Annotated in this window: 159 protein-coding genes, 7 tRNA genes and 1 riboswitch (1 of these 167 only partly in view); of the genes, 81 read left to right on the forward strand and 85 right to left on the reverse strand. The window is 54.0% G+C overall.

Features of this window, described 5'->3' with window-relative positions; all coding sequences use genetic code 11:
• Together J5069_RS16760 and J5069_RS16765 are read right to left on the reverse strand one after the other, a co-directional pair.
• Positions 1-1773 carry the 5' portion of an efflux RND transporter permease subunit gene (locus J5069_RS16760; protein ID WP_264644948.1) on the reverse strand. 1374 nt of this gene lie to the left of the window's left edge, so 1773 of the gene's 3147 nt are visible here — the first part of the coding sequence; the start codon lies at positions 1771-1773; the stop codon falls past the left edge of the window.
• 16 nt (positions 1774-1789) lie between these two features.
• Positions 1790-2986, reverse strand: coding sequence for an efflux RND transporter periplasmic adaptor subunit (locus J5069_RS16765; protein WP_264644949.1), 1197 nt, complete (start codon positions 2984-2986; stop codon positions 1790-1792).
• A 142-nt stretch (positions 2987-3128) separates the two neighbouring features.
• On the opposite strand from J5069_RS16765, the gene acrR reads away from it, so the two are divergent.
• Both acrR and mscK read left to right on the forward strand, forming a co-directional pair.
• Positions 3129-3794, forward strand: coding sequence for a multidrug efflux transporter transcriptional repressor AcrR (gene acrR / locus J5069_RS16770; RefSeq protein ID WP_264644950.1), 666 nt, complete (start codon positions 3129-3131; stop codon positions 3792-3794).
• A 126-nt stretch (positions 3795-3920) separates the two neighbouring features.
• Entirely contained in the window at positions 3921-7286 is a 3366-nt protein-coding gene (mscK, locus tag J5069_RS16775) for a mechanosensitive channel MscK (RefSeq protein ID WP_264644951.1), read from the forward strand.
• Between the two features lie 6 nt (positions 7287-7292).
• Here mscK and rsmS read toward each other — a convergent pair whose 3' ends face one another.
• Both rsmS and priC read right to left on the reverse strand, forming a co-directional pair.
• Positions 7293-7463 (reverse strand): pleiotropic regulatory protein RsmS, encoded by a 171-nt coding sequence (gene rsmS, locus J5069_RS16780; RefSeq protein ID WP_264644952.1) that lies wholly within the window; start codon positions 7461-7463, stop codon positions 7293-7295.
• A 22-nt stretch (positions 7464-7485) separates the two neighbouring features.
• Complete coding sequence (gene priC / locus J5069_RS16785; protein ID WP_264644953.1) at positions 7486-8022, reverse strand: primosomal replication protein; 537 nt, start codon at positions 8020-8022, stop codon at positions 7486-7488.
• 163 nt (positions 8023-8185) lie between these two features.
• On the opposite strand from priC, the gene J5069_RS16790 reads away from it, so the two are divergent.
• The 8 genes from J5069_RS16790 to hemH all read left to right on the forward strand — a co-directional run bounded on the left by J5069_RS16790 (position 8186) and on the right by hemH (position 16428).
• Positions 8186-8554 (forward strand): DUF454 family protein, encoded by a 369-nt coding sequence (locus J5069_RS16790; protein ID WP_264645083.1) that lies wholly within the window; start codon positions 8186-8188, stop codon positions 8552-8554.
• A gap of 157 nt (positions 8555-8711) precedes the next feature.
• Complete coding sequence (gene apt / locus J5069_RS16795) at positions 8712-9263, forward strand: adenine phosphoribosyltransferase (protein WP_264645084.1); 552 nt, start codon at positions 8712-8714, stop codon at positions 9261-9263.
• A gap of 112 nt (positions 9264-9375) precedes the next feature.
• Positions 9376-11361 carry a DNA polymerase III subunit gamma/tau gene (dnaX, locus tag J5069_RS16800; RefSeq protein ID WP_264644954.1) on the forward strand — a complete coding sequence of 662 codons (1986 nt, stop codon included), beginning with the start codon at positions 9376-9378 and terminating at the stop codon, positions 11359-11361.
• Between the two features lie 39 nt (positions 11362-11400).
• Complete coding sequence (locus J5069_RS16805; RefSeq protein ID WP_195315212.1) at positions 11401-11730, forward strand: YbaB/EbfC family nucleoid-associated protein; 330 nt, start codon at positions 11401-11403, stop codon at positions 11728-11730.
• The gene (gene recR, locus J5069_RS16810) at positions 11730-12335 is read left to right on the forward strand and encodes a recombination mediator RecR (RefSeq protein WP_264644955.1); all 606 of its coding nucleotides are present in this window, start codon (positions 11730-11732) and stop codon (positions 12333-12335) included. Before J5069_RS16805 ends, recR begins: the two co-directional genes overlap by 1 nt.
• A gap of 207 nt (positions 12336-12542) precedes the next feature.
• Positions 12543-14432, forward strand: a complete 1890-nt coding sequence (gene htpG, locus J5069_RS16815) for a molecular chaperone HtpG (protein WP_264645085.1) — start codon at positions 12543-12545, stop codon at positions 14430-14432.
• A 160-nt stretch (positions 14433-14592) separates the two neighbouring features.
• Positions 14593-15237: an adenylate kinase gene (gene adk / locus J5069_RS16820; RefSeq protein WP_264644956.1), complete on the forward strand. Its 645-nt coding sequence runs from the start codon at positions 14593-14595 to the stop codon at positions 15235-15237.
• 228 nt (positions 15238-15465) lie between these two features.
• Positions 15466-16428, forward strand: a complete 963-nt coding sequence (hemH, locus tag J5069_RS16825) for a ferrochelatase (protein ID WP_264644957.1) — start codon at positions 15466-15468, stop codon at positions 16426-16428.
• Between the two features lie 52 nt (positions 16429-16480).
• Here hemH and ybaL read toward each other — a convergent pair whose 3' ends face one another.
• The gene (gene ybaL / locus J5069_RS16830) at positions 16481-18169 is read right to left on the reverse strand and encodes a YbaL family putative K(+) efflux transporter (RefSeq protein ID WP_264644958.1); all 1689 of its coding nucleotides are present in this window, start codon (positions 18167-18169) and stop codon (positions 16481-16483) included.
• A 544-nt stretch (positions 18170-18713) separates the two neighbouring features.
• On the opposite strand from ybaL, the gene ushA reads away from it, so the two are divergent.
• Both ushA and J5069_RS16840 read left to right on the forward strand, forming a co-directional pair.
• Positions 18714-20366 (forward strand): bifunctional UDP-sugar hydrolase/5'-nucleotidase UshA, encoded by a 1653-nt coding sequence (gene ushA, locus J5069_RS16835; RefSeq protein ID WP_264644959.1) that lies wholly within the window; start codon positions 18714-18716, stop codon positions 20364-20366.
• Between the two features lie 227 nt (positions 20367-20593).
• Entirely contained in the window at positions 20594-21979 is a 1386-nt protein-coding gene (locus J5069_RS16840) for a glycoside hydrolase family 28 protein (RefSeq protein WP_264644960.1), read from the forward strand.
• Between the two features lie 275 nt (positions 21980-22254).
• Here the strand turns inward: J5069_RS16840 and ybaK are convergent, their stop codons facing one another.
• The 8 genes from ybaK to J5069_RS16880 form a co-directional block, all read right to left on the reverse strand.
• The gene (ybaK, locus tag J5069_RS16845; RefSeq protein ID WP_264644961.1) at positions 22255-22734 is read right to left on the reverse strand and encodes a Cys-tRNA(Pro)/Cys-tRNA(Cys) deacylase YbaK; all 480 of its coding nucleotides are present in this window, start codon (positions 22732-22734) and stop codon (positions 22255-22257) included.
• Positions 22735-22762: 28 nt separating this feature from the next.
• The gene (locus tag J5069_RS16850; protein ID WP_264645086.1) at positions 22763-23578 is read right to left on the reverse strand and encodes a TraB/GumN family protein; all 816 of its coding nucleotides are present in this window, start codon (positions 23576-23578) and stop codon (positions 22763-22765) included.
• A 115-nt stretch (positions 23579-23693) separates the two neighbouring features.
• Positions 23694-24152, reverse strand: coding sequence for an NfeD family protein (locus J5069_RS16855; RefSeq protein WP_264628135.1), 459 nt, complete (start codon positions 24150-24152; stop codon positions 23694-23696).
• Entirely contained in the window at positions 24142-25065 is a 924-nt protein-coding gene (locus J5069_RS16860; protein WP_264628136.1) for an SPFH domain-containing protein, read from the reverse strand. Before J5069_RS16860 ends, J5069_RS16855 begins: the two co-directional genes overlap by 11 nt.
• A gap of 213 nt (positions 25066-25278) precedes the next feature.
• Positions 25279-26943 (reverse strand): methyl-accepting chemotaxis protein, encoded by a 1665-nt coding sequence (locus J5069_RS16865; protein ID WP_264644962.1) that lies wholly within the window; start codon positions 26941-26943, stop codon positions 25279-25281.
• A gap of 560 nt (positions 26944-27503) precedes the next feature.
• Positions 27504-27851, reverse strand: a complete 348-nt coding sequence (locus J5069_RS16870) for a hypothetical protein (RefSeq protein WP_264644963.1) — start codon at positions 27849-27851, stop codon at positions 27504-27506.
• A gap of 13 nt (positions 27852-27864) precedes the next feature.
• On the reverse strand, positions 27865-28059 hold the full coding sequence (locus J5069_RS16875; RefSeq protein WP_264645095.1) for a hypothetical protein: 195 nt from the start codon (positions 28057-28059) through the stop codon (positions 27865-27867).
• A gap of 53 nt (positions 28060-28112) precedes the next feature.
• Positions 28113-29363, reverse strand: a complete 1251-nt coding sequence (locus J5069_RS16880) for a YadA C-terminal domain-containing protein (RefSeq protein ID WP_264644964.1) — start codon at positions 29361-29363, stop codon at positions 28113-28115.
• A gap of 379 nt (positions 29364-29742) precedes the next feature.
• Here J5069_RS16880 and J5069_RS16885 point away from each other — a divergent pair, with 379 nt between their 5' ends.
• Positions 29743-30072, forward strand: coding sequence for a hypothetical protein (locus J5069_RS16885; protein WP_264644965.1), 330 nt, complete (start codon positions 29743-29745; stop codon positions 30070-30072).
• A gap of 169 nt (positions 30073-30241) precedes the next feature.
• Here J5069_RS16885 and yfaE read toward each other — a convergent pair whose 3' ends face one another.
• The 4 genes from yfaE to ubiG form a co-directional block, all read right to left on the reverse strand.
• Entirely contained in the window at positions 30242-30502 is a 261-nt protein-coding gene (yfaE, locus tag J5069_RS16890; protein ID WP_264628085.1) for a class I ribonucleotide reductase maintenance protein YfaE, read from the reverse strand.
• A 4-nt stretch (positions 30503-30506) separates the two neighbouring features.
• A complete protein-coding gene (nrdB, locus tag J5069_RS16895) occupies positions 30507-31637 on the reverse strand; it encodes a class Ia ribonucleoside-diphosphate reductase subunit beta (protein WP_264644966.1) in 1131 nt (376 codons plus the stop codon).
• Positions 31638-31724: 87 nt separating this feature from the next.
• Positions 31725-34010 carry a class 1a ribonucleoside-diphosphate reductase subunit alpha gene (nrdA, locus tag J5069_RS16900; protein ID WP_264644967.1) on the reverse strand — a complete coding sequence of 762 codons (2286 nt, stop codon included), beginning with the start codon at positions 34008-34010 and terminating at the stop codon, positions 31725-31727.
• Positions 34011-34411: 401 nt separating this feature from the next.
• Positions 34412-35134: a bifunctional 2-polyprenyl-6-hydroxyphenol methylase/3-demethylubiquinol 3-O-methyltransferase UbiG gene (gene ubiG, locus J5069_RS16905; protein ID WP_264644968.1), complete on the reverse strand. Its 723-nt coding sequence runs from the start codon at positions 35132-35134 to the stop codon at positions 34412-34414.
• Between the two features lie 221 nt (positions 35135-35355).
• On the opposite strand from ubiG, the gene gyrA reads away from it, so the two are divergent.
• Together gyrA and rcsC are read left to right on the forward strand one after the other, a co-directional pair.
• Positions 35356-37992 carry a DNA topoisomerase (ATP-hydrolyzing) subunit A gene (gene gyrA, locus J5069_RS16910; RefSeq protein WP_264644969.1) on the forward strand — a complete coding sequence of 879 codons (2637 nt, stop codon included), beginning with the start codon at positions 35356-35358 and terminating at the stop codon, positions 37990-37992.
• A 121-nt stretch (positions 37993-38113) separates the two neighbouring features.
• Positions 38114-40993: a two-component system sensor histidine kinase RcsC gene (gene rcsC / locus J5069_RS16915; protein ID WP_264644970.1), complete on the forward strand. Its 2880-nt coding sequence runs from the start codon at positions 38114-38116 to the stop codon at positions 40991-40993.
• A 133-nt stretch (positions 40994-41126) separates the two neighbouring features.
• Here the strand turns inward: rcsC and rcsB are convergent, their stop codons facing one another.
• Positions 41127-41780 carry a response regulator transcription factor RcsB gene (gene rcsB / locus J5069_RS16920; RefSeq protein ID WP_264644971.1) on the reverse strand — a complete coding sequence of 218 codons (654 nt, stop codon included), beginning with the start codon at positions 41778-41780 and terminating at the stop codon, positions 41127-41129.
• Between the two features lie 8 nt (positions 41781-41788).
• Positions 41789-44443, reverse strand: coding sequence for a phosphotransferase RcsD (gene rcsD, locus J5069_RS16925; protein ID WP_264644972.1), 2655 nt, complete (start codon positions 44441-44443; stop codon positions 41789-41791).
• A 324-nt stretch (positions 44444-44767) separates the two neighbouring features.
• Between rcsD and J5069_RS16930 the strand changes: the two genes are divergently transcribed.
• From J5069_RS16930 to J5069_RS16970, 9 genes are all read left to right on the forward strand, one after another.
• A complete protein-coding gene (locus J5069_RS16930; RefSeq protein ID WP_264628196.1) occupies positions 44768-45100 on the forward strand; it encodes a type II toxin-antitoxin system RelE/ParE family toxin in 333 nt (110 codons plus the stop codon).
• Between the two features lies 1 nt (position 45101).
• Complete coding sequence (nadS, locus tag J5069_RS16935; protein ID WP_264628197.1) at positions 45102-45386, forward strand: NadS family protein; 285 nt, start codon at positions 45102-45104, stop codon at positions 45384-45386.
• 360 nt (positions 45387-45746) lie between these two features.
• Positions 45747-47090, forward strand: coding sequence for an isochorismate synthase MenF (gene menF, locus J5069_RS16940; protein ID WP_264644973.1), 1344 nt, complete (start codon positions 45747-45749; stop codon positions 47088-47090).
• A gap of 107 nt (positions 47091-47197) precedes the next feature.
• Positions 47198-48928 carry a 2-succinyl-5-enolpyruvyl-6-hydroxy-3-cyclohexene-1-carboxylic-acid synthase gene (gene menD / locus J5069_RS16945; protein WP_264644974.1) on the forward strand — a complete coding sequence of 577 codons (1731 nt, stop codon included), beginning with the start codon at positions 47198-47200 and terminating at the stop codon, positions 48926-48928.
• Between the two features lie 14 nt (positions 48929-48942).
• Positions 48943-49746, forward strand: a complete 804-nt coding sequence (gene menH / locus J5069_RS16950; protein WP_264644975.1) for a 2-succinyl-6-hydroxy-2,4-cyclohexadiene-1-carboxylate synthase — start codon at positions 48943-48945, stop codon at positions 49744-49746.
• Positions 49747-49797: 51 nt separating this feature from the next.
• A complete protein-coding gene (menB, locus tag J5069_RS16955; RefSeq protein WP_264644976.1) occupies positions 49798-50655 on the forward strand; it encodes a 1,4-dihydroxy-2-naphthoyl-CoA synthase in 858 nt (285 codons plus the stop codon).
• Entirely contained in the window at positions 50655-51629 is a 975-nt protein-coding gene (gene menC / locus J5069_RS16960) for an o-succinylbenzoate synthase (RefSeq protein ID WP_264644977.1), read from the forward strand. The genes menB and menC overlap by 1 nt, the downstream gene beginning before the upstream one ends.
• Positions 51617-53023 carry an o-succinylbenzoate--CoA ligase gene (menE, locus tag J5069_RS16965; RefSeq protein ID WP_264644978.1) on the forward strand — a complete coding sequence of 469 codons (1407 nt, stop codon included), beginning with the start codon at positions 51617-51619 and terminating at the stop codon, positions 53021-53023. Before menC ends, menE begins: the two co-directional genes overlap by 13 nt.
• A 128-nt stretch (positions 53024-53151) precedes the next feature.
• Positions 53152-53694, forward strand: a complete 543-nt coding sequence (locus J5069_RS16970; RefSeq protein ID WP_264644979.1) for a YfaZ family protein — start codon at positions 53152-53154, stop codon at positions 53692-53694.
• 87 nt (positions 53695-53781) lie between these two features.
• On the opposite strand, the gene tyrP is transcribed toward J5069_RS16970, so the two are convergent.
• Positions 53782-54990 (reverse strand): tyrosine transporter TyrP, encoded by a 1209-nt coding sequence (gene tyrP / locus J5069_RS16975; RefSeq protein ID WP_264644980.1) that lies wholly within the window; start codon positions 54988-54990, stop codon positions 53782-53784.
• A gap of 206 nt (positions 54991-55196) precedes the next feature.
• Between tyrP and J5069_RS16980 the strand changes: the two genes are divergently transcribed.
• Entirely contained in the window at positions 55197-56393 is a 1197-nt protein-coding gene (locus J5069_RS16980; protein WP_264644981.1) for a nicotinamide mononucleotide deamidase-related protein YfaY, read from the forward strand.
• 324 nt (positions 56394-56717) lie between these two features.
• Here J5069_RS16980 and J5069_RS16985 read toward each other — a convergent pair whose 3' ends face one another.
• The 3 genes from J5069_RS16985 to tesA all read right to left on the reverse strand — a co-directional run bounded on the left by J5069_RS16985 (position 56718) and on the right by tesA (position 59367).
• A complete protein-coding gene (locus J5069_RS16985) occupies positions 56718-57596 on the reverse strand; it encodes a co-chaperone YbbN (RefSeq protein ID WP_264644982.1) in 879 nt (292 codons plus the stop codon).
• Positions 57597-57853: 257 nt separating this feature from the next.
• The gene (locus J5069_RS16990; RefSeq protein WP_264644983.1) at positions 57854-58630 is read right to left on the reverse strand and encodes an SDR family oxidoreductase; all 777 of its coding nucleotides are present in this window, start codon (positions 58628-58630) and stop codon (positions 57854-57856) included.
• A gap of 71 nt (positions 58631-58701) precedes the next feature.
• Positions 58702-59367, reverse strand: a complete 666-nt coding sequence (gene tesA / locus J5069_RS16995; protein ID WP_413542253.1) for a multifunctional acyl-CoA thioesterase I/protease I/lysophospholipase L1 — start codon at positions 59365-59367, stop codon at positions 58702-58704.
• Here tesA and ybbA point away from each other — a divergent pair.
• Together ybbA and ybbP are read left to right on the forward strand one after the other, a co-directional pair.
• A complete protein-coding gene (gene ybbA / locus J5069_RS17000) occupies positions 59305-60024 on the forward strand; it encodes a putative ABC transporter ATP-binding protein YbbA (protein ID WP_264644985.1) in 720 nt (239 codons plus the stop codon). The two genes, tesA and ybbA, sit on opposite strands and share 63 nt — an antisense overlap.
• Complete coding sequence (gene ybbP / locus J5069_RS17005) at positions 60021-62450, forward strand: putative ABC transporter permease subunit YbbP (RefSeq protein WP_264644986.1); 2430 nt, start codon at positions 60021-60023, stop codon at positions 62448-62450. The genes ybbA and ybbP overlap by 4 nt, the downstream gene beginning before the upstream one ends.
• A 129-nt stretch (positions 62451-62579) precedes the next feature.
• Here ybbP and J5069_RS17010 read toward each other — a convergent pair whose 3' ends face one another.
• From J5069_RS17010 to purM, 6 genes are all read right to left on the reverse strand, one after another.
• Positions 62580-62930 carry a hypothetical protein gene (locus J5069_RS17010; protein ID WP_264628857.1) on the reverse strand — a complete coding sequence of 117 codons (351 nt, stop codon included), beginning with the start codon at positions 62928-62930 and terminating at the stop codon, positions 62580-62582.
• Between the two features lie 259 nt (positions 62931-63189).
• Entirely contained in the window at positions 63190-63765 is a 576-nt protein-coding gene (gene speG / locus J5069_RS17015; protein ID WP_264644987.1) for a spermidine N1-acetyltransferase, read from the reverse strand.
• Between the two features lie 135 nt (positions 63766-63900).
• Positions 63901-66021: a TonB-dependent siderophore receptor gene (locus J5069_RS17020; protein WP_264644988.1), complete on the reverse strand. Its 2121-nt coding sequence runs from the start codon at positions 66019-66021 to the stop codon at positions 63901-63903.
• Complete coding sequence (locus J5069_RS17025) at positions 66011-67135, reverse strand: ABC transporter substrate-binding protein (protein ID WP_264644989.1); 1125 nt, start codon at positions 67133-67135, stop codon at positions 66011-66013. Before J5069_RS17025 ends, J5069_RS17020 begins: the two co-directional genes overlap by 11 nt.
• 208 nt (positions 67136-67343) lie before the next feature.
• Positions 67344-67982, reverse strand: a complete 639-nt coding sequence (purN, locus tag J5069_RS17030; RefSeq protein ID WP_264644990.1) for a phosphoribosylglycinamide formyltransferase — start codon at positions 67980-67982, stop codon at positions 67344-67346.
• Positions 67982-69019 carry a phosphoribosylformylglycinamidine cyclo-ligase gene (purM, locus tag J5069_RS17035; protein WP_264624191.1) on the reverse strand — a complete coding sequence of 346 codons (1038 nt, stop codon included), beginning with the start codon at positions 69017-69019 and terminating at the stop codon, positions 67982-67984. Before purM ends, purN begins: the two co-directional genes overlap by 1 nt.
• A gap of 318 nt (positions 69020-69337) precedes the next feature.
• Here purM and upp point away from each other — a divergent pair, with 318 nt between their 5' ends.
• The 4 genes from upp (at position 69338) to hda (ending at position 73857) form a co-directional block, all read left to right on the forward strand.
• Positions 69338-69964, forward strand: coding sequence for a uracil phosphoribosyltransferase (gene upp, locus J5069_RS17040; RefSeq protein ID WP_195314718.1), 627 nt, complete (start codon positions 69338-69340; stop codon positions 69962-69964).
• A 211-nt stretch (positions 69965-70175) separates the two neighbouring features.
• A complete protein-coding gene (gene uraA, locus J5069_RS17045; protein WP_264644991.1) occupies positions 70176-71474 on the forward strand; it encodes a uracil permease in 1299 nt (432 codons plus the stop codon).
• A gap of 74 nt (positions 71475-71548) precedes the next feature.
• Positions 71549-73018 carry a tetratricopeptide repeat protein gene (locus J5069_RS17050; protein ID WP_264644992.1) on the forward strand — a complete coding sequence of 490 codons (1470 nt, stop codon included), beginning with the start codon at positions 71549-71551 and terminating at the stop codon, positions 73016-73018.
• 131 nt (positions 73019-73149) lie between these two features.
• A complete protein-coding gene (hda, locus tag J5069_RS17055) occupies positions 73150-73857 on the forward strand; it encodes a DnaA inactivator Hda (RefSeq protein ID WP_264644993.1) in 708 nt (235 codons plus the stop codon).
• Here hda and arsC read toward each other — a convergent pair.
• From arsC to J5069_RS17075, 4 genes are all read right to left on the reverse strand, one after another.
• Entirely contained in the window at positions 73852-74208 is a 357-nt protein-coding gene (gene arsC / locus J5069_RS17060) for an arsenate reductase (glutaredoxin) (RefSeq protein ID WP_264644994.1), read from the reverse strand. The genes hda and arsC overlap by 6 nt on opposite strands.
• A gap of 145 nt (positions 74209-74353) precedes the next feature.
• Positions 74354-75769, reverse strand: coding sequence for a tetratricopeptide repeat protein (locus tag J5069_RS17065; RefSeq protein ID WP_264645087.1), 1416 nt, complete (start codon positions 75767-75769; stop codon positions 74354-74356).
• A gap of 321 nt (positions 75770-76090) precedes the next feature.
• A complete protein-coding gene (bcp, locus tag J5069_RS17070; RefSeq protein ID WP_264644995.1) occupies positions 76091-76558 on the reverse strand; it encodes a thioredoxin-dependent thiol peroxidase in 468 nt (155 codons plus the stop codon).
• A 2-nt stretch (positions 76559-76560) separates the two neighbouring features.
• A complete protein-coding gene (locus tag J5069_RS17075; RefSeq protein ID WP_222159958.1) occupies positions 76561-77166 on the reverse strand; it encodes a glycine cleavage system transcriptional repressor in 606 nt (201 codons plus the stop codon).
• Positions 77167-77353: 187 nt separating this feature from the next.
• On the opposite strand from J5069_RS17075, the gene dapA reads away from it, so the two are divergent.
• The 9 genes from dapA to J5069_RS17120 all read left to right on the forward strand — a co-directional run bounded on the left by dapA (position 77354) and on the right by J5069_RS17120 (position 86952).
• Positions 77354-78232: a 4-hydroxy-tetrahydrodipicolinate synthase gene (gene dapA, locus J5069_RS17080; RefSeq protein ID WP_264644996.1), complete on the forward strand. Its 879-nt coding sequence runs from the start codon at positions 77354-77356 to the stop codon at positions 78230-78232.
• A 16-nt stretch (positions 78233-78248) separates the two neighbouring features.
• Positions 78249-79286, forward strand: coding sequence for an outer membrane protein assembly factor BamC (gene bamC / locus J5069_RS17085; protein ID WP_264644997.1), 1038 nt, complete (start codon positions 78249-78251; stop codon positions 79284-79286).
• A 327-nt stretch (positions 79287-79613) separates the two neighbouring features.
• Positions 79614-80327 (forward strand): phosphoribosylaminoimidazolesuccinocarboxamide synthase, encoded by a 714-nt coding sequence (gene purC / locus J5069_RS17090; protein WP_264624180.1) that lies wholly within the window; start codon positions 79614-79616, stop codon positions 80325-80327.
• A gap of 192 nt (positions 80328-80519) precedes the next feature.
• Positions 80520-80972: a DUF441 domain-containing protein gene (locus J5069_RS17095; protein ID WP_222159962.1), complete on the forward strand. Its 453-nt coding sequence runs from the start codon at positions 80520-80522 to the stop codon at positions 80970-80972.
• A gap of 13 nt (positions 80973-80985) precedes the next feature.
• The gene (locus J5069_RS17100; protein WP_264644998.1) at positions 80986-83067 is read left to right on the forward strand and encodes a tRNA(Met) cytidine acetyltransferase TmcA; all 2082 of its coding nucleotides are present in this window, start codon (positions 80986-80988) and stop codon (positions 83065-83067) included.
• Positions 83068-83131: 64 nt separating this feature from the next.
• Positions 83132-83716, forward strand: a complete 585-nt coding sequence (locus J5069_RS17105) for a TIGR00730 family Rossman fold protein (RefSeq protein WP_264645088.1) — start codon at positions 83132-83134, stop codon at positions 83714-83716.
• A gap of 3 nt (positions 83717-83719) precedes the next feature.
• A complete protein-coding gene (locus J5069_RS17110; protein WP_264644999.1) occupies positions 83720-84124 on the forward strand; it encodes an NUDIX hydrolase in 405 nt (134 codons plus the stop codon).
• 181 nt (positions 84125-84305) lie between these two features.
• A complete protein-coding gene (gene ypfH / locus J5069_RS17115; protein WP_264645089.1) occupies positions 84306-84923 on the forward strand; it encodes an esterase in 618 nt (205 codons plus the stop codon).
• Between the two features lie 358 nt (positions 84924-85281).
• Complete coding sequence (locus J5069_RS17120) at positions 85282-86952, forward strand: methyl-accepting chemotaxis protein (protein WP_264645000.1); 1671 nt, start codon at positions 85282-85284, stop codon at positions 86950-86952.
• A gap of 42 nt (positions 86953-86994) precedes the next feature.
• Here J5069_RS17120 and J5069_RS17125 read toward each other — a convergent pair whose 3' ends face one another.
• From J5069_RS17125 to J5069_RS17150, 6 genes are all read right to left on the reverse strand, one after another.
• Positions 86995-88179 (reverse strand): acetyl-CoA C-acetyltransferase, encoded by a 1185-nt coding sequence (locus tag J5069_RS17125; RefSeq protein ID WP_264645001.1) that lies wholly within the window; start codon positions 88177-88179, stop codon positions 86995-86997.
• Positions 88180-88189: 10 nt separating this feature from the next.
• Positions 88190-88837, reverse strand: a complete 648-nt coding sequence (locus tag J5069_RS17130; protein ID WP_264645002.1) for a 3-oxoacid CoA-transferase subunit B — start codon at positions 88835-88837, stop codon at positions 88190-88192.
• Positions 88837-89493 carry an acetate CoA-transferase subunit alpha gene (atoD, locus tag J5069_RS17135; RefSeq protein ID WP_264645003.1) on the reverse strand — a complete coding sequence of 219 codons (657 nt, stop codon included), beginning with the start codon at positions 89491-89493 and terminating at the stop codon, positions 88837-88839. Before atoD ends, J5069_RS17130 begins: the two co-directional genes overlap by 1 nt.
• 183 nt (positions 89494-89676) lie before the next feature.
• Complete coding sequence (locus J5069_RS17140) at positions 89677-89976, reverse strand: hypothetical protein (RefSeq protein ID WP_222159969.1); 300 nt, start codon at positions 89974-89976, stop codon at positions 89677-89679.
• Positions 89976-91316: an acyclic terpene utilization AtuA family protein gene (locus J5069_RS17145; protein WP_264645004.1), complete on the reverse strand. Its 1341-nt coding sequence runs from the start codon at positions 91314-91316 to the stop codon at positions 89976-89978. The genes J5069_RS17140 and J5069_RS17145 overlap by 1 nt, the downstream gene beginning before the upstream one ends.
• A gap of 49 nt (positions 91317-91365) precedes the next feature.
• The gene (locus tag J5069_RS17150) at positions 91366-92688 is read right to left on the reverse strand and encodes a CitMHS family transporter (protein WP_264645005.1); all 1323 of its coding nucleotides are present in this window, start codon (positions 92686-92688) and stop codon (positions 91366-91368) included.
• A gap of 476 nt (positions 92689-93164) precedes the next feature.
• Between J5069_RS17150 and J5069_RS17155 the strand changes: the two genes are divergently transcribed.
• Entirely contained in the window at positions 93165-94070 is a 906-nt protein-coding gene (locus J5069_RS17155; RefSeq protein ID WP_264645006.1) for a LysR family transcriptional regulator, read from the forward strand.
• Between the two features lie 48 nt (positions 94071-94118).
• On the opposite strand, the gene J5069_RS17160 is transcribed toward J5069_RS17155, so the two are convergent.
• The 5 genes from J5069_RS17160 to J5069_RS17180 all read right to left on the reverse strand — a co-directional run bounded on the left by J5069_RS17160 (position 94119) and on the right by J5069_RS17180 (position 97621).
• Positions 94119-94307: a YpfN family protein gene (locus J5069_RS17160; protein WP_195314740.1), complete on the reverse strand. Its 189-nt coding sequence runs from the start codon at positions 94305-94307 to the stop codon at positions 94119-94121.
• A 2-nt stretch (positions 94308-94309) separates the two neighbouring features.
• Positions 94310-94984 carry a M15 family metallopeptidase gene (locus tag J5069_RS17165; protein ID WP_264645007.1) on the reverse strand — a complete coding sequence of 225 codons (675 nt, stop codon included), beginning with the start codon at positions 94982-94984 and terminating at the stop codon, positions 94310-94312.
• Entirely contained in the window at positions 94981-96108 is a 1128-nt protein-coding gene (dapE, locus tag J5069_RS17170; RefSeq protein WP_264645008.1) for a succinyl-diaminopimelate desuccinylase, read from the reverse strand. The genes J5069_RS17165 and dapE overlap by 4 nt, the downstream gene beginning before the upstream one ends.
• 1 nt (position 96109) lies before the next feature.
• Positions 96110-96472: an ArsC family reductase gene (locus tag J5069_RS17175; protein WP_264645009.1), complete on the reverse strand. Its 363-nt coding sequence runs from the start codon at positions 96470-96472 to the stop codon at positions 96110-96112.
• Between the two features lie 450 nt (positions 96473-96922).
• Positions 96923-97621 (reverse strand): aspartate/glutamate racemase family protein, encoded by a 699-nt coding sequence (locus tag J5069_RS17180; protein WP_264645010.1) that lies wholly within the window; start codon positions 97619-97621, stop codon positions 96923-96925.
• 220 nt (positions 97622-97841) lie between these two features.
• Here J5069_RS17180 and cspE point away from each other — a divergent pair, with 220 nt between their 5' ends.
• The gene (gene cspE / locus J5069_RS17185) at positions 97842-98051 is read left to right on the forward strand and encodes a transcription antiterminator/RNA stability regulator CspE (RefSeq protein ID WP_222159976.1); all 210 of its coding nucleotides are present in this window, start codon (positions 97842-97844) and stop codon (positions 98049-98051) included.
• 53 nt (positions 98052-98104) lie between these two features.
• Here cspE and crcB read toward each other — a convergent pair whose 3' ends face one another.
• Positions 98105-98488: a fluoride efflux transporter CrcB gene (gene crcB / locus J5069_RS17190; RefSeq protein ID WP_264645011.1), complete on the reverse strand. Its 384-nt coding sequence runs from the start codon at positions 98486-98488 to the stop codon at positions 98105-98107.
• A gap of 75 nt (positions 98489-98563) precedes the next feature.
• Positions 98564-98625: riboswitch (Fluoride riboswitch) on the reverse strand.
• A gap of 173 nt (positions 98626-98798) precedes the next feature.
• On the opposite strand from crcB, the gene tatE reads away from it, so the two are divergent.
• Positions 98799-99008, forward strand: a complete 210-nt coding sequence (gene tatE / locus J5069_RS17195; RefSeq protein ID WP_264645090.1) for a twin-arginine translocase subunit TatE — start codon at positions 98799-98801, stop codon at positions 99006-99008.
• A 100-nt stretch (positions 99009-99108) separates the two neighbouring features.
• On the opposite strand, the gene lipA is transcribed toward tatE, so the two are convergent.
• The 13 genes from lipA to leuS form a co-directional block, all read right to left on the reverse strand.
• Positions 99109-100074: a lipoyl synthase gene (lipA, locus tag J5069_RS17200; protein ID WP_264645091.1), complete on the reverse strand. Its 966-nt coding sequence runs from the start codon at positions 100072-100074 to the stop codon at positions 99109-99111.
• A gap of 213 nt (positions 100075-100287) precedes the next feature.
• The gene (lipB, locus tag J5069_RS17205) at positions 100288-101034 is read right to left on the reverse strand and encodes a lipoyl(octanoyl) transferase LipB (RefSeq protein WP_413542251.1); all 747 of its coding nucleotides are present in this window, start codon (positions 101032-101034) and stop codon (positions 100288-100290) included.
• Between the two features lie 57 nt (positions 101035-101091).
• Positions 101092-101355 (reverse strand): DUF493 family protein YbeD, encoded by a 264-nt coding sequence (gene ybeD / locus J5069_RS17210; protein WP_252319101.1) that lies wholly within the window; start codon positions 101353-101355, stop codon positions 101092-101094.
• Positions 101356-101615: 260 nt separating this feature from the next.
• Complete coding sequence (gene dacA, locus J5069_RS17215) at positions 101616-102827, reverse strand: D-alanyl-D-alanine carboxypeptidase DacA (RefSeq protein ID WP_264645012.1); 1212 nt, start codon at positions 102825-102827, stop codon at positions 101616-101618.
• 164 nt (positions 102828-102991) lie between these two features.
• A complete protein-coding gene (gene rlpA / locus J5069_RS17220) occupies positions 102992-104104 on the reverse strand; it encodes an endolytic peptidoglycan transglycosylase RlpA (protein WP_264645013.1) in 1113 nt (370 codons plus the stop codon).
• Positions 104105-104118: 14 nt separating this feature from the next.
• Positions 104119-105231, reverse strand: coding sequence for a peptidoglycan glycosyltransferase MrdB (mrdB, locus tag J5069_RS17225; protein WP_264645014.1), 1113 nt, complete (start codon positions 105229-105231; stop codon positions 104119-104121).
• Between the two features lie 8 nt (positions 105232-105239).
• Positions 105240-107144: a peptidoglycan DD-transpeptidase MrdA gene (gene mrdA, locus J5069_RS17230; RefSeq protein ID WP_264645016.1), complete on the reverse strand. Its 1905-nt coding sequence runs from the start codon at positions 107142-107144 to the stop codon at positions 105240-105242.
• A 34-nt stretch (positions 107145-107178) separates the two neighbouring features.
• Complete coding sequence (gene rlmH, locus J5069_RS17235; RefSeq protein ID WP_264645017.1) at positions 107179-107649, reverse strand: 23S rRNA (pseudouridine(1915)-N(3))-methyltransferase RlmH; 471 nt, start codon at positions 107647-107649, stop codon at positions 107179-107181.
• Position 107650: 1 nt separating this feature from the next.
• Positions 107651-107968, reverse strand: a complete 318-nt coding sequence (rsfS, locus tag J5069_RS17240; RefSeq protein ID WP_264645018.1) for a ribosome silencing factor — start codon at positions 107966-107968, stop codon at positions 107651-107653.
• Between the two features lie 222 nt (positions 107969-108190).
• On the reverse strand, positions 108191-108847 hold the full coding sequence (gene nadD / locus J5069_RS17245) for a nicotinate-nucleotide adenylyltransferase (RefSeq protein ID WP_264645019.1): 657 nt from the start codon (positions 108845-108847) through the stop codon (positions 108191-108193).
• Positions 108840-109877, reverse strand: coding sequence for a DNA polymerase III subunit delta (gene holA, locus J5069_RS17250; RefSeq protein ID WP_264645020.1), 1038 nt, complete (start codon positions 109875-109877; stop codon positions 108840-108842). The genes nadD and holA overlap by 8 nt, the downstream gene beginning before the upstream one ends.
• Entirely contained in the window at positions 109874-110431 is a 558-nt protein-coding gene (gene lptE / locus J5069_RS17255) for an LPS assembly lipoprotein LptE (RefSeq protein WP_264645021.1), read from the reverse strand. The genes holA and lptE overlap by 4 nt, the downstream gene beginning before the upstream one ends.
• 14 nt (positions 110432-110445) lie before the next feature.
• Positions 110446-113028 carry a leucine--tRNA ligase gene (leuS, locus tag J5069_RS17260; RefSeq protein WP_264645022.1) on the reverse strand — a complete coding sequence of 861 codons (2583 nt, stop codon included), beginning with the start codon at positions 113026-113028 and terminating at the stop codon, positions 110446-110448.
• A gap of 284 nt (positions 113029-113312) precedes the next feature.
• Between leuS and J5069_RS17265 the strand changes: the two genes are divergently transcribed.
• A complete protein-coding gene (locus tag J5069_RS17265) occupies positions 113313-113798 on the forward strand; it encodes a zinc ribbon-containing protein (RefSeq protein WP_264645023.1) in 486 nt (161 codons plus the stop codon).
• Positions 113799-113880: 82 nt separating this feature from the next.
• Here the strand turns inward: J5069_RS17265 and J5069_RS17270 are convergent, their stop codons facing one another.
• From J5069_RS17270 to miaB, 9 genes are all read right to left on the reverse strand, one after another.
• Positions 113881-114606, reverse strand: a complete 726-nt coding sequence (locus tag J5069_RS17270) for an amino acid ABC transporter ATP-binding protein (protein WP_264645024.1) — start codon at positions 114604-114606, stop codon at positions 113881-113883.
• On the reverse strand, positions 114603-115280 hold the full coding sequence (gltK, locus tag J5069_RS17275; protein ID WP_264645025.1) for a glutamate/aspartate ABC transporter permease GltK: 678 nt from the start codon (positions 115278-115280) through the stop codon (positions 114603-114605). Before gltK ends, J5069_RS17270 begins: the two co-directional genes overlap by 4 nt.
• The gene (locus tag J5069_RS17280; protein ID WP_264645026.1) at positions 115280-116020 is read right to left on the reverse strand and encodes an amino acid ABC transporter permease; all 741 of its coding nucleotides are present in this window, start codon (positions 116018-116020) and stop codon (positions 115280-115282) included. Before J5069_RS17280 ends, gltK begins: the two co-directional genes overlap by 1 nt.
• A gap of 215 nt (positions 116021-116235) precedes the next feature.
• Complete coding sequence (locus J5069_RS17285; protein ID WP_264645027.1) at positions 116236-117135, reverse strand: amino acid ABC transporter substrate-binding protein; 900 nt, start codon at positions 117133-117135, stop codon at positions 116236-116238.
• Positions 117136-117573: 438 nt separating this feature from the next.
• Positions 117574-119103, reverse strand: a complete 1530-nt coding sequence (gene lnt, locus J5069_RS17290) for an apolipoprotein N-acyltransferase (protein WP_264645028.1) — start codon at positions 119101-119103, stop codon at positions 117574-117576.
• Between the two features lie 7 nt (positions 119104-119110).
• Entirely contained in the window at positions 119111-119989 is an 879-nt protein-coding gene (gene corC / locus J5069_RS17295; RefSeq protein ID WP_264645029.1) for a CNNM family magnesium/cobalt transport protein CorC, read from the reverse strand.
• A gap of 290 nt (positions 119990-120279) precedes the next feature.
• Complete coding sequence (gene ybeY, locus J5069_RS17300) at positions 120280-120747, reverse strand: rRNA maturation RNase YbeY (RefSeq protein WP_264645030.1); 468 nt, start codon at positions 120745-120747, stop codon at positions 120280-120282.
• Entirely contained in the window at positions 120744-121826 is a 1083-nt protein-coding gene (locus J5069_RS17305) for a PhoH family protein (RefSeq protein WP_264645031.1), read from the reverse strand. Before J5069_RS17305 ends, ybeY begins: the two co-directional genes overlap by 4 nt.
• A gap of 174 nt (positions 121827-122000) precedes the next feature.
• Entirely contained in the window at positions 122001-123425 is a 1425-nt protein-coding gene (gene miaB, locus J5069_RS17310) for a tRNA (N6-isopentenyl adenosine(37)-C2)-methylthiotransferase MiaB (protein WP_264645032.1), read from the reverse strand.
• Positions 123426-123634: 209 nt separating this feature from the next.
• On the opposite strand from miaB, the gene ubiF reads away from it, so the two are divergent.
• From ubiF to dinQ, 3 genes are all read left to right on the forward strand, one after another.
• Complete coding sequence (gene ubiF / locus J5069_RS17315; RefSeq protein ID WP_264645033.1) at positions 123635-124816, forward strand: 3-demethoxyubiquinol 3-hydroxylase; 1182 nt, start codon at positions 123635-123637, stop codon at positions 124814-124816.
• 76 nt (positions 124817-124892) lie between these two features.
• Positions 124893-125222: an SMR family transporter gene (locus J5069_RS17320; RefSeq protein WP_264645034.1), complete on the forward strand. Its 330-nt coding sequence runs from the start codon at positions 124893-124895 to the stop codon at positions 125220-125222.
• Between the two features lie 306 nt (positions 125223-125528).
• A complete protein-coding gene (gene dinQ / locus J5069_RS17325) occupies positions 125529-125768 on the forward strand; it encodes a damage-inducible type I toxin DinQ (RefSeq protein ID WP_264645035.1) in 240 nt (79 codons plus the stop codon).
• Positions 125769-125902: 134 nt separating this feature from the next.
• On the opposite strand, the gene J5069_RS17330 is transcribed toward dinQ, so the two are convergent.
• The 10 genes from J5069_RS17330 to nagB all read right to left on the reverse strand — a co-directional run bounded on the left by J5069_RS17330 (position 125903) and on the right by nagB (position 131978).
• Positions 125903-125977: transfer RNA gene (locus J5069_RS17330), tRNA-Gln, on the reverse strand.
• 6 nt (positions 125978-125983) lie between these two features.
• Positions 125984-126060, reverse strand: a tRNA-Met gene (locus tag J5069_RS17335).
• Between the two features lie 69 nt (positions 126061-126129).
• Positions 126130-126204, reverse strand: a tRNA-Gln gene (locus tag J5069_RS17340).
• Positions 126205-126233: 29 nt separating this feature from the next.
• Positions 126234-126308: transfer RNA gene (locus J5069_RS17345), tRNA-Gln, on the reverse strand.
• A gap of 40 nt (positions 126309-126348) precedes the next feature.
• Positions 126349-126433 (reverse strand) — tRNA-Leu (locus J5069_RS17350).
• Between the two features lie 9 nt (positions 126434-126442).
• Positions 126443-126519 (reverse strand) — tRNA-Met (locus J5069_RS17355).
• 244 nt (positions 126520-126763) lie between these two features.
• The gene (asnB, locus tag J5069_RS17360; protein WP_264645036.1) at positions 126764-128425 is read right to left on the reverse strand and encodes an asparagine synthase B; all 1662 of its coding nucleotides are present in this window, start codon (positions 128423-128425) and stop codon (positions 126764-126766) included.
• 280 nt (positions 128426-128705) lie between these two features.
• Positions 128706-129929, reverse strand: coding sequence for a DNA-binding transcriptional regulator NagC (nagC, locus tag J5069_RS17365; protein ID WP_264645037.1), 1224 nt, complete (start codon positions 129927-129929; stop codon positions 128706-128708).
• A 78-nt stretch (positions 129930-130007) separates the two neighbouring features.
• The gene (gene nagA / locus J5069_RS17370) at positions 130008-131156 is read right to left on the reverse strand and encodes an N-acetylglucosamine-6-phosphate deacetylase (protein ID WP_264645038.1); all 1149 of its coding nucleotides are present in this window, start codon (positions 131154-131156) and stop codon (positions 130008-130010) included.
• 21 nt (positions 131157-131177) lie between these two features.
• Positions 131178-131978 (reverse strand): glucosamine-6-phosphate deaminase, encoded by an 801-nt coding sequence (gene nagB / locus J5069_RS17375; protein ID WP_264645039.1) that lies wholly within the window; start codon positions 131976-131978, stop codon positions 131178-131180.
• A 304-nt stretch (positions 131979-132282) separates the two neighbouring features.
• On the opposite strand from nagB, the gene nagE reads away from it, so the two are divergent.
• Together nagE and glnS are read left to right on the forward strand one after the other, a co-directional pair.
• The gene (nagE, locus tag J5069_RS17380) at positions 132283-133779 is read left to right on the forward strand and encodes an N-acetylglucosamine-specific PTS transporter subunit IIBC (protein WP_264645093.1); all 1497 of its coding nucleotides are present in this window, start codon (positions 132283-132285) and stop codon (positions 133777-133779) included.
• 227 nt (positions 133780-134006) lie between these two features.
• Positions 134007-135665, forward strand: a complete 1659-nt coding sequence (gene glnS, locus J5069_RS17385; protein ID WP_264645040.1) for a glutamine--tRNA ligase — start codon at positions 134007-134009, stop codon at positions 135663-135665.
• A 76-nt stretch (positions 135666-135741) separates the two neighbouring features.
• Here glnS and fur read toward each other — a convergent pair whose 3' ends face one another.
• Both fur and fldA read right to left on the reverse strand, forming a co-directional pair.
• Complete coding sequence (gene fur / locus J5069_RS17390) at positions 135742-136188, reverse strand: ferric iron uptake transcriptional regulator (protein WP_264645041.1); 447 nt, start codon at positions 136186-136188, stop codon at positions 135742-135744.
• Positions 136189-136523: 335 nt separating this feature from the next.
• Complete coding sequence (fldA, locus tag J5069_RS17395; protein WP_264645042.1) at positions 136524-137051, reverse strand: flavodoxin FldA; 528 nt, start codon at positions 137049-137051, stop codon at positions 136524-136526.
• A gap of 454 nt (positions 137052-137505) precedes the next feature.
• On the opposite strand from fldA, the gene J5069_RS17400 reads away from it, so the two are divergent.
• Complete coding sequence (locus J5069_RS17400) at positions 137506-139182, forward strand: methyl-accepting chemotaxis protein (protein WP_264645043.1); 1677 nt, start codon at positions 137506-137508, stop codon at positions 139180-139182.
• Positions 139183-139257: 75 nt separating this feature from the next.
• On the opposite strand, the gene ybfE is transcribed toward J5069_RS17400, so the two are convergent.
• Both ybfE and ybfF read right to left on the reverse strand, forming a co-directional pair.
• Entirely contained in the window at positions 139258-139545 is a 288-nt protein-coding gene (gene ybfE / locus J5069_RS17405; RefSeq protein ID WP_222160012.1) for a LexA regulated protein, read from the reverse strand.
• Between the two features lie 174 nt (positions 139546-139719).
• Positions 139720-140505, reverse strand: coding sequence for an esterase (ybfF, locus tag J5069_RS17410; RefSeq protein ID WP_264645044.1), 786 nt, complete (start codon positions 140503-140505; stop codon positions 139720-139722).
• Between the two features lie 221 nt (positions 140506-140726).
• Here ybfF and seqA point away from each other — a divergent pair, with 221 nt between their 5' ends.
• Both seqA and pgm read left to right on the forward strand, forming a co-directional pair.
• Positions 140727-141260 (forward strand): replication initiation negative regulator SeqA, encoded by a 534-nt coding sequence (gene seqA, locus J5069_RS17415; RefSeq protein ID WP_264645045.1) that lies wholly within the window; start codon positions 140727-140729, stop codon positions 141258-141260.
• Positions 141261-141299: 39 nt separating this feature from the next.
• Complete coding sequence (gene pgm / locus J5069_RS17420) at positions 141300-142943, forward strand: phosphoglucomutase (alpha-D-glucose-1,6-bisphosphate-dependent) (protein ID WP_264645046.1); 1644 nt, start codon at positions 141300-141302, stop codon at positions 142941-142943.
• Between the two features lie 161 nt (positions 142944-143104).
• Here pgm and J5069_RS17425 read toward each other — a convergent pair whose 3' ends face one another.
• The 3 genes from J5069_RS17425 to kdpE all read right to left on the reverse strand — a co-directional run bounded on the left by J5069_RS17425 (position 143105) and on the right by kdpE (position 146085).
• On the reverse strand, positions 143105-143731 hold the full coding sequence (locus J5069_RS17425; protein WP_264645047.1) for a response regulator transcription factor: 627 nt from the start codon (positions 143729-143731) through the stop codon (positions 143105-143107).
• A gap of 1129 nt (positions 143732-144860) precedes the next feature.
• Positions 144861-145289 (reverse strand): EamA family transporter, encoded by a 429-nt coding sequence (locus tag J5069_RS17430; RefSeq protein WP_264628601.1) that lies wholly within the window; start codon positions 145287-145289, stop codon positions 144861-144863.
• A gap of 112 nt (positions 145290-145401) precedes the next feature.
• The gene (kdpE, locus tag J5069_RS17435) at positions 145402-146085 is read right to left on the reverse strand and encodes a two-component system response regulator KdpE (protein ID WP_264645094.1); all 684 of its coding nucleotides are present in this window, start codon (positions 146083-146085) and stop codon (positions 145402-145404) included.
• Positions 146086-146465: 380 nt separating this feature from the next.
• Here kdpE and J5069_RS17440 point away from each other — a divergent pair, with 380 nt between their 5' ends.
• From J5069_RS17440 to nei, 9 genes are all read left to right on the forward strand, one after another.
• Complete coding sequence (locus tag J5069_RS17440) at positions 146466-146672, forward strand: YbfA family protein (RefSeq protein ID WP_264645048.1); 207 nt, start codon at positions 146466-146468, stop codon at positions 146670-146672.
• A gap of 195 nt (positions 146673-146867) precedes the next feature.
• Positions 146868-147824, forward strand: a complete 957-nt coding sequence (locus J5069_RS17445) for a DUF523 and DUF1722 domain-containing protein (protein ID WP_319801685.1) — start codon at positions 146868-146870, stop codon at positions 147822-147824.
• Between the two features lie 22 nt (positions 147825-147846).
• On the forward strand, positions 147847-149301 hold the full coding sequence (gene phrB, locus J5069_RS17450; RefSeq protein WP_264645050.1) for a deoxyribodipyrimidine photo-lyase: 1455 nt from the start codon (positions 147847-147849) through the stop codon (positions 149299-149301).
• Between the two features lie 8 nt (positions 149302-149309).
• A complete protein-coding gene (locus tag J5069_RS17455; protein WP_264645051.1) occupies positions 149310-150053 on the forward strand; it encodes a type 2 GTP cyclohydrolase I in 744 nt (247 codons plus the stop codon).
• Positions 150054-150224: 171 nt separating this feature from the next.
• Positions 150225-150881, forward strand: coding sequence for a 5-oxoprolinase subunit PxpB (gene pxpB, locus J5069_RS17460; RefSeq protein ID WP_264645052.1), 657 nt, complete (start codon positions 150225-150227; stop codon positions 150879-150881).
• Entirely contained in the window at positions 150875-151807 is a 933-nt protein-coding gene (gene pxpC, locus J5069_RS17465) for a 5-oxoprolinase subunit PxpC (RefSeq protein ID WP_264645053.1), read from the forward strand. The genes pxpB and pxpC overlap by 7 nt, the downstream gene beginning before the upstream one ends.
• A complete protein-coding gene (gene pxpA / locus J5069_RS17470) occupies positions 151797-152534 on the forward strand; it encodes a 5-oxoprolinase subunit PxpA (protein WP_264645054.1) in 738 nt (245 codons plus the stop codon). Before pxpC ends, pxpA begins: the two co-directional genes overlap by 11 nt.
• 36 nt (positions 152535-152570) lie before the next feature.
• Positions 152571-153218 carry a pyroglutamyl-peptidase I gene (gene pcp / locus J5069_RS17475; RefSeq protein WP_264645055.1) on the forward strand — a complete coding sequence of 216 codons (648 nt, stop codon included), beginning with the start codon at positions 152571-152573 and terminating at the stop codon, positions 153216-153218.
• 38 nt (positions 153219-153256) lie between these two features.
• The gene (nei, locus tag J5069_RS17480; RefSeq protein ID WP_264645056.1) at positions 153257-154048 is read left to right on the forward strand and encodes an endonuclease VIII; all 792 of its coding nucleotides are present in this window, start codon (positions 153257-153259) and stop codon (positions 154046-154048) included.
• Between the two features lie 58 nt (positions 154049-154106).
• Here nei and J5069_RS17485 read toward each other — a convergent pair whose 3' ends face one another.
• Positions 154107-155393, reverse strand: coding sequence for a citrate synthase (locus J5069_RS17485; protein ID WP_264645057.1), 1287 nt, complete (start codon positions 155391-155393; stop codon positions 154107-154109).
• A 652-nt stretch (positions 155394-156045) separates the two neighbouring features.
• Between J5069_RS17485 and sdhC the strand changes: the two genes are divergently transcribed.
• The 20 genes from sdhC to J5069_RS17585 all read left to right on the forward strand — a co-directional run bounded on the left by sdhC (position 156046) and on the right by J5069_RS17585 (position 175722).
• A complete protein-coding gene (sdhC, locus tag J5069_RS17490) occupies positions 156046-156435 on the forward strand; it encodes a succinate dehydrogenase cytochrome b556 subunit (RefSeq protein WP_264645058.1) in 390 nt (129 codons plus the stop codon).
• Entirely contained in the window at positions 156429-156776 is a 348-nt protein-coding gene (sdhD, locus tag J5069_RS17495) for a succinate dehydrogenase membrane anchor subunit (protein ID WP_264645059.1), read from the forward strand. Before sdhC ends, sdhD begins: the two co-directional genes overlap by 7 nt.
• A complete protein-coding gene (sdhA, locus tag J5069_RS17500) occupies positions 156776-158542 on the forward strand; it encodes a succinate dehydrogenase flavoprotein subunit (RefSeq protein ID WP_264645060.1) in 1767 nt (588 codons plus the stop codon). The genes sdhD and sdhA overlap by 1 nt, the downstream gene beginning before the upstream one ends.
• Positions 158543-158560: 18 nt before the next feature.
• The gene (locus tag J5069_RS17505; RefSeq protein WP_264645061.1) at positions 158561-159277 is read left to right on the forward strand and encodes a succinate dehydrogenase iron-sulfur subunit; all 717 of its coding nucleotides are present in this window, start codon (positions 158561-158563) and stop codon (positions 159275-159277) included.
• 313 nt (positions 159278-159590) lie between these two features.
• Positions 159591-162398, forward strand: a complete 2808-nt coding sequence (gene sucA / locus J5069_RS17510; protein ID WP_264645062.1) for a 2-oxoglutarate dehydrogenase E1 component — start codon at positions 159591-159593, stop codon at positions 162396-162398.
• A gap of 15 nt (positions 162399-162413) precedes the next feature.
• Entirely contained in the window at positions 162414-163637 is a 1224-nt protein-coding gene (odhB, locus tag J5069_RS17515; RefSeq protein WP_264645063.1) for a 2-oxoglutarate dehydrogenase complex dihydrolipoyllysine-residue succinyltransferase, read from the forward strand.
• 152 nt (positions 163638-163789) lie between these two features.
• Positions 163790-164956 carry an ADP-forming succinate--CoA ligase subunit beta gene (gene sucC / locus J5069_RS17520; protein ID WP_264645064.1) on the forward strand — a complete coding sequence of 389 codons (1167 nt, stop codon included), beginning with the start codon at positions 163790-163792 and terminating at the stop codon, positions 164954-164956.
• Positions 164956-165828: a succinate--CoA ligase subunit alpha gene (gene sucD / locus J5069_RS17525; protein WP_264645065.1), complete on the forward strand. Its 873-nt coding sequence runs from the start codon at positions 164956-164958 to the stop codon at positions 165826-165828. The genes sucC and sucD overlap by 1 nt, the downstream gene beginning before the upstream one ends.
• A gap of 791 nt (positions 165829-166619) precedes the next feature.
• Positions 166620-168188, forward strand: coding sequence for a cytochrome ubiquinol oxidase subunit I (gene cydA, locus J5069_RS17530; protein WP_264645066.1), 1569 nt, complete (start codon positions 166620-166622; stop codon positions 168186-168188).
• 13 nt (positions 168189-168201) lie between these two features.
• The gene (cydB, locus tag J5069_RS17535; protein ID WP_264645067.1) at positions 168202-169341 is read left to right on the forward strand and encodes a cytochrome d ubiquinol oxidase subunit II; all 1140 of its coding nucleotides are present in this window, start codon (positions 168202-168204) and stop codon (positions 169339-169341) included.
• A 15-nt stretch (positions 169342-169356) separates the two neighbouring features.
• Entirely contained in the window at positions 169357-169479 is a 123-nt protein-coding gene (cydX, locus tag J5069_RS17540) for a cytochrome bd-I oxidase subunit CydX (protein WP_195314819.1), read from the forward strand.
• Positions 169476-169769 (forward strand): cyd operon protein YbgE, encoded by a 294-nt coding sequence (ybgE, locus tag J5069_RS17545; RefSeq protein WP_195314803.1) that lies wholly within the window; start codon positions 169476-169478, stop codon positions 169767-169769. Before cydX ends, ybgE begins: the two co-directional genes overlap by 4 nt.
• 134 nt (positions 169770-169903) lie before the next feature.
• Positions 169904-170308 carry a tol-pal system-associated acyl-CoA thioesterase gene (ybgC, locus tag J5069_RS17550; protein ID WP_264624109.1) on the forward strand — a complete coding sequence of 135 codons (405 nt, stop codon included), beginning with the start codon at positions 169904-169906 and terminating at the stop codon, positions 170306-170308.
• On the forward strand, positions 170305-170988 hold the full coding sequence (gene tolQ / locus J5069_RS17555; RefSeq protein WP_264645068.1) for a Tol-Pal system protein TolQ: 684 nt from the start codon (positions 170305-170307) through the stop codon (positions 170986-170988). The genes ybgC and tolQ overlap by 4 nt, the downstream gene beginning before the upstream one ends.
• Before the next feature lie 12 nt (positions 170989-171000).
• Positions 171001-171423, forward strand: coding sequence for a colicin uptake protein TolR (tolR, locus tag J5069_RS17560; protein ID WP_264645069.1), 423 nt, complete (start codon positions 171001-171003; stop codon positions 171421-171423).
• 77 nt (positions 171424-171500) lie between these two features.
• Positions 171501-172691 carry a cell envelope integrity protein TolA gene (tolA, locus tag J5069_RS17565; protein WP_264645070.1) on the forward strand — a complete coding sequence of 397 codons (1191 nt, stop codon included), beginning with the start codon at positions 171501-171503 and terminating at the stop codon, positions 172689-172691.
• Between the two features lie 152 nt (positions 172692-172843).
• Positions 172844-174136, forward strand: coding sequence for a Tol-Pal system beta propeller repeat protein TolB (tolB, locus tag J5069_RS17570; protein WP_264645071.1), 1293 nt, complete (start codon positions 172844-172846; stop codon positions 174134-174136).
• Between the two features lie 31 nt (positions 174137-174167).
• Positions 174168-174674 (forward strand): peptidoglycan-associated lipoprotein Pal, encoded by a 507-nt coding sequence (pal, locus tag J5069_RS17575; protein WP_264624106.1) that lies wholly within the window; start codon positions 174168-174170, stop codon positions 174672-174674.
• A gap of 9 nt (positions 174675-174683) precedes the next feature.
• Positions 174684-175475, forward strand: coding sequence for a cell division protein CpoB (gene cpoB / locus J5069_RS17580; RefSeq protein ID WP_264645072.1), 792 nt, complete (start codon positions 174684-174686; stop codon positions 175473-175475).
• Between the two features lie 171 nt (positions 175476-175646).
• A tRNA-Lys gene (locus J5069_RS17585) sits at positions 175647-175722 on the forward strand.
• Position 175723: the final 1 nt, after the last annotated feature.

The raw sequence follows: 175723 nt of genomic DNA on the forward strand, positions 1-175723 counted from the left end.
TTCCAGCACGCGCTCGGTGCTCTCTTGGGTTGCACCTGCGGGCAGTTGCACCATGGTCAAGAGCACGCCCTGATCTTCTTCCGGCAGGAAGGAGCTTGGCAGGCGCATGAAAAGCACCGCGAGACCCACCACGATCAGCAGGTAGACCACCAGATAACGACCGGTACTGCGCAAAATGTTGGCAACGCTATCGGTGTAGTGGCTGGTGCTCTTTTCAAACAGCTTGTTGAACCAGCCGAAGAAGCCGGTCTTCTCGTGATGGTCGCCCTTGGCGATCGGTTTGAGCAGCGTGGCACACAGCGCCGGCGTTAGAATCAACGCCACCAGTACCGACAGCACCATCGCGGACACAATGGTGATGGAGAACTGGCGGTAAATGGCACCGGTAGAACCGCCCGTGAACGCCATCGGAATAAATACCGCAGACAGCACCAGCGCAATACCGACCAGCGCGCCCTGAATCTGCGTCATCGATTTCTTGGTGGCTTCCTTGGGCGGTAGCCCTTCTTCCATCATGACACGCTCGACGTTCTCCACCACCACGATGGCGTCATCCACCAACAGGCCGATGGCTAGCACCATGGCGAACATGGTCAAGGTGTTAATCGAGTAACCGAAGGCAGAAAGGATCGCGAAGGTGCCTAACAGCACTACCGGCACCGCGATCGTCGGGATCAGCGTGGCGCGGAAGTTTTGCAGGAACAGGTACATCACCAGGAACACCAGCACGATGGCTTCCGCCAGCGTTTTTACCACTTCGTTAATCGAGATTTTAACGAACGGCGTGGTGTCGTAGGGATAAACCACTTTCAACCCAGCCGGGAAGAACTGCTGCAACTTACCCAATTCGGCTTTAACGGCGGATGCGGTATCCAGCGCGTTGGCGCCGGTTGCCAGTTTAATCCCCACACCGGCGGCTGCCTGGCCGTTGTAGCGAGCAATCACGCTGTAATCTTCACCACCCAACTCAACGCGGGCGACATCACGCAAGCGCACCTGCGAACCGTCGGCGTTGACGCGCAACAGAATGTTGGAGAACTCATCGGCGGATTTCAGTCGCGTCTGGGCAATGATGGAGGCGTTCAGCTTTTGCCCCGGCAACGGCGGGGTACCACCCAATTGACCGGAAGCAATCTGGTTGTTCTGCACTTTAATGGCAGCCACCACATCGCCGGTGGTCATCTGGAAGCTGTTGAGCTTATTCGGGTCCAGCCAGATGCGCATTGCGTATTGGGCACCAAACAACTGCACGTCACCGACACCGTTGGTACGGCTGAGCGGATCTTTGATATTGGCCGCCACATAGTCAGCGATATCCTGCTGCGTCAGTGAACCTTCTTCAGAAATAAAGCCTGCTACCATCAGGAAGCTGCTGCTCGATTTCTGAACGCTGACGCCCTGTTGCTGCACTTCTTGCGGCAACAGCGGCATCGCCAGTTGCAGTTTGTTCTGTACCTGAACCTGGGCAATGTCCGGATCCGCTTTCGAGTCAAACGTCAGCGTAATCTGAACTGTGCCCGATGAATCACTGCTGGATGCCATGTACAACAGGTTATCGATACCGTTCATGTTCTGTTCGATAACCTGCGTCACGGAGTCTTGCAGTGTAGAAGCATCCGCGCCCGGGTAGTTCGCCGTTATTTCGATGGCCGGTGGTGCAATGGTCGGATATTGGGCGATAGGCAACTTGATAATTGCCAACGCCCCCGCCAGCATCACCATAATGGCGAGCACCCATGCAAAGATGGGACGATCAATAAAAAACTTAGCCATGAATTACAGGCTCCTGTTAAGACTTCGCGGGTTCAGACTGCGCAGGTTTTTCTTCACCATTCCCAGGTGCCGTCTCTTTTGCTTTGACGGGCGCGCCGGGTCTGATTTTCTGCAACCCAGTCACGATAAGACGATCGCCTGCTTTAAGGCCGGAGGTCACCAGCCAGTTGCTACCGATAGCCTGGGCTGTCGTGAGCGTACGTGCTTCAACCTTGTCGCCTTCGCCAACCACCATGGCGGTGGCTTCACCACGCGGGTTGCGCGTTACGCCTTGTTGCGGCACCAGCAGCGCGTCAGTGTTCACACCTGAATCGAGGCGTGCGCGCACAAACATGCCCGGCAGCAAATCGTGTTGCGGGTTCGGGAAGATGGCGCGCAGGGTGATAGAGCCCGTGGTTTCATCTACCGTGACATCGGAAAACTCCAGCGTGCCGTTTTGGGCATACTCAGTGCCGTTATCCAGCAGCAAACGCACAGTGGCTTTACCACCGGCTTGCTTCAGCGTGCCTTGTTCCAGCTCGCGCTTGAGTCGCAGATAGTCATTGCTGGATTGCGTCACATCCACATAGATCGGATCGAGTTGCTGCACGCTGGTCAACGCTGTCGCCTGACCGGAAGCCACCAACGCCCCTTCGGTTACCGTCGATTTACCGACGCGGCCTGAAATCGGGGAAAGCACCTTGGTGTAGTTCAGGTTGATCAGGGCTGAATCCACAGAGGCTTGCGCCGCTTGTACGCTGGCTTCAGCCTGACGCTGTGTGGCCAATGCCTGATCGTAATCCTGCTTGCTGACATAATTGGTGCCAACCAGCGGTTTGTAACGGTTTACGGTCAAACGGGCGATTTCTGCCTGAGCCTGTGCTTGCGCCAGCGAGCCTTTCGCGCTGTTTAAAGCCGCCTGATAGGTTGCCGGATCAATCTGGTACAGCGAAGTGCCCGCTTTCACGTCGCTCCCTTCGACGAAGTGACGTTTCTGAATAATACCGCTCACCTGAGGCCGAACCTCGGCAATGCGGAATGCGTTAGTGCGCCCTGGAAGTTCGGTAATCACGTTCAGCGGTTGCGTTTTGAGGGTCACAATGCCAACTTCAGGTGCTTGCTGCCCGCCACCTTGATGCTGACCTTCATTTTTATTATCACACCCGGTGAGCGCTAAGCCGCCAGAAAGCATCAGGACTGCCGCCAGAGGCATAAGCCTTCTGTTTTTGTTCATAAATAAACCTCAAGTGTCCGATTTGAATTTGACCAATGGATCACAAGCCCTAAAACCCATTGCTGCGATAATCCTGCAAGCGTGTTATGTTACATACATTCGCGAATGTATGTAAATCACGCTTCCTTTAAAAAACAGCGCCATGGCACGAAAAACCAAACAGCAGGCCCAGGAAACACGAAAACACATTATTGATACGGCCTTACGCCTCTTCTCCGAGTTCGGCGTCTCCGCCACGTCGCTGGCGGGTATCGCAACCGCCGCAGGCGTCACGCGCGGCGCGATTTATTGGCACTTCAAAAACAAGGCTGAGTTGTTTGACGAAATATGGACGCTTTCAGATGCAAAAATCTGCGATTTCGAATCTGAGTATCAGGCAAAATTCCCCGATAATCCACTGCATGTGATGCGTGAGTTACTGATCTATATGCTGCGTTTGACGACGACCGACACCCAGTGGCGCTCGATAATGGAGATCATCTTCCATAAGTGTGAGTTTGTCGGTGAAATGTTACCGTCGTATAACGCCCGCAAGGCGCTCTATTTCTCCTGCTATGAACAAATTGAGGCCAGCCTCAATCACAGTGTTCAACTGGGTTTCCTGCCGTCCGATCTGCATTTGCGTCGTGCCGCCGTGACCTTGCGCGCCTATTTCTCCGGTATCCTGGAGAACTGGCTGTTTCTGCCTGAAAGCTTTGATATCCATCAGGAGGCGCCAACCCTGGTAGACAGCTTTATTGATATGCTGCGTTTCAGCCCAGCGCTCAGGCTGCCGCTTGCCACGACGGTACAAGAAAACGCCGACTAAAATTCAATCCGTTATAACACACTGTCCGTTATAATGAATCGTTACTTTTTCGTCGGGTTTGCTCCGTGCGTTTGCGTGCAGAACCGTGATATTCTTCGCCATTCTTTTTATGCCTGACGACGTATCATGTACTGCAAGTCCCTTTCTCGCGGCCTTGATTTCCCGCGTATTCTATCGATTGTTTCCCGCTGCGTTGCCCTTTTAGTGCTATTTTCCATTGGATTTTCCACTGTTGCACAAGCTGCGACCAGCAATGACATTCCCACGCGCAGTGAGATTCAAGGGCGACTGGACGCCATCGGCAAACAGAAAAACCTGACGGAAGCCGATAAGCTGACGCAGCAGGATCTCACGCACACGCTTGAGTATCTGGATACCATTGACCGGGTACGTCAGGAGACCGCGCAGCTAAAGCAGCAGGCGACGCAAGCGCCCGCTAAACTGCGTCAGGCGGCAGACGACCTGGCGGCGTTAAGCAATAACGATGTTGCCACGGCGTCGCTCGAGGCGCTCTCGCTGCGCCAATTGGAAACCCGTCTCAATGAGTCGCTGGATAACTTACAGTCGGCGCAGGAAAACCTCTCCACCTACAACAGCCAGTTGATCTCCCTGCAAACCCAGCCGGAACGCGTTCAAAGCGCATTAACCGCGCTGTCGCAGCGCAGCCAGAAGATTCGCAACCAGCTTAACGGCGTGGAGGCCAGCCAGAATGCGCTGCGCTCCAGCCAGCAAGCGCTGCTGCAAACCGAGCAGGCCTTGGTGGGTTTGCAAATGGAGCAACAGCGTAAAAGTCTGGAAGTGAACACCACGCTGCAAGATTTGCTACAGAAGCAGCGCGACTATGCCTCTGCCCAGATCAACCAGTTGGAGAAAATGGTGCAGGCGTTGCAAAGCGTGCTCAACGGCAAGCGACTCACGCTGTCGGAGAAAACCGCCAAAGAGGCGCAAACCTCGGAAGACGCGCAGCGCATCCAGGACAACCCGCTGGTGAAGGGGGAACTGGAAACCAACCACCAACTCAGCCAGCGCCTGGTGGCGGCAACGCAGTCGAGCAATACGCTGGTGCAGGAAAGCATTCAGGTGAAGAACTGGCTCGATCGCACCCTGCAATCCGAACGTAACCTCAAAGAGCAGGTTACCGTGCTCAAGGGCAGTCTGTTGCTGTCGCGCATCCTGTATCAGCAGCAGCTCAGCCTGCCTTCTGCTTCTTCCATGAACGACATGAGCACGCAAATTGCCGATCTGCGTCTTGAGCAGTTTGAGATCAATCAGCAGCGCGATGTGCTGTTTCGTGGCGACGAATACATCAGCAAACTGATGGCGGCCAACAAGGGCGTTGCGCTGGATGACGAAGTGCACGATGCGCTGGGCCAGATCCTTGATACGCGACGTGAGCTGCTCGACCAGCTTAATAAGCAACTGGGCAACCAACTGATGCTGGCCATCAATCTGCAAATCAACCGCCAGCAGTTGGTCAGCGTCACGGCGTCATTGCAGCATACGCTGACGCAGCAGATTTTCTGGGTCAGCAGTAATAAACCGATGGACTGGACCTGGCTGAAAGAGCTGCCTGGCGGATTGAAACAGCAAGTGCGCCACTCCAGTCTGGCTTTCCAGTGGGACGACTGGCGTCAGGGGGCGTTACGGACGCTACTCTTTATTGTACCGATGCTGCTGGTGAGCGGACTTATCTATTGGCGGCGGCGTCTTATTGCCGGGTATATCGAGCGCCTGTCGAATGATGTCGGGCAACTAAAACGGGATTCGCAGCGCCATACGCCACAGGCATTGCTATTGGAAACCGTGATGGTGCTGCCGGGGATTATGCTGATCCTCGCGTTCGGTCTGTGCTTTCACTATGCCGAAAATGCCGTTGGCGATGCGGTGTGGGGCATGAGTCAGCAGTTTGCGTTGCTGTGGTTGGTGTTCGGTGTGCTCTATCGGGCGATGAAACCGGGTGGTATCGGTGAGCGGCACTTCAATTTTAGCGTTTCACTGGCGGCCCACTACCGTCGTCAGGCGCTGCGACTGGGCGGTGCGCTGCTGCCGCTGATCTTCTGGTCGGTTATCGGTGAGAAAGCGCCACTCTATCTGGTGGATGACGTGATCGGGCAGATTGTGATTTTCTGCAACCTGATCCTGCTGGGCATTCTGGTGTTTCCGCTTTGTCGTGACAGTTGGCGGGAAAAAGAGACGCACACTATCCGGCTGATTGTGATTACCGTGATGGCGATCCTGCCGTTGGTACTGCTGGGGTTGATGGTGTGTGGTTACTTCTACACCACGCTGCGACTGCTGGGGCGCTGGGTGGAAAGCCTGTATTTGTTACTGGTGTGGAACCTGGTCTACCTCACCACCATTCGCGGTTTGAGCGTTGCGGCGCGCCGATTGGCCTACCGGCGTGCGGTTGCGCGGCGTCAGAGCCTGAATAAAGAAGGGGCGGAGGGCAGCGAACCGGCACCGGAGCCGCCGTTGGCGCTGGACCAGATTGGTCAGCAATCGTTGCGTTTGACCACCATGGTGCTGTTGCTGATCTTCTCCGGCGTGCTCTATTGGATTTGGTCCGATTTGGTGACGGTGATGTCCTATCTGGACAGCATTACGCTGTGGCATTACAACGCGACCGTGGCGGGCAATGCCGTGTTGCAGGCGGTGACGCTGGGTAATCTGATGCTGTCGGTGGTGGTCGCGGTGGTGGCCTATGTGTTAATGCGCAACTTGCCGGGCTTGCTGGAAGTGCTGGTGTTGTCGCGTTTGCAATTGCGTCAAGGCACCTCGTACGCCATCACCACCATGTTGAGCTACCTGATCATGGCGGTGGGCACCACCACCTCGCTCAGTTCTATCGGGGTGTCATGGGACAAGTTACAGTGGCTGGTCACCGCGTTGTTGGTGGGGTTAGGGTTCGGCTTGCAGGAGATTTTCGCCAACTTTATTTCCGGCCTGATCATCCTGTTCGAACGACCGGTGCGCATTGGTGATACCATTACTATTGGCACCTATTCCGGCTCGGTCAGCAAGATTCGTATTCGCGCCACCACCATTACGGATTTCGATCGTAAAGAGGTGATTATCCCTAACAAGGCCTTTGTGACCGAGCGGCTGATCAACTGGTCGCTGTCGGACACCATCACGCGCGTGCTGATTAAGATTGGCGTGGCCTACGGCTCCGATCTGGACAAGGTGAAGGCGGTGTTATTGCAGGCGGCGCATGAGAACAGCCGCGTGATGATCGATCCTGAGCCGCAGGTGTTTTTCCTGGCGTTTGGTGCCAGCTCGCTGGATCACGAACTGCGGCTTTACGTGCGGGAACTGCGCGATCGCAGCTATACGGTGGATGAGTTAAACCGCAGTATCGATAGGCTGTGTCGGGAAAATAATATCGATATCGCGTTTAACCAGCTCGAAGTCTACCTGCATAACAAACAGGGCAGTGAAGTGCAGGAGATAAACCGCGCGTTGGGCGGTAACGCGGCCGGTGAACCCGCCTAAGCGGGTTCATTGGTTGTCAGGCACAGGCCCTGTTACCGCATGCGCCTTGGATTGATAGTCGCGTTGCACAATCTCTAACGCCGCCAGCACCACATCGGGCGCGATATCGCTCTCTTCCAGCAGCATAATCAGGTCTACCGCCAGTTTGACCTCTGGCGGGGCATTTTCCAGCGACATGCGTTAGTTCCTTTGGTTGCGGTTACAGCCCTTGTTCACGCCTTTCCACCTGACGCTCCAAACGCGCCAGCGCCTGACGACAGCGCGCCAGTCGGCCCTCGAGCGCGGCTACCTCTCGTTGCAACTGTTGCTGTGCGCTCAGCGTTGTCGCTCTGTCGAGTTGGCTTTCCCGGTCCTGAATCATCAGATTCAGGCGTCGTTCATAGTCCTGATGCTCTGCCAGCTTTTGGTACAAATCGCTGGCGATGGCGACTGGCGTCTTTTCCTGACGGCGTAACGCCTGTGTGGAGAGTTCCCGCTGTAAAGCACCGATCTGCGCGACCAATTTTTCCGTCATGAACGCGACGCGTTCGGTACGGTTTTCGGTTACCAGATGGCGCAAGGACTGAAAATTTTGCTCAACCTCACTCAGATAATCACGCAAACGCGTGCCATGCGATTGAAACAGCTGCCTGTCAAAACGGGAATAGGCCAACGGCCTGTCTGCCAGCGGAGCGACCGCCTGAGCCAACAGGACAAGTTGATGTTCCAACGCCTGAAGAAAGTGGTGGCGGTTCACGGGTTGACCCACATAATGAAATGATAAAGCCAAGCTTGCACGGGATTGTTAGCAGGTACAAGCCTTTTGCGCGTGCGGGAGAAAGATGAGCGCATCTTAACTAACGTCAGGAAAGGGCGGGATGCTAGAGTACCAGGGCGTAACGTGAAGAGGATGAGCAGTGATGTATCGTATCGGGTTGCTGGTGTTGGGATGGCTGGCCGTTGTGCTGGCGACGTTAGGCGTCGTGTTGCCGCTGTTGCCGACCACTCCTTTCCTGCTGCTGGCTGCATGGTGCTTTGCCCGTTCCTCCCCGCGCTTTCATGCCTGGTTGCTCTACCGTTCCTGGTTCGGTCCCTATTTGCGTCACTGGCAGGATCACCGGGCGTTGCCGCCGGGGGCGAAAGGCAAAGCGGTGGTGATGATCGTGCTGACCTTTGCTATTTCGCTGTGGCTGGTGGATATGATGTGGGTCCGCGTGCTGCTGCTCACCATCATGACGGTGTTGCTAACCTTTATGCTGCGCCTGCCGGTTGTTGATCCGCGACAATAAAACCCACCGCAGGCTGTTGCATTTGATCGTCAGTTTGACTAGATTTGAGCGTTTTCGTGTGCCGTTTGCCTCCGGTTATCTCTCAGTATCGATGAGAGGAAAGGAGCCACAGCGGTCATGGGTAAGATTTTTAAAGCGTACTATCAGGCAAAAGATGATGAGCGTAACCGCACAGCAGTCAGAATTAATTAAAAACAGCATTAAAAGCATTCCCGATTATCCCAAACCGGGGATCTTGTTCCGTGATGTCACGAGTCTGCTGGAAGCGCCCGTTGCGTATGCGACCAGTATCGAGATGCTGGTAAACCGTTTTCGTGACACCGGCGTAACGAAAGTGGTGGGCACGGAAGCGCGCGGTTTCCTGTTCGGTGCGCCAGTTGCACTGGCGTTGGGTGTGGGTTTTGTGCCGGTGCGTAAACCGGGCAAATTGCCGCGCCCGACGATTTCAGAAAGCTATGAGTTGGAGTACGGCACTGACAGCCTGGAAATTCACACTGACGCCATCAACGCAGGTGATAAAGTGCTGGTGATTGACGATCTGTTGGCAACCGGTGGCACCATTGAAGCCACGGTTAAGCTGATTCGCCGTTTGGGTGGAGACGTCACCGATGCGGCATTTATCATTAATCTGTTCGATCTGGGCGGCGAGCAGCGTTTGAATAACCTCGGTATCAACTGCTACAGTCTGGTAAATTTTCCAGGCCATTGATCCTGCCTTTTTTCCGCCGTAAATCTGTTGGCTATCCTGATAAACAGTCTCGCCGTGTCCGGCGAGGCTGTGTTAGCATGGCCTCCTCAATCACACAACCGTTGCGGTATTGATGAGCTATCAGGTACTGGCCCGTAAGTGGCGTCCTCAATCTTTCGCTGATGTTGTCGGTCAAGAACATGTGCTGACCGCATTGGCCAATGGTCTCTCTATGGGGCGGGTTCACCACGCCTATCTGTTTTCCGGCACGCGTGGCGTGGGGAAAACCAGTATCGCCCGCCTGTTGGCGAAAGGGCTGAACTGCGAGAGCGGCATTACCGCCACGCCCTGTGGGCAGTGTGCAAATTGCCGGGAAATTGAGCAAGGGCGTTTTGTTGACCTGATCGAGATTGATGCGGCCTCGCGCACCAAGGTAGAAGATACCCGCGAACTGCTGGATAACGTGCAATATGCCCCTGCGCGCGGTCGGTTCAAAGTCTACCTGATCGATGAAGTGCACATGCTCTCCCGCCACAGCTTCAATGCGCTGTTGAAAACGCTGGAAGAGCCTCCCGAGCACGTTAAATTCCTGCTGGCAACCACCGATCCACAGAAGTTGCCGGTCACCATTCTTTCTCGCTGCCTGCAATTTCATCTCAAAGCGCTGGACGTGGAGCAAATCCGCGGCCACCTTGAGCAGGTGCTGCAAGCCGAGGCGATTGCGACAGAACCGCGCGCCCTGCAACTGCTGGCGCGTGCCGCCGATGGCAGCCTGCGTGATGCGCTGAGCCTGACCGATCAGGCGATTGCCATGGGGCAAGGCGCGGTGTTGACCGACGCCGTTGCGCGCATGCTGGGCACGTTGGATGATGAACAGCCGCTGGCGCTGATTGAAGCTATCGTCAATGCCAACGGCGAGCAGACCATGGCGTTGCTCCAGCAGGCGGCCTCGCGTGGCGTTGAGTGGGAAGCGCTGTTGGTAGAGATGCTTACGCTGTTGCACCGTATCGCGATGGTACAGTTGCTGCCCACGGCGCTCGGGCCGGAAGACTCCCCCATTGCGTCGCGCTTGCGCGATTTGGCGCGTACCGTACCGCCCGCCGACGTGCAGCTCTACTATCAGACGTTGCTGGTGGGACGAAAAGAATTATCCTATGCGCCAGACCGGCGTATGGGCGTTGAAATGACGCTGCTCAGAGCCTTGGCATTTCATCCGCAGGCGGTGATTGCACCGGTGGCAACTGCGCCAGTGGCGGCGAGTGCACCTGCCGCACCGCAGGCGCACATTCCGCCTGCGCGTCAGGCGTCTGCGCCCAGTGCGCCGTCATCCCCTGCGGCTGCTCCGTCATCGCCTGTCGCTGCGCCTGAGGAACCTGTTGCACCTGCCGCGCCGTTGCCGGACGCCACCTCGCAATTGCTACAGGCGCGCAGCCAGTTATTGCAGCGACAGGGTACGCCGCCGCCAAAAAAGTCTGATCCGGCGGCGCAGGAACGCGCTCGGCCGGGCACGGCGGCATCGGCGCTGGAACGCCTGGCCTCGGTGACGGAACGCAGTCAGCAGCGTCAGGCGGCTGACAGCAACAGCGAGGCGCAGAAAAAGCCTGAAGCGTACCGCTGGCGCGCGCAGCAACAGAAGGCTGTCGTGACCGAAACCATCGCCACGCCGAAAGCGTTGCGCACGGTGCTGGAATACGAGAAAACGCCGGAATTAGCGGCTAAATTGACGGAAGAAGCGCAAGCGCGCGATGCCTGGGCAGCAGAGGTACAGCGGTTACCGCTACCGAAACTGGTTCAGCAGTTGGCGCTTAACGCGTTCAAAGTCGATTCAGATGACGATACCGTGACGCTGCATTTACGCTCATCGCAGCGTCACCTGAATTCACCGTCGGCACAAAAAACGCTGATGGATGCATTGGCAGCGCATTATGAAAAGCCTATCACCCTTGTGGTGGTAGAGGATGACGACCCCAGCACGTTAACCCCGCTGGAGTGGCGTCAGACGATTTATGAAGAGAAACTGGCGCAGGCGCGCGAGTCTCTGACGACCGACAAAACGATTCAAACGCTGCGGCGTTTCTTTGATGCGGAACTGGACGAAGAGAGTATCCGCCCCGTTTAACCGCTGCAATTCTTGCAGCCATGCAATAGAGAGAAGCATATGTTTGGTAAAGGTGGTTTGGGCAATCTGATGAAGCAGGCCCAGCAGATGCAAGACAAAATGCAGAAAATGCAGGAAGAGATTGCCAACCTGGAAGTGACCGGTGAATCAGGCGCGGGCCTGGTCAAAGTGACCATCAACGGTGCGCACAATTGCCGTCGTGTCGAAATCGATCCCAGCCTGCTGGAAGATGATAAAGATATGCTGGAAGACCTGATTGCCGCCGCGTTCAACGATGCCGCGCGCCGTATTGACGAAACCCAGAAAGAGAAAATGGCGTCAGTTTCCAGCGGTATGCAGTTGCCGCCGGGCTTCAAGATGCCGTTCTGATGCAAACCAGTCCGCTCCTTGAGTCATTGATGGAGGCGTTGCGCTGCTTGCCGGGCGTAGGGCCGAAATCCGCGCAGCGCATGGCGTTTCAACTGCTGCAACGCGATCGCAGCGGCGGAATGCGTTTGGCGCAGGCGCTGACGCGCGCCATGTCTGAAATCGGCCACTGTGCGGATTGTCGCACCTTTACCGAGCAGGAACGCTGCGCGATCTGCACCAACCCGCGCCGTCAGCAAACGGGCCAAATCTGCGTGGTGGAAAGCCCGGCAGATATCCACGCCATTGAGCAGACCGGACAGTTTGCCGGGCGTTACTTTGTGCTGATGGGGCACCTGTCGCCGTTGGACGGCATCGGGCCGGATGATATCGGGCTCGATCTGCTGGAACAGCGCTTAGAGCAGGAAACCCTGACGGAAGTGATTCTTGCCACCAATCCCACGGTGGAAGGGGATGCGACGGCCAACTACATTGCTGAGCTGTGTGCCCAGCACGGCGTGGTGGCGAGCCGTATTGCACACGGCGTGCCGGTTGGTGGTGAACTGGAAATGGTGGATGGCACCACGCTTTCCCATTCGCTGGCGGGGCGTCATCCCATCCGCTTGTAGCGGTTGTGCTGCATTTACCTCGGTGCGGTTTCGTTATCAGAAGGCGCCGCGCTGGGGATAAATTGTTTTTTGCTCTTGAAAATCCTTCGCCTTATCCCCACTTCTTGCCTACTGGCCGGAAATACCGGCACCATTCCCACACCCTCTACAGGGATTGAACATCATCAGCCTGACTAACTATTAGGATTGAGGTAAGTGACAATGAGCATGAAGGGCCAAGAAACGCGCGGTTTTCAATCTGAAGTGAAGCAATTGCTGCACTTGATGATCCATTCACTTTATTCCAATAAAGAAATTTTCCTGCGTGAATTGATCTCCAACGCCTCCGATGCGGCAGACAAGTTACGTTTTCGCGCCTTATCTTCGCCAGCGCTCTATGAAGGGGATGGGGAACTGCGCGTGCGCGTTTCCACCAATAAAGAGCAACGTACCCTGACCATCGCGGACAACGGCATCGGGATGGGCCGCGATGACGTTATCGATAATCTGGGCACCATTGCCAAATCGGGCACCAAAGCGTTTTTGGAATCTATCGGTTCCGATCAGGCCAAAGACAGCCAGCTCATCGGTCAATTCGGTGTAGGCTTCTACTCGGCGTTTATCGTTGCGGATAAAGTGACGGTACGTACCCGTGCGGCGGGCGCAGCGGCAGAAGAGGGCGTGTTCTGGGAATCGGCGGGTGAAGGTGAGTACACCGTGGCGGATGTGGTCAAGGCCGATCGCGGCACCGAGATCACCCTGCACCTGCGCGAAGGGGAAGACGAATTCCTCGATGAGTGGCGCGTGCGTTCCATTATCGGCAAATATTCCGATCACATCGCACTGCCGGTAGAAATTGAAACCGAGACGCCGAGCGAAGAAGAGGGCGGCGAGCCGACGGTTACCTGGGAGAAGGTCAACAAGGCGCAGGCGCTGTGGACGCGTAATAAAGCCGATGTGACCGAAGACGAATACAAAGAATTCTACAAACACATTGCCCACGACTTCAGCGATCCGCTGAGCTGGAGCCATAACCGTGTGGAAGGGAAACAGGAATACACCAGCCTGCTCTACATCCCTTCCCAGGCACCGTGGGACATGTGGAACCGCGATCATAAACATGGGCTGAAACTCTATGTTCAGCGCGTGTTTATCATGGATGACGCCGAGCAGTTCATGCCGAACTACCTGCGCTTTGTGCGTGGCTTGATCGACTCCAACGATCTGCCGCTCAACGTCTCGCGTGAAATCCTGCAAGACAGCCGTGTTACCCAGAATCTGCGCAATGCGCTGACCAAACGCGTGTTGCAGATGCTGGAAAAACTGGCAAAAGACGACGCCGAAAAATACCAAACCTTCTGGCTACAGTTTGGCCTGGTGCTGAAAGAAGGGCCTGCGGAAGATGGCGGCAATCGTGAAGCCATTGCCAAACTGCTGCGCTTTGCTTCCACCCACAGCGACAGCGCCGCCCCGACGGTATCGCTGGAAGAGTATGTCAGCCGTATGGTTGAAGGCCAGGAGAAGATCTACTACATCACTGCCGACAGCTATGCCGCGGCGAAGAGCAGCCCGCATCTGGAGCTGTTTCGCAAGAAAGGCATCGAAGTGCTTCTGCTTTCTGACCGCGTCGATGAGTGGATGATGAGCTACCTGACCGAGTTTGACGGCAAGTCCTTCCAGTCCGTCAGCAAAGCGGATGACGCGCTGGATAAGCTGGCGGATGATGCCAGTGATGACGAAGCGCGCAAAGAAGCGGAAAAATCCCTGGAGCCGTTTGTTGAGCGTGTGAAGACGCTGCTGGGTGAACGTGTCAAAGAGGTGCGTCTGACGCATCGCCTGACCGATACCCCGGCTATCGTCACCACCGACGCCAATGACATGAGCACGCAGATGGCGAAGCTGTTTGCCGCAGCCGGACAGAATGCGCCGGAAGTGAAATATATCTTCGAGCTCAACCCGGAACATGCGTTGGTGAAACGTGCCGCAGACACCGGCGATGATGCACAGTTTGGCGAGTGGGTTGAACTGCTGTTGGAGCAGGCGCTGCTGGCTGAACGTGGCACGCTGGAAGATCCTAATCAGTTTATCCGTCGTATGAACCAACTGCTGAGTGCATAACCGCTCACACTTTCCCGAAAACCCGGTTTTTAACCGGGTTTTTTTTCGCTTTGCGACACGCTGAAGCGAGCCCGTTCCTTGAGGATAAGCCTGTGGAATGGTATGGTTGAGCGTTTTCAAATTTATTTTAAAAAATCTACATAGCAAGGGGATTTACGCAATGCGTATTATTCTGCTGGGCGCTCCGGGCGCAGGCAAAGGCACTCAAGCACAATTCATTATGGAAAAGTATGGCATTCCGCAAATTTCCACCGGTGATATGTTGCGTGCGGCGGTGAAAGCCGGGACCGAACTGGGCAAACAGGCCAAAGAAATCATGGACGCAGGTAAACTGGTCACGGATGAATTGGTTATTGCCCTGGTGAAAGAGCGTATCGCCCAGGATGATTGCCGTAACGGTTTCCTGCTGGATGGTTTTCCTCGCACCATTCCGCAGGCGGATGCCATGAAAGACGCTGGCATTCAGGTTGATAACGTTATTGAGTTCGCCGTGCCTGACGAGCTGATTGTCGATCGCATTATTGGCCGTCGCGTGCATGCAGCATCAGGCCGTGTTTACCACGTGAAGTACAACCCGCCAAAGGTTGAAGGTAAAGACGATGCCACGGGTGAAGAATTGACCATCCGTAAAGACGATCATGAAGATACCGTGCGTAAACGTCTGGTGGAATACCATCAGCAAACCGCGCCGCTGGTGGACTACTACCAGAAAGAAGCCAAGGCTGGCAATACCCGTTACCATAAAGTAGACGGCACCCGCCAGGTAGCACAAGTGCGCGCTGAGCTGGAATCCATTCTGGGTTAATCTAGCGCCGCGTTGCCTGAAAATGCCGGTACCCTGTGTGCCGGTTTTTTTTCGCCTGCATCCAGCGTTATGGTCTGCCATTCGCGACTTCGATGGCAAGTATCGGTAATAACATCGCTTTTCCTATCCCGCCCAGGCAACATTTTCGCTACACTCAGCGCTGGTAACGACAACTGCTGCCCGGTGTCGAAATGTGTACCGTGGGCAGCCTTTTAGTGAGGGCAGACGATGAGTCAACAAAAACTGGGCGTACTGATGGTGAATCTGGGGACGCCCGAAGCCCCGACGCCGCAGGCGGTGAAACGCTATCTGGCACAGTTTCTCAGTGATAAACGCGTGGTAGATACGCCGCGCTGGCTCTGGTGGCCGCTGTTGAATGGCGTGATCCTGCCTTTTCGTTCTCCCCGTGTCGCCAAACTGTATCAGTCCATCTGGACGGTTGACGGTTCCCCACTGTTGGCCTTCAGCCGACGTCAAGAGTGCGCGCTCTCTGCCCGTTTAGGCGACGATATCCCTGTGGCGCTGGGCATGAGCTATGGCTCGCCGAGCTTGCCGTCGGCGTTGGATAGCCTGCTGTCCCAAGGTGTCACCCAACTGGTGGTGTTGCCGCTCTATCCGCAATATTCCTGCTCCACCACCGGTGCGGTGTGGGATGGACTGGCCGATGCGCTGCGCTCGCGCCGCCAGGTGCCCGGTATTCGTTTTATCCGCGACTATGCAACACACCCGGTCTATATCGATGCGCTAAAGCAGCGTGTGGAAGCATCATTCGCGCTGCACGGCGTGCCAGACCGCTTAGTGATATCGTTCCATGGCATTCCGGTGCGTTATGCGACGGAGGGAGATGACTATCCGCTGCGCTGTCAGGCGACGGCACAGGCACTGATCGCTGCGTTGGGATTGGCACCGGAACAGGTGCAAATGACCTTTCAATCGCGTTTTGGTCGTGAACCCTGGCTGACACCCTACACGGATGAAACACTGAAAGGATTGCCCGCGCAGGGAATCAAACACATTCAGGTTATTTGCCCGGGGTTTGCGGCGGATTGTCTGGAAACCTTGGAAGAGATTCAGGAACAGAACCGGGAGATTTTCCTGCATGCTGGCGGTGAACGGTTTGCTTATATTCCGGCGTTAAATGACGATGCCAGACATATCGATGTGTTCGAAACGTTGGTGCGTGATGAATAGCCAAACTCATTACAACTAAAATGGCGCAGCGGGGTTACCGCTGCGCACTGCGTCAAATCGGGCACTCTTTTAATTCTTCAGCCTTTACCTGCTCAAGTTGTAGCAGGGTAATCATGCTGTTAGCGATTTCGCGTTCACCCATTACTACCTGATTGGCACCGTGTTCAGTGATATAGCTGACTTCATCGTCATAATGTGCGCGGGCAATGATCTCCAGGTCCGGGCGTTTTTCTCGCGCCGCCGCAACGATTTCTCCAGCCTCATAGCCGTTAGGAATGGTTAACAGCAGCCAGCGGGCGCAATCCAACCGGGCCAGCTCCATGATTTCCACTTTAGTGGCATTTCCCAGCACGGCCTTGATGCCTTGCTCGCGTAGCGCATCCACCCTTGCACGCGAATTCTCGATAACCACAACGGGAATGCCTTCCTGATGCAGTTTGGCACCGATCAGGCTGCCGACGCGGCCATAACCGACCAATAGCGCGTGATTACACATATCAACCGGGATCTGCTTCTCTTCTTCGATGGCCTCTTCCACAATCTGATCATCAATGGTCTCTGTTTTCTCCAGATAGCGTTCCAGCAGCGTGAAGAGCAGCGGGTTAATCATGATAGACAGAATCGCCCCTGCCAGCACCAGATTGCGCCCCTGTTCAGACAAGAGACCAAGCACAACGCCCAGGCCTGCCAAAATAAAGGCGAATTCCCCAATTTGCGCCAGGCTGGTCGAAATGGTCAGCGCGGTACGCTTGGAGTGGCCGAACAGGCGTACCAGCATAAACGCGGCAGCCGATTTACCGAACACGATAATGGCTAGCGTAATAATGACGGCTACCGGCTCATTCACCAGAATCATCGGATCGAACAGCATGCCCACCGAAACAAAAAACAGTACGGCGAAAGCGTCACGCAGCGGCAGCGTATCGTGGGCGGCGCGTTGACTGAGTTCTGATTCGTTTAGCACCACGCCGGCAAAGAAGGCACCCAGCGCGAATGAGACATCAAACAGCTTCACAGCACCGAAAGCGATACCGAGTGCCATCGCCAACACGGCGAGGGTGAACAGTTCCCGTGAGCCGGTGGCGGCGCTTTTTGCCAGCACCCAGGGCACCAGACGACGGCCCACCACAATCATCAGCGTGATAAAGGCGACCACCTTGCCTATGGTCCAGGCCAGGTCACGAATCAGCTTGCCGGTATCGGCATGCTCTGCGCCAATCATGTCACGGAATGCGGGCAACAGGACCAGCGTTAACACCATCGCCAAATCTTCCACGATCAGCCAGCCAATGGCGATTTGTCCGCGCTGGCTGTCAATCAGTTGCCGTTCTTCCAATGCACGCAGCAGCACCACGGTGCTGGCGGTGGACAAGCAAAGCCCAAACACCAGCCCGCTTGCCAGGCTCCAGCCGAGCAGGGAGGAAAGGCCCATGCCCAGCAGCGTGGCAACGGCGATTTGCGCAATGGCACCGGGAATGGCGATGGATTTCACCGCCATCAGGTCTTTAAGCGAAAAATGCAGGCCGACACCAAACATCAGCAGAATAACCCCAAGTTCAGCCAATTCAGGCGCTAACGCGGTATCCGCGACAAAACCTGGGGTAAACGGCCCCACCAGAACCCCAGCGACCAGATAGCCGACTAAAGGGGAAATGCGTAGTCGATTGGCCAGAATCCCCAGCAGAAACGCGAGGACCAGCCCTACGGCAATGGTGGATATTAGTGGTGTGGTTGCATGCATCCCGACTCCTTTTGCCATTGTTGAAAAACGTTCATGAGCAGACTTCTTGAACAAATTCTATTTCATTTAAAGAAATCCTGCTTGGAAAAATGAGGGTATTCTAGTAAAAATCTTCGTTTACTCATCGAATCTAAGTCTAACATAGATTTCATGATGCTTTCGTAAGATAAGCATTGATAAACCAACGTTATTGCACGCATGAAGATACTTTCTCATGTCTGTTGTGCTGCATTTTCATCCTGTTGGATGAGAGGAACCGGTTTCTCTGCGTTAAAAACCCCAGAATAGCGGGGGTAAATGACATAAATACAACAGAATCAAATGAACTGACCATTTTCATCAGCTTTCTCTTGTGATTCATGCGCGTAACGCCGGTTTTTCTTGTGATATAAGTCACAGGCCGCAAATGAAATCGAGCGTTGAGTAAAAGTGCGCTATTCTGGAGGGAGATCTCAACCTGCGCGTACCTGACTAAGACCAGGACGTGCAGAGGGCTGCTATCGCATTCTTTTAACAGGGGTTGTTTACTAAACGGAGAGTTTCCATGCGTTTTGCAACGAAAGCGTTAGGACGTGCTATTGCGATGTCGCTGATCTTTACCTCGGCAGGGGCGCTGGCGTGGGAAAAAGATAAAACCTATGACATCACCATCCTCCATACCAACGATCACCACGGCCATTTCTGGCACAACGAATACGGTGAATATGGGTTGGCTGCGCAGAAAACGCTGGTGGATCAGATTCGCCAGGAGGTGGCTGCTAAAGGCGGCAGCGTGCTGCTGCTGTCCGGCGGGGATATCAACACCGGGGTGCCGGAATCTGATTTGCAGGATGCAGAGCCCGATTTTCGCGGCATGAATATGGTGGGCTATGATGCCATGGCGCTCGGCAACCATGAGTTTGATAATCCGCTCTCGGTACTGCGTCAGCAGGAGAAGTGGGCAACTTTCCCGCTGCTGTCTGCCAATATCTATCAAAAGAGCACGCAACAGCGTCTGTTCAAACCCTATGCCCTGTTTGATAAGCAAGGCATCAAGATTGCGGTTATCGGCCTGACCACCGATGACACGGCAAAGTTGGGCAACCCGGAGTTTTTCACCGATATCGAGTTTCGCAAGCCGTCGACGGAAGTAAAATCGGTGGTCGATCAACTGCGTAGTAGCGAAAAACCCGATGTGATTATCGCGGCGACCCATATGGGGCACTACGACGATGGGCAGCACGGATCCAATGCGCCGGGGGATGTTGAAATGGCGCGCAGCCTGCCGGCGGGCTATCTGGACATGATTGTGGGTGGTCACTCACAGGACCCGGTCTGTATGGCGAGCGAAAACAAGAAACAGGTGGATTATGTGCCGGGCACGCCTTGCGCGCCGGATCGGCAAAATGGCACCTGGATCGTGCAGGCTCACGAATGGGGTAAATATGTTGGGCGCGCTGATTTCACGTTTAAAAATGGCACGTTAACGCTGGCGCATTACCAACTTATTCCGGTCAACCTGAAGAAAAAGGTGGAGAAGACCGGTGGCGGCACCGAGCGCGTCTATTATACCCAGGAAATCAAACAGGATGATGGCGTAGTGAAAATGCTGACGCCGTTCCAGGAGAAGGGGCAGGCGCAACTAGACGTGAAGGTGGGGAGCGTTAATGGCACGCTGGATGGCGATCGCAAACAGGTGCGCTTCTACCAAACCAACCTCGGGCATCTGCTGTTATCGGCGCAGCGTGAACGCGCCAATGCGGATTTTGCCGTGATGAGCGGCGGTGGCATACGTGACTCCATTCAGCCCGGTGATATCACCTATAAAACGGTGCTGAAAGTGCAGCCGTTTGCCAATACCTTGGTCTATGTCGATATGAAAGGCAGCGAGGTTGAGAAATACCTGGCTGCGGTGGCAAACAAGAAAGTGGATTCCGGTGCTTATGCCCAATTCCTGAACGTCAGCCTGGTGGCCGATGGACAAGGTGTTCAGGATGTGAAAATCAAGGGTGAACCGTTGCAGGCGGATAAAACCTACCGTATGGCTACGCTGAACTTCAATGCGATGGGCGGTGATGGTTATCCGCGCCTGGATGAATTACCGACCTACGTCAACACCGGTTTTGTCGATGCCGAGGTGTTGAAACAGTATATTGAGCAGCATTCACCGCTTGATGCAGCGGCCTACGCGCCTAAAGGCGAAATTCAATACCGCTGATAAAATGGTCGCGCTAACATTTAAGAGGGCTTGCAGAGAAGCAAACCCTCTTTTTTTATGCACCTCGCTCATCAATTGCTCAGTGTGCTTTTGTGATGGACATAACAGTTAAATGTTAGCGATAACATTTTTAGCGCGCTCAGGATCACAAACGTGATCTGTCGTTGTTTTTTATTGAAAAGCCTTTGATATTTTATTAAAACGTCTTTTCAATAGAGGGTGTTGGAATGAAGAAGGGGTTTGTTTTGTCATTGCTTGGCGCATGTATTGCGGTCAGTTCTCAGGCGGGTGCCGCAGCCTTACCTGCCGTTGTCACTTTTACCGATAATGGCAAAGTGTGCGATGTCACGCAATATGGCGCGGAAGGCCATCGCCTGCAAATTGCACTGAATACGGATTCATTCCAACGCGCTATCGATGATTGTGCGGCCGCAGGCGGCGGTACGGTGTTGGTGCCGGAAGGTAACTATCTGGTCAACCCGCTGTTCCTGAAAAGCAATGTGCGATTAAATCTGGCGAAGAACGCCACCATTGTGGCTTCTACCGAAGAAGCGGCCTACCGTGCCACGGAGCAGACCAAATACGCCGAGGCGGAAAATGGCTGGTTGCCGTTTATCAGCGTTGCTGATGCCAAGAACGTCGCCATCACCGGTGAAGGTACCATTGATGGTCAAGGCGCTGTGTGGTGGGAACGCTGGCGTGCCAACATTCGTGCTACGGGTAAGAAAGGTGGTACCGATCGTCCGCGTTTGATCTACATCACCCGTTCCAGCAACGTGCTGGTGGATGGCGTTACCCTGACGCATTCGCCGAGTTTCCACGTGGTGATGCGTTACGCCCATGAAGTCAACGTCAACAACACCAAGATCCTGTCGCCCTGGCATGCACCGAACACCGATGCCATCGATCCTATCGACAGCCAGAACATTCGTATCACCAATAACTTTATTGATTGTAACGACGACCACATTGCCATCAAAGCCGAGAAGCCAGATGAGCGTTTCCCTGACGGCGTCGTCGACAATATCTATATTGCGAACAACGTGTTGCATCAAGGGCGCGGTATTTCTATCGGCAGCGAAACCTCCGGTGGCGTGAATAACGTGCTGGTGGAAAATAACCAGTTCGAAGGTTCGATGTACGGTATTCGTATCAAGACGCTGCGCGGTAAAGGTGGTGAAGTGAAAAATATCACTTACCGCAACACCAAAATGGTCGATGTTGATATTCCGCTGGTGTTTGCAGGCTACTACAAGGCGGCACCCATTGTGCAGGCCGAAGTGGACAAGCTGCTGGCAGAAGGCGGTTTCACCATGGGTGAACAAATTTACCCACCCGATACCGATGCCAAACAGCCGTTTGATAAATACAAGACACCGCATTTTAGCAATGTGACGATCGAGAACCTGGAATCAACCGGCAAAAGTAAAGCCGCTGCGTACATCATTGGCGTGCCCGAAGCACCCTTAAGCGGTTTCCATTTTGACAACGTGCGTATCGATGCCGATCAGGGGATCCGCGTGCGTAACGCTGAAGTGCAAACCAAAGGCTTAACCCTCAACGTGAAGCAAGGGCCGACGCTGTTGGTCGAAAAAGGGGCCAAGGTCGATTAATTACCCGTTCTGAAGCGGTGGCAGGGGACACACTGGCCGTGGAGTCCTCTGCCATCAGCTTCTTTTACGCTTCATACTTCACGCCGTGGCGGCGTTGGCCGCGCTCAGTCACCCGAATCACTTACTTGAGTAAGCTCATCGGGATTCCTTCGCTTGCCGCCTTGCCACAACGCGAATTATTTCGCGTAAAACGGGGGGGCCTCACGCCGTGGCGGCGTTGGCCGCGATCAGTCACCCGAATCGCTTACTTGAGTAAGCTCATCGGGGTTCTCTCACTAATCCCGCTTGGCAATATCACTAAATGACGCTTTCAGCAGGTGCGCCAAATCGGCGGGTGCGAGCCCGATATCCAATCCGCGTTTGCCGCCGGAAACGTAGATCACCGGGAAGTGCTGCGCCGGTTCATCAATGGCCGTCGGCAGCAGTTTTTTCTGCCCTAAAGGGCTGATACCACCCACCAGATAGCCTGTAACCCGCTGAGCAAGTACAGGATCGGCCATATCCGCTTTTTTGGCACCAAAGGCACGTGCCACTTTCTTTAAATCCAACTGCCCAGAGACCGGGGTGATGGCAACGGCCAAATGCTTGGCATCGCCGTTCAGCGATACCAGCAGGGTTTTATACACCTGCTCTTTATTCAACCCCAGCTTACGCGCGGCTTCTTCGCCAAAATTGGTTTCGTTTGGGTCATGGTCATAGCTGTGAAGCTGGAAAGCGACCTTATTTTTTTCCAGAAGTTTTACTGCGGGTGTCATGGTGCTCGTTCCTTAGTCAATCCCGTCGTTATCGCGCTGCACTGTCAGGTTGTAGCAGGGAAGGCAGGCTATTATCGCCATACAGATGCAACGCACCGACAGCCACCACATAATCTCCGGTCGGCAGTGCCTGCAACTGATCGCGCCAGCGGGTATTGCGCTGACGCATCAATACCTCGGACAAGGCGTGGCTGAACGTCGCCGGAATAGCGGCAGCGGATTTTGCTGGCGGTCCTTCCAGCCACCAGCCAGTCATCACCTGAAGCAGGCGTGCATTAACGTGCCAGTGATCCAGCGTATCTTCCAGCAATACTACGCCCCCCTGCGGCAATTGTCGCAGCATGGCGAGCTGTTCCTGCTGGCCCTCAAGCTCAATCACTGGGATGTTTTCCGCTTTGGCGGCCTGAATCAATTGATAGTCGATGCCATATTGAGGCCGCAAGCCGAGCGATTGCGCCTGCATCGCCTGGAGCGTCAGCGCGGCGTGCCAGGCGGGAAGATGCTCGAAGCGGGCCACGCTAAGCGCCAGCGCTTCACAGTGCTGCTGGAACCGCTGATAGCGTTCTGAGTCCAGACGCTCTGCCAGCGGACGCGGCTCGTACTCTTCCTGCAACGGTGACCCCATATCGGAAATATCGGCTTCAACCACCAGTGCAGTTGATTGCCTCAATTGTTGCAGCAACACCTCCGGCAACGGAGACATGGCTTCGCTACCCATATGAATACTGCCCACCAAATGCAGGCGTCCGCCCTGTGGCAGAGAAACATCCAGGGCGGGGTAGGCATAGGCGACCGGGGAAATTAATCCTAACCAGGTGGCCAGTTGGCGCAGTAACGGCATGATTTATCTCCATCAACCACAAACGCCCATGCTAACCGCTTGCGCTGCGCGAGGATACTGCCATAAGGATGAAAAATCCCCAGCCCCTGTTGTGGGGTGGGGATAATGGGGAAGGGCGTTAAACCTTGAGGGCGCGAACGTGTAACGTGATGCCTTCGATGGCAATCACCTCAACCGCCGTTCCAGCGGGTAAGGCATCATCGGCTTTTACTCGCCAGGTGCTGTCACCGATTCTGGCACGGCCTATGCCATCGACTACGGCTTCCGTGAGTGTGGTGCGTACCCCGATCAATTGTTGACTGCGCTGGTTGAGCACAGTGGTCTCAATCGTGCGACGCGCACAGTTGCGTAACCAGTACCACCACAATATGGCTATAGAGATGGTCAATAGGGCAAACAGCGTGCCTTGCCACGCCCAAGGTAAAGGCAGGCCCCAGGTCAGCAGACCGATGATAACCGCGGAAACACCGCTCCACAGCAGATAGCCGCTGGCACCCAACATCTCAGCCGCCAACAGCAAGCCGCCAAGGGAGAGCCATAGCCAATGCGCATTCTCCGCGAGTAACTCAACGTCCATCTTTACTCCGCGTATTGCCGCTTTCTTTGATCAGTTCTGCAATTCCGCCAATGGCACCCATCAGGTTACTGGCTTCCAATGGCATCATAATCACCTTGCTATTGTTGGCTGAACCAATCTGTTGTAGCGCATCGGTGTATTTCTGCGCCACGAAATAGTTGATCGCCTGGATATTGCCGGAAGCGATAGCATCGGACACCATTTGTGTGGCGCGGGCTTCTGCTTCTGCTGCACGTTCTCTGGCCTCGGCCTCAAGAAAAGCAGATTGCCGTAATCCTTCTGCTTTGAGAATTTGTGATTGTTTTTCCCCTTCGGCTTTGAGAATAGCGGCCTGCCGTACCCCCTCCGCTTCGAGAATGTCAGCACGTTTGGTTCGTTCCGCTTTCATCTGGGCATTCATTGACGCGACCAGTTCGGCAGGGGGGCGCACATCGCGGATCTCGATACGTGTAATCTTCACGCCCCACGGGCCGGTGGCTTCGTCTACGATATGCAGCAGCCGGGTATTGATGCTGTCTCGTTGAGACAACATTTCATCCAGCTCCATCGAACCGAGTACGGTACGAAAGTTGGTCATGGTAAGGTTTTTGATTGCCAGTTCCAGATTACTCACTTCATAGGCGGCGCGTGGCGCATCCACAACCTGAATAAAGCAGACGGCATCGATCGTAACGTTGGCATTGTCCTTGGAGATAATTTCTTGTGATGGAATCTCAAGCACTTGTTCCATTACATTGATTTTACGTCCTATTCTGTCCATGAATGGAATGAGGATATTTAAACCCGGCATCAATGTTTTGGTGTAACGGCCAAAGCGCTCCACCGTCCACTGGTAACCTTGCGGTACTATCTTGATCCCGGACCATACAATAACCAGCGCGACAAATATCAATACGGGAATCACACTTAGCATGGTTTTCACCTCCAAAGGTTGTTTTAAAAATAATGCACTGAAATAAAAGTGTATTTTTCTTCATCCTGAAAAAGTCATTCTAGCGCCGTCGGGGTGTAAAACCTATCTTTTCGCAGGCGTAATCGCGCGTTGTTATTGACGCATTATCTGAAAATAGCAAAAACGAGAGGTGAGGCAAGAAGGGGCGTCAATACGCCCCGGTAAGCGGCAGGATTAAAAGGTTGTCCAGTTATCGTTTGAGGATGACGTGCTGGGACTCGTGCCCGCAGCGGCCAGCAGCGGTGTTTTTGTCGCTGCTGTCGGGGCCGTTACGGTCGTTGAGCCGGTAGGCGTAATGACAAACACCGCCACGGCATCCGTCAGACGCTGCGCTTGATGTTGCAACGACTGTGCGGCCGCAGAGACTTCCTCGACCAGCGAAGCGTTTTGCTGTGTTGACGCATCAAGCTGTCCGACGCCAATGTTGACCTGATCGATCCCGACGCTCTGTTCCCGGCTGGAGTGCGCAATTTCCGACATAATGCTGCCCATGTGAGAGGCGTTGGCACTCAGGTTCTTCATGGATGTTTCCGCACCTTCCACCAGCTCCATCCCTTGTTGTGTCGTGTGCACGGCATCGTCGATCAACACTTTGATCTCTTTTGCCGCGGCGGCGCTACGCTGCGCGAGATTACGTACTTCGCTGGCAACCACGGCAAAGCCGCGACCTTGTTCCCCTGCACGAGCCGCTTCAACCGCAGCATTAAGAGCCAATATATTGGTTTGGAAAGCAATGCCGTCGATCAGGGCGATGATTTCCACCATGTGATTGGCAGAATCACGGATTTCATGCATTTTGCTGGCGGCATCGGACATTTTGCTGCCGCTGTTTTTCATCTCTACGGCGGCATCGTTCACCAGCGTATTGGCCTGTTGGGTGCTTTCTGCGGTGTTTTTGACGGTAGCCGCCAACTGGTTCATTGATGCTGCCGTCTCTTCCAGAGAGCTGGCCTGTTCTTCGGTGCGGCCAGACAGATCCAAGTTACCCGCCGCAATCTGTGCGGTAGCGGAGGCAATGCTGTGTGCACCATCGCGCAGTTGCCCGACAAGCTGCTGAAGATTGGTGGTCATCTTGTTCAGCGCATTCAATAAGATACCGGTCTCATCTTTACGCTGATGGGCGATCGATCGCGTCAGATTGCCCTGCGCAACGGACTCCGCCAGTGACACCGCTTGCTGTAAGGGCAGCACCACGCTGCGTGCTGTCACGAATGACAGCGTCAGGCTGATAACGGCGCCTGCGAGAATAATGCACAGCAATATAATGCGAATGCTGCTGTAACTTTGATTAACCGTTTGATCCGCCTGCCACATCCGGTATTCGGCTTTGCTGATGAACTGTGAAATATCTTTTTTGAGCGCAGTACCTAGCGGCCAGGTCACCTCAAGCGCCTGATGGCGTAGGTCCTGACGGTTTTTCGCCAGATTCAGCAGTGCGTCGCTGGCTTCGGCAAACTTACTGTAATCCTGCTTGATGGTATTTAATGCCGCAGTGAGTTCAGCATCGCCCTGTACAGAGTTGCTGAGCGTCGTAATATGTTTAACGATAACGCTGCGATCTTTTTTGATTTGTTCAACCGTAGTGTTGATGTTATTTTCATCATTTTCTGCGGTCAGGGCAAAGAAAGCGGATTGGCTAATAAAGACGTTATTTAAACTGCTCATGACATTGTTGGAGAGCATCACGGTAGGATAATTTTTCTTTACTACGGCGTCGATGTGTTCGTGAAAACTTTTAAGCCCGCCAAAGGCCAATGCACCAAAAATAAGTAGAATAATCAAGCTGGATATAGAGCCGATGGTTAGCCGTGTAGCGATTTTCAAATCCGAGAATTTCATGCGCTTCCCTATTATAAGTATTTGGAAATTTATATTCAGGTGAATGTAATGCAGGTCAGACTAGCCTATGGTGTGATAAATAACCGAGGAGTATATAAGCAATTTTTTGATTTTTTTATATCGATTTCATCCTAAAAATTCTACAACGGTATGAATTACGATAAAAAATCTTGCGTTAATAATATTTCCGAAGCGATAAATTTATCGGGTGAATAATGCCGTGTGGGAAATGTGTAGCGTGGTTGAATAGTTGCTTTTTTGAATAGTTACAGTTGTGAGCTAATTTAAAAAAAGGCCCTTTATACGGGATAAAGGGCAAACAACACCAGGGAAAGAAAATGATAAAATAAACGCTGTCATCGGGATGTCAGAGGTGACTGAGTGATAACCTCTGAATGGAATAACCCGTGAATAAAGAATCACTATACCCGTCATACTTCAAGCTGCAGGTGCGTTGGCTGCACTCATTCACCCGAATCACTTACCTGAGTAAGCTCATCGGGATTCACTCCCTTGCCGCCTTCCTGCAACTCGAATTATTTAGGGTATACCTACAATACTTATTTCAGATCGCCCACAAATTGACCATCTCGCATTAACACTACTCTTCCTGTTTTATAGAAAATCACGGTGTTAAGCCCTTGAGAGTAAACTTGCGCATTTTCATTGTGCTCATCCAGCGCTGCTGGCTTGCCATCGACGGTGATGATGCCATCTTTCGCACGGTTCACCGTAATGCCAAACCCTTTCCACGAGGATTTTAGCGTTTGCTTTTGTGCCACCAGAACGCTGTGCTGTGAGTTATCCGCTGCGTGCGTCTCACTGTTTACCGGAAAGCCGTAGCTGGTAGCGGTAACCAGTGAGCTTGTTAATGCCAGTGCGGAAATCACTAACTGATTGGTTTTCATTCTTTTTTACTCCTTAACGCACGGCGTGTGCGGCATTTTCCAGCGCCTGTTTTTCTGCGCTGGCCGCCATGGTTGACTGGCGATTCTTCTCCGCGATGTAACAGGCATCGCGGCTGACGCCCTGGGCTTGACACTCTGCCATGCGTGATGCCTGTGAGGAACAACCGGCCAGCATAACGACAGCGATCAGTGAAATCTTGTTAATCATAGAAATAACCTGTTGTGCATTTCATGTGTCATCAATTGAACATTACCCATGGATTACCAACCCACAGAGAGGCCAGCGCCATAACCCAGGTTTTCCTGAGTGTCATCACTCACCGTTGCTTTAACCGTTACGTTCTGAGTTGCGCGGAAAGACACGCCAACAGCGACGGCTGATTCTCCGTCGTAGCCACCAATACCTGCGCCAATAGCAACGGTCTGTCCGTTAAGCACTTGCGGAATGTTGGCCTGAGCCATTGCAGCAGAGGAACCCGCAGCGGCTTCTTTCTTGTTTTCCTCAACCAAATTTCTCAGGTGACTAACGTTACCGTTGAGATCGTCAATCTGTTGGCTATTGTCAACGGCACGAGCGTGCGTGGCTTTGATTGCTGAATGCTCTTCTGTCAGCGATTGGGTCGTGTTATCCGCCAGTGTTTGAATCTGCTCACTGTAATAAATGCTTTCTATCTGCTGCTGTTTCGCCAATTTTCTCACGCTGTTGTTTGTGGCCTTGATAGCACTGCGGTTAGCTGTGATGGCTTTGCTGTGGTCATCAGCAGGTTCAGCGTGAGGGATTGCGTCAACCGCCGCTTTTACCGTGGCTTGTGTTTCGGCTTGTTGACGTGCGTGAAGCATATTTTGCACGCGCTCGCTGTTTTGAACATGAACCTGTGCGATGGCTTCGCTGTTGGCCGTAATCAGATGTTGCTGTTGTTCATTGACGTTGGTGTTTGCTGCGACATCATCTTTGACCGTCGCTACATCAGTTTCGAGGGATGCAACGTGTGAAGAAAGGTTAACGGTATTTTTCAGTGCAATGTTCGCGTTGTTGTTGGCGTGTATGGCGCTGGATTTTGCTTGATCCGCCGTAGTCTGTGCGCGATCGGCGGTGGTTTGCACCTTGTCAATGTTGGTCGCGTTGGTGTTAATCGCCACATCAAGACGATCAATGCGGCCGGTGTTTACACCCGCTTGCGACAAGGCCTGATCTGCACGGTTTTGTGCGGCGGCAATCTTGCCTTCAACCGGGACCAGCGCTCCGGAAACATACTTTTTCACACCACCTTCTGTTGCCAGTCGAGCGTCAATTTGTGCTTGCAGGCGTTCAACGTTGGTTTGAGTCTGCGTCGCAGGCGTGGCCGCTGACAGGGTTGCGTTCTCAGGATGGTTTTCTGAAAGCTGATGGTTTGCAGTGGCAAAATAAGCATCAGCGGCCTGTTTGTCAGCACCAGACAAGCCAGCAAAAGCAGGCACACAAACCGCGCTGATGATAACTGCCAGAATAGAGCGAGAACATGTTTGTTTCATTTGTTAATTTCTCATTAAAATTAACGCGCGAGTATGTTTCTCTCGTGGCGTAATTGTCGTTTATATTAGAAAGGATTTTGGTTTACGTTGTGCGGAATTTACGCCGCATGTTTTGTGATGTAAAGCACGTTTGATTGCGGATTGTTGTTCTTTATCACTCATTTGTTTCCAATAAAAACCAATTTAGTTTCTTAATGATGCGATAATTGTTCTCATTTGGCACTGCGGCGGAATGGATCGCAGATAACGAGTTGTTTTTGCTTGTGAAATAATTCTGGTTTCTGATGGGTGAATGAATTTGATGCTGAAATATGCTATCATCGGTTTCTTTGAGAAATATCAATTTTTGCCGGGATTAGAAACAGACAGGTGAAAGTAAATGAATGATTTTGAAAAGATTTTTAATGAGATGGGAATTGATAGGGCGCTGTTACCTATCCTTTTTCGCTCGAATCGGTCAACGGTTCACAAATATTTAAGCGGCGAGAGTCTCGCGCCAGCATCAGCCATGTCACTGATTCTCTTGCTGCAACTACTTCAGAAGCGCAGCCCTGAGCTGTTTGCAGAATGGCTTACGCTGAGTGACTTCACCATTCCGCCTGAAATTTATTTAAACCAACCTGATTACTGGAAGGGTTGGAAGTTCACAGAGCATAAAGTGAATAAAGCGGTGTTGCAGTACCTGAAAGACAATGTTGAAAAAAAATAACACCGCGCTAAACGCGAGCTTAAAGCGGTGGCAATGCATCCGCTAAATAATCCTGACAGGGAAAGCGAAAGGGCGTTCATCGTTGAAAGAGGGTGAGCGCCTTTTTCTTACCGGATAAATCTGTTTTCGCGCTGATTCATCCGCCTTTACCGCATCGGTCATTGATTGTTCACAACTCCAACTCAATATCATTCACCGGCATGCAGCAGCACGGCAAAATTTCATCTTGCTGTACACAGGCAAGCGGCGTTTGGCGATAGGCGACGCGACCTTTCACCAGCCGTAAGCGGCAGGCACCGCAATAGCCCGAGCGGCACTGATACTCCACCGGCACGCGATGTTGTTCCAGCACATCCAGTAATGAGGCGGCGCTGTCGTTGCTGGCAAGCTGCGCGCCTGAGACGCGCAGTGTTATGGTTGAGGTGCTCATCGGCTTAGAGCTGGAAGTCACTCAGGTCGTCGGCGTTGATTTCAGAATCAATTTGGCCGACCAGATAAGAACTCACTTCCACTTCTTGCGGGGCAACCTGCACGTTGTCAGAGACCAGCCAGGCGTTAATCCACGGAATTGGGTTAGTGCGCGTTTGGAACGGCAATGGCAATCCCACCGCCTGCATGCGGATATTGGTGATGTATTCAACGTACTGGCAGAGAATGTCTTTGTTCAGGCCAATCATCGAGCCGTCGCGGAACAGGTATTCCGCCCACTCTTTTTCCTGCTGCGCCGCCAGCACAAACAGGTCGTAGCATTCCTGTTGGCACTCTTCGGCGATTTGCGCCATTTCAGGATCGTCCTGGCCGGAACGCATCAGATTCAGCATATGTTGGGTGCCGGTCAGGTGCAGCGCTTCATCGCGGGCGATCAGTTTGATGATTTTGGCGTTGCCTTCCATCAGTTCGCGTTCAGCAAAGGCGAACGAGCAGGCGAAACTGACATAAAAACGAATGGCTTCCAGCGCATTGACGCTCATCAGGCACAGATAAAGCTGTTTCTTCAAGGCATGCAGATTGACGGTGACGGTTTTACCGTTCACCTGATGCGTGCCTTCGCCCAGCAGATGGTAATAGCTGGTCAGTTCGATCAGATCGTCATAGAAAGCAGAGATGTCTTTTGCGCGTTTCAGAATCTCTTCATTGGTGACGATATCATCGAACACCAGCGCCGGATCGTTGACGATATTGCGGATGATATGGGTATAGGAACGGGAGTGAATGGTTTCTGAAAACGCCCAGGTTTCTATCCAGGTTTCCAATTCAGGGATGGAGATCAGCGGTAACAGTGCGACGTTCGGGCTGCGTCCTTGAATGGAGTCCAGCAGCGTTTGGTATTTCAGGTTGCTGATGAAAATGTGCTTTTCATGTTCCGGTAGCGCCTGATAATCGATGCGATCGCGAGATACATCGACCTCTTCCGGACGCCAGAAAAAGGAAAGCTGTTTCTCGATCAGTTTCTCGAATATTTCATATTTTTGCTGATCGTAACGCGCGACGTTAACGGACTGACCAAAGAACATTGGTTCCAGAAGCTGATCGTTTTTATTCTGTGAGAAGGTGGTATAAGCCATAGGGCTGTATCTCCAAAAAGGGACAGGAGGCGTTTCACCGCCTCCTGAAAAAGACTTACGTAAACAATACCCTACGCGGGAAGCGGTTTAAATCTTGCAGGCACCGCCTTCGCAACCGTCATCCTGTGCGTCGGTTAGGATATCTTCCTGAATGTCTTCCGCGCCGTCACGGGTGTTTTGATAATACAGCGTTTTCAACCCGAATTTATAGGCGGTGAGCAAGTCAGTCAGCAACTGTTTCATCGGCACTTTTCCTGACGGGAAGCGTGCCGGATCGTAGTTAGTGTTGGCAGAAATAGCCTGATCGACAAACTTTTGCATCAGTCCAACCAGTTGCAGGTAGCCATCATTGTTCGGCATTTCCCACAGTAACTCGTAGGCATCCTTCAGGGTTTCATAATCCGGCACCACCTGGCGCAGAATACCGTCTTTTGACGCCTTGATGCTGATGTGTCCGCGCGGCGGTTCAATCCCGTTGGTGGCGTTGGATATTTGTGACGAGGTTTCCGACGGCATCAACGCAGAGAGCGTGGAGTTACGCAGACCGTGTGTTTTGATACTGTCGCGCAGCGCTTCCCAATCGTAATGCAACGGTTCGCTGCAAATGCCATCCAGATCGCGCTTGTAGGTGTCAATAGGCAGCACGCCGCGCGCATAGGTGGTTTGGTCAAACCACGGGCAGGCACCCTGTTCGCGCGCCAGCTCGTTTGACGCTTGCAGCAGGTAGTACTGAATGGCTTCAAAAGTCTGGTGCGTCAGGTTGTTGGCGCTGCCGTCGGAGTAGCGCACACCGTTTTTCGCCAGATAGTAGGCGAAGTTGATGACGCCGATGCCGAGCGTGCGGCGGCCCATGGCACCGCGTTTAGCGGCCAGAATCGGATAGTCCTGATAGTCCAGCAGGGCGTCTAGTGCACGTACTGCCAGGCGCGCCAAATCTTCCAAATCATCCAGGCTATTCAATGCGCCAAGGTTGAACGCAGAGAGGGTGCAGAGCGCGATCTCGCCTTTTTCGTCGTTGACGTCTTCCAGAGGATGGGTCGGCAGTGCAATTTCCAGACACAGGTTGGACTGACGCACCGGTGCGATGGTCGGCTCGAACGGGCTGTGGGTGTTGCAGTGATCGACGTGTTGAATGTAGATACGGCCGGTGGAGGCGCGCTCTTGCATCATCAGCGAGAACAGATCGACCGCTTTCATGGATTTCTTGCGGATGCTGTCATCTTTTTCATACTGCTGATACAAGCGCTCGAACTCGTCCTGATCGGCAAAAAACGCGTCATACAGGCCGGGCACGTCAGAGGGGCTGAACAGGGTGATTTCTTGCCCTTTGACCAGACGCTGATACATCAGCTTGTTCAACTGTACGCCGTAATCGAGATGACGCACGCGGTTGCCTTCCACGCCACGGTTGTTCTTCAGCACCAGCAGGCTTTCGACTTCCAGATGCCACAGCGGATAAAACAGCGTCGCTGCACCGCCGCGCACGCCGCCCTGTGAACAGGATTTCACTGCGGTCTGGAAATGTTTATAGAACGGAATACAGCCGGTATGGAACGCTTCACCGCCGCGAATCGGGCTACCCAGCGCGCGGAGACGACCCGCGTTGATGCCGATACCGGCACGCTGCGAAACGTATTTCACGATAGCGCTGGAGGTGGCGTTGATGGAATCCAGGCTGTCGCCGCACTCGATCAACACGCAGGAGCTGAACTGACGGGTCGGGGTACGCACGCCGGACATGATCGGCGTTGGCAGCGAAATCTTGAAGGTAGAAATCGCGTCATAGAAGCGTTTGACGTAATCCAGACGCGTTTCGCGCGGGTAACCGGAGAACAGGCAGGCGGCTACCAGTACATACAGGAACTGGGCGCTTTCGTAGATGTCACCGGTGACGCGGTTTTGCACCAGATATTTCCCTTCCAACTGCTTAACCGCAGCGTAAGAGAAGGTCATGTCGCGCCAGTGATCGATGAAAGCGTCCATCTGAGCGAACTCTTCTGGCGTGTAGTCCTGCAATAAGTGGGTGTCGTATTTGCCCAGTTCCACCATGTTGGTGACGTGATCGAACAACGCCGGCGGTTCAAACTGGCCGTACGCTTTCTTACGCAAGTGGAAAATGGCCAAACGCGCGGCCAGATATTGGTAGTCCGGGCTGTCGCGCGAAATCAGATCGGCGGCGGCTTTGATAATGGTTTCATGGATATCGGCAGTCTTGATGCCATCATAAAACTGAATGTGGGAGCGCAGCTCTACTTGAGACACTGACACATTGTGCAGGCCTTCTGCTGCCCAGGTAATCACCCGGTGAATCTTGTCCAGATTGATGCGTTCTTTGCTGCCATCGCGTTTGGTTACTAGCAGGCTCTGGTTCATGTGGTGTAGTACCTATCCGTTTTTCCTATTGCAATAGTGTTTTCCCCGATCGAAAACGCACACGACAGTCTAGTGCTGCGGTGTGTGGAGGAAACACTACATATAGGGGGTTTGGTTTAGAATGATAACAAGATAGTGAGAATTTTCGGCTATTGCAAGTGAACAAAACACACTGAAATTGTGGATAACATGGGGAGGAATTGTTACACAGTGGCTAAACGCCTGTAGCGTTGCGGCCTTAACTTTTGTCAATGGATGGGGATAAAAAAATAAAAAATTGATCGGTTGCCGCTTTTTTCCGCGCACAGAAAATTCTTAATTTGATCAGCGTCTAAGGTTATGACTGAAGAGGGAATGGCAGATTGGCGACGATATCACCAATCTGCGTTCCAAACGCTGAGTTATTCCGCCTCGCGCTGCGTATGCAGCATATAGTTCACATCCACGTTAGGACCGAGCGTAAAACGATCGCGCAGCGGGTTATAATGCAGACCGGTGATGTGCTGGTCGGCCAGCGAGGTGCCGTCCACCCAGTCCAGCAGTTCTGCCGGGCGAATAAATTTCTTCGCGTCATGGGTGCCTTTGGGCACCATTTTCAGCACGTATTCGGCACCGAAAATCATCAACAGCCAGGCTTTGGCATTACGGTTGATGGTCGAGAAAAACACATGTCCGCCGGGTTTGACCTGGGCGGCACAGGCGCGCACCACCGATTGCGGGTCTGGCACATGTTCCAGCATCTCCATACAGGTCACAACGTCATAGCGCCCGGCGTGCACCGCTGCGTGAGACTCCACGGTTTCCTGCACATAGTGCACGCTAACGCCGCTCTCCAGCGCGTGCAACCGGGCTACCTGCAACGGTTCGGCCCCCATATCTAATCCGGTAACCTCTGCCCCTTCGCGCGCCATGCTCTCCGCCAGAATGCCGCCACCGCAGCCGACATCCAGCACCTGCTTGCCAAACAGCCCATCGGCGCGGCGCGCGATATAATCAAGTCGCAGCGGGTTGATGCGGTGCAGCGGTTTGAACTCGCCTTCCAAATCCCACCAGCGTGAGGCGACGGCTTCAAACTTGGCGATTTCATCATGATCGACATTGTGCGTCGGTGTTTCTGCGTTCATGCGGTATACCACCTTTTGTTATTCTCATCTGCGGTGAGTATATCGGGTGTACGCAGGATGTAGTAGCGATTCTCCCTTTCGCCTCAGCGATGGAAAAGGCGGTGAATGAAAGAAAAGCGTCATTACTCGTGCGCGTATTTTCCCTGTGAGGTGGGTTTTGTGCTATCATTTTCCACCTTTTGAACTCGGGTTGATGCATTAAATAGAGGGATAGCGGCTCCATGAGCGACCTTGCCAGAGAAATAACACCGGTCAATATCGAAGATGAGTTGAAAAACTCATATTTGGACTATGCCATGTCCGTTATTGTCGGGCGTGCCTTGCCTGATGTTCGTGACGGCCTGAAACCCGTGCACCGGCGCGTGCTCTTCGCGATGAGCGTGCTGGGAAATGACTGGAACAAACCCTATAAAAAATCGGCCCGTGTGGTCGGCGACGTAATCGGTAAATACCACCCGCACGGTGATTCCGCCGTATATGAAACCATCGTGCGTATGGCGCAACCTTTCTCCTTGCGCTATATGCTGGTGGATGGTCAGGGCAACTTCGGGTCAATAGACGGCGACTCCGCGGCGGCCATGCGTTATACCGAAATTCGCATGTCGAAAATCGCCCACGAGCTGCTGTCGGATCTGGAAAAAGAGACGGTAGATTTTGTGCCCAACTACGATGGCACAGAACAGATCCCCGATGTAATGCCGACGCGTATCCCTAACCTGCTGGTGAACGGTTCTTCCGGTATCGCCGTGGGGATGGCAACCAACATCCCGCCACATAATCTGACGGAAGTGATCAACGGCTGCCTGGCGTACATTGAAGATGAAAACATCAGCCTGGAAGGGTTGATGGCGCACATCAAAGGGCCGGATTTCCCGACCGCCGCAATCATCAACGGCAGACGTGGCATTGAAGAAGCGTACCGCACCGGGCGTGGCAAAATTTACATCCGCGCACGCGCCGAAGTGGAAGTGGACGAGAAAAATGGTCGTGAGACCATTATCGTGCACGAAATTCCCTATCAGGTGAACAAGGCGCGTCTGATTGAGAAAATCGCCGAGCTGGTAAAAGAGAAACGCGTCGAAGGCATCAGCGCATTACGCGATGAGTCTGATAAAGACGGCATGCGCATCGTGATTGAGATCAAACGTGATGCCGTGGGCGAAGTGGTACTGAATAACCTCTATTCTCTGACTCAGCTTCAGGTCTCGTTCGGCATCAACATGGTGGCACTGCATCAGGGCCAGCCGAAGATTATGCCGCTCAAGGATATTCTGGTTGCCTTTGTTCGTCACCGTCGTGAAGTAGTGACGCGCAGAACCATTTTTGAACTGCGCAAAGCGCGCGAGCGTGCCCATATTTTGGAAGGGCTGGCGGTTGCGCTGGCAAATATCGATCCGATCATTGAAGCGATTCGCAATGCGCCAAACCCGGCGGAAGCCAAGGCAGCATTGATTGCTCGTGCGTGGGATCTGGGCAACGTCGCGGCGATGCTGGAACGCGCCGGTAATGATGCTGCGCGTCCTGACTGGCTGGAGCCGGAATTCGGTATTCGCGACGGTAAATACTACCTGACCGAGCAGCAGGCACAGGCGATTCTGGATCTGCGGTTGCAAAAGCTGACCGGTCTGGAACACGAAAAACTGCTGGATGAGTATAAAGAGCTGTTGGTACAAATTGCCGAGCTGCTGCATATTCTGACCAGCCCTGAGCGCCTGATGGAAGTCATTCGCGAAGAGCTGGAAGCCATCAAGGCCCAGTACAGTGACGAACGCCGTACCGAAATCACTGCCAACAGCGCTGACATCAATATCGAAGACCTGATCAATCAGGAAGATGTGGTGGTTACGCTCTCGCATCAGGGCTATGTCAAATACCAACCGCTGAGCGACTATGAAGCGCAGCGTCGTGGGGGCAAAGGCAAGTCAGCGGCACGTATCAAGGAAGAAGATTTTATCGACCGTCTGCTGGTGGCCAACACCCATGACACGATCCTCTGCTTCTCCAGCCGTGGCCGCCTCTATTGGTTGAAAGTGTATCAACTGCCGGAAGCGAGCCGCGGTGCGCGTGGGCGTCCTATCGTCAACCTGTTGCCGTTGGAGCCGGAAGAGCGTATCACTGCCATTCTGCCAGTGCGTGAATACGAAGCAGGCCAAAACGTGTTTATGGCGACCGCCAGCGGCACCGTGAAGAAAACCGCGCTGACCGAGTTTAGCAATCCACGTTCGAAAGGGATTATTGCCGTTAACCTCAATGACGGCGACGAACTGATCGGCGTTGATTTGACGGACGGTGAGAACGAAGTAATGCTGTTCTCTGCCGAAGGCAAGGTGGTGCGTTTCTCCGAAGCGGCAGTGCGCGCTATGGGACGTACCGCTACCGGTGTGCGCGGTATCAACCTTCAGGGTGACGATCGCGTGGTGTCTCTGATCGTGCCGCGCGGCGAGGGGGATATCCTCACTGTGACGCAAAACGGCTTCGGTAAGCGTACTGCGGTAAGTGAATACCCGACCAAATCTCGTGCGACCAAAGGCGTTATCTCTATCAAAGTGAGCGAGCGTAACGGTAAGGTTGTCGGTGCGGTGCAGGTCGATGAACTGGATCAGATCATGATGATCACCGATGCCGGTACGCTGGTGCGCACCCGTGTTTCTGAGGTCAGCATCGTAGGCCGTAACACCCAGGGCGTGACGCTTATCCGCACCGCGGAAGACGAAAACGTGGTAGGGCTGCAACGTGTTGCTGAGCCGGTCGAAGATGAAGAGCTCGACAGCGTGGCAACTGCGCCGGGTGAAGTCGCCGAAGAAGAAGACGGCATTGATGATGCCGAAACTGACGACGATGTGGCTGACGACGAATAATCGTTCGTTACACCGGTGAAACCAAAGCCAGTATCTCAGATGCTGGCTTTTTTTATGCGCTCTCGGTACTGTATCGGCAAGCCTTTGCCTTGCAACCGTTTACCAACCCGATGGAATAAATTTGAAATACCTCGCTTCATTTCACACGACGCTGAAAATTTCCCGCTACCTGTTCAGGGTGCTGGCGATGATGTTATGGATGCTGGGAGCGCTGATTTCCATCTTCTATTTCAGCAAGGTTCTTAACGATAAAGAAGCCGAGTTACGCCTGGAATATAACCAGAGCTACGATCAGTCGCAGGAGTATATTCGTCGCACCACGGACATCGTGCGGGAATTACGTTATGTGGCCGTCAGTCATGTCAACATGGCGCCCGCACACGCCATACCGCCTGCCGCCAACACCCTGCGTACGCCGCTGCTTTCACTTTATCCCTTAACCGCAGGTGCAGACTGTCAGGCGATCTACCAGACCCAAAAAGGGCAGTTGGATGCCGTCAGCGCATTTTTTACCGATTGGCAGGATAACTTCTCTACCGTATACGATCTGAACCGGGTGTTTTTTGTCGATGGCGCCTGGCAGTGCATGATGGATTTTGGCATCCGTAATCAGGCGCTGGATCGCGATAATTTGTTGCAGAACCTGCAAGAGCGTTTTGCCGATAAAAAGCATGCCACCCAGGGCGAATGGCGCGATGAAACGGTGTATTGGATAACCCCGGCCTCCGATCCTGACATCGGCTATCTGTATGCCATTACGCCGATTTATAAAGGGGATCGTCTGGAAACCCTTATGGGCATTGAGCAAACCATCCGTCTGGATGATTTTGTTGCCGCAGGTAAATTTACGGTCGGTGCCAAACTGCTCGATCAGTTCAACCAACCGTTGCTGCAATTTACCGATAAAGAGCGCAACGGATCGATGACCTCCAGCTACCCGAACGATCGCACCTATTTTGGTTATGTGGACGGTTACGACGAAATTATCCTGAAGAAAGCCTTACCGCCAACCACCTTTAATATTGTCTATTTCATGCCGTTCAGCGTGCTGTTGTCGCAGTTGAACTCGCTGATTATCAACATGGTGCTGTTAAATCTGCTTTCTGCGCTGGTGCTGTTTATTCTCGCCTGGACGTTTGAACGCAAGATGTTTCTGCCCGCGCAAATTAATGCGTTTCAACTGGAAGAGAACGAGCAGTTTAACCGTAAAATTGTCGCCTCTGCGCCAGTGGGCATTTGTATTCTGCGCATCAGTGACGGCACCAATCTGCTCAGCAACGAACTGGCGCACAATTACCTGAATTTGTTAACCCATGAAGACCGGCTCAAGATCACACGCATTATCTGTGAACAGCAATCAAAATACGTCGATGTGGTCACCAGCCGGAACCATCACCTGCAAATCAGTTTCGTTCATTCGCGTTATCGCAATGAAAATGTGGCAATTTGCGTGCTCTCCGATGTGAGCGCACGGGTGAAGATGGAAGAGTCTCTGCAAGAAATGGCGAATGCCGCTGAACAGGCGAGCCAGTCGAAATCGATGTTTTTGGCTACGGTCAGCCACGAACTGCGCACGCCGCTGTACGGGATCATTGGTAATCTGGATTTGCTCCGCACCAAAAGTCTGTCGAAAGATGCTAATCGATTGGCGGCGGCGATGCAGAACTCCTCGGCGCTGCTGCTAAAAATCATCAGCGATATTCTCGACTTTTCCAAGATAGAGTCGGAACAGCTTAAAATTGAACCCGCTATTTTCACCCCACAGGAAGTGGTCAGCCACATTACCAGCAACTATCTGCCGCTGGTGGTGCGAAAAAATCTGACGCTCTACTGCTTTATCGATCCGTCGGTGCCCGCGACGTTGTCCGGAGATCCGGTGCGTTTGCAGCAGGTACTCTCCAATCTGGTGAGCAATGCGATTAAATTTACCGATACCGGCTGCATTATCTTTCAGGTGTGTTGCACCGACGGCTATCTCGAATTTTGGGTACGTGACACCGGCGTGGGCATCAATCCCCGCGAAGCGCTCAAGCTGTTCGATCCCTTTTTCCAGGCGGGCAGCGGCGTTCAGCGCCATTTTCAGGGAACCGGACTGGGGTTGGCTATCTGTGAAAAGCTGGTGAACCTGATGGATGGCGACATGTCGCTGATATCGGAGCCGGGGCTGGGCAGCCAGTTTGGCATTCGCATTCCGCTTTATCAGGCACATTACCAGGCACGAACGGTCAGTGATGCACTCAGGCAGAAAACCTGCTGGCTGCGGATGCGTAATGCCAGTCTTGAGCACAACGCGCTGAGTTTGCTGCATCAATATGGTCTCTCTGCTGCACGGTATTCTGATCAGGCGGTGCAGGAGGACGACATCGTCATCAGCGATTATCCACAGGCTACGCCGCCGCTCTCGCGCTGGAGCGTGTTGTTTAGTCACGTGCACATCGGCAGCGCACAGGAGAGGGAGGCAGGGCGCTGGGTCATGAGCACCGCTGGATTGCCGGATTTGCCGACGCTGCTGGAACGCCTGTGCCGCCACAAAGACGGAGAAGAAGATACCGTGGCCGTGCCGGGGACGCGCGTCCAAGCGCACTATAACCTGGTGGAAAATAGCGACATATTGATTATGGTGGTGGACGATCATCCAATAAACCGTCGCTTGCTGGCCGATCAGCTTGGATCGCTGGGGTATCAGGTCATTACCGCTAACGATGGCGTGGATGCGTTAAGCACGCTGGCAAAGAAAACGGCAGATATCGTGCTGACCGATGTCAACATGCCGAATATGGATGGTTATACGCTGACGCGCACCCTGCGTGCACAGCGCTGGGAAGCGCCGGTGATTGGCGTCACCGCCAACGCGCTCGCGGAAGAACGACAACGTTGTTTGGCGGCGGGGATGGACAACTGTTTATCGAAACCGGTTACGCTGGATGTGCTGCAACAGTGTTTGTCGCAGTATAGCCAGCAAGTGCGTGAACAGCGTACTCATTCAACAGGAAAGGGTTAACACCCGTCGTCGTTCCTGCGAATAACCATCACGTCATCCTCGGCGAAAGCCGGGGATCTCTTGCAGAATACATGCGTTCATTCTGCAAGAGATTCCCGCTTTCGCGGGAATGACAGAGGGAGTGGGGGAATGTTTAGGCGCCCTCGTTTGGCTCGGCACCGTTGATAGAGGACAGGTATTTCAGCAGGGCAATATCGTTGTCGACGCCCAGCTTGGTCATGGCAGATTTTTTCTGGCTGCTGATAGTTTTGATGCTGCGGTTAAGCTTTTTGGCAATTTCTGTCACCAGAAAGCCTTCTGCAAACAGGCGCAGCACTTCGCTCTCTTTCGGTGACAGGCGTTTGTCGCCGTAACCGCTGGCGCTGATCTTTTCCAGCACCTTGGCAACGCTATCCGGGGTGAATTTCTTGCCCTTTTGCAAGGCAGCCAGCGCTTTGGGCAAATCGGTCGGTGCCCCTTGCTTCAACACAATGCCTTCAATATCAAGATCTAACACCGCGCTCAAAATGGCGGGGTTGTTGTTCATTGTCAGCACAATGATCGCCAGATGGGGAAAATGGCGTTTGATGTATTTGATCAGTGTGATGCCATCACCGTATTTATCGCCAGGCATGGATAAATCGGTAATTAACACGTTGGCATCAAGTTTCGGCAGATGGTTGATCAGTGCTGTCGAGTCTTCAAACTCGCCCACCACGTTAACCCACTCAATTTGTTCAAGCGATTTTTTAATGCCAAAAAGGACAATCGGATGGTCGTCAGCGATAATTACGTTTAAATTACTCATCGTTTTATTTACTCGTCTTGTTGGCCATTAGGCTGCAATAATACACGGACAAGTTCGTCGATCTCATCAAGGTCGTTTTTGATTTCTTCACTCGCCTGTTCGGTAATATGCCGCTCAAGTTGTTCACACAATTGTTTGCCAGGGTGCAGATTTAGCATGGCAAACACACCCTTAAGTCGATGCGCCGTTTGTGCCAGCGTTGAAAAGTCGCCTGCTTCTGCATCAGTATACAGTTTGGCAATGTCGTCGGGTACCGTTTCAACGAACAGCGAAAAATAGTCGCTGGCTTTCAGTTGCCGGGCATATTCTTGAATATCCGTCGGTGCAGCGTCGAGCGTCGTGGACTCAAACTGTTGCTCAATCAAGGTCAATAATGCGTCTTGCAGTAACTGACTGATATTAAAATTGGTGCGTAAACGCCTCGGTGCCAGTATGGTCACCTGGGTATCCTCACCGTTCACCAGCAGCGTGTTATCCGCCATTTTTGCTTCATCATCGACAATGCGCAGGTCGAACTCCTGAGGCATCTGTCGCTCATCAGCGTTGATACATTCTGCCCCCCAACTGGCGAGCAGGTGCTGCACGATCTGCCGTACCTCATTGGCGGTGATGTCTAACAGCACCGTCATGTCTTCCAGCAGTTTTTCGTCTTCATCCCGGCTGCTGGCGCTGGCGGGCAGCGTGAACGTCAACTGGTAGTGCGTGCCGAGATCTTGCTTGCTGGCGATACTTAGCTCTCCGCCAAGCTTGCGTGCCAGTTGATGGCAGAGGAACAGCGCAAACCCTGAGTTTTGCCGGGAACGATCCGCAGACGGCACCGTTAGCCAAGGGTGGCGCAGATTATCCAGTTCTGCCGCTGACATGCGGGTGCCGGTATCACTGAGCCGGATAGTGAGTTTGTCCGCCTGCTGGGCATCCGCTTCCAGTGTGAGCGTAATCTTGCCGTAATCCGTATTGGTGATGGCGTAATCGAGCAACAGCTGCAGCGATTTTTGCAGCATGTCCATGTCGCCCATATACAAACGTTGCGGCTCCAGACGGTAGTGATGAAACAGGTGCAGCCCTTTCTGGGAAAGGCGCGGCAGGCTGGCAAGCAGCAAGCTATCCATCATGGCTAAGGGAGAAAATGGCACCACTTCCGGCTGCCACGCGTCGCTGTCGAGCTGGTCATGGAGCGCAATATTATCCAGCAGTGCGATCGTTTGCGCCGTTTCATCCGAGGCTTTACCTAACAGTCCCGCGCGAACGTCGTCATCCGTGGTTTGCGCCAGGGACAGCAAGTGTTGCTGCAAGGCCTGCATTGGCGTATGCAGCTCCTGACGCAGGTTGGTTAACAGCCGTTGACGCGCCAGCACGTTTTTATCATATTCCCGCTGCGCCAATTGCATCTTTTTATGCACCAGGATTTCTTTATCCTGCTCGCGAATCAGAAACAGATTGTGCTCTGGCATCTGCGGCTGGCTGAACTGCAAAATCTCATACATCTCGTTGTTGATGGTTGCCTGCACTACGCCCTGATGCTCGCGCGCCATCGCGGCGATTTTCTCCAAACTCAGGTGAGGCAACAGATGTTCGGCAATGGCGTTTTGTACCACCACGCGGTTGGCAGCAAAATCATAAACCAGAATGCCAACGGGGATGCGTTTCACGATCTCCTGATAGAGCGCCTGCTGTTTACGCAAGCGCGGTGACGGATCGTCGCGCGCATCGCGGTTGGGCTGACGCCACAGGTAGAACCCCGTGAGGGTCAGCGCCAGCAGCGCCAGATTCAGCAGCAGCAACCAGATATTATTACGCGCCATATCGGCAGCGAATTGCCGCAGAGGTAACTGATAAACGATGTTTACCGGCGCGTTAACCAGCGGTGCCGCCACCTCTAACAGCGAACCGTTTAACTGGACGCGGGTGGTATCGTCGTTGTTGGTGAACGCTTCACTGCTGGCACCCACGGTGTCCGCGCGCAGAATGAAATTGTCGCGCGACAGCGTATGCGGGATCAGATCGTTGATGGGCAAATCAAAGGCGATAATGGTCGCCAGATGGCCCGGCTGGTTGAAGGTGGTGCGCAGCGTAAAATAGTAGTCATTATAAAAGCGCAGCTTACGGATCGGGGAGAAGCTCTCGCGTTCATCGAGCGCGTTCGACTGTTGCAGCATCTCCGTGCGCCGGGCTTCGGCAATGGCGGTGATATAGCTGCCGCGAAACTGTGCGGAAATATCCTTCAATATCTGCGTGGAAATCATGCTCAGGCTGTTATCTACGCCGTTGAGGTAGTACATGGAGTAGATATCGCTCTCTGCGCCCCACAGGATATCGAGATAACGTGAAATCTTGCGTACCGCGCTCAGCGTTGATTTATCGTGCTGACCAAAAATCAGCGCATCGGTTTTCTGGCCGTTTTTCTCCACATAGAACACCTCTGGCAGCAGACTGATGGCACTGACGTTATCTTCACCACCCGCGTCGTTGTTCAGATTGCTATAAATTTGGTAGGTGAAAAAGCGGTAGGTGTCGATGCGCTTTTGCATCCCCAGGGCGAGGGTGTTGAGCGTAGACTTCTTCTCTGCCAACCAGCTGTTCACGATATTGTAGCTCAGCGTGCCGGTCGTCAGCAGTAGCAGCAGGGTGAACAGGGTAAGGTAGCGAAGCAGACTCGCAGGCATGATGACAGTTCCTACTTGGCAGTGCGTAAAGATGAGAGAATGAAATCTTTGTCCGGCTCCCTTTTTATCATAACTTCCCCACTGAATCGAAACTTCCTTAATGCCGTTGGCTAACTTCCGAGATTAATCGGAACAGTTAACCCTTTTTGCTGTGATATTCACCAGTGTTTAGGGATAACGCTCCCAATCTGGGAACGTTATCCCTGCATCTTGTGTGCTGTTCAGCTCGGGTTTTAGATCGCTTTGCGCATAATTGCGCACCATTTCATGGTGTACATAGTACTCAGTTGGTGTACTATGTACCCTTGCGGGGAGAGCATTTCAGTGAGCTATGGGATAGCGTTTATCGAAACTCCGATCTTTACTCGTCAGATAAAGCAGATTGCCACTGATGATGAGCTTAAAACACTACAGAGAACGCTTATCGAATCGCCAGAAAAAGGCGACCTGATACCGCAAACGGGTGGATTGCGAAAAATCAGAATGGCCGTGGGTGCTAAGGGAAAAAGTGGTGGTGTCAGAGTGATTTATTTTCTGGCAACGGTCGAGGTCATCTATCTTGTGTTGGCCTACTCGAAAAGCATGAAAGAAAGTCTGAGCGACGCAGAGAAAATTGAACTGAAAAAATTAACGGCATTATTGAAAGGTGAGGTGTGAAATGCGTTTATTTGACGAACTAAAAATGTCTTTGGAAGAGGCTGTCGATATCAAGCAGGGAGGTAAGTCTCCCGCGCGTGTTACCCACTACGATATTGCAGATGTTCGGGCGATAAGAGAACAGCTCAATATCTCTCAGGGTGAAATGGCAAAAGCACTTGGAACCAGCATTGATACCATTAAAAGCTGGGAAGCTAAACGACGTAACCCCACTGGGCTTGCGGCAAAAGTATTGGCGACCATTCAGGCTAATCCCGCTTTCTTTTATGAACTGGCTGCGCATTGATGAATTTTACCATCTCTGACCGCTAACCCTTATCGGGCCAATTTGTTTATTTTTGCTGTCGTGATAGCCCATATTTCTGTCTCTGATTAGCATGACGGCCAAAAAAAAGCCGGTAAAAACCGGCGAAAGGATCGGAAATTGGGAAATAAATGATGATAGCAACGTCATTTTACCGCGTTGCGTTCGCTGCTTTTGTCGATTAATGCGATTACTTATTGCGCGATCATCGCCATAATGCGCAGCCCCCGTTTGCTGTTGTGCTTGTTTACAATGATTTGACCGTGGATAGCACGCAAGCCTGTCTCACATCATCCGCTTTTTGCCGTATAATCTCGTGCTTTACGTTTGAGTTTTGGGGTAATGGTGAAACAACTTTCTCACTTGTTGCGTCGTATGCAGCAGGTATTGCGTGAACCACAGCCAGCAATGCCGGGAAGCCTACAGTTCGTCGTCTCTTTGACCGTGGATGTCGCGGCGGCAGAAGAGAGTGAGCCGTCATTGTTGCCCTGGTTGGCCACCCAGCCCGTCTATCCCCAGTTTTACTGGCAGCACCGGCAGGAGCCTGAAGAGGCTGCCGTGTGCGGTATCGTGCGCGGTTTTCGTCATATCAGTGATGCCGAAGGGTTTTTTCAGCGCTATCGCAGTGCGCCGGATGTGCGTGTCTGGGGCCTCAACGGCTTTGAGCACAGCGCCGTAGAAGGGGGAGATCCGGCCGACTATCTCTTTTTACCGCGCGTTGAAGTCATGCGGCAGGGCAATCAACTGAGCCTCAAGGTGAATCTCTTCAGTGAGACCTCGTTGCAGGAAGATACCGATGAAGCTGCTGCGTTTATCAAATTCCTGTTGCCCGCGCATCCCATTGCGCCGCTGACCAGTCGCATTGTGGCGCAACAGCACCGACCTTCGCGGGAAGGGTGGGTTAGCATGCTCGAACGGGCACTGGCGAGCATCGCTGCCGATGAGATGGAAAAAGTGGTATTGGCGCGCTGTACCACGTTGACGCTGTCGCAGCCGCTGCGCGCGGCCAGTATGATGGCCGCCAGCCGTGCCGCCAATCATCGCTGTTTCCACTTTATGCTGGCCCACAATGCAGAACAGGCCTTTATGGGCTCCAGCCCTGAACGCCTGTATTTTCGTCAGGGGACCATGCTGAACACGGAAGCACTGGCCGGAACGGTCGCCAGCGATGACAACGACCGCACCGCCGAGACGCTGGCGCAGTGGTTGATGAACGACAGAAAAAACCAGTGTGAAAACCAGTTTGTGGTGGAAGATATCAGCCAGCGTTTGCAGCAATCCGCCGCCACGTTGGATGTTATGCCCCCGGAAGTGATAAGGTTGCGTAAAGTGCAACATTTGCGTCGCGCGATCCGCGCCACGCTGCATCAGGCTTCTGATACCGCCTGCCTGAATGATTTGCAGCCGACAGCGGCGGTGGCTGGGTTGCCACGTCAGGCTGCGCGTGCGTTTATTCGTCAGGTCGAGCCTTTTACACGCGGCTGGTACGCGGGTTCTGCCGGTTATCTTTCACTGGCGCAGGCCGAGTTTTGCGTTGCCTTGCGTTCAGCAGAGATCAATGGCGATAAAATTAATCTTTACGCCGGTGCAGGCATTTTGCCGGGATCTGATCCAGAGCAAGAATGGGTCGAGCTGGATAACAAAGCAGCAGGGTTAAAGACACTATTCGACGGCGAAGTGTCATAGTTTTGTTTTATCTTTGTTGTGCAGAGTGCGGGTTTATATCAAAGTCAGCCTCATGAAAAAAAATATAATAAGCGGCATATCCTGAAATCAGAGCAGTCGAGTCCACCATGTCAACAAGTGTATTTAATCGTCGCTGGGCCACATTATTGCTTGAGGCGTTGACTCGTCATGGCGTTCGCCATATTTGCATCGCGCCGGGCTCGCGCTCAACACCGTTAACGCTGGCTGCGGCTGCGCATTCAGCGGTGATTTGTCACACCCATTTTGACGAGCGTGGGCTGGGCCATCTTGCGCTTGGCTTAGCCAAGGCATCGCGTGAACCGGTGGCGATCATTGTGACGTCTGGCACGGCAACTGCCAATCTTTATCCGGCAATCATTGAGGCTGGGTTGACCGGGGAGCGATTGGTGGTGTTGACTGCCGATCGCCCACCCGAATTGATTGACTGTGGCGCTAATCAAGCCATTCGCCAACAGGGCATGTATGCTTCTCACCCGACTCAGGTGCTCAATTTGCCGCGTCCAACGCCGGATTTGCCCGCGCGCTGGCTGGTGTCGGCGATCGATGGTGCGCTGGGGGAATTAACCCACGGCGCATTGCATATCAACTGCCCCTTTGCTGAACCCCTGTACGGCCCCGATGACGACGATTTGTACCAGGACTGGCTGGCCACGCTCGGCGGATGGTGGCAAACGCGCGCGCCCTGGCTGCGGGTGGCACATCCAACGGCGGTTGCGGTGGAGCCTGATTGGCCGCTGTGGCGCAAAAAACGCGGCGTGGTTCTGGTCGGCCGAGTGACCGCGCAAGAAGGGGCGCAGTTGACGGCCTGGGCCGAAACCTTGGGCTGGCCGTTGATTGGCGATGCGCTATCGCAAACCGGCCAACCGTTGCCTTACGCAGATTTGTGGCTGGCGCACCCGACCGCCGTGCAGCAATTGCAGGCGGCCGAAGTGGTATTGCAATTTGGCGGCAGCCTGACCGGAAAACGCGTGTTGCACTGGCAGGAGCACTGCTGTCCTCAGGAGTTTTGGCTGATCGATCCGATGCCGGGGCGACTCGATCCTGCCCATCATCGCGGGCGTCGTCTGGTAGCACCGGTCAGCGACTGGCTTAACGCCCATCCGGCGCACGCGCAGGCACCGTGGGCGCGCGGGTTGTCGGCATGCGTCGCGGCGGTGCGTGATTATGTGGCCGCGCGCTTGGCGGGACCCTTTGGTGAAGCGCCATTGGCACACCGTGTGGCAGCATTGCTGCCACCAAATGGCCAGCTGTTTGCCGGCAATAGTCTGGTGATTCGCCTGATCGATGCACTGGCGCAGTTGCCGGGTGCCTATAACGTGTATGGCAATCGCGGTGCCAGCGGCATTGATGGCCTGATCGCCACGATGGCGGGGGTCCAGCGGGCAAACGGGTTACCGACGCTGGGGATTGTCGGCGACCTCTCCGCGCTATACGACATGAACTCGCTGGCGTTGCTGCGTCACGCACCGGCTCCGCTGGTGCTGCTGGTGGTGAACAACAACGGCGGACAGATTTTCTCTTTGCTGCCGACGCCCGCTCGGGCGCGAGAAACCTTTTACTGTATGCCGCAAGACGTGGAATTCAGCCATGTTGCTGCCATGTTCGGGCTGAACTACGTGCGGGCGGAAAGCTGGCAACAGGTGAGCGAAGCCACGGCGGCTTGCTGGGCGCAGGGCGGCGTAACCTTGCTGGAAGCGGTTGTCGACGCCAAGGCGGGCGCTGACACGCTCAATCAACTCGCGACGCAGGTTGCCAGCGGTGAGATTGAGACACAGCTGGAAAGCGACATTGCCCGTTTAGAACCGCTCCCGCTATGATCGCTGGGCCCTCCATGAGCTTGCACTGCCTGCGTATTGCGCCTCCCGATGTTTCGCCCGAGACGCCCTGGCTGGTGCTGTTGCACGGGTTGCTGGGTCGCGGTGATGACTGGCAGGCGCTGTGCCCGTTGCTGCCAGAGTGGCCCATTCTGCAAGTGGATTTACCGGGGCATGGTGCTTCGACGTGCGTGCCTGTCCGTGATTTCAGCGAGATGCGCCAGCAGTTAGCGCTGACGCTGCGCGCGCAGGGTATCCATCATTACTGGCTGATTGGCTATTCGCTCGGCGGGCGTATCGCGATGGATTTCGCGGCCTCCGTCGCGGGGGACGCAGCGGCGGGATTGCGTGGCCTGTTGGTGGAAGGCGGCAACCCAGGGCTGATGGATGACACAGAACGTCAGGCACGCGTGGAGCACGATGCGCGCTGGGCGCAGCGTTTTCGCCGCGAACCCTTATCCGTGGTGCTTGCTGACTGGTATCGTCAGGGCGTATTTGCCGATTTGGATGATGAGTCGCGCCAGACGTTAGTGTCATTGCGCAGCAACAACGATGCCGTCGCCGTGGCTGATATGCTGGAAGCCACCTCGCTCGGCCGGCAACCGTGGTTATTGGATGCGGTGCGCCGCAGCGGTTTACCCTTTGGGTATCTGTGCGGCGCGCAGGATCAAAAATTTCAGGCTATTGCCCAGACATACCGCTTGCCGCTGCTGTCGGTTGCGCGGGCGGGCCACAATGCGCACCGTGCCAACCCGGCAGGCTATGCGCAACAGATACGTAGGTTTATCTCTTTGCCCGACGCCGCACAGGCGCAGGGCTGATTCTCTCTCTGCCACGGTAGCGCCCTGGCACCCTATGAAGGAAGGAACACCATGCTTTATCCGAGTGAAGAACTGCTGTATGCCCCGGTTGAATGGCACGATTGCAGCGGTGATTTTGTCGATATTCTCTACCACAAATCGACGGACGGCATTGCCAAAATCACCATTAACCGCCCGCAGGTGCGCAACGCGTTCCGTCCGCTGACGGTAAAAGAGATGCTCCAGGCGCTGGAAAATGCCCGCTATGACGACGGCGTCGGCGTGATTATTCTTACCGGTGCCGGTGACAAAGCGTTCTGTTCCGGTGGCGATCAGAAAGTGCGCGGCGATTACGGCGGTTATCAGGATGACAGCGGCGTTCATCACCTCAACGTGCTGGATTTCCAGCGTCAGATCCGTACCTGTCCGAAACCGGTGGTGGCGATGGTTGCGGGTTACTCTATCGGTGGTGGTCATGTACTGCACATGATGTGCGATCTGACCATTGCGGCAGAAAACGCGATTTTCGGGCAAACCGGTCCGCGCGTCGGTTCCTTTGACGGCGGGTGGGGCGCTTCTTACATGGCGCGTATCGTCGGTCAGAAGAAGGCGCGTGAAATCTGGTTCCTGTGCCGCCAATACGATGCGGCTCAGGCGCTGGATATGGGACTGGTCAACACCGTTGTGCCGTTGGCTTCCCTGGAGAAAGAAACGGTGCGCTGGTGCCGCGAAATGCTGCAAAACAGCCCGATGGCGCTGCGCTGCCTGAAAGCGGCGCTCAATGCCGATTGCGACGGTCAGGCAGGGCTTCAGGAACTGGCTGGCAACGCGACCATGTTGTTCTACATGACGGAAGAAGGGCAGGAAGGCCGTAACGCCTTCAACGAAAAACGCCAGCCTGACTTCAGCAAGTTCAAGCGTAATCCATAATGCGTAGCGCATCGGTTTATCGCTATAGCGTTCCGATGGACGCAGGCGTGGTGTTGCGCAATCAGCGGCTAAAGACCCGCGAGGGGCTGATCCTGCATTTGCGCGATGGCGCGCACCAAGGCTGGGGCGACGTTGCCCCGTTGCCGGAATTCAGTCAGGAAACGCTGCCGCAAGCGCAGGCTGCCCTGTGTGCCGCGCTGACACAGTGGCAAACGGGAGACACGCCGGACGACGCCGGATTGCCACCGTCGGTAGCGTTCGGGCTAAGCTGTGCGCTGGCCGAGTGCGACGCGCGCTTGCCGCTGGCTGCCGATTACCGCAAAGCGCCGCTGTGCAGCGGCGATCCGGATGAGCTGTTTGCGCTGCTGCAAGGCATGCCGGGCGACAAAGTGGCGAAAATCAAGGTAGGGCTGTACGAAGCGGTGCGCGATGGCATGATCGTCAACGTGCTGCTGGAAGCGCTGCCGGATTTGACGCTGCGTTTGGATGCCAATCGCAGTTGGACGCGCGCCAAAGCTGACGGTTTTGCGCGCTATGTGGCACCGGAATTGCGCTCACGCATCGCGTTTCTTGAAGAGCCGTGCAAAACCCGTGAAGAGTCCCGCGCGTTTGCCCGTGACACCGGTATTGCTATCGCCTGGGATGAGAGCGTGCGTGAGGCGGATTTTCGCGTGCAGGCCGAACCCGGCGTGAGCGCCATTATCATCAAACCGACGCTGGTGGGCAGCCTGACACGCTGTGAGCAGTTGGTGCGTGAGGCGCATCAGGCCGGTTTGACGGCGGTAATCAGCTCCAGCATTGAGTCGAGTCTGGGGCTGACGCAGTTGGCGCGCATCGCCCAGTGGTTGACGCCGAACGTTGTTCCCGGCCTGGATACGCTGGATCTGATGCAGGGACAGGTGGTACGCGCCTGGCCGGACAGTGTGCTGCCGCTGCAATCGTTGGAATCACTGGATAAGGTATGGCAGGCATAACGGATTGGCCCTGGCGACATTGGGCTGCGCGTAAACCGCAGGCGTTTGCGCTAACGGTGGAGGCGCAGGCGTGGAGTTGGCAACAGCTGTCCTCGCACTGCGCTGCGCTTGCCGCAGCGTTTTCCCGGCAAGGGGTTAACCCTGACGATATCGTGGCACTGCGTGGGAAAAACAGTGCCGCGATGCTGTTCAGCTATCTGGCGTTGCTGCAATGTGGCGCGCGGGTGTTGCCGCTCAATCCGCAATTGCCGGCGTCGCTGCTGTCCACGCTGTTGCCATCGCTTGGCGTGACGCATTTTCTTTCTGTCGCACCCGCTGAAGATGAACCCTTAACGCCCTTCAATCAACTGCACTATCCCAATAATGTCACCGCCGAGACGCCGTCAGCGCGACCATCACCTGAATGGCAGGCTTCTCGCCTGGCTACTCTGACGCTGACCTCCGGTTCCAGCGGGCTGCCGAAGGCGGCGGCGCATGCTTTCTCCGCTCATATTGCCAGTGCGCAAGGCGTTGTTGAACTGATGGCCTTTACGGCACAGGACAGTTGGCTGTTGTCGCTGCCGTTGTTTCACGTCTCGGGGCAGGGCATTGTCTGGCGCTGGCTGACGGCGGGAGCGCGGCTGGTGCTGCGCAGTGCGCAACCGTTGGAGCTCGCGTTGCAGGATTGCTCATACGCCTCATTGGTGCCAACACAGTTGTGGCGTTTATTGGCGCAAGACACCTTGCCTGATTCGTTACGCGCCGTGTTGCTCGGCGGTGCGGCGATTCCGCTGGAATTGACCCAGCAGGCTGAGGCGCGAGGCATTCGTTGCTGGTGCGGCTATGGCATGACGGAAATGGCCTCAACGGTCTGTGCCAAACGGGCTGATGGCCGAGCTGGCGTCGGTCTTCCTTTACTGGCGCGTGAAATCGACGTGCAGGACGGCGAGATTCTGCTGCGTGGCGACAGCATGGCCGCAGGATACTGGCGCGACGGTGCATTGTTGCCGCTCACCGACAGCAACGGCTGGTTTCATACGCGCGACAGCGGCGTATTCCAACACCATGAGTGGCACGTGCTGGGGCGGTTGGACAATCAGTTCTTCAGCGGCGGTGAAGGCATTCAGCCGGAAAATATTGAAGCGCTGCTGCTGGCGCATCCGAAGGTTAAACAGGCTTGCGTGGTGCCGGTGCCGGATGCCGAATTCGGTCAGCGTCCGGTGGCCGTAATAGACGTCTCCCCCGACGTGACGCTCGCGGCGATCCGCGACTGGCTCACGCCGCAGTTGGCGGGCTTTCAACGTCCGGTCGCCTACTACGCGTTGCCCGCCGAATTACACGGCGGCGGCATCAAAATTGCGCGGGTTCAGGTGCAAGCCTGGGCGGAAAAAATCTATCGCAATGGCGCGAATTAAGCGCTTTTTTTACGCGTTCGTTGATGATATTAATGCAATTTGTTGCTGGTCACTGGGGCTGATTCAGGTAAAATCCCTCAGATGCGATGTCTTGGTAGCGTTTAATGATCGATTTAAGGATAAACACAATGAAAAAGATTGCGATTGCCCTGGCAGGCAGCCTGCTGCTGGCAACAGCGACGGCTCAGGCTATCAGCCTTTCCGGGGAAGCGGGCGATGACTATGCGGGCGCGAATGCGGGCTTTGGTCTGGGCGTTCCTGGTCTCGGCGCTAACGTCAGTTACGGTCACGGTAAAGATAACAACGACGTGTACGGTTTCGGGCTTGGTTATACGCTGCCGCTGGGCGCGCTATCACTGACAGTGGGCGGCAAAGCGCTCTATTTGAACCAGCAACACGCGACCGATGGTTATGGTGTGGCGCTGGGCGGTGGGTTGCAGTTCCCGATCAACCGCTATTTCTCCCTGTATGGTGAAGGGTATTATGCGCCGGATGCGTTCTCCAGCCATATCGATCACTATGTGGAAGCAAAAGGTGGCGTGCGCTGGCAGGTATTGCGTCCGCTGAACCTGGATCTTGGCTACCGTTACATCAATATCGGTGGCGAAAGTGGTCGCTCTGATAACAAAGTGGCCGATACGTTCTATCTGGGCGCTGGCTTTAATTTCTAAGCCAACGCGTAGCACCATAAAAAACGGGTGTTCGCTGAGCGACACCCGTTTTTGTTGGGCGGTGTTTAGCCCTAATGGGATAGGCTATTAGCCCACCGTTGGCAGCCAGCCACTCGCCATGGCGCACTGGATGGCAATAATGCCGATGCCGCATAAAAACACCAGCAGCAGCGCCGGTGTACCGCCCGGCGTCGATCTTCCCACCGGATGTTGTTGCCGCACGCGCCAACTGAGCAGCGCCGGCATTAACAACGCCAGCACCGCGAGCGCAATGGCGGCATACCCCAGCGCCATGACAAATCCTTGCGGATAGAACAGCGCAAAAATCAGCGGCGGCAGAAACGTCAGTGCACCGGTTTGTAGCCGTCCACGGGCATTGTTCTGGCGTTTGAACAAATCGGCCAGATAGTCAAACAGGCCAAGCGCCACGCCAAGGAAGGAGGTCGCCAGCGCCAAATCGGCGAAAAGGTGTACCGCAACCTCTACGTGGGGAGAGGCCACCAACGTTCGGATCGCTTGCATCAGCCCATTCAGACCAGCTTGCTGCGCCAGGATCGCCGTGAAGGTGTTGCCACTCAGCGCGCCAAGCGTTGCCAGTTGCCAGAACAGATACACAAACAGCGGGATGGCGCTGCCGATGATAAAGATGCGGCGCAGCTTGCGACTGTCTCCCCCCATGTAATGCACAATGCTGGGAATGCTGCCGTGAAAACCAAACGAGGTCAGTACCACAGGCAGTGCGGAGAGCGTGAGCCCCTGTTGCAGCGGAAGCGTCAGCAGGTTCTGCTTTTCGACGTGCGGCATCATTATCCCCAGCATGACCAGCAGCATCAGCAATTTTCCGCTGAACAACAGACGGTTAAAGAAATCTACCGACGTGGTACCAATGCACACCACGCTGCCCGCTAATAGGGTAAACAGCAAAATACCCGCAGACGATGGGAGCGCGTAGCCACTCCACTGGTGCAAGCTGCTTGCCAGCAGTTCGCCTGCGCCACTGATATAGGCGGCGGTGAGGGCATACATCAAAAACAGCATGCTGAAGCCCGTGAGCCATTGGCCCCACTGACCCAGATAAATTTTAGCCAGCGTGCCCAAACCGGTGTGGGACGGCTGATATTGATAGACTTCGACCAGTAATAACGCGCTGTAGCACATCAACAGCCACAGGCTTAACAAGATAGCGAAGGTGACGCTAAAACCTACGCCGGAGGTTGCCAACGGCATGGCGAGCATACCCGCGCCAATGGTGGTGCCTGCAACGATAAATATGCTGCCAAATGTACGATTTTTCACCCTTTCTCCTGAGCGTGATGGTATCTCTTTTTCTTATGGCTGCGCAGACTAGAGTATTCCGTAAAGTATGTCAAAACGCCGTTACGACGGCTGTAAAGTTGGCGTTACGATTTAGGCGCTTTCACAAAAAGTGGGCGGCGATGAGCGCAGCGATTGTCTTTCTGCGAGGGAATTTTTACAGTGAAAGAAAAACACAGGAGTAGCACATGCTGAGGGTGGAGATGTTGTGTACCGGAGACGAAGTGCTCCACGGACAGATTCTGGATACTAACGCGGCCTGGTTGGCGGATTACCTGTTTGAACAAGGTATACCGATGACCAGCCGTATGACGGTAGGTGACAAGCTGGAAGAACTGGTAGCGGCGCTGACGCAACGTAGCCAGATTGCTGATGTGCTGATCGTGAACGGTGGCCTGGGGCCAACCAGCGATGATCTAAGCGCGCTGGCAGCCGCAACGGCGGCAGGGGAAGGGCTGGTAGAACATCCTGAGTGGATTGCGCGCATGGAGGCGTTTTTCACTGAGCGCGGCCGGGTAATGGCCCCGAGCAACCGTAAACAGGCGCAGATTCCTACCAGTGCCGAGGTGGTGGATAACCCGATAGGGACAGCCTGTGGCTTTATGTTAACGCTGAACCGTTGCCTGATGTTCTTTACGCCCGGCGTACCGTCGGAATTTAAACGGATGGTGGATGAGCAGATTGTGCCGCGCCTGCGTGAGCGTTTTTCTGTGGCCGCTGCGCCGTTGTGCCTGCGCTTGACCACTTTTGGTCGCTCAGAGAGCGATTTGGCAAACCAGCTCGACAGCCTGCCGCTGCCGGAAGGGGTGGTGCTGGGCTATCGCTCCTCCATGCCGATCATTGAATTGAAACTGACCGGCCCGGCATCGCAGCGAGCCGCGATGGAAGCGGCGTGGGAGACGGTGCGCTCGGTGGCGGGTGAAAACGCCTTGTTCGAAGGAACGCAAGGTTTACCGGCCCAACTGGCGCAGCGCCTGTCCGAGAAAGGCTTGACGTTGGCGGTCGGTGAGTCATTTACCGCTGGTCTGCTCCATTGGCAACTGAATGCCGCACAGGTGCCGCTTAACGGCGGTGCGCTGTGGTCACAGACGCCGTTTGCCTCGTTGACCGTGCTGGCGGAGGTGGCAAATCGCCTGGCTGACGAGCATCAGTCTTCGTTGGCGCTGGTGGTGAGCGATCGTCAGGACGATCGTTTATCCCTTGCATTGCACACCCCGGAAGGCACCTTTGCCCAGGCGATTTCGTTCAATGTGACGCGCTACAGCCTGCAAACCCATCAGGAGGTGGTCGCCATGCTGGCGATGAACATGCTGCGCCGCTGGCTGAATGGTTGGTCACCGTACGGTGGGCATGGTTGGATCACGGTGGTGGAAACATTAGGGTAGGCACCCTGGGTGCAAAAGCGATTTATGCCACTGATTGGCTTGTTTTCGTGCGCGAATATTACCGTGTTTCTCTGCTAACGGCGTAGCACGCGCCCGACGAGGGGTGTGCAGTCGCCCACACCCCTCGACCCCGCGCTTTTTGCGCAATGATGCCGCTGCGCGGTACCTTCGCAAACGGGGTCGCCGGACGGACCGCGCCTGACGTGCTCCCGGCACGGCAGGCGCTTTCGCCGCATCCTTGCGGCTCATCCTGGCGTCCCCTTATTGCTCAGCATCATTGGACGCGGGAGTTCAAAACCCTAAAAGCGCATAACAGACAGAGGATTAATATAATAGCGCGTAAAGTTGGCGTCTGTAGCGCGATGCAAGCGCATCACCGGTCCCTAGCGCGGCCAAAATATCCATCATGGTTTTACGCGCGTTGCCATCGGCGGCGGCCAGATCTTTTTTCAGCATCACCATCAGGCTTTCCAGCGCTTCTTCGTTGCGTCCTACCTGATGCAACTGCAACGCCAGTTTCACTGCCAGTTCCGCATTGGTCGGATCCGCAGCGAGTTGCTGTTGTAGCTGCTGAATTTCTGGCGTGTCGGCGGCTTGCTTGAGTAGTTCAATCTGTGCCACCAGACTGTGATAACGCGTATCCTGATCCTGCAACGGGATGGTGTCCAGTACCGCTTGCGCATCGTCGCTGCGGTTCAGTTGAATCTGCACTTCGGCCAGCATCAGGCCGATATCGCTACGCTGCTGGCTCAGTTGCCAGGCATCTTTAAGCAACGTCAGCGCCGCCGGGAGATCGCCTTCCTGAATACGCTGCTGCGCTTCTGCCACTTTCAGCTCTTCTTCGCGCGGCAATACCCGTTGCAGCAGATCGCGGATCGCTTCTTCTGGCTGCGGGCCCTGGAAACCGTCCAGCGGTTGACCGTCTTTAAACAGATAAACCGTCGGAATGGCGCGCAAACCAAACTGCGCCGCCACGCGCTGTTCTGCATCACAATCAACCTGCGCCAGAATAAACTGACCGGCATATTCCTGTGCCAGTTTGTGCAGCACCGGCGTGAGCGTCTGGCAGTGTTGACTGCGTTCTGACCAGAAATAAAACAGCACCGGCAGTTGCGTGGATTGCTCCAACAACTGATGCAGGTTGGTCTCGTTAACATCCATCACGCTCGCGTAATGGGCGGTGTTGGCATTGGGATCTAGCATGGCAATCTCTCTCATCCGTTTCAGGGATATACCCGTCATACTTCACGTTGCAGGTGTGTTGGCTGCGTTCGCTCACCCGAATCACTTACCTAAGTAAGCTCATCGGGATTCACTCACTTGCTGCCTTCCTGCAACGCGAATTATTTAGGGTATAAATGGGGGCGAATAACGCCATTTCAAGCGGTTGTACTGTTCATCGTTCCACCGAACTGTCGGCGGAATCGTGATGACTATGGGTCAATAGTATATGCCGTTAATCAAGAACGGGTACGCAATATCCCATCCAGCCAGCGGGCAGGTAACAGGCGACGCAGTACGGTAAGCGCGTGTGCTACCAGCGTTACCGGATAGCGCAGTTTGGGGCGCGGGCTTTCCAGCGCATGACGCAATTTGGGCAGTATCGCCTCAGGCGGCAGGGTAAAACGCCGGGCAATGCCGGGATTGGTAACGGGCGCTTCCGCCTGCATTTGCGATACATTATCGGTAAAGCGCGTGGCGATAGGACCGGGTTCAATCAGGCTGACCTGCAGACCGCTGCCGTGCAGTTCCATGCGCAGTGTGTCCGACCAGGCTTCCAGCGCGTATTTGCTGGCCGCATAGGCACCGCGCCCCGGCGTGGCGACAAACCCCATCACGGAGCTGGTCTGAATAATGCGTCCTTCGCCGTGCGGTAGCATGGCGGGCAGCAAACGTAGCGTCAACTGGTGCGTGCCGAACAGGTTGCTGGCAAACTGCTGTTCGAGTTGCTGACGCGAAATAGTGTTCAGCGGGCCATAAACCCCATAGCCGGCGTTATTAAACAGCCCGTATAGTCGATTGCCGGTCAGTGCGATAACCTGCTCGGCCGCCGCCTCCACGCTGTCAGGATCGTCCAGATCGAGCGCAATGCCTTCAAGCCCCAACGTGTTCATGCGCTGCACATCCTCGGTGCGGCGGCAGGCGGCCAACACGCGATAGCCGCGTTGGCGTAAGTCCAATGCCGCAATCAGGCCAATGCCGCTGGAGCAACCGGTAATCAAAACCGTTTTTTGCATAACTTTACCTAAGTAAAAAGCCCTATTTTTCAAGAGTCATGGTTAACTAGCAATGAGACGCAAATAAGCGGTCACAGATTCACTAACGGTTTAAGCTGTTTTGCCATCCAGTCGGCAATAAACGGCTGCGCTTCGCGCGTAGGGTGGATACCATCGTCTTGCATCCATTCCGGCTTAAGATAAACCTGTTCCATAAAGAACGGCACCAGCGGGATGGAAAATTGCTGCGCCAGTCGCGGGTAAATGGCGCTGAACGTCGTGGTGTAGCGCTGACCGTAGTTGGCAGGCAGGCGGATTTGCATCAGCAAAGGCTGTGCATTGGCCGTTTTCACCTGATTGATGATGGTGGTCAGGTCCTGTTCGATGGTTGGTGGGGGAAAGCCGCGCAGGCCATCATTGCCGCCCATTTCGATCAGTACCCAGCGTGGCTGATGTTGTTGCAGCAGTGCCGGTAAACGCGCCAGCCCTTGTGAAGCGGTATCGCCGCTGATGCTGGCGTTAACGATTTTTATGCCGTCAGGGCTCGCTTTTTGCCAGTGCTCATTGAGCAGGGCGGGCCAGGCGGAAGCGGCGGGCATGCGATAGCCCGCGCTCAGGCTGTCTCCCAATACCAGGAGCGTTTCCGCAGCAAATGCGCGGGCGCTGAGTAATCCCAGCAGCAAAAGGATGTAGATATGTCTTTGAATGGCGTCTCTTCGGCAGCCACCGCGTCGGCGGAAAATATTCTGGAAGTTCATCATTTAAGTAAGCACGTCGGTCAGGGTGAACATCGGCTTTCCATCCTCACCGGAGTTGAGCTGGTTGTCAAACCCGCGCAGTCGATTGCGCTGATCGGTGAGTCCGGTTCAGGGAAATCGACGTTGCTGGGAATACTCGCTGGGCTGGATGACGGCAGTGAAGGTGATGTCAAACTGCTCGGCGAATCGTTGGGTGCCCTGGATGAAGATGGGCGCGCTGTGCTGCGTGCCCGCGATGTCGGATTTGTGTTTCAGGCGTTTATGTTAGTGCCGACGCTGAATGCGCTGGAGAACGTGCAACTGCCCGCGCTGTTGCGCGGTGAAAGTGATGCACAAAGCCGTGCGCAGGCAGAACAGTTGCTGCGTCAGTTGGGATTGGGCGAGCGCTTGCACCATTTGCCCGCGCAGTTATCCGGCGGTGAGCAACAGCGTGTCGCCATTGCGCGCGCCTTTAGCGGACGGCCCCGCGTGCTGTTTGCGGATGAACCGACCGGCAATCTGGATCGCAAAACCGGCGAACGCATTGTGGATCTGTTGTTTTCACTCAATCGTGATTATGCCACCACGCTGATTCTGGTTACCCACGATGAGCAGTTGGCAGCACGCTGCGAACGGCGTTTGCGGCTGTTGGACGGCAAATTGCAGGAGGTGGCATGATCTGGCGCTGGTTTTGGCGGGAGTGGCGATCTCCATCGCTGCTGATCGTGTGGCTGGCGTTAACGCTGGCGGTGGCGTGCGTGCTGGCGTTGGGCAATATCAGCGATCGCATGGAGAAAGGGCTAAGTCAGCAGAGCCGTGATTTTCTGGCCGGCGATCGCGTGCTGCGCGCCGCGCGTCCGGTCGATGAGGATTGGCTGCAAACGGCACAGCAACAAGGGTTGGCGGTCAGTCGTCAGGTGTCGTTCATGACCATGACCTATGCCGGCGAACAAGCGCAGTTGGCGCGCGTCAAGGCGGCGGACGATCGCTACCCGCTCTACGGCCAGCTCCAGACGCGTCCGGAAGGGTTGCACCCGGTTCCTGGCTCGGTATTGGTGGCTCCGCGACTGCTGGCATTGCTGGGTCTGAATGTCGGGGATAACCTCGATGTGGGCGATACCACGCTGCGCATCGCCGGGGAACTGATTCAGGAGCCGGACGAAGGGTTTAACCCGTTTGATACTGCACCGCGCGTGTTGATGAGCCGCGCCGATGTGGAAAAAACCGGAGCGATACAGCCGGGCGGACGCATTACCTGGCGCTATATGTTTGCCGGTGATGAAGCGCGTATCGCGCTGTTCAGCGATTTTATCAAGCCGCTGCTAAAACCGGATCAGCGCTGGTACGGCATGGAAGACAGCGACGGGGCATTAAGTAAATCCCTGCAACGTTCGCAGCAGTTTTTACTGCTGTCGGCGCTGTTGACGCTGCTGTTGTCCGTTGCGGCGGTGGCCGTTGCCATGGGGCACTATTGCCGCAGCCGCTACGATTTGGTGGCGGTACTCAAAACCCTGGGGGCGGACAAACGTGCGCTGCGGCGTTTGATTGTTGGACAATGGGTGTCGGTGCTGGCGTTGGCTGGCCTGTGCGGCAGTCTGGTGGGGTTAGGTTTTGAAGCGATACTCACGCGTTTGTTAGCGCCGGTGCTGCCCACGGCGTTGCCTGCGGCGGGGTTGTGGCCGTGGGTATGGGCATTGGGGTCGCTGGTGGTGATTTCGCTGCTGGTGGGGTTACGTCCTTACCGCCTGCTGCTGGCAACCCAGCCGCTGCGGGTGCTGCGTCAGGATATCACGGCGAACGTCTGGCCGTTGCGTTACTATCTGCCTGCGGTGGCGCTGATTGTGGTGGCTGGGCTGGCGCTGCTCTCTGGCGGTGGCATGTTGCTGTGGGCGTTGCTTGGCGGTACGGCGGTGCTGGCGCTGTTGCTGGGCATTGTCGGCTGGGGCGGGTTGATAGTGTTGCGCCGCCTGACGGTCAAGCATCTGCCGCTGCGTCTGGCAGTCAATCGCCTGTTACGCCAGCCGTGGTCCACCTTGAGCCAACTGGCGGCCTTTTCCCTGTCGTTTATGTTGCTGGCGTTATTGCTGGTGATGCGTGGTGATTTGTTGGAGCGTTGGCAGCGTCAACTGCCGCCGGAAAGCCCCAACTATTTCTTGCTGAATATCGCACCCTCTCAGGCGGCACCACTGAAAACCTTCCTTGAGCAGCACGCGGTGAAGCCAGAATCATTTTATCCGATCATTCGGGCGCGCCTGACGGCTATCAACGGTCAGGTGGCGACCGAGCGTATCCACGAAAACGATCCGGGTGCTAATACGGTTAACCGCGAACTGAACCTGACCTGGATGGAGGGGTTGCCGGATCACAATGTGCTGACGGCCGGGCAAGCGCCGAAAGCGGGGGAAGTCTCGATGGAGGCGAATGAAGCACAGGAGATGGGCATTAAGCTCGGTGACACCCTGACCTTCACTGGCGACACGCAGCCTTTTAGCGCCACGGTGACCAGCTTCCGGCGCGTGGATTGGGAAAGTTTGCGACCGAATTTCTTCTTTATTTTCCCGCCCGGCGCGCTGGATACGCAGCCGCAATCGTTGCTGACCAGTTTCCGCCACGACGGTGACGACAAGCTTGTCGTGCAGCTTAATCGCCAATTCCCCACGGTCAGCGTGCTGGATGTGGGCACGATGCTGCGCCAGATTGGTCAGGTATTGCAGCAGGTGAGTCGCGCGCTGGAAGTGATGGTGGTGCTGGTGTTGTTCTGCGGCGTGCTGCTGCTGTTGGCGCAAATTCAGGTTGGCATGCGCCAGCGGCGTCAGGAGTTGATGGTTTATCGCACGCTGGGGGCTGGGCGTCGCTTGCTGCGTGGCACCCTGTGGTGTGAGTTTGCAGCGCTGGGCCTGATGTCGGGCGTAGCGGCCGCTATTGGCGCGGAAGTGGCGCTGTGGCTGCTGCAACGCAAAGTGTTTGATTTCCCCTGGGAGCCTAATGTGGTGATGTGGGGAGCGCTGCCACTCAGTGCGGCCTTGCTGCTGTCGCTGTGCGGCGGCTGGCTGGGACTGCGGTTATTAAGTGGTAAAGCGTTATTTCGGCAGTTTGCCGGGTAGCGAGTTGGGTCATTGAGACGGAATAGTGGTATCCGTTGCGCTGACACGTTTACAGTGAATGATGACGCCATCCTTAAGAGAAGTGCAGGTTATTCTCGCGGGGATGACGTCAACCCAAAGTACATCGGCTCAGTCGGAAGGTCCCTTACCGATCAGACTCACCTCCAATCTCGTTTTATTATTATCACCTTTTGAAGGTGTTAATAGAATACTTTGAATACTAGGCGCACTGAGGCTGATCGTTTTTGTTTTTGATACTGAAAATAGATTTGAGTTAATCATGTTTGTGACGCTGATATTTATTTTTTGCTCATCCTTATTCTTGCCTTGAGATAGAGATACGGAGTTCAGGGATGAGTGTTTGATATTTAATATTCTCTTCAGTATGTTGTAGGGTGAATGGTTACTTAAATGACTTTCAGAGTTGAAATCAATGACGACTGTAGGGGAAGATGTTTTAACTGCTGTCGCTGATAACATAACTATCTCCTTAGTTGAGCTCATAGAGTAATTTGTATCGCGGTCAGTTAAGAGCCAGGAAACGCTTTTTTTTATCTGTGGTATTTTCTTAAGAGATATGAAGTGGTTTTGTTATGTTGTTCATAAGGAAACGCATGGCTGTATTTCCCTTACAATGTATGTTCTGTGGGAGTTAACTGATTATATGTGTTTGTTAATAGTCGATTATATTCAATTTAAATATAACCGACTGTTTAAGTATTTTGAATGCGATTAAATATCAACGCGTGATATCTGCTTCCGGTGACGGCTTTTCTGCTGTCGCGTTCGCCTTGTACCGTTCCATATACTGGTGCTGGAAAATGCACATGCGAATGGTATTCCGGTATTCGCCGTTAATAAAAAACTCGTGGCGCAGTTCGGCCTCGACTTCGAAACCCAGCTTGGCATAAATGTGGATAGCCTTGGTGTTCTCTTTATCCACAATCAGGTACAGCTTGTACAGGTTCAGCACGGAAAACCCGTAATCCATCGCCAGCTTGGCGGCGGCGCTGGCGTAGCCACGCCCTTGATGGGCGGGGTCGATAATAATCTGGAATTCAGCACGGCGGTGGATATGGTTGATTTCCACCAGTTCGACCAGACCTACCCGATTTTTTTCAAACGCGATGATAAAGCGCCGCTCGCTTTGGTCGTGAATGTGCTTGTCGTAGAGATCGCACAATTCCACAAAGGCCTCATAGGGCTCTTCGAACCAATAACGCATCACGCTGGCATTGTTATCCAACTGATGGACAAAATTGAGATCCTCTCGTTCCAGAGGCCGTAAACGCACGATATTGCTCGCGCCAGACATGGTTCCTCCCATTACATGTTTGCCACATGGCAACAGGATGAGTATAGCGTGCTTTGTTCTCAGAACCACCGTTTGTGAGGGGAGGGAAAGGAGCGCGCCCTTATGGTTAAGATCACAGGGCGCGGCATGGCAGGATTAAAAATCTACGCTGGCGCGCAGCAGTACCTGACGTGGTTCACCCACCGCCACTCGCAGGTTGTTGCCGCTGGACGGATAGTAGGTTTTATCAAACAGATTCTTCACGTTCATCTGCCATTTCACCTTGTAGCCGTTAAACGGCACGGTATAGGCAACGAAGGCGTCAGCAACGGTGTAATCATCGACATAGAAACTGTTGGCTGCATCTCCCGCGCGGCGACCCACGTAGCGCGCACCGGCACCTGCGCGCAGGTCGTCTCCGGCATGCCAGCCAAGCGATCCGAAATCTTGCGTCAGAAACAGCGCGGCAGTGTGGCGGGCGGCGTTGGTCATTTCGTTGCCGTTGTTTTTCGGATCGGCAACCACGCGCGCCTCGGTGAAGGCGTAGCTACCGATCAGGCTCAGCGAGTCGGTAAGCTTACCGGCCATATCCAGCTCAATGCCCTGTGAGCGTACTTTGCCTGAGGTGCGCGTCACCGTTTCATTGCCGATGGTTTCATCCACCATCACGTTACGTTTTACGATATCGAACAGCGCCAGGTTGGCGGTGATACGGTCCGGCAGATCGATTTTGGTGCCCACTTCATACGAACGGCCCAGTTCCGGAGGAAGTGCGCCAATTTGAGTGGCAATGGACGAGTTGGGTTTGAACGATTCGCTGTAGCTGGCGTAGAGTGAACTGTTTGGTGTCAGGCTGTAGATAACGCCGGTGCGCGGAACCAAACGGTGGTAGGAGCCGTCGGTGTTGGCGACGAACGGGCGGCCTTTGCCTGCCATGACATCAAAGCTGTCGTAGCGTAACCCGCCCAGCAATTGCCAGCGTTCGTTCAGGCGCAGGGTGTCTTGCACGAAAAAGCCGGTGCTGTCGATATTTTCACGCTGATCGCTGTCTTTGGCGCTGACCGTGGTGGAAGCGGGCAGTGTGCCGTAGACCGGGTTGTAAATGTTGAAGCCGGAGGCCGCCGTGCCACGGATCATGTCGCCACGGAAGGTACGATCGGCTTCATAGTCAACGCCAAACAGCAGTTGATGGTTGATGCGTCCCCAGTCTACGTCGCCGTTCAGGGTCAATTGAACGATTTGCGCCTGACTGCGTGCGTCAGCTGTGGCATCCGCCTGACGGGTCAGTATTCCGGTCGCCGCGTTGAATTTGGTGGCGCGCGCCTGATTGTCGCTATAGCGGTTACGTGCATAAGAGTAGGCGAGGTTGCTTTTCCAGCGATCGTTGAGCGTCCGCTCCATCTGGAGCGTCACGGTGTCCTGATCGCCGCGCGTGGCGTTGTAATGTTCATCAAAGCGGCGATCGCGCGGCGTATTGACCGGCTTGCCGGTGTTAGGATTGATGATGGTGCCGCGATCGAACGGCGTCAGGTATTCCTGATGTTCATAGGCAAGGCGCACCGTGGTGTCATCGCCATACCACATCACTGACGGCGCCACGGTGGTTTGGCGCTTGCGGCCAAAATTGCGCCAGTAATCGGTTTCGTCGTGATCGACCAGCATGCGGTAAGCCAAACCGTTGTCCCCCAGTGGGCCGGTGACATCCACCTGACCGCCGCCCCCGTTAAAACTGCTCTGCCAGCCTTCGATATGGGTTTTTTGAACCAGTTCCGGTTTTTTGCTGATGATGTTGATCACGCCGCCGGGTTCACCCATGCCGTACAGCATCGAGGCGGGGCCTTTGAGGACTTCAACGCGCTCGCTGGTGGGGGTGAAATTGCGGGCCTGAATCGAACGAATGCCATCGCGAAACAGCGAGCCATCGCGGTTGTCGCCAAACCCACGTTTTATCACCGCATCCTGCGTACCCCCGAGCGTGTTGGCTTGGGTAATACCGCTGATGCTGTACAGCGCTTCGTCCAGCGTGCGTGCCGCCTGATCGCGTAACACCTGCGGTGGCACAACGTTAACTGCCTGCGGCACGTCCAGCAGACGTGCTTCGGTGCGTGTGCCGGTTACGCTTTTGTGCGGTTGATAGCTGCTGTCTGTATCCGCGGTAGCGCGGTCAGATTGGGTGACCACCACGGTGTCTTCCTGCGCGCTCGATGAGGCAGCGTGCGAACCCAGTGGCAACAGCGCGATAAGTGGCCAGCCGCGACGGATAAAATTAGCGTTCATGTGCGATGTGACTCCAGAATGTCCCTGAAAATTCAATAGGTAAGAATTGTTGGTAGAGTTGTTTTAAGGTGTCTTGCGGTTGCAGATCGGCAAACAGATCGGGGTAGAGCGCTTTGGCAAACATCTCCACCATCACCACGTGATACGGGCTCAGGTAGAAGTTGTGCCACATACTCCAGGCGCGCCCCTGCTGCACGGCGTGCAGGTGTGACAGAATGGGTTCTTGTTGTAGCAGGGTGGTAAAACTGTTTTGCGCTTGCTGCTCGGAAACATCCGGGCCCAGCATCAATGTTGAGAAACGTTTTCCTTCTGGCCCTGCCATGCCGGTGGCGATGTAGACATCCGGGTTGGCTGCCAGCACTTTTTCCGGGTTGAGTTCACCGTAGACGCGCTGAATGCTGTCGGCCGCAATGTTATCGCCACCCGCAAAGGTTAACAGTTCACCGAGATTGCCACCGACCGCTGTGGTACAGCAGGTATCGCGGCGGCCCAGATGCAGGTGCAGCATCACGGTAGGCTTTTGCCCGTGATAGTGCGCCAGCCGTTGCGAAATGGCATCCATATGCTGCTGATAGAACGCGCTGAATGCGGCAGCACGCTCAGTGCGGTTTAGCACCTCGCCGAGTAAACGGACGCTGGGCAGGGTGTTTTTCAACAATTCAACGCGCAGATCGACATAAATCACCGGGATGCCTGCGCGTTCAAGCGTTTGCTGTAGCGCCTCATCCTCCGCCGAGGTTTTAGCCAGACGCGGCAGGATAACCAGATCGGGTTTTAACGGCAGAATGGCTTCGGCATTCAGCGTACGCGGTCCCCCATCGCCAAGGCGTGGGATTTGTGCAATGGCAGGAAACGCAGCGGTGTATTTTTCCCAGCTTTGCGCATCGTAACGCGCCAGATCGCCGGGCCAGCCGACCACTCGCTGTGCCGGATTGCCGGGTTCCAGCAACGCAAGGGTATAGAGCAACCGGCTTTCACCAAGAAAAAGACGTGAAGGATTATCGGGAATGGCTACCTGGCGTCCCAGCAGGTCGGTAACGGTCTTTCCCCAGGCGGTGGTGTTCGCCAACAACAGCATGACCAGTAACGCTTTGGTCAGGAATAACGCACGCATATTCGCCCTCTGCATAAAATCGAGCAGGGGAAGTTAATGAGTATGAGAGTGATTATCAATAATACTAAGGTGGGGAAAGTGCGACAAAAAGATAATGTTGTTTTATATCATTAGGATGGTAATTATTTTGTAAATAAATAAAGTGTCGATCAATGGGAACTTTCAGGGCGGTAGGGCGCTACCGCCTGAACGTCAAGGGGGATTATCGTTATTCGGCAGCGTAACCCTGTTTGGGAATACGCACGCCGTCAAGCCAGGCTTCGCCCTCGCGCATTTTAAGACGACCTTCGGCAAACCAGTTCACCACCAGCGGATAGATGGTGTGTTCCTGAGTTTGTACCCGAGCCGCAAGCGCTTCTTCCGTATCATCACCAAACACCGGGACCTTGGCTTGCAGAATCAGGGGGCCACCGTCCAGTTCGTCAGTCACGAAGTGGACCGAGGTGCCATGTTCCTTATCGCCCTTTTCCAGCGCTTTGCGATGGGTGTGCAGACCCGGATACTTGGGCAGCAGAGACGGATGGATATTCAGCATTTTGCCTGCAAACAGCGCAACGAATTCCGGGCTGAGGATGCGCATATAACCCGCCAGTACCACCAGGTCCGGCTGGTATTGCGCCATCTCTTCTGCCATTGCGGCGTCAAAGGCGGCTCGGTCAGCAAACCCTTGCGGGTCGATGACATGGGCCGGAATCTCGGCTTCTTGCGCCAGCACCAGACCATAGGCTTCTGGATTGTTGCTGAACACGGCTGCGATATTTGCTTTGACGCGCTTGCGCGCGCAGGCGTCAATCAACGCCTGCAAGTTGCTTCCTTGACCTGAGAGCAAGACAACGATGTTTTTCATTAATTAATGACCACTGCGTCTCCGGCGTTAGCGGGTTGAATAACGCCAATTTTCCATGCGGTTTCACCCTGGCTATTGAGGAATGCCACGGCTTCCTCTGCCTGTTCAGCAGGCAGTGCGATAATCATACCCACACCGCAGTTAAAAGTACGGTACATTTCGTGACGGCTGACGTTGCCCGTCTGTTGCAGCCAGTTGAACACGGCGGGCCACTGCCAGCTGGATTCATCAATGTTGGCCTGCATGCCTTCTGGCAGCACGCGTGGGATATTTTCCCAGAAACCGCCACCGGTCAGGTGAGCAATCGCGTGTACATCTACTTTTTCAATCAGCGCCAGAATAGATTTAACGTAGATCTTGGTCGGTGCCAACAGATGATCGGCCAATGACTTGCCTTCAAGCGTCGTCTGTTCCGGATCGGTTTTGCTCACCTCAAGAATCTTACGTACCAGTGAATAGCCGTTAGAGTGCGGGCCACTGGCTGCCAGTGCTATCAGGGTATCACCTGCCTGCACTTTACTTCCGTCGATGATCTCTGATTTTTCAACAACACCGACGCAAAAACCGGCGACATCGTAATCCTCGCCGTGGTACATGCCGGGCATTTCAGCGGTTTCGCCGCCGACCAGCGCGCAGCCTGACTGCTTGCACCCTTCGGCAATACCGGTGATCACGCTGGCGGCGGTATCGACATCCAGTTTCCCCGTGGCGTAGTAATCCAGGAAGAACAGCGGCTCGGCCCCTTGAACTACCAGATCGTTGACACACATGGCCACCAGATCGATACCGATGGTGTCGTGGCGTTTCAGATCCATGGCAAGACGCAGTTTGGTGCCGACCCCGTCAGTACCGGAAACCAGAACCGGTTCACGGTATTTTTGGGGCAAGGCGCACAGGGCACCGAAACCGCCCAGACCGCCCATCACTTCAGGACGGCGGGTTTGTTTCACTACGCCTTTAATACGGTCTACCAATGCGTTGCCAGCATCAATATCCACGCCTGCGTCTTTGTAGCTAAGAGAGGTTTTGTCGGTCACTGCGGAGTCCCCACGGAGAATACAATTGGTGGTGAGATAGTGAGCATATCCAGCCTGGTGGATCTACCCCTATCGAAGCGCGCTAATTCTAACAGCGAGAGCAATCGTTTGCGAGTGGTGTGTTGCCTGCTTTGCATTTTTCCTGTTCAATGAGAATTTCCCTGCCCGGTTGATCTGGATCAGGCTATAACCTGTAGCGCTTAAGCAAAAAAGCGGTATAATCCCGCGATTTTTTTTATGATGGGCTGCCATGTCCGCCCTCGGCGCACCGATTCTGCGTCGTGAGGATATCCGTCCACTTTCTATAGGGGGAATAGAATGAAGGTCGTCGAGGTTAAACACCCGCTCGTCAAACATAAGCTTGGCCTGATGCGTGAAAACGATATAAGTACAAAACGCTTTCGTGAACTGGCATCCGAAGTCGGCAGCTTATTGACCTATGAAGCCACTGCCGATCTGGCCACAGAGAAAGTAACCATCGAAGGCTGGTGCGGTCCGGTGGAAGTCGATCAGATCAAAGGCAAAAAAATTACCGTGGTGCCGATCCTGCGTGCAGGTCTGGGCATGATGGAAGGCGTGCTGGAAAACGTACCGAGCGCGCGCATCAGCGTGGTGGGCATGTACCGCAACGAAGAGACGCTGGAGCCGGTGCCTTATTTCCAGAAACTGGTCTCCAACATTGATGAGCGTATGGCGCTGGTGGTGGATCCGATGCTGGCGACCGGTGGTTCGATGATTGCCACTATCGATCTGCTGAAGAAAGCGGGTTGCCAGAGTATCAAGGTATTGGTGCTGGTGGCTGCACCGGAAGGGATTGCCGCGTTGGAAAAAGCGCACCCTGACGTTGAGCTGTACACCGCTTCCGTCGACAAGGGGCTCAATGAGCATGGCTACATCATGCCGGGTCTGGGTGACGCGGGCGATAAGCTCTTTGGTACTAAATAAGCCGTATCAGCCGACTGAGTAAGTCGGCTTTTTTTTGCGCCGGTTTCGCCGCGCAAAATCCATGGCGGTTTTTCACCCAGGTTTCGCACGATTTTTATAATCAGCCTCGCTTCCCTACGTGGTGACGCGTGGGGGCGGCTGGGCTGTGATAATGAGGCTGGACCAACCGGCTACCCACAACATCAAGTGACTTTTACAGAGGATATAAACGATGACTCGTCGCGCCATCGGGGTGAGTGAACGACCCCCCTTGCTACAAACCATCCCGCTGAGCTTCCAGCACCTGTTTGCCATGTTCGGCGCGACGGTGTTGGTGCCGATTCTGTTCAAAATCAACCCCGCGACCGTGCTGCTGTTCAACGGCATTGGCACACTGCTGTATCTGTTTATCTGTAAGGGCAAGATCCCGGCGTACCTGGGTTCCAGCTTTGCCTTTATTTCTCCGGTACTGTTGCTGCTGCCGCTGGGCTATGAAGTGGCGCTGGGCGGTTTTATCATGTGCGGCGTGCTGTTCTGCCTGGTATCGCTGATTGTGCAACGCGCTGGCACCGGTTGGCTGGATGTGATTTTCCCACCGGCGGCGATGGGGGCAATTGTTGCGGTCATCGGTCTGGAACTGGCGAGCGTTGCGGCGGGCATGGCCGGTCTGCTGCCTGCGGATGGTGCGTCTGTCGATAGCAAAACCGTGATTATTTCGTTGGTGACCTTGGGCGTTACCGTTCTGGGCTCGGTACTGTTCCGCGGTTTTCTGGCCATCATCCCGATTCTGATCGGCGTGCTGGTGGGTTATGGCTTATCGTTTGCCATGGGCGTGGTAGATTTCGCCCCCATCGCACAGGCTCACTGGTTTGCACTGCCAACCTTCTATACGCCGCGCTTTGAATGGTTTGCCATTCTGACTATCCTGCCTGCCGCGCTGGTAGTGATTGCAGAACACGTGGGTCACCTGGTGGTTACCGCCAATATCGTGAAAAAAGATCTGATGCGCGATCCTGGCTTGCACCGTTCGATGTTTGCCAACGGCCTTTCTACCATGATCTCCGGTTTCTTCGGTTCAACCCCGAATACCACTTACGGTGAAAACATTGGTGTGCTGGCTATCACCAAGGTCTACAGCACCTGGGTGATCGGCGGTGCAGCAATCCTTGCCATTCTGCTCTCCTGCGTGGGCAAACTGGCGGCAGCGATTCAAGCGGTACCCGTGCCGGTTATGGGCGGCGTTTCTCTGCTGCTGTACGGCGTGATTGGTGCTTCCGGTATTCGTGTGCTTATCGAGTCCAAAGTGGATTACAACAAAGCGCAAAACCTGATTCTGACCTCGGTTATCCTGATCATCGGGGTGAGCGGTGCGAAAGTGCATCTGGGTGCTGCCGAATTGAAAGGCATGGCGTTAGCCACCGTGGTGGGTATTGCACTGAGCCTGCTGTTCGCGCTGATCAACCGTTTCAGAAGCGAAGAAGTGGTGCTGGATGCCGAAGATAACGCCGAGGAGACCTCGCGCGCGTCATAAACTGAGCATTGCTCAGGTTTCCGGGGATGGTATTATCCCCGGAAACAGAAAAACATCACAAAGGATTGTTAATCATGAAGAAAACAACGTTGGCGTTGTTACTGGGCCTTTCTTGTTCCGCTTTTGCTCAAGACGCTGATGACGCCGACAGGCTCTACGATCGCCTCGAACAGCAAGATACCACTGCGCTGACCGCCCTCACCGATTTGGCTAAACGTCAGGATCCTCATGCACTCGCTGTGCTGGGGTTTGTTTATGAGTTTGGCGTTTCCGTTCCCAAAAATACCCAACAGGCGATCGACTATTATCAGCAGGCCTGTGCGCTGGGTGGCGATTATGGTTGTTATAACGCCGGGTATTTTTATCAATATGGCGTCGGCGTGCCGCAGGATAACGTCCGTGCCGGCCAATTGCTGGCAAAGATTAATGCTGCGGATATTGATATCGAAACGGCCAAGTCGCTTGGGCACACCATTTATGAAGCCAAAGCCAAGGCTGAAACCGATGCAGAGATGCGCGCACCGATCCTGAAATATGTTTCCCGCTATTTAAATACCGCCGATGCGGAAACACGGCGGATATTCAGCCGCCTTGGTTTGAGTAAAAGCGACACGTTACGGCTGGCAAAGCGTTGGGCACAGCAGGGCGATCCCAAAGTAAATTTCTACGTCGGGCATTTTTATAATTTCGGTTACTCCTCGATCAAAGAGAAAGATATTGAGGCGATGCGCTGGTTTCGCCGCGCGGCAGAGGGCGGAGAGGCGGACTCGCAGAATCTTCTTGGCCTGGCCTATCGCGAAGGACGCTGGGGTGTAGATGTTGCTGCGCAAGACGCTGTCACCTGGTTTGAACGTGCCGCGCAGCAGGGCAATAAGGATGCCATGATCAATTTGGGGGAAATGTATTACACCGGTGAAGAGATTGACGTTGATTATGACAAGGCGCGCACGCTGTTTACCCAGGCCTATGACAAAGGCGTATCGCGGGCGGCAAAATACCTCGCCTGGATCTATTACAACGGTCAGGGTGTGACGAGCGATTGCCAGAAGGCTTGGGAGTATCGCGACCGGGGGCGCACTGACGAAACAAAAGCCAGCTATACGGCGCACTGCGTCAACGATAAGCGTGAGCGTGAAGAAAATCGCCAAACCTTGCCCTCATTGGTATTGAAAAACGAATCGACCTTTCTCGGTGGCAACGGTGGTGCATTGAAATGTGAAAATCATTTTATCGTTGATACCAACAAACTTGCTGAAGTGGCTAATTTGCGCGTCGTCGTCACGCTAAGAAACCGCGAGGGTGCCAGTGGACAATATACGTTGGCGTTTGCCCCCTTTGGCATGAATACCATGAATGAAACGCTGTACGGCCGGGAATACAGCTCTTTTCGTTCCGCCGAGCTGGTTCCACAAAAAACCAAAGACTTTTGCCAGCCTGGTGACGTGACATTCCAAATTGATTCCGCCACGGCGCGCATCAACGGGCAGGAAAAAGAGCTGCTGGCGACCGGGATTATCAAGCCGTATGTCAAAAATGCCGGGTAAGACGATTGCCTTGAGACAATTCTCCTGAAAATTACAGCGGTTTTTAGAAAAACAGCCCGGTTGATGCGCTATCAACAGGGCTCGCTTTCTGTGGTAAACTCAGTCCGTTTTCCTGCCGAATTGAACATGAGGTGCTTCTGAACACGCCGGCACAGCTTTCACTGCCACTTTCTTTGCCTGATGACGAAACCTTCGCCAGTTTCTATCCGGGAGAAAACGTGTCACTTCTGGCCGCCCTTCACAACGTGTTGCAGCAAGAGCACGGTAGCTATATTTACTTCTGGTCGCGAGAAGGGGGAGGGCGCAGCCATCTGCTGCATGCTGCCTGCGCAGCGTTATCGCGTCAGGGCGATGCGGCGGGCTATGTGCCGTTAGATAAACGCGCTTATTTTGTGCCTGAAGTTTTGGACGGCATGGAGCAGCTCGCGCTGGTCTGTATCGACAATATCGAATCCATTGCAGGCGATGATGTCTGGGAAATGGCGATGTTCAACCTCTATAACCGCATTCAGGAAGGGGGGCACACCCGGCTGTTGATCACCGGCGATCGCCCACCGCGCCAGCTTAATTTGCATCTGCCTGATTTGGCATCCCGTCTGGATTGGGGACAGATTTATAAATTGCAGCCGCTCTCCGATGAAGAAAAAGGTGAGGCGTTGCAGTTACGTGCTCGCCTGCGCGGCTTTGAGCTGCCGGAAGATGTGAGCCGCTTTTTGTTGAAGCGACTCGATCGTGAAATGCGCACGCTGTTTATGACGCTCGACCAACTCGATCACGCCTCCATTACCGCCCAGCGTAAACTGACTATCCCCTTCGTCAAAGAGATCCTGGGGCTATAACAGCGCCAGCACCTGCTCCGGTGGACGGCCGATACGTGCCCGTTCACCATTGGCCACGATTGGGCGCTCAATCAGCGTGGGATGCTCAACCAGTGCAGCAATCAGCTGTGTTTCACTCAACGTCGAATCCGACAGGTTCAATTCGCGGTACAACGCTTCTTTCTGGCGCATTAATTCACGTGCGCTGCTAAAGCCCAACTGTGATAACAGTTGACGAATCTGTGCGGCATCCGGTGGCGTATCCAGATACAGCACCACGCGCGGCGTAACGCCGTGTTGCTGCAACAGCGCCAGCGTTTCACGGCTCTTGGAGCAGCGCGGGTTGTGATAAATAACGATATCATGTGACATGGACTGTTCCTTGCTGTTTATACCCGTCATACTTCAAGTTGCAGGTGCGTTGGCTGCACTCATTCACCCGAATCACTTACCTGAGTAAGCTCATCGGGATTCATTCGCTTGCCGCCTTCCTGTAACTCGAATTATTTAGGGTATATCAGGATTTTTCAAACTGACGGAAGCGTTGCTGTAACTGGCGTAACTGGTCAATGCGGGCATCATAGCGTGCCTGCTCCAGACTGCCGAGTTTACTCAGCGAGCTGGCATTGCTGAACAGACCGATGGCCTGATCCAGTTTTCCGGATAGCGCCAACTCCTCTCCGCGCGCGGCAAGCTCTTCGGCGCGCATGCCCTGTGCGGCGGAGGCCTGCGCCAGCAGCGACCAGCCGTTGGGATCGCCCGGATTGGCGTAGGTATAACGGTAGAGCAGGCGGCTGGCTGCCGCGGCCTGACCGCCCGTGACATAGGCGTTAGCCAGGTTCAATTGCAGTACCGGGTTGTTTTGGGCTCCCGGCGCTTTTTGTAACCGGGCGATGGCCTGTGCGGCTTTGTTTTGCGCCAGATCGATATCCGTCATCAGATCGAGAAACCAGGGGCTGTCCGGGGTTTTATCCAGCAGTGGCTGAAGCACGGCGCGGGCATCGTCATATTTCTTCTCTTCATAGGCACGCACCGCTTTGCCATACTGTGCGGCAAGCTGCTCGCGCACATTGCCTTTTAGCCAGTTATCAATGGTTTCATCTGCGGTGGCCTTATAGGCGGTACTGTACATAGACAGTGCGCGCATCTTGGCAAACAGAAAATCCTGAGAGGACTGGGTGGGGGCTGGACGCATCTGGTTGGCGCGGTTGCGGGCATCGGCCAGGCGGCTCTCCGGTAATGGGTGTGTCAGCAGCATCTCCGGCGGCTTGGTGGCGTAGCGTGATTGGTCGGCCAATTTTTGCATAAAGTTAGGCATCGCCTGCGGATCGAACCCGGCACGCTGCAACACCTGTAGGCCAATGCGATCGGCTTCCTGTTCGTTGGACTGGGTGAAGCTGATAATTCCCTGCTGCGCGCCCGCCAAGGTGCCGCTCAGGGCTGCCATCCCCACCTGCGGATTTGCCATTGCCAGCAGAATGGAACCCAATGCACCTACCCAGGTGAGCGGGGCGCTGCGCTGCTGTGATTCCATGGCGCGCGCCAGATGGCGTTGGGTGACGTGCGAAATTTCATGCGCCAGCACCGAGGCCAGTTCGCTTTCGTTTTCCGCGTAGCGGAACAAGGCTGAATGGATAACCACGTTGCCGCCGAAGAAGGCGAAGGCGTTCAGCTCATCGTTGCGAATGATGAAGAAGTGAAAAGGCGTGCGCACCGAGTTGGCGCTTTTGACTAAGCGCTGGCCCAGTTGGTTGATGTATTGTACCAGCAGCGGATCGTCAATCAGCGGCGCACCGCCGCGCATTTGCCTGAGGTAGAAATCACCCATGGCAATTTCTTGATTGATACTGAGCGTACCGCCCGCAGTGGTGCCAATATCAGGAAGCTGATCCTGCATATCCGCAGCCACCGGCGCCGCGACGCTGCTCAGCATTGCGCCGAACAGCAACGCAGTCAGGGTTTTCTTTACTCTGAATCCACGCAGAAACGTCTTGCCTGCCGGAGCGGTAATGCGAGGACGTTCAGCACCTAACCAATTGAAGACCATGAGTGGGACCTTCTCGACTGCACGGTAAAAGCGATTAGCGCCTATCTTAGCCAGCGCGGAGGGAGCATGCAAAGTGGAATGCGGGAAAAGTGCAGCATAAAAGCGCGCCGTGCAAAAAACAGCAAGCACAAGAATGCGCGCAGTGTGAATCAGGGCAATGCAAAAACACCGACACCCTAACGGTGCCGGTGGATACCTGACGCGCGGTCAGGCGCTTTTCAGATAGTTCAGCACGATATCGTGGTGATCGCTGGTTTTGAAATCATCGAACACATGCGCCACGTTACCGTCTTCACCAATCAAAAAGCTGATGCGGTGAATACCGTCGTAGGTTTTTCCCATAAACGTCTTTTCGCCCCACACGCCGAAGGCTTGTGAGATCTGATGATCTTCGTCGGACAACAACGTAAAGTTCAGCAGCTCTTTTTCCGCAAAGCGAGACAGTTTTTCCGGTTTGTCGGTGCTGATACCCAGCACTTCCACGCCATGTTTCTTCAGATCGTCCATGTTGTCGCGCAAACCGCAGGCTTGCACGGTACATCCCGGCGTCATCGCTTTAGGGTAAAAATAGACCAACACTTTTTGTCCCTGGAAGTCGGTTAAATTTACTTGTTCGCCATCCTGGTCGGGCAAGCTAAATTTCGGTGCGGTATCACCGGCTTTCAGTGTGTTCATCACTACTCTCCATCTTTCTCTTCATGCTGTGGATAGTTCACGACGCTAATACTGCCTTGTGCGTGCAGTTCTGTACATAGCTGATGAAAGGCTGGCTCAATAATTGCGCCATTAAGCGTTTCAGGGCTGTGTGCGGTGATTTGAATATATAACGTTGACGGATGTCCACTGGTAGCGGGCTGTGTTTTTGAAACCAGCTCCGCAATGTTCATGTGATGGGCGTCAAACAGGGCGGTAAAGCGTTCAATGATATGCGGTGAATCCGCCAGTTCAACTTTGACCCATACCGTCGAGGGCATTGGTGGGCGAGCCTGAGACTCGGTGCGCTTCATCACGATCAATAATTCCATTTCCGCCCCTTTGAGCGGCAGCGTGGATTCGATAAGCGTAATGGCGTTCCAGCTTCCCGACAGCAGCATGATGAACGTGAACTCTTTGCCCAGCATCGCAAGACGACTATCTTCAATGTTACAGCCACAGCTACTGACGTGACGTGTGATGGCGTTCACAATCCCAGGGCGGTCGACGCCGAGGGCGGTGATAACCAGAGAGTGTTCTTGTTGGCTCGGCAAAATCTTGCTTCCTCTGCATCGGGTTGAGAGTAACATGGTAAACACAAAAAATTGTCTGGGGCAATTTTGAGTGTGTTCTGGGTGCGTTTTCCCGCGCCGTCGTCAGTCGCGGCATGCAGAAAGAAAAAAACCGCATGTCAGACGCCGACAACGCGGTTGCGCGCTTGCTTTTGCAGTGAAGTCAAAAGTACCATGAAGAACTTGTTTTTGGAGGGGATGGCGAATGTTTACGGGAAGTATTGTTGCACTGGTTACGCCGATGGACGACAACGGAGCCGTCGATCGTGCGAGCTTAAAAAAACTTGTTGATTATCATGTTGCTAGCGGAACTGCGGGGATAGTGTCCGTCGGAACCACCGGAGAGTCCGCCACCTTGAGCCACGATGAACACGGCGATGTGGTGATGATGACGCTGGAACTGGCAGACGGACGTATCCCGGTGATAGCCGGAACGGGTGCCAATGCGACGTCGGAAGCCATCTCTCTCACCAAACGTTTTCACGGTACTGGCGTGGTGGGCTGCCTGACGGTAACCCCTTACTACAACCGCCCGACGCAAGAAGGGTTGTTCCAGCATTTTAAAGCGATCGCTGAACACACCGATTTACCGCAGATTCTGTATAACGTACCGTCGCGTACCGGTTGCGACATGCTGCCGGAAACCATCGCCCGCCTTTCCGAAGTAAAAAATATTGTTGCGGTGAAGGAAGCTACCGGGAACTTAAGCCGTGTGAGTCAGATCCAAGAGTTGGTTGATGATAAATTCATTTTGCTGAGCGGTGATGACGCCAGCAGCCTGGATTTTATGCAACTCGGTGGTCGCGGCGTGATTTCCGTGACGGCGAACATCGCGGCACGGGAAATGGCACAGCTGTGCGCACTGGCGGCGCAAGGTGATTTCGCTGCGGCGCGCCGTTTGAATCAGCGCCTGATGCCACTGCATCAGAAATTATTTGTTGAACCTAATCCGATCCCGGTGAAATGGGCATGCAAGGCATTAGGATTGATGGCGACCGATACGCTTCGCTTGCCGATGACGCCGCTGACTGACGCCGGTCGGGCAGTGATGGAGCGCGCATTGAAGCAAGCTGGTTTGCAGTAACCCTTAGGGAGATTTGATGACTTCTTTAGTGCAAAAGTCCATGGTGGCAAAAGTGGTTGGTTTGTCGCTGGTTATGCTGTTAGCAGCGTGTTCTAGCGATCAGCGTCACAAACGTCAGGTCAGCGGCGACGAATCCTATTTGAAAGCGCCGCAACCGAGGACGTTAGTGGCACCGGCGGGAATGATCCTTCCGGTGCAGAATGGGGATTACGAGATCCCGGCAGCCGCATCAACCGGTGAACTGGGTAAAGCGTTAGATATTCGTCCTCCTCTCCAGCCATTGGCGTTGTTAAGCGGATCGCGCACGCAAATTTCGGGTGATACAGCCACCTTGCTGATCGAAAACAGCGCGCAGGCGAACCGTCTGTGGCCGCAGGTGGTGCAAATCGTTCAGGACAAGGGCTATGTGATTGCCAGCCGTCAGGATGCTACGCAGACGCTGACCACCGATTGGATCTTCTGGCCGCGTGACGATGAAAGTGTGCCGTACCGTGCGCGTTATCAGATCTCCGTGCAACCTCAAGGGTATCAGGTCGCAGTTGTGGTGAAACTGCTCGGCCTCGAAGTGCAAAACACGCCGGTGGCAGAAACGCTTCAGGTGCAACGTTACACCAGTCTGATGGCCAATACCCTGTCAGAGGCATTGGAAAAACAGGCGGCTGCGCGTGAAAATGCACAGGTCAATCGCGCGGTTGGTACGCTGGACGTGCTGAGCGGTGCCGATGACAGCGGTCTGCCGTTGCTGGTGGTGCGTGGCCCTTATTCGGTGGTCTGGGATCGTCTTCCTGCCGCGCTGGAAAAAGTCGGCATGAAGGTCAACGATCGTAGCCGTCCACAAGGCTCTATCGCGCTGACCTACAAAGCACCGGGCAGCAGCGCCTGGGAACGTCTGGGGGCGAAAGACCCTGAATTGACCAACGGCGATTACAAATTGCAGGTTGGCGATCTGGGTAACCGCAGTACGTTGCAGTTTATCGACGCGAAAGGGCATACGCTCAGCCAGTCGAAAAACGACGCGCTTGTCGCCGTCTTCCAGGCGGCGCTCAGCCACTAACAGCAAGGGCCGGTTACATCCGGCCCTTCTTTATTCGGCCCGGCGAATGCCGGTAATTTTGTTATTTATACCCTAAATAATTCGCGTTGCAGGAAGGCGGCAAGCGAAGGAGTCCGATGAGCTTACTCAGGTAAGTGATTCGGGTGACAAATCTGCCGGGAGCAGATTTGAACGCCGCTTGCGGCGGCCTCGCTAGAGGTGAGGCCCAGGGATGGGCCGAATAACGAGCGCAACCAACGCACCTGCAACGTGAAGTATGACGGGTATATCAGTATTAAATCATCGGGCCCGTGGTCGGTGGCCCACAACTGTGTGGAGTAATAAAAGATGCAAAAGCTAGCTGAGTTGTATCGCGGAAAAGCGAAAACGGTCTACACCACTGAAGATCCCGATCTGCTGGTGCTGGAGTTTCGCAATGATACGTCAGCCGGTGATGGCGCGCGCATTGAACAGTTTGATCGTAAAGGCATGGTGAACAACAAGTTCAACCATTTCATCATGAGCAAACTGGAAGAAGCGGGCATCCCGACGCAAATGGTCAAGTTGCTGTCCGACAACGAAGTGCTGGTGAAAAAGCTGGAGATGGTACCGGTAGAGTGCGTGGTGCGTAACCGTGCTGCCGGTTCACTGGTGAAACGCCTGGGTGTGGAAGAGGGCATTACCCTGAACCCGCCGCTGTTTGACCTGTTCCTGAAAAATGACGCCTTGCACGACCCGATGGTGAATGAGTCTTACTGCAAAACCTTCGGTTGGGTGAATGAAACCCACCTGGCACGCATGAAAGCACTGAGCTACAAAGCCAACGAGGTGCTGAGCAAGCTGTTTGATGACGCGGGCCTGATTCTGGTGGATTTCAAACTGGAATTCGGATTGTTCAAAGGTGAAGTGGTGCTGGGTGATGAGTTCTCTCCGGACGGCAGCCGCCTGTGGGACAAGCAAACCCTGAACAAGATGGACAAAGACCGTTTCCGTCAAAGTCTGGGTGGTTTGATTGAAGCCTATGAAGAAGTTGCACACCGTCTTGGCGTAAAATTAGACTAACCGCGCAATCGTTTTCGTGTTAAGCGTAACGCGCGTGCCGTTGCCTGTCATTCTCTGCGCTAAGCGGAGAATGACAGTTTACCCGTACCAATAGGGGTATTAGGCTAATGGGCCGTGCCAAAACAGTGCTATCATCTGAGTCTTGAATGAAACCGATATCTTGACTCCAGCATAGCAGGAACCCCCTTCCTCATGACTTCTTTCGATCCCACGCTTCTGATCCTGCTTGGCCTGGCGGGACTGGGTATTATCAGCCACAACATGACGGTCACCTGGGCGATGTTGGCGCTGCTGGCGGTGCGCTTGACGCCGCTCAACGGCTATTTCCCGCTGGTGGAAAAATATGGACTGAGCATCGGGATACTGATTCTGACTATCGGCGTGATGGCCCCGATTGCCAGTGGGAAAATCAGCGCCCATGACTTCTTTCAAGCGTTCCTCAACTGGAAATCGCTGGTAGCGATTGCGGTGGGCGTTGCGGTTTCCTGGCTCGGTGGTCGCGGTGTTTCTCTGATGAGCAATCAGCCTTCCGTGGTGTCGGGATTGCTGATTGGCACCGTGGCCGGTGTGGCGTTGTTCCGTGGCGTGCCGGTAGGTCCGCTGATTGCGGCAGGTCTGCTCTCGCTATTGATTGGCAAATCCTGAGAACGGCATTGGCATGTCTGAGCTCATCACCCCAAACCTGCTCGGTGCTGATGCGAACGGCGCTCCTGCGCTGCTGAGGCATGTTGGCGCACGTCGCCTGCTGGTCCTCAGCGGTGAATCGCACTGGGTGCAAACGCAGGCGCAAGCGCTGTGCCGCCAGACGCTGGGGGATTGGCTTTGGTTGGGCGGTGCACAGCCGGACAGCATACCCGTTAGCAAGGCGCGAAGGCTGCTGGGGCAGGAGTATCAGCATGCCGTGTTTGATGCCCGCATCGGGCTGGATGTGGAAGCGCTGGCGATCGTTGCTGGCACCTTGCGTGCGGGCAGTTGGCTACTGCTGCTGGTCCCGCCCTGGCAAGCGTGGGCACAACGGCCCGATGCTGATAGTCTGCGCTGGAGTGAGCAGCCGCAGGCGATAGCTACGCCAAATTTTATTAGGCATTTTCAGCAACAGTTGCTGGCGGACGAAGAGATAACCCTGTGGCGACAGGGAGAAGATGGCGCAATAAAAGCGCTGTCCCCCCGTGCACCGTGGCACCCTGCCAGCGGTGACCCAACGCCACAGCAGCAGGCACTGCTGACCCGGCTACAGGCTGCGGCACCGGGTGTCTATGTGATTACCGCCGCGCGTGGGCGCGGTAAATCGACGTTAGCGGGGATGCTGGCCGCGCAGTGTAGCGGTGTCTGTTGGGTGACAGCGCCTTCCCGCGACACGGCGGCCCAGTTGCTACAATCCAGTGATGCAGCATTGCCCTTTTGGTCTCCGGATGCCTTGCTGGCGCTTTGCCAATCGTCATCTGTGCCGCCGCTCGACTGGCTGTTGATTGATGAGGCGGCGGCGATCCCGACGTCGGTGTTGCAGGCGCTGGTAAGCCATTTCCCTCGGGTGTTAATGCTCACTACGGTGCAAGGGTATGAAGGGACCGGGCGTGGTTTTCTGCTGAAATTTTGCGCCTTGCTGCCGCAGTGCGAGATGCTGACGTTGGATCAACCGCTGCGCTGGGCCGCGAACGATCCGCTGGAGCGTTTTCTGGATCAGGCTCTGCTTTTTCGAGACGCGTTTACCGCTGCCGATATCCTGAATCCGGAGACAGCGAGATTACCCACTGTTATCACCAAACCTCTGGCGGCGGCGTGGTTGAGCGAACCGGCCGGTTTGCATTCGTATTATGCCTTATTGTGCAGCGCGCATTACCGCACCTCGCCGCTGGATTTGCGACGGTTGTTGGATGCGCCCGGCATGCATCTTTACGGTGCCCAGCGGGGCGACGCACTGTGCGGCGTGGCCTGGTGGGTTGATGAAGGTGGCCTGTCGTCAGCGTTAGCGCATGAGGTGTGGGCGGGCCGCCGTCGCCCGCGCGGCAATCTGGTGGCACAATCATTGGCGGCACACGGTGATGAGTGGCAAGCTCCCTGTTTACGCTCGCGGCGTATCAGCCGTATCGCGGTTGTCGCGCAACAGCGGCGCAGCCGCATTGGTCATGCACTGATTGCCGCACAACGGGACATCGCGAGCGATGACGGCATTGATTTTTTGTCGGTCAGCTTCGGCTATCAGCCCGAACTGTGGGCATTCTGGCAAGCGTGCGGGTTTCGGCTGGTGCGCATTGGCAGCCACCGCGAGGCGAGCAGTGGCTGCTATAGTGCGATGGCGATTTTGCCTATCAGCGAGCACGGTCGGCAACTGGTCACGCGTGCCGAACGGCGTCTCGCTCAGGCGTGGCCTGCCTTGCGCCGCATTATCCCTTTGGCACTGCCGTTGGCGCAGACCATACCGGATCCAGATAAACTCGAAGACGCCGAATGGTGCAGTCTGGCCGGATTTGCTTTTGCGCATCGCGGCATGGAGCCGACCTTTGCCGCGTTGACACGTCTGCTGGCGCGCTCGGGTTTGCCGCTGCCCGCATTGCGTGAGCTCAATGCGTACCCGCACGATCCCGAGCGGGGTGTGACATCGTTTTCATTAAGCGGTAAAAAAGCGCTGTTACAACGCTGGCGTGAGGAGACGGCTCAGGCACTGGCCGAGCTTGATGCAGCGGCCTGCGCGCGTTGGCAACGCTGGACGCAACCGGGTGGTTTCCGGCTGAATAACTAAATGCCTGGTGGAATGGAGATGTTTGCCGGCATAGGTAGGTAATCGACATGGAGAAGAGAGACATATCATGGTGATGGGAATTTTTTGCGGTTCGAGTGCGGGAAGTGACACCGCCTTTATTGATGCGGCGCGTGTGACGGGCAAAACCCTGGCGCAGGCCGGTATCGCCATTGTTTACGGCGGTGGCCGTGTGGGATTGATGGGCGCGGTCGCGGATGCGGCGTTGGCGCAGGGCGGCGAGGTGATTGGTGTCATGCCGCGTCTGTTGGCCGATCAAGAGCTTTCTCATCCGGGTCTGACCACGCTGCATGTGGTTGAAAACATGCATGAGCGTAAAGCCAAAATGGCGCAGATTGCTGATGGTTTTATCGCGATGCCGGGCGGTCCGGGGACGCTGGAAGAGATTTTCGAGCAGTGGACCTGGGCGCAGTTGGGGATTCATGACAAACCCTGCGCGTTTCTCAATGTTAATGGCTATTTTGACCCGCTGAAAACCATGAACGACACTATGGTCAGCCAGGGGTTTATGAAGCAACCCTATGCCGATATGCTCACGTTTTCTGACAGCATTGAGGATCTTCTGCGCGTTTTCGCTGCCTATACGCCGCCGCCGCACAAGTGGACGCCCGCGTTTCGTCAGGTAGGGTGAGCGATGGAGACGTCCTGTGTGATCCGCATCGCCGCTGCCGTGATTACCGACGCGACGGGGGCCTGTCTGTTGGTGCGCAAGCAGGGCACCACCGCGTTTATGCAGCCGGGGGGGAAAATGGAACCCGGTGAAACGGCAGAGCAGGCGCTGGTGCGCGAACTGAAAGAAGAGCTGTCGATACAGGTTGCGATAGCGGATCTGACGTATCTTGGCCATTTTTCCGATCGGGCGGTTAATGAGCCTGGGTATGTTGTTGAAGCTGACGTGTACCGTGTGCAGGGGGTGAGTAGCGTGACACCGGCGGCTGAAATCGCCGAAGTTGTCTGGGTCAACCCAAAAGCGCCGACGGCGCTGTGCCTTGCCCCTTTGACTGAGCAGCAATTATTGCCCCTCGCCGCCGCGTTTTGAGGCCAGGGTGACAGGCTGACCGCCGCGTCAGCCTGGTATTTCCCTGTTTCGTTCCGGCCTATGGGGTGAAAGCGGTTAGGGCGGGTCATTGGAAATAATGGAATGACTTGTTCAATAAATCCCGATAGCACGTGATAGCCGCAGGGGTATCATGCTGGAATACCACGACAAAACGGGACATATCATGAGCGATGCAATTACAGTACAACAACCGGAGCGGGCGCAACGTCTGGTCCTGCTGTTTCACGGCGTTGGCGACAGTGCCAACGGCATGGCGGCGTTAGGGCGTTATTTTGCTGATGCCTTGACGGATGCCTGTGTTGTCAGCCTCAATGGGCCTGAAAGCACCGAATGGGGCGCCGGGCGTCAGTGGTTCTCCGTGCAAGGGGTGACCGAAGAGAACCGTCAGGCGCGCGTTGATGCGGCGATACCGGGGTTCCTGTCAACCGTGCGCCAGTGGCAGGAGAAGGTTGGGGTTGACGCTGCACATACCGTGCTGGTTGGGTTTTCGCAGGGGACCATCATGTCGCTGGAAGCGCTCAAGGCGGACCCGGCCATTGCCGGTACGGTTATCGCGTTTAGCGGCCGTTTTGCCTCGTTGCCGGAATCTGCATTGACGCCAGCGGTGGTGCATTTTATCCACGGCGAGCAGGACAGCGTGATTTTGCCTGCGCACGCACAGGCTGCCGCTCAGTGCCTGCACGCGTTGGGCAGTGCGCATTCACTCGATATGATTGCCGGTGTCGGCCACTCGATTGACGGTCTGATGCTGCAACGGGCGCTGGGTTATCTGGCATAACCACTCACCTTGCTGGTAAGGCGGTTCTACCCATGAATCGCCTTTATTTTTCTTTGCCCTTTCTCGCTATTTTCGCCCCGCACTGAATGAGATATCGCGCCAAAATCATGTCGAGTAGTTTTCCTGTCCATATAAAAAGTGAATTTTTCCATATTTAAATAACGTTGAATGGCAGACGATGTGATTGCACTACACACACCATAATGTCTGACGTTTTTCCCGCTATACCCAAATGTATTCGCGTCGCTGGCCTATTTAACGCCGGTTATTTATACCGCCGCATTATTACGTCAGTGATGTAACGCGCATCATTGAGGGTATATACATGTCACGTCCTTTTAGGAAATAAGGGTGTTATATGTTTAAACGTATAAAAGTTGTGACCATTCTCATTATTGTTCTTTTAACTCTGGGTATTTCACAATTTCTCACCGGTGCGCTTTCCATGCGTGCGCTGGTCAATGACCGAGAAGGGTTTCAGGCTTCACAGCGTGCTAATCAGAGCGTGGCTGCGTTTACCGATGCCTGGATTATGATGAACCAAACGCGTATTGCCGTCGGCACCATGATTCAAAATATGATGATGGGGAATGCGGATAAAGACGCGATGCAGTCGCTGCTGCAAATGGCGAAGGAGCGTATCACCAGCTCCGAAAACCGTTATAAAGCCTATCAGGCCATTCCGCCTTCGCCGGGGGTGGATCCGGCGCTCACCAAAAAGCTGGAAGAGAGCTATATCGTTTATCAGAAACTGTTGAACGATATCGTCAATTCACTGGCCGGTGGATTGGCCGGGGCGGCAATGAAACTGCATGAAGGGGCGGCCCCGTTAAATGTCGCGATGCAGGAAAACTATCTGGCGTGGCGGGAAGCCCAAACGCAAGTCGCCGATAATGGGCTGCATGATAACCATCGTGCGTTTCAGGAGATGTTGTGGCTACTGGGTATTATTTCACTGCTGGTGGTATTGGTGATTGTGCTCAGTTGGGTCGGATTGCAGCGTATTCTGTTGCAACCGCTGCATGCACTGATGCGCCATATCAACGCGATTGCCAAAGGCGATCTGACGCAGTCGATTGACGTTCAAGGACGAAATGAGATGAGTCAGCTTGCTACCGGTTTGCATCATATGCAGCGTTCACTGATTGATACGGTAAGCGCGGTGCGTGACAGCGCGCAGTCAATTTATACCGGTGCCAGCGAGATCTCGGCAGGCAGCAACGATCTTTCATCGCGCACCGAGCAGCAGGCGGCGTCGCTGGGCGAAACCGCGGCCAGCATGGAACAGTTGACCGCCACGGTAAAACAGAATTCACACAGCGCGCGGCAGGCGGCGCAGGTGGCAAAAGAGGCGTCAGAGACGGCAGACAAAGGCGGCGTAAAAGTCAGCCATGTGGTGATCACCATGAACCAGATCTCCGACAGCTCGCAAAAAATCGCGGATATCACCAATGTGATCGATGGTATTGCCTTCCAGACCAACATTCTGGCGCTGAATGCTGCGGTGGAGGCGGCACGAGCAGGCGATCAAGGTCGTGGCTTTGCCGTGGTGGCAGGCGAAGTGCGCACGCTGGCACAGCGCAGCGCGCAGGCCGCGAAAGAGATCAAAACCCTGATTGACGATTCGGTCAATCGCGTCAGCACCGGGGCGATTCAAGTGCGGGAAGCAGGGGACACCATGCAGGAAATTGTCACGGCGGTGAGTCGCGTGACGGATATTATGGGGGATATCGCGTCGGCGTCTGATGAGCAAAGTCGTGGCATCGATCAGGTGGGACAAGCGGTGAGCGAAATGGATCGGGTGACGCAGCAAAATGCGGCGCTGGTAGAAGAATCTGCCTCTGCGGCAGCCTCTCTGGAGGAGCAGGCGGGCTTTTTACAAGGTGCGGTGTCTGCGTTCAATATTGGCAATAATCAGGGCGTGCCAGCGGCTGCCGCCCGGCCGTTTACACACGGTGCGCCAGGATTATTGCCTGCGATGAAAAACGCCTCCGGGCGTGGATCAGAACGCGACTGGGAGGCGTTTTAGCGCGGTATACTCGCTGGGCCGTGGAGCGATGCAGCGGCCTGGTTACAGGCGCTCAACGATCAATGCGATGCCCTGACCGCCGCCGATGCACAGCGTTGCCAGCCCCAGCGTTTTGTCGTAGCTGTGCAGCGCGTGGATCAGCGTAACCAGAATACGTGCGCCGCTGGCACCGATCGGGTGGCCCAGCGCAATCGCGCCGCCGTTGACGTTCACTTTTTCCGGGTCCAGACCCAAATCGCGCTGTACGGCCAGGAATTGTGCCGCAAACGCCTCATTGGCTTCGATCAGATCGATATCCTGAATGGTCAGTCCTGCCTTGAGCAGCGCTTTTTGGGTGGCAGGAATTGGGCCTAATCCCATCACCTCGCTCGGCACACCGGCGGAGGCCCAACTGCGAATGCGCGCCAGCGGCGTGATACCCTGCTGGCGGGCTTCGGATTCCCGCATCAGCACCAGCGTTGCTGCCGCATCGTTGATTCCCGAGGCGTTGCCCGCCGTGACGGTGCCGTCCGGCAGGAAAGCCGGGCGCAGTTTACCCAGAGAATCCAACGTGGTATCGGCACGCACGAACTCATCCTGATTGAAGATACGCGTCTCTTTTTTCACGCGCAGCGCAATTGGGGTTATCTCAGCCTCAAAGCGACCGTTCGCCTGTGCGGCGGCGGCTTTTTGCTGCGAGGCGAAAGCTACGCCATCCTGATCTTCCCGGGTAAAGCCGTACTGTTTGGCGATGTTCTCGGCGGTGATCCCCATATGGTAGTCATTGAAGGCGCACCACAAACCGTCCTTGATCATGGAGTCGGTTAATTTGCCATCGCCCATGCGGTAGCCCTGACGTGCTTTTTCCAGCAGGTAAGGGGCAGCACTCATGTTTTCCATACCGCCCGCGATACAGATCTGATTGTCGCCCGCCACAATGGATTGCGCACCGAGCGCTACTGCTTTGAGGCCGGAGCCGCACACTTTGCTGACGGTAAAGGCGGGCGTTTCCACGCCGAGCCCGGCAGCCTGACCCGCCTGATGCGCCGGGTTTTGGCCTAAACCGGCGCTCAGCACGTTGCCCAGCATCACTTCATCAATCTTCAAACCCTGCGGCAGGGATGACAGGCTATCTTTAATCGTGGCGCTTGCCAGCTCAACGGCGGAAGTATTGGCTAAACTGCCCGCGAATTTACCGATCGCGGTGCGTTTGGCGCTCACAATCACAACGGAATCTTGTGTGTTCATCAGGGTCTCCTTAGTGGATTTTTAACGGTTGCAGAGAGTCGGAGACAATGAAGTGGGCTTCTGTCTTCTGGCGCAGTTCGTCGAGGGTGATGTCCGGGCTGATTTCACGCAGCACCATCTGTTGGTCGATAAATTCAAATACCGCCAGTTCGGTGACCACCATGCTGACTTTGTTGGCGGCGGTAAGCGGGTAGGTGCATTCGTGCAGCAGTTTGGGGGCACCGTTTTTGGCGCAGTGTTCCAGCGCAATGATCACTTTCTTGGCGCCGACCACCAAATCCATGGCACCGCCCATGCCGGGCACCATTTTGCCGGGTACCACCCAGTTGGCGAGGTTGGCATGTTCGTCTACCTGCAAACCGCCGAGTACGCATACGTCTACATGGCCGCCGCGGATCAGGGCGAACGAGAAGGCGCTGTCAAACATCGCAGCACCCGGCACCATGCCGCAGGGTTGCCCGCCCGCGTTAACCAGATTGGTATCGACGTCGGTGACAGCACCTAAGCCGAGAAAGCCGTTTTCCGACTGAAAGGTCACTTCAATGGTTTCGGGTACGTAGTTGGCGACCTGAGTCGGCAAGCCAATGCCTAAATTCACCACGTCGCCGTCGTTTAACTCCAGCGCGACGCGGCGAGCGATAATTGATTTAGCGTCCATTATTTTTCTCCAACATAAAGGTGATCGACCAGTGCAGCAGGCGTCACAATGCATTCCGGCGCTAATTGGCCGACAGGAATAACCTGTTCGCATTGCGCAACAACGTTATCTGCGGCAAGTGCTATCAGAGGATTAAAATTACGGGCGGTAAGGTGATAAATCAGATTTCCACGGGTGTCGGCAACGCTTGCCTCAATAATGGCAAGATCGGCTCTTAACGGTAATTCCAATAAATAGGTGGTATTATCGAGGGTGATTTTTTGTTTATTTTCTTCCACCACGGTGCCAACGCCCGTCGGGGTGAGAAAACCGCCCAATCCGGCACCGCCGCTGCGAATACGTTCTGCCAGCGTGCCCTGTGGCACCAGTTCGACATCCAGGGTTTTGGCAATCATGCGTTTGCCGGTTTCCGGGTTGGTGCCAATATGCGAAACGATGACTTTTTTAACCTGACCGCTGGCAATCAAGGGGCCAACGCCGGTATCGGGAAATGCCGTGTCATTACCAATCAGGGTTAAATCAGTGACGCCGGATTTCATTATTTCTTTTACCAATAAATCCGGGGTTCCGACACCCATAAAACCACCGAACATAATTGTCATTCCGTCTTTTAATAAAGAACGGAAATAACTGGCATCAATGATTTTGTTTTTCATTATTCAGCTACTCCATCAATCAAAGGGCGCTAATGCCGTTTTTTAGGCAAAAGTTGCCCTGTAGAAAATTGCCGCCAATTTTCTAAGGTCGTTATGTGGATATATCGGGGTATATAGTGGGGCAATAATCATTGCCCCATCGATCTTTTATTTCCATGCCACGGGCGAACCCGTGGCAATCGCTTAGATATCCATGTCCAGAATGGCTGCACTCAGCCCTTTGCCGTGCATATCCAGCGCCAGTGAGCGGGTAACACCGCCACCCAGTGCGCCATACATGACAAAGTTCAGCGCGCCAATGGCGGGCAGTTCGTAGCGAACGACGTCACCGGTGACGATATCGGCAAACCAGGCCTTGACCTTTTCCGCAGTAACGGCCGTTTTGATTTTCTCAAAATCTTCCGCACGATAGGCAATCAGAGAAATATTCGACGTATTGCCTTTGTCGCCAGTGCGAGAGTGGGCGATTTCACGTAGTTTCATTATTTGATCTCCAGGTAGTTAACCGCTGGGGTAACGAAAGCACGCGCCAGCAGGGTGGAATCCATGGCCAGAATCTCTTTGACGCCTTTATTGACGCCACCGCCGCCCGCAGGGCCGTTGGTGTACAGCGTTTCCACTTCATTGCCCACTTTCACTGCCTGTGCGCGGGTGGCGCAGCGAGCGGCCACACGCGCGCGCACTTCATAAGGCTCACTGCGTTGAGAACGCTCTGCGCCGTGCAGCGCGTCTACACCAATCAAATCGAAACGCACTTCTGACGGTGCGAAACCGCATACTTCAAAACGGCCTTTGACGATATCGAGAGCCAGACGTCCGCGTGCAACGGCACCTGGTCCGGCGTAGGAAATTTCCCCTTCGCCGATAAAGCCATCCTGATAACCGACGGAGACTTTCAATGTGTCAGTTTTGGCGCGGCCCGTAGCCCCTTGAACGCGAACCCGGTCGTCACCGACCTGAGTGAAGGTGACACCGGTGAAATCGGCTACCACATCGGGAGTGATATAGCTGTCCGGACGGTGGATTTCATACAGCATCTGCTCTTTGCAGGTATCTACGCATACCCGGCCGCCAGAACCGGCGACTTTGGTGATGACCGCATCGCCGTTTTCATCAATTTCCGCGATCGGGAAGCCAAGGCGTTCCAGATGCGGAATGTCTTTGAAGCCAGGATCGGCATAGTAGCCGCCGGTGATCTGTCCGGCACATTCCAGCAGGTGACCGAGGCAGGTGCCTTTGCCCAGGTGTTCCCAGTCATCGGCTGCCCAGTTGAATTCATACATCATCGGTGCCAGAAACAGCGACGGGTCAGAAACGCGCCCGGCGATAATGATGTCCGCACCATCACGCAGCGCTTTGACCATGGCATCAGCGCCCATGTAGGCATTGGCGGACAGGATCTCTTTACCGCAGGTAGAAACCGGCTGGCCAATTTCATCCAGACGCGCATCTTGTTTAATCAACACATCACGCACGTCATCACCGGTTACCACGGCAATTTTCAACTGTTTGGCACCCAGCTCTTTGGCGATCTCCAGCACGCGCTGGCCCGCTGCCGTTGGGTTGGCGGAACCCATATTGGTGATGATTTTGATGCCTTTTTCCAGACAGGTCGGCAGTACCGCGTACATTCTGTCTGCCAGCAGCTCGTTGTAGCCCTTTTCCGGGTTTTGCTGCTTCTGTTTCTGGCCGATAGCGATGGTGCGTTCTGCCAGGCATTCAAACACCAGGTAGTTGATATCGCCTTTTTGCGCGAGCTCAAGTGCGGGCTCGATGCGATCGCCGGCATAGCCTGCGCCGGAACCTATACGGATAGTTTTCATAGCTTTACCTTCTATATTTAAAACGGCTCTGGTTACGGTGTGTGGGCGCTTATAGCGGGAACACACCAAAGATGACGCAGGCGAATGTCATGACGACACTGGCTGCCCAGAGCACGGGAATAGAGAATTTCTGGTGGTCGGCCAAATCGACGCCTGCCAGGCTGCACAGCAGGAACGTGGCTGGGGTCAACGGGCTGACCGGGAAACCGGTGGTCATTTGGCCCAGAACCGAAGCCTGCGCCACCTGAATGGCCGGCACGCCTAACATTTCGCCGGTGTGAGCGATAACGGGCATGATGCCGAAGTAATAAGAATCAGGGTCAAACACCAGGCTCAGCGGCATGGAGATGAGACCCACCACGAACGGAATGTGGGATGCCAGAGCAGGAGGAACAAAGCCGACGGCCGCTTCAGACATGGCTTTCAGCATACCTGCGCCACCCATGATGCCGGTGAAGGCACCTGCGGCGAACAGGATACTGGCCATCATCAGTGCCGCTTTGGCGTGCGCATTGATACGCGCTTTCTGCATTTCAACGTTGGGGTAGTTCACCATCAGCGCGACGGTCAGCGCGACCATAAAGGCCACGGTTGGCGAGATTTTTGTGAAAACCATGGTGCCGATAACACAGACCACCAGCGCGATGTTAATCCAGAACATGTGCGGACGACGCAGGGCTTTTTCTTCGTCGGTCAGTTCCTTCACGTGCTCTTGTGCATTGAACGAGGCAGAACCGCCAGCCAGCGGGTTGCTGCCCGACAGACCCAGGCGTTTCTCTTCTTTCTTACCCCAGTAGTAGCCCATCAGCACCATGAAGACCAGGCCACAGATCTGCGCAGGGATTAACGGGATAAACAGATCGTGAGTGGAAATGTTCAACGCCGCCGAGGCGCGGATCATCGGTCCGGTCCACGGCAGGAAGTTCACACCGGCGCTCAGGGCGGTGATACCGACCAGAATGCGCTTGTCCATGCCCAGCTTGTTAAACAGCGGTAGCATGGCCGGCACCGTGATCAGGAAGGTGACCGCACCATTGCCGTCCAGATGCGCCAGCAGCGCCAATACGCCGGTACCGATGATGATCCTGACCGGGCTGGTTCCCACCATCCGCAAGATGCCGCGAATGATCGGATCAAACATGCCTGCGTCGGTAACCACACCGAAAAAACAGATAGCAAATACAAACATGGCGGCCATCGGTGCCAGTTTGGTAATCCCATCCACCACGTATTTTGCTGTGTCAGTGCCGCTTCCGGCCAATAATGCCCCAGCAATCGGAATGACAATCAATGCCACCAGCGGTGACATTCGTTTGGTCATAATGAAAAATAATAGGGTGGCAATGGTGAGCACCCCGATTAACGCTAACATATAGCACTCCTCTACTTATTATTGTGCGCAGTTGACAATCCATGTTGGCTTAACGATTATGTTAAAAAATATCGTTTATTTATAACAAACATGAAAATCAACGCCTAACCCAGAACAGATATTGTTGGCTGCGCTATTTTTATCATTTGGAATTGCATCAGACTAACTCATAATGGCAATGGATTCATTTGAAAACAGAATGGGTTTATTCTATTTGCAGATCAAATAAATAGACAAGAATTACCCATATATGGGTAACTGGTTGTTTTGAAATGGTATCACAGAATAATTTGCGATAGGCGTCGGTGAGGTGTTGTGATTTTGCTTCAAAATGTAGCAATTGCATCTTTTATCTGAAGGTCAAATAAGATTAAATAATTGTGGCAGCGATCATAAAAACAAAATAAGTCACTTGATTGAAATAAAGTTTGTTAATTTTTTACCGATGTGTAAGGTCTATTTCAGATAGAGGTGTTATGAACTTATCCATTAAACAATTGAGGGCATTTATTGCGCTCACGGAAACTGAAAACTTTACCCGAGCAGCGCAGAAAATTAACCTGTCGCAGCCCGCGTTTAGCGCGTTGATCGCGGCGTTGGAAGATGAGGTCGGATATCGCCTTTTCGACCGTGACACACGCAAGGTGCAGTTAAACGGTAATGGCATTCACTTTATTGATATTGCTCGCCGACTCATTCAGTCTCACGACGACGCCGTCGTGGAGATTAAATCTTATGCCACCGGGTACAAAGGTAAAATTGTATTGGCGGTGTTGCCTTCGATGGCGGTGGAGTGGTTGCCGCAGGTGCTGGCCCAGCACCATCGCGCACATCCTGACATCAAGGTTGAGCTGCTGGATACGCAGTGGGATCGCTGCCTGAAAGCCATTCTGGACGGGCGCGCGGATCTGGCATTAACCGCAGGTCAGCCTTCTCCGGGCACGTTCAGTTCCCGAATGCTGTTTGCCGATGAGTTTTTCCTGATTTGCCATCGCAATCACCCTCTGGCACAGCGTCAGAGCGTTGACGTTGCCGAAGTGGCGCAGCACGCCTTTGTGGGCTTTTCGCAGGGGACCAGCATCCGTCAGTACACCGATCAACTGATGGCGCCGCACAGCTTTGACTACGTGCTTGAAGTGCGTCAACTGACCACCATGATGGGGCTGGTCGCGGCCAACTATGGGGTGAGCATTGTGACCGGCCTGACGCTGTTTCAGTTTCAGCACAAAGATATCGCCATTGTGCCGTTTCGCGATCTGTCGCTACAGCGCGGCATCTATCTGGTGACTGACAAAGAGCGGCAACTGTCGCAGTGTGCCAAAGAGTTCTATGAATTTCTGCTGGAAAAGGCGGAGAGTTTCACCCCGCGCTCTGCACTCTGACGTGTTGTTAAAAGCGGCCCGCAGGCAACAGGCTGGTGGGGAAGTGCCTCAGGGCTTTTTCTCCGGCCAGTCATCTTCCTTATCCCACTCGGCGTTGTTGTCTCTGTGGGGAGGCAACTCCGGTTTATTCTTGAGGAAGCGCTTATGGTCGAGGCGGCTCAGTTCTTTCATGCCGTTAATCACCATGCCAACCAGAATAATCAGAATCACCCACCAGTAATCAGCCAGCCAGGACATGTTCAATCCTCATCGATATTCGTGATAAAGCGGGAAAAAATATCAGGCAGATTCGGGCGTAACCAGGCATCCCCCGCGATATCTTCATGTTGCCAGGCCGCCAGAATAACCTCTGGCGTCAACTGTTGGGCTGCCGGTCTGGACAAGGGCTGGTAGCTGATGTGCCAGGGTTCCACGGCAACGCCGCCGCGATCGTGGGCAAAGGGTCGGTAAAAATCGAACTGCGCCATATGCGCCGTGAGCCAGTCGCTCAGTTCAGCAAAATAGCCGCCCGCCTGATATTCCCACGGCTCCAGTTGCAGACGAGCCCCTTGAGGCAGGCGCGACGGATCGTAAATATCTAGCTCGGTACCCCAGTGATGGCGGCTGGCACCCGGCAGGGCAGACCAACGCAATATCGCGGCACAGCGTTGCGCCACGGGAAGCGTTGCCGCCACCAGCGGCTGGCTGTTTTTATCCAGCAGCGGGCGCTCGCCGTCGAATTTTTGATTCCAGATGTGGCGCTGGCGGGCAAAGTCACGAAAGGTGCTGGCGGGCTGTAGATTAAAGCCATCACGCGCAGCCGCCTGCTGTAAGCCAGTAAAGGCGGCGAGGGCGGCCGGTTGCAGGCTGTGTGCCTCACCGAGCGGGACAAGGTGCTCACGAGTTTTCCCCGTGAGCATGGCGTGCGTCATCATGCGATGAGCTGCTCCATAATGCGTTGATAAATACGGCTCAGTAGTTGCAGATCGGCGGCGCTGACGCACTCGTCCACTTTATGGATGGTGGCGTTTACCGGGCCAAGCTCCACCACTTGTGCGCCCATCTGCGCGATAAAGCGCCCATCCGAGGTACCGCCATTGGTCAGCAACTCCGGGGTTATTTCGCTGTAATGCTCAACGGCGGTCACCACGGCATCGACCAGATCTCCTGGCGGGGTTAAAAACGGTTGGCCGGAGAGATTCCAGTTCAGCGTGTAGTTAAGCTGATGGCGATCCAGCAGGGCGGCGACGCGCGCTTTGATCACCTCGTCCGTCAACTCGGTGCTAAAGCGGAAATTAAACTGCACCACCAGCTCGCCGGGGATCACATTATTGCTGCCGGTGCCCGCATTGATATTGGCAATTTGCATGCTGGTGGGAGGAAAGAAAGCATTGCCCTGATCCCATTCGGTGACCACCAATTCATTCAGAGCTTCCATGGCGCGATGCACCGGGTTGTCGGCCAAATGCGGATAGGCAACGTGGCCTTGTACGCCATGCACGGTCAGATTGGCGGTGATAGAGCCACGGCGCCCGTTTTTCACCACATCGCCCAGTTTGCTGGTGCTGGAGGGTTCGCCCACCAGACAGTAATCCAGGCGCTCGTTACGGGCTATTAACGCCTCAACCACCTTCACCGTGCCGTTCACCGCACTGGCTTCTTCATCTGAGGTAATCAGAAACGCCAGACGGCCCTGATGATGGGGATTGGCCTGTACAAACCGCTCGGCGGCCACCACCATGGCTGCAACCGATCCTTTCATGTCTGCCGCGCCGCGCCCATACAAAAAGCCATCGCGCAGGGTGGGTTCAAACGGTGGATGCTGCCAGCGGCTGGCATCGCCGCTCGGCACCACGTCGGTATGCCCGGCAAACGCCAGCGTTTTGCCTTCACCGCGCCATGCCCAGAGATTCTCGGTATCGCCGAAATCCATTTTTTCAATGGTAAAGCCCACCGCTTTCAGACGTTCAATCAGCAGGGCCTGACACCCTTCATCGCGCGGGCTGAGCGACGGGCGTTTAATCAATTGTTGTGCAAGTTCCAGTACGGGGCAGGACATCTCACTCTTTCTCCGCGGTAAAGGCGTGGTAACTTTCGGCATTAAAGCCTAACAGGGCGCGCTCCCCGCTCACCAGCAGCGGGCGTTTGATCAAGGCAGGATGAGCCAGCAGCAGGGCGCAGGCGCTTTCGGCATCGGTGACGGCGGCGCGCTCAGCGTCGCTTAACTGACGCCAGGTGGTACCGCGCGTATTGATCAACGGTTGCCAATCACCGACAAGGCGGATAAAGGCGGTTAACTGAGCGTGCTCTAACCCATCAACACGGTAATCATGAAACTGATAGGCAACCTGATGCGCTTCCAGCCAGCGTCGTGCTTTTTTGATGGTATCGCAGTTTTTGATACCGTACATCATCAGCGTCATGGTGATAACAGTCCTTTCTCATCGGGAGGCCACTAAGGCGGCATGTGGATATGTCAGCATGCCGAAAAATGGCCGGGAGATCCACCGATGCAATCTGCGCAGAATGGGATCTTGTTCGCTTTTTATTCGACAGGAAAACGTTTCGCTGGTCAAAAAGTGGGCGTATAATGGCCGCAGTTAACCACCAGGGGGACATGATGATAGAAGTAGAAGTGCGTCACTGGAAAGACTTCATTGAAGAAATGCTACGTAAAAAATAATTATCGGCTACCTAGTTTTTCCCATTGATAGATTTGAGTACAGAACCAGGAACAACATTCCACCCAATGCAAAGGCAGTCAGAACGTTCTGACTGCCTTTTTTCATGGCTAAAATGAGGAAATCTTGAGTGTTTTAGTCAGGAAATTGTGATTTAAAACAATGATTACCTTATTTATGAATATATATCAATTAGTTATTTTCTAATGCGTAGTCCGCAGCGGCGATGGCATGTAGGTGGCTGGTATCAAAAAGGGGAATTTTCGTATCGGATTGCTGGATTAAAAGGGGAATTTCGGTACAGCCGAGGATCACCCCCTGAGCACCTTGCTGGGCAAGCTTGTCGATAATAAGGCGAAACGCCTGCCGTGAACGGTCGCTCAATACGCCGCGGCACAGCTCGTCGTAAATGACCCGATTGATCTCATCGCGCTGATCGGGCTGCGGAATGATGACATCAATGCCGTGGCGCTCCTGTAAGCGACCACGGTAAAATTCCTGCTCCATGGTATAGCGGGTCCCCAATAAGCCAACGCGCGTCATGCCATGCTGTTTCAGGCTGTTGGCAGTGGCATCGGCGATATGCACTACCGGCAATTGACTGGCGCTTTCAACGTCATCGGCCACCTTGTGCATGGTGTTGGTACAGATGACAATCGCTTCTGCACCTGCCTGACCTAGCCCGATGGCTATTTTAGAAAGCTGCAGTGCGGCCTGCGCCCATGCGCCTTGCGCCTGAAGCTGCTCGATATCGTGAAAATCTACGCTATGCAGTATCAGTTTCGCTGAGTGTAAGCCCCCCAGACGCTGTTGAACGCGCTCATTAATGAGACGGTAGTAGGGCACGGTGGATTCCCAACTCATGCCGCCAATCAATCCAAGGGTTTTCATTGTTCGTTTATCCTGTGGGTCATTTACGGTTACCCGACACAGTGTGTAGGGAGAAAACGGTAACAAAGGTGCCCCATTTCAAACTATTGGTAAATCGGAGCGCTTATTTAGCGATTTTCATCACTTTTTATCCAAGTTCAACTGGACAAATGCGTTACTAATTGCTGTACTGTACCGGACACACATTTTGTGTCTTTCATTCATGTTAAAGGTAAGTTTGATGTCTAAGATTAAAGGTAGCGTTAAGTGGTTCAATGAGTCCAAAGGTTTTGGTTTCATCACTCCGGAAGACGGCAGCAAAGATGTATTCGTACACTTCTCTGCAATCATGAGCAATGGCTTCAAAACTCTGGCTGAAGGTCAGCGCGTAGAGTTTGAAATCACTGACGGTGCTAAAGGCCCATCTGCGGCTAACGTTATCGCTATTTAATAATACCGATTTCTTGAAAACCCGCCTCACGGCGGGTTTTTTTTATCCTGTTTTCAGGATGCCATCCCGTTAACCAGTGCGAATGCCAGCGCCGTCATGAGCAGTGAACCCGCCAGATTACATAGAATGTTGATGGCAGCCGCTGAGAGTTGGCCTTGATTGATAAACAGGAACGTCTCCGCCGAGAAGGTGGAAAATGTGGTCAATCCGCCGCACAGTCCGGTGGTTATCAGCAGCTTCCAATGCGATGGCAACTCCGCATGACGGGAAAAATAGGCGAGTGCGCCGCCGATGACGAAAGCCCCGATCAGGTTTGCCATTAGCGTACCTAAAGGCAACACTGACACCGCGGTGGTGTTATAGCGCATTCCCAGTGCCCAACGGGCAACGCTTCCCGCTCCGCCGCCGATAAACACGGCAAGAAACATCATCCACATAATGACCTCGAGTTGTGCATTATTTGACGCTGAAAGTGATACAGAGCGGGCAGACTCCTACGCGCCTGCTCTGAGGCGTACGTAGGCATCATCAGCCCAAAAGGCGGTTAGGGAGGAATGCCATCTCCATGTGACAAAAACAGTGTAGCGGGGATAGGTATCTGGATTCAAGCACTGGCAATAGACGTATCAGCAGTAGGGTCTAATTTTGTTACAAATGGATGTTGTGTTCGCGCTGTAGTAGGCATAAATAAACAATATCGGTATTTTTTCGCTGGTATTCCAGTATTCGTAATCAGGTAGGTGTGTGATGGAAGGTATTAGCATTGCCAAGCTGTTGGTGATTGGCGCACTGATTGTTTTACTGTTCGGCACCAATAAACTGCGCTCGTTGGGCGGTGATTTGGGGGCAGCAATCAAAGGCTTTAAGAAAGCGATGAATGACGATCAGTCAGTGAAACCGACTACCGCAGGGGACGACACAGCGCCTGCCGGTGAAATTCGTCATAACAAGGATTAATCGGCGTTATCAAAAAGGACGGCCCGGTGGCCGCCCTTTTGCACGAGATATACCAGCAACACCTTCAATGTGTAACTAAATATTGTTACACCCTGCGTGCTTACTTGACCTCAATCCCTTTCGCTTGCAGATCGGCGTGATACGACGAGCGCACGAACGGGCCGCAGGCTGCGTGGGTAAAGCCCATCGCCATCGCCTCGGCTTTCATCTCATCGAACTCTTCCGGGCTCACATAGCGTTTCACCGGTAGGTGATGACGACTCGGCTGCAAATATTGCCCTAACGTCAACATGGTGACGCCGTGGCGGCGCAGGTCACGCATTACCTCAACGATCTCGGCATTGGTTTCTCCCAACCCAACCATCAGGCCGGATTTGGTCTGGATTTCGGGATGCAAGGCTTTGAAGTTTTCAAGCAGCTTCAATGACCATTCGTAGTTGGCACCAGGGCGTACCTGACGGTAGAGGCGCGGTACGTTTTCCAGGTTATGGTTGAACACGTCTGGCGGCGTCACGTTCAGGATATCCAACGCTTTATCCATTCGGCCGCGGAAATCGGGCACCAGCGTCTCAATGCGAATATGCGGGTTTTTACGGCGAATAGCGGCGATACAGTCAGCGAAGTGCTGTGCGCCGCCGTCGCGCAGGTCATCCCGGTCTACGGAGGTGATAACCACGTAGCGCAGCCCCATGTCATGAATGGTCTGTGCCAGTTTCTCTGGCTCATTGGCATCGGGCGTTACCGGGCGGCCGTGTGCCACGTCGCAGAACGGACAGCGGCGGGTACAAATCGCACCCAGAATCATGAAGGTTGCGGTACCGTGGTTGAAACATTCGGCCAGATTCGGGCAGGAGGCTTCTTCACACACGGAGTGCAGGCCATTTTTGCGCATGGCCGCCTTGATGCCCTGAATACGGCTGGAATCGGCAGGTAACTTGATTTTCATCCATTCAGGCTTACGCAGTAGCTCCTGCCGCTCAGTGACGACGGTGCGCACCGGGATGAGTGCCATTTTGTCTGCATCGCGGTATTTGACACCGCGTTCCATCTGAATCGGTTTACTCATGATAGCCAGGTTCCAGTTCTGAATCACAGGTTGAATCATAGTTTAAACCTTATGATTCAATGGATTATGTTTCTAGTTAAACTTTTTTTTAAAATCTATAAAAATTATACCATCTTTGCTGGCTGACATTCAGCCTTTACGTCGCACAAATGCATAAATAATGTAAACGGAATGTGATTTGGCACCGATAGGCATAAACCCAACGGCGCGATTTCACGCCGACATACCCTGCGGTGCGGGGGCACCCTGAGTGGCCCAATCCCATACCAGCGGCGCTTGTTGCGTGTAACCTAGCTGTTGCATAAAGGTGGTTACCAACACCGGGGCGACATCTGCCACCGCCACACCGGGGGCTTGCTGACTGACCTGCGTCATCACCATGCCCGCATAACCGCACGGGTTAATGCGCAGGAATGGTGTCAGATCCATGTTGATGTTGAGTGCCAGCCCGTGGAAAGAACAGCCTCTGCGAATGCGCAGCCCGAGTGAACAGATTTTGGACTCCTGCACATAGACACCCGGCGCATCGGCGCGAGCATGCGCGGCAATGCCGAACTGCGCCAGCGTGCCGACCACGGTATTTTCAATGGCGGTGACCAGTTCCCGCACACCCACTTTTCGGCGTTTTAAATCCATCAGCACATACATCACTTGCTGGCCCGGCCCGTGATAGGTTACCTGGCCGCCGCGATCGCTCTGAATTACCGGAATATCGCCGGTAGTAAGCAGATGCTCTGCTTTGCCAGCCTGGCCTTGGGTAAAAACGGGGGGGTGTTGCACCAACCAGAGTTCATCCGCGCTCTGTGTGTCACGCAAATCGGTAAACCGGTGCATCGCCAATGAAACGGGCTCATAGGGTTGTACGCCAAGCTGACGCACGATGATCTTATCCTGTAGCAAAATCGTAATCTTCAGGTTAAGGAAAACAATGGAGCCGATTATAGTCGCGGGAAGCGCCATCGAACAGCGCTGATGCACATTTTCCCGCGATTATCCGGTCAAGCAGGGGTCAAGCCCTTACAGCACGACGCGCACGATATCGATAGCGCCCAGCTCTTCATAGAGCGTCTCGACTTGCTCAATGTGGGTGGCCGTAATGGTGATGGATACCGAATGGTAATTGCCCTTGCTGCTCGGTTTGACCTGCGGGCTATAGTCACCCGGCGCATGGCGTTGCACCACTTCGACAACGCGGTCTACCAATTCTGGCTGCGCGTGCCCCATCACCCGATAGGTGAATGAGCAGGGAAATTCGAGCAGTTCATTGAGTTTGGTTTTCATGTGTTCTCCAGATGGATCGGTGCCCATGCTGATCGTCGCTGTTCACTAGCGTTTGGTTCAACATAAAGTATATACCCGTCATACTTCAAGCTGCGGGTGCGTTGGCTGCACTCATTCACCCGAATCACTTACCTGAGTAAGCTCATCGTGATTCATTCGCTTGCCGCCTTCCTGCAACTCGAATTATTTAAGGTAAAACTCCCGCCGCAGCGGGAGTAATCATCTCTGAATATGGGGCCAAAAAAGGCTAACCCAAGGGCTTAGCCCAACCAGCGATGGAACATCAGGCGAATGTAGTCAAACAGGCGGCCAAAAATGCCCCCTTCTTTCACTTCATTCATCACCACTAGCGGGCGCTGCTCAATGGTTTTGCCATCCAACTGGAAGTTGATGGTACCAACCACCTGGTTCTTGCTCAGCGGTGCGTGCAGTTCGGTATTATTGAGTACATAGCTGGCTTTCAGATCTTTCATCCGGCCGCGCGGGATGGTGAGATAGGCATCTTTTTCCACGCTCAGGGAAACCCTGTCGCTGTCACCGAACCAGACAGGTTCAGACGCAAATTCTTTGCCGGCTTTCAGCGGAGCAACGGTTTCAAAGAAACGGAAACCCCAGGTGAGCAACTTTTTGCTCTCGGTTTCGCGGCCTTTGAAGGTGCGTCCACCCATCACTACCGAGATCAAACGCATCTGACCTTCGGTCGCCGATGCAACCAGATTGTAGCCTGCCGCATTGGTGTGGCCGGTTTTGATACCGTCAACGGCCAGGCTGCTGTCCCACAGCAAACCGTTGCGGTTCATCTGCTTGATGTTGTTAAAGGTGAACTCTCTTTCTTTGTAAATGGCGTACTCATCCGGCACATCGCGAATCAATGCCTGACCAATCAGCGCCATGTCGCGCGCAGAGCTGTGTTGCCCCGGCGCATCCAGGCCGTGCACGGTCTGGAACGTGGTGTTCTGCAACCCCAACGCTTTCACATAGTTATTCATCAGGTTAACGAAGGCATCCTGGCTACCCGCCACGTAATCTGCCATCGCCACGCAGGCATCATTACCCGATTGCAGAATGATGCCGCGGCTGAGTTGTGAAACCGGCACGCGATCGCCCGGTTTCAGGAACATCAGCGACGATCCCTGGAAGGTCGGATTACCGGTTGCCCAGGCGTCTTTACCGACGGTCACGATGTCATTTTGGGTGATCTTGCCGGATTTCAGCGCCTGCCCGATAACATAACTGGTCATCATTTTGGTCAGGCTGGCGGGATCGCGGCGCGCATCGGCATTCATTTCCGCCAACACTTTGCCAGAGTTGTAATCAATCAGGATGTACGACTCGGCGTCGATTTGTGGTACGCCGGGGATCATCGTCTTGAGATTGACGTCTTCCGCATGGGCCGATGTGGCAACGCTGACGGCAAGCAGCGTGCCCAGCGCTGTACCTAGGGTGAAACGAGACGTGATAACAATATTCATGATTGGAACTACAACATCCGTGGAGTGAAGTTAAAAACGAGCCGTACTATAGCAGATGCACTATAGCGCGGCACCAGACATTCCGTTACTTGATTTTGCCAAAGCAGAATAGCGTAACATCCCCTGCCCGCACCTTAACCGCGGGCGGGCAGGGGGCGAGAGGATTATTGCGCGTCTGCCGCCGTCACAAAGGCGTGCTGCTGCGCTTCCGTTGCCAAACGTTGCTGAAGGTCAGTGGCCTGTTGGCGGTTTGGAAAGGGTCCGAGCTGAATGCGATACAACCCGTTGCTGGGCGACACTTTCCCCGTTACGCGGAAGCGTTCGCTCAGGCTTTTCAGCCAGGTTTGTGCGCGCTGTGGGTCGCTCAGCGCGCCGACCTGCACCAGATAGCGTCCGTTAGTGTTGCCAATCGGTGTTGCTGTGGATGTCACTGCAAGCGGGCGTGCTGCCGTGGTTGCCGTTGCCGGTGTGCTGGTAACCGGCGTAGCGGCATGGGTCTCTTCCAATACGCCAGAACGCAGGGCAGTGGGGGCACCCAGCAACCCACTTTGGCGCGCACTGGTGCTGCTGGCTGGCATGTCGCTGTTATTTTGCACCCCGAGGGCGCTGTTGCTGACGGGCCTGCTGGCGATGGCTGTCGGCGCACTGGTTTCCATCATCGGCGTACCCAATCCGCTGGCACCGAGGCTCGGGCGATCGGGCAGGGCGAAACTTTGTTTGGCAACGGCAGTGCCAATGGTGCCCGGCCCAGATAGCGTGCCATCCGGCGCGACCACGATCGCTTCGACTTTCACTTTGGTGTTATTGGAGATATTGAGGCGATCGCCTGCCGCCTTGGACAGGTCAATGATTCTACCTGGCGTATACGGGCCGCGATCGTTCACGCGAACCACCAGACGGCGGCCGTTGCTCAGGTTGGTCACGCGGACATAGCTGGGTAATGGCAGCGTCGGGTGCGCAGCGGTAATAGCGTTGGGATCGAAGATTTCGCCGATAGACGTACGGTTTCCGTTGGCCTCAGCGCCATACCAGGTTGCCAGACCAACCTCGGAGAAGTTCTGCGCATTCTGGACAACCTTGTAGGTTTTTCCCTTGACGGTGTAATCCTGCAACGTGCCCGGATTATAGGGCTCGTAACGCGGCTCGGCTCCGCCAATCTCTTCCACCGGACCGCTATAAGCCGGGGTCGGCGTAATCGGTGCTCGCGGGGCTTCCGTGGTGGTACAGGCTGCGAGCATCACGGTGACGATGCTGACCCAAAGCCAGTCCTTACGCATGTGTTTACCTCACTTTATAAGTTTTTCGAGAGCATCTTACGGTGCGTGTGGATTGACATCACGATGCCAAATCCTGCCATCAACACCACCAACGCCGAGCCGCCGTAACTGATAAGCGGGAGTGGCACCCCAACCACGGGCAATATGCCGCTCACCATACCGATGTTAACAAAAACATAGACAAACAGAATGAGAATCAGGCCGCCGACCATCACCCGGCCGAACGAGGTCTGGGCATTGGCGGCAATCATCAGACCGCGCATGATAACAAACAGATACATGGCGATCAGAATCAGCACCCCAATCAACCCCAACTCCTCTGCCAATACGGCAAAAATAAAGTCGGTATGGCGTTCTGGCAGGAATTCAAGCTGTGACTGGGTGCCTTGCAGCCAGCCTTTGCCAGACAAGCCCCCGGAGCCGATAGCAATCTTGGATTGAATAATATGGTAGCCCGCCCCTAGCGGATCGCTTTCCGGGTCGAGCAGCATCATCACGCGGGCGCGTTGGTAATCGTGCATCAGGAAGAACCAGAGCACGGGAATAAACGCCGCAACCAACATCAGCGCCACGGCGATCAGTCGCCAGCTCATGCCCGCTAAAAAAAGCACAAACAGGCCTGATGCCGCGACCAGAATTGACGTCCCCAGATCGGGTTGCGCCGCCACCAGCAGGGTTGGCAAAAAGATTAAGATCAGGGCGATACCGGTGTTTTTCAGCGACGGCGGACACATATCACGGTTAATAAAACGCGCCACCATCAACGGCACGGCAATTTTGGCAATTTCTGACGGCTGAAAACGGATAAAGCCAAGATCAAGCCAGCGCTGCGCGCCTTTACTGATCTGGCCGAACACATCCACCATGATCAACAGAATGACACAAACGATATAGAGATAGGGCGCCCAGCCTTCGTAAACGCGCGGCGGAATTTGCGCCATGACGATCATCACGGCAAGCCCAATGGCTATCTGTGCCGCTTTACGCTCCATCATGCCGATATCCTGGCCGCTGGCGCTCCACATCACGAATAAGCTGTACCCCAGCAGCGCCAGGATACACAGCAGGAAGGGCAGATCGATATGAATCTTGGTCCAAATCGATCTTTTTTGTTGGCTTTCAGTCATGGCGGCGGTTACTCGCTTTCAGAACCGGGTGCGCTCGGTGGCGCATCGGGCAATTCGGTGTTGTTATCGCCCAGCATAATGTGGTCGAGCATCTGGCGTACCAAGGCGCTGATGGCGGGGCCGGCACCGCCATTCTCCAACACGATGGAGATGGCAATTTTGGGGTTGTTATAAGGTGCAAATGCCGTCAGCAGTTTGTGGTCGCGCAGGTGTTCGGCGATTTTATGCGCATTGTAGGTCTCATTTTCTTTCAGGCCAAATACCTGTGCAGTACCGGTTTTTGCCGCGATCTTATAGGGAGCATCGGCAAAATATTTGTGTGCCGTGCCGTTCTGACGGTTAGCAACCCCGTACATTCCGTCTTTGGCGATTTCCCAGTAGCTGGCGCGCACATCGCTCAGTCGCGACACTTCTTGCTGACGGTAAGGCACTACGATGCCGCTATTGCGGGCACTATACAGCAGGTGCGGTGTTTTGACGTTGCCATCGTTGATAAGCGTGGTCAGCGCTTTCGCCATTTGAATCGGCGTGGCAATCCAGTATCCCTGACCGATGCCGACCGGAATGGTATCTCCTTGATACCAAGGACGTTTGAAGCGTTTTTGCTTCCATTCGCGGGTTGGCATATTTCCGGAACGCTCTTCTGACAGGTCGATACCGGTATATTCCCCGTAGCCAAACTTGTTCATCCACTCAGACAGGCGATCGATACCCATGTCATAAGCGACTTGATAAAAGAAGGTATCCGCAGATTCTTCCAGCGATTTGGTCACGTTCAACCGGCCATGACCCCATTTTTTCCAGTCGCGGAACCGTTTTTCTGAGCCCGGTAACTGCCACCAGCCGGGATCGAACAGCGAGGAGGTGGGGGTAATCACATTGGCACTTAACGCAGAGGCGGCAATATAGGGTTTCACCGTCGACGCGGGAGGATACAACCCCTGCGTGGCGCGGTTGATCAGCGGTTTGTTGGGGTCATTCAGCAGCGCGCGATAGTCTTTGGTCGAGATGCCATCAACGAACAGGTTGGGATCGTAGCTCGGGGTGGAAACCAGCGCGCGCAGGCCGCCATCGCGCGGATCGATAATCACCACCGCTGCCCGGCTGCCTTCCAGCAGTTTTTCAACGTAGATTTGCAGGTTAAGATCGATAGTGAGGTAGATGTCCTGACCCGCCTGCGGCGGCTGCTCGTGCAATTGACGGATGACGCGACCACGGTTATTGACTTCCACCTCTTCATAACCGGGTTTGCCGTGCAGAATATCTTCGTAATAGCGCTCAATGCCCAGTTTCCCGATGTCGCGCGTGGCGGCGTAATCGGCAATTTTTTCTTCCTTGTTCAGTCGCTCTACGTCTTTATCATTGATTTTTGATACGTAGCCGAGGACATGGGTAAGGGCGGAACCATACGGGTAATAGCGGCGTTGATAGCCTTTGACTTCCACGCCGGGAAAACGGTACTGGTTGACGGCAAAACGGGCGACATCAACGTCGCTTAAGGCAGTTTTGACCGGGATGGAGGTGAAGCGGCGTGAGCGTTTGCGTTCTTTCTCGAAGTTTTCCAGATCATCGTCAGTGAGATTGACGATGGGTTTCAGAGCAGCCAGCGTATCTTGCAGGTTATCAACCTTGTCCGGCACCAGCTCAAGCTGGTAAATGGTGCGGTTGAGCGCCAGAGGAATGCCGTTGCGATCGTAAATGATGCCGCGGCTGGGCGCGATGGGCACCAGCTTGATGCGGTTTGCATTCGAGCGTGTGCGGTAGTCATCAACGCGTACCACTTGTAAATGGTACAGATTGGTCACCAGCACGCCGGAAAGCAGCAAAATGCCGATGAACGCCACTAAAGCACGACGTACGAAAAGGGCGGATTCCGCCGAATAATCACGAAAGGGTTTATGTTCTGTTTTCATCCGGCAACTATTTCGTGTGTTTCATCGGACAGTCTTACTCTCTATGGTAAGGGTGATTGGTGGTGATGCTCCACGCCCGATACAGGCTCTCGGCCACCAATACGCGCACCAGCGGGTGCGGCAGCGTTAACGGTGACAGTGACCAGCTTTGCTCGGCTGCCGCTTTGCAGGCGGGTGCCAGCCCTTCCGGGCCACCAATCAGCAGGCTGACGTCACGCCCGTCCTGTTTCCAGCGTTCTAACTGGCTGGCAAGCTGCGGGGTTTCCCACGGTGTACCGGGAATATCCAGCGTCACAATACGGTTACCTTTGCCCACTGCCGCCAGCATCAGTTCACCTTCGCGCTCGAGAATACGTTTGATATCCGCATTCTTCCCCCGTTTACCGGCAGGGATCTCTGTGAGCTCGAAGGGCATGTCTTTGGGAAAACGCCGCAGATAATCGGTAAAACCTGTCTGCACCCAGTCCGGCATTTTGGTGCCAACGGCGACCAGTTGCAGCCTCATGCTAGCTCCACAGCTTTTCCAGTTCGTACAGGTGACGACTTTCTTCCTGCATCACATGCACCATGACATCACCGAGATCGACAACCACCCAGTCCGCACTTTGCACACCTTCAACACCCAGCGGGATCATCCCGGCGGCGCGCGAGGCTTGTACCACATGGTCGGCGATAGACGCGACGTGGCGGCTGGATGTACCGGTGCAGATGATCATGCAATCTGTGATGCTGGATTTGCCACGCACGTTTAGCGCAACGATATCCTGGCCTTTTAAATCATCTATTTTATCAATAACAAAATCTTGGAGTGCTTGGCCTTGCAAAGGTTCCTCCTGCCTGGCGGTTCAACCGGAGAAATGCGCTCCGGGGGGATAAAAAAGGTTACGTGTACATGCATGACGCACCGCAGGTGTTTCAGGGTATTAACGGTCCATTTTGCGGCACATGGTGTGGCATAGAAACGCGCTTTACCGTTTTTTACTGGACTGAAAAACCAGCGGCGGAGTATAGCATGCCCGATGAGAGAGTGGTACGTGGGAAGCGGGTTAACGGTATAAGTCGTGAGCATCCATAAAATGCAGCACGGCAGGGGGAACCAAATCGTCGCAGGGCTCACCTTTCTGGCGGCGCTGGCGAATATCCGTGGCAGAAACGGTGACCAGCGGCGTGTGCGCCAAATAGATCAATCCGTGCGGCTGCGCGTGCAGGGCGGCCGCATTTTCAACGCTGTGCGCTTCCAGCCACGCCTGCTGTTCTGGCGTATCCAATACGGTGCGATAACCTGGGCGCGCGCAGACCAACAGATGGCATACCTTGAGCAGGTCTTGCCCGCGGTGCCAAGCGTGTAATGTGAGCAGTGAATCCTGGCCGATGATAAAAGCCAATGGAGTGTTATCGCCCCTTTCTGCGCGAATCATCTCCATGGTATCAATGGTGTAAGACGGCGTGATGCGCTGCAATTCGCGGTCATCCACGCTGAATAACGGCGTCTTGGCGATGGCGAGTTCCACCATGTGTTTTCGCTGTTGTGCTGTGGCTTCAGGTTGTTCGCGGTGGGGCGGTACGTTATTGGGCATCAGCGTGATGCGCGTTAACCCGATCTCATCCGCCAATGCGGTGACCGGACGCAAATGTCCATAATGGATGGGGTCAAAGGTGCCGCCGAAGTAGGCGATCAGTTCAGCGGGATTAGGGCTATTCATCGGCGTTGACCATACTCGGCGCAAGCGCTTTGCCGCACAACAACAGCGTCAGCGTTTGCATTTCCGGCCAGATGGATTGGCCATAATCCTGTTTTAGCGTCAGTTCCAATCGTGTCAGCAGGTGCATGGCCTGCTGCAACTGAAGTGCGTTCAGCCGCTGGAGTGCCTGAGTGAGCAGCGTGCGTCGGTTTTGCCACACCTTGTGCTGATCAAACAGGGTGCGTAGCGGTGTCGTCGCCATGTTGCGCTGCAAGGTCACCAACAGCGTCAGCTCACGCTGGAGTGTGCGCAGCAAAATCACGGGTTCGTTGTCTTCAGCCTGTAACTGTTGCAACACATGCCAGGCGCGTTTGCTTTTGCCTGCCAGCACCGCATCCAGCCAGTGAAACGGCGTGAAGTGTGCGGCATCGTTTACCGCCTGCTCAACGCGTGGCAGCGTGAGCTTGCCGTCAGGATAGAGCAGGGCGAGCCGCTCGAGCGCCTGCATCAAGGCCAACAAATTGCCCTCGTAGCAGTAACACAGCAGTTGTATGGCAGCATCATCCAGTTGCAGGTTGCGCTGCTTGGCACGCTGCGCTACCCAGCGCGGTAATTGCGCCTGTTCCGGGGTTAAGCAGTTGACGATCACGCCGTGTTGCGACAATGCTTTAAACCAGGCGCTGTTTTCTTGCGCTTTGGTCAGCTTGTTGCCACGTAGAATCGGCAGTACGTCCTGATGCAGCAGCCCAGCCAGTTTGACCAGATTTTCTGCCATGGCGGCGTTCGGGCCGTTTTCCGGCAGTTGCAGCAGCAGGCTCTGTCGTGAAGCGAACAGGCTGAGTGCCTGACATACGCTGAAAATGGCATCCCAATCGGTACTTTGATCGAGTGTGAAGCTGAAATGCTCGGTGAAACCCTGCTCACGCGCGCGATGGCGCAGCGAATCCAGGCTTTCCTGCAATAACAGTGGGTCGTTGCCGAACAGCAGATAGCAAGCGCGCAGCCCTTCATTGAGCTGCGCAGCAAGCTGTTCCGGATAGATACGGATCATGAACGCCCGTTGTTGGCGCTGATGGCGGCGGCACGTTGCTGGCGGTTTTTCACCTCATCATTGCCGTTGATGGTCACCAGTTTACGCACTAACTGCTCGGCAGCCTGGCGGCGCATCTCCTTACGTATAATGTCCTGCTCCGCGTCTTTTGCCAACGCCGCGAGCGGGTTATCAAAGAAGGTGCGGAACACCGTGACCGAGAGTGGATAAATATCCTCACCCGGCAACAACACCTGTGCCTGAACGGTCAGTACCAGTTGGTACTCTGCGGTGGTCCCGTCCTGGAAAATAGAGACGGTGTCTCTGGTTTCCGTGGAGCCGAGAATACGCAGGGATGCGATATCCTGACGCGCGGCGTCGTCCTCGATTCTTACATCACTGGCACGTAGCTGATCGCGAATGGCCCGGGTCAACGGACCAAAAGGATCGTTACTGGTCAGCGTTAATACTTTCAATTCGCTGGGCAGTTGTGTGGTGCCACGCAGATGAAAACCGCAGCCAGCGGTGACTAGCACCGCCAACCCCAGCAACAACGTGAATAAACGATGTCGCACAGTGCCTCCTTGGCTTAACCTACAACCAGGTTAAGCAGTTTGCCCGGAACGTAAATGACTTTACGTACTGTAACGCCTTCCAGGTATTTTGCCACCAGATGTTCCTGTGCGGCACGCGCCTGAACCTGCTCCTGAGTGGCATCGGCAGCAACCGTAATTCTGCCGCGTACCTTGCCGTTCACTTGCACCACGACCAGCTTGGAGTCTTCTACCATGGCGTCTTCATCGGCGACTGGCCACGGCGCGGTGTCGATATCGCCATTGCCGCCCAGCGCCTGCCACAGCGTGAAGCAGGCGTGCGGTGTGAACGGGTACAGCATACGCACCACGGCCAACAGCGCTTCCTGTGTCAACGCGCGATCCTGCTCGCTCTCCTGCGGCGCTTTCGCCAACTTGTTCATCAGTTCCATCACTGCGGCGATAGCGGTGTTAAACGTCTGGCGACGACCAATATCATCGGTGACTTTAGCGATGGTTTTATGCAGGTCGCGACGCAGTGCTTTCTGATCTTCGGTCAGTGCAGCGACATCCAGCGCGCTGGTGGCACCTTTTTCCGTGTGGTCGTAAACCTGTTTCCACACGCGTTTGAGGAAGCGGTTAGCCCCTTCAACGCCTGATTCCTGCCATTCCAGCGTCATTTCTGCCGGAGAAGCGAACATCATGAACAGACGTACGGTGTCTGCACCGTATTTCTCTACCATCACCTGTGGGTCGATACCGTTGTTCTTCGATTTCGACATCTTGCTCATCCCGGCATACACCACTTCGCGGCCTTCTGCATCGAAGGCTTTCAGGATGCGCCCTTTGTCATCGCGTTCAACGGTGACCTCAGACGGCGATACCCAGATGCGCTCGCCGTTGTTGCCGGTGTAGTAGAAGGCGTCAGCCAACACCATACCCTGACACAACAGACGCTTGGCGGGTTCATCGGAGGTGACCAGGCCAGCATCACGCATCAGCTTGTGGAAGAAGCGGAAATACATCAGGTGCATGATGGCGTGTTCGATACCACCCACGTATTGATCGACCGGCAGCCAGTAGTTAGCCGCAGCCGGATCGAGCATGCCCTGATCGTACTGCGGGCAGGTGTAGCGCGCGTAGTACCAGGAGGATTCCATAAAGGTATCGAAGGTATCGGTTTCACGCAGCGCAGGCTGACCGTTGACGGTGGTTTTCGCCCAGGAGGGGTCGGCCTTGATGGGGCTGGTAATGCCATCCATCACCACGTCTTCCGGCAGGATCACCGGCAGTTGATCTTCCGGCGTCGGGATAACGGTGCCATCTTCCAGCGTCACCATCGGGATGGGTGCACCCCAATAACGCTGACGGGAAACCCCCCAATCGCGCAAGCGATAGTTGACTTTGCGTGCGCCGACGCCGAGTGCAACCAGCTTGTCAGCAATGGCGTTAAAGCCTGCTTCGTGATCCAGACCGCTGAATTCGCCTGAGTTGAACAGTGCGCCTTTCTCGGTCATGGCTTGCCCAGAGATATCGGGTTCGCTGCCGTCCAGGTTCAGGATAACGGGTTTGATCGTCAACTGGTATTTGGTGGCGAATTCCCAGTCGCGCTGGTCATGGCCCGGAACGGCCATCACCGCGCCGGTGCCGTAATCCATCAGAACGAAGTTGGCCGCCCATACCGGCAGTTTGTCGCCGGTCAGCGGGTGCACCACGAACAGGCCCGTCGCGATGCCTTTTTTCTCCATGGTGGCCATATCCGCTTCGGCAACCTTGGTGTTACGGCATTCATCGATAAAGGCGGTCAGCGCCGGGTTAGTGGCGGCAGCGCGCAGCGCCAGCGGATGCGCAGCAGCAACGGCGACATAGGTAGCACCGATAAAGGTATCCGGACGCGTGGTGTAGACGCTCAGCTTGTCAGCGCTATCAGCCACGTCAAAGGTAATTTCTACCCCTTCCGAACGGCCAATCCAGTTGCGCTGCATGGTTTTGACCTGCTCCGGCCAGCTTTCCAGCGTGTCCAGATCGTTGAGCAACTGATCGGCGTAATCGGTGATTTTGATAAACCACTGCGGAATCTCTTTACGCTCCACTTTGCTGTCACAGCGCCAGCAGCAGCCATCGATAACCTGTTCGTTGGCCAGCACCGTCTGATCGTTCGGGCACCAGTTCACCGCTGAGGTCTTCTTATAGACCAGCCCTTTTTCGTACAGCTTGGTGAAGAACCACTGTTCCCAGCGGTAGTAATCGGGTTTACAGGTGGCGACTTCACGATCCCAGTCATAACCAAAGCCCAGCAGCTTCAGCTGGTTTTTCATGTAATCGATGTTGGCATAGGTCCAGGGGGCCGGTGCGGTGTTGTTTTTGACCGCTGCGCCTTCAGCCGGCAGACCAAAGGCATCCCACCCGATCGGTTGCAGGACGTTTTTCCCCAGCATGCGTTGGTAGCGGGAAATAACGTCACCGATGGTGTAATTACGAACGTGCCCCATGTGTAGGCGGCCAGAAGGGTAGGGGAGCATGGAAAGGCAGTAGTACTTTTCCTTGCCGGGCTCTTCGGTCACTTTAAACGTTTTGTTTTCTTGCCAGTGAAGCTGGACGCGAGTTTCTATCTCTTCTGGGCGGTATTGCTCTTGCATGGCAGCCAGGGGTCCTATTTAGTAAAGAAGCGCTACACCCGTAGCGTGTTCCGATTCATCATAATGATCCGCATAGCATAGCTGATAAGCAACGCTGGCAACAACCGTCTCTATGCCCTTAGCACGTATTTCTGCGCGCAAGCGACAAAGTTGGCAAAAAGTGAGGCAAAGAGCGGCAATGAGCAAGAATAGTGCTTAAAACCGTCTAAAATAGAGAGGGATAGCTAAACAGGTACCGTCATTGCCCCACTAATGTTAACCAATCCGCGTATTCAGGAGGCACCATGAACAAGAAAGCTCGGCATTATCGTGCGCTGATGTCTTCCATCATGACGCGTTTAAGCGCCGGTGAACGCGATCTGACGCAGATGCTCCAACACGCCCGGGAGAGCTTGCACGACAGCGAAGATCTCACCCACAGTGAACGCGAAGACATTATTCAGTCTGTGGAGCGCGATTTGGCTGAATTTGCTCAGCGTTATACGGATAGTCAGGAAGAGGATTTATCCGATAGCGTGTTTCTGCGTGTGATCAAGGAGAGCCTGTGGCAAGAACTGGTGGATATCACGGATAAAACCCAGTTGGAATGGCAGGCGCTGTTTAAAGATGTCAGCCATCACGGCGTTTACCACAGTGGCGAAGTAGTAGGGCTGGGAAATTTGGTGTGTGAAAACTGCCATCATCATGTGGCATTTTATACGCCGGAAGTGCTGCCTCGTTGTCCGAAGTGCGAGCACGATCAGTTTCAGCGGCAACCTTTTCAGCCCTGACGGGGTAGTTTAAGAGAAGCACGTTCCCGCTTGCGCGGGAACGTGAGTCGCAGCGCCTGACATTGCGACGCTGGGTGATGGCTTAGTGCAGGATCTTCGCCAGAAAGTCTTTGGCGCGATCGGATTTGGGATTGTTAAAGAACTCGTCTTTTGGCGTATCTTCCACAATCTTGCCTTCATCCATGAAGATGACGCGGTGTGCCACTTTGCGCGCAAAGCCCATTTCGTGGGTAACGACCATCATCGTCATACCTTCTTGCGCCAGCTCAACCATTACATCCAGTACTTCGTTGATCATTTCTGGATCGAGCGCGGACGTCGGCTCATCAAACAGCATGGCTATCGGATCCATGCAGAGTGCGCGCGCAATGGCGACGCGCTGTTGCTGCCCGCCGGAGAGTTGGCCGGGAAATTTGTTGGCGTGCGCGGACAAACCTACGCGATTGAGTAACTTGGTGGCCTTTTCACGCGCGGCCCCTTTGTCACGCTTGAGCACTTTTACCTGTGCCAGCGTCAGGTTCTCAATGATGGAGAGGTGGGGAAACAGTTCAAAATGCTGAAACACCATGCCCACTTTGGAACGCAATTGTGCCAGATTGGTTTTCTTGTCGTTAACCGAGATGCCGTTAACGTCAATCTGACCTTGCTGCACGGGTTCAAGGCCATTAACGGTTTTGATAAGCGTAGATTTCCCCGAACCTGACGGCCCACAAACCACCACCACTTCGCCTTTCTTCACTTCTGTTGAACAATCGGAGAGCACCTGAAAGTGACCATACCATTTGGAAACGTTTTTTAGAGTAATCATCGAACAGTCCTTCTTTTCAGGTAACTGACCAGCATTGATGCACTAATGCTGATAACGAAATAAACCAATCCGGCAAACAGCACCATCTCCACCTGGGTCCCGTCGCGCTCGCCAATGGTTGACGCAGTGCGGAAGAAGTCCGCCAGGCTCAGTACGTACACCAGCGAGGTATCCTGGAACAGGACGATCCCCTGCGTCAGGAGCAACGGCACCATGGCGCGAAACGCCTGCGGCAGGATCACCAGTTTCATGGATTGCCACTGCGTCATGCCGAGCGCCAACGCCGCGGAAGATTGTCCACGTGAAATGCTGAGTATGCCCGCACGAATGATTTCAGAGTAATAGGCGGCTTCAAACAGCGAAAAGGCTACCATAGCGGAGATCAGACGAATATCCGTTTTTGGTGATAGCCCAAGCACATTTTGTAATAAGCTAGGAACCACAAGGTAGAACCACAGCAATACCATCACCAACGGGATGGAGCGGAAAATGTTGACGTAGCCTTTGGCGAACCAGCGAATCGGGGCGATAGGCGACAGCCTCATCACCGCCAGAACGGTTCCCCACAGGATGCCAAACACCACGGCAATCACCGTGATTTTCAGTGTGACCACTAGCCCTTGCAGCAGGTAGGGCATGCTTGGCGCAATGGAGCTCCAGTCAAATGCGTACATTATTTACTCCCCATATTGCCGGGCAAACGGGTCTTTTTCTCAACCACTTGCATAATCAGCATGATAATGGCGTTAATCGCGACATACGCCAGCGTGATAGCGGTAAAGGACTCATAGGCGTGCGCAGAGTAATCCAGCAGCTTGTTCGCCTGTGCAGCCATGTCAACCAGCCCGATGGTCGAGGCGATGGCCGAGTTTTTCACCATGTTGAGCATTTCAGACGTCAGGGGCGGTACGATAATGCGATAGGCATTGGGCAGCAGAACGTAACGATAGGTCTGCGGCAGCGTTAGCCCCATGGCAAGCGCGGCGGCTTTCTGGCCGCGGGGCAGTGATTGGATGCCAGCACGAACCTGCTCGCAGACGCGAGCGGCGGTAAACAGGCCTAAACAGACCATGGAGGAGACGAAAAACTGAATGTTGGGATCCAGTTCCGCTTTAAACCACATGCCAATCTTTTGCGGCAGTAATTCGGGAACCACCAGATACCAGGCGAAAAATTGGACGATAAGCGGGACGTTACGGAACATTTCCACATAGCAGGTGCCGAGACCTGACAAAAACCGGTTGGGGACGGTGCGCAAAATGCCGAAAACAGAGCCGACAACGAATGCAATGATCCAGGCGCAGATGGACAGCGCCACAGTGACCTGTAACCCAGACCAAATCCACCCAAGATAAGTGGTATTACCGAACGGGGCGGCTTGTAAAAAAATACCCCAGTTCCAATCTATAGACATAGCAAACTCCGGTAAAAAAAGGGTAGCAGAGCTACCCTGAAGATTGATGAGTGGCGATAACCCATTGGTGGGAAAGGGCAGTGCGGTTAGTCAACACCTGCGATATCCACCGGTTGGGCCGGGACGCCAGACGGGGAACGACCGTCTGACGTCTGTCTGTCCAGCCACGAGTCAACAATCGAGGGCAAGCTGTCTGCCCTTGTTTTCACTTGTTGTTAGTTTAATGCTTTATCGTTAGGGGCTTTGAACAGTGCCTTCATCTCTGCTGACAAATCGAAGTTCATGTTGAGATCTTTAGGCGGAATCGGCTGTTTGAACCAGCGATCGAATGATTTTTCCGCATCACCGGAGGTTTGCAATGTCGCAATGGTGTCATCAACCAGTTTCTTGAACTGCGGATCGTCTTTACGCAGCATACAGCCATAGGCTTCTTCGGACTGCGCGGTACCAACGATCACCCAGTCGCCCTGCTGTTTGGCCTTGGCACGTTCACCGGCCAGCAACGCGTCATCCATCATAAAGGCAACGGCACGACCTGTTTCCATGGTGCGGAAGGCATCGCCATGGTCTTTGGCGCTGATGATACGCATATCCAGTTTTTTCTCTTCGTTCAGCTTGTTCAGCAATTTCTCAGAGGTGGTGCCAGAGGTAACCACTACGGTTTTGCCTGCCAGATCCGGGAAGTCTTTAATGCCCGAGTCTTTTTTAGTCAGCAAACGCGTACCGACGATAAAGATGGTATTGGAGAAGGCCGCCTGTTGCTGACGTTCCAGGTTGTTGGTAGTGGAACCACATTCAAAATCAAAGGTGCCATTTTGTAACAAGGGGATACGGTTCTGGGACGTGATCGGAATCAGTTTGACCTGAAGATCGGCAACGCCAATTTTTGCTTTGACCGCATCGACAATTTTGTTCGAGTAATCCTGAGAGTAACCAACGACTTTCTGTTGGTTGTCATAGTAGGAAAATGGCACGGAAGACTCACGGTGGCCTACAACGATAACGCCATTGTCTTTGATCTTTTTCAGCGTCCCCGTTAATTCTTCTGCATGAGCCAGGCTGCTTGCGGCTGTACCAATCAGAAGCAGTGACAGTGCCAGTTTACGCATTTGCATGTTGTAACTCCTTTGCTGTTGTGATGACGGCAGTCGCTATGACGCTAAGGCGGTTGCGAATTCAATCATGCCGATAGAGCGCTCTCTTGGGTGCGGCGGGCTATGCACCATAAAAGAGCGAGTACTTGCCTTTATCTTTAAAAAATAGCCGATTGTGAACAAAATGAAATAAATTTGTTTGTCTTTTGAGAACTCAACTGCACTAAATCACTGCACTAAAATCGTTTGGCACTATTTTGGTGCGCTGATTGCCCTGTTAAGGTGCTTTTTCGCTGGTTTTCAGAGAGCAAACAACGGAATCATCCCGTTACACTCTGTTATTCAATGAATAATAAGCAAATGATGTGCCAATTATGCAAATGGGCGACGGCAGGTATTACGCAAAGGTATGGCAGGTATTGGCGGGAAACCGGCAGACAACGCCTGCCGGTGATAACGTTAACGACGCAGACGGGTGACGCAGGCAATACCGGCCAGTACGGCGAGAATGATCCACATCGGCCAGGCACCAAAGCGAGCGTAGGGGGTGATGCCGGTGGTTGGTGTCACCTTGGTGAGCAGCACTTTGCGCGTAAACTGCGGCAGTTCGGCACTGATTTCACCCTGAGGGCCAATCACGGCAGTCACGCCATTGTTGGTCGCCCGCAGCAGCGGACGCCCTAATTCCAGAGCACGCATGCGGGCCATCTGGAAATGCTGCCATGGGCCGATAGAACGACCAAACCAGGCATCGTTGGAGATGGTCAGCAGCATATCGGTATCAGGCTGGAAGTTATCGCGCACTTGTTGGCCGAGAATAATTTCATAGCACACCGTGGCCGTCATCCGTATACCGTTTACCATGAGCTGAGGCTGTTGGTAAGGGCCGCGGCTAAACGAAGACATCGGCAGATCGAAGAACGGTGCCAACGGCCGTAACAGCGTTTCCAACGGAACGAACTCACCAAACGGCACCAGATGATTCTTGTTGTAGCGGTTAGCGCTGGGGTAGCGGTACGGTTCGTTACCACCCAACACGATAATGCTATTGTAGAAGTCAACCTGCTCGTTTGTGCGACGGCGTGCATCCACAACCCCGGTGACCAGACTGCTGTTGTGCGCGCGCAGCAGGTCGTCCATCTGGTGCAGGTAGTCTTGCTGACGCGTCTCCACATCTGGGATAGCCGATTCTGGCCAGATAACGATTGGCGCTTTATCCAGATAAGGCTGCGTGGCGTCGCGGTAGATATTCAGAATCTGTTGCAGTGCATTCGGATCCCACTTTTGCGCTTGGGCAATATTGCCTTGCACCAGCGCAACGTTGACCGCGCGCTCTGGCTGAGGCGTGAACCAGTGGATAAATTTCAGCGGCCACGGGAGCACCAGTAACGCGATAGCGCAATAAAGAGGGAGGGTTTTGCGTCGTGCGGTACCAAAGACCAGCAGTCCGGCAATGATCACCAACAGGAGGTTGATACCGTCAACCCCTAGCAGCGGTGCCAGGCCTTGCAGCGGCCCGTCAATCTGGCTGTAGCCAAATTGCAGCCAGGGAAAGCCGGTGAGTACCCAACCGCGCAACCACTCAGTGAACTGCCACAGTACTGGCGCGACCACGATCAGGCGCACCAGCGTCGTTCGCGGCCAAAGGCGCGTTAACAGCCCCGCGAAGAGCGCGGGATAAAGCGACAGATACAGCGCCAGCAGTACCACCAGAAATACATTAATGGCTTCCGGCATGCCGCCGAACTCGGCGATGCTGACGTACACCCAGTTCACTCCGCTGCCAAACAGGCCAAAGCCCCAGCTAAAACCAATGGCGGCGGATTGCCGCCAGGTTCTGTTCAGCGTCAGGGCTTGCAATCCGCACAGCGAAACCAGTGCGGCAGGCCAGAAATCAAACGGCGAAAATGCCAGGGTGCCCCAGGCACCGCAGAACAGCGCCAGCAGGATACGCACCCGCTGGCGTCGTAAAACAGACATGACAGACATTGTCGAATTAGGGTTCCAGTGTTGGTTGATGCGCTTCGTCAGGGATTCTGACATGGGCCTGAATAATACGTCGGCTGTCCGCCATGGCAACTTTGAACAGGTAACCGTTGATGTCGATGGTTTCACCACGCGCTGGCAGATGGCCGAAGGCTTGCATCACCAGCCCGCCGATGGTGTCCACTTCTTCATCGCTGAACTGCGTGCCAAACACCTCATTGAAATCTTCAATCGGTGTTAACGCGCGCACGGTGTAGGTGTGTCGGTTCAGTTGACGGATATCGCGATCTTCCTCGTCGTCGTACTCATCTTCAATTTCGCCAACGATCAGCTCAAGAATATCTTCAATGGTGACCAGACCAGAAACACCGCCAAACTCATCGATGACGATAGCCATGTGATAACGCAGCGAACGGAACTCGTGCAGCATGCGGTCCACGCGTTTGCTTTCCGGCACCACGACCGCGGGACGCAACACCTGTTCCATGCTGAACGGCGCGGCATCGCTGCGCATAAACGGCAGCAGATCCTTGGCCATCAGGATGCCTTCAATGTGGTCCTTGTCTTCACTGATCACCGGGAAACGCGAATGCGCCGATTCGATAATCACATCCAGACACTCTTCCAGTGTCTGATTGTGCTTCAGCGTGATCATTTGCGAACGGGGGATCATGATATCTCGCACACGCTGCTCTCCGATATCCATCACCCCTTCGAGCATGTCGCGGGTGTCGGGATCGATCAGATCGTTTTGTTCGGAATCACGAATAAAGGCGAGGAGGTCACTACGATCCTTGGGTTCACCATGAAAAAGCTGGTTAAGGATCAGTGAGAAGAATCCTTTCTTGGGACTGGGGCTATCGCTGTTTTGAGAATGGTCGTCGCTCATGGCGTTTTATTTACTGTCTCTCTGGTTAGTCAATCATCATCAACCACGCAAAAGGGGCATACGCCATAAGACCATCAGGGCGCGCGGGCGGGTTGACATTAAGGTGCACGGTGCTAACCGCGCGTGGCGTTATGTTTAACCATAACGCCGTGAAGCTATGATGACGGAAATGGCATCATAATGGAAAATACATCATCATGAAAAAGCCGAGGCTTGTCGTAATCTACTGTACTTTTCGCAATAACAGAACAACGTGTGCCCTAAATAATTCGAGTTGCAGGCCTGTTGGCTCACTCTTTTTCAGACAGATAAGGGTCCGCATAGCCCATTTGCTGCATGATCTCGGTTTCCAACGCTTCCATCTCTTCCGCTTCGTCATCCTCAATGTGATCATAACCCAGCAGATGCAGACAACCGTGAATCACCATATGTGCCCAGTGGGATTCTGCGGTGATTTGCTGTTCAATGGCTTCCTGCTCCACCACCTGGCGGCAAATGATCAGATCGCCCAATAACGACAGCTCAACTTCCGGCGGCGCTTCGAACGGAAAAGAGAGCACGTTGGTGGGTTTGTCTTTGCCGCGATAGGTGTGATTCAGTTCGTGGCTTTCCGCTTCATCAACGATACGAATGGTCACTTCCGCTTCTGGCTGAAACTGCGGCAGTACCGCCTCCAGCCAACGTTGAAAATCCTGTTCGCTGGGCAGCCCTGCGCTATTGTCGCTGGCGATTTGCAAATCGAGAATAACCTGACTCATTGTGACTCCTGCTTATCACCCGCCTCTGATACGGCGGGTGCACTGGCTGCTTGTGCTTCGCGTTTGCGCTCTTCGGCCTGCGTGGCGCGACGTTTCTGATCGGCTTCTTCCCAAGCTTCATAGGCGTTGACGATGCGCGCGACCACCGGATGGCGTACCACATCTTCACTGTGAAAGAAGTTAAAGCTGATCTCTTCCACATCGGCCAATACGTCAATGGCGTGGCGCAACCCCGATTTCATATTGCGTGGCAGGTCAATCTGAGTGATGTCACCGGTAATCACTGCCTTGGAATTGAAGCCAATACGGGTCAGGAACATTTTCATCTGTTCGAGCGTAGTGTTCTGGCTCTCATCGAGGATGATAAAGGCGTCGTTCAGGGTACGGCCGCGCATATAGGCTAACGGTGCTACTTCAATCACGTTGCGCTCAATAAGTTTTTCCACGCGCTCAAACCCCAGCATTTCGAATAATGCATCGTAGAGTGGGCGCAGGTAAGGATCGACCTTTTGGCTCAAATCACCGGGCAGAAAGCCGAGTTTTTCCCCCGCTTCAACGGCCGGGCGCGTTAACAAAATGCGGCGGATATCCTGACGTTCGAGCGCATCCACCGCAGCAGCGACCGCCAGATAGGTTTTCCCCGTTCCCGCAGGGCCTACGCCGAAGGTGATATCGTGGTCAAGGATGTTGGCGATATACTGCGCCTGATTCGGCGTGCGCGGCTTGATGATGCCGCGTTTGGTGCGAATGTTGATTGCCTTGCCAAAATCCGGCACGCTCTCGGCGCTTTGCTCCAGTACGCCCGATTCTTTGATCGCCAGATGAATCTGCTCAGGATCGATATCGCCTTCCACGCCACGCACGGGCGCGGTATCAACATAGAGACGTTGCAGAATATCTGCCGCTGCCTCAATGCACAGGCCTTTTCCGACCAGTTTGAATGTGTTGTCTCGACGGTTGATTTCGATTCCGAGACGGCGCTCCAACTGTTTGATATTGCTATCAAAGGGGCCGCACAGGTTGAGCAGGCGTTTATTATCAGCGGGTTCGAGGGCAATCTCTTTTATCGTAACGTTCAAATTATTCCTCTTGGTATGTCAACGCTCGTCATCGTGAGTGATGAGAACAATAAGGTGCGAGATGATGATTGAATTATTTATCGGTAACAGGGAAAGGTGCAAGTGGCAATACATCTATGATGACGCGCGGCTAACAAGTGCACGGGCGAGTGCATCGCCCGTGCGGGTCATCCATCAGGGTTGGTAGATGCCGACGCCGATATCGTTCTCTTTACGGGTACGTGCAATCACGGAGGCCGGAGATTCGCTGATGCGCAGGCCCATCTGGTCTTCTGTTTTGACAACCATGCCGCGCAGTGAATTCGGACGAACGTCGACAATTTCAACATCAACGAACTTACCAATCATATCCGGGGTGCCTTCGAAGTTAACCACGCGGTTATTTTCCGTGCGGCCTGACAGTTCCATCACGCTTTTACGTGATGTTCCTTCCACCAGAATGCGTTGGATGCTGCCCAACATGCGACGGCTGAACTGCATCGCCTGCTGGCTGATACGTTCTTGCAGAATATACAAGCGCTGCTTTTTCTCTTCTTCGCTGACATCATCAACCATGTCTGCGGCGGGCGTTCCCGGACGCGCGGAGTAGATAAAGCTAAAACTCATATCAAAATTGACGTCACCAATCAGTTTCATGGTTTGTTCAAAATCTTCCTGGGTTTCACCGGGGAAGCCGATAATAAAGTCGGAACTGATGTGTATATCCGGTCGCGCGCTGCGCAGTTTACGAATAATGGCTTTGTATTCCAGCGCGGTATGGCGGCGCTTCATCATGGTCAGAATGCGATCGGAACCGCTCTGCACCGGCAGATGAAGGAAACTCACCAGTTCAGGCGTATCTTCATAGACGCTGATGATATCGTCGGTAAACTCAATCGGGTGACTGGTGATAAAGCGGAGGCGGTCGATGCCGTCTATCGCGGCCACCAGACGCAGCAAATCGGCAAACGAGCAGATGCTGCCATCAAAATTTTCACCACGATAGGCGTTGACGTTTTGACCCAACAAGTTAACTTCGCGTACCCCTTGTGCGGCCAACTGCGCAATTTCATATAAGACGTCGTCGCAGGGGCGGCTGACTTCTTCACCGCGCGTATAAGGCACCACGCAGAATGAACAGTATTTGTTGCACCCTTCCATGATGGAAACAAACGCCGACGGCCCTTCGGCACGAGGCTCCGGCAGTCGGTCAAATTTTTCGACTTCCGGGAAGCTGATATCGACCACCGGACTGTGTGTGCCCTGAACGTGGTTAATCATCTCTGGCAGGCGGTGCAGCGTTTGCGGACCAAAAATCAGATCGACATAGCTGGCGCGTTCGCGAATATGCTCACCTTCCTGAGAAGCTACACAGCCGCCCACACCAATAATCAGGTCTGGATTGTTCTCTTTCAGCGCTCTCCAGCGGCCAAGTTGATGGAAAACTTTTTCCTGTGCCTTTTCACGGATAGAACAGGTATTCAGCAGCAGAACGTCAGCCTCTTCGGCCACCTCGGTCAGCTCATAACCGTGTGTACTTTCCAGCAGGTCAGCCATCTTGGATGAATCGTACTCATTCATCTGACAGCCCCAGGTTTTAATGTGCAGTTTCTTTGTCATCGACTTGTCATTACTCAGTGCGGGTGAAAAAGCGTATTACCAAATCATAGATGCCCGGAAATACGGACGGGGCACGTATTGTAATCTTTTGCTGCGGTTGTGACCAGAGCGCGAAATTTGTTGAGCGTTTTTTCGCAGAGTCAACGCGGTTGGCGAAAATCCAGTACACTGTGCCTATCAGTCACACAGTTTGAGTCGGTTTAGGCACGATGAACGGAATAAATCAACGGTATGATGCCATCGTGGTCGGTGGCGGGATGGTCGGTGCCGCAGTCGCGCTCGGGCTCGCGCGCAACGGTTTTCAGGTCGCGGTGCTGGAGCAGGCGGCGCCCGCTACCTTTATGGACGACAGTGCGCCGGATATTCGGGTTTCGGCGCTGGGATATGCCTCTGTTTCACTGTTAAAGTCGTTGGGGGCGTGGTCGGGCGTTGAGCAGATGCGCTGTGCGCCTTATCGCCGATTGGAAACCTGGGAATGGGATGATGCGCGCGTTGCTTTCAGCGCCGCCGACTTGCACCTGCCCGAATTGGGATTCATGGTGGAGAATCGGGTACTGCAACTGGCGCTGTGGCAATGCCTGGCCGAACAGCAGCGGTGTGATATCCGTTGCCCCGCGCAGATACGCAGCATGGTTCGCACGCCAACTTGCTGGCAGATTACGCTGGAGAGCGGAGAGACATTGAGCGCGCCTCTGGTTCTCGGTGCGGATGGTGCCAACTCGCGTGTGCGCCAGTGGGCGGGCATTGGCATCAATGGATGGCAGTATCGGCAATCGTGCATGTTGATTGCCGTCGATACCCAGCAGCCTCAGCAGGATTGTACCTGGCAGCAGTTTACGCCTCAGGGGCCGCGCGCATTTTTGCCGCTGTTTGGATCGTGGGGTGCGTTGGCATGGTATGACAGTCCGCGTCGCATTCGTCAGCTTCAATCACTGTCGCTGCCGCAGTTGGACAACGCGATTGCAGAGACCTTCCCCGCGCGTTTGGGGTCCGTGAAGTCGGTTGCCAGCGGGGCGTTCCCGCTGGTGCGTCGTCATGCCCAACGCTATGTGGCTGAGGGCGTCGCCCTGGTGGGGGATGCGGCCCATACCATTAATCCGCTCGCCGGGCAGGGCGTGAACCTCGGTTATCGTGATGCTGACGCACTGATTGAGGTTGTGACTGGCGCGCGGGATGCGGGGGAGTGCTGGCACAGTGAGGCCGTTTTGCTGCGCTATCAGCGCCGGCGTAAGGCCGATAATCTGTTAATGCAAAATGGCATGGATTTGTTTTATAACGCGTTTAGCAATAGTTTACCGCCGTTGACCTTTGCCCGAAATATGGCATTGCTGGCGGCTGAGCGCGCGGGACATCTCAAAACGCTGGCGCTGAAATATGCCATCGGTGTGTAATGTATCGGTGTTAGTGTGGTGATGGTGGTCGATTTCTAAGGCGCTCGGGCGCGATTTTGTAAGGTAGCGGTTGTTTATGACGTATCTGTTTCTTTCTCTCGCCATTGTGGCGGAAGTGATCGCCACTTCGGCGCTCAAGCTTTCAGATGGCTTTAGTCGTTTAATGCCCAGCATTATTACTGTGATATTTTATGGCGTGTCGTTCTATTGCCTTTCTCTGACTATGCGCACGCTGCCGACTGGCATCATTTATGCCATCTGGTCAGGGGTTGGGATTGTGCTGATTGCCACGGTAAGTTGGCTGTTTTACGGCCAAAAACTCGATTTGCCCGCGATGCTGGGAATGTTGCTGATTATCCTGGGCGTGATTGTGATTAACCTGTTTTCCAAGTCGGTGGCGCATTGATACGACATTTTTGATAGGGAAACAGAAGCGCTCTTCGTTTGTTGATTCGCGGTTCAACGTTCTCACTATAATCGTCTCTCTGGTAGGGTTGTCATCGGCCGATGGAGAAGGTAGACTCAATGTGTTAGTAACGATTGTCGCGCCGCGCTGAGGCCACCAACCTTGGCAAGCAAAAAACCCAACTCCGCTGTTGGGTTTTTTTTTGCCTGTTTACTGTGCGTTAATTGTGTTACTCAGGGCCGCTTTTTACTCTCTAGTTGTTGGTATGCGGTTGCGTTCTAGGGCTACGGTTATGTGGCACAAGTCATGTTGAGAGGTAAAGACCTGTCCGGGTTACAGGTGGTGCTGGTTCGGTGCCTTGACCTGAGCGCGACAATTGTTACTAACAAAGGCGATAATCCTTCGTGCAGGCAGCGTAAAGGTAACGATCAGGGGAATCGCGCTCCCAACCGGAGCAAACGGATGAGAGCGATTGTAGAATCGGCCATCATCGTTCTAAAGGCGCTATTAGCGTTTTTGGAGCTGATCCGCATTTTCCTGACTTAATGCCGGAAACGTAACTAAGGCCACCGGGTTACCGCCCGGTGGCCTTTAATCGTTTATTGAATAACGAATAAAAGCAAACAGGGCGACGTCTTTCGACTGTCGCCCTGTTTCTCGCTGTATTACCAGCGTTTTTTTGGCTGGGGTACGAGGATTCGAACCTCGGAATGGTGGAATCAGAATCCACTGCCTTACCGCTTGGCGATACCCCAAAAATGTGGTGGCTACGACGGGAATCGAACCTGTGACCCCAGCATTATGAGTGCTGTGCTCTAACCAGCTGAGCTACGTAGCCAAATAGTACATCTTGGTTTTTTGCTTTTCAACAAAAACTTTTAACTTCAATCACATAGCATCAATTACATGGCTGGGGTACCTGGATTCGAACCAGGGAATGCCGGTATCAAAAACCGGTGCCTTACCGCTTGGCGATACCCCAACAACGTGCAATCCGATGCGGCATTAAGGTGGCTGGGGTACCTGGATTCGAACCAGGGAATGCCGGTATCAAAAACCGGTGCCTTACCGCTTGGCGATACCCCAATACCCTAACATGCCTTGTTGCATAACAACCGTGAAGGAATGGTGCGGGAGGCGAGACTTGAACTCGCACACCTTGCGGCGCCAGAACCTAAATCTGGTGCGTCTACCAATTTCGCCACTCCCGCAAGAAAAGATGGTGGCTACGACGGGAATCGAACCTGTGACCCCAGCATTATGAGTGCTGTGCTCTAACCAGCTGAGCTACGTAGCCATCTTTTCCGCGTCACCTTCATCGGCGTTGCGGGGCGCATTATGCGTAGTTGGCCGAATTGCGTCAACACATTTTTTCCCTAAAAACGCCTGTGACGGTTCGTTTGTTTGGGTTGTGAACAGTATGATGAGAAAAGCGACAATAAAACAGGTTTTCCTGTGACAAAAGGAAAAAAACGGGCCCGCAAAGGGCCCGTTTTTATTCGAGACAATCACCATAAGGCAATGTTCTATAACGTTTGCTATCAGTAGGCTGATTGGTGAACGCCAACCGAACGGCCTGAAGGATCGTCCAGCTTTTTGAAGGACTCATCCCACTCGATCGCTTTTGCCGAAGAACAGGCGACAGAAGGGCCTCCAGGCACGCATTCTGCGGCGCTCGGTACCGGGAACAGCTCTTCGAAGATTTCACGGTACAGGTAGCCTTCTTTGGATGTCGGCGTGTTGTACGGGAAACGGAAGTGGGCGGTTTCCAGTTGCTGATCGGTAACCTGTTTTGCCGCCACCTCTTTCAGCGTGTCAATCCAGCTATACCCTACGCCATCAGAGAATTGCTCTTTCTGACGCCAGGCGACGCTGTGTGGCAGGTAGGATTCAAAACATTCGCGCAGAATGTGTTTTTCCATTTTCCCGTTGCCACACATTTTGTCCTGAGGGTTGATGCGCATTGCTACATCCAGGAATTTTTTATCCAGGAACGGTACACGTGCTTCCACGCCCCAGGCGGACATGGCCTTGTTGGCACGCGCGCAATCGTATTGATGCAGGGCCAGCAGTTTACGTACCGTTTCTTCGTGCAGTTCTTTGGCATTTGGCGCTTTGTGGAAATACAGGTAACCGCCGAACACTTCATCAGAGCCTTCACCGGACAGCACCATTTTGATGCCCATCGCTTTGATTTTACGCGACATCAGATACATCGGCGTAGACGCACGAATGGTAGTCACGTCATACGTTTCGATGTGATAAATCACGTCACGAATCGCATCCAGCCCTTCTTGCACGGTGAAATGAATTTCGTGGTGCACCGTGCCCAAATGGCTTGCCACTTCCTGCGCGGCTTTCAGATCCGGCGCGCCTTCCAGGCCCACTGCGAAAGAGTGCAGTTGCGGCCACCAGGCTTCACTGCGTTCGTCGTCTTCCACGCGGCGTGCGGCAAATTTCTTGGTAATCGCGGAAATAACGGAAGAGTCCAGACCGCCAGAAAGCAGTACGCCGTAAGGCACATCGGACATCAGGTGGCTTTTCACCGATTCTTCCAACGCGTCACGCAGCGCTTCTTTATCAGTCACGTTGTCTTTGACGGCATCGTATTCGAACCAGTCACGGCGGTAGTATTCGCGAATTTCGCCGTCTTTGCTCCACAGGTAGCTGCCTGCCGGGAATTCCTTGATGGTACGGCAGACCGGCACCAGCGCTTTCATTTCGGAGGCGACATAGAAGTTGCCGAATTCATCGTGGCCCATATACAGCGGGATAATGCCTAAATGGTCACGGCCAATCAGGTAAGCGTCTTTCTCACTGTCATACAGCGCAAAGGCGAACATGCCGCGCAGGTCATCTAAGAATTCCGGCCCTTTTTCTTGATACAGTGCCAGAATGACTTCGCAGTCAGAACCGGTCTGGAAGGCATAACGGTCGCCGTACTGCTGGCGCAATGCCTGATGGTTATAGATTTCACCGTTGACAGCCAGAATATGGGTGTGCGCCTGGTTGTAGAGCGGTTGGGCACCGGTGTTGACGTCAACGATGGAGAGACGCTCGTGGGCCAAAATCGCTTTTTCATTGGCATAAATACCAGACCAGTCCGGGCCGCGGTGGCGCATCAGGCGAGACAGCTCCAGCGCTTTTTTACGCAATTCAACCGGATCGGTTTTGATATCCAACACACCAAAAATAGAACACATAAAGAACTCCCTCTAGCTCACCTGTCTGTAGTGAAATAACACGGTTATGGCGTCAGCAACCTTGAGTGGGACAATGCCACAACGGTTCGCGTTGCCTTTTGCTGTACCAATGACAATGATTTAGCATCAAAACGCCACTTGAATTCAATATCATTTAATGAAAAAAGCCTTTGGCATGTGTTTTATTCAATGCGAAAGGCTTGTTTATGAAAAAATGATAATCGGTATCGCTATTGAGGGCGAATTTTTGCGGATTACATAATCCCGCAAACGAGCGCGATCACGAGGGCTCCAGCAAATGTTGCAACAGCACGCCGTTAAGCATGGCGCGTTTTACCAGTGCGAAAGCCCCGATGGGAGAGAGGTGGTTCAGCGTGGACACTTCAATCGGCAGGTGCTGACGAAATTCTTTCAGCACCTGAGTGTTGATGCAGCGTTGAATGGCGGGCAACAGAATTTTCTCGGCATCGGTGATTTCACCGGCAATCACTACCTTTTGCGGGTTGAACAGGTTGATGGCGATGGCAAGCGCTCTGCCTAAATATTTACCCGCGTGCTCGAGCACATCTAGTGCCAGCGTATCACCCCGGTTGGCGGCTTTGCAGATGGCGGTGATGGTGCACTCTTCGCGTGTCAGTTTGCTGCTGAACCCTTGTGATAGCAGGTGAGCAACACGTTGCTCAATCGCACCGTTGGACACCACCGTTTCCAGACAGCCAAAGTTACCGCAGTGGCAACGCTCGCCGAGGGGATCGATCTGAATATGTCCGATTTCGCCCACGTTGCCGTTGCTACCGAGGAATATTTGTCCATTGACCAAAATGCCCGCACCGGTGCCGCGGTGAACGCGGACCAAAATGGAGTCGGGATAGTCGTGAGTGGCTCCAAAATAGTGTTCAGCCAGCGCCAGGCTGCGAATATCATGGCCGACAAAGCAGGTAACCTTAAAGCGCTGTTGTAACAGTTGTACCAGCGGCCAGTTATCGACGCTGATATGCGGCATGTAATGCACAATTCCCGCCGAGGGATCGACCAGGCCAGGGAGCACAACCGAGATAGCGATCAATTCCCGAATACGGCGTTGATTGATGGCGATAAAATCGCTGATGGCGTCAAACAGCGAGGCTTCCAGCGTATCCTGAGTGCTTTCTGTCAACGGGTAGTGGGCATCGTTAAGCGATTTACCCTGAAGATCGTAAAGTGCAATCGTGGCACCGTGACGGCCCAGACGCACGGCAATCGCGTGAAAAGGCCGCGTTTCACAAATGATGGAAATGGCCCGCCGCCCGCCGGTAGAGGCCTGTTGGTCAACTTCTTTTATCAACCCACGCTCCAACAGTTGGCGCGTGATTTTTGTGACGCTGGCAGGGGCAAGCTGACTGAATTCGGCTATCTGAATGCGGGAAATGGGGCCTTGTTGATCAATCAGACGATAGACAACGGCACTATTTAACTGCTTGACCAGATCAACATTCCCTATTTGTGCTTGTCCGCCTGTCGTCATTCTTGAACGCTCGCTTATCTTTTCGGCCTCGTTTTATATCCACCCTACCTCAGATAGCCTAAGCGTTTGCTACACGTGTTATCGCGTATAGACGCTGTTGCCATTCACGAAGGTCTGAAGGACGTGGTACCCATCATCAAATACTGTCAGGTTGGCGATTTTTCCACTTTCGATACTGCCTAACTGATCGTCGACATGCATGGCGCGCGCTGGGTAAAGGGTTGCCATACGCAGCGCTTCATCGAGCGCAATACCGACATGTTTCACGCTGTTCTTGACGGCATCGATCATCGTCAGTGCCGAACCGCTCAGCGTGCCGTTATCATCCACGCACAACCCATCACGGTAGTATATGGTTTTACCGGCAAAAGTGAACCTATCGATATCAGCGCCAGCCGGGGCCGTGGCATCGGTGACCAGCACAAGCTTTTCGCCTTTGATCCGTTTGCTGTTGCGGATATTGGCCCAATCAACGTGCATGCCGTCGGCGATGATGCCGCAGTAGATCTCAGGCGCATCATAAATAGCGCCCACCAAACCCGGTTCGCGTCCGCTAATATACGGCATGGCATTAAACAGGTGTGTGGCAAAGCGAATACCGGCAGCAAATCCGCGTTTCGCTTCCTGCCAGGTGGCATTGGAATGCCCGGCAGAAACCACGATCCCCGCCTGGCTAAGCTGTCGAATCATGGCGGGTGGCACCTTTTCCGGTGCCAGCGTGATTTGACCAATCACATCCGCATTGGCACAAAGATAGTCAACCAGCTGTTGCTCTGGCGCACGGATCAGGCGGGCATCGTGCGTACCTTTTTTTATTACATTCAGCCAGGGCCCTTCAATATGCAGGCCGAGCGCCTGATTGGCGTGTGATGCGAGATAAGCGCGCATCGTTTCTACCGCGTGCTTGATAAAGGCATCACTGGAGGTGATAAGCGTAGGGAGAAAACTGGTGCAACCTGAGCGTTGGTTGGCATGCTGCATGGTTTCCAGCGTGGCAATGGAAATGGCATCAAGGCTGTCATTGAACTGGACGCCACCGCAGCCGTTAAGCTGTAAATCGATAAAGCCGGGGGCCACCGAGGCACCATTCAGACTGTGGCGTGGCAGGGTGTCGGAGAGATCGGATTCGAGACACACGCTTTCGATCGTGCCATCGTTGATAACGATAGCATGGTCATCCAGGATTTGGTGCCCGGTATAGATACGACAATGGGTTAACGCATACATCTTGAACTCCCGGCTTACAGATTAAAGACCGATAAGGCTTTCTGCTTCCAACTCGTGGAAGTATTTCACGGTTTTGACTTTCAACTCCATGGTAGAGGGCTCATCACAAACAATGATGGCCTTGGCATGCAGTTGCAGACAACTGATGGTCCACATGTGATTCACATTGCCCTCTACGGCTGCCTGTAACGCTTGTGCTTTGTTACGGCCAGACACCAAAATCATCACTTCCTCTGCATCTAGCAGTGTGCCGACGCCGACGGTAAGCGCATATTTGGGAACCTGAGACACATCACCGTCGAAGAAACGGGAATTGGCGGTGCGGGTCTCTTCGGTCAACGTTTTGATTCGCGTACGGGACGCTAAGGATGAGGCCGGTTCATTAAACGCAATATGCCCGTCATTACCTACACCGCCCATAAACAGGTGAATCTTGCCATAGGCGGTCATTTTCTCTTCATAGCGTTGGCACTCGGCCATCACATCTGGGGCGTTACCGTTCAACAGGTTAATATTTTCCTGCTGAATATCAACGTGATTGAAGAAATTCTCATACATGAAGGTGTGATAGCTTTGCGGATGTTCGGCTGGCAGACCGACATATTCATCCATATTAAACGTCACCACGTGTTTAAAGCTGACCAGCCCCGCGTTGTGCATCACGATAAGCGCTTTATAGGCTTCTAACGGTGAGCTGCCTGTTGGGAGGCCCAGCACAAAAGGGCGCTCGGCGCTGGGGTTAAAAGCATTGATGCGCTGCACAATGTGTCGTGCCGCCCATTTGCCTACCTGCTCTGATGTGGCTACGGGAATAAGTCTCATACATAAATCTCCGGATAAGCGTTCCAAAACCAGTGAACCAATTTGCTGCTGTCTGGATGATAAAGACAGGTTATTAGTTAGTCTAGCCTGTTTTTTTTTATCTTGAAATAAGGTGAGTTAATCGATAGGTATAATGATTTAATATGCGGGTGTTTTGCGCGTTCTGTCACAGAATGTTAGGGTTTAATTTGCGTGGCGAATTATTTTTTTTACACTTCAAGCACAAGCCGCCTTGAATGGGATGGCTGCTGTGAATGGGTTTAACGGGCAGTTTGGTATCCCCTGGCGGGAGAGAGAGGATAATGTGAGTGTTCTTAGCTATTTACAAAGGGTAGGCCGTGCGCTGATGGTACCTGTGGCGACGTTGCCAGCCGCCGCGATTCTCATGGGGATAGGGTACTGGATCGATCCCAACGGTTGGGGCAGTGAGAGCGCGCTGGCGGCGTTGCTGATCAAATCCGGTGCCGCAATCATTGAAAACATGGGGGTGCTGTTTGCGGTGGGTATCGCTTATGGCATGTCCAAAGATAAAGACGGGGCGGCGGCGTTAACCGGATTCGTCGGTTTTCTGGTGCTGACCACGTTGTGCTCTCCCGCAGCCGTTTCGATGATCCAGCATATTCCGTTGGCCGAAGTGCCCAAGGCATTCAGCAAAATCCAAAACCAGTTTATTGGTATTCTGGTCGGTATTATTTCGGCGGAACTCTACAACCGTTACAGCCATGTCAAACTGCCCGAGGCATTGTCGTTTTTCAGCGGGCGTCGACTGGTGCCTATTTTGACCTCATTCCTGATGATCGCTGTTGCCTTCATCCTGATGTATGTCTGGCCGGTGATTTATAGTGCGCTGGTCACACTGGGCGAGCATATCCAGCAGTTGGGATCGGTGGGGGCCGGCGTGTACGCGTTCTTCAACCGCCTGCTGATCCCTGTAGGCCTGCACCATGCGTTGAACTCGGTATTTTGGTTTGATGTGGCGGGCATTAACGATATTCCGAATTTCCTCGGTGGACAGCAGTCGATTGATGCGGGCAAAGCGGTTGTTGGCATCACGGGACGCTATCAGGCGGGGTTCTTCCCCATCATGATGTTTGGTTTACCGGGTGCGGCATTAGCGATTTATCACTGCTCGCGTCCGGAAAACAAAAGCAAAGTGGCGGGGATTATGATGGCCGCCGCGTTTGCCGCTTTCTTCACCGGGATCACCGAGCCGCTTGAGTTTTCGTTTATGTTCGTAGCGCCCGTGCTGTATCTGCTGCATGCCGTGTTGACCGGGATTTCGGTGTTCATTGCGGCAAGCATGCATTGGATTTCCGGGTTCGGTTTTAGTGCCGGGCTGGTGGATATGGTACTTCAATCACGTAACCCGTTAGCTACCCAGTGGTATATGCTGATTCCGCAAGGGCTGATGTTCTTTGTTATTTACTATGTGACGTTCCGTTTCACCATCAAACGTTTCAACTTGCTGACGCCGGGGCGCGAGCCGTCGGTTGATGGTGGCGAAGCGGAGGGTGTGACGCTACATCAAAGCGTTGCCGAAAAGAAGGTGAATGATACGACATCTCTGGCTCAGGGGTATTTGGCGGCGCTGGGCGGTAAAGCCAATCTGGTCGGGATTGATGCCTGTATCACGCGTCTGCGGCTGAATGTGGTGGATTCTGCGCAAGTGGATGAGGCCCAGGCGAAACGCCTGGGGGCGGCGGGGGTTATCCGCTTGAATAAACAGAATGTGCAAATTGTTGTGGGGACGCAGGCGGAGGCGATCGCTACGGCCTTGAAGCAAATTCACCACGAGCAGTGATGGTGTTGTTAGCGTTGAATGGTGCGGCGTGGGGTATTCCTCACGCCGCATTTTTTATCGCCGTTAGCATAACAGGACGCCCGTTTTAGATTACTTCATGCGTAATCATCCGTTGTTTTGCCTCTTTCTGTGTATTTCATAAAATTTAGTGCAAGTAACAGTTGTGTCCTGCCGTAGCTTGTTGGATCATTGCGGGTTATGTGTCGTTTTGCATCGAGGAATCAAGCATGAGTGAGGCCGAAGCCCGCCCAACCAATTTTATCCGTCAGATCATTGATGAAGATCTGGCGTCTGGAAAACACAGCCTGGTACAAACCCGTTTTCCGCCGGAACCCAATGGCTACTTGCATATCGGCCATGCCAAGTCCATTTGCCTCAATTTTGGGGTGGCGCAAGATTACAACGGTCAATGTAATCTGCGTTTTGATGACACCAACCCGGTGAAAGAGGATATCGAGTACGTCGAGTCCATCAAGCAGGATGTGCAATGGTTGGGTTTCACCTGGAGCGGTGAGATTCGCTATTCTTCTGATTATTTTGACCAGTTGCATCTATATGCGGTCGAACTGATTGGTAAAGGGCTGGCCTATGTGGATGAACTCTCTCCCGAGCAGATCCGCGAATACCGTGGCACGCTGACCTCCCCTGGTAAAAACAGCCCTTACCGCGATCGCAGCGTTCAGGAAAACCTGAACCTGTTTGAAAAAATGCGCAACGGCGGGTTTGCTGAGGGCACCGCATGTCTGCGCGCCAAGATTGACATGGCATCACCGTTCATCGTGATGCGCGATCCGGTCCTGTACCGCATCAAATTTGCCGAGCATCACCAGACCGGGAAAAAGTGGTGCATCTATCCCATGTACGATTTCACGCACTGCATTTCCGATGCGCTGGAAGGGATTACGCACTCACTGTGCACGCTGGAGTTCCAGGACAACCGCCGCCTGTACGATTGGGTGTTGGACAACATCACCATTCCTTGTCATCCGCGTCAGTATGAATTCTCGCGCTTGAACCTGGAATATGCGGTGACGTCCAAACGCAAACTGAATCAACTGGTGACGGAAAAAGTGGTTGAAGGCTGGGACGATCCTCGCATGCCAACCATCTCCGGCCTGCGCCGCCGTGGTTACACAGCTGCCTCCGTGCGTGAGTTTTGTCGTCGTATCGGCGTGACCAAACAGGATAATAATGTCGAAATGGCGGCGCTGGAATCCTGTATTCGTGACGATCTGAATGAGCATGCGCCGCGCGCCATGGCGGTGTTGGATCCGGTAAAAGTGGTTATCGAGAATCTGCCAGAAGGCCACGAAGAGTGGGTTTCCATGCCGAATCATCCGAATCAGCCGGAAATGGGAACGCGTCAGGTGCCGTTCAGCCGTGAGATTTATATCGATCGTGCCGATTTCCGTGAAGAAGCGAACAAACAGTACAAGCGTCTGGTACTGGGTAAAGAAGTGCGTTTGCGCAATGCGTATGTCATCAAGGCGGAACGGGTTGAGAAAGATGAACAGGGCGTTATCACCGCGCTGTATTGCACTTATGATGCCGAAACGTTGAGTAAAGACCCGGCTGACGGGCGTAAAGTGAAGGGCGTTATTCATTGGGTTTCTGCCGCACATGCGCTACCGGCTGAGTTCCGCCTTTACGATCGCCTGTTCAACATGCCAAATCCAGGTGCGGCGGATGACTTCCTCGCAACCATCAACCCGGATTCGCTAAAAGTGGCTCAGGGCTTTGTTGAACCGAGTTTGGCAAAGGCAGAAGTAGAAAAAGCGTATCAGTTTGAACGCGAAGGGTATTTCTGTGCCGATCGCCGCTATTCGAGCGAAACGCATCTGGTGTTTAACCGCACGGTAGGTCTGCGTGATACCTGGGTTGGCTGAGGCCAGCGTTTGACTGAAATGAAAAAACCGCCTGTTTGGGCGGTTTTTTTATGGCATCAATCAGAAAAAACCTGACTTATTTTGGGTCGTGGAGCGTTTCTTCTTCGCGGCAGTCGCCCGTACTGCAATGGCCATAGAGGTATAAACTGTGGTTAGTCAGTTTGATACCGTGTCTGTCTGCGATTTCGCGCTGACGCGCTTCGATAGATTCATCACGGAATTCAATAACGCGTCCGCAATCCAGGCAAATAAGATGGTCATGGTGGTGTTGCTGTGTCAGCTCGAACACTGACTTACCACCTTCAAAATTATGACGGGTGACAATACCGGCATCATCAAACTGGTTAAGCACGCGATAAACGGTCGCAAGACCGATCTCTTCGCCCATATCTATCAGTTTTTTATACAAATCTTCCGCGCTGACGTGATGACACTCCGGATCCTGCAACACTTCCAGAATCTTCAGTCTTGGCAGAGTGACTTTCAAGCCGGCCTTCTTTAATGCGGTGTTATTGTCAGTCATGCGGGTTTAGTCCTGTTGCTTTCTCGTCGATGGGGGCAATTAAGCCTATGACATCGGTCGGCTCAAAAATTGTAATGGCGTCTCAATTATAGAACCGCGCATTAAAAATGAAAACCATGGGATGTTAACAATACCGTCTCCATAAAGAAAGTGTGCATTTGCGCGCAATCTCTTGTTGTAAAATGGAGAAAATTGATAAACGTACAAAACCGATGGGTACTATTGTACAGGCTTAGACCAGGAAGTTAAAAAAATGTTTCTATTAATTTAATCGGTTTTATCTATTAATAAAGCCCTGACATTGCTATCAGGGCTTTTATGTAAAACAGTGGCGATCAACCGGCCAGTGATTTCAGGTTGAGCTCTTCGCTGATTTGTTTGACCCAGGCACTCACGCGTTCACCGGTCAGTTCAGGTTGACGGTCTTCATCAATCGCCAGACCGATAAAGTGGTTGTCGTCTGCCAACCCTTTAGAGGCTTCGAAATAGTAACCTTCCGTTGACCAATTGCCGACAATCGTTGCCCCGCGCGGTTCAATAATGTCGCGCAGCGTTCCCATCGCGTCACAAAAGTATTCGGCGTAATCTTCCTGGTCACCACAGCCAAACAGGGCAACGATTTTTCCATTGAAATCAATTTCTTCCAATGTCGGGAAGAAATCGTCCCAATCGCACTGGGCCTCACCATAGTACCAGGTCGGAATACCCAGCAGCAGGATATCAAACGCTTCGATATCTTCTTTGCTGCTCTTGGCGATGTCATGAACCTCTGCAACATCACTGCCCAGTTGCTGTTGGATTGTCTTGGCAATGTTTTCGGTATTGCCGGTGTCACTGCCAAAGAAAATGCCTATGAGTGCCATGGATAAAATAACCTCTTTATTCTTAATGGTATGGTGCGGTTTATCACCTACATATCAAGTAATAATATCAGACGCAGGGGGTAGGAGAAACTTGTATCTTTTCCCTGACCCAAAGCGAAAATAACCGCTATTAAGTCAGGGTTTTTATCACATAGCTCATTTGCGCAATTCCGCCAGTTTTTTTAATTACTTTAGCGGCGGCATTGTTATCACCCGTTTCCCTATCTTTGTGAAAAATATGAGTAATAACTAATTTTTAGTCACAGCGTGCTGTAGATCACGGAGGGAAACTACTAAATATTCTTTTAATATTGACGATGAAAGTAGAAGGTTCGCTGTGTGCTTGCAAACGTGAAGCATCGCGTGTTTTTCCCGTTAGGGATTGTTTCAAACCTGATGATTTTTTTAAAAATAATAACCCTACCGTACGTTATTTTATATCTGGAGCTGGCTTATGCAATTTTTTAGAAACATCGCCATCAGAACGGCAATGTTATGGGTTTTAGGGGTTTTCTGTGTGCTTTGGGGCGGTGTTTCCGTCTACACCATTTTCTCCTTCAAAGAGATGACCACGACCTCACAGACCAGTACCTTACTGGTCCATAACATGAATTTAGTCAATCAGGGCAACGATCAATATTTTCGCATGGTAACCCGTTTGGCACGGGTAGTGGATTGGCGTCGTAACGGTGAAAACACCCTGGCGGATAAAGAACAGGCGTCAGCATTGACGGCATTGAACAACCTGAAATCCGATCTGGCCACCTTTAGCAGCATCGATCATGCGGGGTTGGATGCCGCGCTGGCTGAAGCGGTGGTCCGCGATTGGGGCAACCTGATTACCCAAGGCGTTGATCCGATGTTTCAAAAGGCGCAGGCCAACGCGTTGGATGAATATCAACGCTATGCCAAGGAAACGGTGCCTGCCCTCAGTCGTCAATTCGGGGCCTCGGTAAACGCGTTTAACAAGGCAGGCTCCGATAAGTTTGCCGCAGCGGGCGTGCGTTTTCAGCAAATCACTGCCGTTGGTCAAAATATTTTGCTGACGGGATTGATTGTTGGGCTGCTGCTGCTGTTTTTCACCGATCGCTATCTGGTGGCCTGTTTGGTGAAGCCACTCGATACGCTACGCGATCACTTCAGCGCTATCGCTTCCGGGCAACTCGGCAAGCCGATTCATGATTTTGGTCGTAACTGTGTGGGGCGGTTGCTGCCTCTGCTGCGGAATATGCAAACCAGTCTGGCGACGACGGTAAGCACCATTCGTTCCAGCACCGATGCCATCTACCTTGGCGCATCCGAGATTGCTTCCGGCAATAATGACCTTTCATCGCGTACTGAACATCAGGCTTCCGCACTGGAAGAGACGGCGGCCAGCATGGAGCAGTTGACCGCAACCGTCAAACAGAATGCGGAAAACGCCAATCACGCGAGCCAATTGGCGTTGCAAGCGTCCAATACGGCGAGAAAAGGGGGCGAGATTGTCGATAACGTGGTGAAAACCATGGCGGAGATTTCAGGAAGTTCAAAACGCATCGCCGAGATCACTACGGTGATCAACGGTATTGCGTTCCAGACCAACATCCTGGCGCTTAATGCCGCCGTTGAAGCGGCGAGGGCCGGTGAACAAGGGCGCGGTTTTGCGGTGGTCGCCGGTGAAGTACGCAGTCTGGCGCAGCGCAGTGCGCAGGCGGCAAAAGAGATCGAAGGGTTGATCGCCGAATCCGCCCACTGTGTGGGCACTGGCTCTCAGCTGGTTGAAGATGCTGGCGTGACCATGAGTGACATTGTTCGTGCCGTGACCAATGTGACGGACATCATGGGGGAAATTGCCTCGGCATCCGGTGAGCAAAGCAAAGGTATCGCGCAGGTTGGACAAGCGGTGGCGGAAATGGACAGCGTGACGCAGCAAAATGCGGCATTGGTGGAGCAGGCTTCTGCGGCCGCGCTGTCGTTGGAAGAGCAGGCTGCGGTGCTCAACCGGACAGTGGCCGTGTTCCAACTGTCAGAGTCCGCCGTGCCGGTGGCCGTTCCTGCTGCGGCGCCAGTCGCTGCTCTGGCGCGTGCTGGCAGTGCGACAACCGTCAAAAAGGCGTTGCCACCGGGAAACGATAACTGGGAAAAATTTTAATCGAGCGGTTTACCGAACAATGCCGTTACCAGGGAGGGAGACAGGGCGTCATGGATGACGCCGGAAATCAACGTATCAGGATGAAAGGTCTTTGTCCGCCAGTTGCGCCAGCAACATGCGCTCAATGAGTTCACTACGGCTGATGTTCTGCATTTCAGCCAGGCTATTGAGTGCTTCCACGGCTTCCTCATTAATTTTCAATTCGATGCGACGCAAACCTCGCACCTTGTCACGACGCAATTGATTGCGCTTGTTAATTCGAAGCTGTTCGTCGCGTGAAAGCGGGTTGGTTTTGGGACGACCAGGCCGACGTTCATCCGCGAACAGATCCAACGTGGTACGGTCCGTTTGTTCTTTTGCCATAGGTAGTGCTGCTGCAAGGAAGTCTGACCAAAATGCACGCATCGGTTCAGCGTGACATTTTGATGATGTGGTTACGGTGCATAAGGCTGATTCAGCCGTCCCTCTACTGCGGGCGCCATCATACCCCAGCGAGGCTGGCGGCGACAATGGGTAACTGCCGCCGATCGCTACGGATTATGCGGGGGACACCTCAAGAAAACGGTGGATAGCGCGCAGAACCGCATCGGGCTTTTCTGCGTGAACCCAGTGACCACTGCCTGCAATCACATGCGCTTTCGCATTGGGAAACTGCTGCAACAGCGTTTCCCGATAGCGGTCGTCCAAATAAGAGGATGCGGCACCGCGAATAAACAGAATAGGTTTGCGCCAGGCGGGTACGGTTTCCCAGCCAACGATGTGCTCATACTGCTCCCACAGCACCGGGACATTGAAGCGCCATTCCCCCTGCTGAAAGGATTTCAGTAGAAATTGCACCACGCCCTCTTCCTTAAGGTGGTGACGCATGATGGCGGCGGCTTCGGTGCGACTGGTGACGCCCGCAGCGCTAACCGCCCGCAGTGCCGCAAAAACGTCATCGTGGCGACGCAGTTGATAATCGACCGGTGCAATATCAATGGCGACGATTTTCTCGATGCGGTCAGGAATCTGTGCACTCAACGCCATCGCGGTTTTCCCCCCCATGGAGTGCCCGATGATAATCACCTTATCGATAGTTAACGTATCCAGCAGTTCTTTCACATCGCTTGCCATGGCGGAGTAGTTCATTTCCGGCGTGCGCGGTGATAATCCATGGTTACGTAAGTCGACCTGAATGACATCGTGCTGCTTTTGCAGGTCACGCGCCAGAACGCCCAGATTATCCAGATTACCAAACAGACCGTGAATCAATACGATAGGCAGCGCATTAGTGGGTTGTTGCGCATTTTGCAGGCGATAATTCAATTTCATGGTGAAGTTCATTCAGAGACACAGACGCTTAGGGTATCATGACCGCTGCCGATGATGTTGCCCTGTGGAAAATGAAGGCTATGCTTTTTGCAGGTTGCAGGTAATGGGGCGAGGGAGCAGATGGGAGATCGTCTGACTTTCGATATTGTTTGTGTTATGCCGCTGTTCGGTGGTATTGATTCGCCTATATACTTCTTGCCGATTAATTAGAGTAAAAACAGTACTGGATAAAGATGAAAACTATTGAGGTCGACGAAGAGCTGTATCGTTATATTGCCAGCCACACGCAGCACATTGGTGAAAGCGCCTCGGATATTCTGCGTCGCATGTTGAATTTCCGGGCAGGACAGGTCGTCACCGCTTCTGAGGCTGCGCCAACCAAAGCGCAGACGTCAGCGAGCGTAGCTACAAAACCGCGTGATGGCGTCAGGGCGGTGCGTGAACTGCTGTTGTCCGATGAATATGCCGCGCAAAGTAAAGCCATCAATCGCTTTATGCTGGTGCTCTCCACATTATATTGCCTCGAACCGAATGCCTTTTCTGCGGCAACCGAGCAGCTTCATGGCCGCACGCGCGTGTATTTTGCTGGCGACGAACACACACTGCTTCAGCATGGCGTCCATACCAAACCCAAACATATACAGGGCACGCCCTACTGGGTCATCACCAATACCAATACGGATCGCAAGCGCAGCATGGTTGAACAAATCATGCAGTCGATGCAGTTCCCAACGGAACTTATCGAAAAAGTGTGCGGTACTATTTAGCAAATAGCGTCTTAACGAATAGCGTCAGGGAGAACGCCGATGGCTAATCACCCCAGAGCCGGACAACCCACCCGGCAAAGTGATTTGATTAATGTGGCGCAATTAACGTCACAGTATTATGTATTAGTTCCCGATGTGGAAAACGCCGCGCACGCGGTGAAGTTCGGGACCTCTGGCCACCGCGGCAGCGCGGCGCGCCACAGTTTTAACGAGGCGCATATTCTGGCCATCGCTCAGGCGATTGCCGAAGAGCGCAAAAAGCAAGGGATCACCGGTCCATGCTTCGTGGGTAAAGACACCCATGCACTGTCGGAACCGGCCTTTATTTCGGTGCTGGAAGTGCTGGCAGCGAACGGCGTTGACGTGGTGGTGCAGCAGGACAATGGTTTTACGCCGACACCCGCTATCTCCAATGCCATTCTGGTGCATAACCGCAAAGGCAATGCGCTGGCCGATGGGATTGTGATTACACCGTCTCACAACCCGCCGGAAGATGGCGGTATCAAATATAATCCGCCTAATGGCGGTCCTGCTGATACCAATGTCACCAGCGTTATCGAAAAACGCGCCAACGCCCTGTTAGCCGATGGGTTAAAAGCGGTGAAACGCCTGACGTTGGATAAAGCCTGGCAAAGCGGTCATGTGCATGAGCAAGATCTGGTGCAGCCTTATGTCGAGGGATTGCGTGAGGTCGTGGATATTCCTGCCATTCAGAAGGCAGGGTTGACACTGGGTGTCGATCCGTTGGGCGGTTCGGGCATTGCCTACTGGCAGCGCATCGCAGAGCACTACCAGTTGAATTTGCGGCTGGTCAACGATGCGGTCGATCAGACTTTCCGCTTTATGACCTTGGATCATGACGGTGTTATCCGCATGGACTGCTCCTCAGAGTCAGCGATGGCTGGGTTACTGGCGCTGCGTGATAAATTTGATCTGGCCTTTGCCAACGATCCGGATTATGACCGCCACGGCATTGTCACACCTGCTGGCCTGATGAACCCGAATCACTATCTGGCTGTCTCCATCGATTACCTGTTCCGCCATCGTCCACAGTGGGGGCAATCTGTTGCTGTTGGCAAGACGCTGGTTTCCAGCGCCATGATTGACCGTGTGGTGGCCGACCTTGGGCGCAAACTGGTGGAAGTACCGGTCGGGTTCAAATGGTTTGTTGATGGGTTATTCGATGGCAGCTTTGGTTTTGGCGGCGAAGAGAGTGCGGGGGCATCCTTCCTGCGCTTTGATGGTACGCCATGGTCAACGGACAAAGACGGTATCATCATGTGCCTGCTGGCGGCTGAGATCACCGCGGTAACCGGCAAAAATCCGCAACAACACTATGATGCGCTGGCGGCCCGTTTTGGCGCACCGAGTTACAACCGTATCCAAGCCTCTGCAACCCACGCGCAAAAAGCGGCACTGTCGCGCTTATCACCCGAACAGGTTGCGGCCAGTACGCTGGCGGGCGATCCGATCACCGCACGTTTGACGGCTGCGCCGGGTAACGGTGCCTCTATTGGCGGATTGAAAGTGATGACGGATAACGGCTGGTTTGCGGCACGTCCGTCGGGCACGGAAGAAGCCTACAAGATTTACTGTGAAAGTTTCCTGGGCGCGGAGCATCGTGCGCGCATTGAGAAAGAAGCGGTAGATATTGTTAGCGCCGTGCTGGCGAATGCCAAATAAGCGTTGCTCGATGGCGCCCTCTCTAGGGGGCCGCTGACCAACAGCACGACTCCCACCGTCATTCCCGCGAAGGCGGGGATCTCTTGCAGAAGAAACGCGTTTATTCTCACAGAGATCCCCGGCTTTCGCCGAGGATGACAAAGGGGAAAGTGACGTAGTCATCAGACTGAGGACGCCCTGTGCGTCCTTTGTTTTTTCTGCTTGAAATAGCAGGAAAGGTTCTCGGCGGCGATGCTATGTAACCACTCATGGAGGTCTGCATGGTTTTTCAGCATCAACTTTTGCATGGCGTGATTACGGTATGCGCTGATGGCTTTGATGGATATTCCGGATAGTTCACTGATTTTACTGTTGTTGAGTCCCTGTTTGTAGCCCCATAATACCTCCCGTTCGCGTGGGCTGAGGCAATGCACGATATTATATCGCTGTACGTGGGAGGGAATCCCAGGCGATGAAGGGCTGGCAACGAAAGTATTCAATAACGCTGACAGCGTTTCTGGCGGATCGTTTAGTGCCAACTGTCCGTCTTCGTAACCACAGCAGAGTGTGTTCTTCTGCTTTACCAGCAAGAAAAGTAAGGTAGCACGCCGTTTGCGGCGAAATTGACGCCACCAGCGCGGTGCATGCTGCGTCGGGGTGGTGAAAATAATATCCGCGTGTGCAAGCTGTTCAGCGCTATGTTGAATATTAACCTCAAGTTTTTGGGTATGGAACCATTGATGGATGAGGTGTTCAAGGCCGACAGTAAAATAGCGATCAAAATGAAGGAGCACAACAGTTCTTTCCATCGTCTAGTACCTATTTAACAGGTTGTTCCCGAAAAAATGTCTGCCTGGGCAAATGCACCTGGATCCTATGTAGGGTGAATACATTCATCGATGGTGAGTTAATAAATGATTGATGTAAAAATTTCCTTGTGTTTATTTTATTATCTGGTTTTATGAGGGTTTATGTGTGCGGATACATCTTCCTCTTGGTGGTTCACGTTTTGTATTAATATTTAATAGCATGGTTTTCTCTAATGTCCATTTTTTTTGTTTAGTTGTTGTGTAACTGTTATCATTTGAAATGACACCCATTGTAACCGTGCGATATCCGTAGCAAAACATATGAATAGTAATCATTTTCTTAAAATGAAAACGAGTGTGAGAGTTATATCCTTTTTGTTCTGTGATGTACTTTTAATTCATCTAAACAGGTAAAGGTGAAAGATATTCATTGAGGTTTTTCAATGGTAATCGTTTGCTCCGTCGATTGATAATCTTTTTTTATCGAGTATCGCTACTAATAGCAGGGGCGTTTTTTTATTGGTTTGCCTTTCGTTTATCGTTTATTGGATATTATCATTGCGTATACTTGTAACCACTAACGGTGAAACCGACGCTCTCAGTGTTGAGCAGGCTTTTAGTTGCGTATGCTTAGTACACCGCGCTGTGTTCGTGCTGCGGCATCCCGCTTAAGCCCGTCCCCTTCAATAAGGTCAATTGCAGGCAGGTCAGAGTAACAACAATTGGGTATATGACAGCGTTAACCTGTTATACCTCAGAGTACTTTTTAATTCTTATCTCATGGGATAGCGATATGGACAGAAAAAATGTTTTTCTTCAATATAAATCATGTGCGGCTCGTTCATTGAAAAAAATCAATACTAAGCGAAAGAGTGATTCTGTTTATTTAATGATGACTCATGTTTATAAAGAAAAAATAAATTGCTTGAGGAATAGGTATGACCTCTATTTCTATTTCAGTGGCAGGGATAAACAGCATTCTGAATTCATATTTTATTCAATATGCTGCTTGCATGAAAAGAGAAAGAGCCTTGGTTGCCATGTGATGCGATTTTCATAACCTGAAGCTATTGCTAACGGCCTGTTGTTTCTTCTTTTTATAAGCCCTCGGCAACGCCGAGGGACACCCTTAGCCTAATGCGACCAGTAGCGCACCAACGGATATCATGGCCACACCCACGCCGCCTAATAGCGATATTTTCTCTCCCAGGAGAACGGCCGCCAAAATAACAGCAAACACAACGCTGAGTTTATCAATGGGGGCAACCTGAGCCACATTACCATTTTTTAATGCCAAAAAATAAAACAGCCAGGAAAGCGCTCCTGCAATCCCGCTTAACACAATAAATGCCAGTGCTTTTTTATTGGCAAGCACTTCACCGATCAGGGTGGTTTTCCCTTGCACCACCACAACGCCCACCAAAAACAGCGCCATCACCACGGCACGAACAGCGGTCGCCGTGTTGGCGTCAAGATTTTGCAATCCCACTTTACCGAACAGGGCCACCGCAGCGGCACACAGGGCGGAGAGCAATGCATAAAGTAACCAGCTACTCATGATGAGCCTCAGCATTAAAAATCAGGATGGAGATCAATAGAATGAGCGTGGGATGTTACGCCTGCTCGGGGGGGATAACCAGTGTTATCCGCTGTTTAATCAGCACGGTGGCTCAAGGCATAAAACGGTAACCTACCGCGGTTTCGGTGATAAAGTGGCGAGGCCGTGTGGGATCGTTTTCCAACTTTTGTCGCAGGTGTCCCATATAGATGCGCAGGTAATGGCTGCTTTCCACCGCATTGGGTCCCCAAACGTGCACCAGCAGTTGGCGCTGCGTTAGCACTTTGCCCGCATTCGCCAGCAGCAGCGCCAGGAGTTTGAATTCGGTGGGCGTCAGATGTAGCGTTTCGCCGTCCCGGCTGACCAAACGCTGGCTGAGATCAACGGTAACGCTGCCGAATGTCACCAACGGGCTTTCCATTGCGTTAGCCCCGTGGCGGCGTAACGCCACGCGCACACGGGCCAGCAATTCACCAATCCCGAACGGCTTGGCGAGATAATCGTCAGCACCCGCATCCAGCGCGTCGATTTTATCCCGTTCATCACTGCGTGCGGACAGCACAATAATCGGTATGCTGCTCCACTGGCGAACGTCACGCAGGTAAAGGGTGCCATCACCATCAGGCAATCCGAGATCGAGAATCACCAGATCGGGCTTGCGGGTAGCGGTTTCCAGCAGGCCGCGTTGCAAGGTCTGTGCATCAAAAACGCGCAGCCCTTCGTTTTCCAACGCACTGCGTACAAAGCGCTGGATCTCTTTTTCATCTTCTACGATCAAAACGCTGGCGGGTAACAGGGTATTTACTCCTTCTGTCTCGTTGCTGCTGGCATTGAGCCGTCTGCACGACGTCGAACGCTATTCTATGACGCTATCATATATTTCCGTGTGCTTGCGACAAAAGCCTTTCGGGTGACGGAAAGCGAGCAGCGCGGCGGTAGCGGATAAAAAATCCAATAAACGCAACATGAATTTATACATTAAATGTAATTCATTAACCATTATGTAACTCAATAACAGAATATTCGGGAAAATTGACGAAAACACGATCTTTTTCTGGTCCGATGAGTAGTAAAGTTTCAGCAAAAGCGGTACTATTTTGAGCAGTTATTCATCGTTATGTTGATTTTGTGAGCCAGGTCGTTGCAGTGGCCGCTCACTGATGAAGGAGGATCGCTATGTCGATTTATACTGCTTATCCCTTGTATCGCGTTCTCCTACGTCGCGTTGCTGTTGTTGCTTTCGGATTACTGGCGTTGCCTGTGATGCTGTTTCGTACCGATCGCGCCCGCTTTTACAGCTATTTGCACCGTGTTTGGTTGAAAACCAGCGATCAGCCGGTCTGGATGGCACAATCTGAAGCGGCAGCCGGTGATTTTTTCTAAGCCTCTCAGCAATTCAGTAACCAACATCGTTGTGCGCTACTGACCTCAAATACGCCTCGGTCAGTAGCTCTGTCTTTTTATTCCCTTTGCTCTTCCCTCTGATACGCCTTGGTTTTTGTTTTCGCTCGATCTGCTCCGTAACCGCTTGAAATCCGCTATGCTGAGGGAATGTTGACGAACGGGAGAGCGTTTATGATGTCAGCTCCTATTCCTGTTGGAATAAGTGCATGTTTGCTCGGTGCGCCAGTGCGGTTTGACGGTGGGCATAAGCGTCTTGAGTTTGCTGTTGATCAATTAGCCCCTTATTGCCATTTTCAGCCAGTATGTCCCGAAATGGCGGTCGGACTGCCTGTGCCGCGCCCGGCGCTGCGGCTTGTCAACGAGGGGCAGCAGGGGATTCGGCTCTGTGCCAGCAACGGTTCTGGCATCGATGTCACGGATAAAATGCTCGCTTTTTCCGAGCAAAAAATGGCATCGTTGCGCGATCTGTGCGGTTTTATCCTGTGTGCCAAATCCCCCAGTTGCGGGATGGAACGGGTCAAGGTCTATGACAGTCAGGGAAAAAATGCCCGGAAAAGCGGGGAAGGGCTGTTTGCACAAGCGCTGAAACGGCACATGCCGTGGTTGCCGTTAGAGGAGAATGGCCGCTTGAGCGATCCTGTGCTGCGAGAGAACTTTATTGCCCGGGTTTATGCCTTGCATGAATTGCAGCAAATCTGGCAGCAGGGGCTGTCGCGTGGCGCACTGATGGCGTTCCATAGCCGCTATAAATTGTTGTTACTGGCGCACTCGCAGCCCGAATATCGAGAACTGGGCCCTTTTGTCGCAGGCATGGCGCAATGGCCGACGTTGGAAGCCTTTGCCACGGAATACCGGCTGCGTTTTATGCGATTGTTGTCGCACCCGGCATCGCGTCGTAACCATACCAATGTATTGATGCACGTTCAGGGTTATTTTCGTCCCCACCTGACCTCCCAACAGCGTCAGGAGTTAGCCAATCTGATCGATCGTTATCGGCAAGGTGTGCAACCGCTGCTGGCACCGATGACGCTGTTGCGTCATTACATGACCGAATACCCTGATGATTACCTGGCGCAGCAGCGCTACTTTGACCCCTATCCTGAAGCTTTGCGTTTACGCTATGGCCACTAATATTTCCCAGTAAGGAACAGTTATGACCACGCATCTGGTCTGGTTTCGCCATGATTTACGGATCACCGATCACTCCGCGCTGCATGCTGCTTGTCAGAACGCCGATGCCAAGGTCATTGCGCTTTATATTGCTACGCCAGGCCAATGGCAGGCGCACGGCATGGCGCCGCGTCAGGCGACGTTTCTGCTACAGAATCTCCAGGCATTACAACAGTCGTTGGCAGATAAAGGGATTCCGCTGTTTTATCAACAATGTGAGGACTTTCATCAGGCGGTTGACGCCGTTGATGCGTTTTGCAAAAAGCAGCATGTTTCCCACCTGTTTTATCATTACCAGTACGAAATCAATGAGCGCGAACGGGATCGTGCGCTGGAAGCCAAACTGCACGGGCAGGTGGTGTGTCAGGGGTTTGATGACAGCGTACTGCTAGCGCCAGGCAGTCTGGTGACGGGAAAACAGGAGATGTACAAAGTCTTTACGCCGTTTCGCAAAGCGTTTATTCAGCGTTTGCTGGAGATGGAGGTTACCTGCTTCCCCGCGCCGAAAAAGCGTGCCAACGCAGACGTGGGAAAATGGGAGGCGTTGGCCCCCTTCGATTACCCTCAACAGGCGGTGGACGAGACGCTGTTTCCGGCAGGAGAACAGGCCGCGTTGGCGCGATTACGCCAATTTTGCCAATCGAATGCGGCTGATTATCACCAACAGCGTGATTTTCCCGCACAGCAAGGCACCAGCCAACTTTCGCCTTATCTGGCATTGGGCGTCATCTCACCGCGTCAGTGTCTCAATCGTCTGCGTGCAGAGCATCCCACTCTGTTAGAACAGTCTGACGGTGGGGCGTTTACCTGGTTGAGCGAACTGGTATGGCGTGAGTTTTATCGCCATCTGCTGGTTGCCTGGCCGCGCTTGTGTAAACACCACCCGTTTGTAGATTGGACGCAGCAGGTGCAATGGCGGCAGGACGAAAAAGCGCTGGCAGCCTGGCAACAGGGTAAGACCGGCTTTCCGATTGTTGATGCCGCGATGCGCCAATTGAACGGCACCGGATGGATGCATAATCGGCTACGCATGATCTGCGCCAGTTTTCTGGTAAAAGATTTGCTTATCGACTGGCGGGCAGGGGAGCGCTATTTTATTTCTCAACTGCTGGACGGCGATTTGGCCGCGAACAATGGCGGATGGCAGTGGGCTGCCTCTACTGGTACCGACGCGGCACCCTATTTTCGTATTTTTAACCCGACCACGCAGGGCGAACGTTTCGATCCGCAAGGGCGGTTTATCCGCCATTGGGTACCCGAACTGGCCGAGGTGCCAGACGGCGATATTCACCAACCGCATCGCTGGGCGCAGCGGCAAGGGCGCACGTTGGATTATCCGACGCCGATGGTCGATCATAAACAGGCCAGGTTGATGACGCTGGAAGCCTTTGAGGCCGCGAAAGCGTCGCAGGAAAAAGGCCAGAATCAGGCATATTAAGGAGCGTTATGCGCAACAGCGAATTGGAAACAGTGATCAACCAGCAACTGAATGTGGCCGCGTTTCAGGATTACGCGCCCAACGGGTTGCAGGTTGAAGGGCGTGAAAACGTGCAGCGGATTATCACGGGGGTGACCGCCTCGCAGGCATTGCTGGACGTAGCCGTTGCTCAACAGGCCGATGCTGTGTTGGTACACCACGGCTATTTTTGGAAAAACGAGTCTCCGGTGATTTCTGGCATGAAGCGGCGTCGCTTGAAGACATTGCTGGCGAACGATATCAACCTCTATGGCTATCATTTGCCGTTGGATGCCCATCCCGAGTTAGGCAATAACGCCTGTTTGGCGGCGTTGTTAGACATCCGCGTGCTGGGTGAGATTGAGCAACTGCTGCCTTATGGCGAACTGTCCCAGCCTGTGAGTGGCGAGACGTTATGTGAGCGTCTGGAGGCGCGATTGGGGCGTACCGTGCTGCATTGTGGGGATAATGCACCGTCGCAGATAACGCGGTTGGCCTGGTGCTCCGGTGGCGGTCAGGGCTTTATTGAGCAAGCGGCGCGCTTTGGCGTCGATGCGTTCATCACCGGAGAAGTATCGGAACAGACGATTCATATCGCCCGTGAGATGGGGTTGCACTTCTATGCGGCAGGCCATCACGCAACAGAGCGTGGTGGCATTAAGGCGCTGGGGGAGTGGTTGGCGCAGCAGCACGGGTTTGATGTAACCTTTGTGGATATCCCTAATCCCGCCTAGTCTGGTGCTAATCAACTCACTGTTTTTTAAAAATAATATAAAAATTTTAGTGAGAGAAAGTGGCATCTTTATTGCTTGTCTATTAACAAACCTTATCGCCCGTGGTGTCGGGCGAAGTGCGTATCAAGGCGGCATGGCAGAGTAATGCCCTACCGCGATGGGGAGAAGAGCGTGCAACGAGCGCGGTGCTACTTATTGGGCGAGCGGGCCGTGGTGCTGGAACTGGAGCCGCCGCTGTCATTGCAAAGCCAACAGCGTATCTGGGGGCTGGCTGAACGTCTTCATCAGCATGAAGCAGTGGAGGCGGCGATCCCTGGAATGAATAACCTGACGGTGGTGTTAACCCATCCGCAGCAGGCGGCGCGCGATGCCATTGAGCGTTTGCAGCGCTGGTGGGAAGAGAGTGAATCGGTAACGATTGAAGCGCGGGACATCACGATTCCGGTGGTGTATGGCGGCGACGCTGGCCCGGATTTGTTGCAGGTGGCGGAGCATTGCCAGCTCTCTCCGCGTCAGGTGGTGGAGGCGCATGCAGCGGCGCACTATGTGGTGTACTTTCTGGGTTTTCAGCCGGGATTTCCTTATCTGGCAGGATTGCCAGAACCCCTGCATTCGCCACGGCGCGCAGAGCCGCGCCTGAGTGTGCCCGCTGGCAGTGTCGGTATTGGTGGTCGGCAAACCGGCATTTACCCGCTGGCAACCCCCGGAGGCTGGCAGTTGATTGGCCGAACGTCGGCAACGCTGTTCGATCCGCGAGCGGAGCCACCCACGTTGCTGCGTCCCGGTGACAATGTGCGCTTCGTGCCGCAGCCGGAGGGCCTATGCTAAAGATAACTCATGCCGGGCTGCATACCTCGGTGCAGGATGCCGGGCGGCATCATCTGCGTCATCTGGGTATCAGCCAGTCTGGTGCGCTGGACACGCCAGCGTTAAGCATTGCCAATTTGCTGGTGGGCAACGCGATGTCCGAAGCCGGGCTGGAAATTACGCTCGGAAAATTCGCGGCGACCTTTACCTCATCCTGCTGGATTGCATTGACCGGGGCTGACAGCCACGCCGAGCTCGACGGTAAGCCGGTTTGGACCGGTTGGCGTTTTCATGTGAAAGCGGGGCAAACGCTCAGGCTGCGCATGCCGCGTCGGGGCATGCGCAGTTATCTGGCTATTTCCGGTGGCCTGGGGCTGCCAGAGGTGCTCGGGTCGCTCAGTACTGATTTGAAAGCCGGGTTTGGTGGTTATCTCGGTCGTCCGCTCCAGGATGGCGATGTCCTTCCGCTGAAAAAAGCCGCCTACCGCAAACCGCATAAGCCTGTCGGCATCAAGCAGATTCTGTTCAGTAATCGGGTGCGGGTGCTTCCCGGGCCGGAATATCATGAATTCAGTGAAGAGGCGCGCGACACGTTTTGGCGCACCGGTTGGCAACTGAGTCCGCAGAGTAACCGTATGGGATATCGGTTACAGGGACCGGCGTTGTCACGCATAACACCGCGAGAGCTTTTTTCTCACGGCGTACTGCCGGGGGTAATTCAGGTGCCGCACGGGGGTCAACCGATCCTGTTACTGGCCGATGCGCAGACCACCGGTGGTTACCCACGTATTGCCTGTGTGATTGAGGCGGATTTATTCCATCTGGCGCAGATTCGGCTCGGTGAACCGATACATTTCATTCCCTGCACGCTGGATGACGCCTTGCGTGCGTCAGAGGCGCAAAGGCGTTATCTGGAACAACTGGCGTGGAGGCTCAATGATTATTGATTTAAATGCCGATCTGGGCGAAGGCGGCAACAATGATGAAGCGCTATTACAGTTAGTCACGTCTGCCAATATTGCCTGTGGGTTTCATGCGGGGGACGCTCAAACCATGCGCCAGTCGGTGCGTTGGGGGATGCGCTACGGCGTGGCGCTGGGGGCCCATCCCAGCTTTCTCGATCGGGAAAACTTTGGCCGCAAGGCGATGTCGGTATCCGCAGACACGGTCTTCGCTCAGGTGGTGTATCAACTGGGCGCGTTAAGCGCGATTGTGGCAGTTGAAGGCGGCAGGCTGACGCATGTCAAACCGCACGGCATGCTGTATAACCAGGCCGCGCGCGATCCCATGTTGGCCGATGCGATTGCGCGTGCGGTGCAATCGGTGAATCCGGCGTTGCGGCTGGTCGGGTTGGCGGGAAGTGAACTGATTCACGCGGGTCAGCGGTTGGGATTGGCAACACGGCAGGAGGTGTTTGCCGATCGCGGTTATCTGCCGGACGGCACGCTGGTGCCGCGCGACCAGCCTGCTGCGTTGATCAAAAGCGATGAGCTGGCGCTGGCGCAAACGCTGGAGATGATCAAACGTCGCCGGGTGCGTGCCAGCGATGGCACTTGGGTTGATGTGGAGGCCGATACGGTTTGTCTTCATGGTGATGGCGATCATGCCCTGCTGTTTGCGCGCAAGTTGCGTCAGTGTTTCAATGAGCACCAGATTCAGGTTAGGGCGGCGTAAGTTACGCCACACCAGCAAAATGAGTGAAAATCAAGCATGAAAACCGTATTGGTGACGGCGTTTGAGCCCTTTGGCGGGGAAACCATCAACCCTTCCTGGGAAGCGGTAAAGGTATTGCAAGGGCGTGAGATTGCCGGTGCGCGGGTGGTGACTTGCCAGTTAGCCTGTGTGTTCGACCTGGCGTTGCAGCAGCTCAATGCCGCGCTGGCTGAGCATCAGCCCGACTGCACGATAGCCGTTGGACAAGCGGGAGGGCGCGCCGAAATCACCGTCGAGCGCGTCGCCATCAACATCAACGATGCGCGTATTCCCGACAATCACGGCAAGCAACCCATCGATACCTCGGTGATCCCAGGGGGACCGAGCGCCTATTTTGCCACTTTGCCGATCAAATCGATGGTCAATGCGTTACGCGAGCAGGGGATTCCCGCCTCGGTGTCCCACACCGCAGGCACCTTTGTGTGCAATCATGTGATGTACGGCTTATTGCACGCGCTGGCGCAGCGCTCCGGCGCAGTCAGTGGTGGGTTTGTTCATATTCCCTATGCACCGCAACAGGCGGCGCGCCATCCTGGGGAGCCATCAATGCCGATTGCTATGGTGACGCAGGCGCTGGTCGCCATGATTGCCGTCGCGCTGACTCAGCAGCAAGATGCGATTATTTCTGGCGGCACTACGCATTAGCGTCCGGGGCACATTCCCCGACGAGAAAGGAGAGATTGATGCCTGAAGGGCCAGAGATCCGCCGCGCCGCCGACGCGTTAGCCGCGGCGGTGGTGGGGGAGCCGTTAACCGGGGTTTGGTTTGCTTTCCCTGAATTAAAACCTTACGAAACGGAGCTTACCGGGCAGACGATTGAAAAGTTGGAAACGCGCGGTAAAGCGCTGCTTACCTACTTTTCTACTGGGCGGATTCTTTATACCCATAACCAGCTTTATGGCCTATGGCGCGTGGTTGATGCGGGCGTGACGCCGGATACCAAACGCGATTTGCGCGTTCGCTTCGAAACGCAACATCGTGCGATTCTGCTGTATAGCGCCTCGGATATTGTCATGCTCACGCCGGATGCGCTGGCCACACATCCTTTCTTGCAGCGCATTGGCCCTGATGTGCTTGATAGGTCCGTTACCCCGGAACAGGTGCGAGCCAGAGTGTTGAGTAACAGATTCTGCCGTCGCCGTTTGAGTGGCTTGTTGCTCGATCAGTCTTTTTTGGCCGGACTGGGCAACTATTTGCGCGCGGAGATTTTATGGCACGCTGCGCTGTCGCCACAGCACAGTGCGACGACGTTGGATGAAGAGCAACTGAGTGCACTGAGTGACGCGTTATTATCACTGCCGCGCCTTTCCTATCACACGCGGGGAACGGTAGATGACAATCGCCATCATGGCGCGTTATTCCGTTTCAAGGTGTTTGACCGTGAAGGGGAACCCTGTGAGCGCTGTGGGCACCCCATCGCGCGCACCATGCTCTCGTCGCGTCCGTTTTTCTGGTGTCCACATTGCCAGCATTGAGGCGTAAAAAAGCCGGGAAAATCCCGGCTTGTCGGTGTGGTTGCCTCGCGGATGACGCTTAGCGATTGTTGAGCGAAGAGGTGAAGTCGCGTTTGTCGTAGCCGGTATACAGCTGGCGCGGACGCGCAATCTTCAAGCCGTCGTCGTGCATTTCGTTCCAGTGGGCAATCCAGCCGACGGTGCGTGCCATCGCGAAGATCACGGTAAACATGGAAGACGGAATACCCATCGCTTTCAGAATGATACCGGAGTAGAAATCCACGTTGGGGTAGAGTTTCTTCTCGATAAAGTAGGGATCGTTGAGCGCAATGTGTTCCAGCTCCATAGCCACTTCCAGCAGGTCATCTTTCATGCCCAGCTCTTTAAGCACTTCATGGCAAGTTTCACGCATCACGGTGGCACGCGGGTCATAGTTTTTATACACCCGGTGGCCGAAGCCCATCAGGCGGAAGGAGTCGTTCTTGTCCTTGGCGCGTCTGACGAATTCAGGAATATGCTCAACCGAGTTGATCTCCTCCAGCATACGCAGACAGGCTTCGTTGGCACCGCCATGCGCCGGTCCCCACAGAGACGCGATGCCCGCAGCGATACAGGCAAACGGGTTTGCGCCGGAAGACCCTGCGGTACGCACCGTCGAGGTGGACGCGTTCTGTTCATGGTCGGCATGCAGGATTAGAATGCGATCCATGGCGCGTTCCAGTACCGGATTCACCACATACTCTTCGCACGGCGTAGCAAACATCATATGCAGGAAATTACCGGCGTAGGACAGGTCGTTGCGCGGGTAAACGAACGGCTGACCAAGTGAATATTTGTAACACATGGCGGCCACGGTCGGCATTTTGGACAGCAGGCGATACGCGGCGATTTCGCGGTGACGCTCGATGCTGATATCCAGTGAGTCGTGGTAGAACGCCGCCAGCGCACCGGTTACGCCGCACAGCACCGCCATCGGGTGAGAGTCGCGACGGAAACCGTGGAACAGACGCGTAATCTGTTCGTGGATCATGGTGTGACGGGTTACCGTGGTTTTGAAGGTGTCAAACTGCTCGGCGGTTGGCGCTTCGCCGAACAGCAGAATGTAGCAGACTTCCAGATAGGTGGATTTCTCCGCCAATTGGTCAATAGGGAAGCCGCGATGCAGCAGCACCCCTTTATCACCGTCAATGTAGGTGATTTTGGATTCGCAAGACGCCGTGGAGGTAAATCCCGGATCGAACGTAAAAAAGCCTTTGGAACCGAGGCTACGGATATCGATTTCGTCTTGCCCAAGCGTGCCGGACAACACATCAAGCTCGATGGGCTCTTTACCATTTAGGGTAAGTGTCGCTTTCTTATCAGCCATTTACAGTCTCCTTAGCGCTTTAATTTTAAAAATTTATCACCGAAGAAATACCGTTATGCCTGTACACCGAACGGAGAAACTCGGCCAAAACGCCGAGGTCTCGGCATTTGCACCTATCAGGGTACAGCATCGGGCAGTGGCCGGGCTCACCACCCCATCAAAGGAAAACCGTGTTCTTCTGGTTAGTAACGATTCTCTAAATTCTAGTCTACTCTAGTCATTAACATGACTTTATACGTGGAATTCGACTTTCCACTGTTACACAAGTCATGTCACTTGGGAAAGCCTATCTTGAATTCTTTAACGGATGACTTTCAGATTACAGCTCTATTTGTAATTTAATTGTTTAATATATGTCAAACGAGATAGTTAATTTTATATAAAATGTGAAATAAGTGATCTCACTCACTGTTTAGCCGAAATGTCACTAAACAATTTGTGGGCTAATTGTAATAAGATTGTGAAGTACTTATACTCGCCTCAGGTCTCCGGAACCCCCTGAAGTAGGAGCACCCAGCGTGAATAAGTCATGTGCCGTTTAACATGGGATGTTGACGTTAAGGCCAACGTATCACCCGGAAGCATGTGGCTGCATTCTTCGCGCTGTCTGACCTAGTTACAGGTCCGGAGGAACGAAAAATAATAAAGGTGTGTGGGCAAATCCGTGAAAAAACAAAGACCTGTCAATCTGGATCTGCAAACGATCCAGTTTCCCGTAACTGCGATAGCCTCAATTCTTCACCGTGTCTCTGGCGTAATTACCTTTGTGGCCGTCGGCATTCTGCTGTGGCTGCTCGGGCACTCTCTTGCCTCAGAAGAGGGATTCCTGTACGCCGCGGCCATTCTGGATAGCGTGATTGTTAAATTTATTCTGTGGGGCATCCTCACCGCGCTGGCCTACCACATCGTTGGCGGATTACGCCACCTGATGATGGACTTTGGCTTTCTGGAAGAAGATCTCGCGTCGGGAAATCGTTCCGCAAGGCTCTCTTTTATCATTACTGTCGTGCTTTCACTACTGGCTGGAGTCCTCGTATGGTAAGCAATGCTTCTGCATTAGGACGTAATGGCGTTCACGATTGGCTGCTCATTCGCGCTTCTGCCATTGTTATCGTGCTCTACGTGATTTATCTCATCGGTTTCATCGCGACGGCGGGGGATATCACCTATCCGGTCTGGCGCGGTTTCTTCGCGATGCCCCTTACCAAAGTGTTCACGCTGCTGACGCTGTTCGCCATCCTGGTTCACGCCTGGATAGGGATGTGGCAGGTGCTGACTGACTACATCAAGCCGCTGGCGTTGCGTCTGATATTGCAACTCGCCATCGTGGTGGCGCTGCTGGTGTACGTTATTTATGGAACCGTTGTGGTGTGGGGTGCGTGATGAATTTACCAATTAGGCAATTTGATGCCGTTGTTGTCGGCGCAGGCGGTGCAGGTATGCGCGCTGCGTTACAAATCTCCCAAATGGGGCTTTCCTGTGCCCTGCTGTCCAAGGTATTCCCGACGCGCTCGCACACGGTGTCTGCGCAGGGCGGTATTACCGTCGCACTGGGCAATACCCATGAAGATAACTGGGAATGGCACATGTACGATACCGTAAAAGGGTCGGACTACATTGGCGATCAGGATGCCATCGAATACATGTGCAAAACCGGCCCGGAAGCCATTCTGGAACTGGAACATATGGGGCTGCCTTTCTCTCGTCTGGATGATGGCCGCATCTATCAGCGTCCGTTCGGCGGGCAATCGAAGAATTTCGGCGGTGAGCAGGCGGCGCGTACGGCCGCAGCGGCTGACCGTACCGGCCATGCCCTGCTGCATACGCTTTATCAGCAAAACCTGAAAAATCACACCACCATCTTCTCTGAATGGTATGCGCTGGATCTGGTGAAGAATCAGGATGGCGCAGTGGTCGGCTGTACCGCTATCTGTATTGAAACTGGCGAAGTGGTCTATTTCAAAGCGGGTGCAACGATACTGGCAACCGGTGGTGCAGGCCGCATCTACCAATCCACCACCAACGCCTACATCAATACCGGTGATGGCGTCGGCATGGCGTTGCGTGCCGGTGTGCCGGTGCAGGATATGGAAATGTGGCAGTTCCACCCGACCGGAATTGCGGGCGCAGGGGTGTTGGTGACCGAAGGCTGCCGTGGTGAAGGGGGCTATTTGCTCAACAAGCACGGTGAGCGTTTTATGGAGCGCTATGCGCCTAACGCCAAAGATCTGGCTGGCCGCGATGTGGTTGCGCGCTCCATCATGATTGAAATCCGTGAAGGGCGCGGCTGCGACGGCCCGTGGGGCCCGCACGCCAAGCTGAAACTGGATCACTTGGGTAAAGAGGTGCTGGAATCACGCCTGCCGGGCATTCTGGAGCTGTCTCGTACTTTTGCTCACGTCGATCCAGTGAAAGAACCGATTCCGGTCATTCCCACCTGTCACTATATGATGGGCGGCATTCCCACCAAGGTGAGCGGTCAGGCGTTGACGGTCAATGAAAAGGGCGAAGATGTTGTGGTGCCGGGGCTGTTTGCCGTCGGGGAGATTGCCTGCGTTTCCGTACACGGCGCTAACCGTTTAGGCGGTAACTCGCTGCTCGATCTGGTGGTGTTTGGCCGCTCTGCCGGCATGCATTTGCAAGAATCGCTGCAAGAGCAGGGTGAACTGCGCGATGCCAGCGACAGCGATGTTGAAGCGGCGTTGGAACGTTTGAACCGCTGGAACAACAATCGCACTGGGGAAGATCCGGTGGAAATCCGCAAGGCATTGCAATCCTGCATGCAGAACAACTTCTCGGTGTTCCGTGAAGGGGATGCGATGGCGAAAGGGTTGGAAGAGCTGAAGGTGATTCGCGAGCGTCTGAAAAATGCGCGCCTTGATGACACCTCTACGGAGTTCAATACCCAGCGCATTGAGTGTCTCGAACTGGATAACCTGATGGAAACTGCCTATGCAACGGCCGTCTCCGCCAATTACCGTACCGAAAGTCGTGGGGCGCACAGCCGCTTCGACTACCCGGATCGCGATGATGAAAACTGGTTGTGTCATTCGCTGTATTTGCCGCAAAACGAGAGCATGACGCGCCGTGAGGTGAACATGCAACCTAAATTACGTCCGGCGTTTCCGCCGAAAATACGTACTTATTAATGTCGCGGAGATGGCACGATGAAACTTGAATTTTCAATTTATCGCTACAACCCGGATGTTGACGACGCGCCGCATATGCAGGAGTACACGCTGGAGGCGGAGGAAGGGCGCGACATGATGTTACTTGACGCGCTGATCCAACTGAAAGAGCAAGATCCTACGCTGGCGTTCCGTCGCTCTTGCCGTGAAGGGGTCTGTGGTTCTGACGGCCTGAACATGAACGGCAAAAACGGGCTGGCTTGCATCACGCCAGTCTCGGCGCTGCAACGGGCTAAAGGTAAAATTGTCATCCGTCCATTGCCGGGATTACCGGTAATCCGCGATTTGGTGGTGGACATGGGACAGTTCTATGCCCAATATGAGAAAATAAAGCCTTACTTGTTGAATAATGGACAGAATCCACCGGCGCGTGAACATTTGCAGTCGCCGGACCAGCGTGCCAAGCTGGATGGATTGTATGAGTGCATCATGTGCGCCTGCTGTTCCACGTCTTGTCCGTCGTTCTGGTGGAACCCGGATAAATTTGTGGGCCCGGCGGGGCTGCTGGCGGCTTACCGTTTCCTGATCGACAGCCGTGATACGGAAACCAAGCCGCGACTGGATGCGCTGGATGATGCCTTCAGCGTATTCCGCTGCCACAGCATCATGAACTGTGTCAATGTCTGCCCGAAAGGACTCAACCCCACGCGGGCGATTGGGCACATCAAATCGATGTTGTTGCAACGCGGGGCCTAAAGTACCGCGCGAAACCGCGTAAGCGCCGCCGCGCAGAGAAATTACGGCGCGGCGCAGAGGTAAAACTGCCGTAGTGTGCAGTGGTAAGACGTAACATGATTATCCCCCCCGGCGGTTAGCGGGGGGATGATAGGAAACCTTTAAAAACGGGCTTGTGCGCCAAACCGGTTTTTAAAGGTTCCTTAAAGGGTAAGGATACCCTGGCCCTGCGTATCTGACAGGGAAATGAACCGTTTACGGTGCCTGGTTTTTTTACGGCACAGGACATGTTAACCACGGCGAAAACTGAAGCTTATTAGCTTAAGGGATCACAATGCAGAACGGCGCAATGAAGGCCTGGCTGGATTCCTCCTATCTGGCGGGCGCGAACCAGTCCTACATAGAACAGCTCTATGAAGATTTTTTAACCGATCCGGATTCTATCGATCTTAGCTGGCGGTCTATCTTCCAGCAGTTGCCTACGGCGGGGGTCAAACCCGATCAACTGCACTCCAAAACGCGCGACTATTTCCGCCGTCTGGCGAAAGATGCCTCGCGCTTTAGCTCCTCTGTGACCGATCCTGACATTGACGCCAAGCAGGTCAAAGTATTGCAGCTGATTAACGCGTTTCGTTTCCGTGGACATCAGCAAGCCAAGCTGGACCCGATCGATTTACGCCCGCAAGCCCCGGTTGCTGAACTCGATCTGGCCTACCATAACCTGACGGCAGATGACCTTCAGGATTCCTATAACGTGGGCTCTTTTGCCATTGGCAAAGAGACCATGAAGCTCGGTGAATTGTATGACGCCTTGAAGCGCACCTACTGCGGTTCTATCGGTGCGGAATACATGCACATCACCAGCACCGATGAAAAACGCTGGATTCAGCAGCGTATCGAATCCATTACCGGCCAGCCTTCTTTTAGTTTGGAAGAGAAGTATCGCTTCCTGAAAGAGCTGACGGCGGCGGAAGGGCTTGAGCGCTATTTGGGTGCCAAATACCCGGGCGCTAAACGCTTCTCGCTGGAAGGTGGCGATGCGCTGGTGCCGATGCTCAAAGAGATGATCCGCCACGCGGGCAACAACGGCACGCGCGAAGTGGTGTTGGGCATGGCGCACCGTGGCCGCCTCAACGTGCTGGTTAACGTACTGGGCAAAAAGCCGCAGGATTTGTTCGATGAGTTTGCCGGTAAGCACAAAGAGCATCTCGGCACCGGTGATGTGAAATACCATCAGGGCTTTTCGTCTGAATTCGCGACTGAAGGCGGTCTGGTGCATCTGGCGCTGGCGTTTAACCCCTCGCATCTTGAGATTGTCAGCCCGGTGGTGACCGGTTCCGTGCGTGCGCGCCTCGATCGTCTCAGCAGTGAGAGCGGTCCACGCGTGTTGCCGGTGACCATTCACGGCGATGCCGCCATCAGTGGGCAGGGCGTGGTGCAGGAACTGCTGAACATGTCCACCGTGCGCGGCTACGAAGTGGGCGGTACGTTGCGTATCGTGATCAACAACCGCATTGGTTTCACCACCTCCAACCCGCTGGATATTCGTTCCACGGAATATTGCACCGACATTGGCAAGATGGTGCAGGCACCGATTTTCCACGTCAACGCTGACGACCCGGAAGCGGTCGCCTATGTGACGCGTCTGGCGCTGGATTTCCGCAATGAGTTCAAACGCGATGTGTTTATCGATCTGATTTGCTACCGTCGTCATGGTCACAACGAAGCGGATGAGCCAAGTGCCACGCAGCCGATGATGTACCAGAAGATCAAAAAACACCCGACGCCGCGCAAGGTGTATGCCGATCGCCTGGAACTGGAAAAAAGCATCACGCTGGAAGATGCCACCGTACAGGTTAACCTGTATCGCGACGCGTTGGACGCGGGCGAATGTGTGGTGGAAGAGTGGCGTGAAATGGACATGCAATCCTTTACCTGGACGCCTTACCTGAACCACGAGTGGGATGAACCCTATCCGCACAAAGTGGAGATGAAACGCCTGCAAGAGTTGGCAAAACGCATCAGTGAAGTGCCGGAAGCCATCGAGACGCATCCGCGTGTTACCAAGGTGTATGCCGATCGTGCCGAAATGGCGTTGGGTAATAAGCCTTTCGATTGGGGCGGCGCCGAAACCCTGGCTTACGCCACGCTGGTGGATGACGGTATTCCTATACGTATTTCCGGTGAAGACAGCGGCCGTGGCACTTTCTTCCACCGCCACGCCGTGGTGCATAACCAAAAGAATGGCTCGAGCTACACGCCGCTGGAACACGTGCATAACGCGCAGGGCACGTTTAACGTGTGGGACTCGGTGTTGTCCGAAGAGGCGATTCTGGCGTTTGAATACGGATATGCCACGGCAGAGCCGCGCACGTTGACCATTTGGGAAGCGCAGTTCGGCGATTTCGCCAACGGTGCGCAGGTGGTGATCGATCAGTTCATCAGCTCCGGTGAGCAGAAATGGGGACGCATGTGCGGCCTGGTAATGCTGTTGCCGCACGGCTATGAAGGTCAGGGTCCGGAGCACTCCTCCGCGCGACTCGAGCGTTATCTGCAACTGTGCGCTGAACAAAACATGCAGGTGTGCATTCCGTCGACCCCGGCGCAGGTTTACCATATGTTGCGTCGTCAGGCGCTACGCGGTATGCGGCGTCCGCTGGTGGTGATGTCACCGAAATCGCTGTTGCGCCATCCGCTGGCGATCTCCTCGTTGGAAGAGTTGGCAAACGGTGCGTTCCAGCCGGCTATCGGTGAAATTGACGAACTTGATCCGCAAGGAGTGAAGCGCGTCGTGCTCTGTTCCGGCAAGGTCTACTATGATTTATTGGAACAGCGTCGTAAGAATGAACAGAACAACGTGGCGATTGTGCGCATCGAGCAACTCTACCCGTTCCCGCAGCAGGCGGTACAAGCGGCGTTAGCGCCGTTTGCGCATGTGCATGATTTTGTCTGGTGTCAGGAAGAGCCGCTTAATCAGGGAGCATGGTATTGCAGCCAGCACCATTTCCGCGAAGTGATTCCCTTTGGAGCGTCTTTGCGTTACGCCGGACGCCCGGCCTCCGCCTCTCCGGCGGTCGGTTATATGTCTGTGCATCAGAAACAACAGCAAGATCTGGTTAACGACGCGCTGAACGTTGATTAAATAAAAGGATAGATAATGAGTAGCGTAGATATTCTTGTCCCTGACCTTCCCGAATCGGTAGCGGATGCTTCCGTGGCGACCTGGCATAAAAATCCGGGTGACAGCGTCCAGCGTGATGAAGTGCTGGTCGAAATTGAAACCGATAAAGTGGTGCTGGAAGTGCCTGCGCCTGAAGCGGGCGTGCTGGATGCCGTGCTGGAAAGCGAAGGCGCTACGGTGACATCGCGCCAAATTCTTGGGCGTCTGCGTCGGGGCGACAGTTCCGGTAAAGAAACCAGCGAAAAATCGCAGAGCAAAGAGTCTACGCCTGCCCAGCGCCATACCGCCGGGTTGACCGAAGAGAACAACGACGCGCTCAGTCCGGCAATTCGTCGTCTGATCGGTGAGCACGGTCTGGATGCGGCTGCGATCAAAGGCAGCGGCGTCGGTGGACGTATCACGCGTGAAGATGTGGAGAAGCATCTGGCGGCGCAGACGCAGGCTGCCAGCGGCAGTGATAAAAAAGCGGAGAAAGCGCAAGCTGCACCCGCTTTGGCCCACCGCAGCGAAAAACGTGTGCCGATGACGCGCCTGCGTAAGCGTGTTGCGGAACGCCTGCTCGAAGCGAAAAACAGTACCGCCATGTTGACGACCTTTAACGAAGTCAACATGAAGCCGATTATGGACCTGCGTCAGCAGTACGGCGATGCGTTTGAAAAACGCCACGGCGTGCGCCTGGGCTTTATGTCGTTCTACATCAAAGCCGTGGTGGAAGCGTTGAAACGCTACCCCGAGGTGAACGCCTCCATTGACGGCGAAGATGTGGTGTACCACAACTATTTTGATGTCAGTATCGCGGTCTCCACGCCGCGCGGTCTGGTCACGCCAGTGCTGCGCGATGTCGATGCGCTGGGTATGGCTGATGTTGAGAAGAAAATCAAAGATCTCGCGCTGAAAGGGCGCGACGGCAAACTGACGGTAGAAGAACTGACCGGCGGTAATTTCACCATTACCAACGGTGGCGTGTTCGGCTCCCTGATGTCCACGCCAATCATCAACCCGCCGCAAAGCGCGATTCTGGGCATGCATGCCATCAAAGACAGGCCGATGGCCGTGGAGGGTCAGGTGGTGATTCTACCGATGATGTATCTGGCGCTTTCTTACGATCACCGGCTGATTGATGGTCGCGAATCCGTGGGCTTTTTGGTCACGGTAAAAGAGATGCTGGAAGATCCAACACGCCTGCTGCTGGATGTATAGCGTGTGATGACGTAGACCGCCGCCGCCTGCCGAGCGGCGGTCATACGGGAGTATTGGTTTACTTTGTGCTATGCAGCCGCCCCTGGCGGCGTTATCCAATAATATCAAGAAAGTCATGCGACTTATCTTCAAACCGAGATGGATAGAACATCATGAATTTACATGAATATCAGGCAAAACAGCTCTTTGCTCGATATGGCCTGCCGGCGCCGACCGGTTATGCCTGCACCACGCCGCGCGAAGCAGAAGAGGCCGCCTCGAAAATTGGCACCGGTCCGTGGGTGGTGAAATGCCAGGTGCATGCGGGTGGCCGTGGTAAAGCGGGCGGCGTAAAAGTGGTGAGCAGCAAAGAAGATATTCGCGCGTTTGCGGAAAATTGGCTGGGCAAACGTTTGGTGACCTACCAAACGGATGCGCAAGGTCAGCCTGTACACCAGATTCTGGTGGAAGCCGCAACCGACATCGATCAAGAACTCTATCTCGGTGCCGTGGTCGATCGCGCTACGCGTCGCGTGGTGTTTATGGCCTCGACTGAAGGCGGGGTGGAAATTGAAAAAGTCGCGGAAGAGACGCCGGAACTGATTCATAAAGCCGCGCTCGATCCGTTGACCGGCCCGCAGCCTTATCAGGGCCGTGAGCTGGCCTTTAAACTGGGCCTGAGCGGCAAGCAAGTGGCGCAGTTCACCAAGATTTTCATGGGACTGGCGACGCTGTTCCTGGAGCGCGATCTGGCGCTGGTGGAGATTAACCCGCTGGTGATCACCAAGCAGGGCGATCTGATCTGTCTGGACGGCAAACTCGGCGCTGACGGCAATGCATTGTTCCGTCAGCCGGAACTGCGTGAAATGCGCGATCCGAGTCAGGAAGATTCCCGCGAGGCGCACGCGGCGCAGTGGGAACTGAACTATGTGGCGCTCGATGGCAATATCGGCTGCATGGTGAACGGTGCGGGTCTTGCCATGGGCACCATGGACATCGTCAAACTGCACGGCGGCGCACCGGCCAACTTCCTGGATGTGGGCGGTGGCGCAACTAAAGAGCGCGTAACGGAAGCCTTTAAAATCATTCTCTCCGACGACAATGTGAAAGCGGTACTGGTCAATATCTTTGGCGGTATCGTGCGCTGCGACCTGATTGCTGATGGCATCATCGGTGCGGTAGCCGAAGTGGGCGTTAACGTACCTGTGGTGGTGCGCCTGGAAGGAAACAATGCGGAACTGGGTGCCAAGAAACTGGCGGACAGCGGCCTGAATATCATCGCCGCCACCAGTTTGACAGATGCGGCTCAGCAGGTTGTGAAGGCAGCGGAGGGTAAATAATGTCTATTTTGATTGATAAACACACGAAAGTCATTTGCCAGGGATTTACCGGCAGCCAAGGCACCTTCCACTCTGAGCAAGCACTCGCTTACGGTACGCAACTGGTGGGCGGCGTGACGCCTGGTAAAGGCGGCACAGAACATTTGGGTTTGCCGGTGTTTAATACCGTGCGCGAAGCGGTGGAAGCGACCGGCGCTACGGCTTCGGTGATCTACGTACCGGCACCGTTTTGCAAAGACTCGATTCTGGAAGCGATTGATGCGGGTATTGAGCTGGTTATCTGTATCACTGAAGGTATCCCGACGCTGGATATGCTGACCGTGAAGGTGAAGCTGGAACAGAGCGGCGTGCGGATGATTGGGCCGAACTGCCCGGGCGTCATTACGCCGGGTGAATGCAAAATTGGCATTATGCCCGGCCATATTCACAAGCCGGGTAAAGTGGGGATCGTTTCACGTTCAGGAACGCTGACCTACGAAGCGGTTAAACAGACCACGGATACCGGGTTGGGTCAGTCAAGCTGTGTCGGTATCGGCGGCGACCCGATTCCAGGCTCCAACTTTATCGATATTCTGGCGCTGTTCGAGCAGGATCCGCAAACCGAGGCCATCGTAATGATCGGTGAAATCGGTGGCACGGCGGAAGAAGAAGCGGCAGCCTATATCAAAGCGCATGTTACCAAACCGGTGGTAGGGTACATCGCCGGTGTGACGGCACCGAAGGGCAAGCGCATGGGCCATGCGGGTGCCATCATTGCCGGTGGTAAAGGCACGGCGGATGATAAATTCGCTGCGCTGGAAGCCGCTGGCGTGAAAACGGTACGCAGCCTGGCAGATATCGGCGAAGCAGTGAAAGCCGCATTGGCGCGCTAGTACCGGCTACTACCGTCATTCTCGCGAAAGCGGGAATCTCTTGCAGGTGAAACGCGTTTCTTCTCACAGAGATCCCCGGCTTTCGCCGAGGATGACGAGGAATAAAGTGCAGTTTGGGGGCCATCTTTGGATGGCCCTTTTTTATTGTCTGTACCGTAATAAAAGAGGAATACAAAAATAATTAAGACCCGTTATTAATCTAGTGCTCAATATATTAACCATGGCAACATTAAATTAACAATTTAAACAATGTGGTTATGGTTAAATCATCTACGCTTGATAGGGCAGAAAATTAACTCTGCGCGAGCAAGTCAAAAATTGGTTTGCTAATTGATGCCGTTGTTACGTTTATTTCTACATTTATTTAACAACTAATAGCATGGCGAAAACCTGGTAAACCAGAAATTAACATTAGCGGCGCTATTTGCGCGAGATCAAAATCTTAAGCTGGCTATAAACAGGGAAATACGCTTAAATTGCGCCACATCAATTTTCACCGAAGGTGCGCCGAAAGGGTAAAGTTGATTTGAAACCAAAAACACAATCTGTGTCACGTAAAAACCTATTTATTGTAGGGGATTACAAGCGTAATATAGCCGCTACCCTGTTTGTGGTATCGTTTTAAGCTATTTTTAACGTGTTTTCTTTGGCTTGTTATTGGTTTAACGGTGAACTCTCGCTGTTTATAAAAGCCGGTTCTGAAGCAATTTTCTGTTGTGTTCTTTTTGGGTGTTTAGCGGCTTGTTGGCATTGACAAGCTAAAACCTTCCTGCGAGGAGCAAGGAGTCAAGATGTTTGATATAGTCGAACTGTCACGTTTACAGTTTGCCTTAACCGCGATGTACCATTTCCTTTTCGTACCATTAACGCTGGGGATGGCGTTTTTGTTGGCGATCATGGAAACGGTCTATGTGCTAACGGGCAAACAAATCTACAAGGATATGACCAAGTTCTGGGGCAAATTGTTTGGTATCAACTTTGCACTCGGCGTGGCCACCGGGCTGACCATGGAGTTCCAGTTCGGTACTAACTGGTCCTATTTCTCTCACTATGTCGGGGACATTTTCGGCGCGCCGCTGGCGATTGAAGGCCTGATGGCGTTCTTCCTCGAATCAACGTTTGTTGGCTTGTTCTTCTTTGGCTGGGATCGCCTGGGCAAAGTGCAACACATGGCCGTGACCTGGCTGGTGGCGTTGGGGTCCAACTTCTCCGCGCTGTGGATTCTGGTCGCGAACGGCTGGATGCAAAACCCCATCGCATCCGAATTCAATTTCGAAACCATGCGCATGGAAATGGTGAGTTTCTCTCAACTGGTGCTGAATCCGGTTGCGCAGGTGAAATTCGTCCATACCGTGGCCGCAGGTTACACCACCGGTGCCATGTTCATTCTGGGTATCAGTGCTTACTATCTGCTCAAGGGCCGTGATTTGGCCTTTGCCAAACGCTCATTCGCCATCGCTGCCAGCTTCGGCACTGCGGCTGTGCTGTCAGTTATCGTACTGGGTGATGAATCCGGCTATGAAATGGGCGACGTCCAAAAAACCAAGCTGGCCGCGATTGAAGCCGAGTGGGAAACCCAACCGGCACCTGCCAGCTTTACGCTGTTCGCCATTCCTAATCAGGACAAAATGGAGAACCAGTTCGCGGTGCGCATTCCGTTTATGCTGGGGCTTATCGCCACGCGTTCGACGGATGGCGTGGTGCTGGGGCTGCGTGAGCTGATGGATGGTCATCAGGTGCGTATTCGCAACGGCATCAAAGCGTATGAGTTGCTGGAACAGCTGCGTGCGGGTAATACCGATCCGGCGGTGCGTGAAGCCTTTAACCAGACCAAACAGGATCTGGGTTACGGCATGCTGCTCAAACGCTACACGACGGACGTTGCTAACGCGACAGAAGCGCAAATTCAGCAGGCGACCAAGGATTCAATTCCTCGCGTTGCGCCACTCTACTTCTCGTTCCGCATCATGGTGGCCTGTGGCGTACTGATGCTGCTGATTATCGGCCTGTCGTTCTGGAGCGTGATCAGAAACCGTATCGGTAAAAACAAGCTGCTGCTGCGTGCGGCCTTGTTCGGTATTCCGTTACCGTGGATTGCGGTTGAAGCCGGTTGGTTTGTTGCTGAGTACGGTCGCCAACCGTGGGCTATCGGTGAAGTGCTGCCAACGGCGGTGGCGAACTCTTCGCTCACGGCCGGTGACATCCTGCTGTCGATGGGCTTGATTTGCGGTTTGTATACGTTGTTCCTGGTCGCCGAAATGTATCTGATGTTCAAATTCGCGCGCCTCGGCCCAAGCAGCCTGAAAACAGGGCGTTACCACTTTGAACAGCCGTTGACGCTGGCTCAGGACGCACGGTAAACAGGAGTCCACTATGTTTGAATATGAAGTATTACGTTTTATCTGGTGGCTGTTGATTGGCGTGCTGATGATTGGTTTCGCCATCACTGACGGCTTTGATATGGGCGTCGGCGTGCTGGTGCGCGTGATGGGGCGTAATGATGTAGAACGCCGTATCATGATCAACAGTATCGCTCCGCACTGGGACGGTAACCAGGTGTGGCTTATCACCGCGGGTGGGGCATTGTTTGCTGCCTGGCCGATGGTGTATGCCGCCGCGTTCTCCGGTTTCTATATCGCGATGATTCTGGTGCTGGCATCGTTGTTCTTCCGCCCGATCGGTTTTGACTACCGTTCCAAGCTGGAAGACCCGCGTTGGCGCAACATGTGGGACTGGGGCATCTTCATCGGTAGCTTTGTGCCACCGGTGGTGATCGGTGTGGCGTTCGGTAACCTGTTGCAGGGCGTGCCGTTCCATATTGATGCCAGTGCCAGGTTGTTCTACACCGGTAGCTTCTTCCAATTGCTCAACCCGTTTGGCCTGTTGGCGGGCGTTGTCAGCCTGACCATGATCCTGACTCAAGGGGCTACCTACCTGATGATGCGCACCAACGGCGATCTGCATGTGCGTTCCAAAGGTGCAGCTCAGTTGTCGGCGTTGGTGATGATGGTGACCTTTGCGTTGGCTGGCGTGTGGGTGATTTACGGTATCGATGGTTACACCATCACCTCCGTGCTGGACAAGGCGGCAGAGTCTAACCCGTTGCACAAAGAAGTGGCGCATCAGGCCGGTGCCTGGTTGGCTAACTTCACGGCGCATCCGGTGCTGTGGGCGATCCCGCTGTTGGGCGTGGTGTTGCCGCTGCTGACTATCACGACGGCGCGTGCTAACAAGGGCGGCCTGGCCTTCCTGTTCAGTTCGCTGACTATCGCCTGCGTTATCCTGACCGCTGGGGTTGCCATGTTCCCGTTTGTGATGCCTTCCATCACACAACCGAACGTGAGCCTGACCATGTGGGATGCCACCTCGAGCCTGTACACGCTGAAAGTGATGACGATCGTCGCGATTATTTTTGTACCCATCGTGCTCTCTTACACGGCATGGTGTTACTACAAAATGTTCGGTCGCATTACCAAAGAGCATATTGAACAGAACACCCACTCTCTGTACTAAGTAAGGAGCTTAATGATGTGGTATTTTGCCTGGATACTCGGAACGCTTCTTGCTTGTTCGCTGGGGATTATTACCGCTCTGGCGTTAGAGCAGAGTGAAGCGACCAAAGCGAAAGCGGCAGAAGACAACGCGCAATGAGTAGTCTGGTTGATAAACTCTACCAGCTAATGGACAAGGGCCCGTTACGGGCTCTTGCCCTGCTCATGGCATTGCTGATGGCAGGCTGTGTGATGTGGGACCCGACACGCTTTGCCGCGCGTACCAGCGCGTTGGAAGTGTGGCAAGGCCCGTTGCTGGTGTGGGCGGTGTGCACCGGTGTGATATACGGGGTAGGGTTTCGCCAACAGCGCCTGCTGTGGCGCGTGATTTTTGCGCCTTTTCCTGCCTTTGTGATCCTGCTCGCAGGGCTTATTTACTTCTTTCGCTAGTATTACCGTCTATTCCGTTTGGTTATGGGTTGCGCGCAACCCATAATTATTTTATTTCCCTCTAAGCTAGCCATTCCAAACCTCATTTCTCTTGCGTATAGTAGCGGTGTTTCGTTGTATTACCGGGATGTAGAGTGAGCAATACGTTGTTTCGTTGGCCTGTGCGTGTCTACTATGAAGACACAGACGCCGGTGGCGTGGTGTATCACGCCCGTTATATCGCCTTTTATGAGCGTGCGCGGACAGAAATGTTACGCCAGCACGGCTTTCATCAGTGCGCCTTGCTGGAAGAGCATGTGGCTTTCGCTGTGCGCCGTATGGCGGTCGAGTATTTTTCTCCGGCCCGTCTGGATGATTTATTGAACGTAGAGAGTGAAATCACAGTGATACGCGGTGCTTCTCTCACGTTTGCTCAGCGTATTCTCAATTCTCACGGCGATCTGTTGAGTCAGGCCGACGTATTGATCGCTTGTATCGATCCACATCACATGAAGCCCATCGCGCTTCCTAAGTCTATTGTCGCGGAGTTTAAGCAGTGACTGACATGAATATCCTTGATTTGTTCCTGAAAGCCAGTCTTTTAGTGAAACTTATCATGCTGGTTTTGATTGGTTTTTCCATCGCTTCTTGGGCGATCATCATCCAACGCACGCGCATTTTGAATACCGCTACGCGTGAAGCTGAAGCCTTTGAAGATAAATTCTGGTCAGGCATTGAACTCTCCCGGCTGTATCAGGAAAGTCAGACGCGCCGCGATTCGCTGGCAGGTTCAGAGCAGATCTTCTATTCCGGCTTTAAAGAGTTTGCCCGGTTGCATCGGGCTAACAGCCATGCGCCGGAAGCCGTGGTGGAAGGGGCTTCTCGCGCCATGCGTATTTCCTTTAACCGCGAGTTGGAAATGCTTGAAACCCACATCCCGTTCTTGGGAACCGTCGGCTCTATCAGCCCGTATATCGGCCTGTTCGGTACCGTGTGGGGGATCATGCACGCCTTTATCGCGTTGGGTGCGGTTAAGCAGGCCACGTTGCAAATGGTTGCTCCGGGTATTGCCGAGGCACTGATTGCGACCGCGATTGGTCTGTTTGCGGCAATCCCGGCGGTAATGGCCTATAACCGTCTGAATCAGCGCGTGAATAAACTGGAGCAGAACTACGACAACTTCATGGAAGAGTTCATCGCTATCCTGCATCGTCAGGCCTTCACTGAAAATAGCAAGTAATCAGGAGGCAGCATGGCTCGTTCACGTGGTCGCCGGGATCTAAAATCCGAAATTAACATCGTTCCATTGCTGGACGTGCTATTGGTGTTGTTGCTGATTTTCATGGCAACGGCACCCATCATCACGCAGAGTGTGGAAGTGGATTTGCCTGATGCGACAGATTCCAAAACCGTCTCCACTAACGATAACCCGCCTGTTATCGTTGAGGTGTCGGGCGTAGGCCAGTACAGCTTGGTTATCGAGCAAAAGCGGATGGAGCAACTTCCCGCAGAGCAGATTGTGGCGGAAGCCCAGGCGCGTATGGTTGAGAATCCCAAGTCAGTGTTTTTGATCGGTGGCGCGAAAGATGTGCCCTACGAAGAGATCATCAAGGCACTGAACCTGCTGCGTCAGGCCGGGGTTAAATCAGTAGGTCTGATGACTCAGCCTATATAATCAATGCGTTGCAGTCAAAGCGTGACGTTTTTTCTGGCAATCGTTAATTACAGCAACACAGTATTTGGGAATCGCTTGTGCTAAAGGCCACCGAAAAACCTGATAAGTTAAAACGCGCTATTATCGTCTCGGCCGTTTTGCACATCATACTGATTGCTTTGCTGGTTTGGAGCTCATTCCATTCCTCTATGGATGCCAGTGGCGGCGGTGGCGGCGGCTCGGCAATCGATGCGGTAATGGTTGATCCCAATGCCGTTGTCGAACAGTACAACCGCCAGCAACAGCAGCAGAGCGATGCAAAGCGTGCTGAACAATTGCGCAAAAAGCAGGCTGAACAGCAGGCTGATGAGTTACAGCAAAAGCAGGCTGCTGAGCAACAGCGCTTAAAAGAGCTAGAGAAAGAACGCCTGCAAGCGCAAGAAGACGCCAAGCAGCAGGCGCAAGAGCAGGCCGAGCAGCGTAAGCAGTCAGAAGCCGCTGCCGCTAAGGCCAAAGAACAGCAGCAGCAGGCGGAAGCCGCTGCGGCGAAAGCGAAAGCAGAAGCTGAACAACAAGCCAAAGCCACCGCTGACGCTAAGAAAAAAGCTGAAGAAGAAGTGAAGAAACAGGCAGCCGCTGCTGCTGCCGCGAAAAAGCAGGCTGAAGAAGAAGCCAAGGCCAAAGCGGTAGCCGATGCGAAAGCCAAAACCGATGCTGAAGCCAAGGCGAAAGCGGAAGCCGATGCCAAAGCGAAGGCCGCAGAAGCCAAGGCGGAAGCGGATGCCAAGGCCAAAGCGGAAGCCGATGCCAAAGCAAAAGCTGCTGCTGATGCGAAAGCCAAAGCCGCAGCAGACGCAAAGGCCAAGGCGGCTGCGGATAAAAAAGCCGCAGCGGAAGCCGCGGCACAGTCTGATTCAGTCGACGATCTGCTCGGTGGTTTGGCGTCGTCGAAAAACGCGCCTAAATCGGGTGGCGGTGCGCCAGCCGGCGCCGGTGCGGCGAAAAAGAGCGGTGCCTCCGGTGCCGCCCTGGACAGCTATGGCGGTCAGGTGCGCGCGGCGATCCAGAGTAAATTCTATGATTGGCAGCTTTATCGGGGTAAAACCTGTACATTGCGCATCAAGCTGGCACCGGATGGTCTGCTCGTGTCCGTTGATGCGGAAAGTGGCGATCCGGCACTGTGTCAGGCGGCGATTGCCGCAGCGAAGCAGGCAAGAATACCGAAGCCGCCAAGCACGGATGTGTATGAAGCTTTCAAAAACGCACCGATTGATTTCAAACCGCAATAATCGTGGCGTGCAGTACGAGGCTAAAGGTGCCGCTAAAGCACCTTTAGGACAAGGATGATGGCACCACCCACGGGTATTGTGTTTTGGTGATACCGGTATGTTAAAATTCTGCTAATTTATCCGAGGCGATACCTCTGGATAAGGGAGATGAAATGAAGCAGGCATGTAAAGTTGCACTAGGGTTTTTAATGCTGTGGGTCACAGCGCTGCACGCCGAAGTGCGTATCGAGATTACCCAAGGGGTTGACTCGGCACGTCCAATCGCCGTGGTTCCGTTTAAGTGGGCTGGCGGCGGTGCGGCTCCGGAAGATATTGGTGGTATCGTTGGTGCGGATCTGCGCAACAGCGGTAAATTCAATCCGATCGATCCCAGCCGTATGCCGCAGCAGCCGGGTTCTGCCTCGGAAGTCACCCCTGCGGCCTGGACGGCGCTGGGTATTGATTCCGTTATCATCGGCCAGGTTCAGCCTGGTGCGGACGGCAGCTACGTGATCTCTTACCAACTGGTTGATACCTCGGGTAACCCGGGCAGCGTATTGGCGCAAAACCAGTTCAAGGTCACCAAACAGTGGCTGCGTTATGCCGCGCATACCGCCAGTGATGAAGTGTTCCAGAAATTAACCGGTATCAAAGGTGCTTTCCGTACCCGTATCGCCTATGTGGTGCAGACCAACGGCGGTCAGTTCCCTTACGAACTGCGCGTCTCTGACTACGATGGCTACAACCAGTTTGTGGTGCACCGCTCTCCTGAGCCGTTGATGTCACCGGCCTGGTCACCGGATGGCAGCAAGGTGGCATACGTAACCTTTGAAAGCGGTCGTTCTGCGCTGGTGATTCAAACGTTGGCCAATGGCGCAATCCGTCAGGTTGCGTCCTTCCCGCGTCACAACGGTGCTCCGGCGTTTTCCCCGGATGGCAGCAAACTGGCCTTCGCGCTTTCCAAAAGTGGCAGCCTGAACCTGTATGTCATGGACATCGGCTCCGGTCAGATCCGTCAGGTGACGGATGGTCGCAGCAACAATACTGAGCCAACCTGGTTCCCCGACAGCCAGACTTTGGCATATACTTCGGATCAGGCTGGACGTCCACAAGTCTACAAAATTAACGTCAATGGCGGAGCTCCGCAGCGTATCACCTGGGAAGGGGCGCAGAATCAGGACTCAGAAGTCAGTGACGATGGCAAAATGCTAGTGATGGTGAGCTCCAACGGCGGCGCTCAGCATATTGCTACACAAGATCTGGTGACGGGGGCCGTTCAAGTCATTACGGGCACCTATCTGGACGAAACGCCGAGTATCGCACCGAACGGCACGATGGTGATTTACAGCTCTAAACAAGGGCTGGGCTCAGTGCTGCAACTGGTGTCTACTGACGGACGTTTCAAAGCGCGTCTTCCGGCAACTGATGGACAGGTTAAATTCCCTGCCTGGTCGCCGTATTTATAAACATAAATAATTTTTTCAAAGGACATAAGAGATGCAATTCAATAAAGTACTGAAAGGCCTGATGTTGGCTCTGCCGGTGCTGGCTATCGCCGCATGTAGTTCACACAAGAAAGACGGCAATGACCAGTCTACCGTTGGCACTGCAGGCAGCGGTTATGAAAACGGCAATATGTCTTCTTCTGAGCAGGCTCGCCTGCAAATGCAAGAACTGCAACGCAACAACATCGTATACTTCGATCTGGACAAGTACGATATCCGTTCTGACTTCGCTCAGATGCTGGACGCGCACGCTTCCTTCCTGCGCAGCAACCCGTCCTACAAAGTGACCATCGAAGGTCATGCGGATGAACGCGGTACGCCGGAATACAACATCGCCCTGGGCGAACGTCGCGCAAGCGCTGTTCAGATGTACCTGCAAGGCAAAGGTGTTTCTTCCGATCAGATCTCTATCGTTTCTTACGGTAAAGAGAAACCTGCGGTTCTGGGTCATGACGAAGCTGCATGGTCCAAAAACCGTCGTGCGGTCCTGGTATACTAAGAGCATTGCATGAACAGTAACTTCAGACGTCATCTCGTGGGTCTGTCGTTATTGGTTGGCGTAGCGGTCCCTTGGGCCGCTACTGCCCAAGCGCCAATCAGTAATGTCGGCTCTGGCTCGGTGGAAGACCGTGTCACCCAAATGGAGCGTATTTCCAACGCTCACAGCCAGCTTTTAACTCAACTTCAGCAGCAGCTTTCTGATACGCAGCGCGATATTGACAGTTTGCGCGGGCAGATTCAGGAAAATCAGTACCAGTTAAATCAGGTTGTTGAACGCCAGAAGCAAATCTATCAGCAAATGGATAGCATGGGCTCTTCGTCGTCAACGCCGCCGGCGTCTTCTGCGCCAGCAACCGATACCGGTGCTTCCACCGCCAGCCCCGCCAGCAATGGTGCGGGCGCGGCCGTTGCACCGGCCAGTACGGGTGACGCCAACAGCGACTACAACGCTGCGGCGGCATTGGTGCTAGAGAAAAAGCAGTACGATCAGGCTATTGCTGCCTTTCAGGCATTTATCAAAAAATATCCTGATTCAACCTACCAGCCGAATGCCAACTATTGGCTGGGCCAGTTGAACTACAACAAAGGTAAGAAAGACGACGCCGCTTACTACTTTGCGAACGTGGTCAAGAATTACCCTAAATCCCCCAAAAGTTCCGAAGCCTTACTCAAGGTTGGGGTGATCATGCAGGAAAAGGGGCAGACGGATAAAGCGAAGGCTGTCTACCAGCAGGTCATCAAACAATATCCCAACACCGAAAGCGCCAAGCAGGCACAAAAACGACTGACTGGGCTTTAACCCCTTTCCAGGCACAAAAATTGCGCGTCATGAGCGATTTTTGTGCTTTGTCGTTTGATGATTAAGCAGTTGAACAGTTTTTCAGGAAAATAGGTTGCACTGAGCGGATAAGTTAGTAATATATGCCGCCGTTGCCAAGGCAAGGTGAAAACGCCGAAGTAGCACCATGATGGGTCGTTAGCTCAGTCGGTAGAGCAGTTGACTTTTAATCAATTGGTCGCAGGTTCGAATCCTGCACGACCCACCAT

The sequence above is a fragment of the Candidatus Symbiopectobacterium sp. NZEC127 genome, assembly GCF_025962675.1.
Classification (GTDB): domain Bacteria; phylum Pseudomonadota; class Gammaproteobacteria; order Enterobacterales; family Enterobacteriaceae; genus Symbiopectobacterium.

Coding starts and splice junctions, on each gene's coding strand:
- purN (WP_264644990.1), bottom strand. CDS start 67,982: ATGAAAAACATCGTTGTCTTGCTCTCAGGTCAAGGAAGCAACTTGCAG.
- J5069_RS17285 (WP_264645027.1), bottom strand. CDS start 117,135: ATGCAAATGCGTAAACTGGCACTGTCACTGCTTCTGATTGGTACAGCC.
- fur (WP_264645041.1), bottom strand. CDS start 136,188: ATGACTGACAATAACACCGCATTAAAGAAGGCCGGCTTGAAAGTCACT.
- J5069_RS17180 (WP_264645010.1), bottom strand. CDS start 97,621: ATGAAAACCCTTGGATTGATTGGCGGCATGAGTTGGGAATCCACCGTG.
- J5069_RS16855 (WP_264628135.1), bottom strand. CDS start 24,152: ATGGACGTTGAGTTACTCGCGGAGAATGCGCATTGGCTATGGCTCTCC.
- fldA (WP_264645042.1), bottom strand. CDS start 137,051: ATGGCACTCATAGGCATTTTCTTTGGCAGTGACACCGGCAATACCGAA.
- yfaE (WP_264628085.1), bottom strand. CDS start 30,502: ATGAGCACCTCAACCATAACACTGCGCGTCTCAGGCGCGCAGCTTGCC.
- J5069_RS17140 (WP_222159969.1), bottom strand. CDS start 89,976: ATGAAACTACGTGAAATCGCCCACTCTCGCACTGGCGACAAAGGCAAT.
- J5069_RS16990 (WP_264644983.1), bottom strand. CDS start 58,630: ATGCAAAAAACGGTTTTGATTACCGGTTGCTCCAGCGGCATTGGCCTG.
- J5069_RS17010 (WP_264628857.1), bottom strand. CDS start 62,930: ATGTTATCAGCGACAGCAGTTAAAACATCTTCCCCTACAGTCGTCATT.
- J5069_RS17100 (WP_264644998.1), top strand. CDS start 80,986: ATGTCTGAGCTCATCACCCCAAACCTGCTCGGTGCTGATGCGAACGGC.
- sucC (WP_264645064.1), top strand. CDS start 163,790: ATGAATTTACATGAATATCAGGCAAAACAGCTCTTTGCTCGATATGGC.
- J5069_RS16840 (WP_264644960.1), top strand. CDS start 20,594: ATGAAGAAGGGGTTTGTTTTGTCATTGCTTGGCGCATGTATTGCGGTC.
- J5069_RS17445 (WP_319801685.1), top strand. CDS start 146,868: ATGTCAGCTCCTATTCCTGTTGGAATAAGTGCATGTTTGCTCGGTGCG.
- cydX (WP_195314819.1), top strand. CDS start 169,357: ATGTGGTATTTTGCCTGGATACTCGGAACGCTTCTTGCTTGTTCGCTG.
- J5069_RS17110 (WP_264644999.1), top strand. CDS start 83,720: ATGGAGACGTCCTGTGTGATCCGCATCGCCGCTGCCGTGATTACCGAC.
- menH (WP_264644975.1), top strand. CDS start 48,943: ATGAGCTTGCACTGCCTGCGTATTGCGCCTCCCGATGTTTCGCCCGAG.
- J5069_RS16870 (WP_264644963.1), bottom strand. CDS start 27,851: ATGAAAACCAATCAGTTAGTGATTTCCGCACTGGCATTAACAAGCTCA.
- J5069_RS17455 (WP_264645051.1), top strand. CDS start 149,310: ATGCGCAACAGCGAATTGGAAACAGTGATCAACCAGCAACTGAATGTG.
- lipA (WP_264645091.1), bottom strand. CDS start 100,074: ATGAGTAAACCGATTCAGATGGAACGCGGTGTCAAATACCGCGATGCA.
- nagC (WP_264645037.1), bottom strand. CDS start 129,929: ATGACGACAGGCGGACAAGCACAAATAGGGAATGTTGATCTGGTCAAG.
- miaB (WP_264645032.1), bottom strand. CDS start 123,425: ATGACAAAGAAACTGCACATTAAAACCTGGGGCTGTCAGATGAATGAG.
- atoD (WP_264645003.1), bottom strand. CDS start 89,493: ATGAAAAACAAAATCATTGATGCCAGTTATTTCCGTTCTTTATTAAAA.
- J5069_RS17165 (WP_264645007.1), bottom strand. CDS start 94,984: ATGATGACGCACGCCATGCTCACGGGGAAAACTCGTGAGCACCTTGTC.
- ybaL (WP_264644958.1), bottom strand. CDS start 18,169: ATGCATGCAACCACACCACTAATATCCACCATTGCCGTAGGGCTGGTC.
- J5069_RS17485 (WP_264645057.1), bottom strand. CDS start 155,393: ATGGCTGATAAGAAAGCGACACTTACCCTAAATGGTAAAGAGCCCATC.
- J5069_RS17020 (WP_264644988.1), bottom strand. CDS start 66,021: ATGAACGCTAATTTTATCCGTCGCGGCTGGCCACTTATCGCGCTGTTG.
- tatE (WP_264645090.1), top strand. CDS start 98,799: ATGGAAGGTATTAGCATTGCCAAGCTGTTGGTGATTGGCGCACTGATT.
- nrdA (WP_264644967.1), bottom strand. CDS start 34,010: ATGAACCAGAGCCTGCTAGTAACCAAACGCGATGGCAGCAAAGAACGC.
- menB (WP_264644976.1), top strand. CDS start 49,798: ATGCTTTATCCGAGTGAAGAACTGCTGTATGCCCCGGTTGAATGGCAC.
- rcsD (WP_264644972.1), bottom strand. CDS start 44,443: ATGCCTGCGAGTCTGCTTCGCTACCTTACCCTGTTCACCCTGCTGCTA.
- recR (WP_264644955.1), top strand. CDS start 11,730: ATGCAAACCAGTCCGCTCCTTGAGTCATTGATGGAGGCGTTGCGCTGC.
- J5069_RS17265 (WP_264645023.1), top strand. CDS start 113,313: ATGAACAAGAAAGCTCGGCATTATCGTGCGCTGATGTCTTCCATCATG.
- menC (WP_264644977.1), top strand. CDS start 50,655: ATGCGTAGCGCATCGGTTTATCGCTATAGCGTTCCGATGGACGCAGGC.
- ybfF (WP_264645044.1), bottom strand. CDS start 140,505: ATGAACTTCACCATGAAATTGAATTATCGCCTGCAAAATGCGCAACAA.
- dnaX (WP_264644954.1), top strand. CDS start 9,376: ATGAGCTATCAGGTACTGGCCCGTAAGTGGCGTCCTCAATCTTTCGCT.
- bcp (WP_264644995.1), bottom strand. CDS start 76,558: ATGAACACACTGAAAGCCGGTGATACCGCACCGAAATTTAGCTTGCCC.
- J5069_RS17050 (WP_264644992.1), top strand. CDS start 71,549: ATGAAGAAAACAACGTTGGCGTTGTTACTGGGCCTTTCTTGTTCCGCT.
- J5069_RS17320 (WP_264645034.1), top strand. CDS start 124,893: ATGACGTATCTGTTTCTTTCTCTCGCCATTGTGGCGGAAGTGATCGCC.
- cydB (WP_264645067.1), top strand. CDS start 168,202: ATGTTTGAATATGAAGTATTACGTTTTATCTGGTGGCTGTTGATTGGC.
- J5069_RS17025 (WP_264644989.1), bottom strand. CDS start 67,135: ATGCGTGCGTTATTCCTGACCAAAGCGTTACTGGTCATGCTGTTGTTG.
- J5069_RS17430 (WP_264628601.1), bottom strand. CDS start 145,289: ATGAGTAGCTGGTTACTTTATGCATTGCTCTCCGCCCTGTGTGCCGCT.
- ushA (WP_264644959.1), top strand. CDS start 18,714: ATGCGTTTTGCAACGAAAGCGTTAGGACGTGCTATTGCGATGTCGCTG.
- purC (WP_264624180.1), top strand. CDS start 79,614: ATGCAAAAGCTAGCTGAGTTGTATCGCGGAAAAGCGAAAACGGTCTAC.
- rcsB (WP_264644971.1), bottom strand. CDS start 41,780: ATGAGTAATTTAAACGTAATTATCGCTGACGACCATCCGATTGTCCTT.
- corC (WP_264645029.1), bottom strand. CDS start 119,989: ATGAGCGACGACCATTCTCAAAACAGCGATAGCCCCAGTCCCAAGAAA.
- menD (WP_264644974.1), top strand. CDS start 47,198: ATGTCAACAAGTGTATTTAATCGTCGCTGGGCCACATTATTGCTTGAG.
- J5069_RS17155 (WP_264645006.1), top strand. CDS start 93,165: ATGAACTTATCCATTAAACAATTGAGGGCATTTATTGCGCTCACGGAA.
- J5069_RS17120 (WP_264645000.1), top strand. CDS start 85,282: ATGTTTAAACGTATAAAAGTTGTGACCATTCTCATTATTGTTCTTTTA.
- ybaK (WP_264644961.1), bottom strand. CDS start 22,734: ATGACACCCGCAGTAAAACTTCTGGAAAAAAATAAGGTCGCTTTCCAG.
- speG (WP_264644987.1), bottom strand. CDS start 63,765: ATGTCTGGCGCGAGCAATATCGTGCGTTTACGGCCTCTGGAACGAGAG.
- asnB (WP_264645036.1), bottom strand. CDS start 128,425: ATGTGTTCTATTTTTGGTGTGTTGGATATCAAAACCGATCCGGTTGAA.
- htpG (WP_264645085.1), top strand. CDS start 12,543: ATGAAGGGCCAAGAAACGCGCGGTTTTCAATCTGAAGTGAAGCAATTG.
- J5069_RS16970 (WP_264644979.1), top strand. CDS start 53,152: ATGAAAAAGATTGCGATTGCCCTGGCAGGCAGCCTGCTGCTGGCAACA.
- rlmH (WP_264645017.1), bottom strand. CDS start 107,649: ATGAGGCTGCAACTGGTCGCCGTTGGCACCAAAATGCCGGACTGGGTG.
- dapE (WP_264645008.1), bottom strand. CDS start 96,108: ATGTCCTGCCCCGTACTGGAACTTGCACAACAATTGATTAAACGCCCG.
- menE (WP_264644978.1), top strand. CDS start 51,617: ATGGCAGGCATAACGGATTGGCCCTGGCGACATTGGGCTGCGCGTAAA.
- ybeD (WP_252319101.1), bottom strand. CDS start 101,355: ATGAAAACCAAACTCAATGAACTGCTCGAATTTCCCTGCTCATTCACC.
- seqA (WP_264645045.1), top strand. CDS start 140,727: ATGAAAACTATTGAGGTCGACGAAGAGCTGTATCGTTATATTGCCAGC.
- J5069_RS17125 (WP_264645001.1), bottom strand. CDS start 88,179: ATGAACACACAAGATTCCGTTGTGATTGTGAGCGCCAAACGCACCGCG.
- J5069_RS17075 (WP_222159958.1), bottom strand. CDS start 77,166: ATGTTACTCTCAACCCGATGCAGAGGAAGCAAGATTTTGCCGAGCCAA.
- crcB (WP_264645011.1), bottom strand. CDS start 98,488: ATGTGGATGATGTTTCTTGCCGTGTTTATCGGCGGCGGAGCGGGAAGC.
- J5069_RS17280 (WP_264645026.1), bottom strand. CDS start 116,020: ATGTCTATAGATTGGAACTGGGGTATTTTTTTACAAGCCGCCCCGTTC.
- odhB (WP_264645063.1), top strand. CDS start 162,414: ATGAGTAGCGTAGATATTCTTGTCCCTGACCTTCCCGAATCGGTAGCG.
- mrdA (WP_264645016.1), bottom strand. CDS start 107,144: ATGAAAACAGAACATAAACCCTTTCGTGATTATTCGGCGGAATCCGCC.
- nei (WP_264645056.1), top strand. CDS start 153,257: ATGCCTGAAGGGCCAGAGATCCGCCGCGCCGCCGACGCGTTAGCCGCG.
- J5069_RS17440 (WP_264645048.1), top strand. CDS start 146,466: ATGTCGATTTATACTGCTTATCCCTTGTATCGCGTTCTCCTACGTCGC.
- pxpC (WP_264645053.1), top strand. CDS start 150,875: ATGCTAAAGATAACTCATGCCGGGCTGCATACCTCGGTGCAGGATGCC.
- nagB (WP_264645039.1), bottom strand. CDS start 131,978: ATGAGACTTATTCCCGTAGCCACATCAGAGCAGGTAGGCAAATGGGCG.
- J5069_RS16985 (WP_264644982.1), bottom strand. CDS start 57,596: ATGCTAGATCCCAATGCCAACACCGCCCATTACGCGAGCGTGATGGAT.
- J5069_RS16805 (WP_195315212.1), top strand. CDS start 11,401: ATGTTTGGTAAAGGTGGTTTGGGCAATCTGATGAAGCAGGCCCAGCAG.
- gyrA (WP_264644969.1), top strand. CDS start 35,356: ATGAGCGACCTTGCCAGAGAAATAACACCGGTCAATATCGAAGATGAG.
- mscK (WP_264644951.1), top strand. CDS start 3,921: ATGTACTGCAAGTCCCTTTCTCGCGGCCTTGATTTCCCGCGTATTCTA.
- J5069_RS16980 (WP_264644981.1), top strand. CDS start 55,197: ATGCTGAGGGTGGAGATGTTGTGTACCGGAGACGAAGTGCTCCACGGA.
- J5069_RS17065 (WP_264645087.1), bottom strand. CDS start 75,769: ATGCTGAGCAGCGTCGCGGCGCCGGTGGCTGCGGATATGCAGGATCAG.
- arsC (WP_264644994.1), bottom strand. CDS start 74,208: ATGTCACATGATATCGTTATTTATCACAACCCGCGCTGCTCCAAGAGC.
- cspE (WP_222159976.1), top strand. CDS start 97,842: ATGTCTAAGATTAAAGGTAGCGTTAAGTGGTTCAATGAGTCCAAAGGT.
- J5069_RS16875 (WP_264645095.1), bottom strand. CDS start 28,059: ATGATTAACAAGATTTCACTGATCGCTGTCGTTATGCTGGCCGGTTGT.
- J5069_RS16865 (WP_264644962.1), bottom strand. CDS start 26,943: ATGAAATTCTCGGATTTGAAAATCGCTACACGGCTAACCATCGGCTCT.
- tesA (WP_413542253.1), bottom strand. CDS start 59,367: ATGAACTTCCAGAATATTTTCCGCCGACGCGGTGGCTGCCGAAGAGAC.
- lipB (WP_413542251.1), bottom strand. CDS start 101,034: ATGGCGCTTCCCGCGACTATAATCGGCTCCATTGTTTTCCTTAACCTG.
- J5069_RS17400 (WP_264645043.1), top strand. CDS start 137,506: ATGCAATTTTTTAGAAACATCGCCATCAGAACGGCAATGTTATGGGTT.
- sdhD (WP_264645059.1), top strand. CDS start 156,429: ATGGTAAGCAATGCTTCTGCATTAGGACGTAATGGCGTTCACGATTGG.
- upp (WP_195314718.1), top strand. CDS start 69,338: ATGAAGGTCGTCGAGGTTAAACACCCGCTCGTCAAACATAAGCTTGGC.
- ybbP (WP_264644986.1), top strand. CDS start 60,021: ATGATCTGGCGCTGGTTTTGGCGGGAGTGGCGATCTCCATCGCTGCTG.
- lnt (WP_264645028.1), bottom strand. CDS start 119,103: ATGTCTGTCATGTCTGTTTTACGACGCCAGCGGGTGCGTATCCTGCTG.
- sucA (WP_264645062.1), top strand. CDS start 159,591: ATGCAGAACGGCGCAATGAAGGCCTGGCTGGATTCCTCCTATCTGGCG.
- hemH (WP_264644957.1), top strand. CDS start 15,466: ATGAGTCAACAAAAACTGGGCGTACTGATGGTGAATCTGGGGACGCCC.
- nadS (WP_264628197.1), top strand. CDS start 45,102: ATGCGTTTATTTGACGAACTAAAAATGTCTTTGGAAGAGGCTGTCGAT.
- cpoB (WP_264645072.1), top strand. CDS start 174,684: ATGAACAGTAACTTCAGACGTCATCTCGTGGGTCTGTCGTTATTGGTT.
- glnS (WP_264645040.1), top strand. CDS start 134,007: ATGAGTGAGGCCGAAGCCCGCCCAACCAATTTTATCCGTCAGATCATT.
- ybgE (WP_195314803.1), top strand. CDS start 169,476: ATGAGTAGTCTGGTTGATAAACTCTACCAGCTAATGGACAAGGGCCCG.
- J5069_RS17270 (WP_264645024.1), bottom strand. CDS start 114,606: ATGATTACTCTAAAAAACGTTTCCAAATGGTATGGTCACTTTCAGGTG.
- nrdB (WP_264644966.1), bottom strand. CDS start 31,637: ATGGCTTATACCACCTTCTCACAGAATAAAAACGATCAGCTTCTGGAA.
- pcp (WP_264645055.1), top strand. CDS start 152,571: ATGAAAACCGTATTGGTGACGGCGTTTGAGCCCTTTGGCGGGGAAACC.
- leuS (WP_264645022.1), bottom strand. CDS start 113,028: ATGCAAGAGCAATACCGCCCAGAAGAGATAGAAACTCGCGTCCAGCTT.
- sucD (WP_264645065.1), top strand. CDS start 164,956: ATGTCTATTTTGATTGATAAACACACGAAAGTCATTTGCCAGGGATTT.
- J5069_RS17505 (WP_264645061.1), top strand. CDS start 158,561: ATGAAACTTGAATTTTCAATTTATCGCTACAACCCGGATGTTGACGAC.
- J5069_RS16765 (WP_264644949.1), bottom strand. CDS start 2,986: ATGAACAAAAACAGAAGGCTTATGCCTCTGGCGGCAGTCCTGATGCTT.
- gltK (WP_264645025.1), bottom strand. CDS start 115,280: ATGTACGCATTTGACTGGAGCTCCATTGCGCCAAGCATGCCCTACCTG.
- pgm (WP_264645046.1), top strand. CDS start 141,300: ATGGCTAATCACCCCAGAGCCGGACAACCCACCCGGCAAAGTGATTTG.
- J5069_RS16790 (WP_264645083.1), top strand. CDS start 8,186: ATGTATCGTATCGGGTTGCTGGTGTTGGGATGGCTGGCCGTTGTGCTG.
- tolB (WP_264645071.1), top strand. CDS start 172,844: ATGAAGCAGGCATGTAAAGTTGCACTAGGGTTTTTAATGCTGTGGGTC.
- uraA (WP_264644991.1), top strand. CDS start 70,176: ATGACTCGTCGCGCCATCGGGGTGAGTGAACGACCCCCCTTGCTACAA.
- pxpA (WP_264645054.1), top strand. CDS start 151,797: ATGATTATTGATTTAAATGCCGATCTGGGCGAAGGCGGCAACAATGAT.
- J5069_RS17130 (WP_264645002.1), bottom strand. CDS start 88,837: ATGGACGCTAAATCAATTATCGCTCGCCGCGTCGCGCTGGAGTTAAAC.
- J5069_RS17145 (WP_264645004.1), bottom strand. CDS start 91,316: ATGAAAACTATCCGTATAGGTTCCGGCGCAGGCTATGCCGGCGATCGC.
- dacA (WP_264645012.1), bottom strand. CDS start 102,827: ATGAATATTGTTATCACGTCTCGTTTCACCCTAGGTACAGCGCTGGGC.
- mrdB (WP_264645014.1), bottom strand. CDS start 105,231: ATGACTGAAAGCCAACAAAAAAGATCGATTTGGACCAAGATTCATATC.
- bamC (WP_264644997.1), top strand. CDS start 78,249: ATGACTTCTTTAGTGCAAAAGTCCATGGTGGCAAAAGTGGTTGGTTTG.
- cydA (WP_264645066.1), top strand. CDS start 166,620: ATGTTTGATATAGTCGAACTGTCACGTTTACAGTTTGCCTTAACCGCG.
- J5069_RS16880 (WP_264644964.1), bottom strand. CDS start 29,363: ATGAAACAAACATGTTCTCGCTCTATTCTGGCAGTTATCATCAGCGCG.
- pal (WP_264624106.1), top strand. CDS start 174,168: ATGCAATTCAATAAAGTACTGAAAGGCCTGATGTTGGCTCTGCCGGTG.
- J5069_RS16860 (WP_264628136.1), bottom strand. CDS start 25,065: ATGCTAAGTGTGATTCCCGTATTGATATTTGTCGCGCTGGTTATTGTA.
- adk (WP_264644956.1), top strand. CDS start 14,593: ATGCGTATTATTCTGCTGGGCGCTCCGGGCGCAGGCAAAGGCACTCAA.
- tolR (WP_264645069.1), top strand. CDS start 171,001: ATGGCTCGTTCACGTGGTCGCCGGGATCTAAAATCCGAAATTAACATC.
- J5069_RS17175 (WP_264645009.1), bottom strand. CDS start 96,472: ATGACGCTGATGATGTACGGTATCAAAAACTGCGATACCATCAAAAAA.
- J5069_RS17095 (WP_222159962.1), top strand. CDS start 80,520: ATGACTTCTTTCGATCCCACGCTTCTGATCCTGCTTGGCCTGGCGGGA.
- acrR (WP_264644950.1), top strand. CDS start 3,129: ATGGCACGAAAAACCAAACAGCAGGCCCAGGAAACACGAAAACACATT.
- rsmS (WP_264644952.1), bottom strand. CDS start 7,463: ATGTCGCTGGAAAATGCCCCGCCAGAGGTCAAACTGGCGGTAGACCTG.
- J5069_RS17425 (WP_264645047.1), bottom strand. CDS start 143,731: ATGGAAAGAACTGTTGTGCTCCTTCATTTTGATCGCTATTTTACTGTC.
- dapA (WP_264644996.1), top strand. CDS start 77,354: ATGTTTACGGGAAGTATTGTTGCACTGGTTACGCCGATGGACGACAAC.
- apt (WP_264645084.1), top strand. CDS start 8,712: ATGAGCGTAACCGCACAGCAGTCAGAATTAATTAAAAACAGCATTAAA.
- sdhA (WP_264645060.1), top strand. CDS start 156,776: ATGAATTTACCAATTAGGCAATTTGATGCCGTTGTTGTCGGCGCAGGC.
- J5069_RS16885 (WP_264644965.1), top strand. CDS start 29,743: ATGAATGATTTTGAAAAGATTTTTAATGAGATGGGAATTGATAGGGCG.
- J5069_RS17160 (WP_195314740.1), bottom strand. CDS start 94,307: ATGTCCTGGCTGGCTGATTACTGGTGGGTGATTCTGATTATTCTGGTT.
- nadD (WP_264645019.1), bottom strand. CDS start 108,847: ATGAATAGCCCTAATCCCGCTGAACTGATCGCCTACTTCGGCGGCACC.
- phrB (WP_264645050.1), top strand. CDS start 147,847: ATGACCACGCATCTGGTCTGGTTTCGCCATGATTTACGGATCACCGAT.
- ubiG (WP_264644968.1), bottom strand. CDS start 35,134: ATGAACGCAGAAACACCGACGCACAATGTCGATCATGATGAAATCGCC.
- menF (WP_264644973.1), top strand. CDS start 45,747: ATGGTGAAACAACTTTCTCACTTGTTGCGTCGTATGCAGCAGGTATTG.
- rlpA (WP_264645013.1), bottom strand. CDS start 104,104: ATGCGTAAGGACTGGCTTTGGGTCAGCATCGTCACCGTGATGCTCGCA.
- holA (WP_264645020.1), bottom strand. CDS start 109,877: ATGATCCGTATCTATCCGGAACAGCTTGCTGCGCAGCTCAATGAAGGG.
- ybeY (WP_264645030.1), bottom strand. CDS start 120,747: ATGAGTCAGGTTATTCTCGATTTGCAAATCGCCAGCGACAATAGCGCA.
- ubiF (WP_264645033.1), top strand. CDS start 123,635: ATGAACGGAATAAATCAACGGTATGATGCCATCGTGGTCGGTGGCGGG.
- ybbA (WP_264644985.1), top strand. CDS start 59,305: ATGTCTTTGAATGGCGTCTCTTCGGCAGCCACCGCGTCGGCGGAAAAT.
- nagA (WP_264645038.1), bottom strand. CDS start 131,156: ATGTATGCGTTAACCCATTGTCGTATCTATACCGGGCACCAAATCCTG.
- ybfE (WP_222160012.1), bottom strand. CDS start 139,545: ATGGCAAAAGAACAAACGGACCGTACCACGTTGGATCTGTTCGCGGAT.
- J5069_RS17150 (WP_264645005.1), bottom strand. CDS start 92,688: ATGTTAGCGTTAATCGGGGTGCTCACCATTGCCACCCTATTATTTTTC.
- dinQ (WP_264645035.1), top strand. CDS start 125,529: ATGTTGAGAGGTAAAGACCTGTCCGGGTTACAGGTGGTGCTGGTTCGG.